General features: G+C 68.7%; 163 protein-coding genes and 7 pseudogenes (1 of these 170 running past the window's edge). 102 read left to right on the top strand and 68 right to left on the bottom strand.

The features are described 5' to 3' along the window. Positions 1 to 296, bottom strand: the 5' portion of a protein-coding gene (locus CJ177_RS09710) for a RidA family protein (protein ID WP_061697586.1). 103 nt of this gene lie to the left of the window's left edge; only the first 296 of its 399 coding nucleotides appear in the window; its start codon is at positions 294 to 296; its stop codon lies beyond the left edge, outside the window. Positions 297 to 404: 108 nt separating this feature from the next. Here CJ177_RS09710 and CJ177_RS09715 point away from each other — a divergent pair, with 108 nt between their 5' ends. Continuing rightward, on the top strand, positions 405 to 1,448 hold the full coding sequence (locus CJ177_RS09715) for an Rv2578c family radical SAM protein (RefSeq protein WP_061697587.1): 1,044 nt from the start codon (positions 405 to 407) through the stop codon (positions 1,446 to 1,448). On the opposite strand, the gene CJ177_RS09720 is transcribed toward CJ177_RS09715, so the two are convergent. Further along, the gene (locus CJ177_RS09720; RefSeq protein WP_095867640.1) at positions 1,435 to 1,857 is read right to left on the bottom strand and encodes a PPOX class F420-dependent oxidoreductase; all 423 of its coding nucleotides are present in this window, start codon (positions 1,855 to 1,857) and stop codon (positions 1,435 to 1,437) included. The two genes, CJ177_RS09715 and CJ177_RS09720, sit on opposite strands and share 14 nt — an antisense overlap. 130 nt (positions 1,858 to 1,987) lie before the next feature. Between CJ177_RS09720 and CJ177_RS09725 the strand changes: the two genes are divergently transcribed. Then, positions 1,988 to 2,443 (top strand): hypothetical protein, encoded by a 456-nt coding sequence (locus CJ177_RS09725; RefSeq protein ID WP_095867641.1) that lies wholly within the window; start codon positions 1,988 to 1,990, stop codon positions 2,441 to 2,443. A 17-nt stretch (positions 2,444 to 2,460) separates the two neighbouring features. Here the strand turns inward: CJ177_RS09725 and CJ177_RS09730 are convergent, their stop codons facing one another. The 3 genes from CJ177_RS09730 to CJ177_RS09740 all read right to left on the bottom strand — a co-directional run bounded on the left by CJ177_RS09730 (position 2,461) and on the right by CJ177_RS09740 (position 4,797). Further along, positions 2,461 to 3,177: an SRPBCC domain-containing protein gene (locus CJ177_RS09730; protein ID WP_061045038.1), complete on the bottom strand. Its 717-nt coding sequence runs from the start codon at positions 3,175 to 3,177 to the stop codon at positions 2,461 to 2,463. Between the two features lie 2 nt (positions 3,178 to 3,179). Continuing rightward, positions 3,180 to 3,806: a helix-turn-helix domain-containing protein gene (locus CJ177_RS09735; protein WP_095867642.1), complete on the bottom strand. Its 627-nt coding sequence runs from the start codon at positions 3,804 to 3,806 to the stop codon at positions 3,180 to 3,182. Positions 3,807 to 3,870: 64 nt separating this feature from the next. Further along, positions 3,871 to 4,797 (bottom strand): neutral zinc metallopeptidase, encoded by a 927-nt coding sequence (locus CJ177_RS09740; protein ID WP_025432513.1) that lies wholly within the window; start codon positions 4,795 to 4,797, stop codon positions 3,871 to 3,873. Between the two features lie 143 nt (positions 4,798 to 4,940). On the opposite strand from CJ177_RS09740, the gene aspS reads away from it, so the two are divergent. The 14 genes from aspS to aroB all read left to right on the top strand — a co-directional run bounded on the left by aspS (position 4,941) and on the right by aroB (position 23,598). Next, positions 4,941 to 6,749: an aspartate--tRNA ligase gene (gene aspS, locus CJ177_RS09745; RefSeq protein WP_061697593.1), complete on the top strand. Its 1,809-nt coding sequence runs from the start codon at positions 4,941 to 4,943 to the stop codon at positions 6,747 to 6,749. Positions 6,750 to 6,819: 70 nt separating this feature from the next. Further along, positions 6,820 to 7,791 carry a DUF389 domain-containing protein gene (locus tag CJ177_RS09750; protein WP_061697594.1) on the top strand — a complete coding sequence of 324 codons (972 nt, stop codon included), beginning with the start codon at positions 6,820 to 6,822 and terminating at the stop codon, positions 7,789 to 7,791. After that, complete coding sequence (locus CJ177_RS09755) at positions 7,791 to 10,370, top strand: circularly permuted type 2 ATP-grasp protein (RefSeq protein WP_095867643.1); 2,580 nt, start codon at positions 7,791 to 7,793, stop codon at positions 10,368 to 10,370. Before CJ177_RS09750 ends, CJ177_RS09755 begins: the two co-directional genes overlap by 1 nt. Then, positions 10,367 to 11,317 carry a transglutaminase family protein gene (locus tag CJ177_RS09760; protein WP_095867644.1) on the top strand — a complete coding sequence of 317 codons (951 nt, stop codon included), beginning with the start codon at positions 10,367 to 10,369 and terminating at the stop codon, positions 11,315 to 11,317. Before CJ177_RS09755 ends, CJ177_RS09760 begins: the two co-directional genes overlap by 4 nt. Positions 11,318 to 11,382: 65 nt before the next feature. Then, on the top strand, positions 11,383 to 12,558 hold the full coding sequence (locus CJ177_RS09765) for a phosphotransferase family protein (RefSeq protein WP_005241649.1): 1,176 nt from the start codon (positions 11,383 to 11,385) through the stop codon (positions 12,556 to 12,558). Between the two features lie 54 nt (positions 12,559 to 12,612). Further along, positions 12,613 to 14,046: a replication-associated recombination protein A gene (locus CJ177_RS09770; RefSeq protein ID WP_025432517.1), complete on the top strand. Its 1,434-nt coding sequence runs from the start codon at positions 12,613 to 12,615 to the stop codon at positions 14,044 to 14,046. A gap of 123 nt (positions 14,047 to 14,169) precedes the next feature. Next, on the top strand, positions 14,170 to 16,842 hold the full coding sequence (gene alaS, locus CJ177_RS09775; protein WP_005241652.1) for an alanine--tRNA ligase: 2,673 nt from the start codon (positions 14,170 to 14,172) through the stop codon (positions 16,840 to 16,842). Positions 16,843 to 16,844: 2 nt separating this feature from the next. Further along, positions 16,845 to 17,381, top strand: coding sequence for a Holliday junction resolvase RuvX (ruvX, locus tag CJ177_RS09780; protein WP_095867645.1), 537 nt, complete (start codon positions 16,845 to 16,847; stop codon positions 17,379 to 17,381). Then, positions 17,378 to 19,072, top strand: coding sequence for an endolytic transglycosylase MltG (gene mltG / locus CJ177_RS09785; protein WP_095867646.1), 1,695 nt, complete (start codon positions 17,378 to 17,380; stop codon positions 19,070 to 19,072). Before ruvX ends, mltG begins: the two co-directional genes overlap by 4 nt. Further along, positions 19,062 to 19,889: a shikimate dehydrogenase gene (locus CJ177_RS09790; protein WP_005241670.1), complete on the top strand. Its 828-nt coding sequence runs from the start codon at positions 19,062 to 19,064 to the stop codon at positions 19,887 to 19,889. The genes mltG and CJ177_RS09790 overlap by 11 nt, the downstream gene beginning before the upstream one ends. 34 nt (positions 19,890 to 19,923) lie before the next feature. Further along, complete coding sequence (locus tag CJ177_RS09795; RefSeq protein ID WP_095867647.1) at positions 19,924 to 20,583, top strand: A24 family peptidase; 660 nt, start codon at positions 19,924 to 19,926, stop codon at positions 20,581 to 20,583. Between the two features lie 75 nt (positions 20,584 to 20,658). Continuing rightward, positions 20,659 to 21,846: a chorismate synthase gene (aroC, locus tag CJ177_RS09800; RefSeq protein WP_025432519.1), complete on the top strand. Its 1,188-nt coding sequence runs from the start codon at positions 20,659 to 20,661 to the stop codon at positions 21,844 to 21,846. 38 nt (positions 21,847 to 21,884) lie between these two features. Further along, entirely contained in the window at positions 21,885 to 22,391 is a 507-nt protein-coding gene (locus CJ177_RS09805) for a shikimate kinase (RefSeq protein ID WP_005241678.1), read from the top strand. 94 nt (positions 22,392 to 22,485) lie between these two features. Then, the gene (gene aroB, locus CJ177_RS09810) at positions 22,486 to 23,598 is read left to right on the top strand and encodes a 3-dehydroquinate synthase (protein WP_005262316.1); all 1,113 of its coding nucleotides are present in this window, start codon (positions 22,486 to 22,488) and stop codon (positions 23,596 to 23,598) included. Positions 23,599 to 23,685: 87 nt separating this feature from the next. Here aroB and CJ177_RS09815 read toward each other — a convergent pair whose 3' ends face one another. Next, positions 23,686 to 24,432 carry a B-4DMT family transporter gene (locus tag CJ177_RS09815; RefSeq protein WP_025432520.1) on the bottom strand — a complete coding sequence of 249 codons (747 nt, stop codon included), beginning with the start codon at positions 24,430 to 24,432 and terminating at the stop codon, positions 23,686 to 23,688. A 136-nt stretch (positions 24,433 to 24,568) separates the two neighbouring features. On the opposite strand from CJ177_RS09815, the gene CJ177_RS09820 reads away from it, so the two are divergent. The 19 genes from CJ177_RS09820 (at position 24,569) to CJ177_RS09910 (ending at position 45,400) form a co-directional block, all read left to right on the top strand. Next, positions 24,569 to 25,672, top strand: a complete 1,104-nt coding sequence (locus CJ177_RS09820) for a Xaa-Pro peptidase family protein (RefSeq protein ID WP_005241688.1) — start codon at positions 24,569 to 24,571, stop codon at positions 25,670 to 25,672. 34 nt (positions 25,673 to 25,706) lie between these two features. Next, the gene (gene efp, locus CJ177_RS09825; RefSeq protein WP_005241702.1) at positions 25,707 to 26,270 is read left to right on the top strand and encodes an elongation factor P; all 564 of its coding nucleotides are present in this window, start codon (positions 25,707 to 25,709) and stop codon (positions 26,268 to 26,270) included. Next, positions 26,271 to 26,780 (top strand): transcription antitermination factor NusB, encoded by a 510-nt coding sequence (gene nusB / locus CJ177_RS09830; RefSeq protein ID WP_005241711.1) that lies wholly within the window; start codon positions 26,271 to 26,273, stop codon positions 26,778 to 26,780. It abuts the gene before it with no gap. A 140-nt stretch (positions 26,781 to 26,920) separates the two neighbouring features. Next, positions 26,921 to 27,550, top strand: a complete 630-nt coding sequence (gene pyrR, locus CJ177_RS09835; protein WP_025432521.1) for a bifunctional pyr operon transcriptional regulator/uracil phosphoribosyltransferase PyrR — start codon at positions 26,921 to 26,923, stop codon at positions 27,548 to 27,550. Beyond that, complete coding sequence (locus CJ177_RS09840; RefSeq protein ID WP_025432522.1) at positions 27,551 to 28,495, top strand: aspartate carbamoyltransferase catalytic subunit; 945 nt, start codon at positions 27,551 to 27,553, stop codon at positions 28,493 to 28,495. It abuts the gene before it with no gap. A gap of 11 nt (positions 28,496 to 28,506) precedes the next feature. Next, positions 28,507 to 29,850 carry a dihydroorotase gene (locus CJ177_RS09845; RefSeq protein WP_095867648.1) on the top strand — a complete coding sequence of 448 codons (1,344 nt, stop codon included), beginning with the start codon at positions 28,507 to 28,509 and terminating at the stop codon, positions 29,848 to 29,850. Next, the gene (locus tag CJ177_RS09850; protein WP_061697598.1) at positions 29,847 to 30,413 is read left to right on the top strand and encodes a hypothetical protein; all 567 of its coding nucleotides are present in this window, start codon (positions 29,847 to 29,849) and stop codon (positions 30,411 to 30,413) included. Before CJ177_RS09845 ends, CJ177_RS09850 begins: the two co-directional genes overlap by 4 nt. Beyond that, entirely contained in the window at positions 30,410 to 31,570 is a 1,161-nt protein-coding gene (gene carA / locus CJ177_RS09855; RefSeq protein ID WP_005241721.1) for a glutamine-hydrolyzing carbamoyl-phosphate synthase small subunit, read from the top strand. Before CJ177_RS09850 ends, carA begins: the two co-directional genes overlap by 4 nt. Next, the gene (gene carB / locus CJ177_RS09860; RefSeq protein WP_037179238.1) at positions 31,570 to 34,938 is read left to right on the top strand and encodes a carbamoyl-phosphate synthase large subunit; all 3,369 of its coding nucleotides are present in this window, start codon (positions 31,570 to 31,572) and stop codon (positions 34,936 to 34,938) included. The genes carA and carB overlap by 1 nt, the downstream gene beginning before the upstream one ends. After that, positions 34,935 to 35,774 (top strand): orotidine-5'-phosphate decarboxylase, encoded by an 840-nt coding sequence (gene pyrF / locus CJ177_RS09865; RefSeq protein WP_179443187.1) that lies wholly within the window; start codon positions 34,935 to 34,937, stop codon positions 35,772 to 35,774. The genes carB and pyrF overlap by 4 nt, the downstream gene beginning before the upstream one ends. A gap of 126 nt (positions 35,775 to 35,900) precedes the next feature. Further along, complete coding sequence (gene mihF, locus CJ177_RS09870; RefSeq protein WP_005262298.1) at positions 35,901 to 36,221, top strand: integration host factor, actinobacterial type; 321 nt, start codon at positions 35,901 to 35,903, stop codon at positions 36,219 to 36,221. 8 nt (positions 36,222 to 36,229) lie between these two features. Continuing rightward, entirely contained in the window at positions 36,230 to 36,853 is a 624-nt protein-coding gene (gmk, locus tag CJ177_RS09875; protein WP_025432524.1) for a guanylate kinase, read from the top strand. A gap of 41 nt (positions 36,854 to 36,894) precedes the next feature. Continuing rightward, positions 36,895 to 37,200 carry a DNA-directed RNA polymerase subunit omega gene (gene rpoZ / locus CJ177_RS09880; protein ID WP_005241734.1) on the top strand — a complete coding sequence of 102 codons (306 nt, stop codon included), beginning with the start codon at positions 36,895 to 36,897 and terminating at the stop codon, positions 37,198 to 37,200. 14 nt (positions 37,201 to 37,214) lie between these two features. Continuing rightward, on the top strand, positions 37,215 to 38,519 hold the full coding sequence (gene coaBC / locus CJ177_RS09885; protein WP_061045029.1) for a bifunctional phosphopantothenoylcysteine decarboxylase/phosphopantothenate--cysteine ligase CoaBC: 1,305 nt from the start codon (positions 37,215 to 37,217) through the stop codon (positions 38,517 to 38,519). A gap of 132 nt (positions 38,520 to 38,651) precedes the next feature. Next, positions 38,652 to 39,866: a methionine adenosyltransferase gene (metK, locus tag CJ177_RS09890; RefSeq protein ID WP_005241739.1), complete on the top strand. Its 1,215-nt coding sequence runs from the start codon at positions 38,652 to 38,654 to the stop codon at positions 39,864 to 39,866. 46 nt (positions 39,867 to 39,912) lie between these two features. Next, positions 39,913 to 41,931 (top strand): primosomal protein N', encoded by a 2,019-nt coding sequence (locus tag CJ177_RS09895; protein WP_082833273.1) that lies wholly within the window; start codon positions 39,913 to 39,915, stop codon positions 41,929 to 41,931. A gap of 168 nt (positions 41,932 to 42,099) precedes the next feature. Beyond that, on the top strand, positions 42,100 to 43,527 hold the full coding sequence (rox, locus tag CJ177_RS09900) for a rifampin monooxygenase (RefSeq protein ID WP_025432527.1): 1,428 nt from the start codon (positions 42,100 to 42,102) through the stop codon (positions 43,525 to 43,527). A gap of 140 nt (positions 43,528 to 43,667) precedes the next feature. Then, positions 43,668 to 44,324 carry a PadR family transcriptional regulator gene (locus tag CJ177_RS09905; RefSeq protein WP_061045027.1) on the top strand — a complete coding sequence of 219 codons (657 nt, stop codon included), beginning with the start codon at positions 43,668 to 43,670 and terminating at the stop codon, positions 44,322 to 44,324. A gap of 98 nt (positions 44,325 to 44,422) precedes the next feature. Then, entirely contained in the window at positions 44,423 to 45,400 is a 978-nt protein-coding gene (locus CJ177_RS09910; RefSeq protein WP_025432529.1) for a triacylglycerol lipase, read from the top strand. 153 nt (positions 45,401 to 45,553) lie between these two features. Here the strand turns inward: CJ177_RS09910 and tnpA (CJ177_RS09915) are convergent. After that, a pseudogene (gene tnpA, locus CJ177_RS09915) lies at positions 45,554 to 45,853 on the bottom strand (IS200/IS605 family transposase); the annotation flags it as partial. Between the two features lie 45 nt (positions 45,854 to 45,898). On the opposite strand from tnpA (CJ177_RS09915), the gene CJ177_RS09920 reads away from it, so the two are divergent. The 4 genes from CJ177_RS09920 to CJ177_RS09935 all read left to right on the top strand — a co-directional run bounded on the left by CJ177_RS09920 (position 45,899) and on the right by CJ177_RS09935 (position 50,852). After that, the gene (locus tag CJ177_RS09920) at positions 45,899 to 47,098 is read left to right on the top strand and encodes an RNA-guided endonuclease TnpB family protein (RefSeq protein ID WP_095867649.1); all 1,200 of its coding nucleotides are present in this window, start codon (positions 45,899 to 45,901) and stop codon (positions 47,096 to 47,098) included. A 420-nt stretch (positions 47,099 to 47,518) separates the two neighbouring features. Further along, entirely contained in the window at positions 47,519 to 48,442 is a 924-nt protein-coding gene (gene fmt, locus CJ177_RS09925) for a methionyl-tRNA formyltransferase (RefSeq protein ID WP_025432531.1), read from the top strand. Continuing rightward, positions 48,439 to 49,866, top strand: a complete 1,428-nt coding sequence (locus tag CJ177_RS09930) for an RsmB/NOP family class I SAM-dependent RNA methyltransferase (protein ID WP_061697019.1) — start codon at positions 48,439 to 48,441, stop codon at positions 49,864 to 49,866. The genes fmt and CJ177_RS09930 overlap by 4 nt, the downstream gene beginning before the upstream one ends. A gap of 128 nt (positions 49,867 to 49,994) precedes the next feature. Then, on the top strand, positions 49,995 to 50,852 hold the full coding sequence (locus tag CJ177_RS09935; RefSeq protein WP_005241756.1) for a mycofactocin-coupled SDR family oxidoreductase: 858 nt from the start codon (positions 49,995 to 49,997) through the stop codon (positions 50,850 to 50,852). 61 nt (positions 50,853 to 50,913) lie between these two features. Here the strand turns inward: CJ177_RS09935 and CJ177_RS09940 are convergent, their stop codons facing one another. Further along, positions 50,914 to 51,252 (bottom strand): MmcQ/YjbR family DNA-binding protein, encoded by a 339-nt coding sequence (locus tag CJ177_RS09940; RefSeq protein WP_061044159.1) that lies wholly within the window; start codon positions 51,250 to 51,252, stop codon positions 50,914 to 50,916. Positions 51,253 to 51,310: 58 nt separating this feature from the next. Here CJ177_RS09940 and rpe point away from each other — a divergent pair, with 58 nt between their 5' ends. From rpe to ppc, 15 genes are all read left to right on the top strand, one after another. Continuing rightward, on the top strand, positions 51,311 to 51,994 hold the full coding sequence (gene rpe, locus CJ177_RS09945; protein ID WP_095867650.1) for a ribulose-phosphate 3-epimerase: 684 nt from the start codon (positions 51,311 to 51,313) through the stop codon (positions 51,992 to 51,994). Positions 51,995 to 52,023: 29 nt separating this feature from the next. Continuing rightward, positions 52,024 to 53,076 (top strand): bifunctional diaminohydroxyphosphoribosylaminopyrimidine deaminase/5-amino-6-(5-phosphoribosylamino)uracil reductase RibD, encoded by a 1,053-nt coding sequence (gene ribD, locus CJ177_RS09950; protein ID WP_095867651.1) that lies wholly within the window; start codon positions 52,024 to 52,026, stop codon positions 53,074 to 53,076. A gap of 11 nt (positions 53,077 to 53,087) precedes the next feature. Then, positions 53,088 to 53,696 carry a riboflavin synthase gene (locus tag CJ177_RS09955; RefSeq protein ID WP_061044158.1) on the top strand — a complete coding sequence of 203 codons (609 nt, stop codon included), beginning with the start codon at positions 53,088 to 53,090 and terminating at the stop codon, positions 53,694 to 53,696. Positions 53,697 to 53,776: 80 nt separating this feature from the next. Further along, on the top strand, positions 53,777 to 55,030 hold the full coding sequence (locus CJ177_RS09960; RefSeq protein WP_009480441.1) for a bifunctional 3,4-dihydroxy-2-butanone-4-phosphate synthase/GTP cyclohydrolase II: 1,254 nt from the start codon (positions 53,777 to 53,779) through the stop codon (positions 55,028 to 55,030). Then, on the top strand, positions 55,027 to 55,518 hold the full coding sequence (gene ribH, locus CJ177_RS09965) for a 6,7-dimethyl-8-ribityllumazine synthase (protein WP_005241766.1): 492 nt from the start codon (positions 55,027 to 55,029) through the stop codon (positions 55,516 to 55,518). Before CJ177_RS09960 ends, ribH begins: the two co-directional genes overlap by 4 nt. 13 nt (positions 55,519 to 55,531) lie before the next feature. Next, positions 55,532 to 55,984, top strand: a complete 453-nt coding sequence (locus CJ177_RS09970) for a PH domain-containing protein (RefSeq protein ID WP_005241776.1) — start codon at positions 55,532 to 55,534, stop codon at positions 55,982 to 55,984. Positions 55,985 to 56,052: 68 nt separating this feature from the next. Then, entirely contained in the window at positions 56,053 to 58,236 is a 2,184-nt protein-coding gene (gene uvrC, locus CJ177_RS09975) for an excinuclease ABC subunit UvrC (protein ID WP_095867652.1), read from the top strand. Between the two features lie 44 nt (positions 58,237 to 58,280). After that, positions 58,281 to 59,147 (top strand): RNase adapter RapZ, encoded by an 867-nt coding sequence (rapZ, locus tag CJ177_RS09980; RefSeq protein ID WP_043943921.1) that lies wholly within the window; start codon positions 58,281 to 58,283, stop codon positions 59,145 to 59,147. Next, positions 59,144 to 60,169 carry a uridine diphosphate-N-acetylglucosamine-binding protein YvcK gene (yvcK, locus tag CJ177_RS09985; protein WP_005241779.1) on the top strand — a complete coding sequence of 342 codons (1,026 nt, stop codon included), beginning with the start codon at positions 59,144 to 59,146 and terminating at the stop codon, positions 60,167 to 60,169. Before rapZ ends, yvcK begins: the two co-directional genes overlap by 4 nt. Next, complete coding sequence (whiA, locus tag CJ177_RS09990; RefSeq protein ID WP_005262275.1) at positions 60,160 to 61,143, top strand: DNA-binding protein WhiA; 984 nt, start codon at positions 60,160 to 60,162, stop codon at positions 61,141 to 61,143. The genes yvcK and whiA overlap by 10 nt, the downstream gene beginning before the upstream one ends. Before the next feature lie 262 nt (positions 61,144 to 61,405). After that, a complete protein-coding gene (gene gap, locus CJ177_RS09995; protein ID WP_005241784.1) occupies positions 61,406 to 62,425 on the top strand; it encodes a type I glyceraldehyde-3-phosphate dehydrogenase in 1,020 nt (339 codons plus the stop codon). A gap of 17 nt (positions 62,426 to 62,442) precedes the next feature. Further along, positions 62,443 to 63,654 carry a phosphoglycerate kinase gene (gene pgk / locus CJ177_RS10000; RefSeq protein ID WP_095867653.1) on the top strand — a complete coding sequence of 404 codons (1,212 nt, stop codon included), beginning with the start codon at positions 62,443 to 62,445 and terminating at the stop codon, positions 63,652 to 63,654. 3 nt (positions 63,655 to 63,657) lie between these two features. Next, positions 63,658 to 64,443: a triose-phosphate isomerase gene (tpiA, locus tag CJ177_RS10005; protein WP_005241787.1), complete on the top strand. Its 786-nt coding sequence runs from the start codon at positions 63,658 to 63,660 to the stop codon at positions 64,441 to 64,443. 125 nt (positions 64,444 to 64,568) lie between these two features. Then, positions 64,569 to 64,802: a preprotein translocase subunit SecG gene (gene secG / locus CJ177_RS10010; RefSeq protein ID WP_005241788.1), complete on the top strand. Its 234-nt coding sequence runs from the start codon at positions 64,569 to 64,571 to the stop codon at positions 64,800 to 64,802. Between the two features lie 46 nt (positions 64,803 to 64,848). Further along, positions 64,849 to 67,605, top strand: a complete 2,757-nt coding sequence (gene ppc / locus CJ177_RS10015) for a phosphoenolpyruvate carboxylase (RefSeq protein WP_061044156.1) — start codon at positions 64,849 to 64,851, stop codon at positions 67,603 to 67,605. Positions 67,606 to 67,927: 322 nt separating this feature from the next. Here ppc and pgl read toward each other — a convergent pair whose 3' ends face one another. From pgl to tkt, 5 genes are read right to left on the bottom strand one after another with little or no spacing between them, the layout of a single operon-like run. Then, positions 67,928 to 68,671, bottom strand: coding sequence for a 6-phosphogluconolactonase (pgl, locus tag CJ177_RS10020; RefSeq protein ID WP_005241790.1), 744 nt, complete (start codon positions 68,669 to 68,671; stop codon positions 67,928 to 67,930). After that, positions 68,664 to 69,575: a glucose-6-phosphate dehydrogenase assembly protein OpcA gene (gene opcA / locus CJ177_RS10025; RefSeq protein ID WP_005241791.1), complete on the bottom strand. Its 912-nt coding sequence runs from the start codon at positions 69,573 to 69,575 to the stop codon at positions 68,664 to 68,666. The genes pgl and opcA overlap by 8 nt, the downstream gene beginning before the upstream one ends. Further along, positions 69,576 to 71,120 carry a glucose-6-phosphate dehydrogenase gene (zwf, locus tag CJ177_RS10030; protein ID WP_005241793.1) on the bottom strand — a complete coding sequence of 515 codons (1,545 nt, stop codon included), beginning with the start codon at positions 71,118 to 71,120 and terminating at the stop codon, positions 69,576 to 69,578. It lies immediately after the preceding gene. A 3-nt stretch (positions 71,121 to 71,123) separates the two neighbouring features. Continuing rightward, complete coding sequence (gene tal / locus CJ177_RS10035; RefSeq protein ID WP_061697941.1) at positions 71,124 to 72,248, bottom strand: transaldolase; 1,125 nt, start codon at positions 72,246 to 72,248, stop codon at positions 71,124 to 71,126. A gap of 6 nt (positions 72,249 to 72,254) precedes the next feature. Further along, positions 72,255 to 74,363, bottom strand: a complete 2,109-nt coding sequence (tkt, locus tag CJ177_RS10040; RefSeq protein WP_061697940.1) for a transketolase — start codon at positions 74,361 to 74,363, stop codon at positions 72,255 to 72,257. A 216-nt stretch (positions 74,364 to 74,579) separates the two neighbouring features. On the opposite strand from tkt, the gene CJ177_RS10045 reads away from it, so the two are divergent. Beyond that, on the top strand, positions 74,580 to 75,563 hold the full coding sequence (locus CJ177_RS10045) for a heme o synthase (protein WP_005241796.1): 984 nt from the start codon (positions 74,580 to 74,582) through the stop codon (positions 75,561 to 75,563). Between the two features lie 10 nt (positions 75,564 to 75,573). Here CJ177_RS10045 and CJ177_RS10050 read toward each other — a convergent pair whose 3' ends face one another. After that, positions 75,574 to 76,539, bottom strand: a complete 966-nt coding sequence (locus tag CJ177_RS10050; RefSeq protein ID WP_025432535.1) for a quinone oxidoreductase — start codon at positions 76,537 to 76,539, stop codon at positions 75,574 to 75,576. Between the two features lie 80 nt (positions 76,540 to 76,619). Here CJ177_RS10050 and CJ177_RS10055 point away from each other — a divergent pair, with 80 nt between their 5' ends. Beyond that, on the top strand, positions 76,620 to 76,985 hold the full coding sequence (locus CJ177_RS10055) for a hypothetical protein (RefSeq protein ID WP_025432536.1): 366 nt from the start codon (positions 76,620 to 76,622) through the stop codon (positions 76,983 to 76,985). Here the strand turns inward: CJ177_RS10055 and CJ177_RS10060 are convergent. From CJ177_RS10060 to mptB, 5 genes are all read right to left on the bottom strand, one after another. Continuing rightward, positions 76,982 to 77,944 carry a heme A synthase gene (locus CJ177_RS10060; RefSeq protein WP_005241799.1) on the bottom strand — a complete coding sequence of 321 codons (963 nt, stop codon included), beginning with the start codon at positions 77,942 to 77,944 and terminating at the stop codon, positions 76,982 to 76,984. The two genes, CJ177_RS10055 and CJ177_RS10060, sit on opposite strands and share 4 nt — an antisense overlap. 69 nt (positions 77,945 to 78,013) lie before the next feature. Continuing rightward, on the bottom strand, positions 78,014 to 79,450 hold the full coding sequence (locus tag CJ177_RS10065) for a hypothetical protein (RefSeq protein ID WP_061697939.1): 1,437 nt from the start codon (positions 79,448 to 79,450) through the stop codon (positions 78,014 to 78,016). Next, positions 79,447 to 80,247, bottom strand: coding sequence for an ABC transporter permease (locus CJ177_RS10070; protein WP_025432537.1), 801 nt, complete (start codon positions 80,245 to 80,247; stop codon positions 79,447 to 79,449). The genes CJ177_RS10065 and CJ177_RS10070 overlap by 4 nt, the downstream gene beginning before the upstream one ends. Beyond that, on the bottom strand, positions 80,244 to 81,188 hold the full coding sequence (locus CJ177_RS10075) for an ABC transporter ATP-binding protein (protein ID WP_005241802.1): 945 nt from the start codon (positions 81,186 to 81,188) through the stop codon (positions 80,244 to 80,246). The genes CJ177_RS10070 and CJ177_RS10075 overlap by 4 nt, the downstream gene beginning before the upstream one ends. Positions 81,189 to 81,194: 6 nt before the next feature. Beyond that, positions 81,195 to 82,979 (bottom strand): polyprenol phosphomannose-dependent alpha 1,6 mannosyltransferase MptB, encoded by a 1,785-nt coding sequence (gene mptB, locus CJ177_RS10080; RefSeq protein WP_095867654.1) that lies wholly within the window; start codon positions 82,977 to 82,979, stop codon positions 81,195 to 81,197. A gap of 132 nt (positions 82,980 to 83,111) precedes the next feature. Between mptB and CJ177_RS10085 the strand changes: the two genes are divergently transcribed. From CJ177_RS10085 to CJ177_RS10115, 7 genes are all read left to right on the top strand, one after another. After that, complete coding sequence (locus CJ177_RS10085; protein WP_025432539.1) at positions 83,112 to 83,861, top strand: metalloregulator ArsR/SmtB family transcription factor; 750 nt, start codon at positions 83,112 to 83,114, stop codon at positions 83,859 to 83,861. 95 nt (positions 83,862 to 83,956) lie between these two features. Next, entirely contained in the window at positions 83,957 to 85,417 is a 1,461-nt protein-coding gene (gene sufB, locus CJ177_RS10090) for a Fe-S cluster assembly protein SufB (protein ID WP_005241808.1), read from the top strand. Further along, positions 85,417 to 86,646 (top strand): Fe-S cluster assembly protein SufD, encoded by a 1,230-nt coding sequence (gene sufD, locus CJ177_RS10095; RefSeq protein WP_005241810.1) that lies wholly within the window; start codon positions 85,417 to 85,419, stop codon positions 86,644 to 86,646. Before sufB ends, sufD begins: the two co-directional genes overlap by 1 nt. 45 nt (positions 86,647 to 86,691) lie before the next feature. After that, positions 86,692 to 87,501: a Fe-S cluster assembly ATPase SufC gene (gene sufC / locus CJ177_RS10100; protein WP_015890658.1), complete on the top strand. Its 810-nt coding sequence runs from the start codon at positions 86,692 to 86,694 to the stop codon at positions 87,499 to 87,501. Between the two features lie 6 nt (positions 87,502 to 87,507). Next, positions 87,508 to 88,767 (top strand): cysteine desulfurase, encoded by a 1,260-nt coding sequence (locus CJ177_RS10105; protein ID WP_061044152.1) that lies wholly within the window; start codon positions 87,508 to 87,510, stop codon positions 88,765 to 88,767. Then, on the top strand, positions 88,764 to 89,279 hold the full coding sequence (sufU, locus tag CJ177_RS10110) for a Fe-S cluster assembly sulfur transfer protein SufU (protein ID WP_025432540.1): 516 nt from the start codon (positions 88,764 to 88,766) through the stop codon (positions 89,277 to 89,279). Before CJ177_RS10105 ends, sufU begins: the two co-directional genes overlap by 4 nt. Further along, entirely contained in the window at positions 89,276 to 89,695 is a 420-nt protein-coding gene (locus CJ177_RS10115; RefSeq protein WP_005241817.1) for a metal-sulfur cluster assembly factor, read from the top strand. The genes sufU and CJ177_RS10115 overlap by 4 nt, the downstream gene beginning before the upstream one ends. A 66-nt stretch (positions 89,696 to 89,761) precedes the next feature. On the opposite strand, the gene CJ177_RS10120 is transcribed toward CJ177_RS10115, so the two are convergent. Both CJ177_RS10120 and CJ177_RS10125 read right to left on the bottom strand, forming a co-directional pair. Continuing rightward, positions 89,762 to 90,658, bottom strand: coding sequence for a Ku protein (locus tag CJ177_RS10120; RefSeq protein ID WP_005255030.1), 897 nt, complete (start codon positions 90,656 to 90,658; stop codon positions 89,762 to 89,764). Positions 90,659 to 90,689: 31 nt separating this feature from the next. Next, positions 90,690 to 91,838 (bottom strand): lycopene cyclase family protein, encoded by a 1,149-nt coding sequence (locus CJ177_RS10125; RefSeq protein WP_095867655.1) that lies wholly within the window; start codon positions 91,836 to 91,838, stop codon positions 90,690 to 90,692. Positions 91,839 to 92,468: 630 nt separating this feature from the next. Between CJ177_RS10125 and CJ177_RS10130 the strand changes: the two genes are divergently transcribed. Together CJ177_RS10130 and CJ177_RS10135 are read left to right on the top strand one after the other, a co-directional pair. After that, positions 92,469 to 94,100, top strand: a complete 1,632-nt coding sequence (locus CJ177_RS10130) for an ABC-F family ATP-binding cassette domain-containing protein (protein ID WP_025432541.1) — start codon at positions 92,469 to 92,471, stop codon at positions 94,098 to 94,100. Between the two features lie 73 nt (positions 94,101 to 94,173). Then, positions 94,174 to 94,389, top strand: a complete 216-nt coding sequence (locus tag CJ177_RS10135; protein ID WP_005255033.1) for a helix-turn-helix domain-containing protein — start codon at positions 94,174 to 94,176, stop codon at positions 94,387 to 94,389. A gap of 26 nt (positions 94,390 to 94,415) precedes the next feature. Here CJ177_RS10135 and CJ177_RS10140 read toward each other — a convergent pair whose 3' ends face one another. Both CJ177_RS10140 and acnA read right to left on the bottom strand, forming a co-directional pair. Beyond that, on the bottom strand, positions 94,416 to 94,982 hold the full coding sequence (locus tag CJ177_RS10140; protein WP_005241827.1) for a TetR/AcrR family transcriptional regulator: 567 nt from the start codon (positions 94,980 to 94,982) through the stop codon (positions 94,416 to 94,418). A 207-nt stretch (positions 94,983 to 95,189) separates the two neighbouring features. Further along, a complete protein-coding gene (acnA, locus tag CJ177_RS10145) occupies positions 95,190 to 97,991 on the bottom strand; it encodes an aconitate hydratase AcnA (protein ID WP_005241829.1) in 2,802 nt (933 codons plus the stop codon). Positions 97,992 to 98,296: 305 nt separating this feature from the next. Here acnA and CJ177_RS10150 point away from each other — a divergent pair, with 305 nt between their 5' ends. The 8 genes from CJ177_RS10150 to CJ177_RS10185 all read left to right on the top strand — a co-directional run bounded on the left by CJ177_RS10150 (position 98,297) and on the right by CJ177_RS10185 (position 106,917). Then, positions 98,297 to 98,902, top strand: coding sequence for a DUF6676 family protein (locus CJ177_RS10150; protein WP_095867656.1), 606 nt, complete (start codon positions 98,297 to 98,299; stop codon positions 98,900 to 98,902). A 382-nt stretch (positions 98,903 to 99,284) separates the two neighbouring features. Further along, on the top strand, positions 99,285 to 100,778 hold the full coding sequence (locus tag CJ177_RS10155) for an NlpC/P60 family protein (RefSeq protein WP_025432542.1): 1,494 nt from the start codon (positions 99,285 to 99,287) through the stop codon (positions 100,776 to 100,778). A gap of 204 nt (positions 100,779 to 100,982) precedes the next feature. Continuing rightward, complete coding sequence (locus CJ177_RS10160) at positions 100,983 to 102,158, top strand: MoxR family ATPase (protein ID WP_005241837.1); 1,176 nt, start codon at positions 100,983 to 100,985, stop codon at positions 102,156 to 102,158. Next, the gene (locus CJ177_RS10165; RefSeq protein WP_011598892.1) at positions 102,155 to 103,129 is read left to right on the top strand and encodes a DUF58 domain-containing protein; all 975 of its coding nucleotides are present in this window, start codon (positions 102,155 to 102,157) and stop codon (positions 103,127 to 103,129) included. Before CJ177_RS10160 ends, CJ177_RS10165 begins: the two co-directional genes overlap by 4 nt. Next, complete coding sequence (locus CJ177_RS10170; protein WP_005241841.1) at positions 103,126 to 104,106, top strand: VWA domain-containing protein; 981 nt, start codon at positions 103,126 to 103,128, stop codon at positions 104,104 to 104,106. The genes CJ177_RS10165 and CJ177_RS10170 overlap by 4 nt, the downstream gene beginning before the upstream one ends. A gap of 63 nt (positions 104,107 to 104,169) precedes the next feature. Next, the gene (gene fabG1, locus CJ177_RS10175) at positions 104,170 to 104,919 is read left to right on the top strand and encodes a 3-oxoacyl-ACP reductase FabG1 (protein ID WP_005241843.1); all 750 of its coding nucleotides are present in this window, start codon (positions 104,170 to 104,172) and stop codon (positions 104,917 to 104,919) included. 49 nt (positions 104,920 to 104,968) lie between these two features. Continuing rightward, positions 104,969 to 105,766: an NADH-dependent enoyl-ACP reductase InhA gene (gene inhA / locus CJ177_RS10180; protein ID WP_005241845.1), complete on the top strand. Its 798-nt coding sequence runs from the start codon at positions 104,969 to 104,971 to the stop codon at positions 105,764 to 105,766. Between the two features lie 41 nt (positions 105,767 to 105,807). After that, positions 105,808 to 106,917 carry a ferrochelatase gene (locus CJ177_RS10185; protein WP_095867657.1) on the top strand — a complete coding sequence of 370 codons (1,110 nt, stop codon included), beginning with the start codon at positions 105,808 to 105,810 and terminating at the stop codon, positions 106,915 to 106,917. Here CJ177_RS10185 and CJ177_RS10190 read toward each other — a convergent pair. Continuing rightward, complete coding sequence (locus tag CJ177_RS10190; RefSeq protein WP_025432544.1) at positions 106,883 to 107,692, bottom strand: hypothetical protein; 810 nt, start codon at positions 107,690 to 107,692, stop codon at positions 106,883 to 106,885. The two genes, CJ177_RS10185 and CJ177_RS10190, sit on opposite strands and share 35 nt — an antisense overlap. A gap of 67 nt (positions 107,693 to 107,759) precedes the next feature. Here CJ177_RS10190 and CJ177_RS10195 point away from each other — a divergent pair, with 67 nt between their 5' ends. The 3 genes from CJ177_RS10195 to CJ177_RS10205 are packed head-to-tail and all read left to right on the top strand — an operon-like array spanning position 107,760 to position 110,242. Next, a complete protein-coding gene (locus tag CJ177_RS10195; RefSeq protein WP_095867702.1) occupies positions 107,760 to 108,599 on the top strand; it encodes a DUF3097 domain-containing protein in 840 nt (279 codons plus the stop codon). Positions 108,600 to 108,607: 8 nt separating this feature from the next. After that, positions 108,608 to 109,039: an NfeD family protein gene (locus tag CJ177_RS10200; RefSeq protein WP_005241863.1), complete on the top strand. Its 432-nt coding sequence runs from the start codon at positions 108,608 to 108,610 to the stop codon at positions 109,037 to 109,039. Further along, on the top strand, positions 109,040 to 110,242 hold the full coding sequence (locus tag CJ177_RS10205; protein ID WP_025432545.1) for an SPFH domain-containing protein: 1,203 nt from the start codon (positions 109,040 to 109,042) through the stop codon (positions 110,240 to 110,242). It begins immediately after the preceding gene. Positions 110,243 to 110,315: 73 nt separating this feature from the next. Here CJ177_RS10205 and CJ177_RS10210 read toward each other — a convergent pair whose 3' ends face one another. From CJ177_RS10210 to CJ177_RS10225, 5 genes are read right to left on the bottom strand one after another with little or no spacing between them, the layout of a single operon-like run. Further along, on the bottom strand, positions 110,316 to 110,843 hold the full coding sequence (locus tag CJ177_RS10210; RefSeq protein WP_025432547.1) for a hypothetical protein: 528 nt from the start codon (positions 110,841 to 110,843) through the stop codon (positions 110,316 to 110,318). Continuing rightward, positions 110,840 to 111,421, bottom strand: a complete 582-nt coding sequence (locus tag CJ177_RS10215) for a hypothetical protein (protein WP_025432548.1) — start codon at positions 111,419 to 111,421, stop codon at positions 110,840 to 110,842. Before CJ177_RS10215 ends, CJ177_RS10210 begins: the two co-directional genes overlap by 4 nt. Before the next feature lie 59 nt (positions 111,422 to 111,480). Then, on the bottom strand, positions 111,481 to 112,191 hold the full coding sequence (locus CJ177_RS10220) for a TVP38/TMEM64 family protein (RefSeq protein ID WP_257014456.1): 711 nt from the start codon (positions 112,189 to 112,191) through the stop codon (positions 111,481 to 111,483). A gap of 49 nt (positions 112,192 to 112,240) precedes the next feature. Beyond that, positions 112,241 to 112,420 carry an acyl-CoA thioesterase domain-containing protein gene (locus CJ177_RS48215; protein ID WP_231914210.1) on the bottom strand — a complete coding sequence of 60 codons (180 nt, stop codon included), beginning with the start codon at positions 112,418 to 112,420 and terminating at the stop codon, positions 112,241 to 112,243. Positions 112,421 to 112,437: 17 nt separating this feature from the next. Beyond that, a complete protein-coding gene (locus CJ177_RS10225) occupies positions 112,438 to 113,061 on the bottom strand; it encodes a PaaI family thioesterase (protein WP_257014457.1) in 624 nt (207 codons plus the stop codon). A gap of 117 nt (positions 113,062 to 113,178) precedes the next feature. Between CJ177_RS10225 and mutA the strand changes: the two genes are divergently transcribed. Genes mutA through meaB form a run of 3 tightly spaced genes read left to right on the top strand, consistent with a single transcriptional unit; the run spans position 113,179 to position 118,389 of the window. Next, on the top strand, positions 113,179 to 115,095 hold the full coding sequence (gene mutA, locus CJ177_RS10230) for a methylmalonyl-CoA mutase small subunit (RefSeq protein ID WP_095867659.1): 1,917 nt from the start codon (positions 113,179 to 113,181) through the stop codon (positions 115,093 to 115,095). Continuing rightward, positions 115,092 to 117,383, top strand: a complete 2,292-nt coding sequence (gene scpA / locus CJ177_RS10235) for a methylmalonyl-CoA mutase (RefSeq protein WP_005246063.1) — start codon at positions 115,092 to 115,094, stop codon at positions 117,381 to 117,383. Before mutA ends, scpA begins: the two co-directional genes overlap by 4 nt. A 1-nt stretch (position 117,384) precedes the next feature. Beyond that, on the top strand, positions 117,385 to 118,389 hold the full coding sequence (gene meaB / locus CJ177_RS10240) for a methylmalonyl Co-A mutase-associated GTPase MeaB (RefSeq protein WP_095867660.1): 1,005 nt from the start codon (positions 117,385 to 117,387) through the stop codon (positions 118,387 to 118,389). Here the strand turns inward: meaB and CJ177_RS10245 are convergent. Next, entirely contained in the window at positions 118,378 to 119,409 is a 1,032-nt protein-coding gene (locus CJ177_RS10245) for a nucleoside hydrolase (RefSeq protein ID WP_095867661.1), read from the bottom strand. The two genes, meaB and CJ177_RS10245, sit on opposite strands and share 12 nt — an antisense overlap. Continuing rightward, positions 119,406 to 119,873, bottom strand: coding sequence for an OsmC family protein (locus CJ177_RS10250; protein ID WP_179443188.1), 468 nt, complete (start codon positions 119,871 to 119,873; stop codon positions 119,406 to 119,408). The genes CJ177_RS10245 and CJ177_RS10250 overlap by 4 nt, the downstream gene beginning before the upstream one ends. 90 nt (positions 119,874 to 119,963) lie before the next feature. Between CJ177_RS10250 and CJ177_RS10255 the strand changes: the two genes are divergently transcribed. Beyond that, entirely contained in the window at positions 119,964 to 120,605 is a 642-nt protein-coding gene (locus tag CJ177_RS10255) for a maleylpyruvate isomerase family mycothiol-dependent enzyme (protein WP_095867663.1), read from the top strand. Here the strand turns inward: CJ177_RS10255 and CJ177_RS10260 are convergent. The 12 genes from CJ177_RS10260 to CJ177_RS10315 form a co-directional block, all read right to left on the bottom strand. Continuing rightward, complete coding sequence (locus tag CJ177_RS10260; RefSeq protein ID WP_143548662.1) at positions 120,589 to 121,899, bottom strand: CoA transferase; 1,311 nt, start codon at positions 121,897 to 121,899, stop codon at positions 120,589 to 120,591. The genes CJ177_RS10255 and CJ177_RS10260 overlap by 17 nt on opposite strands. Continuing rightward, positions 121,896 to 122,018, bottom strand: a complete 123-nt coding sequence (locus tag CJ177_RS49345) for a hypothetical protein (RefSeq protein WP_257014458.1) — start codon at positions 122,016 to 122,018, stop codon at positions 121,896 to 121,898. Before CJ177_RS49345 ends, CJ177_RS10260 begins: the two co-directional genes overlap by 4 nt. Continuing rightward, positions 122,015 to 122,875, bottom strand: a complete 861-nt coding sequence (locus CJ177_RS10265) for a 3-methyladenine DNA glycosylase (RefSeq protein WP_095867664.1) — start codon at positions 122,873 to 122,875, stop codon at positions 122,015 to 122,017. Before CJ177_RS10265 ends, CJ177_RS49345 begins: the two co-directional genes overlap by 4 nt. A gap of 4 nt (positions 122,876 to 122,879) precedes the next feature. Continuing rightward, positions 122,880 to 123,968: a hemolysin family protein gene (locus tag CJ177_RS10270; RefSeq protein ID WP_061044139.1), complete on the bottom strand. Its 1,089-nt coding sequence runs from the start codon at positions 123,966 to 123,968 to the stop codon at positions 122,880 to 122,882. Further along, complete coding sequence (locus tag CJ177_RS10275; protein WP_005246070.1) at positions 123,961 to 125,331, bottom strand: hemolysin family protein; 1,371 nt, start codon at positions 125,329 to 125,331, stop codon at positions 123,961 to 123,963. Before CJ177_RS10275 ends, CJ177_RS10270 begins: the two co-directional genes overlap by 8 nt. Before the next feature lie 306 nt (positions 125,332 to 125,637). Then, a complete protein-coding gene (locus CJ177_RS10285; RefSeq protein ID WP_005246071.1) occupies positions 125,638 to 127,074 on the bottom strand; it encodes a GuaB1 family IMP dehydrogenase-related protein in 1,437 nt (478 codons plus the stop codon). Positions 127,075 to 127,077: 3 nt separating this feature from the next. Beyond that, positions 127,078 to 127,956 carry a DMT family transporter gene (locus tag CJ177_RS10290; RefSeq protein WP_025432554.1) on the bottom strand — a complete coding sequence of 293 codons (879 nt, stop codon included), beginning with the start codon at positions 127,954 to 127,956 and terminating at the stop codon, positions 127,078 to 127,080. A 5-nt stretch (positions 127,957 to 127,961) separates the two neighbouring features. Further along, a complete protein-coding gene (locus CJ177_RS10295; RefSeq protein WP_061044137.1) occupies positions 127,962 to 129,359 on the bottom strand; it encodes a DEAD/DEAH box helicase in 1,398 nt (465 codons plus the stop codon). A gap of 96 nt (positions 129,360 to 129,455) precedes the next feature. Continuing rightward, positions 129,456 to 130,907, bottom strand: a complete 1,452-nt coding sequence (gndA, locus tag CJ177_RS10300) for an NADP-dependent phosphogluconate dehydrogenase (protein ID WP_095867665.1) — start codon at positions 130,905 to 130,907, stop codon at positions 129,456 to 129,458. Positions 130,908 to 131,059: 152 nt separating this feature from the next. Next, positions 131,060 to 132,934: a DEAD/DEAH box helicase gene (locus CJ177_RS10305; protein WP_095867666.1), complete on the bottom strand. Its 1,875-nt coding sequence runs from the start codon at positions 132,932 to 132,934 to the stop codon at positions 131,060 to 131,062. Between the two features lie 225 nt (positions 132,935 to 133,159). After that, entirely contained in the window at positions 133,160 to 134,113 is a 954-nt protein-coding gene (locus CJ177_RS10310; RefSeq protein WP_005246076.1) for a M56 family metallopeptidase, read from the bottom strand. A 26-nt stretch (positions 134,114 to 134,139) separates the two neighbouring features. Continuing rightward, positions 134,140 to 134,553, bottom strand: a complete 414-nt coding sequence (locus CJ177_RS10315; RefSeq protein WP_005246077.1) for a BlaI/MecI/CopY family transcriptional regulator — start codon at positions 134,551 to 134,553, stop codon at positions 134,140 to 134,142. 175 nt (positions 134,554 to 134,728) lie between these two features. Here CJ177_RS10315 and CJ177_RS10320 point away from each other — a divergent pair, with 175 nt between their 5' ends. Beyond that, positions 134,729 to 137,317 (top strand): phosphatidylglycerol lysyltransferase domain-containing protein, encoded by a 2,589-nt coding sequence (locus CJ177_RS10320; RefSeq protein ID WP_095867667.1) that lies wholly within the window; start codon positions 134,729 to 134,731, stop codon positions 137,315 to 137,317. A gap of 6 nt (positions 137,318 to 137,323) precedes the next feature. On the opposite strand, the gene CJ177_RS10325 is transcribed toward CJ177_RS10320, so the two are convergent. Genes CJ177_RS10325 through CJ177_RS10335 form a run of 3 tightly spaced genes read right to left on the bottom strand, consistent with a single transcriptional unit; the run spans position 137,324 to position 140,726 of the window. Beyond that, on the bottom strand, positions 137,324 to 138,157 hold the full coding sequence (locus CJ177_RS10325) for an ABC transporter ATP-binding protein (protein WP_061044134.1): 834 nt from the start codon (positions 138,155 to 138,157) through the stop codon (positions 137,324 to 137,326). After that, positions 138,154 to 139,260: an iron chelate uptake ABC transporter family permease subunit gene (locus CJ177_RS10330; protein WP_029537786.1), complete on the bottom strand. Its 1,107-nt coding sequence runs from the start codon at positions 139,258 to 139,260 to the stop codon at positions 138,154 to 138,156. Before CJ177_RS10330 ends, CJ177_RS10325 begins: the two co-directional genes overlap by 4 nt. Then, on the bottom strand, positions 139,257 to 140,726 hold the full coding sequence (locus CJ177_RS10335; protein WP_080578252.1) for an iron ABC transporter permease: 1,470 nt from the start codon (positions 140,724 to 140,726) through the stop codon (positions 139,257 to 139,259). Before CJ177_RS10335 ends, CJ177_RS10330 begins: the two co-directional genes overlap by 4 nt. Before the next feature lie 185 nt (positions 140,727 to 140,911). Here CJ177_RS10335 and CJ177_RS10340 point away from each other — a divergent pair, with 185 nt between their 5' ends. Beyond that, positions 140,912 to 141,685 (top strand): hypothetical protein, encoded by a 774-nt coding sequence (locus tag CJ177_RS10340; protein ID WP_095867668.1) that lies wholly within the window; start codon positions 140,912 to 140,914, stop codon positions 141,683 to 141,685. Positions 141,686 to 141,935: 250 nt separating this feature from the next. Beyond that, the gene (locus CJ177_RS10345; protein WP_025432559.1) at positions 141,936 to 142,397 is read left to right on the top strand and encodes a PaaI family thioesterase; all 462 of its coding nucleotides are present in this window, start codon (positions 141,936 to 141,938) and stop codon (positions 142,395 to 142,397) included. An 80-nt stretch (positions 142,398 to 142,477) separates the two neighbouring features. On the opposite strand, the gene CJ177_RS10350 is transcribed toward CJ177_RS10345, so the two are convergent. From CJ177_RS10350 to tnpA (CJ177_RS10365), 4 genes and pseudogenes are all read right to left on the bottom strand, one after another. Beyond that, positions 142,478 to 143,869, bottom strand: a complete 1,392-nt coding sequence (locus CJ177_RS10350; protein WP_095867669.1) for an NAD(P)/FAD-dependent oxidoreductase — start codon at positions 143,867 to 143,869, stop codon at positions 142,478 to 142,480. Positions 143,870 to 144,051: 182 nt separating this feature from the next. Continuing rightward, a complete protein-coding gene (locus CJ177_RS10355) occupies positions 144,052 to 144,225 on the bottom strand; it encodes a hypothetical protein (protein WP_009480519.1) in 174 nt (57 codons plus the stop codon). 13 nt (positions 144,226 to 144,238) lie between these two features. Then, a pseudogene (locus CJ177_RS10360) lies at positions 144,239 to 144,835 on the bottom strand (transcriptional regulator); the annotation flags it as partial. 85 nt (positions 144,836 to 144,920) lie between these two features. Further along, positions 144,921 to 145,216, bottom strand: a pseudogene (gene tnpA, locus CJ177_RS10365) (IS200/IS605 family transposase); the annotation flags it as partial. A 45-nt stretch (positions 145,217 to 145,261) separates the two neighbouring features. Here tnpA (CJ177_RS10365) and CJ177_RS10370 point away from each other — a divergent pair. Further along, on the top strand, positions 145,262 to 146,461 hold the full coding sequence (locus CJ177_RS10370; protein WP_095867670.1) for an RNA-guided endonuclease TnpB family protein: 1,200 nt from the start codon (positions 145,262 to 145,264) through the stop codon (positions 146,459 to 146,461). 39 nt (positions 146,462 to 146,500) lie between these two features. On the opposite strand, the pseudogene CJ177_RS48225 reads toward CJ177_RS10370, so the two are convergent. The 4 genes and pseudogenes from CJ177_RS48225 to CJ177_RS10390 all read right to left on the bottom strand — a co-directional run. Beyond that, positions 146,501 to 146,697, bottom strand: a pseudogene (locus CJ177_RS48225) (helix-turn-helix domain-containing protein); the annotation flags it as partial. A 60-nt stretch (positions 146,698 to 146,757) separates the two neighbouring features. Further along, positions 146,758 to 147,582, bottom strand: coding sequence for an MBL fold metallo-hydrolase (locus tag CJ177_RS10380; RefSeq protein WP_016880360.1), 825 nt, complete (start codon positions 147,580 to 147,582; stop codon positions 146,758 to 146,760). Between the two features lie 17 nt (positions 147,583 to 147,599). Continuing rightward, on the bottom strand, positions 147,600 to 147,923 hold the full coding sequence (locus CJ177_RS10385) for an AzlD domain-containing protein (RefSeq protein WP_061043107.1): 324 nt from the start codon (positions 147,921 to 147,923) through the stop codon (positions 147,600 to 147,602). Continuing rightward, the gene (locus tag CJ177_RS10390) at positions 147,920 to 148,594 is read right to left on the bottom strand and encodes an AzlC family ABC transporter permease (protein ID WP_095867671.1); all 675 of its coding nucleotides are present in this window, start codon (positions 148,592 to 148,594) and stop codon (positions 147,920 to 147,922) included. The genes CJ177_RS10385 and CJ177_RS10390 overlap by 4 nt, the downstream gene beginning before the upstream one ends. An 86-nt stretch (positions 148,595 to 148,680) precedes the next feature. On the opposite strand from CJ177_RS10390, the gene CJ177_RS10395 reads away from it, so the two are divergent. The 3 genes from CJ177_RS10395 (at position 148,681) to CJ177_RS10405 (ending at position 150,852) form a co-directional block, all read left to right on the top strand. Next, positions 148,681 to 149,235 carry a helix-turn-helix domain-containing protein gene (locus tag CJ177_RS10395; protein WP_043793370.1) on the top strand — a complete coding sequence of 185 codons (555 nt, stop codon included), beginning with the start codon at positions 148,681 to 148,683 and terminating at the stop codon, positions 149,233 to 149,235. A 119-nt stretch (positions 149,236 to 149,354) separates the two neighbouring features. Continuing rightward, on the top strand, positions 149,355 to 149,714 hold the full coding sequence (locus CJ177_RS10400; protein ID WP_061043109.1) for a YciI family protein: 360 nt from the start codon (positions 149,355 to 149,357) through the stop codon (positions 149,712 to 149,714). 1 nt (position 149,715) lies between these two features. Then, positions 149,716 to 150,852: an RNA polymerase sigma factor gene (locus CJ177_RS10405; protein ID WP_095867703.1), complete on the top strand. Its 1,137-nt coding sequence runs from the start codon at positions 149,716 to 149,718 to the stop codon at positions 150,850 to 150,852. 13 nt (positions 150,853 to 150,865) lie between these two features. Here the strand turns inward: CJ177_RS10405 and CJ177_RS10410 are convergent, their stop codons facing one another. From CJ177_RS10410 to CJ177_RS10435, 6 genes are all read right to left on the bottom strand, one after another. Next, on the bottom strand, positions 150,866 to 151,342 hold the full coding sequence (locus tag CJ177_RS10410) for a hypothetical protein (RefSeq protein WP_061043110.1): 477 nt from the start codon (positions 151,340 to 151,342) through the stop codon (positions 150,866 to 150,868). Positions 151,343 to 151,481: 139 nt separating this feature from the next. Continuing rightward, positions 151,482 to 152,681 carry a Fic family protein gene (locus CJ177_RS10415; RefSeq protein ID WP_061043111.1) on the bottom strand — a complete coding sequence of 400 codons (1,200 nt, stop codon included), beginning with the start codon at positions 152,679 to 152,681 and terminating at the stop codon, positions 151,482 to 151,484. Positions 152,682 to 152,765: 84 nt separating this feature from the next. Further along, entirely contained in the window at positions 152,766 to 153,692 is a 927-nt protein-coding gene (locus CJ177_RS10420; protein ID WP_061043112.1) for a metal ABC transporter permease, read from the bottom strand. A gap of 6 nt (positions 153,693 to 153,698) precedes the next feature. After that, the gene (locus CJ177_RS10425) at positions 153,699 to 154,436 is read right to left on the bottom strand and encodes a metal ABC transporter ATP-binding protein (RefSeq protein WP_061043113.1); all 738 of its coding nucleotides are present in this window, start codon (positions 154,434 to 154,436) and stop codon (positions 153,699 to 153,701) included. Next, positions 154,433 to 155,359: a metal ABC transporter substrate-binding protein gene (locus CJ177_RS10430; protein ID WP_179443194.1), complete on the bottom strand. Its 927-nt coding sequence runs from the start codon at positions 155,357 to 155,359 to the stop codon at positions 154,433 to 154,435. Before CJ177_RS10430 ends, CJ177_RS10425 begins: the two co-directional genes overlap by 4 nt. Positions 155,360 to 155,432: 73 nt before the next feature. Next, positions 155,433 to 156,110, bottom strand: a complete 678-nt coding sequence (locus CJ177_RS10435; RefSeq protein ID WP_095867704.1) for a hypothetical protein — start codon at positions 156,108 to 156,110, stop codon at positions 155,433 to 155,435. A gap of 354 nt (positions 156,111 to 156,464) precedes the next feature. Between CJ177_RS10435 and CJ177_RS49180 the strand changes: the two are divergent. Both CJ177_RS49180 and CJ177_RS10445 read left to right on the top strand, forming a co-directional pair. Continuing rightward, a pseudogene (locus tag CJ177_RS49180) lies at positions 156,465 to 156,608 on the top strand (alpha/beta hydrolase); the annotation flags it as partial. Between the two features lie 290 nt (positions 156,609 to 156,898). Next, positions 156,899 to 157,446 (top strand): annotated as a pseudogene (locus CJ177_RS10445) (Lrp/AsnC family transcriptional regulator). A gap of 2,687 nt (positions 157,447 to 160,133) precedes the next feature. Here the strand turns inward: CJ177_RS10445 and CJ177_RS10455 are convergent. The 3 genes from CJ177_RS10455 to CJ177_RS10465 all read right to left on the bottom strand — a co-directional run bounded on the left by CJ177_RS10455 (position 160,134) and on the right by CJ177_RS10465 (position 162,227). After that, positions 160,134 to 161,075 carry a lytic transglycosylase domain-containing protein gene (locus CJ177_RS10455; RefSeq protein ID WP_257014460.1) on the bottom strand — a complete coding sequence of 314 codons (942 nt, stop codon included), beginning with the start codon at positions 161,073 to 161,075 and terminating at the stop codon, positions 160,134 to 160,136. Between the two features lie 391 nt (positions 161,076 to 161,466). Further along, a complete protein-coding gene (locus CJ177_RS10460) occupies positions 161,467 to 161,859 on the bottom strand; it encodes a hypothetical protein (RefSeq protein ID WP_257014461.1) in 393 nt (130 codons plus the stop codon). A 158-nt stretch (positions 161,860 to 162,017) separates the two neighbouring features. After that, positions 162,018 to 162,227, bottom strand: coding sequence for a hypothetical protein (locus tag CJ177_RS10465; RefSeq protein ID WP_257014462.1), 210 nt, complete (start codon positions 162,225 to 162,227; stop codon positions 162,018 to 162,020). A 1,289-nt stretch (positions 162,228 to 163,516) separates the two neighbouring features. Here CJ177_RS10465 and CJ177_RS49350 point away from each other — a divergent pair. Beyond that, positions 163,517 to 164,020 carry a hypothetical protein gene (locus CJ177_RS49350; RefSeq protein ID WP_156682013.1) on the top strand — a complete coding sequence of 168 codons (504 nt, stop codon included), beginning with the start codon at positions 163,517 to 163,519 and terminating at the stop codon, positions 164,018 to 164,020. 581 nt (positions 164,021 to 164,601) lie between these two features. Continuing rightward, a complete protein-coding gene (locus CJ177_RS49355; RefSeq protein WP_095867672.1) occupies positions 164,602 to 165,048 on the top strand; it encodes a hypothetical protein in 447 nt (148 codons plus the stop codon). Between the two features lie 497 nt (positions 165,049 to 165,545). Here CJ177_RS49355 and CJ177_RS10485 read toward each other — a convergent pair whose 3' ends face one another. Further along, complete coding sequence (locus tag CJ177_RS10485; protein ID WP_061043259.1) at positions 165,546 to 165,890, bottom strand: WhiB family transcriptional regulator; 345 nt, start codon at positions 165,888 to 165,890, stop codon at positions 165,546 to 165,548. A gap of 336 nt (positions 165,891 to 166,226) precedes the next feature. On the opposite strand from CJ177_RS10485, the gene CJ177_RS48230 reads away from it, so the two are divergent. Beyond that, positions 166,227 to 166,541, top strand: a complete 315-nt coding sequence (locus CJ177_RS48230; RefSeq protein WP_095867673.1) for a DUF1931 family protein — start codon at positions 166,227 to 166,229, stop codon at positions 166,539 to 166,541. Positions 166,542 to 168,411: 1,870 nt separating this feature from the next. On the opposite strand, the gene CJ177_RS10505 is transcribed toward CJ177_RS48230, so the two are convergent. Further along, positions 168,412 to 169,914, bottom strand: coding sequence for a wax ester/triacylglycerol synthase family O-acyltransferase (locus tag CJ177_RS10505; protein WP_095867675.1), 1,503 nt, complete (start codon positions 169,912 to 169,914; stop codon positions 168,412 to 168,414). Between the two features lie 145 nt (positions 169,915 to 170,059). Between CJ177_RS10505 and CJ177_RS47955 the strand changes: the two genes are divergently transcribed. The 4 genes from CJ177_RS47955 to CJ177_RS10520 all read left to right on the top strand — a co-directional run bounded on the left by CJ177_RS47955 (position 170,060) and on the right by CJ177_RS10520 (position 171,624). Beyond that, complete coding sequence (locus CJ177_RS47955; RefSeq protein WP_218835092.1) at positions 170,060 to 170,524, top strand: hypothetical protein; 465 nt, start codon at positions 170,060 to 170,062, stop codon at positions 170,522 to 170,524. A gap of 86 nt (positions 170,525 to 170,610) precedes the next feature. Further along, positions 170,611 to 170,742: a hypothetical protein gene (locus tag CJ177_RS47960; protein WP_218835093.1), complete on the top strand. Its 132-nt coding sequence runs from the start codon at positions 170,611 to 170,613 to the stop codon at positions 170,740 to 170,742. Between the two features lie 307 nt (positions 170,743 to 171,049). Then, positions 171,050 to 171,340, top strand: a complete 291-nt coding sequence (locus tag CJ177_RS10515) for a type II toxin-antitoxin system Phd/YefM family antitoxin (RefSeq protein ID WP_061043262.1) — start codon at positions 171,050 to 171,052, stop codon at positions 171,338 to 171,340. Beyond that, complete coding sequence (locus CJ177_RS10520; protein WP_269455124.1) at positions 171,337 to 171,624, top strand: type II toxin-antitoxin system RelE/ParE family toxin; 288 nt, start codon at positions 171,337 to 171,339, stop codon at positions 171,622 to 171,624. The genes CJ177_RS10515 and CJ177_RS10520 overlap by 4 nt, the downstream gene beginning before the upstream one ends. A 174-nt stretch (positions 171,625 to 171,798) precedes the next feature. Here the strand turns inward: CJ177_RS10520 and CJ177_RS10525 are convergent. The 3 genes and pseudogenes from CJ177_RS10525 to CJ177_RS10540 form a co-directional block, all read right to left on the bottom strand. Then, positions 171,799 to 172,066: pseudogene (locus CJ177_RS10525) on the bottom strand (hypothetical protein); the annotation flags it as partial. Positions 172,067 to 172,321: 255 nt separating this feature from the next. Further along, positions 172,322 to 172,972, bottom strand: coding sequence for a hypothetical protein (locus CJ177_RS10530; RefSeq protein WP_095867676.1), 651 nt, complete (start codon positions 172,970 to 172,972; stop codon positions 172,322 to 172,324). Between the two features lie 958 nt (positions 172,973 to 173,930). Beyond that, positions 173,931 to 174,167, bottom strand: a complete 237-nt coding sequence (locus tag CJ177_RS10540) for a hypothetical protein (RefSeq protein WP_095867678.1) — start codon at positions 174,165 to 174,167, stop codon at positions 173,931 to 173,933. Positions 174,168 to 174,329: 162 nt separating this feature from the next. Between CJ177_RS10540 and CJ177_RS10545 the strand changes: the two genes are divergently transcribed. From CJ177_RS10545 to CJ177_RS48235, 6 genes are all read left to right on the top strand, one after another. Further along, positions 174,330 to 175,106: a VOC family protein gene (locus CJ177_RS10545; RefSeq protein WP_095867679.1), complete on the top strand. Its 777-nt coding sequence runs from the start codon at positions 174,330 to 174,332 to the stop codon at positions 175,104 to 175,106. 446 nt (positions 175,107 to 175,552) lie between these two features. Continuing rightward, positions 175,553 to 175,765: a ribbon-helix-helix domain-containing protein gene (locus CJ177_RS10550; RefSeq protein WP_037232310.1), complete on the top strand. Its 213-nt coding sequence runs from the start codon at positions 175,553 to 175,555 to the stop codon at positions 175,763 to 175,765. Next, complete coding sequence (locus CJ177_RS10555; protein WP_095867680.1) at positions 175,762 to 176,118, top strand: type II toxin-antitoxin system PemK/MazF family toxin; 357 nt, start codon at positions 175,762 to 175,764, stop codon at positions 176,116 to 176,118. The genes CJ177_RS10550 and CJ177_RS10555 overlap by 4 nt, the downstream gene beginning before the upstream one ends. A 478-nt stretch (positions 176,119 to 176,596) precedes the next feature. Then, positions 176,597 to 176,962, top strand: coding sequence for a type II toxin-antitoxin system HicB family antitoxin (locus CJ177_RS10560; RefSeq protein ID WP_095867681.1), 366 nt, complete (start codon positions 176,597 to 176,599; stop codon positions 176,960 to 176,962). Positions 176,963 to 177,165: 203 nt separating this feature from the next. Further along, the gene (locus CJ177_RS10565; protein ID WP_143548663.1) at positions 177,166 to 177,825 is read left to right on the top strand and encodes a hypothetical protein; all 660 of its coding nucleotides are present in this window, start codon (positions 177,166 to 177,168) and stop codon (positions 177,823 to 177,825) included. A gap of 276 nt (positions 177,826 to 178,101) precedes the next feature. Then, positions 178,102 to 179,130 (top strand): hypothetical protein, encoded by a 1,029-nt coding sequence (locus CJ177_RS48235; RefSeq protein ID WP_257014464.1) that lies wholly within the window; start codon positions 178,102 to 178,104, stop codon positions 179,128 to 179,130. Positions 179,131 to 179,347 lie beyond the last annotated feature (217 nt).

A 179,347-nucleotide genomic window follows, 5' to 3' on the forward strand; every position in this document is an offset into this window, starting at 1 on the left:
ACCTCGCCGTGCGCGATGCCGGCCTCTTCCCACCGGCTCATGTCGGTGAGGTACAGGCGGGTGCGGATGACATCGGTCGTGCTCGCGCCGGCCTCCGACAGTGCTGCCTCGATTCGGCGCAGTGCCTCCCGGGTCTGTTCTCCGAGATCGTCTCCACCGACGGGCCCGTCGGGACCCGACGCAGTGGTGCCTGACACGGACACGAGCTGACCGATCCGCACGGCTCGGGAATAGCCGATCTTGGCTTCCCACTCGGAACCGGACGAGACGTTGTTTCTGTTCGACATGAGCGACATTGTCGCAAGCCTCGATTCGGCGCTCACCAGCGCGGTCGTACTCGACGGTCCGGTCTCCTCGCGGGTCGAAGTCTTGACAGCGGTTAGAACAAATGTTCGCATGTACTCATGAGGTGGGATGGGCAAGCGGTCGACGCCGACGACGGTGCATTGCCGGGGCTGGAGCGCGCCGGGCTCGTGCGCAGCGTGCAGACACCCGAGTTCGACGGCATCACCTTCCACGAGGTGCTCTGCAAGAGTGCGCTGAACAAGATGCCTGAGGAGTCGCAACTGCCTTTCCGCTTCACTGTCAACGCTTTTCGCGGATGCTCACACTCGTGTCGCTATTGCTTCGCACGGCCCACCCACGAATACCTCGACCTCGACGCGGGCCGCGATTTCGACAGTCAGATCGTCGTGAAGACCAACGTCGCGGCGGTGCTGCGCAAGGAACTGGGACGTAGGTCGTGGAAGCGGGAGCACGTGGCGCTCGGCACCAACACCGATCCCTATCAGCGAGCGGAGGGCCGGTACCGTCTGATGCCCGGCATCATTCGGGCGCTGGCCGAATCCGCCACCCCGTTCTCGATACTCACCAAGGGGACGCTGCTGCGGCGCGACCTCCCGCTGCTGACGCTCGCAGCCCAGCAGGTGCCGGTGAGCATCGGCGTGTCGCTGGCGATCCACGACCCCGACCTCCAGAAGTCGATCGAGCCGGGCACGCCCTCTCCGAAGGCGCGTCTCGATCTGATCCGGGCGATCACCGACGCCGGACTGCCCTGCAATGTGATGGTGGCCCCCGTCATTCCCTTCCTGACCGATTCGGTACGGCATCTGGACGGGCTGCTCGAATCCATCGCCGACGCGGGCGCCTCGGGTGTGACCGTCTTCCCGATGCACCTGCGAGGTAGTACCAAGGGCTGGTTCATGAACTGGCTGTCGACGGAGCATCCCGCGCTCGTCCGTCAGTACCGGCAGTTGTACGGGCGGGCGGCCTACGTTCCGCCCGAATACAAGTCGTGGCTGAAGCAGCGTGTCGACCCACTCGTCGACCGGTACGGTCTGGGTGGCGGGGCGAACCATCGGGAGGCCGGGCGCAGCGAGGCCGTCGAGTCCGATCGCGGTGAACTGGTCGGTGTCGGTCGTCCCGGACCGGCGCTCACTCTGTTCTGACGTGAACGGTCCGTCTCGGCTCGTACCATTCGGCGCCGGCAGGTTCTCCCGCCATGTTCCAGCTCCACGAGACGGTCGGTGCGATGCGCACGTAGAGACCGGGACCGACCATTCCGTCCCGTTCCACCGGCCGATCGGCCGAGCCGTAGACGCGGATGGAGCGCGCGACGAATGGCTCGAACGACACCAGGTCGTCGACGACCAGCGACACCTTGTTCCTCCCGGCCCCGATGTTCCGGAACTTGCGGGTACCGGCGACGGACGGTCCGGAACCTCCCACCCAGAAGTCCGTTCCGTCGAACTCGAAGGCGAGTGGAACCACGTCGGGTTGCCCGTCCGCGCCCACGGTGGCGACGCGGGCGATCGGCTGCGACCGCAGGTAGGCGATCTCTTCGTCCGTGAACGACATGGAAATCTCCTCTTCGATGTCAACCGATGTCCCTGTGTCGACACTAGCCAAGCGGACGAGTAACGCTCCCCGCCTTCCCGGAGACAAGCGGAGAGGGGGTTCGCCCGACGCACACCGACCGAGGAGCGTCATGCCTGTGGGAAATCTGGTTGTCCGATCGGCGGTGGTGGGTTCGCTCGCCGCGGCCGCACTGCTCGGTGCACCGGCCGCCGCCGGGGCGGATACGGTGACGCTGACCCCCACCTACACGATCGGGCACGGTCTGAACCCCGGCGACATCAGCGTGTGCGGAGGGCGGATCGACGCCCAGGCGTCGTCCGACTACCCGGAGTCGTACGGGCCGAACTACGTGCTGTTGAAGACATACTTCGTGGGCCCCTCCCGGGTCTGCCTGGTCGACGGAACCCTGCACTGGCGCAATCTCGACACCGGTGCCTCCGGAACGAAGCAGTGGGCGTTGAGCGGGTGGGACGGTCCGGGCGCGCCGACAGCCGTGTACTTCGATCCGGGGGCGGGCCGGGTCAGCATCGAGATCACCACGAGCACCCCGAACATTCCGGGTCGGGGCGAGTTCACGGCGACCTGAGCGTCGGTGCTGCAGGTTCAGGCGAAGACGTTGTCCAGCCAGGACTTCCACGCGTCCTGCGACTTCTCCTGGTCGGCACCCGCGGCGAACAGGTGGTGCGCCGCGTCGACTGTCCCGCCGAACGCGTTCCGGCCGTAGAACCGGTACAGCGCATCGGCGGTCCGGATGCCGATGAAATGCGGCGTCAGGTAGTCGACGACGCCGTCGACGGTGCCGAAACCGGGGACGGCGACGGACACGGTGTCGCCGGCGGTCGAGGTATCGGTCAGACCGAGCGCGCCGCGGAGTGTGGCCATTGCGCCGGGACCGGTGGACGTATCCGGGCCGCCGGTCGTGATGTAGGTGGCCGCGCGGCCGGCGAAGTACTGGACGTACTGGCCGAGGCTGTGAAGGTAGAACGTGGTGTGCTTGTCGGCGCCGTCGTACTGCGCGTCCCAGTCGTCGGTGAAGATGCCGCTGTGGACGTAGCGTAGCGCCGCGGTGCCGCCGTCGCGGGCCTCGATCAGGTATTCGAGGGCGTTGAACCAGCCGTCGGGACCTTCCTGGCGCACGGCGAACTTCCGCGGCGGCTCCCACGCGACGACGGTCGGGTCGTCCGGTCCCTCGCTGCCGACGCCGGGATCGAGTTCGGAGGGAAACATCCACCCGCCGGTGCCGCTGGTGACGGCGGCGAACACGTCCTCCGGAGTGGCGTTCAGGACGACCTCGCGGCGAATCTCGAAGTTCTCGGACATGGCTAGCTCTCCTCGTGACGGTTGTCGGGTGACTTCGCTTGCTCGGACGGTGTTTTCAGGCTGGGGTGCAGCGCGACGACGAGTCGGTGTCTGCGGCCGTTCGGGGCGTTCTCGTCGTGGTATCGGGCCACCAGGTGCTTCACGGACTCGCCGAGTTCGTCGGCGAAGGCGGACCGGTCGGCCGCGGACCCGAACCGGATCTCGCTGTCGATCGCGTAGGTGGCCAGCGGCTGACGGGCCGCGGTGGCGCCGGCGATCAGCTCGCCGACCTCACGCACCAGGCGAGCGGCCAGTGCCACCAGCCAGCGGGCCGACAGTTGGTCCGGCGACCGGTCGGGATCGGGTGCGAGGGCGGCGAACGCGGCGGGGGAGATGACGTACGACGCCGCGGTGGCCTGGAAGACCCGCTCGGTGACGTTGCCCTTCTTGCGTTCCTCGACGAGTTCGACGAGGCCGTGCTCCTCGAGCGCCCGCAGGTGGTAGTTGGCCTTCTGTCGCGTCAATCCGACCGTCGCGGCGATGGAACTCGCCGAACCGGGTTCGGCCAGCGCCGCCAGGAGCCGTGCCCGGACCGGGTCCAGGGAGATCTCGGCGGCGGCCGCTTGATCGATCACTGCTACGTCCAACATGCGTCAACTGTCGAACCGACAGTAAATTCTGTCAAGACAAAAATAATTGTCGGGTGTCGAGTGGTCAGCGCAGCGCGGGCGGGTTGTTCAGATCGCGTGCCGAATAGGTGTCGCAGGCCTGGACCTGACCCGTCCGGTACCCGGTGGCGAACCACTTCTGGCGCTGCTCCGAGGAGCCGTGCGTCCAGCCCTCGGGATTCACCCGGGCGCCCGCGGACTGCTGGATCCGGTCGTCACCGACCGACGAGGCGGCGGAGAGGGCGTCGTCGATGTCGGTGTCGGTGAGGGTGTTCAGGAACGGCGGCCCGCCGTCGGGGCCGGGGAGGGTGTCGGCGTAGTGGGCCCACACGCCCGCGTAGCAGTCGGCCTGTAACTCGGTTCGCACCGCGGCCGAGTCGGCGCCCCGCGGGTCGGCCTGAGCCCGCCCGATGTCGCCGAGCTGGTTCTGGATGTGATGGCCGAACTCGTGCGCCACGACGTACTCCTGTGCCAGCGGTCCGCCGCTGGACCCGAAGCGGTCGACGAGGAGCTGGAAGAAGCTGGTGTCGAAGTACGCCGTCGAGTCGGCCGGGCAGTAGAACGGTCCGACCTCGCTGGTGGCGTTGCCGCAGCCGGTGTTGACCGAACCGGAGAACAGCACGACCTCCGGCGGCACGTACGCCGTGCCGGTCTGTTTCGCGAGCTCCTGCTCCCACACGGAGTCGAGACTGCCTGCAGTGAACACCACTCGGCAGTTCACGTCGCGGTTGGCGTCCGCGCCGGTCTCGCATCCGGCGAGGCCGGCGCCGGAATTCTGGCCGGCGGAATCGGTGGTGCCGCTGAGGCCGCCGAGCAGCGAGCCGGGATCGCCGCCGAGGAGCAGTGCGAGGACCAGCACGATCAGACCGCCGGCGCCGCCGCCCATCGCGAACTTGCCGCCGAGACCACCGCCGCCCCCGCCCCCGACCGACACCCGGCCGGAGTCCATTCGGGCGCCCTCGTTGAAGGTCATGTGTCGTCGCTTTCTCGTCAGTTTTCCGGTGCGTGCCGATCGAGGCTCGCACGTGAAGCGGGTATGCGTTTCCGCTCACGCACGGTGTCTCCGTAGGATCTCAGCCAACGAAGTAGCTTGCCCCATGTTTCGAAAGGAATCCCGTGCTGCGCACACATCTCGCCGGTTCATTGCGAGCCGAGCAGGCCCAGCAGACCGTAACCCTCACCGGTTGGGTTGCCAGGCGTCGTGATCACGGCGGGGTGATCTTCATCGATCTACGTGACGCGTCGGGTGTCTCCCAGGTGGTGTTCCGGGAGGGCGCCGCCGCCGAGCAGGCTCACCGTCTGCGCGCGGAGTACTGCGTCAAGGTGACCGGTGTGGTCGAGGTGCGTCCCGAGGGCAACCAGAACTTCGAGATCCCCACCGGGGCCATCGAGGTCAACGTCACCGATCTCGAGGTCCTCAACGAGAGCGCGCCGCTGCCGTTCCAGCTGGACGACCAGGCCGGTGAGGAAGCGCGCCTGAAGTACCGCTACCTGGACCTGCGCCGTGAGGGCCCAGGTCACGCCATCCGGTTGCGGTCCAAGGTCAACGCCGCGGCACGCGCCGTGCTCGCGCACCACGAGTTCGTCGAGGTCGAGACGCCCACGTTGACGCGGTCGACGCCGGAGGGCGCCCGCGACTTCCTGGTTCCCGCGCGACTGCAGCCGGGCAGCTTCTACGCGTTGCCGCAGAGCCCGCAGCTGTTCAAGCAGCTGCTCATGGTCGGTGGCATCGAACGCTACTACCAGATCGCGCGCTGCTACCGCGACGAGGACTTCCGCGCGGACCGCCAGCCCGAGTTCACCCAGCTCGACATCGAGATGAGCTTCGTCAACCAGGACGACGTCATCCTCCTCGCCGAGGAGGTGCTGTCGTCGTTGTGGAAACTGGTCGGGCACGAGATCAAGACGCCGATCGCGCGGATGACGTACGCGGAGGCGATGCGTCGCTACGGTTCCGACAAGCCGGACCTGCGTTTCGGTGTCGAACTGGTGGAGTGCGCCGAGTTCTTCAAGGACACCACTTTCCGGGTCTTCCAGCAGGAATACGTCGGCGCGGTGGTCATGCCCGGCGGTGCGAGCCAGCCGCGTAAGCAGCTCGACGCCTGGCAGGAATGGGCGAAGCAGCGCGGGGCCAAGGGCCTGGCGTACGTGCTCGTCGGCGAGGACGGCACGCTCGGCGGACCGGTGGCCAAGAACCTCACCGACGCCGAACGCGAGGGGCTCGCCGCGCACGTCGGCGCGAAGCCGGGCGACTGCATCTTCTTCGCCGCCGGTGCCACCAAGTCGTCCCGTGCGCTGCTCGGCGCCGCGCGTGGCGAGATCGCCCGCAAGCAGGACCTCATCGACCCGGACGCGTGGGCGTTCGTGTGGATCGTCGACGCACCGCTGTTCGAGCCGACCGCGGACGCCACCGCGAGCGGCGACGTCGCGCTCGGCTACAGCGCCTGGACGGCGGTGCACCACGCGTTCACCTCGCCCAAGCCGGAGTCCTTCGACACGTTCGACACCGATCCGGGTTCCGCGCTGGCGTACGCCTACGACATCGTCTGCAACGGCAACGAGATCGGTGGCGGCAGTATCCGTATCCACCGCAAGGACATTCAGGAGCGAGTGTTCAAGGTGATGGGCATCTCCCACGAGGAGGCCGAGGAGAAGTTCGGCTTCCTGCTCGACGCGTTCGCGTTCGGCGCCCCGCCGCACGGCGGCATCGCGTTCGGCTGGGACCGCATCACCGCGCTGCTGGCCGGTGTCGACTCGATCCGTGAGGTCATCGCGTTCCCGAAGTCGGGCGGCGGCGTCGATCCCCTGACCAATGCTCCGGCTCCGATCACCGCGCAGCAGCGCAAGGAGTCCGGGGTGGACGCCAAGCCGGAGCCGAAGGGCGAGGCCGCGGCGGCCAAGCCCGACGCACCCGCAGCCAAGTAGGCGGGCCCGCCGGCGCGATCTGCCGGCAGGACTCGATTGACCGGACGACGCGGAACAGCCGGGGGACACGATGTTGCACCTGCGAGTGATCTGTCCGGCCGAGCGCACCGAGGACGTCCTCGGTGTGCTCGCGGCGGAACCCGGCGCCACCCACGTGGTGGTGCTGCGCGCCGCCGCGATCGACCCCGCCGGTGACGCGATCCAGACCGACGTGGCCCGCGAGGCCGCGAACGACGTGATCGACGCGCTCGAGGCCCTGGGAATCGACCGCACCGGTGCGATCACGGTGGAGCCCGTCGAAACGGTGCTGTCGAAATCCGCACACGACGCGGAGAAGGCGGCCCCGGGTGATCCCGCGGACAGCGTCGTGTGGGAGGAACTGGTCAGCCGGACGCGCGAGGAGTCGACACTCAACGGCACCTTCCTCGCGTTCCTCACCATCGCCTGCCTGCTGGCCGCGGTGGGTGTGGTGACCGACTCGCCGATCACCGTGGTCGGGGCGATGGTGGTGGGACCGGAGTTCGGTCCGCTCGCCGCGCTCGCCGTCGCGCTGATGCGGCGCAAGCTCGGTCTGGCCCGGCGGTCGCTGATCGCCCTGCTCTTCGGTTTCCCGTTCGCGATGGCGGCGACGCTGGTCGCGACGCTGCTGATGGAGCGGGTCGGCTGGATGGAGTTCGAGAGCATCGAGTCCCTCGACCAGGTCGATTTCATCTACCGGGTCGGACCGCTCTCACTGATCGTCGCGCTCCTCGCCGGCGCGGCCGGCATGCTCGCGCTCGTGTCCGCGAAGTCGGCGGCACTCGTCGGCGTCTTCATCTCGGTCACCACCGTTCCCGCGGCGGGATTCGCCGTCGTCGCGGTCACCGTGGGCGAATGGCGCGTCGCGGCGCTGGCGGCGCTGCAGCTCGGTGTCAACATGGTGGGCATCGTGATCGCAGGCGTTCTGGTTCTGGCACTGCGATTGCGCAGCGGAGGCGATCCCCGCCGGCTCCTCGAACAGGCGCGGAAAGAGCGCTCGCCGGCACAGAGGCGGAGGGCCTGATGATCGTCTCACCGCACGACGGCGCGGGTTACGACGAACTCTTCGGCGACGGCGGCGACGTCCGGGAACCGTGGGCGGAGTTGGCGCAGGACTTCACCGGCGGCGGACCGGACTCCGTCCGCCGCCTGCAGTCCCGCATCCGGCTTCTCGTCGACAATCACGGGATCACCTACAACCCCCTCGACGGATCGGACGCCCCGACCGCGCCGCCGCGGTGGGAGATCGACGCGGTCCCGCTGATCGTCGCGGCCGAGGAGTGGGAGCAACTCGCGGCGGGCTTCGTGCAGCGTTCCCGCCTCCTCGACGCGGTACTGGCCGATCTGTACGGACCGATGGCGCTCGTCCGGAGCGGCGCCGTGCCGGCGCGCACGGTGTTCGGGCACCCGGGTTACGTCCGTGCGGCGCACGGCATCACGGTGCCGGGCCGCCATCAACTGTTCCTGCACGGACTCGACGTCGGCCGCGGGGCGGACGGCACGTTCCACGCGCTGCGCGACCACACGCAGTCCCCGGCAGGCGCCGGCTACGCGATGGCGGACCGCCGCGTCGTCGCCCGGGCGATGCCCGGCATCTACGAGACCGTGGGCCCGCGCCCGCTGTCCTCGTTCGCCCAGTCGATGCGGCTCGCGGCGATCGACGCCGCCCCCGCGGGCACCGAGGACCCCCTGGTCGTGGTCCTCAGCCCCCGCACCCGGTCCGAGGCGGCATTCGATCAGGCGTATCTCGCCACAGTCCTCGGCTTCCCGCTCGTGGAGAGCGCCGACCTGGTCGTCCGCGACGGCCACGTGTGGATGCGCTCCCTCGGCAATCTGGAACGTGTCGACGTCATCGTCCGGCGGGTGGACGCCGACCTCGCCGACCCCCTCGACCTGCGCCCCGACTCCCGGTCCGGCGTGGTCGGGCTCGTCGAGGTGCTGCGACGGGGAGCGGTGACCGTCGTCAACCCCCTCGGCAGCGGAATCCTGGAGAACCCGGCCCTCACCCGGCTGCTGCCGGACCTGTGCCGTCGTCTCTTCGACGAGGACCTGCTGCTGCCGTCCGTGCCGAGTTTCTGGGGTGGCGACCGGTCGGAGCTGTCGCACATCCTCGCGAACGCCTCGTCGATGGTGCTGCGCGCGGTGCACAGGGGTTCGCCGATCGTGCCCGCCGAGCTCGGTGCCGCCGACCGGGACACCCTGCTGGACCGGGTGCGGGCCGAACCCGAGCGGTGGGTCGGGCAGATCGTGCCGGACCCCTCGTATGCGCCCGCAGCCGACGGATCCGGGGACGTCTTCCTCGCACCGGTCGGGATGCGGCTGTTCGGTGTCGCGCAGCAGGTGGGATTCACCCCGATGGCCGGAGGTCTCGGCACGTCCCTCGTTCCCGGGGCCGAGCGCGGGGACCGGCGCCATGCCGGCGCGAAAGACGTCTGGATCCGGCTGGCCCAGCGCACCGCGTCCACCGATCCGGGGGACGGCGCCGACCGGGACGGGGAAGCCCTGCCCACGTATGCGGCGACGACGTCCGATCTGATGACGTCGCCGCGCGCACTGACCGAACTGTTCTGGATGGGCCGGTTCGCCGAGCGCGCCGAGGGTGCGGCACGCCTGATGATCGCCGTCGGCGAGAAGTACCGCGACTACCGCCTGCGACCGTGGCTCGCGGGCGGAGGAAGCCTCCCGATCCTGGTGGACACGGTCTTGCGGGTCGCCGACGCCGGGAACCGCCCGGAGGGGCCCGGTCGCGGTGCCGAGTCCGGCTCGGATCCGGTCGCCGACCAGCTGCGGGTGCGCTCGGAATTCCGTTCGCTGACGATCGACCCCGACCGGGACGGGTCGCTCGCGCACGCGGTCCGCGGCGTCGAGCAGGCCGCGCGGGCCGTGCGCGGGCAACTGTCGAACGACATCTGGGCCGTCCTCAGTTCCGTCGAACGCGTGCTCGGACAGGTCGCTGCCGACACGGTCGACGACGGGTCCGTGCTGTTCGAGGCGCAGTCCGCGGTGCTCGGCGGGATGCTCGCCCTGTCGGGAGTCGCCGCGGAATCGCTGGTCCGGGACACCGGCTGGCACGTCATGGACATCGGCAAGCGGATCGAGCGGGCATCGACGCTGACTGCGCTGGTGCAGTCCACGCTGCGGCGGAGAACGGATCCGGCGACCGAGCGGGCGGTGATCGAATCGCTTCTCGTCGCAACCGAGAGTTCGGTCGTCTACCGCCGCCGCAATCGGAGCATTCGCCCGGCCGCCGTGGCCGAGTTGCTGCTGTTCGACGTGAAGAACCCGCGGTCGCTGGCGTTCCAACTCGAGGCGCTCCGCGCGAATCTGGCCGCACTGCCGGACGCCTCGGGTGCGTCGCGTGCGGAGCGGCTCGTCGAGGACATGGTCAACACCGTGCGCCGCGTCGACCCCCTTCGACTCGAATCGGTGGACGCGAACGGGTCCCGGAAGGAGCTGGGTGAGCTGACGACCACGATGCGCGCGCTGCTGAGCGAACTGTCCGACGTAATGCTGAAAGGTCAGCTGTCGCTGCCGGGCGGCACCCAGCCGCTGTGGGGCAGCGGGACGACGTGGAGCGCCTCGCAGGGAGGGGTTCCCGCATGACCGGCGTGTCGCCCCGGACGGACGAGGCAGCGGAACGGCCGGTGCTGCGCCGATACAAGATCACCCACCGCACCACGTACACGTACTCGGGGCCGGTGTCCTCGTCGTACGGCCGGGGTTACCTCCTGCCCCGCGACACCGAGGAACAGCGGTGCGTCAGTTCCGTCGTCGACATCTCTCCGGTCCCCGCGGACCGCTCCACCGGGTCCGACGTGTACGGCAACCGGGACCTGTACTTCCAGGTGAGCACCCCGCACGAGGAACTGGTCGTGGCGGCGGAATCCGAGATCGAGGTCTACGGTCCGGACAAGACCAGGCTCGCCGCCGCACCGGCGAACGCGCCGTGGGAGTTGTCCCGCCCCGTGGGAACCGAGGGGGCGATGGCGCAGGAGTTCGTGCTGGACCTCGAACCCCCCGAGATCAGCGATGCGGTCCGCGAGTACGCGGCGCCGAGTTTCCCGCCGGAACGGCCCCTCGTCGACGCGGTGGTCGATCTCACCACGCGCATCCACCGCGACTTCCAGTACAAGTCGGGGTCGACGTCGGTCTCCACGCGTGTCGCGGAGGTGCTGGAGAAGCGGTCGGGGGTGTGCCAGGACTTCGCCCGGCTCGCCATCGCCTGCCTGCGGTCGCGCGGACTCGCGGCCCGGTACGTGTCCGGCTATCTGGCGACGCAGCCGCCGCCCGGCAAGGAACGGATGATCGGCGTCGACGCGACCCACGCCTGGGCGGCCGTGTGGATGCCGGGGGACCGGTGGCTCGCCTTCGACCCCACCAACGACCAGCTGGTCGACGAGCGGTACACCGTGGTCGCGTGGGGTCGGGACTACGCTGATGTGCCGCCGCTGCGGGGTGTCATATACACAGAGGCACGAAACAGCACCATTGCGGTGTCGGTTGACGTCGCGCCCATGGAAGTGCTCGCGCCGGATCAGCCGAAATGCTGAAATTCATCCGGGCTTCCGGTGGAGGACTCGATGATCCGTGTCACTAGCAGGTAAGTTGGTCCGCGATGACTGCAATACTGGCAGACCCCGTTTCAGAGGTAGTTGCCGCAGCCGAGAAGCTGCTCACCCGTCGCACAGGGGCACCCGTGACACTGGTGGATCCCGTGGATCTCGGCGGTAGTGGCCGCACCATCGTGCTCCGTGTGCGCGTGGCGGAGAATCCGTTCTCCCTGCCGCGGACGTTGGTGATCAAGCAGGTCCGCGAGGAGTCCGGGGTGTCCGGCGCGCGGGCCGTCGATCCCGACGATCTCACCGGCGACAGCCGCAGCGCCTTCCTTCGGGAGGCCGTCTCGTACCAGTTCGCGACCGCGCTGGCGACGGACAGCCGCCCCGGAGCCGAACTGCTCGCATCCGACCTCGACGCCCGGCTCCTCGTGCTCAGCGACCTCGGGGACGCCACCCCGATCAGCGCCCTCCTCGAGCACTCCGACTCCGACACCGTCACCAACACCCTGATGGCGATGGCCCAGGCACTGGGGCGCATGCACGCGGCCACTGTGGGCCGCGAGGAGGACTTCACCGCGCTGCTGCGCCGAGCCGAGGTGGCGCACTGCGACGACACCGTGGCCGAGCAGGTGGAGCGTGCGGTGCCCGCCGTGCCCGGCCTGCTGTCCGAGATCCTCCGCGTCGACGTCTCGCCGGACCTGACCGATCAGGTGGCGCGCGCCGCGAAGCTGTTCGAGAGCGGCCGGTTCCGGGCGTTCAGCCCCTCCGACCTGTGCCCGGACAACATCATCGTCAACGACGAGGGGGTACGGTTCCTCGACTACGAGTGGGGCGGCTTCCGCGACGCCATGCTCGACATCGCGTACGCGCTGGTCTCGTTCCCCGGCTGCCTGTGCAGCATCGACCTGTCCGAGGACCGGACACAGGCGATGATCGAGGCCTGGCGCGCGGAGGTCGTGGGGATGTGGCCCGCGCTCGCCGACGACAACGTGCTCGCCGCCCGCATGGTCGAGGCGCAGCTGATCTGGGTGTGGCTCAGCACCTACCTGTTCCTGCCGGAGAACCACACGCGGATCGCCGCCGTCCGCGAGCACCACCTGTCCGTGCCGCGGTCCGAGGCGCTGACCCAGCGCTGGGACAAGCTGGCGCGTTCGGCGGATCACGCCGGGAACACGGTCGTCGCCCACCACGCCCGCGTCATCGCCGACAAGATCCGGGGACTGTCCGTCAGCTGACCCGCGGTCCGGCCGGACTGGGTCGGACGGTGCGGTTCCAGTAGCGTCGAACTTGTGAGCGATCTTTTCGGTTCGGATGTCGGCGAGGACGAGTCGGCAGGCCTGTTCGAGACGGCGCAGCCCGACGAGGCGGCGGCCCCGCGATCGGTTCCCGGTCCGGTGACGGTCGACCACCACGCACCGCTGGCCGTGCGCATGCGTCCCCGCACGCTCGGCGAGGTGGTCGGGCAGCAGCATCTCCTGGGCCCCGGTGCGCCGCTGCGACGCCTCGTGGAGGGGTCGGGGGCCGCGTCCGTCCTCCTGTACGGTCCGCCAGGCACGGGCAAGACCACGCTGGCGTCGCTGATCTCGGGGGCCACCGGCCGCCGCTTCGAGGCACTGTCCGCGCTGTCCGCCGGGGTGAAGGAAGTGCGCGGCGTCATCGAACTGGCACGCCGCCGCCTCCTTGCGGGCGAGCAGACGGTGCTGTTCATCGACGAGGTGCATCGCTTCTCCAAGACCCAGCAGGACGCCCTGCTGGCGGCGGTGGAGAACCGGATAGTGCTGCTCGTTGCCGCCACCACCGAAAACCCCTCGTTCTCCGTGGTGTCCCCGCTGCTGTCCCGCTCACTCGTCCTGCAACTGCAGTCGCTGACGGCGGACGACATCGAGAACCTCCTGGAGCGGGCCCGCACCGACGAGCGGGGTCTCGGCGGGGAGATCGAGATCGCGGGTGACGCGATGGATCATCTGGTGCGCCTCGCCGCCGGCGACGCCCGCCGGGCGCTCACCGCGCTCGAGGCGGCGGCGGGCGCTGCGCTCGACCAGGCCGGTGACGCGGACCGTCCGGTGCTGCTGGACCTCGCGACCGTGGAGGCGAGCGTCGACAAGGCGGCCGTCCGCTACGACCGCGACGGCGATCAGCACTACGACGTGATCAGCGCCTTCATCAAGTCGATCCGCGGTTCGGACGTCGACGCCGCCCTGCACTACCTGGCGCGGATGCTGACCGCGGGCGAGGACCCCCGCTTCATCGCGAGGCGCTTGGTGGTCCATGCCAGCGAGGACATCGGGATGGCCGACCCCACCGCGTTGCAGACCGCGACCGCCGCCGCGCAGGCGGTGCAGCTGATCGGTATGCCCGAGGCCCGCCTGGCCCTCGCGCAGGCCACGATCCACCTCGCGACCGCTCCCAAGTCGGGGGCCGTCATCGCCGCGCTCGGCGCCGCGATGGCGGACGTCGCCGCCGGAAACGCCGGACTCGTCCCGCCGCATCTGCGCGACGGCCACTACGCGGGGGCGGCGAAACTCGGCAACGCCGTCGGGTACCGCTATCCCCACGACCATCCCGACGGGGTACTGGCGCAGCAGTATCCGCCGGACGAGCTGGTCGGCGTCGACTACTACCAGCCCACCACTCACGGCGGTGAGCGGGACATCGCGGGGCGCGTGGACAAATTGCGCGCCATCGTCCGCGGCACGAACCGTCAGGGTGGCCGGTTAAGCTGAATGTTGCCGAACCGCCGGGTGTGCCCGGCTGCCCGGCGACCGCACCCCAGCGGCTGGACCCCCGGTTCGACCCTGTAGTTCGACCCATCGTTGCCCTCGAGACAGACAATAAGGATCACTGACGTGCAGACCCACGAGATTCGCCGGCGCTTCCTCGACCATTTCGTCAAGGCAGGCCACACCGAGGTACCCAGCGCCTCGCTGATTCTCGACGATCCGAACCTGCTGTTCGTCAACGCCGGGATGGTGCAGTTCGTGCCGTTCTTCCTCGGCCAGCAGACGCCGCCGTACCCGAGGGCGACCAGTGTCCAGAAGTGTGTGCGCACCCTCGACATCGAGAATGTGGGCATCACGACACGGCACAACACGTTCTTCCAGATGGCCGGCAACTTCTCGTTCGGCGACTACTTCAAGCGCGACGCGATCAAGCATGCATGGTCGCTGCTGACCTCGAGCGTCGACGACGGGGGTTACGGCTTCGATCCCGAGCGCATCTGGGTGACGGTCTACCTCGACGACGACGAGGCCCGCGACATCTGGCGCGACGAGGTCGGCGTTCCCGAATCGCGAATCCAGCGCCGAGGCATGGCCGACAACTACTGGTCCATGGGCATTCCCGGCCCCTGCGGCCCGTGCTCGGAGATCTACTACGACCGCGGCCCCGAGTACGGCAAGGAAGGCGGCCCGGAGGCCGACGAGGACCGCTACATCGAGATCTGGAATCTCGTGTTCATGCAGAACGAGCGTGGCCTCGGCATCAGCAAGGACAACTTCGAGATCCTCGGCCCGCTGCCGAAGCAGAACATCGACACCGGCATGGGCGTCGAACGCGTCGCGTTCCTGCTCCAGGGCGTCGACAACGTGTACGAGACCGACCTCGTGCGCCCGGTCATCGCGAAGGCCGAGGAACTGTCGGGCCGCAAGTACGGCGCCGTCCACGACGACGACGTGCGCTTCCGGGTGATCGCCGACCACGCGCGCACCGCCGCGATGCTCATCGCCGACGGTGTGAACCCCGGCAACGACGGGCGTGGCTACGTCCTGCGCCGCCTGCTGCGGCGCATCGTCCGGTCCGCGAGGCTGCTCGGCGCCGACAAGCCCAGCATGCGTGAGTTCATCACCGTCGTCCGCGACACGATGGCACCGTCGTACCCCGTCCTCGACACCGACTTCGGCCGGATCGAGACGGTCGCGGTGGGGGAGGAGACCGCGTTCCTCAAGACCCTCACGTCCGGCTCGAAGCTGTTCGAAGGCGCCGCCGAGTCGGTGAAGGCGTCCGGTAAGTCGACGATCGGCGGCGACCAGGCGTTCGCGCTCCACGACACGTACGGTTTCCCGATCGACCTGACCCTGGAGATGGCGGCCGAGGCGGGCCTGACCGTCGACGAGGAGGGCTTCCGCACGCTGATGGCGGAACAGCGGCAGCGCGCGAAGGACGACGCCCAGGCCCGTAAGCATGCGCACGCCGACCTGACCGTCTACAAGGAACTTCTCGATCGCGGACCCACCGAGTTCACCGGATTCCACGAATTGGTCTCCGAGGCACACGTTCTCGCGCTGATCTCGCAGGGGCAGCGGGTCCCCGTCGCGACGGCCGGCCAGGACGTCGAGGTCATCCTCGACCGCAGCCCCCTGTACGCGGAGGCGGGTGGACAGATCGCCGACCTCGGTACCCTCACGGGCCCGGGACTGCGGGTGAAGGTCAACGACGTCCAGAAGATCGCCAAGAAGCTGTGGGTCCACAAGGTGACCGTGCAGGAGGGTCAGCTCACCGAGGGTGACGTCGTGCTCGCGCAGGTCGACGCCGCGTGGCGCAAGGGTGCCACCCAGGGGCACTCCGGCACGCACATGGTGCACGCCGCGTTGCGGCAGGTGCTCGGCCCCAACGCGGTTCAGGCCGGCTCGCTGAACAAGCCGGGCTACCTGCGTTTCGACTTCTCCTGGCAGGGCGCGCTGACGGAAGCGCAGAAGCAGGACATCGAGGTCGTCGCGAACGAGGCGGTGGCCGCCGACTACTCGGTGAACACGTTCGTCACCGACCTCGACAAGGCGAAGTCGATGGGTGCGATGGCGCTGTTCGGCGAGAACTACGGTGACGAGGTGCGGGTCGTCGAGATCGGCGGACCGTTCTCGATGGAGCTGTGTGGTGGAACTCACGTGGGTAGCTCCTCGCAGATCGGCAACGTCACACTGCTCGGTGAGCAGTCCGTCGGTTCCGGTGTGCGTCGCGTCGAGGCCTACGTCGGGCTCGATTCGTACCGGTACCTGGCCAAGGAACGCGCGCTCCTCGCCGGTCTGTCGTCGTCGCTGAAGGTGCCCTCGGAAGAAGTGCCTGCCCGCGTCGAGGCGCTGGTGGAGCGACTTCGGGTGGCGGAGAAGGAACTCGAGCAGACCCGCGCGCAGGCGGTCCTCGCCGCGGCGGGCACGTTCGTCGACAAGGCGCAGCGGGTCGGGCCCGTGCTGCTGGTCGCGGACTCCGCCCCGGCCGGTGTCGGCGGCAACGACCTGCGTGGGCTCGTCACCGACATCCGCGGCAGATTCGGCACCCAGCCCGCCGTGGTCGTGCTGCTCGGCGACGTCGACGGCAAGGTTCCGTTCGTGGTGGCCGTGAACAAGGCGGCACAGGAACTCGGCCTGGCGGCCGGCGACCTCGTGAAGGGATTCGGTCCGAAGATCGGCGGCCGCGGAGGCGGAAAGGCCGACATGGCACAGGGTTCCGGCTCCGACACCAGCGGAATTGCGGCCGCCCTCGACGCTGTCCGGGGACAAGTGGCGGACAAGGTGGGGAGCCAGTAGCGGTGGATCACGCGGAACAGGGTCCGGATCGACCGGGAGTCGACGACCCTGGGCGTGGTCGGCGCATCGGCATCGATGTGGGCAGCGTCAGGATCGGCGTCGCGTCGAGCGACCCCGACGGGATCCTCGCCACCCCCGTGGAGACGGTGCCCCGGTCCAAGGAGCGGGGACCCGACGCGCCGGATATCCGGCGCATTGCCGACATTGTCGAGGAATACGAGGCCGTGGAGGTTATCGTCGGTCTGCCGCAGACCTTGCGGGGTGAACGGGGGAAGGCCGCCTCGATCGCTACTGTGTTCGCGAAGCGATTGCGAAGGAAGGTCGACCCGATACCGGTGCGGATGGCGGACGAACGTCTGACGACCGTCACGGCCGCGCGGGCGCTTCGCGAGAGCGGTGTCAGTGCGAGGGGCCAGCGTCCTGTGATCGACCAGGCTGCGGCGGTGGCGATCTTGCAGGGATGGTTGGACGAGCGGAGCAGGTCGGTGAACGCAGGGGATTCAGGTAGGGACGTGCAGCTACCGGAGGGAGGCCAGTGAGCAATCATCGCCGACCCTCAGGTGAGCGACCCGAATTCCAGTACGCCCCCCGCGAACCCCGACGGCACCGCTACCTCGACGAGGACGACGACCAGGTCGACTACGCGCCGCCCCCCGAGGACGACGACGTCGTCACCACGGGCAGGCACGCGGTGGTGTACGACGACCGTGTAGTCGACGAACCCCACGCCGACTACGCGGACCCGGTGTACGAGCAGCCGGTGTACGAGCGGCCGTTCGACCCCGAGCCCGTCTACGAGGACGGATACGGTCCCCGCTCGTACGGCGACGCCCGCGCCTACCGCGAACCGGCAGCAGACGACCACGCGTACGACGACTACGCGTACGTCGACGAGCCCGTACGTGTCGACGAACCGTACGAGGCCCACGCCTATCCCGACGACGGCTACGACACACCGCCCCACGAGCCCGATGTCGCGTTCGCGGAGGCCGAGACGCAGATAATCTCGGCGATCCCCGAGGAGATCCCGCCGTCGCGCGCCCACGCCCGCACGCAGGCCCGCCGCCGCAAACAGGCCGAGGGCCGCGCTCGCCGAGGGAAACTGTTCGGCGCCCTCGCGGCCGCGACGGTCCTGATCGTGCTGGTCGGCATCGTGTTCGTCGGCGGCAAGATGTTCTTCGGCGGGCCCGACGCCCCCGCGGACTACGCGGGCCCGGGTGGTCCCGAAGTGGTCGTGCAGGTGCATCCGGGCGACACCGCCGAGGAGATCGCCTCCACCCTGGCGGAGCGGGACATCGTCGCCAGCGGATCGGCCTTCTTCAACGCCGCAGTCCAGAGCAACGCGATGAACTCGGTGCAACCCGGCTTCTACAGCCTCTCGACCCAGATTCCGGCGGACGACGCCGTGCAGGAACTGGTCGACCCCGCCTCCCGTGTCGGGCAGATGATCATCTCCGAGGGCAGGCAACTCCACGACACCACCGATGTGCAGACCGGGGCCAAGAAGAAGGGGATCTACACGCTGATCTCCGAGGCCAGCTGTATGGGTGACGCCGGCCAGGAGCAGTGCATCAGTTACGACGACCTCAACGCCGCCGGTGCGGGCGACCTGTCCGCGCTCGGGGTGCCCGACTGGGCGAAGGACGCGGTCGCCGGTGTTCCGGACCGGGACCGTCAGCTCGAGGGACTGATCGCCGCGGGAAGCTGGGACTTCGATCCGACCGCCGGCCCCGCCGCCATACTCCAGCGACTGGTCACGGACAGTTCCGCGAGTTACGAGAAGACCGGAATCCTCACCGCGGGCAACCAGGTCGGCCTCACGCCGTACAAGATGCTGATCGCGGCGTCGCTGGTGGAGCGGGAGGCGATGCCGGACGACTTCTCGAAGGTCGCTCGCGTCATCCTCAACCGGCTCGCGGTCAACCAGGCGCTGCAGTTCGACTCGACGGTCAACTACGCGCTCGACACCACCGAACTGGCGACCACCGACGCCGACCGCGCACAGGTGACACCCTGGAACACGTACGCCAGCCCCGGGCTGCCTGCGACGCCGATCTCCTCGCCGAGCATCGGGGCGTTGCAGGCCGTCGAACAACCGGCGCCGGGCGACTGGATTTACTTCGTGACGGTCGATTCGAAGGGCACGACCCTGTTCACGAAGAGTTACGACGAACACCTGGCCAACATCGACCAGGCTCTCAACAACGGGATTCTCAACAGTGGACGATGAAGTGGTGACCGCACGCAAAGCTGCGGTGCTGGGCAGCCCGATCGCGCATTCGCGCTCGCCGCAACTGCACCTCGCGGCGTATCGGGCGCTCGGTCTCACCGGGTGGACCTACGACCGGATCGAGTGCGACGGGGAGCGGCTGCCCGGCCTGGTGTCCGGGCTCGGCCCGGAATGGGTCGGTCTGTCCGTCACGATGCCGGGCAAGATCGCCGCACTCGAATTCGCGTCCGAGCGCACCGAACGGGCCGTGGCGATCGGCTCGGCGAACACCCTCGTCCGTATCGAAGGTGGCTGGCGTGCCGACTGCACCGACGTCGACGGGGTCAGCGGTGCGCTCACCGCGGGTGGTGTCGGAACCATCGCGGGCGCCGAGGCGGTCGTCGTCGGCGCCGGGGGAACGGCCAGGCCCGCGCTCGTGGCGCTCGCCGACATGGGCGTGAAATCCGTGACCGTGGTGGCACGGGACGCGGGTCGCGCGGCAGGTGCACTGGGGTGCGCAGAATCGGTGGGGCTCGACGTCCGGCTGCTCGGCTTCGACAGCCCGGAACTCGGTGCCCGGTGCGCGGCGGCGTCCGCGCTCGTCAGCACCGTTCCGTCCGCGGCGATCACCGAGTACGCGGACCTTCTCGGGCGGGCGCCGTTCGTGCTCGACGCGATCTACGACCCGTGGCCGACCCCGCTGGCCGCCGCGGTCGAGGCGGCCGGCGGCACCGTCGTCGGCGGGCTCTCGATGCTCCTGCACCAGGCGTTCGGTCAGGTGGAGCAGTTTACCGGTCGCCCGGCGCCGCGCGAGGCGATGGCGGCCGCTCTGGGCTAGTTGTCCACAGGCCGGACCGCCGTCCACAGGTCGATTGTCGTGCCAGGTCACGGTGATCGACACCGTGACCCGGTCATGCATGCTGCTCGGTATGTGGTGGCTGATCGCGGCGAGTGTGGTGGCAGGTGCGGGTGCGGGATGGGCAGCCCGCCGGACGGCCTGTCTGTTCGTGGGCACGGTGCGGCCGGGCTGGTGCGAGGCGGTGTGCGCCGTCGGCGTCGCCGTCACGGTGTGGGCCGCCTCCGCCGCATCCGCCCCGTGGGTGCTGCCGTGTGCGCTCGCGTTCTGGTGGTGGTGTGTGAGTCTCGCCGCCACCGATCTGTGTGCGCGGAGGCTGCCGAACCTACTGACCCTGCCCGGATTCCTCGCGATCGTCGTCGGCGGTGCCGCGACCGGATCCGCGGCCGCCGCCGTGATCGGCGGGTTCCTGCTGGCGGCGGCGTATCTCGCCCTGTACCTGGGCGCACCCGGTGCGGTCGGTGCGGGTGACGTGAAACTCGCACTCGGAGTCGGCGCGGCCGCCGGGCTGGCCGGGGGAGGGGCCTGGGTGCTCGCGGCCGGGCTCGCACCGGCGCTGACAGCGCTGGCGGGCTGCATCGTCCTCGCCGTCCGGCGTTCGCCGCCGCCGCTCCCGCACGGCCCTGCCATGTGTGCCGCGACACTGGTTGCGCTGTTCGCCGCGCACGTCACCTGAACGAGTCCGCGCCCGGCACGCGGTTGGGAGGACCACCGTCACTGCCGGGCGCGGCGACATGGAAGGATATTGGGCGTGCTGCGCTGGATAACTGCCGGAGAATCCCATGGTCCCGCCCTCGTCGCGATGCTCGAGGGGATGGTCGCGGGCGTCGAAGTGACGTCCGAGGACATCTCGACCCAACTCGCGCGACGCCGCCTCGGCTACGGCCGCGGTGCGCGGATGAAGTTCGAGGCCGACAAGGTCACCATCGTCGGTGGCGTGCGCCACGGGCGGACGCTCGGCGGACCGATCGCCGTCGAGGTGGGCAACACGGAATGGCCCAAGTGGGAAACCATCATGTCCGCGGACCCGGTGGACGCCGAACTGCTCGCCGATCAGGCGCGGAATGCGCCGCTCACCCGCCCGCGCCCCGGTCACGCCGACTACTCGGGCATGCTCAAGTACGGATTCGACGACGCCCGCCCGGTTCTCGAACGCGCGAGTGCGCGCGAGACCGCGGCCCGGGTCGCGGCCGCGACGTTCGCCCGCAGCTTCCTCCGCCAGGTGTTCGGCGTCGAGGTGCTGTCCCACGTGATCTCCATCGGCGCGTCCGCCCCCTACGTCGGCCCCGAACCCACCGCGTCGGATCTGGCGGCGATCGACGCCAGCCCGGTACGTGCCTTCGACAAGGCCGCCGAGGAATCGATGATCGCCGAGATCGAGGCCGCCAAGCGTGACGGCGACACCCTCGGCGGTGTCGTCGAGGTCGTCATCCACGGTCTCCCCGTGGGTCTCGGATCGTTCATCAGCGGCGCGGACCGCCTCGACGCCCGTCTCGCGTCCGCCCTGATGGGAATCCAGGCCATCAAGGGTGTCGAGGTCGGCGACGGCTTCGAGACCGCGCGCCGTCGCGGCAGCCAGGCGCACGACGAGATGCGTCCGGGCCCGGACGGAATCCTGCGTTCGACCAACCGCGCGGGCGGTCTCGAGGGTGGCATGACCAACGGGGAGGCGCTCCGCGTTCGCGCGGCGATGAAGCCGATCTCGACGGTTCCGCGCGCACTGGCCACCGTCGACATGTCGACCGGTGAGGAGGCCGTGGCCATTCACCAGCGGTCCGACGTGTGCGCGGTGCCCGCCGCCGGTGTCGTGGCCGAGGCGATGGTCGCGTTGGTCGTCGCCCAGGCGGCACTCGAGAAGTTCGGGGGCGACTCGGTTGCCGAGACGACCGCCAACTACGAGCGTTACGCGTCGGGCGTCGCAGCCCGGCTCGCGCGATGACCAGCCGGTCTGCCGTCGCGTCGGGGCGGTGACGGATGATGGCACCGAAAGCCGTACTCGTCGGCCCCCCGGGAGCGGGTAAGTCCACGATCGGGCGGCGCCTCGCGCAGGCCCTGGACCTTCCGTTGTTCGACACCGACGTGGCGGTCGAGGAAGAGGCGGGACGCACGATCGCCGAGATCTTCGTCCAGGAGGGCGAACCCGCCTTCCGCGCGCTCGAGGAAGAGATCGTCCGGAAGGCCATCGAGAGCCACGAGGGGATCGTGTCGCTCGGCGGTGGATCCATCCTCTCCGAGCGCACCCGGGAATTGTTGAAGGGCCACACCGTGATCTATCTCGAGATCAGCGTGGCCGAGGGGCTCAAGCGCACGGGGACCAACACCGCGCGCCCCCTTCTCGCCGGTGGCGACCCCCGCCAGAAGTACACCGAGTTGATGCGCAAGCGCCGACCGTTGTACCGGCAGGTGGCGTCCATCCGGATACGCACGGACGGTCGGAGCCCCGCCCGTGTGGTGCAGCAGCTGGTGGCGAAACTCGCCGAGTGATGGGCGACCCCGGCGGAGTCGCCGAGTGATGGGCGACCCCGGCGGAACAGAGACATCCGAGAATCTCGGACAAGACGGAGCGGAGCAGCAGACAGTGACCGAACCGGTACGCGTACAGGTGCAGACGGCGAACCCCTACCCGGTCATCATCGGGCGCGGATTGCTCGGCGAGCTGGTGGACGAACTCACCGGCACGAGGACGGTGGCGATCTTCCATCAGCCGCCGCTGGCGGAGACGGCGGAGGCGGTGCGCGCGGCGCTCGCCGAAAAGGGAATCGATGCGCACCGCATCGAGATTCCGGACGCGGAGGACGGCAAGGATCTGGCTGTGGCCGGCTTCTGCTGGGAGGTCCTCGGCCGGATCGGGCTGACCCGCAGCGACGCCGTGGTCAGCCTGGGCGGCGGCGCGGCCACCGACCTCGCCGGGTTCGTCGCGGCGACGTGGATGCGCGGTGTGCGCGTGATCCACGTGCCCACGACGTTGCTCGCGATGGTGGATGCGGCGGTCGGCGGCAAGACCGGCATCAACACCGAGGCCGGCAAGAACCTGGTGGGTTCCTTCCACGAGCCGTCGGCGGTGCTGATCGACCTGGCGACGCTCGAGACGGTGCCACGCAACGAGATCGTCGCCGGGATGGCGGAGGTCGTGAAGACCGGCTTCATCGCCGACCCGGTGATCCTGGATCTCATCGAGAAGGACCCCGAAGCCGCTCTCGACCCCACGGGAACCGTTCTGCCCGAACTGATCCGGCGGTCCGTGGAGGTCAAGGCCAAGGTCGTTGCCGCCGATCTGCGCGAGTCCGATCTGCGCGAGATCCTCAACTACGGGCACACCCTCGGGCATGCGATCGAGCGGCGTGAGCGCTACCGCTGGCGCCACGGTGCGGCGGTCGCCGTCGGGCTCGTGTTCGCGGCCGAGCTGGGGCGTCTGGCGGGACGCCTCGACGATGCGACGGCGGATCGGCACCGCACCATCCTGGAACTGGTGGGTCTGCCCACCACGTACGACGCGGACGCGTTCGGCCAGTTGGTCGAGGGAATGCAGACCGACAAGAAGAACCGGGCGGGCGTCCTGCGGTTCGTCGTCCTCGACGGGCTCGCGAAGCCCGGACGGCTCGAGGGTCCGGACCCGTCTCTGCTCGTGGCCGCGTACTCCGCGGTGGCGCGGGAAGAGAAGCCGGGCACCGGCGGTGCCGTCCTGCTGTGACGTAGCGGCACGAAAGCGAGACGCGGCGGTGTGAGCGAGTGCGCTCACACCGCCGCGTCTCTGTCGGTGTGGTGAAGCCGAGAGCTGTTACTCGCCGCGGCGCTGGTCGTCGGTGGTGCGCTTCCCGAGGTCGACAGGATCCTGCCACCCGGTGTCCCCGCCCTGCGGCTGATCGAGGTCGGACGTGTCCTCGCGGTAGTTGTGCACCGGTTCGAACACCGCCGTGTCGGCGTCGGACCCGGCGTAACCGGTGTCCGCGGTCTGCTCGTAGGCCTGGCCTGGGTAGTTCTGTCCGTAGCCCTCGTCGTCGGCGACGGCTGCTGCTGCGGTTCCCCCCGCTGCGGCCCCTGCGGCCGTGCCGACGCCGTGCACCGCCGGCCGACGCTCGCTGCGGTCCTTCTGCGTCTTCCTGGACTCGCGGCTGACGAAGAACCGGCCGAGGAACACGGCGAGCATGGCCGGCACGAAGATCAGCAGGACCGTGAACGCGGCCCCCGACGTGATCTCGAAGAAGAACGAGTTCTGGGTGACGTTGAGGGACGGAATCAGGTTGGCCAGCCAGCTCCCCACACCCGCGACGATGCCGCCGAGCAGGGCCGCCTTCAGCCACAGCATCGTCAGGTCGGCGCCGTCCTCCGGCTCGGGGTTCCGGCGACGGTCCCGGATGCCGTCGATGCCGGCCCAGATCAGTGCCACGAACACGACGATCAGCAGTGCGAGCCATCTCAGAGCGGAACCCTGAAGGGGCCACTGTGTGATCGACACACCGAGGATCACACGAACGAAAACATGTATCAGGGCCATGCCGAGGCCGCGTACCACCCACGCATTCATGGGCACAGCGTAACGAGCGGGTTTTCACCCGTGTGGTCTAACCCACACGGGCGCGCTCTGGAACCTGTTCTCGCCACCGGACGGGTGCCGTCGATCCGCGCCCTCCGGGTGACGATTTGCCGGTACGTTTGACGACATGCCTGCTGATCATGGTTCGCGGCGCGCGGCGCTGCGCGCGGCCCTCGCCGCCCGGGATCTCGACGCGCTTCTGGTGACGAATCTGGTGAACATCCGCTATCTCACCGGGTTCACCGGATCCAACGCCGCCCTGCTCGTGCACGCCGCCGACGCCGAGGGCGCCGAGGAGCGCACCGTCATCTGCACCGACGGCCGCTATCTCACGCAGGTCGGGGAACAGGTTCCCGATCTGCGGGCCGAGATCGCCCGTGCCAGCGCCGCGCACCTCATCGAATCGGTGGGGCGGCGGAGTCCGTCCTCGCTGGCGTTCGAGAGTCACGTCGTCACGGTGGACGAGTTCGCGGCCTGGTCGGTGCTCGCGCCGGACGCGCGGCTCGATCCCGTTCCGGGTCTCGTCGAGGAACTGCGGATGGTGAAGGACGATTTCGAGGTCGGCTTGCTGCGGGCGGCGTGCCTGGCCGCCGACTCCGCGCTCGCCGAGCTGATCGAGCGTGGTGGCCTCCGCCCCGGGCGCACCGAGAAGGAGGTGGGCCGGGAACTCGAGGCGCTGATGCTCGCGCACGGTGCCGACGGCATCTCGTTCGAGACCATCGTCGCGGCGGGCGCCAACTCGGCGATCCCGCACCATCGCCCGACCGAGGCGGTGCTCGCCGGCGGTGACTTCGTGAAGCTGGACTTCGGCGCCGAGGTCGGCGGGTACCACTCGGACATGACCAGAACGTATGTCCTGGGGCAGGCCGCCGACTGGCAACGGGACGTGTATGCGCTGGTCGCGCGGTCGCAAAAGGCTGGACGGGACGCGCTGCGCCCGGGCGCGGAGGTGTCCGCCGTGGACGGTGCCGCCCGCCGGGTCATCGAAGACGCGGGCTACGGAGAACTGTTCCTGCACGGGCTCGGACACGGCGTCGGCCTGGAGATCCACGAAGCTCCGGGAATCGGCAAGCTGGGCACCGGTACACTTCTGGACGGTGCGGCGGTGACCGTCGAGCCGGGCGTGTACTTCTCCGGGCGCGGAGGCGTGCGGATCGAGGACACGCTCGTGGTTCGTGAGCAGGGACCGGAGCTGCTCACACTCACCACCAAAGACCTGACTGTCGTGTAGACGGTTTCGACCTTATCGAGGAGACGCGAAGCAAGTGGCTTCCACTAGTGATTTCAAGAACGGCCTGGTCCTGCAGATCGAGGGCCAGCTGTGGACGATTACCGAGTTCCAGCACGTGAAGCCCGGCAAGGGTCCCGCGTTCGTGCGCACCAAGTTGAAGAACGTGCTCTCGGGCAAGGTCGTCGACAAGACGTTCAACGCCGGCGTCAAGGTGGACACGGCCACGGTCGACCGCCGCGACATGACGTACCTGTACCACGACGGCACCGACTACATCTTCATGGACGGCGACACCTACGACCAGATCTCGATCAGCGAGGCCACCGTCGGCGACGGCGCCCGCTTCATGCTCGAGAACATGGCCGTGCAGGTTGCGACGCACGAGGACGTTCCGCTGTTCGTGGAACTGCCCGTCACCGTCGAACTGGTGGTCCAGCACACCGATCCCGGTCTGCAGGGCGACCGCTCCACCGGTGGCACCAAGCCGGCCACCCTCGAGACCGGTGCCGAGATCAACGTTCCGCTGTTCATCAACACCGGCGACAAGCTGAAGGTCGATTCCCGCGACGGCAACTACCTCGGGCGTGTGAATTCCTGAGTGTCCGGTACGCATAAGAAACTCGGCGCACGGCACAAGGCCCGCAAGCGCGCCGTCGATTTCCTCTTCGAGGCCGAGGCGCGAGATCTCGATCCGGTCGATCTCGCGACCGAACGCGCGGACCTGTCCGGTAAGGACGATTCCGTGGCACCGGTCGCTCCGTACACCGTCACCGTGGTGACCGGGGTCGCGGAGAACCTGGACCGCATCGACGAGGTGATCTCGTCTCACCTGCAGGACTGGACGCTCGAGCGGCTGCCCGCCGTCGACCGCGCCATCCTGCGCATCGCCGTGTGGGAGCTGTTCCACGCCACCGACGTGCCTCCGGTCGTGGCCGTGGACGAGGCGGTGGAGCTGGCCAAACAGCTGTCCACCGACGAGTCGCCGGGGTTCGTGAACGGCATCCTCGGTCAGGTCGTGCTGGTGGCCCCGCAGGTGCGGTCGGCTGCGGCCGCGACGTCGCGGCGCGCCGAGACCGCCGGCGGCGAGTCGACCGACGCAGGCTCGTAAGTTCGTGTCCCGCTGCGGGCCCGCGACGGCGGGCCCGCAGGTCAGGGGTCCGGGCCTGGCGCAGTCGACGCGCTGATAAGCTGTCCGCGTCAGGCATCCTTTAACGATCCGTCCAGTGAGGCGGAGAAGGAGGTCGTTGTATGCGCGTGCCCGAAGGGTCTCGCCCCGCCGGGGAACCGGCGGATTCAACACCAGAGTCGTCCCCGTCCGTCGAACCCGCACGCGAGCTGCTGTCCGCAGCCGATGTGGGACGGACCATTGCGCGAATCGCGCACCAGATCATCGAGAAGACCGCGCTGGACGCCGCCGACGGTGACGCGCCGCGTGTCGTCCTGATCGGCATCCCCACCCGGGGCACGACGCTCGCCGCGCGCCTCGCCGGGAAGGTCGAAGAATTCTCCGGGGTGCGCCCATCGGTCGGCTCGCTCGACATCACCCTGTACCGCGACGACCTGCGCACCAAACCGCACCGTCCCCTCGAGCGCACGTCGGTGCCCGAGGGCGGTGTCGACAACACTCTGGTCGTGCTCGTCGACGACGTGCTGTTCTCCGGCCGCACCGTCCGCTCGGCGCTCGACGCCCTCCGTGACCTCGGGCGGCCGCGCGCCGTTCAGCTCGCCGTCCTCGTCGACCGTGGGCACCGCGAACTGCCGTTGCGCGCCGACTACGTGGGCAAGAACGTGCCCACCGCCCGCACCGAGGACGTCAAGGTGCTCCTGAGCGAACACGACGGCCGCGACGCGGTCATGATCTCCGGGGGGAAGAGCTAAGTGAAGCACCTGTTGTCGATCGCGGACCTGACACGGGACTCGGCTGTCGAACTCCTCGACGAGGCCGAACGCTTCGAACAAGCCCTCCTCGGACGTGAGGTGCGGAAGCTCCCGACGCTGCGCGGCCGGACGGTCATGACCGTGTTCTTCGAGAACTCGACCCGGACCCGCGTGTCGTTCGAGGTCGCCGGGAAGTGGATGAGCGCCGACGTCATCAACGTCAGCGCCTCGAGTTCGTCGGTGTCCAAGGGCGAATCCCTCCGGGACACGGCGATGACGCTGCGCGCTGCCGGCGCCGACGCTCTGATCGTGCGCCACCCCGCGTCGGGTGCGGCACACCAGATCGCGAAGTGGACCGGGCATCAGGACGACGGCGGACCGGCGGTCATCAACGCCGGCGACGGTACCCATGAACATCCCACCCAGGCGCTGCTCGACGCGCTCACACTCCGTCAGCGTCTCGGCGACATCGAGGGCAAGCGCATCGCCATCGTCGGCGACATCCTGCACAGCCGGGTCGCGCGGTCGAACGCACTGTTGCTGTCGATGCTCGGCGCCGAGGTGGTCCTCGTCGCGCCGCCCACGCTCCTCCCCGTGGGGGTGTCCACCTGGCCGGTGTCGGTGGCGCATTCGCTGGACGCGGAGCTTCCCGGCCTCGACGCCGTCCTCATGCTGCGCGTGCAGGCGGAACGGATGAACGGTGGGTTCTTCCCGTCCCAGCGGGAGTACTCGATCAATTACGGCCTGTCGGAGAAGCGGCTCGCGCTGCTTCCCGAGCACGCGGTGGTGCTGCACCCCGGTCCGATGCTGCGCGGCATGGAGATCGCGTCGGCGGTGGCCGATTCGACGAGAACCGCCGTGCTGCAGCAGGTGACCAACGGTGTGCACATGCGGATGGCGGTGCTGTTCCGGCTGCTGGTCGGAGCGGAGGAAGTTGCGGGATGAGTGGTAGCGGGATGAGTGACAGTGCAGTGACAGGAGAGACAGTGCTCATCAAGAACGTGTTGCTGTACGGCGAGGGTGAGCCCACCGACGTTCTGCTCGGTGACGGCGTCATCGTCGCCATCGGCGCGGACGCGGGCAAGGACAGCGCGCCGGACGTCGAGGTGATCGACGCGGCGGGGCAGATCCTGCTCCCCGGTTTCGTCGACCTGCACACGCACCTGCGTGAACCCGGCCGCGAGGACACCGAGACCATCGATTCCGGTTCGGCCGCCGCCGCGCTCGGCGGGTACACCGCGGTGTTCGCGATGGCCAACACCAGCCCGGTCGCCGATTCGGTGGTCGTCACCGATCACGTGTGGCGCCGCGGCCAGGAAGTCGGGCTCGTCGACGTACACCCCGTCGGCGCCGTCACCGTCGGGCTCGAGGGCAAGCAGCTCGCCGAGATGGCCACGATGGCGTCGGGAATCGGCCGGGTGCGCATGTTCTCGGACGACGGCCACTGCGTCTACGACCCGCTGATCATGCGCCGGGCGCTCGAGTACTCGAGTTCGCTCGGGGTGCTCATCGCACAGCACGCGGAGGAACCGCGGCTGACCGTCGGCGCCGTCGCGCACGAGGGCCCCACCGCCGCCCGGCTCGGGCTCGCGGGCTGGCCGCGCGCCGCCGAGGAATCGATCGTCGCCCGCGACGCGCTGCTCGCCCGCGACGCCGGGGCGCGTGTGCACATTTGCCACGCCTCCACCGCGGGCACCGTCGAACTGATGAAGTGGGCACGCGGCCAAGGCATTTCGATCACCGCCGAGGTCACCCCGCACCATCTGCTGCTCGACGACACCCGGCTCGAGACCTACGACGCCGTGAACAAGGTGAATCCGCCCCTGCGGGAGGCGAGCGACGTCGCCGCGCTCCGGGCCGGACTGGCCGAGGGGATCATCGACTGCGTCGCGACCGATCACGCACCGCACGCCGAGCAGGACAAGTGCTGCGAGTTCGCGGCCGCCCGACCCGGAATGCTGGGTCTGGAGACCGCTCTGTCGATCGTCGCGCAGACGATGGTCCGCACGGGCCTGCTCGACTGGCGCGGCGTCGCCCGGGTGATGAGCGAGCGGCCCGCCGAGATCGTCGGACTCGACGACCAGGGTCGCCCGATCGAGGTCGGCGAGCCCGCCAACCTCGTGCTGATCGACCCGGACGCCGAATGGACGGTCCACGGCCCCGATCTCGCCAGCGTCGCCCACAACACGCCGTACGAGTCGATGACTCTGCCGGCGCGGGTGACCACGACGATCCTCCGTGGCCGGATCACCGCGAGCGACGGCCAGGCCCGCGTCCCGGTGCGAAACGGCAGGGGATGACGGTGGAGAGAATTCTGTGGGTAGTCGGCCTCGTCGCGTTCTGGGCGCTGGCCATCTTCCTCATGTACATCGGGTGGCGCGGTCGTGCCCGCCGTCAGGCCGACCGGGTCGGGCAACTTCCCCCCGTGCCCGCGCACCTCGGCGAGCAGACGATCGCCCCGGCCACCGGACTGTACGTGGGCAGCACCCTGGCCCCGAGCTGGCAGGACCGGATCGCGGTCGGCGACCTCGGTTTCCGGGCGACGGGGGAAATCTCCCGATACGCAGCCGGGATCCTGCTCGAACGTGACGGAGCGTCGGCGATCTGGATCCCGCAGGACGCGGTCCGCGCCGTGCGCACCGAGCGCGGTCTCGCGGGCAAGGTCATGAGCAAGGACGGCGTCCTCGTGATCCGGTGGGAACTGCCGACGGGCACCGAGATCGACACCGGTTTCCGGAGCGACGACAAGTCCGTGTACCCCGCCTGGGTCAGCGCAGGGGAGCCGGACGGCAAGACAGACAGTGAAGATTCAGCGAATGCGGCGAGCTCTGGTGAGGTCGAGCAGAACGGAGAGAACGCATGAGCGGCTACGACACCGACTCTGCAGTACTGGTCCTCGAGGACGGACGGGTATTCCGGGGCACCACGTTCGGTGCCGTCGGCCAGACCCTCGGTGAGGCTGTCTTCAGCACCGGCATGACCGGTTACCAGGAGACCCTCACCGACCCCAGCTACCACCGCCAGATCGTCGTGGCCACCGCGCCGCAGATCGGCAACACCGGATGGAACGACGAGGACGACGAGTCCGTCGGTCCCACCGGCAGCAGCGCCGAGGCGAAGATCTGGGTCGCCGGGTACGTCGTCCGCGACCCCGCCCGCCGCACCTCCAGCTGGCGCGCCACCGGCTCCCTGCAGGACGAGCTCGTGAAGCAGGGAGTCGTCGGGATCGCCGGCATCGACACCCGCGCCCTGGTCCGCCACCTGCGCACCCGCGGCTCCATGCGCGCCGGGGTGTTCTCCGGCGACGCACTGGCCGACACCGACGTGCTGCTCGACCGCGTGAAGAGCCAGCCGTCGATGCTCGGCGCGGATCTCGCCGGTGAGGTCAGCACCACCAGCGGTTACGTCGTCGAGCCGACCGGGGGAGAATCGCGCTTCACCGTCGCGGCGATCGACCTCGGCATCAAGACCAACACCCCGCGCATGTTCGCCGAGCGCGGCATCCGGGTGCACGTGCTCCCGTCCAACGCGACGCTCGAGCAGATCCTCGATCTGAAGGCCGACGGCGTCTTCCTCTCCAACGGTCCCGGCGACCCGGCGACCGCCGACGGTGCCGTGCACCTCACGAAGGAAGTCATCGGGCAGGGCCTGCCGCTGTTCGGCATCTGCTTCGGCAACCAGATCCTCGGGCGGGCTCTCGGTCTCGGCACCTACAAGATGAAGTTCGGTCACCGGGGCATCAACATCCCGGTCGTCGAACACGAGACGGGACGCATCGCGATCACCGCGCAGAACCACGGGTTCGCGCTCGAGGGCGAGGCCGGGCAGGAGTTCGACACCCCGTTCGGTAAGGCCGTGATCAGCCACACCTGCGCCAACGACGGTGCCGTCGAGGGGGTCCGCCTGCTCGACGGATCCGCCTTCTCGGTGCAGTACCACCCCGAGGCCGCGGCGGGCCCGCACGACGCCGCGTACCTGTTCGACCGCTTCACCAGCCTGCTCGAGGGAGTCAAGAACTAATGCCACGCCGTACAGATCTCTCCCACATCCTGGTGATCGGCTCCGGCCCGATCGTCATCGGCCAGGCCTGTGAGTTCGACTACTCCGGAACCCAGGCCTGCCGGGTGCTGCGCGAGGAGGGCCTGCGGGTCAGCCTCGTCAACTCCAACCCGGCCACGATCATGACCGACCCCGAGTTCGCGGACGCCACATACGTGGAGCCGATCACCGCCGAGTTCGTCGAGAAAGTCATCGCCCTCGAGGCCGAGAAGGGCCACCCGATCGACGCCGTCCTCGCGACCCTCGGCGGCCAGACGGCCCTGAACACCGCGGTGGCGCTGCACGAGCAGGGCATCCTCGAGAAGTACGACGTCGAGCTGATCGGCGCCGACTTCGACGCCATCCAGCGCGGCGAGGACCGGCAGAAGTTCAAGGACATCGTCGCCAAGGTCGGCGGCGAGTCCGCGCGCTCCCGTGTCTGCTACACGATGGACGAGGTCCGCGACACGGTCGCCGAACTGGGCTTCCCCGTCGTCGTGCGGCCGTCGTTCACGATGGGCGGCCTCGGCTCCGGCATGGCCTACGACGACGAGGACCTGACGCGGATCGCCGGCGGCGGCCTCGCCGCGTCGCCCACCGCCAACGTGCTGATCGAGGAGTCGATCCTCGGGTGGAAGGAATACGAGCTCGAGCTGATGCGCGACGGCCGCGACAACGTCGTGATCGTGTGCTCGATCGAGAACGTCGACCCGGTCGGCGTGCACACCGGTGACTCGATCACCGTCGCCCCCGCCATGACGCTCACGGACCGTGAGTACCAGGCGATGCGCGACCTCTCGATAGACATCCTCCGCGAGGTCGGAGTCGACACCGGTGGCTGCAACATCCAGTTCGCCATGGACCCCACCGACGGGCGCCTCGTCGTCATCGAGATGAACCCGCGCGTGTCGCGGTCCAGTGCGCTCGCGTCGAAGGCGACCGGCTTCCCGATCGCGAAGATCGCCGCGAAGCTCGCCATCGGCTACACCCTGGACGAAATCGTCAACGACATCACCAAGGAAACCCCGGCGTGCTTCGAGCCGACCCTCGACTACGTCGTCGTCAAGGCTCCGCGGTTCGCGTTCGAGAAGTTCCCCGGCGCCGACGACACCCTCACCACCACGATGAAGTCGGTCGGTGAGGCCATGTCCATCGGCCGCAACTTCACCGAGGCGTTCGGGAAGGTGCTGCGCTCGCTGGAGACCAAGCGGGCCGGGTACTGGACGGGCCCCGAGGTGGAGGCCACCGACCTCGACAGCCTCCTGGCGGAACTGAGCATCCCCCGCGACGGCCGCGTCTACGGCCTCGAGAAGGCGTTCGCTCTCGGTGCCACCGTCGAGCAGCTGTTCGACGCCACGAAGATCGACCCGTGGTTCCTCGACCAGATCCTGCAGATCCACGAGCTCGGCGACGGGTTGCGTGAGGCGCCCGAGGTGACGGAGCGGGTTCTGCGCCGCGCCAAGCACCACGGCCTGTCGGATCGGCAGATCGCGGCCCTGCGCCCCGAGATCGGCGGCGAGGACGCCGTCCGGGCGCTGCGTGAGCAGTGGAACGTCCACCCCGTGTACAAGACGGTCGACACCTGCGCCGCCGAATTCGAGGCGAAGACGCCGTACCACTACTCCACGTACGAACTCGACCCGGCGGCCGAGTCCGAGGTGGCCCCGCAGACCGAGCGTCCGAAGGTCCTGATCCTCGGTTCCGGACCGAACCGCATCGGTCAGGGCATCGAGTTCGACTACTCCTGCGTCCACGCCGCACTGACGCTGTCGGAGGCCGGTTACGAGACGGTGATGGTCAACTGCAACCCGGAGACCGTCTCCACCGACTACGACACCGCCGACCGCCTGTACTTCGAGCCGCTCACGTTCGAGGACGTGCTCGAGGTGTACCGGGCCGAGTCGCTCTCGGGCACCGTCGCCGGGGTGATCGTGCAGCTCGGCGGTCAGACCCCGCTGGGCCTGGCGAAGCGGCTGAAGGCCGCGGGTGTGCCGATCGTCGGCACCAGCCCGGAGGCGATCGACCTCGCGGAGGATCGCGGCGAGTTCGGCAAGGTGCTGGTCGAAGCCGGTCTGCCCGCTCCCAAGTTCGGCACCGCCACCACGTTCGCCGGGGCCCGCGAGATCGCGGCCGGCATCGGGTACCCGGTGCTGGTGCGCCCGTCGTACGTCCTCGGTGGCCGCGGCATGGAGATCGTCTACGACGAGGCGTCGCTGGAGAGCTACATCTCCCGCGCCACCGAGATCTCCGACGACCGGCCCGTCCTGGTCGACCGGTTCCTGGAAGACGCCATCGAGATCGACGTCGACGCGCTCTGCGACGGCTCCGAGGTGTACCTCGGCGGTGTGATGGAGCACATCGAGGAGGCCGGCATCCACTCGGGCGACTCGGCCTGTGCGCTGCCGCCGATCACCCTCGGCCGCGCCGACCTGGAGAACGTCCGCCGCTCCACGGAGGCGCTCGCCAAGGGCATCGGCGTCAAGGGCCTGCTCAACGTCCAGTACGCACTGAAGGACGACATCCTGTACGTCCTGGAGGCCAACCCCCGCGCCAGCCGCACCGTGCCGTTCGTGTCGAAGGCGACGGCGGTGCAGCTCGCCAAGGCGTGCGCCCGCGTCATGCTGGGCGAGTCCATCGCCGATCTGCGTGCGAGCGGTGTGCTCCCGGCCACCGGCGACGGCGGTTCGACCCCGGCGGACGCGCCTGTCGCAGTGAAGGAGGCCGTGCTGCCGTTCAACCGGTTCCGGCGCGCCGACGGCACCGGGGTGGACACCCTGCTGAGCCCGGAGATGAAGTCGACCGGCGAGGTCATGGGCATCGACGCCGACTTCGGCACCGCGTTCGCGAAGAGCCAGACGGCCGCGTACGGCTCGCTGCCCACGTCGGGGTCGGTGTTCGTCTCCGTCGCCAACAAGGACAAGCGATCGCTGATCTTCCCGGTCAAGCGGCTCGCCGACCTGGGCTTCCGGATCCTGGCCACCGAGGGAACTGCGGCGGTTCTCCGCCGGAACGGGATCACCTGCCAGGAGGTGCACAAGCACTCCGGCGAGAAGCTGGAGGCGGGTGAGCGCACCATCGTCGAGACGATCCGCGACGGCGAGGTCGACATGGTGATCAACACGCCGTACGGCAACTCCGGACCGCGCGTCGACGGCTACGAGATCCGCAGCGCGGCCGTCGCCATGAACATCCCGTGCGTCACCACCGTGCAGGGTGCGTCCGCCGCGGTGCAGGGCATCGAAGCCGCGATCCGCGGCGACATCGGTGTCCAGTCGCTCCAGGCGCTGCACGCGCGGCTGCGGTCGCCCGCCGTGGTCGTGGCTCCCGCGACCGGGTCCGCGTCGTCGTGAGCGGACACCATCACCACCACTCCTGGGTGCATCGGCTGACGTCGGCGGTCGAGCACCGGGGGCGGTTGTGCGTCGGGATCGATCCGCATCCGGGACTGCTCGAGGCGTGGGGGCTGCCCGTCTCCGCCGAGGGGCTGGAGACGTTCGCGGAGATCTGCGTGGAGGCCTTCGTCGGTGAGGTGGCCGTCGTGAAGCCTCAGGTGGCGTTCTTCGAAGCGTACGGCTCCGCCGGGTACGCGGTGCTCGAACGCACCATTTCGGTCCTCAGAGAGGCAGGGACGCTCGTCGTCGCCGATGCCAAGCGCGGGGACATCGGGTCGACGATGGCGGCGTACGCGCAGTCCTGGCTGGGTGCGCAGTCGGCTCTGTCGTCCGATGCCGTGACGGTGTCGCCGTATCTGGGGTTCGGGGCGCTCGACCCGGCGATGTCCCTGGCGGCGGAGCAGGGCCGCGGGCTCTTCGTGCTGGCCCGGACGTCCAATCCGGAGGGCGGCGACCTGCAGGCGGCGCAGACCGCCGGGGGAGTGTCCGTGGCCCAGTCCGTGGTGGACGCGGCGGCCCGGCACAACGACGCGCAACCCGGTCTGGTGGGTCTGGTGGTGGGTGCGACACGCGGACACGGCCTGGATTTGTCGAATTTTTCCGGACCGATTCTCGCGCCCGGTCTCGGCGCCCAGGGCGCGACTCCCGGTGATCTCGCCGACATTTTTCCCGATTCTCGAAAACTGTTGTTGCCGAACAGTTCTCGTGGTGTTCTCGGTGCCGGACCGTCGGTGACGGCACTGCGTGAAGCGGCCGTCAAGGTCCGCGACGAGATCGAGTCCGCACTCTCATAGCCCACCCGAATCCGGCTCTGACCTCGGGGGGTGGGTTCGCAATCGGCGCCGGGCGTGAGTACGGTCGCTATCGCTGCTGGTTATCCAGTGGTTTGGACTATTTGCCAACGACGAGACGGAGGAACCGTGGCCCTTCCCCAGTTGACTGATGAGCAGCGCGCTGCTGCTTTGGAGAAGGCAGCTGCTGCCCGCAAGGCCAGGGCTGAGCTCAAGGAGCGCCTGAAGCGTGGTGGCACCGACCTCAAGCAGGTTCTCAAGGACGCCGAGGACGACGAGATCCTGGGCAAGATGAAGGTGTCGGCACTGCTCGAGGCGCTGCCCAAGGTGGGCAAGGTCAAGGCGCAGGAGATCATGACCGAGCTGGAGATCGCTCCGACCCGTCGCCTCCGTGGCCTCGGCGATCGGCAGCGGAAGGCCCTGCTCGCCAGGTTCGACTTCGAGGCCTGAGCACGACAGTGGTAGCTGACGCACAAGTGTCAGAGAGCAAGACCGCAGTGCGGAGGGGTCGGCTGGTAGTACTGGCCGGCCCCTCGGCCGTCGGTAAGTCCAGCGTGGTGCGACTCCTGCGTGAACGGATGCCGGAGCTCGTCTTCAGCGTGTCCGCGACGACGCGCGACCCACGCCCGGGCGAGGTGGACGGCAAGGACTACCGGTTCACCTCTCGCGACGAGTTCCAGCGGATGATCGAATCCGGTGAGCTGCTCGAATGGGCCGAGATCCACGGCGGACTCCAGCTGTCGGGAACCCCGGCCGCACCCGTCCGCCGGGCGATCGAACAGGGCAAACCGGTGCTCGTCGAGGTCGACCTCGCCGGTGCGCGGGCCGTCCGCGCCGCGATGCCGGAGGCGCTGCTCGTCTTCATGGCGCCCCCGAGTTGGGACGTGCTGGTCGAGAGATTGACCGGCCGGGGCACCGAATCCGCCGACGTCGTGGAGCGGCGTCTCGCGACCGCGAGAGTCGAGCTGGAGGCGCAGGACGAGTTCGACGAGGTCATCGTGAACGAGGATGTCAGCCGATCGTGCGACGAGTTGGTATCCTTGTTGGTTGGACGACCGGAACAGTCCGAGTCGACCCACTAGATCTCACATCAACTAGCCAGAACTATTTCAGGAGATACCGAGTGAGCAGCACCCCCGCAGTAGCGTCCGCAACACCCAGCCACGGCGCCCTGCCGGCTTACGACACCCCGCTCGGCATCACCAATCCTCCGATCGACGAGCTTCTCGCTCGCACGTCGTCGAAGTACGCGCTGGTGATCTACGCGGCCAAGCGGGCGCGTCAGATCAACGATTACTACAACCAGCTCGGTGACGGCATCCTCGAGTACGTCGGCCCCCTCGTGGAGCCGGGCCTGCAGGAGAAGCCGCTGTCGATCGCGCTGCGTGAGATCCACTCCGATCTTCTCGAGCACACCGAAGGCGAGTGAGCGGAGGATCTGCCGTGCCTGAACAGGCAGCGGGCCCGGGCTCCGGGAACGTGACGGATTCACCGGAACCGGTTCCCTCGGGGGCAGCGCGCAAGCGGATCGTCGTCGGTGTCGGTGGCGGCATCGCCGCGTACAAGAGTTGTGCCGTCATTCGGGCCTTCACGGAGGCCGGGCACCATGTGCGGGTCATCCCGACGGAGTCCGCTCTCGAGTTCGTCGGCAAGGCGACGTTCGAGGCGCTGTCGGGCAACCCCGTGCACACGGGTGTGTTCGCCGACGTTCCGCAGGTTCCGCATGTTCGCCTGGGACAGGAAGCGGATCTCGTCGTCATCGCGCCCGCCACCGCCGACCTCATGGCGCGCGCCGTGGCGGGACGCGCCGACGACCTCCTCACCGCGACGCTGCTCACCGCGCGATGTCCCGTGGTGTTCGCTCCCGCGATGCACACGGAGATGTGGGAGCACCCGGCCACCGTCGCGAACGTCGCCACGCTGCGCGCACGCGGCGTGACCGTCATCGAACCCGCATCCGGCCGCCTCACCGGCAAGGACACCGGCGCAGGCCGGCTGCCCGAACCCGACGAGATCGTCGGGTTGGCGTCGCTGCTGGTCGAGCGTCCCGACGCGCTGCCCCGTGATCTCGAGGGCCGGCGGGTCCTCGTGTCCGCGGGCGGCACCCGCGAGCCACTCGACCCGGTGCGATTCCTCGGTAACCGCAGTTCGGGCAAGCAGGGATTTGCCATCGCCCGGCTCGCCGTGCAGCGCGGGGCCGAGGTCACCCTCGTCTCCGGCTACACCGCCGGCCTCGCCGACCCGGCCGCCGTCGACGTGGTGCACGTCCGCACGGCGGAAGACATGCGGGTCGCGGTCGCCAAGCACGCGCCCGGATTCGACGCCGTGATCATGGCCGCGGCAGTGGCCGACTTCCGGCCGTCGACGACGGTGGCGAGCAAGATCAAGAAGGGTGCGGGCGAGCCCGACTCGATCGCACTCACCAAGAACGAGGACATCCTCGCCGGCCTGGTGCAGTCCCGGCGGGACGGCGAGATCCCGTCGAAGACCGTGATCGTCGGATTCGCGGCCGAGACGGGCGACGCCGACGGCGACGTCCTCACGTACGCGCGGGCCAAGCTCGCACGTAAGGGCTGCGACCTCCTCGTCGTCAACGCGGTCGGCGAGGGCAAGGCGTTCGAGGTCGACCACAACGACGGGTGGCTGCTCGGAGCCGACGGTTCCGAGTCCGCGCTCGAGCACGGATCGAAGGCGTTGATGGCGAGCCGGGTGCTCGACGCCGTCGACCAGCTGTTCCGGACACTCTGACGGAAGATCCGGCAGAGTTTCGGTGATTCGAAGGGTGTCACTCCCGCCGGGGTGGCGCTAGGGTCGTTCGCGGTATTACGCAGCTAAGCTGTTTTCAAGTGCTGTTCAGGACAACTGTCGAGAGGGAATTCTGTGAGCCAGTCCGGTAGTCGGCTATTCACCAGTGAGTCTGTGACCGAGGGGCACCCGGACAAGATTTGTGATGCGATCAGCGACTCCATCCTCGACGCGCTCCTCACCGACGACCCGCGCGCCCGCGTCGCCGTCGAGACACTGGTGACCACCGGACAGGTCCACGTCGCCGGCGAGGTCACGACCACCGCCTACGCCGACATTCCCAAGATCGTGCGCGACACCGTGCTCGAGATCGGGTACGACTCCTCGGCCAAGGGCTTCGACGGCAACTCCTGCGGCGTCAACGTCGCGATCGGTGCACAGTCCCCGGAGATCGCCCAGGGCGTCGACCACTCGCACGAGGTCCGCACCGGCGAACTGAGCGACGACGAGATCGACCGTCAGGGCGCGGGCGACCAGGGACTGATGTTCGGGTTCGCCACCACCGACACCCCGGAACTGATGCCGCTGCCGATCGCGCTGGCGCACCGCCTGTCGCGTCGTCTCACCGAGGTCCGCAAGTCCGGAGTCCTGCCGTACCTGCGCCCGGACGGCAAGACCCAGGTCACCATCGAATACGACGGTGACAAGGCGGTTCGCCTCGACACCGTGGTCATCTCGACGCAGCACGCCGCGGACATCGACCTCGACAACCTGCTGACCCCGGATCTGCGGGAGAAGGTTCTCGGATCGGTTCTCGCCGAAATCGACATGCCCGAACTCGACGTCTCGGACATCCGCCTGCTCGTCAACCCGACCGGCAAGTTCGTGCTCGGCGGCCCGATGGGTGACGCCGGCCTGACAGGTCGCAAGATCATCGTCGACACCTACGGCGGCATGGCCCGCCACGGCGGCGGCGCGTTCTCCGGCAAGGACCCCTCGAAGGTCGACCGGTCGGCGGCCTACGCCATGCGCTGGGTGGCCAAGAACGCGGTCGCGGCAGGCCTCGCGGACCGGATCGAGGTCCAGGTGGCGTACGCGATCGGCAAGGCGGCACCGGTGGGTCTGTTCGTCGAGACGTTCGGTACCGAGAAGACGGATCCGGCGCGGATCCAGCAGGCCATCACCGAAACGTTCGACCTGCGACCCGGCGCCATCATCCGCGACCTCGACCTGCTGCGTCCGATCTACGCACAGACCGCGGCGTACGGTCACTTCGGCCGCACCGACATCGACCTCCCGTGGGAGAGCATCGACCGGGCGGAGAAGCTTCGGGCAGCCGCGGGCCTCTGATCGGTAGTCACGGCGCGGCGGGCGCCGCTGCGGTAGGAGCCGCCGCGTGAGCGCGGAAAAGGTTGCGGCAGAAGTAGATCCGGTTGCCCGGGTGCTGCCGCTGCTTCCGCTAGCCCACCTCGACCGCGAATTCGACTATCTCGTTCCGAAGGACCTCGACGAGCAGGCGCAGCCCGGGGTCCGGGTGCGCATCCGGTTCGCCGGACGTCTCGTCGACGGGTTCGTCGTCTCCCGGAACGCGACCAGCGACCATCAGGGCCGTTTCGGCTGGCTCGAACGGGTGATCTCGCCCGAGCGGGTTCTGACCGAGGAGATCACCCGGGTGGTCGACCTCGTCGCCGGCCGATACGCCGGAACCCGCGCGGACGTCCTGCGGCTCGCGATCCCGCCGAGACACGCCCGGGCGGAGTCCGAGGCCGCGTCCGAGCCCCCCGAGGTGCCGGACACCGCAATCGAGACCGAGGCGTGGGACCGGTACGTGCACGGCGGCGCGTTCCTGACCGCACTGTCGGGGGAGCGTGCCCCGCGCGCGGTCTGGCAGGCGCTCCCCGGCGAGGACTGGCCGGCGCGTCTCGCGGAACTGTCGGGGCTCGTCGCCGCCACCGGGGCGAGCACCGTCGTCGTCGTGCCCGATCAGCGCGATCTCGACCGCGTGGTCGCGGCGGTGGAAAAGCTGCTGGGTAAGGACGCGGTCGTCGGACTCGCTGCCGGTCTCGGTCCGGCGCTGCGCTACCGGCGTTGGCTGGCGGCGCTGCGCGGGACGGCAAAGGTCGTCGTCGGGACCCGGAGTTCGGTGTTCGCGCCGACGCCGCGCACCGGGCTGATCGTGGTCTGGGACGACGGGGACGACAACCATTCCGAGCCGCGCGCACCGTATCCGCACGCCCGCGAGGTGGCGCTGCTCCGCGCGTACGCCAGTGGCTGCGCGGTGGTACTGGCCGGACATGCGCGCACCGCGGAGGCCCAGGCGCTGGTCGACTCGGGGTGGGCGCACGATCTCGTGGCCTCCCGGGACTCGGTGCGGGCGGCCGCCCCGAAGATCACCGCACTCGCTGACAGTGACCACGCCCTGGCCCGCGATCCCGGTGCCCGCGCAGCCCGGCTGCCCGCGATCGCGTTCGCGGCTGCCCGGGAGGCGCTCGGCGCCGGCCGGGGAGTGCTGGTTCAGGTGCCCCGGCGCGGCTACGTGCCCAGCCTCGCGTGCGGCAAGTGCCGGGCGCCCGCGCGATGCCGACGATGCAACGGACCTCTCGCGCTGCCGTCAGCGGCCGGCCCGGACGGGGCGGGGACGCCCGCGTGCCGGTGGTGTGGCGTCGCCGACGCCGCACACCGCTGCCACGCGTGCGGAGCGAAGGCGCTGCGGGCCGTCGTGGTCGGTGCCGGACGGACCGCCGAGGAACTGGGTCGCGCGTTTCCCGGGGTCGCCGTCCGGATGTCGGGGGGCACGGACGTCGTCGACGAGGTGAAGGAGGGTCCCACCCTCGTGGTGTCGACGGTCGGGGCCGAACCGGTGATGCCGGGCGGCTACGGCGCGGCGTTGCTGCTGGACGGCTGGGCGCTGCTGGGTCGTCCCGACCTGCGCGCCGCCGAGGAGACGCTGCGGCGGTGGATGACGGCGTCGTCGCTCGTGCGCCCGTTCGTCGAGGGCGGTCAGGTGGTCGTGGTCGCCGATTCGGGGATTCCGACCGTGCAGGCGCTGGTTCGCTGGGATCCGGTCGGTCACGCCCGTGCGCAGTACGAGGAGCGGGCGGAGGTCGGATTTCCGCCCGCCATCCACCTCGCGGCGATCGACGGCAGCGCGAAGGCGATCGCCGACCTCCTGGAGCTCGCCGATCTGCCGGCGAATGCGGAATTGCTCGGTCCGGTCGAGTTGCCGGCGGGGGAGCGGCTGCCGTTCACCGGCGACGCGCCGGAGCCGGCGGACGTGGAGCGGATGCTGATCCGGGTGCCCCGTGGCGAGGGAAAGCCGCTGGCCAAAGTGCTGGGAGAGGCGCAGTCGGTGCGCAGCGCGCGTAAGGACTCGCAGCCTGCCCGGGTCCAGATCGACCCCATTCGGATCGGCTAGTTCCGCCCCCGGGGTGACACAAAGGAATGGCACGGAGGTTTACCCCTCCCTGCCACTTTCACCATATAACGCACCGGGGGCCTTGCGGCAAGACCCGGGTCGTGCCGCAGAATCTCCCACCGAAGCCAAGCCTGCGGAAATCAGTTCGCGGCGTATGTGGGGGTTTTCATGATTGACGTGATCGTTGCCGGCAGCGGACCGACCGGCCTGATGCTGGCCTGCGAGTTGCGGCTGCACGGCGTGCAGGTGCTCGTGCTGGAGAAGGAGGCCGAGCCGACCAGGCATGTCCGGTCGCTGGGCCTGCACGTGCGCAGCGTCGAGGTGATGGACCAGCGCGGTCTGCTGGAGCGGTTCCTCGCGCTCGGCAAGCAGTACCCCGTCGGCGGTTTCTTCGCCGGTATCAGCAAGCCGCGGCCCGACCGGCTGGACACCGCACATCCGTACATTCTCGGCATCCCGCAGCCCGTCACCGAGCGCCTGCTGATCGAGCACGCCACCGAACTCGGCGTCGAGATCCGGCGTGGCTGCGAACTGGTCGGGCTGAGCCAGAACGAGGACGGGGTGACCGCCCTGCCGGCCGACGGCACACAGCTGCACTCGCGCTACCTCGTCGGTTGCGACGGCGGCCGCAGCACGGTGCGCAAGCTGCTCGGCGTCGGCTTCCCCGGCGAGCCCACCCGGGTCGAGTCGCTGCTGGGCGAGATGGAGGTGGCCGCGCCGCCGGAGACGCTGAACGCGGTGGTGGCTGAGGTCCGCAAGACCCACAAGGGGTTCGGCGCCGGGCCCTCCGGGGACGGGGTGTACCGCGTCGTCGTGCCCGCCGAGGGGGTGGCCGAGGACCGGTCGGTCCCGCCGACCCTCGAGGAGTTCAAGCAACAGCTGCGGGTGTTCGCCGGCACCGACTTCGGCGTGCACTCACCGCGGTGGCTGTCCCGCTTCGGCGACGCCACCCGGCTGGCCGAGCGCTACCGGGTCGGCCGGGTGTTGCTGGCCGGCGACGCGGCGCACGTCCATCCACCGCTGGGCGGGCAGGGCCTCAACCTCGGCGTCCAGGACGCGTTCAATCTGGGCTGGAAACTGGCCGCCGAGGTCAACGGCTGGGCACCGGAGGGGCTGCTGGACAGCTACCACACCGAACGGCACCCGGTAGCGGCCGACGTGCTGAACAACACCCGCGTGCAGTCCGAGCTGCTGTCCGCCGCCCCGGGTCCCCAGGCGGTGCGACGGCTGCTGTCGGAACTGATGGACCTCGAGGAGGTGAACCGGTACCTGACCGAGAAAGTCACCGCGATCGGGGTCCGCTACGACTTCGGGGAGGGGCACGAACTGCTCGGCCGCCGGCTGCGCGACATCGGGCTGAAGCGGGGGCGCCTCTACGCGCTGATGCACGGTGGCCGCGGATTGCTGCTCGACCAGACCGGCCGGCTTTCGGTGGCGGGCTGGGCAGACCGGGTCGACCACGTCGTCGACGTCAGCGAGGAACTGGACGTGCCCGCGGTGCTGCTGCGGCCGGACGGCTACGTGGCATGGGTCGGGGGAGACCAGCAGGATCTGGTCGGCCAACTGCCCAGGTGGTTCGGCGCGGCCGCCGGCTGAGCGCGAACGCCTCCGGGCTCAGCCGGCCACAGCGCCCTTCGGGTACGGGCCGACTTGACGATCGTCACAGAAATGGGTCTTGTCGGGTTCCAATTGACGATATATCGTTGATGCATCAGCGATACAGAAGGAGGCTGATGATGGAAGACTTCCATTTCGAACACAGGGGTGCCCGACGGGACCGATTCACACGCGAACGGACGGGAGGGCCCGAGGGGCCCCACCGTCACGGACACCGGCGAGGCCGCTTCGGCCCCGAGGGTGATCCCGGCTTCGGTCCGGGAATGCACTTCGGACGCGGACGCGGACGGGGTGGCAGGGGACGGCGCGGCGATGTCCGCTCCGCGATCCTGCTGCTGCTCACCGAGGAGCCGATGCACGGCTACGAGCTGATTCAGCAGATCGTCGAACGCAGCGACGGGGTCTGGAAGCCCAGTCCCGGTTCGATCTACCCCGCGTTGTCACAGCTCGAGGACGAGGGTCTGGTGCTCATCGAAAAGGTGGCGGGTCGCAAGACTGCACGCCTGACGGACGAGGGCAAGGCCTTCGTCGAAGCGAACAAGACCGAACTCGGCACCCCGTGGGACGACGTGCGGGAGAGTGTCGGCCGGCCCGCCGAGGACCTGCGGGGTCTGATCGGGTTGCTGATGGGTGCCGCGGGTCAGGTCGCCGCGGTCGGTGACGACGACCAGGTCCGGCGTGCCGGCGAGATCCTCACCGAGGCGCGGCGCGCGATGTATCGCCTTCTCGCGGAAGACGATCAGAGCGAAGCCGGCAAGGATGACACCGACTCGTAGGGCGCCACGGCTCACCGCGGGCCCGCCGACTCGGCGCGACAGCGCGTGCACATTCTGGGAAGGTTCACAGGAATGTCACGGCGAAGTCGGGAGAGATCATGAGGTTTCGGGGTGCCGGTGCGGTCGTCACGGGTGTCGTCCTGCTGATGTCCGGCGCAGTGTCCACCGCCCACGCGGACGACGCCTCACCGGCCCAGCCCGTCGTGCCCACCACGGCCGGGCTTCCTCAGAACGGCCGTAGTGCCGCCGCCGCGTATGCGCACGAGCACCCGGACAGCGCACCCGCGGGATCGAACGACTTCTCCTGCACACCCTCCCCGGACCACCCGGAGCCGGTGGTGCTCGCGCACGGCACCGACGCCAGCGCCTACGCGGACTGGGCCGCCCTGTCGCCCATGCTCGCCGCGGACGGCTACTGCGTGTTCGCGCTCAACTACGGCGGAGCACCGGGTGCCGATTCCTACGGCACCGAGGACATCGTCGCGAGCGCGGAGGAGTTCGGCCGGTTCGTCGACCGGGTCCGCGACGCGACCGGCGCCGACAAAGTGGACACCGTCGGATACTCGCAGGGTGCGAACGTCACGCGGTACTACGTCAACAAGCTCGGCGGCGCCCCGTTCGTCGACCACTGGGTCGGACTGGCGTCGCCCAGCTACGGGGGAGTGATGTACGGCCTCGTTCCGATCGTGCAGGCGCTTCCCGGCGGACCGGACTTCGCCCGCACGGTGACGTCGGTGGCCGTCAGTCAGCAGATGCAGGGCTCGCCGTTCATGAACGCCCTCAACGCGGGCGGTGACACCGTGCCCGGTGTCGCGTACACGACGATCGGGTCTCGGTACGACGAGATGATCCAGCCGTACACGAACATGGCGCTCCACGGCGCCGGGGCCGACAACATCCTGATCCAGGATCGATGCCCCCAGGACGGCACCGGACATTTCCAGGCGCCCTACGATCCGTTCGCGCTCGACCTCGTCCGGGCGGCGCTCGACCAGGACGCGACTCCGCTGGCTCGTTGCGAGTTCGTCCCGGTCGGTGCGGGTATTCCGCAGGTGATTCTCGACAGCAACAGATAGACCCACGAATGAGGCGGGGAGCCGTGCGCCGCACGGCTCCCCGCCTCATTCGTGGGTGGCGGTCTTTCACCGGATTAATCAGAGGAAGCCTGGCCCTTCAGGGCCGGGAGGAAGCTGATTCTGTCTGCGCGAGCGCGTAGCGGGGTCGCTTTCTTTCGTGGGTTCTGGTCGTTTTTGGTTGGTGATGTATTCGGCGATGATGGCGAGTGGGGCTCCACCTGCGGAGGCGGCGAAGTGGGACGGTGACCAGAAGTGATTGCCCCACAAGTATTTCCGGATGTGGTCGGGGAACTCGTGGCGCAGGTATCGAGCGGAGACGCCCTGGAGGCTATTGACCAGGGTGGAGAGTTGCACGGTGGGTGGGTAGTGGATCAATAGGTGGACGTGGTCGGTTGCTCCGCTGAACTCGGTCAACGTTGCGCCGAACTTGTCACACACCTCTGCCATGATCTGCCGGTGACATAGACCAATGGGTATCAGCAGGGAAAGGCGCAGGGTGTGAAGCGGATCGTTGTCGTGAAGCTGGCTCCCACCCCAGAGCAGTATGTGGCGCTGAAATCGACACTAGAGTTGTGCAATGCGGGGGCGAACATGGTTTCGCGGTTCGCGCACACCGCCACCGATCGACGCCCGTTCGCGCTGCAGAAACAGGTCTATGCCCAGCTCAAAGCGCGGGGGTTGTCGGCGCAACCGGCGATCCGGGTCATCAAGAAAGTCGCGGATGCGTACGTGACCCGGAAAGCGAACCTGCTTAACGGGAATTACGGCACGCCGGAATCGAAACGGTATGCGAAGGTTGCAGGTAAGGCGATCGTGTTCCGCGAGGACGCGGGCCAACCGTTTGACGATCGGTGCTTGTCGTGGCAGATCGATCGATCGACGGTGTCGATCTGGACGACCGAGGGCCGGATGCGCAACGTCGGATTCGTGTGCGCGCCGTGGCAGCTGAAAATGCTCGCCGACCGCAAAGGCGAGTCGGATCTGATTTTCCGCGACGGATCTTTCTACCTGCACGCCACCGTCGATACCGACGCACCGGATCAGGTGGTCCCCGCCGACGACCCCACCGGGTGGCTGGGCGTGGACTTGGGGATCGTGAACCTGGCGGTGACCACCGCAGATGACCCGGCCGAACTCGACGTCCGGTGGTCTGGTGGTGCGGTCACCGCCCGCCGGAAAAAGAACGAAACCATGCGGTCCGCGCTGCACAAGGTGGGGACCAAGTCCGCGAAACGGAAGCTGAAGAAACGGCGTAGGAAGGAGACTCGGTACGCCACCGACATCAATCACCAACTCTCGAAAACGATTGTTGCCCAAGCACAACGCACCGGTCAAGGAATCGCGCTAGAAGATCTATCGGGGATCCGGGACCGGGTACGGCTCGCACGCAAACAACGGCAACAACTGCACTCCTGGGCATACGCGCAATTGCGCGACCAGATCACCTACAAGGCGCAAGCCGCAGGACTGCCGGTGCAGGTGATCAACCCGCGCAACACCAGTAAAACGTGTCACCTCTGCGGGCACTGCGACAGCGCGAGCAGGTACAGTCAAGCGGTCTTCCGGTGCCGCGGTTGCGGATGGACCGGGCACGCCGACCATAACGCCGCCGCCAACATTGCCGCACTCGGACACAACAACTACCGGGCCGCCCAATCAACCGTGCCTAAAGCAGCCACCCCTCTAACAGCCAGTTAGAACGTGAGCAGCAAACCCGCGTCCTTCAGGACCGGGTAGTTGATGGTCTTGATGTTGAACCAGATGTTCGGCATCGGAATCGCTCACGCCCTGCAGGGCGGCGGGCACCGGCCAGTTCTTCGATGGGCTTCGTCTCGTGCGCCCTGTCGAACCTACTTTCAATTCCTGCCATCGTTACCTCCAGAGGTTCGAAAACGGGACACCGGCCCGACCGTTCGCGCCGGCCTCAGAACGGTCAATACCCGTCCACCGTCGCTGTGTGCGGTTCTGCGGAAACGATTCGCCGACTGTTCGCCGAGTGTTATGGCCCGGGGTCGACTCCCTAGACTGGTCGCACATCGTCGATCAAAGGGGAGCTTTCTTCGTGAGTATCGTTTCGGCCCGCGCAGCGGTCCACCGTCCGTCGTGTGGGTCGCCGACGTGCGCATAGTCTTCGCCGGAACCCCCGAGCCCGCTGTTCCCTCGCTCGAACGCCTGATCCGTTCGCCGCGCCACGACGTCGTGGCGGTGATCACCCGCCCGGACGCGGTCGCAGGCCGCGGACGCAAGGTGGTCCGTTCACCGATCGGTGAACTCGCCGACTCCCACGGCATCGAGGTGCTGACTCCCGAGCGGCCCTCGGAGCCGGACTTCCTGGCGCGTCTCGCCGACCTCGCACCCGACTGCGCGCCCGTCGTCGCCTACGGGGCGCTGCTGCCGCAGAAGGTCCTCGACATCCCGGCCCACGGCTGGGTGAACCTGCACTTCTCGCTGTTGCCGGCGTGGCGCGGGGCAGCCCCCGTGCAGGCCGCGATCGGTGCGGGCGACGACATGACCGGCGCGAGTGCGTTCCGGCTCGAGGCGGGGATGGACACCGGGCCGGTCTACGGGGTGGTCACCGAGAGGATCCGCGATACCGATACCGCCGGGGATCTGTTGGGGCGCCTGGCCGACAGCGGTGCGGTCCTCCTGGAGTCGGTTCTCGACGGGATCGAGGACGGCGCGATCACCGCGGTCCCGCAGTCGGCCGACGGAGTGTCGCACGCGCCCAAGGTGAGCGTCGAGGCGGCCCGGATCCGTTGGGACAGAACAGCTGCCGTGGTTGACCGGCACGTCCGCTCGGTGACCCCCGCGCCCGGCGCCTGGACCACCATCGGCGACCTGCGCGTCAAGGTCGGCCCGGTCACTCCGACGGAGGAGCGACTGGAGCCGGGGGAGATCTCCGTGACCAGGTCCGGATTCCTGATCGGCACGTCCACGGTGGCGGTGCGGCTCGACCGCATCCAGCCGCAGGGCAAGAAACAGATGGCCGCCCTGGACTGGGCGCGAGGCGCACGACTCGACGCGGAGGTACGGGCACAGTGAGCGAATCGAGAAGGCCCGCACGTCGCGGCCAGTCCGGCTCGGGGGCCCGCAACAACCGTCCCCGCCAGGCGCGCCGCCCCGACGCATCGCAGTCCGGTCTCGACCAGCCGCGGCTCGCCGCGAGGGACGTGCTGCGTGCCGTCCGGGAGCGCGACGCCTACGCCAACCTGGTGCTGCCCGGACTGCTGCGTGAGCGGCGCCTGGACGGACGCGACGCCGCCCTCGCCACGGAACTGGCGTACGGCGCCGCCCGCGCCCGTGGGCTCCTCGACGCCGTGATCGCCGACTGCGCCGGCAGGCCGATCGCCGAGATCGACGGACCGCTCCTCGACGTCCTCCAACTGGGCGCCTACCAGCTACTCCGTACCCGCGTCGCCCCGCACGCCGCCGTCGCCACCTCCGTCGATCTCGTGCGCGCGGAGGCCGGTCCGGGGAAGGCGGGCTTCGTCAACGCGGTGCTGCGCCGGGTGTCGGAGCGGTCCGAGGCGGAATGGGTGGAGCGCCTCGCCCCGGCCGATCCGGTGGGGCGGCTGGCGTTCGCGCACGCGCATCCCACGTGGATCGCCCAGGTGTTCGCCGACGCGCTCGGTGCCGACGCCGGGGAACTCGAGGACGTCCTCGTCGCCGACGACGCCCGGCCGGCGGTGCATCTCGTCGCCCGCCCCGGGGAGATCTCGTCGGAGGAACTCGCGCTCGCCACCGGCGGCGAGGTGGGGCGGTACTCGCCATACGCGGTCTATCTGGACGGCGGCGACCCGGGGCTGCTCGACGCCGTCCGCGAGGGGCTCGCCGGAGTGCAGGACGAGGGTAGTCAGCTCGTCGCCCGGGCGCTGTCGCTGGCACCGCTGGACGGACCGGACGCGGGCCGTTGGCTCGACCTCTGCGCGGGTCCGGGCGGCAAGGCTGCCCTGCTCGGCGCTCTCGCCGGAATCGAGGGCGGACGCCTCGACGCCGTGGAGCCGGTGGCGCACCGCGCGGACCTGATCCGCAAGACGACGAAGGAACTGCCGGTCGACGTGCACGTCGCCGACGGCCGGGATCCCGGGTTGGAGAGCGGGTACGACCGGATCCTGGTGGACGCGCCGTGCACCGGACTGGGTGCGCTGCGCCGACGCCCGGAGGCGCGGTGGCGCCGGCAGCCGTCGGACGTGGCGGGTCTGGCGAAGCTGCAGCGGGAACTCCTGGCGTCGGCCGCCCGGCTGGTTCGTCCGGGTGGCGTGATCCTCTACGCGACGTGTTCGCCGCATCTGTCCGAGACGGTGGCCGTGGTCGCGGACGCGGTGCGCCGCTACGGGCTCACGGCGCTGGACACGCGTGAACTCGTTCCCGGGGTGCCGGGTCTGGGTGACGGTCCGGCCGTCCAGCTCTGGCCGCATCGGCACGGCACCGACGCGATGTTCATGGCCGCGTTGCGCAAGCCGTAGTGCGGTCGCTCCCCGCTACCTGGACATCTGCCCGACTTTCGGTAGAACCTGTTTCACTTTAAGGTGAAACGTGTTCTAATTCTTCTCGCGACAGAGACGTACGTCACGATGCGAGTGGAGGACTTCAGATGAATCGGGTAGCGGGGAAGGTCGTTCTGATCACGGGAGCGGCGCGGGGTCAGGGTCGAAGTCATGCAGTGCATCTCGCCGACGAGGGCGCCGACATCATCGCCTTCGACCTCTGCGAGGACATCGCATCCAACGAGTACCCGCTGGCGACCGAGGCCGACCTCGAGGAGACAGGACGGCTCGTCGAGAAGGCGGGGCGCCGGGTCGTCACCGCCAAGGTGGACGTGCGCGACCGCGCGGCACTGCAACGCGAACTCGACGCCGCGGTCGCGACGCTGGGACGGCTGGACGTCGTGGTCGCCAACGCGGGGATCGCGCCCCTCGGGAGCGACGTGCCCGTCGAGGGATTCGTCGATGCGTTCGACGTCGACTTCGTCGGAGTGATCAACACGATTCACTCGGCCCTTCCGCACCTGGACGCCGGCGCGTCGATCATCGCGACAGGATCGGTGGCCGGGCTGGTCCCGCAGACGGGCCTGAACGGTCAGCAGGCCCTGCAGGGGCCGGGCGGCGACGGCTACGGTCTCGCCAAGAAGATGCTGTGGACGTACACCAACTCGCTCGCGCTCACCCTGGGCCCGAAGTCCATCCGCGTCAACGCGATCCACCCCACGAACTGCAACACGGACATGCTGCAGAGCCCTCCGATGTTCCGCACGTTCCGCCCCGACCTCGAGAACCCGACCGCCGAGGACGCGAAGGTCACGTTCCCGTTCATGCAGGCGATGCCCACCCCGTGGGTCGAGCCCGAGGACATCTCGCACGCGGTGGTGTTCCTGTCGTCCGACGAGTCCCGGTTCGTCACCGGCCAGCAGCTCCGGGTCGATGCGGGGGCGGGCCTCAAGCTCGGCGTCTGACGCCGATCCGATGAGGGTCCGGGCCGGTGTGCGGGCGCCGCCCGGGTCCTCGCCATTCTCGTCAGGTCTGGTCGAACTGCTTGCGCAGCTTCGCCGGTGCCTTGATCCGCCAGGCGTCCTGCAGCAACTCGGTCAGCTGCGTGACGTCGACGTTCTCGAGGTCGACGAGGATCGAACCGTGTCCGTCGTAGTGCGGAGTGGTGTAGAACGGCGCGCCCTGGGCCAGCAGGGCCGCCTTCTCGTCGAGGTCGCACATCACCACCAGGCCCCCGTCCGACTCGGCCCGCAACCGGGCGAGCAACGTGCCCGCCACCTTCAGCGCCGGAGTGCGATACGACGTGCTCTCCTGCACCTCCGGCAGGGACGCACCGATCGCCACGACGTCCGTCCAGGTCGGCATGAGCCCAGTATGGACCGCGGGACCCGGCCCCGGCACGCGTACGACTAAACTGCGGCGCGTGGCAACCCCGATGATCGCACCGTCCATTCTGTCTGCCGATTTCGCGCGTCTCGCCGAGGAGGCGGATGCCGTCGCGGGTGCCGACTGGCTGCACGTCGACGTGATGGACGCACATTTCGTGCCGAACCTGACGCTCGGCCTTCCCGTCGTGCTGAGCCTGCTCGCGGCGACGGACATCCCGCTCGACTGCCATCTCATGATCGACGACCCCGGCCGCTGGGCGCCGCCCTACGCGGAGGCGGGCGCGCACAACGTCACGTTCCACGCGGAGGCGACCGACGACCCCCGGTCCGTGGCCCGGGACATCCGCGCCGCCGGCGCCAAGGCCGGTCTCAGCGTCAAGCCCGGAACGCCGATCGAGCCGTACCTCGAGATCCTGAAGGATTTCGACACGCTTCTCGTCATGAGCGTCGAGCCCGGTTTCGGCGGTCAGTCGTTCATCCCGGAGGTGCTGTCGAAGGCGAAGGCCGTCCGCCGGCTCGTCGACTCGGGTGAGCTGAGGCTGGTCGTGGAGATCGACGGCGGCATCAACGCCGACACCGTCGAGGCCGCTGCCGAGGCGGGCGTCGACTGCTTCGTCGCCGGGTCCGCCGTCTACGGCACGAGCGATCCCGCGGAGGCCGTCCGCGCCCTGCGCGCCAGCGCCGCCAAGGCGTCACCGCACCTGAGCCTGTCGCGGTAACGGCGCTCCGGCACATCGTGAACTCCCACGTGCGGCACGAGAATTCGGCTGCGGACCTCGACGCCGCGATGCAGATCGCCATCGGTGCCGCGGAGTCGGCGCGCGGATTCACCAGCCCCAATCCGGCGGTCGGCGCGGTGGTCCTCGACGCAGCGGGGCGCATCGCCGGTGTCGGGATGACGCAGCCTCCCGGCGGTCCGCACGCGGAGGTCGTCGCACTGCGGGAGGCGGGTGACGCCGCCCGCGGCGGCACCGCCGTCGTCACGCTGGAACCGTGCAACCACCACGGCCGGACCGGGCCGTGTTCGCAGGCGCTCCTCGATGCCGGTGTGGTCGCGGTGCACTATGCGGTGGGCGATCCGAACCCCGAGGCCGCGGGCGGCGCGGAAACCCTCGTCTCGGCGGGGGTCGAGGTGACGTCCGGGCTGCGGGCCCAGGACGTCGAACGCGGGCCGCTCCGGGCCTGGCTGCACCGGCAGCGCACCGGTCGGCCGCACGTGACCTGGAAGTACGCGGCCACCCTGGACGGGCGCAGCGCCGCCGCCGACGGCACCAGCCAGTGGATCACCGGTCCCGAGGCCCGCGAACGCGTCCATGCCGACCGGGCGAAACTCGACGCGATCGTGGTCGGCACCGGGACTGTGCTGGCCGACGACCCCCGGCTGACCGCCCGGATGCCCGACCGGTCGCTCGCGGCTCACCAGCCGGTGCGCGTCGTCGTCGGACTCGGCGACATCCCGGCGGACGCCCGGGTCCTCGACGACTCCGCGCCGACCCTGCTGCTGCGCACGCACGACGTGGACGAGGTCCTCGCCGCACTCGCCGAGTACACCGATGTGCTGCTCGAGGGCGGGCCCCGGCTGGCGGGCGCGTTCCTCGCCGCGGGCCGGGTCGACCGCATCCAGGCGTACCTCGCGCCGCTGGTCCTCGGCGCCGGCAGGTCCGCGGTCGCGGACGCGGGTGTGCACACGATCGACGGTGCGCTGCGGTTCCGTCACGAGTCGGTCGAAACAATCGGCCCCGATTTGTTGTTGAGTCTGGTTCCAGCAGTGTCCGAAAACCCTGACAGCCCCCAAACGTAGGAGAAGCCACAATGTTCACCGGGATCGTCGAAGAGTTGGGTGAGGTCGTCGCCAAGGAGGAACTGGCCGACGCCGCACGGTTCACCGTGCGTGGTCCGGTCGTGACTTCCGACGCGTCACACGGTGATTCGATCGCGGTGAACGGGGTGTGCCTGACCGTCGTCGAGGTACTGGCCGACGGCTCCTTCACGGCCGACGTCATGCAGGAGACGCTGAACCGGTCGAGCCTGCAGAAGATCGACGTGGGCAGCCGCGTCAACCTCGAGCGGGCCGCCGCCCTGAACAGCCGCCTCGGCGGCCACCTCGTCCAGGGCCACGTGGACGGCACCGGGCACATCATCAGCCGCAGCCCGTCCGAGAACTGGGAGGTCGTGCGCATCGCGCTGCCCGACGCCATCTCCCGGTACGTCGTGGAGAAGGGCTCGATCACGGTCGACGGTGTGTCGCTGACGGTCTCGGCGCTCGGCGGGGAACGAGGCGCGGAATACTTCGAGATCTCGCTCATCCCGACCACGCTGCAACTGACCACGCTCGGGGCGGCGTCCGTCGGGACGCCCGTCAACCTCGAGGTCGACGTGATCGCGAAGTATGTGGAGCGGCTGCAAGCGGCCGGCCGCTGAGTCGTACTGTTGAGGAGCATCCCACGGATGCATCCGTTGTATTCGAAGATGCCTAAGTCAAGACTTTGGAGACCGAGCACGTGACCAGGTTCGACAGTATCGAGCGCGCCGTTGCGGACATCGCCGCAGGCAAGGCAGTCGTCGTCGTCGACGACGAAGACCGCGAGAACGAGGGAGACCTCATCTTCGCGGCGGAGAAAGCCACCCCCGAGTTGGTTGCCTTCATGGTTCGATACACGTCCGGCTATCTCTGTGTGCCGCTCGACGGCGCCGACTGTGACCGCCTCGGCCTGCCCCCGATGTACGCCACCAACCAGGACAAGCACGGCACCGCGTACACCGTGACCGTCGACGCCCGCGAGGGCATCGGCACCGGCATCTCCGCGTCCGACCGCGCCGCCACCATGCGGTTGCTGGCCGACCCGTCCAGCGGCGCCCAGGATTTCACCCGGCCCGGCCACGTCGTGCCGCTGCGCGCCAAGGAGGGCGGCGTGCTGCGCCGTCCCGGCCACACCGAGGCCGCCGTCGACCTGGCCCGGATGGCGGACCTGCGGCCGGCAGGTGTGATCTGCGAGATCGTCAGCCAGAAGGACGAGGGCCACATGGCCCAGACCGACGAGCTGCGGGTCTTCGCCGACGACCACAACCTCGCGCTGATCTCGATCGCCGACCTCATCGCGTGGCGCCGCAAGCACGAGAAGCACGTGGAGCGGGTCGCGTCCGCGCGGATCCCCACCCGGCACGGCGAGTTCACGGCCGTCGGCTACCGGAGCATCTACGACGACGTCGAGCACGTGGCCCTGGTCCGCGGCGACCTGCCCGGCCCGGACGGCGACGGCAGCGACGTGCTCGTGCGCGTGCACTCCGAATGCCTCACCGGCGACGTGTTCGGTTCGCTGCGCTGCGACTGCGGGCCCCAGCTCGACGCCGCCCTGGACATGGTCGCGCAGGAGGGTCGCGGTGTGGTCCTGTACATGCGCGGACACGAGGGCCGGGGCATCGGCCTCATGCACAAGCTGCAGGCCTACCAGCTGCAGGACGCGGGTTCGGACACCGTCGACGCGAACCTCGAGCTCGGCCTGCCCGCCGACGCCCGCGACTACGGCATCGGCGCGCAGATCCTGGTGGATCTGGGTATTTCCTCGATGCGGCTGCTGACCAACAACCCGGCCAAGCGGGTCGGGCTCGACGGCTACGGGCTGCAGATCACCGAGCGGGTGTCGATGCCGCTCCGGGCGAACGCCGAGAACCTGACATACCTGCGCACGAAGCGCGACCGCATGGGCCACGACCTGATCGGGCTCGACGACTTCGAAGCAGGAGAAATGCTGTGAGTGGTGAGGGACTGCCGGAGCTGCAGCTCGGTGAGGCGGGCGACCTCCGGCTCGCCATCGTCGCCGGCAGCTGGCACGCCGAGATCTCCGAGGCGCTGATCGCCGGCGCGCAGCGGGTGGCGGCCGAGGCGAACGTGAAGAACGTCACGCTGGTCCGCGTCGCCGGTGCCATCGAGCTTCCGGTGGTGGCGCAGGCCCTGGCCCGCACCCACGACGCCGTCGTCGCGCTCGGTGTCGTGATCCGCGGCGGGACGCCGCACTTCGAATACGTCTGCGACGCCGTGACGGCCGGTCTGACCCGGGTCTCGCTCGACGAGAGCACCCCGGTCGGGAACGGTGTGCTCACCACGGACACCGAGCAGCAGGCCGTCGACCGCAGTGGCCTGCCCGGCTCCGTCGAGGACAAGGGCGGTCAGGCGTGCGCGGCCGCGCTCGACACCGCTGTCACGTTGGCGCGACTGCGCCGCGCCGAGGAGTCCTTCGTATGATCCGGATCCATCCATGACCACTCCCGAATCCGAGTGGACACTCGTCGCGACGCCACGCAAGTCGCGTCGATACGCGATCGGTGTGGCGATTCTTCTCGTCGTCGTGCATGTGACGTTCGCAATCCTGCTGCGCGGCGATTCGACGGGCGTGTACTTCCGGCTCGCCGACCAGCTGGCGTTCGCGGGCATCGGCTGCCTCCTCGCGGCAGCCGTCCTGCTGCTGACCCGGCCCAGGTTGCGGGTCGGGCCCCGCGGCATCGCCGTCCGCAACGTCCTCGGGGAGCGCATCGTCGACTGGGACCTGTACGAGGGGTTGTCCTTCCCGGACGGCGCGGCGTGGGCCCGGATCGAGCTGCCCGACGACGAATACCTGGCCGTGATGGCCATCCAGTCGAACGATCGCGAATACGCCGTGGACGCCGTCGACCGCTTCCGCGCACTCGCGTCGGAGTACGCACCGTCCTGAACCGGGCGTCGCCCCTCCGCGACGTCGCGGATGCGGGGTTGGTCGGTGGCGCCGACTAACGTGGAGGGGTGCCCGATCCTTCGACATATCGCCCCGCGACCGGAACCATTCCGGTCGACCCGGGGGTGTACAAGTTCCGCGATCCGCACGGGCGGGTCATCTATGTCGGGAAGGCGAAGAGTCTTCGATCACGGCTGAATTCCTATTTCGCCGACGTCTCGACGCTGCACCCGCGCACCCGCCAGATGGTGACCACGGCCGGCAGCGTCGAGTGGACCGTGGTGAGCACCGAGGTCGAGGCCCTCCAGCTCGAGTACAACTGGATCAAGGAATTCGATCCCCGGTTCAACGTCCGCTACCGCGACGACAAGACGTACCCGGTTCTCGCGGTCACCCTGAACGAGGAATACCCCCGCCTGTTCGTCTACCGCGGTCCCCGGCGCAAGGGTGTCCGCTACTTCGGGCCCTACTCGCACGCGTGGGCCATCCGCGAAACCCTCGACCTGCTGCTGCGGGTGTTTCCTGCCCGCACCTGCTCGGCCGGGGTGTTCAAGCGTCACAACCAGATCGGCAGGCCCTGCCTGCTCGGCTACATCGACAAGTGCTCCGCGCCGTGCGTCGGACGCGTGTCCGCGGCCGAACACCGCAAGATCGTCGAGGACTTCTGCGACTTCCTGTCAGGACGCACCGACAAGCTGGTCCGGCAGCTCGAGGCCCGGATGCAGGAGGCGTCGGAAGAACTCGACTTCGAAACGGCGGCGCGGTTGCGCGACGACGTGGGCGCGTTGCGGCGCGCGCTCGAGAAGCAGGCCGTCGTGCTCGGCGACGGCACCGACGCCGACGTCGCCGCGTTCGCGACCGACGAGCTCGAGGCAGCGGTGCAGGTGTTCCACGTCCGCGGTGGCCGCGTGCGCGGTCAGCGCGGTTGGGTGGTCGAGAAGGCGGGTGACGTCATCGACTGGGCCAGCGTCGATTCCGAGGCGGGATCGGACCTGCCGCTGCTCGTCGAGCAGTTCCTCACCCAGTTCTACGGTGAGCAGGCGGCGCTGTCGGGCGCGACCGACCAGGAGGCCGGCACCAGCGGCGTGCCGCGGGAGGTCCTGGTGCCCGTGCTGCCGCCCGACGCCGAGCAGGTGCAGGAGTGGCTCAGCGGTCTCCGCGGATCCGCGGTCCGCCTCCGCGTGCCGCAGCGCGGCGACAAGAAGGCTCTCGCCGAGACCGTGCAGCGCAACGCGATGGAGGCGCTGCAACAGCACAAGCTGCGCCGCGCCGGGGACTTCACGTCGCGGTCGGCGGCCCTGCAGGGCATCCAGGAGGCCCTCGACCTGGACTCGGCGCCCCTGCGCATCGAATGCGTCGATATCAGCCACGTGCAGGGCACCGACGTGGTGGCCTCCCTCGTCGTCTTCGAGGACGGCCTGCCCCGCAAGTCCGACTACCGGCACTACGCGATCAAGGAGGCCGCGGGCGACGGTCGCTCCGACGACGTCGCCAGCATCGCGGAGGTCACCCGGCGGCGGTTCCTCCGGCACAACCGCGACGTCGGGGTGCTGCGCGCCGAAGCGGCCGGGGCGGACGCCGACCAGGTGTCGGGCGGGGACGGCGGCGATCTCGCGCCGGAGGCGGCGATCGATCCGCAGACCGGCAGGCCGCGGCGGTTCGCGTACCCACCGAACCTGTTCGTCGTGGACGGCGGAGCCCCGCAGGTGGCCGCGGCCTCGGCGGTGCTCGACGAACTGGGCATCACCGACGTCGCCGTGATCGGGCTGGCCAAGCGGCTCGAGGAGGTGTGGGTGCCGGGGGAGGAGGACCCGGTCATCCTCCCGCGCACGAGCGAGTCGCTGTACCTGCTGCAGCGGGTGCGCGACGAGGCGCACCGTTTCGCGATCACGTTCCACCGCAGCAAGCGGTCCCGCCGGATGACGGCGTCCGCCCTCGACTCCGTCCGCGGGCTCGGCGAGACCCGGCGCAAGGCCCTGGTGACGCATTTCGGATCCGTCGCCCGCCTCAAGCAAGCCTCCGTCGAGGAGATCACCGCGGTCCCCGGCATCGGAACGGCCACGGCGAAAGCGGTACTCACCGCTCTCGGGGCGGAGGAACCGTCTGCGGACGTCGCGGGAGTGGGGGATGATGAACCAGATCGGAACGGGCCGGGCACGGCAGAACAGAACGGCGCGGACCTTCCCCGCGAACCGGTAGCACAGCACGGCCCGGCAGCACAGAGCGCATCGCAACGGACAGGTGTCGAGTGAACGAGCAGCACGCGCAGAGCGACCGTCCACCCACGGTCCGGCCGATGGACTTCCTTCTCGTCACCGGGCTCTCCGGGGCGGGTCTGCAGACGGCGGCGAAGGTCCTCGAGGACCTCGGGTGGTACGTCGCGGACAACCTTCCCCCGGAACTGATTTCCCGGATGGTGGATCTGAGCCTGGAATCCGATTCGCGGCTCGAGCGGCTCGCCGTCGTCATCGACGTGCGCAGCCGGTTGTTCACCGGCGACCTCGGCTGGGTCCTCACCGAACTGGAGAGCAAACCCGTGCACACGCGGGTGCTGTACCTCGACGCGTCGGACGAGGTCCTGGTGCGCCGTTTCGAACAGGTGCGCCGCAGTCACCCGCTGTCGGGGGGAGGCGCCGAGGGCACCCTGTCGGAGGGCATCGCCGCCGAGCGCGATCAGCTCGCGAAGGTGAAGGCCGCCGCGGATCTGGTGATCGACACGTCGTCCCTCGCCGCGCACCAGTTGCGGCAGAAGATCGAGGACGCGTTCGGCGACGCCGAGAACCGGACCATGCAAGTAACAGTCCAGTCGTTCGGTTTCAAGTACGGTCTTCCGATGGACGCCGATCTCGTCTGCGACGTCCGCTTCCTGCCCAACCCGCACTGGATTCCCGAGTTGCGTCCGCACACGGGGCAGAGTGCGGACGTGCGGGACTACGTGTTGTCGCAGGACGGTGCCGAGGACTATCTCGCCACGTATCACCACCTGCTGGATCTGACGATCGCGGGATATCGTCGGGAGGGGAAGCGCTACATGACCATCGCGGTGGGGTGCACCGGAGGGAAACATCGGAGTGTCGCGATGTCGGAGGCCTTGGCGAGCCGCCTCGGAAAGGACTCCGGGCTGAACGTGCGTGTCGTCCATCGTGATCTGGGGCGCGAATGAGGCCGGTGCATCAGCCGCCTGCGATCGTCGCGCTCGGCGGGGGCCACGGGCTGTTCGCCACCCTCAGCGCCGCGCGCCGGCTCAGCCGGGACGTCACGGCCGTCGTCACCGTCGCGGACGACGGCGGATCCTCGGGACGGCTGCGCGCCGAACTCGGCGTCATCCCGCCGGGGGATCTGCGGATGGCGCTCGCCGCACTCGCCGCGGACGACCCCGAGGTGCAGGACTGGACGGACACCATCCAGCACCGCTTCGGCGGAATCGGCGCGCTCGCCGGCCACTCGGTGGGCAATCTCATCCTGGCCGGCCTCACCGAAGTGCTCGGCGACCCCGTCGCCGCGCTGGACGAACTCGCCCGGCTGCTGCGGATCAACGGGCGCGTGCTGCCGATGTCGCCGATCGCCCTGGACATCGAGGCAGACGTGCAGGGCCTCGAGGCGGACCCGCGGGTCAGCCGCTGCATCCGCGGTCAGGTCGCGGTCGCGACCACGCCCGGCAAGGTGCGCCGCGTGCGGTTGCTGCCGGCGAATCCGCCCGCATGCCCGGACGCGGTCCGGGCGATCGACGTCGCCGACATGGTCGTCCTCGGCCCGGGGTCGTGGTTCTCGAGCGTCATCCCGCACGTCCTCGTGCCGGAACTCCTCGACACGCTGATCGCCACCGCCGCGCGGAAGGTGCTGGTGCTCAACCTGGCTCCGGAGCCGGGCGAGACGGCAGGATTCTCCACCGAGCGTCATCTGCACGTACTGTCCCAACACGCACCCGAACTCACCGTCGACTTCGTCGTGGTCGATTCGGGTTCGGTGCCGCCGGGGCGCGAGCGCGAGCACCTCGCCCGCGCCGCCGGACAGTTCCAGGCACGCGTCGTGTACGCCGACGTGTCGGAGCACGGCACCCACACGCACCATGCAGGAAAACTTGCGTCCGTTCTCGAACAGCTCTGGAGCGACCCCGATGCGGGGTCTCGGGGGAGCGAAGTGGCCGAGACACCAGAGGAAAGGGAGAGCGCTTCGTGGCAATGACAGCAGAGGTCAAAGACGAACTCAGTCGTCTCGTCGTCACTCATGTGAGTTGCCGGAAGGCCGAGGTCTCGTCGCTGCTGCGGTTCGCCGGGGGATTGCACATCGTCGGCGGCCGGGTCGTGGTCGAGGCGGAAGTGGATCTGGGGTCCACGGCCCGCCGGTTGCGCCGCGAGATCTTCGACCTGTTCACGTACAGCGCCGACGTTCACGTCCTCAGCGCGGGCGGACTGCGCAAGTCGTCCCGGTACATCGTGCGGGTCGCGAAGGAGGGCGAGGCACTCGCCCGCCAGACCGGTCTCCTGGACCTGCGGGGGCGCCCGGTGCGTGGGCTTCCCGCGCAGGTCGTCGGTGGCAGCGTCGCCGATGCGGAAGCCGCGTGGCGCGGCGCCTTCCTGGCGCACGGTTCGCTGACCGAGCCGGGTCGGTCGTCGGCGCTCGAGGTCAGCTGCCCCGGCCCGGAGGCGGCGCTCGCGCTCGTCGGGGCGGCGCGCCGGCTGGGTATCTCGGCGAAGGCCCGCGAGGTCCGCGGCACCGACCGGGTGGTGATCCGCGACGGCGAGGCCATCGGCGCGCTGCTCACCCGGATGGGCGCCCAGGACACGCGCCTCGTGTGGGAGGAACGCCGCATGCGCCGGGAGGTCCGTGCCACCGCCAACCGGCTCGCCAACTTCGACGACGCCAACCTGCGCCGGTCCGCGCGGGCGGCTGTCGCGGCCGCTGCCCGCGTCGAGCGGGCCCTCGACATCCTGGGTGACGAGGTTCCCGACCATCTGGCGGCGGCCGGTCACCTCCGGGTGGAGCACCGGCAGGCGTCCCTCGAGGAACTCGGCCAGCTCGCCGACCCGCCGATGACGAAGGACGCCGTCGCCGGCCGCATCCGGCGGTTGCTGTCGATGGCGGACCGCAAGGCCAAGGAAACCGGCATCCCCGACACCGAGTCGGCCGTCACCGCAGACCTTCTCGACGACGCCTGACAGTCGTCGGCGGTCGCCTCGCACCACCCCCACTCCCGGACGAACGGGACGCTCGTTGCGTCAGATCGAACGAGCGTCCCGTTCGTTCGGGTCGGGGCGGCCCGGAAAGGGTGCCCGGAGGTGACTGCGCGCGCGCGTGGCGCGCGCACTAGGGTTAGAGCCACATCGACCGATGAACCCTCGCGCCGACCACCCGTCGGTGGTGTCGTAGCGGCGCGGGAGCAGAGCTGCACAACCAGAATCATGCGCAAAGGAGCAGATTGTGACTGTCCGGGTAGGCGTAAACGGTTTCGGCCGTATCGGACGTAACTTCTTCAGGGCGGTGGATGCGCAGAAGGCGCTCGGAACCACCGACATCGAGATTGTGGCGGTCAACGACCTCACGGACAACGCTACGCTGGCGCATCTCCTGAAGTACGACTCCATCCTGGGTCGTCTCCCGCACGACGTCTCGCTCGAGGGTGAAGACACCATCGTCGTCGGAAACCAGAAGATCAAGGCACTCGCGATCAAGGAAGGCCCCGCGGCGCTTCCCTGGGGTGACCTGGGCGTCGACGTCGTCGTCGAGTCCACCGGCATCTTCACCGACGCAGCCAAGGCGAAGGGCCACCTCGAGGCCGGCGCCAAGAAGGTCATCATCTCCGCCCCGGCCAAGGGCGAGGACATCACCATCGTGATGGGCGTCAACGACGACAAGTACGACGGCAGCCAGAACATCATCTCCAACGCCTCGTGCACCACCAACTGCCTCGGCCCCATCGCCAAGGTGCTCGACGACGAGTTCGGCATCGTCAAGGGCCTCATGACCACGGTCCACGCCTACACCCAGGACCAGAACCTGCAGGACGGCCCGCACAGCGACCTGCGTCGCGCCCGCGCCGCTGCACTGAACGTGGTCCCCACCGGCACCGGTGCCGCCAAGGCCATCGGCCTGGTCCTCCCGCAGCTGCTCGGCAAGCTGGACGGCTACGCGCTGCGCGTCCCGATCCCCACGGGCTCGGTCACCGACCTCACCGCGAACCTGAAGAAGTCGGCCAGCGTCGAGGACATCAACGCCGCGATGAAGGCTGCCGCCGAGGGACCGCTCAAGGGCATCCTGAAGTACACGGACGCTCCGATCGTGTCGTCCGACATCGTCACCGACCCGCACAGCTCGATCTTCGACTCCGGCCTCACCAAGGTCATCGACGATCAGGCCAAGATCGTGTCCTGGTACGACAACGAGTGGGGTTACTCCAACCGTCTGGCCGACCTCATCGGTCTCGTCGCCAAGTCTCTCTGAGCGAAGGTTCGGTAACAGTGGCAGTTCAGACTCTCGACGACCTGCTGAACGCTGGGGTCGAGGGGCGCGCCGTGCTGGTGCGCTCCGACCTCAACGTTCCGCTCGACGGTGACCGGATCACCGATCCCGGGCGCATCATCGCTTCCGCGCCGACGCTGAAGGCGCTGGCGGAGGCGGGCGCCAAGGTCATCGTCACCGCCCATCTGGGTCGCCCCAAGGGCGAGCCCGACCCGCAGTACTCCCTCGCACCGGTGGCGGTGAAGCTCGCCGAGGTGCTGGGACGCAACGTTCAGCTCGCCGGCGACGTCGTCGGGCAGGACGCTTTGGCACGTGCCGAGGGGCTCACGGACGGCGACGTTCTCCTGCTGGAGAACATCCGCTTCGATCCGCGGGAGACCAGCAAGGACGAGGCCGAGCGGACGAAGCTCGCCAAGGCCCTGGTCGAGCTCGTCGGCGACGACGGTGCGTTCGTGTCCGACGGGTTCGGCGTCGTGCACCGCGCGCAGGCGTCGGTGTACGAGGTGGCCAAGTTGCTCCCGCATTACGCGGGCACGCTCGTCGAAGCCGAGATCAAGGTGCTCGGCAAGCTCACCGAGGAGCCCGAGCGCCCGTACGCGGTCGTGCTGGGTGGCTCCAAGGTGTCGGACAAGCTCGCGGTGATCGAGGCGCTGGCCCCCAAGGTCGACACCCTCGTCATCGGTGGCGGCATGTACTACACGTTCCTGGCGGCGCAGGGCGTGTCGGTCGGCAACTCGCTGTGCGAGGAGTCGATGATCGACACGTGCAAGGCGCTGCTCGAGCAGTACGCCGACGTGATCCACATTCCGCAGGACGTGGTCATCGCCGATTCGTTCTCGGCCGACGCCGAGTCGAAGATCGTCTCCGTGCTCGAGATCCCGGACGGCTGGATGGGTCTCGACATCGGACCGCAGTCGGTTCGCCGGTTCGCGGCGATCCTGACCAGCGCGAAGACCGTGTTCTGGAACGGCCCGATGGGCGTGTTCGAGTTCGCGAAGTTCGCCGCGGGCACCAAGGGTGTCGCCGAGGCGATCATCGAGGCCACCGGGAAGGGCGCGTACAGCGTCGTCGGTGGCGGTGACTCCGCCGCGGCGGTGCGCCAGCTCGGTCTGCCCGAGGACGGGTTCTCGCACATCTCCACCGGTGGCGGCGCCTCCCTCGAGTACCTCGAGGGCAAGGAACTCCCCGGCATCGCAGTTCTGGAGGGCTGAGGCATGGCACGGAAGCCGCTGATCGCCGGCAACTGGAAGATGAATCTGAACCATCTCGAGGCCATCGCGCTGGTTCAGAAGATCGCCTTCTCGCTCCCGGCGAAGTACTTCGACAAGGTCGACGTGACGGTGATCCCGCCGTTCACCGACATCCGCAGCGTGCAGACCCTCGTCGAGGGCGACAAGCTTCTGCTCACCTACGGTGCGCAGGACGTGTCGGCCCAGGATTCGGGTGCATACACCGGCGAGATCAGCGGCTCCATGCTGGCCAAGCTGGGCTGCACGTTCGTCGTCGTCGGGCACTCGGAGCGCCGGACCCTGCACTGCGAAGACAACGACACCGTGCTGGCCAAGACCAAGGCCGCGCTGAAGAACGGGATCACCCCGATCGTCTGCATCGGTGAGGGCCTCGACGTCCGCGAGGCCGGAGAGCACGTGTCCTACAACGTCGAGCAGTTGCGGGGCTCGCTCGCCGGACTGTCCGCCGAGGACATCGCCAAGGTCGTCATCGCGTACGAGCCGGTGTGGGCCATCGGAACCGGCCGCGTGGCGAGTGCCGCGGACGCGCAGGAAGTGTGCGCCGCGATCCGCGCCACGCTCGGTGAGCTCGCCTCGCCGGACGTCGCGTCCGGTGTTCGCGTTCTCTACGGCGGCAGCGTCAACGCCAAGAACGTCGGCGAGATCGTCGGCAAGACGGATGTGGACGGCGCCCTGGTGGGCGGCGCCTCGCTGAAGGCCGACGAGTTCGCCACGCTGTCGGCGATCGCCGCGGGCGGACCTCTGCCGTAAGGCGCCTTCGGCGCCCGTGCGCCTTTCCGGTAGCTGTAGGTACCGGAAAGGCGCACGGGCGCGGAGCGCCTGTAGGGTGTACGAGGTCGTTGTTGTTCCTACTGGATGGGTGGACGTAGACAGACATGGAACTGTTCCTGGATATCTTGCTGGTGGTCACCAGCTTGCTGCTGATTCTGCTGGTGCTGCTGCACCGCGGTAAGGGCGGCGGTCTGTCCAGCCTGTTCGGCGGCGGCGTCCAGTCGAGCCTGTCCGGTTCCACCGTGGTCGAGAAGAACCTCGACCGGCTCACCGTCTTCACCGGCCTGATCTGGTTGATCGCCATCATCGGCATCGGCCTGGAGATCAAGTTCGGCTGATCTGCTTCACCATGCAGACGGGCCGTCACCGGTCGATACTGGATGCATGATCGAAACCCCACGTGAGGCCACTGAACCACTCCGCGAAGACATTCGGCTCCTGGGCGGCATCCTCGGTCAGATAGTGCGGGAACAGGCCGGGGACAGCGTCTTCGATCTCGTCGAGAAGGCCAGGGTCGAATCGTTCCGGGTTCGTCGTTCCGAGATCGACCGCGCAGATCTGGCGGACATGTTCACCCAGGTCTCCACGAGCGACACGATTCCCGTCATCCGGGCCTTCAGCCACTTCGCCCTGCTTGCCAATCTTGCCGAGGACATCCACCGCGAACGCCGGCGTGCCGTCCACGTCGCCGCCGGTGAACCCGCCCCCGACAGCACCCTGACCGCCACGTTCGCCAAACTCGACGCCGCGCACCTCGACAGCGCCGTCGTCGCGAACGCGTTGCGCGGGGCGCTCGTGTCGCCGGTCATCACCGCTCATCCCACCGAGACCCGCCGCCGGACGGTGTTCGAAACCCAGTCCCGGATCACGGAACTGATGCGCTACCGCGAGCGCACCGCCCTGACCGAGACCGAGACGGCCGACGTCGACGTCCGGCTGCGGCGGCAGATCCTCACCCTCTGGCAGACCGCGCTGATCCGGTTGTCGCGGTTGCGGATCCAGGACGAGATCGAGGTCGGGCTGCGGTACTACGACGCGGCACTGTTCGAGGTCGTCCCGAAGATCAACGCCGAACTGCGCACTGCCCTGCGGTCGCGGTGGCCGGACGCGGATCTGAGCGGGGAACCGATTCTGCGTCCCGGGTCGTGGATCGGCGGAGACCGCGACGGCAACCCCTACGTCACCGACGAGGTGGTCCGGCAGGCCACGACCCGTGCCGCGGCCACCGCCCTCGAGCATCACCTCGGGGAACTCGAGACGCTCGAGCGCGAACTGTCGATGTCGGCTCGCCTCGTCACCGTCACCCCCGGGCTCGACCTCCTGGCCGCGGCGTCGCAGGACGATTCCCCGTTCCGCGCCGACGAGCCCTACCGGCGTGCGGTGCGGGGCATCCGGGGTCGTCTCACGGCCACCGCGCACCGCATTCTCGGTGAGGCACCCGATCACGGGCTCGACCTCGGGCTCGCACCGTACGACACCCCGCGGCAGATGCTCGACGAACTCGACATCGTCGACGACTCCCTGCGGCGTGGGGGTGACGGCACCATCGCCGACGACGGGCTGGCGAACCTGCGGGACTCGGTTGCGGTGTTCGGTTTCCACCTCTCCGGACTCGACATGCGGCAGAACTCGGACGTGCACGAGACGGTCGTCGCCGAGCTGCTGGCGTGGGCGGGCGTGCACGCCGACTACCCGTCGCTGTCCGAGGCCGAGCGGGTGGAGTTGCTGTCGGCGGAGCTGTCGACCCGGCGCCCACTGACCACTGCGAACGCGAAGTTCAGCGAGCTGACCGCGAAGGAGCTGGCCATTCTCCAGGCCGGCGCCGACGCGGTCCGGACACTCGGTGCGGGCGCCGTGCCCAACTACATCATCAGCATGTGCACCTCCGTCAGTGACATGCTCGAGGCCGCTGTGCTGCTGAAGGAGGTGGGTCTGCTCGACCCTGGATCGGGGGAGGCGCCGTCCTGCCCGGTGGGCATCGTGCCGCTGTTCGAGACGATCGAAGACCTGCAGCAGGGTGCGGCCACCCTCGAAGCCACCCTGGAGGTGCCGATCTACCGGGCGCTGGTGACGTCGCGCGGCGACTCCCAGGAAGTGATGCTCGGGTACTCCGATTCCAACAAGGACGGCGGCTACCTGGCGGCCAACTGGGCGCTGTACCGCGCGGAGCTGGATCTGGTGGACGCCGCTCGCAAGACGGGAATCCGGTTGCGGCTCTTCCACGGTCGCGGCGGCACCGTGGGTCGCGGCGGCGGCCCCAGCTACGAGGCGATCCTCGCGCAACCGCCCGGCGCGGTGGCCGGCTCCCTGCGGATCACCGAACAGGGCGAGGTGATCGCCGCCAAGTACGCGGAACCCCGCCTCGCGCAACGCAATCTCGAAACGCTGCTCGCCGCGACCCTCGAAGCCACCCTGCTCGACGTCGAGGGACTCGGCGACGACGCCGAACCGGCGTACCGCATCCTCGACGAGCTCGCTGCGCTGGCCCGCCGCGCCTACGGCGAATTGGTGCACGAGACACCCGGATTCGTGGAGTACTTCGAGATGTCGACTCCGGTCGCGGAGATCGGGGCCCTCAACATCGGCAGCCGGCCCGCCTCACGGAAGCAGACCACGTCCATCTCCGATCTCCGGGCCATCCCGTGGGTGCTGTCGTGGAGTCAGTCCCGGGTCATGCTGCCCGGGTGGTACGGCACGGGTGCGGCGTTCGAGGAATGGACGCAGGGCGACCCCGAGAGGGTGGCCACGCTGTCCCGCCTGTACGAGAAGTGGCCGTTCTTCCGGACCGTGCTGTCGAACCTGGCCATGGTGATGTCGAAGTCCGACATGGGCCTCGCCGCCCGCTACGCGGAGCTGGTTCCCGACGAGGAACTCCGCCGACGGGTGTTCGGCAAGATCGCCGAGGAACACGAGCGGACGATCCGGATGTACAAGGCGATCACCGGGAACGACACCCTGTTCGCCGACAACCCCGGTCTGGAGAGGTCGGTGCACAACCGGTTCCCGTACCTCGAGCCCCTCAACCACCTGCAGGTGGAACTGCTGCGCCGCTACCGGGCCGGGGACGACAGTGATCAGACGCGCCGCGGCATCCAGCTCACGATGAACGGGCTGGCGACCGCGCTGCGCAACAGCGGGTAGCCGGCCGGGATTTCCGCGCCCCGCGAGAAGTGCGTGAACTTTCTTGCGGGGCGGGGGAACCGAACCGTCCGTCGCTGCGTCAAAACGGGAAAGAGCACGAACTTTTCCGAGACGAATTGGGGCGACGGATGAGGCGCTGCGCGGGCAACCCGGATTATTGGCGCGGGGGAATCGGACGGCGGGGGACGAGTACGGCGGGTCCGCGTCGTGCCGGCCGGATCGTCACCGAATGCCGGGTCACCCGGTCACCGGTCGAGCGGGACCCTCGGTCGCCCGCCGGGTTACCGGCGGACGACGACGAGGACCCCGTCGGATGAGAGCGTCAGTTCGGCAGCCGGGACGCGGCCGACGTGTCGAGCAGCCACCGGGTGGCCGACAGTCCGCGCGCCCCGGACGCCGGGATCTCGACGGGGGGAGCGCCCGCGATCGCGGCGGCCACGGCCTCGGCCTTCGCCTCACCCGACACGACGAGCCACACCTCGTCGGCGTGCCGGACGGCGGGCAGGGTCAGTGTGACCCGCACCGGCGGCGGCTTGGGGGAGTCCGTCACCGCGACGACGAACCGGTGCTCCTCGCGGACCGCGTCGGTGTCGGGGAACAGCGAATTGACGTGTCCCTCACCGCCCATGCCGAGCAGGTGGACGTCGAAGACCGGAACCTGCTTGCCGCCGGCGTTCGCCCCGAGAACCTGTGCGTACGCGACAGCGGCCGCCTCCGGGTCGTTCTCGTAGATGCCGTCCGCGACGGGCATGGTGTGCACCCGGTCGAGGTCGACGTCGACGTGGTCGAGCAGCGCGGCCCGCGCCTGCACGTCGTTGCGTTCCGGGTCGCCGGCCGGCAGGAAACGCTCGTCACCCCAGTAGATGTCGATCGCACGCCAGTCGATGTCGCCCGGGTTCTGCCGGACCTTCTCGAGCAGGCCGATCCCGGTCCCGCCTCCGGTGAGGACCACCGCTGCCGTACCGCGGTCCTTCTGGGCGGCGACGACGGTGTCGACGAACCGCTCCGCGGCCTTCGTCACCAGCGTGTCGGTGTCGGGGTGGACTTCTACGTGGATGTCACTCATACGTCACCTTCGTCAGCCCGGCGAGTGCGGTCTCGTAGACCTCGTCGGGGTCGAGTCTGCGTAGTTCTTCGGCCAGGCATTCGCTGGTTTCCCGCCTGCGGAGCGCGACCCGCGCATCAGGCTTGCCGGTGCGTGTCAGCGTCGCCGTCGTGCCGGTCTGGGGGCGGCTGATGGTCAACGCACTACCGTCGGCGAAGTTGATCTCCACGAACAACGGGCCGACCCGCCGCGTGACGGGGACGTCGACGCGGCTCGCCAACCACCCCGCGATCATGTCGACGGCCGGCTCGTCCACCAGCCCGGACACCACCGCCGACGTGATCGGCGAGTGCGGCGGCTGGTCGACGGCCGAGGTCAGCAGAGCACGCCAGTAGGTGATGCGACTCCACGCCAGATCCGAGTCACCGGACGAGTACGACGCGAGGCGGCTTTTGATCTCCGCGGCCGGATCCGCGCGATCGGTCGCGTCGGTGATGCGCCGGATCGCCAGCTTGCCCACCGGATCCTCGGCGGGGACCTCCGGGGCGGTCTCCGGCCACCACACGACGACGGGAGTGTCGGGAAGGAGGAACGGCACCACCACGCTGCTCTCGTGGTCGGCGAGTTCGCCGAACAGGCGGAGCACGACGACCTCCGACGCGCCGGCGTCGCCGCCCACGCGGATCTGCGCGTCCAGGCGGGGTTCCGCGTCACGGGACCCCCAGGCGACGACGATGACGCGGCACGGATGCTCCCGGCTCGCCTCGTTGGCGGCGTCGATGATGTCCTCCGAGTACTCACTGTCTCGGGTGCATACCACCAGCGTGAGCACTCGTCCCAGGGTCACCGCGCCGCCGGTCTTGCGCAGCTCCACCAGCTTTTTGTTGACCTGTCCGGTGGTGGTCGCGGGAATGTCGGTGATCATCTACGGCCTTCTCCATTCGCGACCGGTGCGGTGCATCATTTCGTCTGCCGACGGCGGGCCCCACGTGCCGGCCTCGTACGGTTCCGGCCTGCCGTCCGCAGCCCAGTGCGCGAGCACGGGGTCGAGGATCTCCCAGGACAGTTCCACCTCGGCGTTGACGGGGAACAGCGAGGGCTCACCGAGGAGCACGTCGAGGATGAGGCGCTCGTACGCCTCGGGCGACGACTCCGTGAACGCCTGACCGTAGCTGAAGTCCATGTTGACGTCGCGGACTTCCATGCTCGATCCCGGGACCTTGGACCCGAACCGCATGGTCACACCCTCGTCCGGCTGCACCCGGATGACGAGGGCGTTCTGCCCCAGTTCCTCGGTCATCGTCTGATCGAACGGCAGGTGCGGTGCGCGCTTGAAGATCACGGCGATCTCGGTGACACGACGGCCGAGTCTCTTTCCGGTGCGAAGGTAGAATGGCACCCCCGCCCAGCGGCGGGTGTCGACCTCGAGGGTGATGGCCGCGAACGTCTCCGTCGTGGAGTCCTTCGAGAACCCTTCCTCCTCCAGTAGGCCGACCACCCGGGTGCCGCCCTGCCAGCCGCCCGCATACTGGCCGCGCGCGGTGGTCTCGTCGAGCGGCTGGGCGAGTTTGGTGGCGGAGAGCACCTTGATCTTCTCCGCCTGCAATTCGGACGGTTCGAAGCTGATCGGCTCCTCCATCGCGGTGAAGGCGAGGAGTTGCAGCAGGTGGTTCTGGATGACGTCGCGCGCCGCCCCGATCCCGTCGTAATACCCGGCACGCCCACCGAGACCGATGTCCTCGGCCATGGTGATCTGGACGTGATCCACGTAGTGGGCGTTCCAGATCGGATCGAACAACTGATTGGCGAAGCGCAACGCCAGGATGTTCTGAACCGTCTCCTTGCCGAGGTAGTGGTCGATCCGGAAGACGGTGTCCTCCGGGAAGACCTCGTTCACGACCGCGTTGAGCTCACGTGCGCTCCCGAGGTCGTGACCGAACGGCTTCTCGATGACCACCCGACGCCACTGTTGGTCGTTCGACTGCGCGAGACCGGCCTCGGACAGCTGCTTCAGGACCACCGGGAACGCGTCCGGCGGAATCGCGAGATAGAACCCGTGATTGCCGCCGGTCCCGCGTTCACGTTCGAGCGTCCCGAGAGTGTTGGCGAGTTCCTGGAAGGCCGCCGGGTCGTCGAAGCTGCCCTTGACGAATCGCAGGCCCTCCGACAGTCGCTCCCAGACGTCCTCCCGGAACGGTGTGCGGGAATGGTCGCGCACGGCATCGTGGACGATCTTGCCGAAGTCCTCGTCCGACCAATCCCTGCGGGCGAACCCGACGAGAGCGAACCCGGGCGGCAGAAGACCACGATTGGCCAGATCGTAGATGGCGGGCATCAACTTGCGCCGGGCCAGGTCGCCGGTGACACCGAAGATCACCAGCGCGCACGGCCCGGCGATGCGTGGTAGGCGCTTGTCCCTACTGTCGCGGAGTGGATTGACCCATTCGTCTGACGCTGCGGGCTCGCTCACGTATCAGCTCTTCTGCCCTGCTGCGCGCAGCTGCTCCGCCGTGGCGTCGAGGAGCTCGTTCCAGGACACCTCGAACTTGTCGACGCCCTCGTCCTCGAGGACCTTGAACACGTCGGTGAGATCGATGCCGACGGCGCTGAGCTTGTCGAACACCTCCTGCGCCTCGACCGCGGTGCCGGACACCGTGTCGCCGGCGACCTCACCGTGATCGGCGAACGCGTCGAGAGTCTTCTCGGGCATCGTGTTCACGGTGTTCGGAGCCACCAGTTCGGCGACGTACAGGGTGTCGGGGTAGTCGGGGTTCTTGACTCCGGTCGACGCCCAGAGCGCGCGCTGCGGGCGCGCACCGCCCGGCAGCAGACCCTGGAACCGCGGCTGCACCTCGAAGACCTGCTGGTAGGCGGCGTACGCGAGGCGGGCGTTGGCGAGCGCCGCCTTGCCGCGCAGCTCGAGAGCCTCGGGGGTGCCGATCTTGTCGAGCCGCTTGTCGATCTCCGTGTCGACGCGGGAGACGAAGAACGAGGCCACCGAGTGGATGCGGGACAGGTCGTGACCGGCCGCCTTCGCGGCCTCGAGGCCGTCCAGGTAGGCGCCCATGACCAGTTCGTAGCGTTCCACGGAGAAGATCAGCGTGACGTTGACGCTGATGCCCTCACCGAGCACTTTGGCGATGGCCGGGATACCGGCCTCGGTGGCCGGGATCTTGATGAACAGGTTCGGGCGGTCGACGATCTTCCACAGTTCGACGGCCTGCGCGACGGTCTTGTCGGCGTCGTGCGCGAGGCGCGGGTCGACCTCGATGGAGACCCGGCCGTCGACGCCGTGGCTCGCCTCGAACTGCGGGGCGAGGACGTCGCACGCGGCGCGCACGTCGTCGGTGGTCACCGTGCGGATGGTGGCCTCGACGTCGGCACCGCGCTCGGCGAGCTCCCGGACCTGTGCGTCGTAGACGTGGCCCTTGCTGAGTGCCGCCTGGAAGATCGACGGATTGGTGGTGACCCCGACGACGCTCTTGGTCGCGACGAGCTCGGCGAGGTTGCCGGACTCGATGCGGTCACGGGAGAGGTCGTCGAGCCACACCGACACGCCTGCTTCGGAGAGCTTCTGGAGGTTGGGGTTCTGAGTCATGGCGGTCTATCCCTTCACGCGTGCGAGTGAGCGCTGTGCGGCGGCGGTGACGGCTTCGGCGGTGAAACCGAACTCGCGGAACAGGGTCTTGTAGTCGGCGGAGGCGCCGAAGTGCTCGATGGAGACGATTTCGCCTGCGTCGCCGACGAAGCGGTACCAGGGCATGGAGATGCCGGCTTCGACGGAGACCCGCGCCTTGACCGTCGGGGGGAGGACGCCGTCGCGGTAGGCCTGGTCCTGGGCGTCGAACCATTCGACGCAGGGCATGGACACGACCCGGGTGGGGATGCCGTCGGCCTCGAGGGTCTCGCGGGCGGCGACGGCGAGCTGCAGCTCGGACCCTGTGCCGATGAGCACGACCTCCGGTGCGCCGGTGGAGGCGTCGGCGAGGACGTAACCGCCGCGGGAGACACCCTCGTAGCTGGTGCCCTCGAGGACGGGCAGGTCCTGGCGGGTCAGGGCGAGGCCGGCGGGAGCGCGGGTGGCCTCGTCGGCGCCCTTCTCGAGGACGGCGCGCCAGGCGTGGGCGGTTTCGTTGGCGTCGCCGGGCCGCACGACGTACAGGCCGGGGATCGCGCGCAGCGCGGCGAGGTGCTCGATCGGCTGGTGGGTGGGCCCGTCCTCACCGAGTCCGATGGAGTCGTGCGTCCACACGTAGGTGACCGGGGTCTTCATGATCGCGGCGAGCCGCACGGCGGGACGCATGTAGTCGCTGAAGACGAGGAAGGTGCCGCCGTACGGGCGGGTCGGTCCGTGCAGCGCGATGCCGTTGAGGATCGAGCCCATGGCGTGTTCGCGGACCCCGAAGTGCAGGGTGCGGCCGTAGGGCTGGGCCGTCCACATCCGGGTGGAGATGGCTTCGGGACCGAAGGAATCGGCACCCTTGATGGTGGTGTTGTTGCTCTCGGCGAGGTCGGCGGAGCCGCCCCACAGTTCGGGGAGCACCGGTCCGACGGCGTTCAGCACGGCGGCGGACGCCTTGCGGGTCGCGACTCCCTTGGGATCGGGCTCCCAGGTGGGGAGCACGTCGGCCCAGCCGGCGGGAAGGTCGCGGCCGATCAGACGGTCGAGGAGCTTCTTACCCTCGGGGGCGCGGTGGGTCCACTCGTCGTACTGGGCCTGCCATTGCTTGTGCGCCTGGACGCCGCGGTCGACGACCTTGCGGGTGTGGGCGATGACCTCGTCGGCGACCTCGAACGTCTTGTCCGGATCGAAGCCGAGAGCCTTCTTCACGGCCGCGACCTCGTCGGCACCGAGGGCGGCGCCGTGCGCCGCGCCCGTGTTCATCTTGGTCGGTGCGGGGAAGCCGATGATGGTGCGGAGCAGGATCATCGACGGCTTGTCGGTGACCTCGCGGGCCTTGTTCAGGGCCTCTTCGATGGCGACGACGTTCTCGCCGCCCTCGACGATCTGCACGTGCCAGCCGTACGCCTCGTAGCGGGCGGCGGTGTCCTCGGACAGCGCGATGGCGGTGTCGTCCTCGATGGAGATCTTGTTGTCGTCGTAGATCAGGGTGAGGTTGCCGAGCTGCTGGACGCCGGCGATGGAGGAGGCCTCGGAAGTGACGCCTTCCTCGATGTCGCCGTCGGAGGCGATGACGTAGATGTGGTGGTCGAACGGGCTGTCGCCGAGGGCGGGCTCGGGGTCGAAGAGGCCGCGTTCGCGGCGGGCGGCCATGGCCATGCCCACGGCGGAGGCGAGGCCCTGACCGAGCGGTCCGGTGGTGATCTCGACACCGCGGGTGTGGCCGTGTTCGGGGTGGCCGGGGGTCTTCGAGCCCCAGGTGCGCAGCGCCTCCAGGTCGTCGAGTTCGAGACCGTAGCCGGCGAGGTACAGCTGGATGTAGAGGGTGAGGCTGGAGTGCCCGCAGGACAGCACGAACCGGTCGCGGCCGATCCAGTCGGCGTCGGTGGGGTCGTGGCGCATGACGCGCTGGAAGAGGGTGTAGGCGAGGGGGGCCAGGCTCATGGCCGTGCCGGGGTGGCCGTTGCCGACCTTCTGCACCGCGTCCGCGGCGAGCACCCGGATGGTGTCGACGGCCTTGGTGTCCAGTTCGGTCCAGTCGGCGGGGTGAACCGGTTGCGTGAGGACGTGGATGTCGTCTGTGATCGACACGGGCAGAAGTCTCCTGACATGGGTGAACGTGGAGCCTGAGGATGCGTGGGCCTCTTGTGCCACTCCAGCCTAGTGTGCGGTCGTATCCGGGTCGATTCGGTTCACGCATTACGGCGGTCTACCATCGTTTGTAGTAGACGGCCGGCCGTCGCGAAGGACTTCGGGAGCAGGCGCCGGCATTCGGATGTGGAATTACGCGTGGTGCGAGGAGAGAACGTGCGGACAGGGCATCAGCCGAGCGGACACGGCTTCGGCAGCCCCAGCCCCGCCCCCCGCGCGACCGACACCGGTACGGTGCTGGGTCGCGTCACGGGCAAGGTCCTGGCCTACATCGCATTGACCAAGCCGCGGGTGATCGAGCTGCTGCTGGTCGCCACCATCCCGGCGATGCTGCTGGCGGATCGCGGCAACGTCGACATCGCGCTGATCCTCAGCACGCTGTTCGGCGGATGGATGGGTGCGGCGAGCGCGAACTCGCTCAACTGCGTCGTCGACGCCGACATCGACAAGGTCATGAAGCGCACCGCTCGCCGGCCGCTGGCCCGCGACGCGGTCCCGACGTCCCACGCGTTCGTGTTCGGGATGACTCTCGGTGTCGCATCGTTCCTGTGGCTGTGGTGGCGGGCCAACCTGCTCGCCGGCTGCCTGGTCGTCCTGACCATCGCGTTCTACGTACTCGTGTACACGATGGTGCTCAAGCGCCGGACCTGGCAGAACGTGGTCTGGGGCGGCGCCGCGGGCTGCATGCCCGTCATGGTCGGCTGGTCGGCGGTCACCGGGTCGCTGAGCTGGCAGCCCATCGTGCTGTTCCTGGTCATCTTCTTCTGGACACCGCCGCACACGTGGGCCCTCGCCATGCGGTACAAGGAGGACTACAAGGCGGCCGGTGTCCCGATGCTGCCGGTGATCGCCACCGAGGAGCACGTCACCAAGCAGATCCTGCTGTACAGCTGGGCGATGGTGATCACGTCCCTCGTGCTCGTCCCCGCCGCGGGTGTCGTGTACGCCGCCGTGACCCTCGTCGCGGGTGCCTGGTTCCTGCTGATGGCCCACCAGCTGTACCGCAGCGTCCGCGGCGGAGCGGCCGTGAAACCGCTCCGCCTGTTCCTGCAGTCCAACAACTATCTGGCCATCGTGTTCGTCGGTCTCGCCGTCGACTCCGTGCTCGGACTGCAGACCGTCGGCAGCCTGCTGAGCTGATCCCCGTGCCTCAGGGCACCAGCACGATCGATCCCGTCGTCGCACGCGCCTCGAGGTCGCGGTGCGCATCCTCGGCCCGCTCGAGCGGGTACTCCGCGCCCACCCGGACCGTCAGCGAACCGTCGGCCAGGGCGGAGAACACGTCTCCCGCCCGCCACGTCAGTTCCTCACGGTTGCGGATGTGGTGCGCGAGTGTGGGCCGGGTGAGGAACAGCGAACCGGCCGGGTTCAGCCGTTGCGGATCGAACGGCGGCACCGGGCCGCTCGCCGCGCCGAACAGCGCGACCGTCCCCCGGATCCGCACCGACGCGAGACTGGCCTCGAACGTGGACGCGCCGACACCGTCGTAGGCGGCTGCGACGCCCTCTCCGTCGGTCAGTTCACGCACCCGGGCGGCGATGTCGTCGTCGTATCGCAGCACCTCGTGTGCGCCGGCGTCACGGGACAATTGTTCCTTGGCGTCGGAGGACACGGTGGTGATCACCCGCGCGCCCAGTGTGGTCGCCATCTGGGTCAGCAGCAGACCGACTCCGCCCGCTCCGGCGTGGACGAGGACGGTGTCGCCGGACTGGACCGGGTAGGTCGAGTGGGCCAGGTAGTGGGCCGTCATTCCCTGCAGCAGAGCGGAAGCGGCCTGCGGGCTGGGCACGGAGTCGGGGACGGCGATCGCGGCCGCCGCGGGGACGACCACCTTCTCGGCGTAACTGCCGGGGGCGGAGCACCACGCCACCCGGTCACCGGGAGCGATACCGGTCACGTCGCCGCCGACGGCCTCCACGACTCCGGAGCCCTCGTCTCCGGGAATGTAGGGCAACGGCCGCGGGTACAGCCCAGTCCGGAAATAGGTGTCGATGAAGTTGATGCCGATCGCCTCGGTGCGAACCAGAAGATCCGTCGCTCCGATCCGGGGTTCGGGAACCTCCGCCGGTTCTAGGACGTCGGGACCACCGAGACGGGAAACCTGTATAGCGCGCATGGTTTCAGTTCTACACGGCGCGAGTCGCCACATGGAGCCTGGCGGACACGACGCCACTACCGCCCAGTATTCTCGGGGTCATGAGTACCGACACCCACGCGGATCAGGCGCCCGCGAGCCCGGCGCCCTCGCTGCCGTCCCACACGGTCGACGCGATCAAGAAGTTCGTGGCCGAGCACGGCGGTTCCGCCAGTGCCGTCATCCAGCCGATCGGACTCGCCGGCGTCCGCATCACGCTCGTCGGCGCCGACGGCATCCTCGGTGACCAGGTGGTCGAGGATCTCGCCACCGCGAACGCCGTCGTCGCGTCCTTCGACGACGTCACCGTCTCGGAGTGGGACCGCGCGATCACCAGCATCGTCACGCCCCGCAAGGGTCACTTCCAGAAGATGGCCGGCTGGGTCGCGCGGCAGACGCGGTTCCCGAAGGCCCGCAACGAGCGCTAGACGCTCGCGGTGTCCGGCTGCGTGACGTACTCGCGGGTGCGCCCCGCAGCCCACACCGCCGCAGTGGCCGCGGTGCACAGCCCGGCCCCCGCGACGTGGAATGCCACCAGGGCCGCGGGAACGTCCGTGAAGAACTGGACGAGTCCGATCAGCGCCTGCGCCACCACCAGCGCGAGCAGAACCTGCACGCGGATCTTCACCGCGCGGGTTGCGCCCACGGCGTAGAGGCCGAAGCACAGGCCGACCAGCAACGCCAGGTAGCCCACCAGCAGCTGGGCATGCAGATGCACGAGCGTGACGATCTCCACCTCGAGGCGCGGAACCACGCGGTCGAGACTCTTGTCTCCCGCGTGCGGTCCGGCGCCCGTGACCAGAGTTCCGGCGGCGAGCACCCCGGCCAGCGCGACACCCGACAGCGCGGTGAGCCACCGCAGCGGGGCGGGGATCACGTCGATCGCCGGTGCATCGTCGGGTTCGCAGATCTTCGCGTACATCACGGTCGCCAGCCACACCATCGCCATCGACGCGAGCAGGTGCACCGCCACCGTCCACCACAGGAGTCCGGTGAGCACCGTGACACCGCCGATGACGGCCTGCACGACGGTGCCGAGAGGCATCATCCACGCGTAGACGAGGACCTCTTTCCGTCGGCGGGCGCGGGTGACCGCGAGGACGATCAGGGCCGCGGCCACGACGACGACGAACGTGAGCAACCGGTTGCCGAACTCGACCGCCTGATGGATGACGGCGACCTCGCCGTGCCCGACCGGAACGAAGCTGCCCGGGAAGCACTGCGGCCAGGTGGGGCAGCCGAGGCCGGACGCGGTCACCCGCACGACGGCTCCGGTGACGGCGATTCCGCCCTGCGTGAGGATCACCGCGAACGCGATGACACGCTGCACGGTCAGCGACGGAAGGGGGAGACGGTCTACCAGGCTCAGAAACCCGCGATACAGCACGACGTCGATGGTAGAGGGCCGTCAACTACAGCGTGTCGTTGGGCTGGTGGCGGCACGCTCGACTCCGTGCTACTCGCCGCGAATCCGCAGGATGCCGGTCACCGTGCCCTGCCAGAAGTCGCCGGTGTCGGTGACGAGTCCGGACATCTGGAGGGTGTCGTTGACCGCGGTGCCGGGGAGTGGGCTGGTGTGCTCGACCGAGCCGTCCGCCGGATCGATCACCGCGAACGAGAAGCCGTCCAGGGGTGTCGTGACGTCGAACCCTTGACGGATCACGGTGTACAGCAGGCCGTCACCGGTCGAGAGGTGGGGCACCGCCGCGCTGCGGACGTCGTTGCTCCACACCTGGTGGCAGCCGATCGGGTCGATGTCGACGCGGGTCATGCCGCCGGTGAAGGGGGCGTTCGTCGGAACCGCAGGGCCCGCGCCGTCCGGGACGGCGGGATACGGATAGCCGTACGTCCCGGCGACGTACACCGAATTGGCGATGCCGATCGGCGAGTTCTCGCTGCCGCCCGGGTTGGCGAGCACCGGGACGGAGCAGATCTCGTCACCGGAATCGGCGCGGAAGACCCGAAGACTCACCTGCGGGTCGGCGTTGTCGACGATCGCGACGAAATCGCTGCCGGTCGACGGCCCGAAGTAGGTGGGGGTGGAGCCGGTGCCGTGGCTGAGTTGCCCCGGCTTACGGTCCGGACCGCGGTCGTATTCCCGCCGCCAGTCCACGCGCACCGCGCCGTCGCGGAGCGTGAACTGGTACAGCGCGTGCGTCGTCGCGACCGCGGTGCCGGAGGGCGAGGTCGAGATGCTGTTCTGGACCTGTTCGCCCGCGGCCAGCGGCAGGCTGTGCGCGACGCCGGCGCGGTCCACGGCTCCGACGACGCCGCCACCCGTCGCGAACCAGACGTTGCCCTGCCAGTCCGGCGTCAGCCCGGTCACGTTGTCTCCCGGCGGAACACTGCCGGACAGGTCGACGTGCGAGTCGACGGTGATCCGCCAGCGGCCGTCGGGGTCCTTCGAATGTCCGAGGCGCAGTAACTGACGGTTTCCGTCCACCGCGACCAGTCGGTTGTCGTTGTCGAGGAACGCGTACACGCCGCCCAGGAGGCTGCCCTTCGCCAGTGCGAACGTGGCGAGCGAGGCGCCGAACGGGGCAGCGGGGGCGGCGGGGTCGATCAGGTGCACGGTGGGGACCTGGCCGGCCACGGACGTGCACAAGGCGACGACGAGCCGGTCGGACCCCTGCAGGAGGGTCGGGCACGCCGACACCAACGGGTACGCGGACAGTGTGAGCGGGCCGGTCCCGGGACCGGGCAGCGGAGTGACGTCGGTGGACCCCGCGTCGCCGTGCATCGTGGACGTGCCTGCGGGTCCGAGGAACGGATTCGGCGCGGCGGGCGGTCCCCACTGCGGTGCGGCGCCCGCGGGCAGGGTGCCGCAGCCTAGAACGGCGAGCAGGACTGCCAGAACGGTGCCGACGGTGCGGGCTGCGGGTCGGCGGATCACGTGAATCGGAACGTCCGGGCCGCCAGGGCTCCCGCGGCCGCACCCCAGACGACGAGGACCACGATGCTGAGCAGGTCCACCGACCCCGACAGTGCGGCGTCGAGCGCGTGCGCGAGCGCACCAGAGGGAATCAGCCGGGCCCCGGTGTGCAGGAGCCAGGGCAGGTCGCCGGTGGCGAACACCACGCTGCCGACGCCGACCATCACGAACCACAGGATGTTGGCCAGCGCGAGGACGATGTCGGCGCGGAGGGTGCCGCCGAGCAGCAATCCCATCGCCGCGAACGTCACGGTGCCCAGGGCGATGATCACAGCGCCGAGGGCGAGTCCCCACGCACTCGGACGCCAGCCGAGCGCCAACCCGATAGCTCCGAGGAGCACCGATTGCAGTGCGACGACGATGACAACCGCGGCGCTCTTCCCGGCGATAATTCCCCACGTCGGCAGGGGAGTGGCGCCGAGCCGCTTGAGGGCCCCGTACCGGCGGTCGAAGCCGACCGCGATGGCCTGGCCGGTGAACGCGGTGGACATCACCGCCACCATCATGACGGCGGGCACCACCTTGTCGACCCGCGACGTTCCGAGGTCGCCGATGGGTAGCAGGCACAGGCCGATCAGCAGCGTGATCGGGATGAACATGGTCAGCAGCAACTGCTCCCCGTTGCGCAGGAGCAGCTTGAGTTCGAGCGCGGTCTGCGCCCGCAACATGACCGCCGCGCCGCTCGGGCGAGGGTCGGGTGCGAACGTGCCCGGGGCGAAACGATTCTCCGTCAGACGGTCACTGGTGCTCATCGTCATCCCCTCAGTTCCCGGCCGGTGAGTTCGAGGAAGACGTCCTCGAGGCTGCGCTGGTCGACGCGGATGTCGCTGATCAGGGCGTCCAGATCGGCGCACCACGACGCGACCGACGCCACCACCGTCGGATCGATCGGCCCTTCGACGAGATAGGTGCCCGGTCCGGACTCGGCCACCCGGAAACCGTCGGGGAGGGCTCTCGCGAGGGGTTCGGTGTCCAGACCGGCGGGCGCGCTGAGCCGCAACTGGCCCTCGGCGCCGCGGCTGGTGACCTCGGCGGGCGTACCCGCCGCGACGATCGACCCGTGGTCGATGATGACGAGCCGGTCCGCGAGTTCCTCGGCCTCGTCCATCAGGTGCGTCGTCAGCAGCACACTGACGCCGTCGCGGCGCAGTGCGTCGATCAGTTCCCACACCAGCAGGCGGGCCTGTGCGTCGAGTCCGGCGGTGGGTTCGTCGAGGAAGACCAGCTCCGGCCGGCCGACCAGCGCACAGGCCAGGGACAGGCGCTGCTGCTGCCCGCCCGACAGCCTGCGGTAGGGGGTGCGACGGGAATCCTCGAGTCCGAGGCTGCGCAGCAACCAGTCGGGGTCGAGGGGGTCGGCCGAATAGGCCGCGACGAGGTCGAGCATCTCACCGGCGCGGGACCCGGGGTACGCGCCGCCGCCCTGCAGCATCACACCGATTCGGGCCCGGACGGCGCCGGCATCCGCGACGGGGTCGAGTCCGAGGACGCGGACGGTGCCGCTGTCCGGGCGGACGAAGCCTTCACACATTTCTACGGTGGTGGTCTTACCCGCGCCGTTGGGACCGAGCAACGCGACCACCTGTGCCGGTTCGACGGTGAGATCGAGTCCGTCGACGGCCCTCACACCGTCGAAGGTCTTCACCACGCCTTCCAGGCGTACAGCAGGTTGCGCCGATCCGGGCGTTCGCGAGGTCACGGGGAATCAGCGTAAGCCTTGGCCTGGTGTGACCCGGCCGGTGCCCCGGCTTTCCGCGTCGGCGTCGTCCCGGGGCGGATCCTGGGGGTCCGGCACGGTCGGCTGCTGCTCCGAACCGACCCGCCAGGGCAGCCGGTTGCGGGTGATCACGATCAGCGTTCCGGCCGTGAAGATGGTGGCGATGGCGGCCTGCACGATGACGAAGGGCTGGTACTCGCCGCCGTTCGGCATCAGGATGACGCTGACGATGGACGAGAAGACGATGGCGGGGACGCGGAAGGCGGGTGCCGTGGCCCAGGCTGCGAGCGGCAGGACCGCCCACAGCAGATACCAGGGCTGCACCACGGGGAAGAGGAGGACGACCGCGCCGAGGGACAGTCCCAGCGCGCCGACCGCGTGGATACGGCCGACGAGCGTGGCGACGAGCATCCGCAGTGTGATGAACGCCGCAGCGACGGCCGCGATCGGCCGGGTCAGGCTCAGCACCGCCGTCGTGTGGTCACCGAGGCCCAGGAGGACCCCGGCCAGTCCGGTGCCCAGTCCGAGGAGCGTGGGGATGGACATCCAGCTGCGGACCGCGTTCGCGGTGCCGAGGGTGTGTACCCAGCCGATGCCGAGTCCGCTGGACGTGCTGATGACGAGTGTGACCACCAGGGCCACCCCGCCGAGCAGGGCGGCCGCCATGAGCACGGCCTTCGGGGTTCCGCCCCATCTCCGGGCCAGCGCCATCCCGACGAATCCCAGTGCGAGGAGGGAGGGGATCTTGATCGTCGACGACAGAGCGATGAGTGCCGCCCCCGACAGCAACAGGAGAAGGGACTGCCCGCGGATCGGCTCCGACCGTTCGACGGCCCGCAGCGCCAGTTCGATCCCGGCCAGCATGAGGCCGAGCATGAGCGCCTCGTTGTGAATCCCCGCGACCAGGTGGAACAGCAGCAGGGGGTTGGCGGCGCCCAGCCAGAGGGCGCTGACCTCGGCGACGCCGCAGCGTCGCGCCAGCCGGGGGAGCGCCCACACGATCATGGCCACACCGGCGAGGGCAAGCAGCCGGTGCAGGAAGATCCCCGCGACGATGTTCTCGCCGGTCAGCCAACTGATCCCGCGCCCCATCCAGAGGAACAGTGGACCGTACGGCGCCGGCGTGTCGCGCCAGATCGTCGGCACGGTCCGGGTCAGGACGTGATCGACGCCGAGCGCACCCGCGGGACCGATGGCGTAGGGATCGAGCCCGCGGGCCGCGATCTCGCTCTGCGCGAGGTACGAGTACACGTCCTTGCTGAACATCGGCGGCGCGACGGACAGCGGGATGATCCACAGCAGCAGGGTGCGGTCGAGCTGGGACCGGTTGAGGCGACGCACCGCCCCCGACTGCAGACTGCCGATCGCGAACCGTCCGAGGAGGAGCCACGCGAGCACGATCATCACGGTGCCGGTCATGGTCAGCGTCAACGCGACACTGGGGATCCGGGCGGGCAGACCGATGACGCGAAGACCCTGGACTGGGTTCTGCAGTACCGGCTGGGCGCCTGCGCCCAGCGCGCCCACCGCCATCAGGACGGCTCCGGTCGCGCCGAACCGGCGGATCCCGCGGAGCTGCGCGGTCTCCTGTGCGTTCAGGCCCGCTGTCTCCGGCTCGTCGCCGTGCAGCGCGGCCGCCACCGAGGGTCGCGGGGAGCGGCCGTCGATGCCCAGCGCCCGCCGGGCGAGCTCGGCCGGATGTCGAAGAGCGGCGCGAGCCGTGAAGGTCGGCTCCGCGCGGGTCGGCTCCGGGTTCTCGGGGGTCTGCGGCACACAGGCAGCGTAGCGGTGCGCCGAACACAGCCGGTTCGGCCAGTATTCCCGGGCGCGAGCCGTACATAATCACAGGTGTAAGGCAGGGCACCCTTAGTAGACCTGCGATCCGAATTCCGTCACACTGGTGTTGTGAAAACGGAAACGACACCACGTGCAACGAAGGAAAGCGCAGTTCACGCGCCTTCCTCGGCGGCGCCTGTCGAAACCGCGTCACCCGTCGCCGTCGGCCACGAAGGCCACACCCGCGCTGCCGTCGTAAAGCTCCTCCTCGAGGAGGGGCCGATCACCGCGTCGGAAATCGGAACCCGCCTCGGGCTGAGTGCCGCCGGTGTCCGTCGACACCTCGACGCGCTCCTGGAGTCCGGGGAGGCCCGCGAGGCGTCCTCCGTCGCCGTGCGTCACCGCGGCCGGGGACGACCCGCCAAATACTTCCAGATCACCGCCAAGGGCCGCGGCCGCCTAGGCCACGCGTACGACGACCTCGCCGGCGCGGCGATGCGTCAACTGCGGGAGGTCGGGGGAGACGCCGCGATCACCGATTTCGCTCGTCGCCGAGTCCAGGCGATCGTCGGAAACGTGACCCCGGCAGCCGATCACAGCGCCGAGGGCCTCGAAACCACCGCCGACGCCATCGCCGACGCGTTCACCACCGCAGGATTCGCGGCGTCGACGCGCCCGGTCGGCAACGGCGTGCAGATCTGCCAGCACCACTGCCCGGTCTCCCACGTGGCCGAGGAGTTCCCGGAACTGTGCGAAGCCGAACAGGAAGCGTTCGCCCAACTGCTCGGCACCCACGTCCAGCGGCTCGCGACCATCGCGAACGGTGACTGCGCATGCACCACTCACGTTCCACTCGTCCCGCCGTCCGGTCCCAAATAACCACGCCTTCCCGATAGATCCCCTAGTCAGCAACCTGTATTCCACCGGCGACCAGCCCTCGCCGGTCTCGTAACAAGACTCCGGAAGGAGCTCGCATGACCGTCACATCAGACCAGGTGACATCCACTGCGTCGGCCAACGCCGAGCCGCTCACGCAGGAAGAGACCATCGCGTCACTCGGGCATTACGGGTACGGCTGGTCCGATTCCGACGAGGCCGGTGCCAGTGCGCAGCGCGGTCTGTCCGAAGACGTCGTGCGCGACATCTCGGCGAAGAAGAGCGAGCCGGACTGGATGCTCGACGTCCGCCTGCGCGCGCTGAAGACCTTCGACAAGAAGCCGATGCCGAACTGGGGTTCGAACCTCGAGGGCATCGACTTCGACAACATCAAGTACTTCGTCCGCTCGAGCGAGAAGCAGGCCGAGAGCTGGGAAGACCTGCCCGAGGACATCAAGAACACGTACGACAAGCTGGGCATCCCCGAGGCCGAGAAGCAGCGCCTCGTCGCCGGTGTCGCGGCTCAGTACGAGTCCGAGGTTGTGTACCACTCGATCCGTGAGGACCTCGAGGCACAGGGCGTCATCTTCCTCGACACCGACACGGGCCTGAAGCAGCACCCCGAGCTGTTCCGGGAGTACTTCGGCACGGTCATCCCGGCCGGCGACAACAAGTTCTCCGCGCTGAACACCGCGGTGTGGTCGGGTGGCTCCTTCATCTACGTCCCGCCGGGCGTGCACGTCGACATCCCGCTGCAGGCCTACTTCCGCATCAACACGGAGAACATGGGCCAGTTCGAGCGGACCCTGATCATCGTCGACGAGGGCGCCTCGGTGCACTACGTCGAGGGCTGCACGGCGCCGATCTACAAGTCCGACTCCCTGCACTCCGCGGTCGTCGAGATCATCGTGAAGAAGGGCGGCCACTGCCGCTACACGACCATCCAGAACTGGTCGAACAACGTCTACAACCTGGTCACCAAGCGCACCAAGGTCGAAGCCGGCGGATCCATGGAGTGGATCGACGGCAACATCGGGTCGAAGGTCACCATGAAGTACCCGGCCGTCTGGATGATGGGCGAACACGCCCGCGGCGAGGTTCTCTCCGTGGCATTCGCCGGTGAGGGCCAGCACCAGGACACCGGTGCCAAGATGCTGCATCTCGCGCCGTACACGTCGTCGACCATCATCAGCAAGTCGGTGGCACGTGGCGGTGGACGCGCGTCGTACCGCGGACTCGTCCAGGTCAACAAGGGTGCTCACGGTTCCAAGTCGACGGTCAAGTGTGATGCGCTGCTGGTCGATCAGATCAGCCGCTCGGACACCTACCCGTACGTCGACATCCGCGAGGACGACGTGACCATGGGCCACGAGGCCACAGTCTCGAAGGTGAGCGACGACCAGCTGTTCTACCTGATGAGCCGCGGGCTCACCGAAGACGAGGCCATGGCGACGGTCGTGCGCGGCTTCGTCGAGCCGATCGCCAAGGAACTCCCGATGGAGTACGCCCTGGAACTGAACCGCCTGATCGAACTGCAGATGGAAGGGGCGGTGGGTTAGTGACCACGCCAGAAACTGGTGTCCAGAATCTCGGAGTCGCGGGAGCCGTCGCAGGCGAGAATCCGCGGATAGCGCGGACCGCCACCGGTTCGCCGATCAAGAACAAGGGTGAGGTCTTCACCTCGTTCGACGTCAACGCGTTCGAGATCCCGGGTGGTCGCGACGAGGTCTGGCGGTTCACCCCGCTGCGCCGGCTCCGCGGACTGCACGACGGAACGGCCGTCGCGAACGGCACGGTCACCGTCGACGTCGCCGGTCCGGACTCCGTCCGGGTCGAGACCGTCGGGCGTGACGACGACCGGCTGGGCAAGGCCGGCGTCCCGGCCGACCGGGTGGCCGCACAGGCCTACTCGGGGTTCGAGACGGCCACCGTCGTGACCGTCGGCCGTGAGGTCGAGGTCGCCGAGACGATCAACATCACGGTCACCGGCCCGGGCGAGGACAAGGTCGCCTTCGGGCACCTGCAGATCCGGCTCGAAGCCTTCGCGAAGGCGACCGTCGTCATCGACCAGCGAGGCAGCGGCACGATCGCCGAGAACGTCGAATTCGTTCTCGGCGACAGCTCCCGCCTCACCGTGGTCGCCGTCCAGGACTGGGCGGACGACGCCGTGCACGTCGCGTCGCATCACGCGCGGCTGGGCCGTGACGCGGTGCTGCGGCACAACGCGGTCAGCCTCGGCGGCGACCTGGTCCGCCTGTCCGCGACCGTCAAGTACGACGGCCCGGGCGGCGACGCCGAACTGCTGGGCCTGTACTTCGCCGACGCCGGACAGCACTTCGAGCAGCGACTGCTGGTGGATCACTCGCAGCCGCACTGCAAGTCCAACGTGGTCTACAAGGGCGCCCTGCAGGGCGATCCGAATTCGGGGAAGCCCGACGCCCACACCGTGTGGATCGGCGACGTGCTGATCCGCGCCGCGGCCGAAGGCACCGACACGTTCGAGCTGAACCGCAACCTCGTCCTCACGGACGGCGCACGCGCGGACTCGGTTCCGAACCTGGAGATCGAGACCGGCGAGATCGTGGGTGCCGGGCACGCCAGCGCCACGGGTCGATTCGACGACGAGCAGTTGTTCTACTTGCGCGCCCGCGGAATCCCCGAAGACGCGGCACGGCGACTCGTCGTGCGCGGGTTCTTCCACGAGATCATCAACAAGATCGCCGTCGCCGAGATTCGCGAGCGCCTCGAGGCAGCTGTCGAGGCCGAACTCGCCGCAGTCGGCGTGTGACCCGCGCCGCCGGACCATTACTTCCCATTTCTTCGAAGGATCACAATGTCTACCCCTGACGCTTCCACCCCCGAAACCTCGGTCCTGGAAATCAAGGACCTCCACGTCGACGTCGCGAACACCGACGAGAACGCCGAACCGATCAACATCCTCAAGGGTGTGAACCTGACGGTTCGTTCCGGCGAGACCCACGCGATCATGGGACCCAACGGGTCCGGCAAGTCGACGCTGTCGTACGCCATCGCGGGCCACCCCAAGTACCAGATCACCTCGGGCTCCATCACCCTCAACGGTGAGGACGTCCTCGAGATGAGCGTCGACGAGCGCGCCCGCGCGGGACTGTTCCTCGCGATGCAGTACCCCGTCGAGGTCCCCGGCGTCTCCATGTCCAACTTCCTGCGCACCGCGGCCACCGCGGTCCGTGGCGAGGCCCCGAAGCTTCGCCACTGGGTGAAAGAAGTCAAGGAAGCCCTGACCGAGCTGGACATCGACCCCTCGTTCGGCGAGCGCAGCGTCAACGAAGGTTTCTCCGGCGGTGAGAAGAAGCGCCACGAGATCCTGCAGCTCGGTCTCCTGAAGCCGAAGATCGCGATCCTCGACGAGACCGACTCCGGTCTCGACGTCGATGCCCTGCGCGTCGTCTCCGAGGGTGTGAACCGCTACAAGGAGCGCCAGCACGGCGGAATCCTGCTGATCACGCACTACACGCGCATCCTCCGGTACATCAAGCCGGAATACGTCCACGTGTTCGTCGGCGGTCGTGTGGTCGAGTCGGGCGGGCCGGAACTGGCCGACGAGCTCGAGGCGAACGGCTACGAGCGCTTCACCCAGGCTGCAGCAACGCAAGGAGCATAAACGCAGATGACCACCTCGGTGCGCGTATTCGACGTCACCCGGATCCGGGAGGACTTCCCGATCCTGGCGCGTACGGTCCGCGACGGAAAACCGCTGGTGTACCTCGATTCGGGCGCGACGTCGCAGCGCCCGAACCAGGTGCTCGACGCCGAGAGGGAGTTCCTCACCACCTGTAACGCGGCCGTGCACCGAGGCGCTCACCAGCTCGCCGAAGAGGCCACCGACGCGTACGAGAACGCGCGTGCGACGATCGCCGCGTTCGTCGGTGCCGACAGCGACGAACTCGTGTTCACCAAGAACGCGACGGAGTCCCTGAACCTCGTCACTCACGTTCTCGGCGACGATCGCTTCGAGCGGCACCTCGGCCCCGGTGACGAGATCGTCATCACCGAACTCGAGCATCACGCCAATCTCGTGCCGTGGCAGGAACTCGCGCGCAGCACGGGTGCGACGTTGCGCTGGTACGGCGTCACCGACGACGGCCGGATCGACCTCGATTCGCTCGAACTGACGGGCGCCGTCAAGGTCGTGGCGTTCACCCACCAGTCCAACGTGACCGGTGCGGTGGCACCCGTCGAGGAGTTGGTGCGTCGCGCCCGCGCGGTCGGCGCGCTGGTGGTACTCGACGCATGCCAGTCCGTTCCGCACATGGCGGTGGACTTCCACGCGCTCGGTGTGGACTACGCGGCCTTCTCGGGGCACAAGATGCTCGGCCCGTCCGGCGTGGGTGTCCTGTACGGGCGCCGCGAACTGCTGAATGCGATGCCGCCGTTCATCACGGGTGGTTCGATGATCGAGACCGTCACGATGGAACGCACCACCTACGCGCCGCCGCCGCAGCGGTTCGAGGCCGGCGTTCCGATGACGTCGCAGGTGGTCGGGCTCGGTGCCGCGGTCCGGTATCTCGAGGAGATCGGGATGGACGCGGTGGCGGCGCACGAGCACACCCTGGTCGAGGCCGCACTGGCAGCTCTGGGTGCCATCGACGGCGTGCACATCATCGGACCCACGACCGCCGAGGACCGCGGCGGGGCCGTGTCGTTCGTGGTCGACGGAATCCACGCCCACGATCTCGGTCAGATCCTCGACGACGAGGGGGTCGCCATCCGCGTCGGCCACCACTGCGCCTGGCCCCTGCACCGTCGTTTCGGTGTCGCGGCCACGGCGAGGGCGTCGTTCGCGCTGTACAACACGGTCGACGAGGTCGACGCTCTCGCGGCAGCGGTGCGGCGCGCACAGGAGTTCTTCGGGGAGGTTCCTGCATGAGAATGGAACAGATGTACCAGGAAGTGATCCTGGACCACTACAAGCATCCCCACGGTCGCGGCCTGCGCGAACCGTTCGGCGCCGAAGTCCACCACGTCAATCCCACGTGCGGTGACGAAGTGACGCTGCGTGTGCAGCTCGCCGACGACGGCACCGTGGTGGATGTGTCGTACGACGGCCAGGGCTGCTCCATCAGCCAGGCGTCGACGTCGGTGCTCACCGATCAGGTGGTGGGGATGCCGGTCGAGAAGGCACTGCAGACCGTTGCCGCATTCAACGAGATGGTCAGCAGCCGCGGTACCGTCGAGGGGGACGAGGACGTCCTCGGGGACGGCATCGCCTTCGTCGGCGTCTCGAAATACCCGGCACGCGTGAAATGCGCGCTGCTGGGATGGATGGCATTCAAGGACGCGGTTGTTCAGATAGTGGACGACCGGGTCGTGGACGAACGGGATTCGGCCGTTCCGACAGCAGACGGCGAACCAGCTCGAATCGGAGGACAGGCATCATGAGCGAGACGCAGACGCCGGAGGCGGACGCCACGGCCGTACCGGAGCAGGCGACGGCCGACCAGGGCGGCGAGACCGCCACTGCATCGTCGGGTGCGATTACCGACCCGAAGCGCCTCGAAGAACTCGAGGAGGCGATGCGTGACGTCGTCGATCCCGAACTCGGCATCAACGTCGTCGACCTCGGTCTCGTGTACGGGATCACCGAGGAGGAGGACGTCGTGACCCTCGACATGACGCTCACGTCGGCGGCCTGCCCGCTGACCGATGTCATCGAGGACCAGTCGCGGGGTGCGCTCGTGCGCAGCGGTCTGTGCAACGAACTGAAGATCAACTGGGTGTGGCTCCCGCCGTGGGGCCCCGACAAGATCACCGAGGACGGCCGCGAGCAGTTGCGCGCGCTCGGTTTCACAGTCTGACCATTCACCACTGGTGACACGGAGGGGCTCGGCGAGAACCATCTCGCCGAGCCCCTCCGTGTCGGTTCAGGCGCGCTTGCGTTCCGAACTGGATGACTTCGCTGTGGCCTTCTTCGCTGCGGTCTTGGCCGGAGCCTTCTTCGCCGGCTTCTTCTTGGCGGGTGCGGCCTTCTTCCCGGCGGCGTCGACGCTGCGCTGCAGTGCGGCCACGAGATCCACCACTTCGGCGTCCTCGCCGCTCTTCTCGACCTCGGCGACGGGGATGACCTTCTTGCCGCCGGACTCGATCATCTCGTCGAGCAGTTCACGCAACTGCACCTGGTAGTCGTCGGTGAATTCGGTGGGGTCGAAGTCGTCGGCCATGCTGTCGACGAGTGTCTCGGCCATCGCGAGTTCCTTCGCCTTCGGCTTGTCGACGCCATCGAGTGAGGAGAATTCCGCGGCCCGTACCTCATCCGGCCACAGCAGCGTCTGGATCACCAGCACCCCGTCCCGTGAACGCATCGCGGCCAGTCGGGTGCGCTGTCGGAGGGTGAAGTGGACGAGGGCCGTTCGGTCGCTGTTCTCGAGGGCTGTCGCGAGTAGGACATATGCCTTCGGAGAGCTGGAATCCGGTTCGAGGAAGTAACTCTTCTCGAACAGAATGGGGTCGATCTGTTCGGTCGGCACGAACTGCAGAACGGGAATCTCGTGTTTCTCGGCGGCGGGCAGTTTGCCGAAATCATCGTCCGTCAACACCACGCGCACGCCGTCGTCGGAGTCGTAGGCCTTGTCGATATCGGCGTATTGGACGACGTTGCCGCATTCGGAGCAGACGCGGTTGTATTTGATCCGGCCGCCGTCCTTGGCATGGACCTGGTGAAACCTGATGTCGTGATCCTCGGTTGCCGAATAGACCTTGACCGGCACATTCACGAGTCCGAACGCTATCGAGCCCTTCCATATCGACCGCATGCGTTCCATGATGGTCTCCTTTTCGCGTTCGCGCGACAGTTCATCGAACTTCCCGGCGAAGCGCCGAACGGAGAATCACACTGCGGATATCGCCGGAGGATGCCCGAAACATCCGCCCCATTGCGGACAGGGTTCCGCGCGGATTCGACCGCTCGGACAGATATGCCGCTTGGAGTTGTGGCGGTAGATCGAAGAAATGCTCGAAGAATTCGGGGACGTGTTCGGAATCCAGATTCAGGAGGACGCGGAGGCCGACCGATCGCAGAGACGCGACGGTGCGCGCCTTCCACGGCCACAGTCGTGCGTTCGAACCGTCATGAAGATCGCGGGCCAGAACATCTGCGCACAGGAGCGACGCCGCGACGCTGAAGCCCGTTCCTGGGTGCATCAACCCGGCGCGGGCTCCGAAACGCACCTGATCCGAGCTGTGGGCACGACCGGCCTCGGGTGGTGGCTCGACGGCGAATCTGACCCTCTCGACGTCCGAATGGGACGGCACGGTGACGCCCCGCTGTCGGAGTCGGTCGTGGAGTCGGGTGGCGAGTTCCGAGATCGGGAGTGGGGGGCGACCGACCAGACAGGTCTCTTCGAGCAGGAACCGGTCCTGCTCGAGCGGGACCCCGTAGAGGAACGACGGGGTGTCGGAGGGGGATGTCCCGTTGTCGCGGCGCCAGTCCATGAACACCGCGGCCTCGCCGGCGAGCGCATGTGCGGCCGTGTCGGGGTCCACCACGACGCCGTATGCCGTCTGCTGGGCGAGGTCGGGGCTGTCGCCGGTGCCGCGGGCATCGACGACGACGTGCGCCTTCAGTGTCGAGCCGTCGTCCAGTCGGACGGAAGTGGGGGAGAGGTCTACGGCTCTACCTGCGAGAACGGTTCCGCATTCGCTGCCGAGTATTGATTGCAGTACCGATGTATTCAAAACGCAATACGTGCGGTCGATGGTGTGGCGACGTGTCGTCCAGGCTGTCGGGCGAGCAGTTTTCGTGACGACGGCGCCTCGAGGGAGCCAGTCGGGGAGCTCGTCTTCCCAGGCCGCGTACGTCGCGGTCCACGATCTGCGGGGGAGCGGGTCGACCGAGACGACTGTCGAACCGAGAGCCGTGGCCCGGTGGGCGAGGGCGCGGCCGGCAGGCCCGAGGCCGACGATCGCGACGTCCCAGATCGCTGGACGGGGAGAAATTGTCACACCGCCAGCCTGTCACGGCGGCCGAGTGCTCAGCTGGAACGAGACCCAGTTCCAAACTCGGACTCGGACGGAACCGTTCGATTATCCGAATTTGTCGGGGTACGGTCCTGGCTGTCCCGGGGTAGTGGTGACTCCACCATCACGGGTCCCGATCTCGATTACCCACCACGGCAGTCCCAGACCAAGGGGAGCGGGGCGCCGCGGCCGGCTCGCTGGCTGCGGGGGAGCGTGCGCGCTGAACGGGGCGCAGTTGCGCGGGGTGGGGAACCCGATGCGCCTGCGATGCCACGAGGGTGTCGGCTGGGCTCCCAAGTCCACCAGGATGTCAGCCAGGCACTGAGTCGGGCAGTGACGGAACAGCGTAGTTTCCCGAATTATCACCGTGGTTGCTACTCATGCGCACAACGGGCTCACCACGATTGCCAACCTCACCACCACGCGACTCACCTTCCATCGAGCATCTACACAGGGGCCGGAGGCTTTCCTGCGGGCCGGATACGGCGGTGAACGTTAGCGGGATCACTGGCAGGCGTGTTCCGAGTCGCCGGCGGTCGGGTAAAATTGCTGGTTCGTGTGTTCTTTGCGTAGTTTTTCTCATTCAACGCGAGCGTCATTTTCCTAGGAGTCTTGTTGATCACCGCTACCGACCTGGAAGTTCGAGCTGGAGTGCGGACGTTGCTGTCCGCGCCCGGACCGGCTTTGCGGGTACAGCCCGGCGACCGCATCGGGCTGGTCGGCCGCAACGGTGCCGGCAAGACGACGACCCTCCGCATCCTCGCGGGGGAGGGGGAGGCGTACGCGGGTGCCGTGGTGCGCACCGGCGATCTCGGGTACCTGCCGCAGGACCCGAAGGAAGGCGACCTCGACGTCCTCGCGAAGGACCGAGTGTTGTCCGCGCGCGGCCTCGATTCGCTGCTGCGGGACATGGAGAAGCAGCAGATCCTGATGTCGGAGGTCGTCGACGACGCCGAGCGCGACAAGGCCGTGCGCAAGTACGGCAACCTCGAGGACCGCTTCTCCGCGCTCGGTGGGTACGAGGCGGAGAGCGAAGCGGCACGCATCTGCAACAGCCTCGGACTGGCCGACCGCATCCTCGGTCAGCAGCTGCACACCCTGTCGGGTGGTCAGCGTCGCCGTGTCGAACTGGCGCGCATCCTGTTCGCCGCGTCGGACGGTAGCGGCGGACGGTCGGATACGACGCTTCTGCTCGACGAGCCGACCAACCACCTCGACGCCGACTCGATCACCTGGCTGCGGGGCTTCCTGCAGAGCCACGAGGGTGGGTTGATCGTGATCAGCCACGACGTCGATCTGCTCAACGACGTCGTGAACCGGGTGTGGTTCCTCGATGCCGTGCGCGGCGAGGCCGACGTGTACAACATGAGCTGGAAGAAGTACCTCGACGCCCGTGCGACCGACGAGCAGCGTCGCCGCCGTGAGCGCGCCAATGCCGAGAAGAAGGCCGGTGCACTGCGCGTGCAGGCCGCGAAGCTCGGCGCGAAGGCCACCAAGGCGGTGGCGGCACAGAACATGGCGAAGCGCGCCGACAAGCTGATGTCCGACCTCGACGCAGAACGCGTGTCCGACAAGGTGGCCCGGATCCGGTTCCCCGAGCCTGCCGCGTGTGGCAAGACTCCGCTGATGGCGGAGAACCTGACCAAGGTCTACGGTTCGCTCGAGATCTTCACCGGAGTGGACCTCGCGATCGACCGTGGGTCACGCGTCGTGGTGCTCGGTCTCAACGGTGCCGGTAAGACGACGCTGCTGCGCATTCTCGGCGGAGTCGAGACCCCGGACGCAGGCGGGCTCGTCCCCGGTCACGGGCTGAAGATCGGCTACTTCGCGCAGGAGCACGACACCCTCGACGACAACGCGTCGGTGTGGGAGAACATTCGCCACGCGGCGCCGGACACGGGGGAGCAGGAGCTGCGTTCGCTGCTCGGTGCGTTCATGTTCACCGGCCCGCAGCTCGAGCAGCCCGCAGGCACGCTGTCCGGTGGTGAGAAGACGCGCCTCGCGCTGGCGGGTCTCGTGTCGTCGGCGGCGAACGTCCTCCTGCTCGACGAGCCGACGAACAACCTCGATCCCGTCTCCCGCGAGCAGGTGCTGGATGCGCTCCGCAGCTACACCGGTGCCGTCGTGCTGGTGACGCACGACCCCGGCGCGGCCGAGGCACTCGACCCGGAACGGGTCATTCTCCTGCCCGACGGCACGGAGGACCACTGGTCGCAGGACTACCTGGAGCTGATCCAGCTCGCCTGAGCACTGCGCGTAGATATCGCCGTCGCGGGGCTCTACCGTGGAAACCACCGTCGCTCGCCGACTGGAGGAGTTCATGGCTGACATCGGGGTCTTCGCCAAGAGCGCTCGGATCACGGGACCGTCGCGCGCCGATCTACAGGCGGAGCTGAAGGAGCGCTACCAGGCCGGTGCGAGTATCCGTTCCCTTGCCCGGGAAATGGGGAGATCGTACGGATTCGTCCGCAACATCCTCGCGGAATCCGAGGTGGAGCTCCGCGGACGGGGCGGAGCTCACCGTCGCAAGACCTGACGGGTGTCGGTGGGGGAGTGCGGGTGTCAGTCGCGGCGTCGGACGGATTCCTCGACGAGGTCGAGGACGGCCGACAGGTTGTCGCCGGCGTGCCCGGAAGCGATACGTGCGACGAGGCCGTCGAGAACCAGGTCCAGGTAGCCGATCAGGACATCGGTCGGCACGTCGTCGCGGAGGCGGCCCGCGGACTTCTGCCGCGCGAGACGCGCCATGGTCGCCTCGGTGAGTTCCGCCGACCGTTGTGACCAGCTTCTGCGGAAGTCGGGATCGTTCCGCAGCCGTCGGGCGATTTCGAGCCGGGTTCCCAGCCAGTCGAACTGTTCGGGCTGGGCGAGCATGTCCCGCATCACCTGGACGAGGCCCTCGTGGGCGACCACGTCGGCCATCCTGGTCGCGTCCTCGTGGGCGAGCGCCAGAAACAAACCGTCCTTGTCCTTGAAGTGATGGAAGATCGCCCCGCGTGACAGTCCGGTCACTTCTTCGAGCCGGCGGACGGTGGCGCCGTCGTAGCCGTATTCGGCAAAGCAACGGCGGGCGCCGCTGAGGATCTGACTGCGCCGTGCCGCGAGATGGTCTTCACTGACCTTGGGCAAAGTGCCTCCTTCGTCGGCCTGTGAGTGTTGTCGGCCCTCGACATATGAGGGCCACCGAAAGCACGAAGCGCGCACGACCACCTCGATCGGGACAGCGGCGAAGCTCCCCTGAAACTGGTCGTGCGCGCTTCGTGCCTGTCATGGCCGAAAACACTCACAGGTGCGTAGCGCCTGCGAGCGGAAACTGCTCGCAGGCGCGATTGCGCCCTAGCCCTTGATCATGTTGCGGAGCACGTACTGCAGGATGCCGCCGTTGCGGTAGTAATCCGCCTCACCAGGGGTATCGATGCGTACGACTGCGTCGAACACGACCTTCTCGCCGTTCTCGCGCGTTGCCGTGACCTTCATGGTCTTCGGGGTGACACCGTCGTTGAGCTTCTCGACGCCTTCGATGTCGAAGGTCTCGGTGCCGTCGAGCTTCAGCGATGCAGCCGACTCGCCGGCCGGGAACTGCAGCGGAACGACGCCCATACCGATGAGGTTGGAGCGGTGGATGCGCTCGAACGACTCGGTGATGACGGCCTTGACGCCGAGAAGGCTGGTGCCCTTGGCGGCCCAGTCACGCGACGATCCGGAGCCGTACTCCTTGCCGCCCAGGACGACCAGCGGGATGCCGGCTGCCTGGTAGTTCTGCGACGCGTCGTAGATGAATGCCTGCGGTGCGCCTTCCTGCGTGAAGTCGCGGGTGTAGCCACCGGAGACGTCGTCGAGGAGCTGGTTGCGCAGACGGATGTTCGCGAACGTTCCGCGGATCATCACCTCGTGGTTGCCGCGACGCGAGCCGAGCGAGTTGTAGTCCTTGCGCTCGACGCCGTGGGAATCGAGGTACTGCGCGGCGGGGGTGCCGGACTTGATCGGACCTGCCGGGCTGATGTGGTCGGTGGTGACCGAGTCGCCGAGCAGGGCAAGGACGCGAGCGCCCTTGATGTCCTTGACCGGTGCCGGATCCTTCGGCATGCCGTCGAAGTACGGAGCCTTGCGGACGTAGGTCGAGTTCACGTCCCACTCGAAGGTGTCACCCTCTGGGGTCGAGAGGTTCTGCCAGCGGCTGTCGCCCGCGAAGATCGTTGCGTAGGACTTGCGGAACATGTCCTGGCTGATCGCCGTCTTGATGGTCTCTTCGATCTCCTGCGTGGACGGCCAGATGTCCTTCAGGAACACGGGGTTGCCGTCGGTGTCGTCGCCGAGCGAGTCGGTCTCGAAGTCGAAGTCCATGGTTCCCGCAAGGCCGTAGGCGATGACGAGCGGCGGGGAGGCCAGGTAGTTCATCTTGACGTCGGGGGAGATGCGTCCCTCGAAGTTGCGGTTGCCCGAGAGCACCGCGGTGACCGACAGGTCGTTGTCGTTGATGGCCTTGGAGACTGCCTCGGGCAGCGGGCCGGTGTTGCCGATGCACGTGGTGCATCCGTAGCCGCCGAGGTAGTAGCCGAGCTTCTCGAGGTACGGCCAGAGGCCGGCCTTCTCGTAGTAGTCGGTGACAACCTGTGAACCGGGTGCCATGTTGGTCTTGACCCACGGCTTGGTGGCGAGGCCCTTCTCGACGGCGTTACGTGCAAGCAGCGCAGCGCCGAGCATGACCGACGGGTTGGACGTGTTGGTGCAGGAAGTGATGCCGGCAACGACGACGGCGCCGTGATCGAGAACGAACTCGCCTGCGTCGGACTTGACGACAACCGGCTTGCTCGGGCGGCCTTCTGCGCCGTTGGCGGCGGAGAGAACGTCGACTGCTCCGTCATCGGCGAACGACAGAACTGCGGGGTCGGACGCCGGGAAGGATTCCTCGACAGCCTCGTCGAGCTGAGTGTGCTCGGTCGGAAGGTGCTCTTCCACGTAGTTGTGGATGTCCTTGCGGAACGCGGTCTTCGACTCCGACAACAGGATTCGGTCCTGCGGGCGCTTCGGGCCGGCGATCGAGGGAACGACGGTTCCCAGATCGAGCTCGATGTACTCGGAGAAGACGGGCTCCTTGTCGGGATCGTGCCACAGGCCCTGTTCCTTGGCGTAGGCCTCGACGAGGGCGAGCTGCTCGTCGCTGCGGCCGGTCAGGCGCAGGTAGTCGATCGTCTCGCTGTCGATTGGGAAGATCGCTGCGGTGGAACCGAATTCGGGGCTCATGTTGCCCAGGGTTGCGCGGTTCGCGAGCGGAACCTCGGCAACACCCTTGCCGTAGAACTCGACGAACTTTCCGACGACGCCGTGCTTGCGGAGCATCTCGGTGGCGGTGAGCACGACGTCGGTCGCGGTGACGCCGGGCTTGATCTCACCGGAGAGCTTGAAGCCGACAACGCGGGGGATGAGCATGGAGACCGGCTGGCCGAGCATGGCAGCCTCGGCTTCGATGCCGCCGACGCCCCAGCCCAGCACGCCCAGGCCGTTGACCATGGTGGTATGCGAGTCGGTGCCGACACAGGTGTCGGGGTACGCCTGGCCGTTACGTGCCATGACGGTCGGAGCCAGGTATTCGATGTTGACCTGGTGAACGATGCCCATTCCCGGGGGGACGACCTTGAAGTCGTCGAATGCGCCCTGGCCCCAGCGGAGGAACTGGTAACGCTCGCCGTTGCGCTCGTATTCGAGGTCGACGTTGCGCTCGAGTGCATCGGCCTGGCCGAAGATGTCGAGGATGACCGAGTGGTCGATGACCATGTCGGCAGGCGAGAGCGGGTTGACCTTGTTGGGGTCGCCGCCGAGGGTGGTGACAGCCTCACGCATGGTGGCGAGGTCGACGACACAGGGAACACCGGTGAAGTCCTGCATGATCACGCGAGCCGGCGTGAACTGGATTTCGATGCTCGGCTGAGCCGAGGGATCCCAGCCTGCAATTGCGCGGATGTGATCCGCGGTGATATTGGCTCCGTCTTCGGTGCGGAGAAGGTTCTCGGCGAGAACCTTCAAGGAGTAAGGCAATTTCTCGGTGCCGGGGACGGCCGCGAGTCGGAAGATCTCGTAGGAGTTCTCACCGACCTCGAGGGTTCCCTTTGCTCCGAATGAATCAATACTGGTGCTCACGTCAGCTCCACTCGTCTATGTGAGGGTCGCCACCGACGGGGCTGTGTCGACGGCTGCAGGCACTGCGGGCACGGCTGATCCGTGTCGCTGTCGTGCTAGCGATGACGGAATCGGCCCCTACCGCGGTACCTCCGATAGTCTAACAGTACGCTTGTCCTGTGAGAATTCGGGGGGAATCGAGCGTGTACCCCTCGGCGATTCTCCTCGACCCGACGCGGGACGCGCGCGGACGGAACGGAACTTCGGGGACTCCTCACGTAGTGTTCACGCGAGGCTTACGTTCCTACAGCAAACCCGGATGAGAGATGCCTGCCCCTATCGCCACCGCACTTCCTGCCAGTGTCATGCTCCCCGTCCATTCGGCCCTCCCGTTGTCGACGGACCTTCCGGAAGACATCGACGTCTCCGACGTGGTCGCGGACGTGTCCGACGACGGCGTGTCGGCGCCGTCCGACGAGGCGAGTGAACTCGCCGCCGTGGTCGATCGCGCGGCCGAGCACGGGATCAAGCTGAGCATCGTGGTGCTGGACGAGGATCCCGGCCGCGATTCGCAGCTGCGCGACCTCGCCACCGAGGTCGGGGCGGAAGAGGGCGGCACCGTTCTGGTGCTGAGTCCCAGCTGGGTCGGCACGTACAGCGATTCGATCAGCCGGGTCCTGCTCGAATCGGGTCAGGACCGCACCTACACCGGCGATGCGGTGGTCTCCGCGAATCACTTCGTCGACGAAGTGATCGAGCCGGGACCGCCGTGGGCCCTGTTCACCGCCCTCATCGTCGCGATCGTCGTGATCGCGTCGGCTGCCACGTTCTTCGCGAAATCGCGCCGGGCGTCCGTATCTCGTGACGACACGGCAGAAAAGGGCGACAGCGCTTCGGGGGCCGGCACGTCGTACGAGCGACAGAAGCCCTGACTCTCCCCGAATTCCCGGGATAACTCGGCGGCAATTTCACGATTCTCCCGAGCGTGGCCGCTGCCTGCGTCGATGCGCGTAAATAGCGCCGACGATTCACAGTTCGACATTTCCGCTGGTCAAATTACTCATGTGTTATTTGTGACTAAAGTTTCCATAGAGTCCGGAAGTGTCGTACGGTGCATTTGGCGCTCTTGGGGAAGAAGTGTCGCAGGCTGGTGATTGACGTCCAGAGTGACGGCGATCCGGTGTATGTCGGTGTCGCCGACGCGCGGGAAGGTGTGGGCTGCCGCAAATTTCTCCCCACGACGGGCACGGCGCGGTGTGCGTGATCGGTGCAGAACCGAGGGAGAGAGTTGTGAAGCGACAAGCACGAGCTGGAGTGGGGCACCGTAGCTTCTCCCGCGGGCACACTCGCACGGCGCGCCTCCTGATCGGATTGGGCATCGTCGGAGCCCTGATCGGCAGCACGCCCGGCCTGGCCGCAGCGGTGCCACCGCCGCCGCCGAATCCGTCCGACAACGACATCGCGCAGGCCCAGACCCAGGTGTCGGCGGGCCTCGGGCAGGTCAGCGAACTGATCAACCAGGTCGCCTCCGCGGATCAGCAGCTCGCTCAGCTCGACAACGAGGTCGCCATCAAGCGCGAGGACGTGAACCGTGCTCTGGTCGATCTGCAGAACGCCCGCAGCGCTGCCGATCTGGCGGCCGGCGTGGTCGGGGCCTCACAGCAGGCGCTGCGCGACGCCGGGGCGCAGATCGAACTCGCGCAGAAGGACTTCGACAAGTACGCCCGGTCGAGCTACACGCAGGGCACGAACGTCTCCTCGATCTCGACGTACCTGGGAGCCCAGGGGCCCGGCGACGTCCTGGATCGCGCGCAGGTTCTGAAACTCCTGGCCACCAGTCAGAACGCGGTGCTCGAGGGGCTGCAGCGGGCGCGGACCGCGCAGGCCAACAAGGACTCCGCGGCACGCGAGGCGAAGCAGCAGGCGGACGTGGCCGCCGACCAGGCCGCGTCGAAGAAGTCGCTGGCGGAGCAGGCGATCGCGATCGCCCGGTCGGCGCTGCAGGACCAGGCGGCCAAGAAGGCGCAGATCGAGAGCAACCGCGCGGCCGCCCAGGCCCAGCTCGACGCCGCCCGCGGGAACGTCGCGGGCTTGCAGGGGCAGCGTGAGGCGTACGCGACGTGGGAGGAGCAGAAACGCGCCGAGGACGCGCAGAAGGCTGCCATCGCCGCCGCGGCCCGGGAGGCCGCGACGCAGGCCGCGGCGCGGGTCGCCGCCAACGAGGCGGCTCGACAGCGCGCCGCGGAACTCGCCGCGGGGCAGCGCGCGCACACCACGATCGAGGAGGACTCGGAGGACGAGGATTCCTCAACCGACGGCGGGACGACCACACCGAAGTCCACCCCCAAGTCGAAGCCGTCGACCAGCGGCGAGGACCTGACCGGCAGCGAGGCCATCGAGACCGTCATCGACCGGGGACTGTCGCAGATCGGTGTCGAGTACGCGTGGGGCGGCGGCGACGAGAACGGTCCCACCCTCGGCATCCGCGACGGCGGTGTCGCCGACAGCTACGGCGACTTCAACAAGGTCGGTTTCGACTGCTCCGGTCTGATGATCTACGCGTTCGCCGGGATCGGCATCTCCCTGCCGCACTACACCGGGTATCAGTACACCGCCGGCGAGCAGGTCCCCTCGGAGGAGATGCAGCGCGGCGACATGATCTTCTGGGGCCCGAACGCCAGCCAGCACGTCGCCCTGTACCTCGGAGACGACCAGATGCTCGAGGCTCCCGAGTCGGGGGACGTCGTCAAGATCTCCCCGGTGCGATGGGACGGCATGACCCCTTACGCTGTCCGTATGGTGTCGTGATCCATGATGTCGATGAAGTAGTCCGCAGTGCGGATCGTGCTTGGTTGCGGCGGGGGTTGCTTGCACCTGGAATAGTTGAGCAAGTACGTGAACGGGCGGAACGATCTAGGTGAAAGCGGTGGATTCTTGGTGACCTCACGTGATGATGCGGTATCGGAGGGTGCAGCCCGGAAGGAGTCGCCCGCGAAGGCTGCTCCCGAAGGTGTGAAGAACGGGGGTGCGGCCAACGGATCGGGTCCCCAGAACGTCACCGCGCCGAATGCACCCTCACCGAACACGGGCACGCAGAGCGCGACCACGAAGACGGTCGCGCCCAATCTCGCCGCCGACGTCCAGACGCTGGAACGCGCGATCTACGAGGTCAAGCGCGTGATCGTCGGGCAGGACCGGCTCGTGGAGCGGATCCTGGTCGGTCTGCTCGCGAAAGGGCACGTGCTGCTCGAGGGTGTGCCGGGTGTCGCGAAGACCCTGGCTGTCGAGACGTTCGCGAAGGTGGTCGGCGGATCCTTCTCGCGTGTCCAGTTCACCCCCGACCTGGTGCCTACCGACCTGATCGGTACGCGCATCTACCGGCAGGGGCGCGAGGAGTTCGACACCGAGCTCGGTCCCGTCGTCGCGAACTTCGTGCTCGCCGACGAGATCAACCGCGCGCCGGCGAAGGTGCAGTCGGCGTTGCTCGAGGTGATGGCCGAGCGGCACGTCTCGATCGGCGGCAAGCGGTACCACATGCCCGACCCGTTCCTGGTGATGGCGACGCAGAACCCGATCGAGAACGAGGGTGTGTACCCACTGCCGGAGGCGCAGCGCGACCGGTTCCTGTTCAAGATCCTCGTCGACTACCCGACGGTGGAGGAGGAGCGCGAGATCGTCTACCGGATGGGTGTCGATGCGCCGGAACCCCACCAGGTCCTCGATCCCGAGGAGCTCGTCCGCCTGCAGAAGGTCGCGAGCGGTGTCTTCGTGCACCATGCGCTCGTCGACTACGTGGTCCGGGTCATCGCGGCCACGCGCACGCCGGCCGAAGTCGGTCTCCCCGAGGTCGACGGCTGGATCGCGTACGGCGCGTCGCCGCGCGCGACGCTGGGCATCATCTCCTCGGCCCGGGCGCTGGCGTTGCTGCGCGGGCGTGACTACGTGGTGCCGCAGGACGTGCTCGAGGTGATCCCGGACGTGCTGCGTCACCGTCTCGTGCTGTCCTATGACGCTCTCGCCGACGAGGTCACCCCGGACGACGTCATCTCCCGCGTGCTGCAGACCGTGGGTCTGCCGCAGATCGCCGCACAGCCGACGACGGTCCCGGCCGCTCCCGCCGGTCACCACGGCCCGCCCGTCCCGTCCACGTCGGTGCCCGGACCGACGGCGATGAGCCAGCCACGGTGAGTGCGCGTACCGCCGGTGCGCAGAGCTCCGGCCCGCCGCCGTCGTTTCGCTCCGGCGAACTCCGTGATCCCAAACTGTCCGCCGCGCTGCGGACGCTGGAGCTGACCGTCCGCCGCCGCCTCGACGGCGTCCTGCACGGCGACCATCTGGGCCTGATCCCGGGGCCGGGCTCCGAACCGGGTGATGCGCGCGAGTACCAGCCGGGCGACGACGTGCGTCAGATGGACTGGTCGGTGACCGCCCGGACGACGCACCCGCACGTCCGGCAGTCGGTGGCCGACCGGGAACTCGAGACGTGGCTCGTCGTCGATCTGTCGTCGAGCCTCGACTTCGGTACCGCCGGCTGCGAGAAGCGGGACCTCGTGGTGGCCGCGGCCGCCGCCGTCACGCACCTGACCAGTGGCGGCGGGAACCGGATCGGGGCGATCGTCTCGACCGGCGCCCAGACCACCCGGATCCCGGCCCGCGGTGGCCGCATCCACGCGCAGGCGATGCTGCGTCAGATCGCGACCACCCCGCACGCCCCGGACGGGGTGCGGGGAGACCTGCAGGGTGCGGTGGAGTCGTTGCGCCGCCCCCAGCGTCGCCGCGGTCTGGCCGTCGTCATCAGTGACTTCCTGGGACCGATCGACTGGGAGCGGTCGCTGCGGGCGATCTCGGGCCGCCACGACGTACTCGGTGTCGAGGTGCTCGACCCGCGAGATCTGGAATTACCCGACATAGGGGATGTAGTGCTGCACGATCCGGAGTCCGGACGGACCCGCGAGTTCACGACCACACCGCAACTGCGCGCCGACTTCGCGCGGGCCGCGGACGAGCACCGCCTGCAGGTGGAGCAGTCGTTGCGGCGTTGCGGCGCCCCGTTGCTCAGTCTGCGGACCGACCGGGACTGGATCTCGGATGTCGTGCGGTTCGTGTCCGCCCGGAAGCACAGTTACGGGACCGCGACGAACCAGAGGTCCCGCCGGTGAGCCTTTCCCAGTTCACCTCACCGTGGTGGCTGCTCTTCCTCCTGATCGTCGTGGCATTGGTCGCGGGATACGTGTGGGTGCAGCGTCAGCGGCAGAAGCACACCCTCCGGTTCACCAACTTCGCGCTCCTCGAGAAGGTCGCGCCGTCGCGACCGGGCCGGGCTCGGCACATTCCGGCGCTGCTGATGGTGCTGGCGCTGGTGTTCTTCAGTGTGGCGCTGGCCGGTCCGACGGAGGACAAGCGGGTTCCGCGGAACCGGGCGACCGTGATCCTCGTCATCGACGTGTCGTTGTCGATGAAGGCGACCGACGTGGAACCGACCCGGCTGGCCGCCGCGCAGGACGCCGCGAAGTCGTTCGCCGACGGGCTCACCCCCGGCATCAACCTCGGTCTGGTCGCGTTCGCCGGCACAGCGTCGGTGCTGGTGTCGCCGACCACCAACCGGGAGGCGTCGAAGGTCGCGATCGACAATCTGCAGCTGAGCGAGCGGACCGCCACCGGTGAGGCGATCTTCACGTCGCTGCAGTCGATCGACACGCTGGCCGCGGTGCTCGGGGGCAGTGATCAGGCGCCGCCCGCCCGCATCGTGCTGCTCTCGGACGGCAAGCAGACGGTGCCCGAGAACCCGGACGATCCGCGCGGCGGGTTCACCGCGGCCCGGCAGGCGAAGGACAAGGACGTCCCCATCTCGACGATCTCGTTCGGCACCAGCTACGGCAAGGTCGAGATCGAGGACGAACGCATCCCCGTGCCCGTCGACGATCCGTCGCTGCGGGAGATCGCGAATCTCTCGGGGGGCAGCTTCTTCACGGCCTCGAGCCTGGAGGAACTGCGCGACGTCTACGACACCCTCGAGGAGCAGATCGGGTTCGAGACCACCCGCGGCGACGCCAGCCGCCCCTGGCTCGTGCTGGGTGTCCTGTCCGCCACGGCGGGCCTGATCCTCGCGCTGGTCCTGCGTCAACGGCTGCCGTGATCTGCGTTCCACCGCGGCCCCGCGCTTCCACTCCTGCACATCTGAACAGATAGGTTGATCCCCATGTCTACCCCACAAACTACTGACGCGTCAGTTAGGACGGTGTCCACTCCTCGGTCGGTGCTCGTCACCGGCGGCAACCGCGGGATCGGCCTCGCTGTCGCGCAGCGCCTCGCGGCGGACGGCCACAAGGTCGCGGTCACGCACCGCGGTTCGGGTGCGCCCGACGGCCTGTTCGGCGTCCAGTGCGATGTCACCGACACCGAGTCGGTCGACCGCGCCTTCAAGGAGGTCGAAGCGCACCAGGGTCCCGTCGAGGTTCTCGTCGCGAACGCCGGCATCACCGACGACACGCTGATCATGCGGATGACCGAGGAGCAGTTCACATCGGTCGTCGACGCCAATCTGACCGGCGCGTTCCGCGTCGCGAAGCGGGCGACCCGGTCGATGCTGCGGGCGCGGTTCGGCCGGTTCGTGTTCCTCGGGTCCGTCGTCGGTCTGGCCGGTGGTCCCGGCCAGGTGAATTACGCGGCGTCGAAGGCCGGTGTGGTCGGCATCGCGCGGTCGCTGACCCGTGAACTCGGTTCCCGTTCGATCACCGCGAACGTGGTGGCCCCGGGATTCATCGACACCGACATGACCGCGGTCCTCGACGACAAGTACAAGGACATGATCACCGGCGCCGTCCCGCTGCAGCGGCAGGGCAAGCCCGAGGAGGTCGCCGCGGTGGTGAGCTTCCTGGCCTCCGACGATTCCGCCTACGTCTCCGGCGCGGTGATCCCCGTCGACGGCGGCCTCGGCATGGGCCACTAGCTCTCCTCACTCCCACTTCCCGGACTTTTTCTTCACAGGAGGACACCTCATGGGCGGATTGCTCGAAGGTAAGACCATTCTCGTCACCGGCATCATCACGGACGCGTCCATCGCGTTCCACGTCGCCAAGGTCGCCCAGGAACAGGGCGCCAAGGTGATCATCACCGGCTTCGACCGTCTCCGGCTGATCGACCGCATCGCGCAGCGCCTGCCGCAGCCGGTGCCGCCCGCGCTCGAACTCGACGTGCAGAACCCGGAGCACCTCGCGAGCCTTGCCGACCGCATCCGGGAGATCGCACCCGAGGGCGTCGACGGCGTCGTGCACTCCATCGCGTTCGCGCCGCGGTCCTGCCTGGGCAGCCCGTTCTTCGACGCACCGTGGTCCGATGTGGGAGTGGCGTTCGAGGTCTCCGCCTACTCGTACGCGTCGCTGTCGAAGGCGCTGCTGCCGGTGCTGAACGACAACGCGTCGATCGTCGGGATGGACTTCGATCCCGCGCGCGCGGTTCCGTTCTACAACTGGATGGGTGTCGCCAAGGCCACCCTCGAGTCGGTGAACCGGTATGTCGCCAAGGAGGTCGGCGAACGGGGTATCCGCTCCAACCTCGTCGCGGCGGGCCCGATCAAGACCCTTGCCGCCAAGGCCATCGCCGGTACCGCCACCGACGACGCCAAGCAGATGAACGAACTCAACACGGCGTGGGACGAGCGGGCGCCCATCGGCTGGAACGTCGACGACCCGGAGCCGGTCGCGAAGACCGTGTGCACCGTGCTGTCCGACTGGCTGCCCGGGACCACCGCGTCGATCATCTACGTCGACGGTGGCGCCCACGCGATGGCCGGCTAGGGCACTACCCGGGGAGTGCGCCCCGAACGGCACCACGGAAGATGGGGATCATGATCGCTGCGAAGTCGACGGACCGTTCCGGTTCCCAATTCGATGCCCTTCTCGTGTTGTCGTTCGGGGGTCCGGAGCAGCCCGCCGACGTGCGCCCGTTCCTGGAGAACGTCACCCGGGGCAGGGGGGTGCCGCCCGAACGTCTGGACGCGGTCGCCGAGCACTACCTGCACTTCGGGGGCGTGTCGCCGATCAACGCCTTGAATCGCGACATCATCTCCCGCGTCGAATCCGAATTGGCCGGCGCCGGAATGGATCTGCCCGTCTACTTCGGTAACCGGAACTGGCATCCGATGGTCGAGGACACCGTCGCCCGGATGGGCGAGGACGGGGTGCAGTCCGCCCTCGTGTTCCCGACGTCGGCGTGGGGCGGGTACTCGGGCTGCAGGCAGTACCACGAGGACGTCGCCCGGGCGCGGGCCGCGGCCGGGGACGGTGCACCGCACCTGCTGAAGCTGCGCCAGTACTACGACCACCCACTGCTGATCGGGGCGTTCGCCGACGCCGTCCGCGAGGCCGCGGCGCAGCTCCCCGCCGAGCGCCGGGCCGACGCGCGGCTGGTGTTCACCGCGCATTCGGTGCCGGTGTCCGCGGACGTCAACGCGGGACCGCCCGCGGAGGGCGGTCATCTCTACAGCCGGCAGGTGGCCGAGGCGGCCCGGCTCACCGCCCGCGCCGCCGGCTTCGACGACTTCGACCTGGTGTGGCAGTCCCGGTCCGGGCCACCCCAGGTGCCGTGGCTCGAACCGGACATCTGCGACCACCTGGACGCCCTCGCCGGCCGCGGTGTGGGCGCGGTGATCGTGTGCCCGGTGGGATTCGTGTCCGACCACCTCGAGGTGGTGTGGGATCTCGACACCGAGGCCCGGGACAAGGCGGCCGAACTCGGCATCGACTTCGTGCGTGCGGCCACCCCCGGAACGGATCGGCGGTTCGCGGAACTCGTCGTCGCACTCGTGACCGAGCAACGGGCCGGCATGTCCGCCGAGCGGCTCGGGTCCGAGCCGCTGCTCGGTTCGATGCTGGATGGACAGTCCTGCGCGGTCGACTGCTGCAAGGCCGTGGTCAGGCCGTCAGGCCGTCCCGCGCACACGCATTGACGGCGGCGGTGCGCGCCGAGCGCACCGCCGAACGCAGGGGCCGCAGCAGATCCTCGAGCGTGGCCGCACCCGACGCGGACACGGTGCGCGCGGGGGCCATCTGCTCGGCGACGGTGAGGATCGCGGCCACTTGATCGGCCGAGTCCAGGATCCGCAGCGCCCGCGGGGCGATCGTCGTCGGATACCGGTGCCGTGCGGACTGCGCCAGCGCGTCGGCGATCAGCGCGCGCGGGTCGGCGCCGAAACCGGAATCGAGCATGTGCAGTGCCTCGAGCGCGGCCGCGGCGTCCCGCACCGCCTGCCGCATCGAGAACTCGGCCTCACCCAGTCCGGTGTGGTGGGCGTCGAGGGGAAGCCGCTCGATCGTCGACACCGTCCAGCGCAGCACGTCCGGACCCTCGACGTGCGGGACCAGCCCCGTTCCGGACCGGCCGGGCGGTCCGACGAGCACACCCTCGCCCGCGCTGATCGCGGCGGACGCGAACTCGGTGCCCGCCGGAAGCCCGCGCACGTCCCCCGGCCCGGGCAGGACCAGCCGGATCTCGGTCTCGGGTTGCGACACGGCGCGCCGCATCGTCTGCAGCAGCGCCGTCACCCCGGCGTCCTGCGGGTCGGGCCACGGCAGTCCGGTGCGCCCGGCCGTCACCGGATCCTCCGCGCAGGCGAGATGCATCGGCGCCCACGCATGGAGGGCGTCGATGACGTCGTCGGGTGCACTGTTCCCGGCGAGCCAGGAACTGGCCCACACGGTGAGAGTGGCGCTGGGTGAAGTCACGATAAACGAGCATATGTCGGCGTGGCGGAGTGTGCGTAACGGCACCGCTCGCATAGCGTCAGCGCCCGTGAGCGGAGGCGACAGATACGGCGACATCTTTTCCGGACACCCACGCGCGAGGAAGCCCGTGACGTCCACCGTCCCGGCCGAGCGGGACCTGGTGGTCGAGGACGCGGGCACCGGTTTCTGCGGGGCAGTGGTGGGGTTCGAGCGCACCTACGACGGCGATTTCGTCCGGCTCGAGGACGGGGCGCGGCGCACCCGGTTGTTCGCGATGCGGGAGGCGGCGTTCCTGATCGACGGCAAACCGGTCACCCTGGTCCGGCCGGCGGCCAAGCCGGCCGGTCCGGCAACCACCCGATCGGCGTCGGGATCCACCAAGGTGGAGGGGTTGCGGGCCCGGACGGCGCTGCCGAGCCGGATCTGGGTGGAGGGTGTGCACGACGCCGCCCTCGTGGAACGGGTGTGGGGGCACGACCTGCGCGTCGAAGGTGTCGTCGTCGAGCACCTCGAGGGTCTCGACAATCTCGGGGAGCGGCTCGCCGAATTCCGGCCCGGCCCCGGACGGCGCGTCGGTGTCCTCGTCGATCATCTCGTCACCGGATCGAAGGAGACCCAGCTGACCCAGGGCCTCGGTCCGAATGTGCTCGTGACCGGGCATCCGTTCATCGACGTGTGGGAGGCGGTCCGCCCGTCGGCGGTGGGCATCGAGGCGTGGCCGAAGATCCCGCGCGGTGAGGACTGGAAGACCGGGGTGTGCCGCGAATTGGGGTGGGGGACACCGCGCGACGGCTGGCGCCGGGTCTATTCGGCCGTCAACACGTTCCGGGACCTGGAGGCGCCGCTGATCGGGGCGGTCGAACAGCTGGTCGACTTCGTCACCGTCGGTTCCGGAGATTCTGGTTAGATGGTGTTGTGGCTGCATTGATTTGGCTGGTAGCGGGGGTGCTGCTCGCCGCCGCGGAAGCGTTGACGGGGGACTTCTTCCTCCTCATGCTGGCGGGCGGTGCGCTGGCCACGGCCGGGGTCACCGCGATCACCGACTTCCCGGTCTGGGTCGACGCGGTGATCTTCGGCGTGCTGTCCCTCGCCCTGATCCTCGGGGTGCGTCCGGTGTTGTTGCGTAAGTTCGAGACCCCGCCGCCGACCCCGACCGGGATCGAGGCGCTGACCGGCAAGCAGGCCCTGGTGCTCGAGGAGGTCGCCGAACATGCGGGGCAGATCAAGCTCGGCGGCGACGTCTGGACGGCCCGCCCGCTCGACAGCACGGAAGTGTATCCACCGGGAACGACCGTGACGGTAATGCAAATTGACGGCGCGACCGCCGTCGTATGGAGGGGACCGTAGATGGCAGCGCTCATCGTGTTGATCGTGCTCGTGTTGTTCGTCGCCCTGGTGGTGGCCAAATCGGTGGCTCTGGTGCCGCAGGCCGAGGCCGCGGTGATCGAGCGACTGGGCCGGTACGCGCGGACCGTGTCGGGCCAGCTGACGTTCCTGATCCCCTTCGCGGACCGCATCCGGGCCAAGGTGGATCTGCGTGAACGGGTGGTGTCGTTCCCGCCGCAGCCTGTGATCACCCAGGACAACCTGACGCTGAACATCGACACCGTCGTGTACTTCCAGGTCACCAACCCGCAGGCCGCGGTGTACGAGATCAGCAACTACATCGTCGGTGTCGAGCAGTTGACCACCACCACGCTGCGCAACGTCGTCGGCGGGATGACGCTGGAGGAGACGCTCACCTCGCGTGACTCCATCAACGGGCAGCTGCGCGGCGTTCTGGACGAGGCCACCGGACGGTGGGGTCTGCGCGTCGCCCGGGTCGAACTCAAGAGCATCGATCCGCCGCCGTCGATCCAGGAGTCGATGGAGAAGCAGATGAAGGCGGACCGCGAGAAGCGGGCCACCATTCTCACCGCCGAGGGTCACCGGGAGTCGGCGATCAAGACCGCGGAGGGCGACAAGCAGTCCCGCATCCTCGCCGCGGAGGGCGCGAAGCAGGCGTCGATCCTCACGGCGGAGGGGGAGCGGCAGTCCCGCATCCTGCGGGCGCAGGGTGACCGGGCCGCGAAGTACCTGCAGGCGCAGGGGCAGGCGAAGGCGATCGAAAAGGTGTTCGCCGCAATCAAATCCGGCAAGCCCACCCCCGAACTCCTCGCCTATCAGTATCTGCAGACGCTGCCGCAGATGGCGCAGGGCGACGCGAACAAGGTGTGGCTGGTGCCCAGCGACTTCGGTGACGCCCTCAAGGGGTTCGCGAAGACCCTCGGCGCGCAGGGCCAGGACGGGGTGTTCCGGTACGAGCCGTCCACCGCCGAGGAGGATCTGCCCAAGCCCGAGGACGATTCGGAGGAGGTCGCCGACTGGTTCGAGACCAAGTCCGACCCGGCGATCGCGCAGGCTGTCCGCGCCGCGGAGGTCGAGGCACGTCGTCCCGTCGACGGGCCGGGACCGCTCGCGAAGTCCGGTGGCGCCGACGAGCATGCGCCGCTGGATCCGGGTGGAGCGCCCGGGCAGCTGCCCCCGCCCGTTACCCCGCCGGGTCACTGACCGACTCCGACGCGGGTTAGCGGCGCAGCAACGGGCGGCGCGGGTGAATGTCCCGCACCGATGGCGGGGACGGCTAGGTGATGAGGGCGCGTCCCGTTCCGCACACCGCGATCGCCCAGAGCACGCTGGTGAACGTGCCGATGATGAATTGTTCCGACGCGTGCGGTTCGCGGAGTTCGGGGTAGCGGGCCAGTCCCTTGACCGCCAGGACGACGGCGATGCCCTCCGGCCAGGCCGCGAGGATCGAGGCCGCGACGGCGGCACGCTCGAGGAGTCCGATGATCCGTCCGCCGCGCAGCGGCCCGGCGTCGGGCCGCGGGTCGGACCCGGCGTCGGGCTGGCGGCGCGCGATGCGGAACGCGGCGAGTACGAGGGGTGCCCCGCCGGTGGTGGCGGCCGCGACGCACAGGACGAGGGTCGCGGCGAGCGCGAAGCCCGTGACCGGTGTGGTGGCGGAGGCGGCGAGCGCGGCGACGGCCAGGGCGAGCGCGACCACGATCGGCGCCGCCCACTGCGACATCCAGCGGGGGCTGCGGGGCGCCGCGAGGATCAGGGGTGCGACGGCGGCGACGCCGAGGGCGATGAGTGCGAGGGTCGTCACGTGTCCGCCTTGCGTAGGAGTCGTTCGGCCAGTCGTCGTCCGGCGGTCTCGACGTGCCAGCCCGCGGTGGAGAGTCGTTGGGAGACTGCCTGTTTGCTGATGCCCAGCGCGTGGGCCGCCTCGGTCTGGGTGGATCCGTGCCGCATCTGCTCGACGGCCTCGCGGCCCTCCTCGGTGCGGCGCGCGACGAGGACCGCGACGAGAGTGAGGGCGGTGTCGGCGTCGGCGGCGCTCTCGGGGTCGGAGCCTTCGACGGCCACCCGGCCGGGGGCGCTCTTGGCGCGGTCGACGGCGACTCGTGCGGATTCGAACGCGGGGCCGCGCCCGGCCCGGGTCTCGGCGGGGAGGGGTTCTTCGACGGGTCCGGTGCCGATGCCGATGCTCCAGTGTTCGCGTCCGACGAGGTCGAGTGCGAGGTCGACGACGGTGGCCGGGTCCGCGACCACGGCCTGGACCTCGTCGCCGGCGGTCCGCTGGAACGGTCGGACGAGGTCACGGTTCGCGAATTCGGTGAGGAGTTGGGCGACGCGGTCGACGTCGCGGCGGCTTCCGCGCTGGTCGACCGTCAACACGAACATGGGTCAAGGTTAGAAACTGGATACCAAGATGTCAAGACTCAACGCTTGACTAGCTGGGTTCAAGGCTGCGCTATTGACTCGTCCTCGGCGGGGCGGTCGACGGCCACGTCCGGCATCGTGTCGCCGGAACCGTCCAGCGGCCGCCGGGAGTCCACCACCAGCCCGGCGATTCCGGCGACGATGCACACCGCGGACAGAACGAGAAGTGCCGGCTTCGTCTCCCCGGTGAGGGCGTCGCCGAGAACGACGATGCCGACGGTCCCCGGCAGCACACCGACCACCGTGGCCAGCACGTACGGGACCAGCCGGATCGAGGACACCCCGGCGCAGTAGTTCACCACGGAGAACGGGACGAACGCGATCAGTCGCAGCGAACCGACGGCGAGCCAGCCGCGCCGGGCGATCCGCTCGTCCACCCGGCGGATCGTCGGATTGGAGATGCGCTGCCACACCACGTCCCGGCCGACGGCGCGCACCAGGTAGAGGGCCAGCACGGCACTCACCGTCGATGCCAGCACCGCGATCGCGATGCCGAGCCACGCACCGAACAGCAGACCGGCACTCAGCGTGAACACCGTGCGGGGGAACGGGAACACCGTCACGAGCGCGTGCACTGCGAAGAAGACGAGCGGGAACGCCGGCCCGACCGACCGCGCCCATTCCCGCACCTGCAGCACGGACGGGTGCGGGGCCAGCAGCGCCACGACGACCAGCGCGACTGCCAGTACGGCGACGCCGATCACCCTGCGGTCCCCGAGGCGTCTCTTCACAGGGCACCAGGCTACCCGGGTGACCGGTGCGGGGCGTCGCGAGCGCCGGTCAGGACAGGCGTCGGCGCCCGGTCACGGTCGCCTCGACGCAGATCCGCCCGCCCGAGGTCCCGGCCACCCGGGCCACCGCAACCGAGCGGCCCGCCCTGACCACGTCCGCGGTGAACGTCGTGTCGCGGTCGAGGGGAATCGGGCGGAAATAGTTGATCCGCACAGACGCCGTGTCCATGTCCGCGCCGTCCCGGCTCAGGGCCGCGTTCGCCGCGAGATCATCGCGCAGCCTTGGACGCCGCCGTGCATGAACCCGAGTTTGTTCGCGACCAGCGGGTTGGCCGGCACCACGACCCGCACGCCGGGTCCGTCCTCGATCCGCCCACCGATCCAGTCGAGCGGCGCGACCCCCGGTTCCGGGAAGTCGGGGAGGGCCGACCCGTCCGCGCCCGGCGCCGGCAGGTCCACGAAGTTGCCCCACAGGGTGCCGGTGGCGATCAGGGCGCCCGCCGAGTCTTGGACGCGGGCGGTCGAGGTGCCGCCGTCGGCGGAGAGCGCGAGGAGCCGGCTCTCGGCCCGCAGCGTCGGTCCCTGCCACCGCCTGGGTGTCACGACGTCCACCGACAGCTCGGCCGTGACCAGGCCGTCGCGGATTCCGCGCCGGTCCCAGACGGTGAATCCGAGGAGATCGTCGAGCAGCACGGCGAGGACGCCGCCGTAGGCGGTCCGGGCGGTATTCGGGGCGAGCGCGCCGATGTCCATGCTCATACGATTGAGGGGTTCGCCGCGGTCGTCGACGTCCCGGGCCGGCGCGCCGAGACCGAACAACCGCTGAGTGGCGGTGCGATCGGTGACCACCGGTTCGTGCGCAATGCTCATGACCTGAGGTTATGCATCGTGTGGTGATCCTCACGATAGGGGGCGCCGAACTGCGGCTAGCATCACAGTCACACAACGTATTGATCGATCGCTCATCAGGGAGAGGAAGCCGACACCGTGTCATTAGCTTCAGAAGCCGAGGAAGCTGCGCGGGCGTACGCCGACTGGCAGCACTCCGTGGCCGGAGTCCTCGCGAAGTCGCGTCGGATCGACGCCGCGGAACTCGGTCCGGAACCCCAGAAGCTCCTCGAGACCGTCACCTACGACGGTGTCACCGTCGCGCCGCTGTACAGCCCGCGCGACGAGCGTCCGGAGCAGCCCCTGCCCGGCACCTTCCCCTACGTGCGTGGCGCGGACGCCACCCGGGACGTCAACGCGGGCTGGCTGGTCAGCGCCCGCTTCGGCGAGGGCGCGGAGGCGGCGGACGTCAACCGCTCCGTCCTCGACGCGCTGGAGAACGGTGTCAGCGCGCTGTGGCTCGCCGTCGGCGGCGCCGACCTTCCGATCCGGTCGCTGGAGGCGGCGCTCGACGGGGTGCTCCTCGACCTGGCTCCGCTCACCCTCGACGCCGGAACGGACGCACCGCTCGCGGCGCGAGCACTGTTCGCGTTGCTCGACGCGCGTGCCGCGGCGGGTGACGGGGTCACCGACCGCACCGCAGTCCGCGTCGACCTCGGGACCGCCCCGCTCACGAGCGCGTTCTCCGGTGTCGCCGACGTGGAGCTCGGCGACGCGGTGGCCCTCGCGGCCGAGTCCGCGGCGCGCTCGGAGAGCGTGCGGGCAATCACCGTGGACGGCACCGTGTTTCACAACGCCGGCGCGTCCGACGCCGAGGAACTCGGCGCGGCGATCGCGGCGGGCCTCGAATACCTGCGGGCCCTCACCGAGAGCGGCCTGACCATCGGGCAGGCGCTCGGGCAGCTCGGTTTCCGGTTCTCGGCCACCGACGACCAGTTCCAGACCATCGCCAAGTTCCGGGCGGCGCGGCTGGTGTGGGCGCGGATCGCCCAGGTGTGCGGCGCCTCCGACTTCGGCGGCGCTCCCCAGCACGCGGTCACCTCGGCCGCGATGATGGCGCAACGCGATCCGTGGGTGAACATGCTCCGCACGACGCTCGCCGCGTTCGGCGCCGGTGTCGGCGGCGCGGACGCCGTCACGGTGCTGCCGTTCGACGCCGCACTGCCCGCCGGGGCGCTGGGTGTGTCGAAGACCTTCGCCGCCCGCATCGCCCGCAACACCCAGCTGCTGCTGCTCGAGGAGTCGCATCTCGGCCGGGTGCTCGATCCGGCGTCCGGGTCGTGGTACGTCGAGGACCTCACCCAGCAGGTGGCGGCCAAGGCGTGGGAGTTCTTCCAGCAGATCGAGGCGGCAGGCGGCTACGTCGCCGCGCTCGATGCCGGCCTGATCGGCGACCGGATCGCGTCCACCCGCGCCCAACGTGATTCGGACATCGCGCACCGCAAGACCACCGTCACCGGGGTCAACGAGTTCCCGAACCTCGCGGAAGCGCCGCTGCCCGCGGGCGCCGCCGAGACCGGGAGCGTCGCCCGGTACGCCGCGGCGTTCGAGGCGCTGCGGGACCGCTCCGACACCTTCCTGGCGGCACACGGTGCACGACCCGCCGTCTTCCTGGCCCCGCTCGGCCCCGTCGCCGAGCACAACGTGCGGACCACGTTCAGCACCAACCTGCTGGCATCGGGCGGCATCGAAGCCCGCAACCCCGGTCCCCTCGCCATCGGTGACGGCAGCATCGCCGCCGCCGCGAAGGACTCCGGCGCCGGCATCGCGGTGATCTGCGGTACCGACAAGCGGTACGCCGCCGAGGCCACGGCCGCGGTGGAGGAACTGCGCGCGGCCGGTGTCGGCACCGTGCTGCTCGCCGGCCCGGAGAAGGTCGTTGCCGACGCGGACGGCTCCGCCCGGCCCGACGGATTCGTCACCGCCCGTATCGACGCAGTCTCGGTCCTGTCCGGCCTGCTCGACACCATCGAGAGCTCGAGTGACTCCTCGGGCGACACAGGGAGCAAGAAGTGACTACTCGCGAGGTCAAGCACGCGATCGGCAGCTTCGCCGACGTGCCACTGGAGGATCCGCAGTTTCCGCAGCCGTCCGCCCCGACCCCGGAGCAGACGGACGAGCTGATCGCATCCGCCGCGGCCGCCAACCACTACAGCCCCGAACAGGTGGTGTGGTCCACGCCCGAGGGCATCGACGTCAAACCGGTCTTCACCAAGGCCGACCGTGACGCCGCCGAGGCCGAGGGCTACCCGGTGGGCAGTTTCCCCGGCGCCGCACCGTTCGTGCGCGGACCGTACCCCACCATGTACGTGAACCAGCCGTGGACGATCCGCCAGTACGCGGGCTTCTCCACCGCCGCCGAATCCAACGCCTTCTACCGCCGCAACCTCGCGGCCGGGCAGAAGGGTCTGTCGGTGGCGTTCGACCTGGCGACGCACCGCGGTTACGACTCCGACCATCCGCGGGTGCAGGGTGACGTCGGCATGGCCGGGGTGGCGATCGACTCGATCCTGGACATGCGTCAGCTGTTCGACCACATCCCGCTCGACAGCGTCAGCGTCTCGATGACCATGAACGGTGCGGTGCTGCCGATCCTCGCGCTGTACGTCGTGGCCGCCGAGGAGCAGGGTGTCGCCCCGGAGCAGCTGGCCGGAACCATTCAGAACGACATTCTGAAGGAGTTCATGGTCCGCAACACCTACATCTATCCGCCGAAGCCGTCGATGCGGATCATCTCCGACATCTTCGCGTACACCAGCGCGAAGATGCCGAAGTTCAACTCGATCTCCATCTCCGGCTACCACATCCAGGAGGCCGGGGCCACCGCCGACCTGGAGCTCGCGTACACCCTCGCGGACGGTGTCGAGTACATCCGGGCCGGCCTCGACGCCGGCATGGAGATCGACAAGTTCGCGCCCCGGTTGTCGTTCTTCTGGGCGATCGGCATGAACTTCTTCATGGAGGTCGCGAAGCTGCGGGCGGGTCGCCTGCTGTGGAGTGAACTGGTCGCGAAGTTCGAACCGAAGTCCGCGAAATCATTGTCGCTGCGCACCCACTCGCAGACGTCGGGCTGGTCGCTGACCGCGCAGGACGTCTACAACAACGTGGCCCGCACATGCGTCGAGGCGATGGCGGCGACGCAGGGGCACACCCAGTCGCTGCACACCAACGCCCTCGACGAGGCCCTCGCCCTGCCGACGGACTTCTCCGCCCGCATCGCCCGCAACACCCAGCTGCTGCTGCAGCAGGAGTCGGGGACCGTCCGTCCCATCGACCCCTGGGGCGGATCGCACTACGTCGAGTGGCTCACCCACCAGCTGGCGAACCGGGCCCGCGCACACATCGCCGAGGTCGAAGAGGCCGGCGGCATGGCGCAGGCGATCAGCGAGGGCATCCCGAAGCTGCGGATCGAGGAGGCCGCGGCCCGCACGCAGGCCCGCATCGACTCCGGCCGGCAGCCGCTCGTCGGCGTCAACAAGTACGTGCCGGACGAGGCCGACGAGATCGAGGTCCTCAAGGTCGAGAACTCGCGGGTCCGCAAGGAGCAGCTCGAGAAGCTGGACCGGCTGCGCGCCGACCGCGACTCGGACGCCGTCGAGGCGGCGCTCGCCGAACTGAGCCGCGCCGCGGCCACCACCGAGGCCGGGGCGAGCGAAGCGACGGGTCATGTCTCGATGGAGAACAACCTGCTGGCCCTGGCGATCGATGCGGCCCGCGCGAAGGCGACGGTCGGCGAGATCTCCGAGGCGCTCGAGAAGGTGTACGGGCGTCACCAGGCCGAGATCCGGACCATCAGCGGTGTGTACCGGGACGAGGCCGGAAAGGTCGACAACATCAACAAGGCAACGGAACTCGTCGAGAAGTTCGCGGAGGAGGAGGGTCGGCGTCCCCGTGTCCTCATCGCCAAGATGGGACAGGACGGCCACGACCGCGGCCAGAAGGTGATCGCCACGGCCTTCGCGGACATCGGATTCGACGTGGACGTGGGACCGCTGTTCCAGACCCCGGAAGAGGTCGCCAACCAGGCGGCCGACAACGACGTCCACGTGGTCGGTGTGTCGTCGTTGGCCGCAGGTCACCTCACGCTGGTGCCTGCGCTCCGGGAAGCCCTCGCCGCAGTGGGACGTCCCGACATCATGATCGTGGTCGGTGGCGTCATCCCGCCCGGCGATTTCGCCGAACTGTACGAGGCGGGTGCCGCCGCGATCTTCCCGCCCGGGACGGTCATCGCAGACGCCGCCAGCGGTCTGCTCGAGAAGCTGGCCGCGCAGCTCGGCCACGACCTGACGGGCACCCCGGAATAGCATGGGGCGGCCTCCAGTCGACATCGATGCCCTCGCCCAGGCCGTGCGCGCCAATCAGCGCGCCGGCCTGGCGAAGGCCATCACCCTGGTCGAGTCCACCCGGACCGACCACCGTGAGGCGGCGCAGCGGCTGCTGCTCGAGTTGCTGCCGGAATCGGGGAAGGCGCACCGGGTCGGGATCACCGGTGTGCCCGGCGTCGGGAAGTCCACGTTCATCGACGCGCTCGGGATGCACCTGATCGGGCAGGGGCACCGGGTGGCGGTCCTGGCCGTCGACCCGTCGTCGACGCGCACGGGCGGGTCGATCCTCGGTGACAAGACGCGGATGGCGCGTCTGACCGTCGAGAAGGACGCCTACATCCGGCCGTCACCGACGTCGGGCACCCTCGGCGGTGTCGCGAAGGCGACCCGCGAGACGATCGTGCTGCTCGAGGCCGCCGGATTCGACGTGATCCTCGTCGAGACGGTGGGTGTCGGGCAGTCCGAGGTGACGGTCGCGAACATGGTGGACTGCTTCTGCTTCCTCACCCTGGCCCGCACCGGCGACCAGTTGCAGGGCATCAAGAAGGGTGTCCTCGAACTCGCCGACCTCGTCGCCGTGAACAAGGCGGACGGCAAGCACGAGCGGGAGGCGAAGGGCGCCGCCCGGGAGCTCGCAGGGGCGCTGCGGCTGATCTACCCGCACGACGCCGTCTGGACGCCGCCGGTGATCACGATGAGCGGTCTCGAGGGTGTCGGTCTCGAGGACTTCTGGAATACCGTCTGCCGGCACCGTGAGGTGCTGACCGCGGCCGGGCAGTTCGAGGAGAACCGCCGCCGCCAGCAGGTGGACTGGACGTGGACGATGGTCAACGATCAGCTGCTGCGCCGGCTCGCGTCCAACACCCGGGTCAAGGCGATCCGCGGCGACGTCGAACAGCGGGTGCGGGACGGTTCCCTGACGGCGGCGCTGGCCGCCGCCAAGATCCTCGACGCGTTCGACGGCACGGACGCGTCAGCCGACTGATTTCGCGAAGCGCCCGACCCGGTCGACGAGATCGTCGAAGAACGCGACCGGGTCGGTGCTCACCGCGATGTCGACGTTGGGTTCCCGGTTCCAGTGGCCCACCCAGTCGGCGACCGTGGTGCCCCGGGTGAGCCGGCCGTGCAGTTCGACGTCGACCGTGGCCGGACGGGTCCTTGTGATCGCCGGGTTCAGCGCCACCGCCGCCGCGAACGGGTCGTGCATGTGCGCCAGGAAACCCTGGTCGTGGGTGCGGTGAAACTCCATGTAGAACCGGATGGCGTCGGACAGGTGCCGGATCACCGGGTTGGACGCGGTCGAGCGCACCTGCGGTCCGTCGTCGGGGGAGATGATCTCGGCGGGTGCGCTTCCCGCCGCCTCCGCCAGCCGCCGGACGTGATCCGGTGTCATCTCGATCGTTTCGGTGACGTCCAGTCCGCACAGGATCGGACGGCTGCCCTCCGGCAGCCCGGAGAACGCGTCGAACACCTCCTTGGCCGCCTCCGGATCCACCGACACGTTCCATTCACTGGTGGGGGTGGTGTTGCCGGGGTGGTTGAACGCCCCGCCCATCACGACCAGGCGCCGCAGCAACCGGGGCAGTGCGGGTTCCTCGCGGATCGCGAGGGCCAGGTTCGTCAGCGGCCCGGTCACCAACCCGGTCAGCTCGCCGGGGTGGGCGCGGACCAGGTCGACCCACAAGGTGGTGGCGTCCCGCTCCGACAGCGACCGCCCGGACAGGGGGAGTACGGCGTACCCGATGCCCTGGGGTCCGTGCGTGTCCTCGGTGGTGCGCAGCGGGCAGTCCAGCGGCACCCGGGCGCCGAGCGCCACCTCGATGTCGGGTGCGCCGCACAGGGCGAGCCAGTTCAGGTTGTTCGCCGCGACCTGCTCGACGGGCACGTTGCCGGCGGTGCTGGCGATGCCGACGATCTCGGCCTCCGGGCTGGCCAGCAGGTACAGCAGGGCGAGGGAGTCGTCGATGCCGGTGTCGACGTCCACGATCAGCCGCTGTCTGCTCACGCCGTCACCACCGTCGGCCGGTGGTGCACGGGGAACGCGACCGACCGGGCGATGAAGCACCTCGCGTGCGCCCGGGCGTGCAGCGACTCGGCGCGCGCGGCCATCGCCGCATCCGCGACGGTCACCGTCGGATGCAGCACGACCTCGGTGAACTCGCCCGCCCCGTCCGGGTGTTCGACCATCGTTCCCGTCGGGTCGTCCCGGTAGTCGACGACGACCACACCGGTCGCGGCGGCCAGGCCCAGATACCAGAGCATGTGGCACTGCGACAGCGACGCGACGAGCAGTTCCTCCGGATTCCAGCGGGTGGCGTCGCCGCGGAACGACGGGTCCGCGCTGCCCGGCAGATCGGGTTTTCCGGCCGCCGCGATCACGTGGTGGCGGTCGTAGGCGTCCGGGCCCGACGTTCCCGCGCCGCGGTTGCCGGTCCAGGTGACCGTCAGCGTGTAGTCGTGTGTGCTCACCCGACCATTCTTCACGGCCGCGCGATGAGTTTCGCCGGCGGGCACGGTCTGCCTACGTAGAGCACGACACGGCGACCGGAGGAGACTGACATGGCACGGGACCCGGCACGGGACACGGCACCGGACTGGGTCGCAGCGGAGCGGCGCGACCTGGCGTCGATGCTGGCGGGACTGACGCCGGAGCAATGGGACGCGCCGTCGCTGTGCGCGGGGTGGCGCAGCCGGGAGGTGATCGCGCACATCACCATGCCGTACCGCCTGTCGACGCCGCGGATCCTGCTGAAGATGGTGAAGGCGCGCGGCAACTTCAACCGGATGTCGGACGCGCAGGCCCGCGAGGACGCACGGACCCTGACCGCCGACGCGCTGCTGCACACGCTGGAGGAGAACGTCGCGCACCCGTGGAAGCCGCCGGGCGGCGGCTTCGAGGGGGCACTGTCCCACGACGTGATCCACGGTCTCGACGTGTCGGTGGCGCTCGGCCTGGGCAGGCGGGTCCCGGACGACCGCCTCGACCGGGTCCTCGGCGGCGTCGGCCCGAAGCACGTCAAGTACTTCGGCACCGACCTGGCGGGAGTGCAGCTGACGGCGGACGACCGCGCCTGGACCTACGGTGCGGGCGCGCCGCTGCGCGGTTCCGCCCAGGACCTGCTCCTCGTGCTGTGCGGACGCCGGGTGCCGCCGGGACATCTGACGGGGGAACCGAGCCCGCGGTTCACGGCGACGGTATGACACCGGACCAGCCGGGGGTGTCGCCACCCCAGGGCCGGGCCGGTGACGGGTAGTCGTCGAACTCGGCCAGGGCGGGACGGGCGGTCACCAGGTCGCCGTGCGCGGTGAGGCACCGGAGCCCCGGCATCGCGGCAGGCGGCGGATCCTCGGATCGGCCGTCCGCGGTCAGCAGCCACGCGCCGGTGCGGGCGAGTGACACGTCGACGGACCGGCCGCGTCCGTCGACGTGCCCCGCGGCGAGGGCGTCGACGATGCCGGCGGCGAGCAGGTAGCCGGTCGCGTGATCGAGTGCCTGCGCGGGAAGAGCGCCCGGGGTGTTGTCGCGACCCTCGATTCTCGCGATCCCCGACGCCGCCTGGACGATGCTGTCGAAGCCGCGGCGGTGCGCCCAGGGGCCGGAGCCGCCCCACGCGCATACCCGTCCCCGCACCAGATGGTCGGGGGCGTCGTCGAGTAGACCGTCCAGCGCGCCCGGACGGTACCCGGTGACCACCACGTCGGCCTCGGCGAGCAGGCTGTCCCACACGAGCCTGCCGTCCGCGGACCGCACGTCGAGCAGCGCGGATCGTTTGCCCTGCCCGGTGTCCCGGTGCTGCACCACGATTTCCGGGAGGGACGGCGGATCGATCCGCAGCACCTCGGCTCCGAGCAGCGCCAGGGTGCGGGTGGCGACGGGGCCGGCGATCACCCGGGTCAGGTCGAGGACCTTCACCCCCGCCAACGGCCCCCGGCCGGATTCCCGGCGGGAGCGTTGCCGTGTCCCGGGACGGGAGCTCTCGGCGTGCACGACGGTGGACACGAGGTCGCCGGACGCCGCGGCCGCACCCTGCGGGCTCGCCGCCCACTCCGCCGCGGTCCGCACGCGCACGGCGATGGCCTGCGCTACGGCGGCACGGTCCTCGACGTCGGCGGCGGTCAGGTTCCCGACCCGGGCGGCCACCGCGTCGCGGCCGGCGTCGGCCGAGAGGTCGAGTGCCGCCAACAGTCTCGCGCGGTGGTGCGGGTAGTTGGCATGGGTCCGCACCCAGCCGTCCGACGCCGCGAAGAAACCCGACAGTTCCGCGAAACCCGACACCGGGGAACCCGACACCCGCAGCAGCCGGTCGCTCGCGAACGACGCGGCGATCCGCTCCGGGTCGAGCCGCCACGACCGGGGTTCCCGCCCGTGCACGGCGTCGAGCCGGTCGACGGCGCCGGTGAGGGCGGCCACCGAACCGGCCGCCAACGCGAGGACGGGGAGGCGGGCCGCCAGGTAGTCGCCCGGGTCGCCGTAGTCGATGACGGTGGGGATCATGCGACACCTACCCGGTCCAGCCAGAAGTCGAGCATGTCGGCGCCGTCGAGGGTGGTGGCCAACAGTTCGGTCTGCGTGACGATCTCGGCACAGTAGCGGTCGTAGCCCGTGAGAGTCATGGGCTCACGGTAGCGAGCAACCGGCGGCACCGGTCACGCAATACGGCACGAAGCGGTGCGGCGCGGGCGGCCAGCGCCGACTGCTCCCGGACGTACTCGGCGCGGCCGTGCGGGGTCTCGATCGGGATCGGGGTGTACCCGTAGGCGGTCAGGTCGTACGGGCTGGCCCGCATGTCGAGTTCCCGTGCGGCGAGCGCCAGCTCGAAGCAGTCGACGGTCAGGTCCGAGTCGATCATCGGCGCCAGCTTGTAGCAGTACTTGTACAAATCCATGGACGCGTGCAGGCACCCGGGCTGTTCCCGCCCGAGCTGGTCTTCGCGGGTCAACGGCTCACTGTTCCGCGGTTCGGCGGCGGGGGTGAAGAACCGAAACGCGTCGTAGTGGGTGCAGCGCAGGTGCAGCGATTCCACGACGGAGTCGGTGCCGCCCGGCCCGAGCCGCAGCGGGACGCTGCCGTGCCGAACCTCGTCCGATCGGTAGACCATCGCCCACTCGTGCAGGCCGAAGCAGGCCAGGTGGGTGGGACGCCCGGCGGTCGCCTCCATCAGTCGTGCGGTGAAGGCGACCGTGTCCGAGCGGCGCTGCAGGAACTCCGGGTCGACGGTGACCCCGCGGTCGGCGCGGTGATACCCGCGGAGTTCGGCGTACTCGTCCCCGCCGGTGAGGACCGTTCCCCACCCGGGGTGCCAGCGCAGCAGCTGATTCGGCCGGTAGCTGTAATAGGTGAAGAGGAAGTCGATCACCGGGTGGGTCTCGCTGCGTTCCCGGCGCTCCAGGTGCGGTCCGATCAGTGCGGACACCCTCGCCCGGTGCCGGTCGCGGCGAGGGATCCACTCCGACGCATCCAGAACGTCCATCCGATCAGCTCGTTCGCTGTCCCGGATTGACGCCGTTGACGCGGTGGGTGCCGTCGCGGACGGTGCCCACGTATTCCTCGACGAGGTCCTCGAGGGCGACGATGCCGACGATCTGCCCGGACGGGTCCGCCGCCGCCCCCAGATGGGAGCTGGCGCGGCGCAGGCTCGCCAGGGCCTCCGCGAGCGGGGTGGTGGTCGACATGCGCGGCAGCGGACGGATGTCCGACCGCGGGATCACGGTGTCGGGTCCGGCCTCCTCGTCGAGGATGTCGTCGAGCACGTCCTTGAGGTGCAGGTACCCGACCAGTGAGCCGTCGTCGGCGCGCACCGGGTACCGGGAGTACCCGGTCTCGACGACGGCCTGCTCGATGGCGCCGAGCCGGGTTCCGCCCTCCGACAGGGGGATGGTCCGGGCCTTGTCGAGGGGGATCATCACCTCGCTGACCGTGCGGTCGGTGGTCTCCAGCGCCTGGGTGAGCCGACGGTGTTCTTCCGCGTCGATCAGTCCCTCGGAACGGGATTCGCCGATCATCTCGGACAGTTCCACCGCCGACACGGTGACGTCGAGTTCGTCCTTCGGCTCCACCCGCAGCAACCGCAGCGTCAGGTTGGCGCACAGGTTGTAGAAGGAGATCAGCGGGCGGGCCAGCTTGATGAACAGCAGGTGCACCGGGACCAGCAGCATGGCCGTCCGCTCCGGGCCCGCGAGTGCGATGTTCTTCGGCACCATCTCACCCAGCAGGATGTGCAGCACCACGACCAGCGCCAGCGAGATCGTGAACGCCACCGGGTGCAGCAGCCCGGCGGGCAGGCCGACCGCGTGGAGCGGGACCTCGAGGAGATGCGCGATCGCCGGTTCGGCGACCTTGCCGAGCAGGATCGAGCAGATGGTGATGCCGAGCTGCGCGGCCGCGAGCATCAGCGACAGGTTCTCGCCCGCCGTGATCACGGTGCGGGCGCGTTTCTTGCCCTGCGACTCCAGGGCCTCGAGCCGGTCGCGGCGGGCCGAGATCAGCGCGAACTCGGCGCCGACGAAGAACGCGTTGCCCCCGAGCAGCACGAACGTGAGCAGCACACCGAAGAGGTCACTCATCGTCGTCCTCCTCGCTGTCGGTGTGGGCGGTCTCGTCGGGTTTCGGGGTGAGCAGGACCCGGTCGATGCGCCGGCCGTCCATGTGGGTCACGGTGGCGACCCACCGGCCACCGGGGTCGTGTGCGCCCTCGGGCAGCGGGAGTTCCACCTCGTCGCCCTCGTCGGGTATCCGCCCGAGTTCGGTGAGGACGAGTCCGCCGAGGGTTTCGTACTCACCGTCGGGTGCGGTGTAGCCGGTGGTGTCGGAGACCTCGTCGACGCGGAGCAGCCCGGAGCAGGACCAGCCGTCACCGACCCGCTGGACGTCGATCTCGGATTCGTCGTGCTCGTCGCGGACGTCGCCGACGATCTCCTCGATCAGGTCCTCCATCGTGACCATCCCGGCGGTGCCGCCGTATTCGTCGACGACGAACGCGACCTGCATGCCGTCGGACCGGATCCGCTCCATCAGGGCGTCACCGTCCAGGCTGGAGGGCACCACGGGGACCTTCTGGGCGAGCGAGTTGAGGCGGGCGGTGCGCCGACGGTGGGCGGGCACCGCGAACGCATGCTTGATGTGGACGATGCCGACGGCGTCGTCCAGGTCCCCGTCGACGACGGGGAAGCGGGAGAACCCGGTGCGGGAGGCGGTGTCGATCAGGTCGGCGACGGTGTCCGTCGTGGACAGGGTCTCGATTTTCACGCGCGGGGTCATCAGTTCCTCCGCGGTGCGTTCCCCGAACCGCAACGAGCGGTTCACCAGCAGCGCCGTGCCCTTGTCGATGGCGCCGCGCTGCGCGGACGTCCGCACGAGCGACCCGAGCTCCTGCGGGGACCGCGCCGACCGCAGTTCCTCGGCCGGTTCGATGCCGAGGCGTCGCACCAGCCAGTTCGCGGATCCGTTGAGCCCGTTGATCGCCCACTTGAAGATGAGCGAGAACGCCGCCTGCATGCCGGCCGTCGCACGTGCCGTGGGCAGGGGGTGGGCGATGGCGAGGTTCTTCGGCACGAGTTCGCCGAACACCATCGAGAACGAGGTGGCGAGGACGAGGGCGATCACCAACGACGTTGCCGCGGCAGCGGATTCGCTGAACCCGATCGCGGACAGCACCGGGGTGATGAACCGGGCGAGGACCGGTTCGGACAGGTAACCGGTGATCAGCGTGGTGATGGTGATGCCGAGCTGCGCCCCGGACAACTGGAAGGACAGGGTGCGGTGGGCGTGCTGCACCTGCCGGGCCCGGCGGTCACCGTCGCGGGCGTGCGAGTCGACGGTGCTGCGTTCGAGGGCAGTGAGGGAGAACTCGGCTGCCACGAACAACGCGGTACCCGCGGTCAGGGCGAGAAAGCCGAGCAGAGCGAGAATGCTGAGCGCGATCTCCATGTGTCATCGCCGCCGAGCTGAGGAACGGGGGTCGCCGGGTTTGTCACCCGGCTCGCTAGAGGAGCCCTCCGAACCGGCGGAATCGGAGTCCGATTCCACGGAGCAGGAGGCGACGGCACTCCCGGAGACGGCGGGTGGGGCGCTTGCTTCGTGTGTGGGTGCCGCGGGCACCGGAGTCCTCTCGTTCGGCCTCGACGGCCCGGACGGGTCCGGCGCCGAGAACTGGTGTGGTTGAGCGACCCATGATACCGGTGGATGTCCGGTTCCGTGGAACAGGACACCCACCGGCACATCAGGATGCGGTCGTCACCAGCCGGCCGGCAGCGGGCGGCCCTCGGCGAACCCGGCGGCGGACTGCACACCGAGAACGGCCCGCTCGTGCAGTTCCGCCAGCGTCCGCGCGCCCGCGTACGTGCAGGTGCTGCGCACACCCGAACAGATGTGGTCGATCAGGTCCTCGACGCCGGGACGTTCCGGGTCCAGGCGCATCCGGGAACTCGAAATACCCTCCTCGAACAGGCCTTTCCTGGCCCGGTCGAACGCGGTGTCCGTGGCGGTGCGCGCCGCGACCGCACGCTTGGAGGCCATGCCGAAGCTTTCCTTGTACGCGTTGCCGGACTGGTCCACCCGCAGGTCGCCGGGTGATTCGTAGGTGCCCGCGAACCACGACCCGATCATCACGTTCGACGCGCCCGCGGCGAGGGCGAGAGCGACGTCGCGGGGGTGACGGACGCCTCCGTCGGCCCACACGTGCGCACCCATCGCGCGGGCCTGGGTTGCGCATTCCTCGACGGCGGAGAACTGCGGCCTGCCCACCCCGGTCATCATCCGGGTGGTGCACATCGCGCCCGGTCCGACTCCGACCTTCACGATGTCGGCGCCCGCGTCGATCAGGTCCCGGGTGCCGGCGGCGGACACGACGTTGCCGGCGACGAGCGGGACACCGAGGTCGGCCTTCTTCAGTGCGCCGAGGACGTCGATCATCTTCTGCTGGTGGCCGTGCGCGGTGTCGACGACCAGCAGGTCGGCCCCCGCGTCCACCAGGGCGCGGGCCTTCGCGGCGACGTCGCCGTTGACGCCGACGGCCGCGGCGATCCGCAGCTTCCCGTTGCCGTCGACGGCGGGCTGGTAGATGCCGTCCCGGATGGCGCCGGTGCGGGTGAGGACCCCGGCGAGGGTGCCGTCGGGGTGGACGATCACGGCGAGGGAGTCGTGTTTGCCCTCGAGGAGTTCGAACACCTCCCGCGGTGACGCGGAGTCGGGGGCGGTGACGAAGTCGGTGAGCGCCACCGAGCGCAGTCGCGCGAACCGGTCGACGTCCGTGCAGGAGGCCTCGGTGACGACGCCGACGGGGCGGTTGTTCTCGACGACGACCACGGCGCCGTGCGCCCGCTTCGGCAGCAGCGCCAGGGCGTCGGACACGGCGGCGTCGGGGCCGAGCGTGACCGGGGTGTCGGCGACCAGGTGCCTGCTCTTGACGAACGACACGGTCTCCGCGACGGCGGGCGCCGGAAGGTCCTGGGGGAGTACCACCAGACCGCCGCGGCGGGCGACCGTTTCCGCCATGCGGCGTCCCGAGACCGCCGTCATGTTGGCGACGACGATCGGGATGGTGGTGCCCGACCCGTCCGAGGTGGCCAGGTCGACGTCGAATCGCGAGGTGACCTCGGTGCGGTTCGGCACCAGGAACACGTCGTCGTACGTCAGGTCATAGGGAGGGCGATGCCCGTCGAGGAACTGCACATGTCAGGACGATACCGGGGAAGTTGCGGTGGTGTCGGATGTCCGCTGGGCCTGCGACCTGGACAGTCCGATCGTGGCCACCAGCATCACCGCGACCGCGCAGCCGACCACCACCAGTCCGGGGCCCGAGACCCGCAGCCGCTCGTCGAGGACGGTCATGCCGAGGAAGACGGCGGCGAGTGGTTCGGCGATGGTCAGTGCGGGCAGCGACGCGGACAGCGGTCCCACCTGGAAGCCGCGCTGCTGCAGGTACACCCCGACCAGGCCGGCGGCGACGAGCGCCCACGCCTGCCAGCTGCTCAGCACCGCCCACAGCCCGCGGGGCACCAGTTCGACGACGTACTTGGTGAACGCGACCGCCACCCCGTACAGGATGCCGCCGGCCCCGCCGAGCAGCAGCGCCCGCCATCCGGGGTCGATCTTCGACATTCCCGCGGCGGCCGCGACCGCCACCACGGCCAGGAGGATGCCGAGCGGCACCACCCATTCGCGGAACGGGGCGTCGATGTTGCCCTCGGTGGGGTCGCCGATCACCAGGAAGACCGCGAGCGCGACGGCCAGTGCGACGGCGAGGGCCCAGGTGGTGCGGCTGAGCCGGTACCCGGAGAACTTCGCCGACAACGGCAACGCGAACAGCAGCGCCGTCACCAGCAGCGGCTGCACCACGAGCACCGACCCGAGCGCCAACGCCACCGCCTGCATCGCGTACCCGCCGCCGTCCCCGACGAAGCCGGCCCACCAGCGGGGACTGCGCAGCAGGGTGGTCATCAACGCGGCGTCCTCGGGGACCGCGGACGCCGCGCTCTGCTGGGCGACCGACGCGCACGCGAACAGCAACGCCGCGATCAGCGCGCACACGATCGACGCCAACGGCAGGGACATGCCTCTCAGTGTGCCCCGCGGTTGCGGTGTCCGTGCGGAGTTGACGCAGGTCCGGGTTTCCGGCCGCGTCGGGCACCGGCCCGCGGTGCTCCGCCGTCCCCGGGCCGGCCGCGGCGGGCCGGGCGACCCCCGGTGTCGTGCGCCTGCCTGCCCTTCTTCGGGGTGTCCTGCGCCGGTGCCCGGGTGTCGGGCGCGGCGACCGCCTTCCCGGTGGGGCGGCGGGCGCCGGTGATCTCGGCCAGCACCGTGTCGCCGGGCCGCACCCGCACGCCGTCCACCTCGATCCCGGCCTTGCGGGTCAGCTTCTCCACCTCGGCGCGTTCGTCCTCGGTGACGAGGGTGACCACCACGCCGGACTCGCCGGCGCGGGCGGTGCGGCCCGCACGGTGCAGGTAGTCCTTGGGGTCGGCCGGGGGGTCGACGTGGACGACGAGCGAGATGTCGTCGACGTGGATGCCCCGCGCCGCCACGTCGGTGGCCACCAGGACCGGGGTGGTGCCGTCGGCGAACGATTCGAGGGTGCGGGTACGGTTGTTCTGCGCCTTGCCGCCGTGCAGGGCGCCCGCGGAGATGCCGGCTTCGTGGAGTTGCTGCGCGAGCCGGTCGACCCCGTACTTGGTGCGCACGAACATGAGGGTGCGTCCCGCACGTGAACCGATATGTGCCACAACGGATTTCTTGTCGACCCGGTCGACGAACAGCAGGTGGTGGCGCATGGTGCTCACCGATGCGGTGACCGGCGCCGTCGAGTGGGTGACCGGGTCCCGCAGGTACCGGCGGACGAGGGTGTCGACCTCCCCGTCGAGGGTCGCCGAGAACAGCAGCCGCTGACCGTCCGCCGGGGTCTTGTCGAGGATCGTCGTGACCTGCGGCATGAACCCCAGGTCGGCCATGTGGTCGGCCTCGTCGAGCGTCAGCACCGTCACGTCGTCCAGCGACACCGACCCCTGCGCCACGTGGTCGGCGAGGCGTCCCGGCGTCGCGATCAGCAGGTCGACGCCGCGCGACAGGATCTCGACCTGACGTTTGATGGGAATCCCGCCGACCACGTTCGCCACCCGCAACCCCACGGACAGCGCCGGCTCGTCCAGCGCACGCTCGATCTGCAACGCCAGTTCACGGGTGGGCACCAGGACGATGCCGCGCGGGAAGCCCCGCCTGCTCGCGGCGCCCTTGAGCCGCACGAGCATCGGCAGGCCGAACGCGAGGGTCTTCCCGGAGCCGGTCGGCGCGCGGCCCAGAACGTCGCGGCCCGCGAGGACGTCGGGAATGGTGGCCGCCTGGATCGGGAACGGCGCCCCGATGCCGCTGCGGGCGAGGGCATGGGTCATCACCGCGGGGAGACCGAGCTCGAGGAACGTCTCACCCACCGGTGCGGGCGAGGAGAACTCGTCGTCGGGCATATCGGAAAGGCTACCGCCTCCGCGGTGGGGCCTCCGACGCCTCGGCCGTGACGTACACGCGGTACGTCACGGCCGGGGACGGGTGGTCGGCGAAGCTCAGGCCTGCACTTCGCTGCGGTCACCGCTCCAGAGGGTGTGGAACTTGCCCTCCGCGTCGACCCGCTCGTAGGTGTGGGCGCCGAAGAAGTCGCGCTGCCCCTGCGTCAGGGCCGCGGGCAGCCGCTCCGCGCGCAGGGCGTCGTAGTAGGACAGCGACGACGCGAACGCCGGCACCGGGATCCCGAGCAGCGTGGCGGTGGAGACCACCCGGCGCCAGCTGTCGATGGCCGTCTCGATGGCGTCGCGGAAGTACGGGGCCAGGATGAGGCTCGGCAGCGTCGGGTTCTCGTCGTACGCGTCCTTGATGCGGTTGAGGAACCGGGCGCGGATGATGCAGCCGCCGCGCCAGATGGTCGCGAGGTCGGCGGGGTGCAGGTCCCAGTCGTATTCGGCGCTGCCGGCCGCGATCTGGTCGAATCCCTGCGCGTAGGCCACGACCTTCGACGCGTACAGGGCCTGCCGGATGTCCTCGGTGAACTGGGCGGCATCGGTGGGCTTGTCGGCCAGCTGCCCGGAGGCGAGCCCGACCGCGGCCTTGCGCTGCTCGCGGGACCCGGACAGGGCGCGGGCGAACACGGCCTCGGCGATCCCGGTGACGGGGACACCGAGGTCGAGCGCGGACTTGACGGTCCAGCGGCCGGTGCCCTTCTGCTCGGCGGCGTCGACGATCACGTCGACGAGCGGCTTGCCGGTCTTGGCGTCGTTCTGCCGTAGCACCTCCGCGGTGATCTCGACGAGGTAGCTTTCGAGGTCGCCGCCATTCCATTCGGTGAACACGTCGGCGATCTTCCCGGCGTCGTATCCGAGGGCGGATCCGAGCAGGTTGTACGCCTCGCCGATGAGCTGCATGTCGGCGTACTCGATGCCGTTGTGCACCATCTTCACGAAGTGACCGGACCCGTCGGGGCCGATGTGCGTGCAGCAGGGGGTGCCGTCGACCTGCGCGGCGATCGACTCGAGCAGCGGGCCGAGGGCCGCGTAGGACTCCTTCGGTCCGCCCGGCATGATCGACGGGCCGTTGAGCGCGCCCTCCTCGCCGCCGGAGATGCCGGCGCCGACGAAGTGCAGGCCACGCTCCCGGAGGGAGGCCTCACGGCGGATCGTGTCCGTGTACAGGGCGTTGCCGCCGTCGATGATGATGTCACCGGGCTCCATCGCCGCGGCGAGTTCCTCGATGACGGCGTCGGTGGGGTCGCCGGCCTTGACCATGATCAGCACGCGGCGCGGCTTCTGCAGCGCGCCCACGAACTCCTCGATCGTCTCGGTGCGGACGAAGTCGCCCTCGCTGCCGTGCTCCTCGATGAGGGCGTCGGTCTTGGCGATGCTGCGGTTGTGCAGCGCGACCGTGTGACCGTGCCGGGCGAAGTTGCGGGCGATGTTCGAGCCCATGACGGCCAGTCCCGTGACGCCGATCTGGGCGCGGGCACCCTCAGTGTTGTCGATAGTCATGGATACAGCATTCCCTCTCGCTCGGCGGTAGTGAAATCGGCGGCTACGAAAACCTCAACCGCCTAAGCCAAACATACGAAGGCCGGCCGTCGCACATGCGACGGCCGGCCTTCTCTCACACTTCGTTATTCGGTTGTCCGATCAGCGATCGATCAGCTGCGGCGCTCACGCCGCGGGCCGTCGAAACCGTCGTACGAGCGACGGTCCGTGCGGCTGCGGAACCCGCCACCGGTCGACGCGGGGCGCCGCTCCGACGCGGCCGCGGGGCGGCGATCGTCACGGCGGTCGTCGCGACGGAACCCGCCCGCCGCACCGCGGTTGTCGCCGAAATCGCGGCGCGGTGCGCTGCGGTCGAAGCTGCGCTCGCCGGTACCGCGGTGGCTGTCGCCGCGGTCACCGAAGTCGCGGCGCGGTGCGCTGTTGCCGCCGCCGTACTCGCGGCGGGGTGCGCTGTCACCGAAGTCGCGGCGCGGGGCCCGATCGGTGAACGTCCGGTTGTCCCGGTCGCCGCGGTAACCGCCGCCACGGTTGTCACCGTCACGCTGCGGACGGTCGCCCCGGTAGCCGCCGGACCGGTTGTCGGTTTGGTCGCGGCGCGGGCCACGACCCTCGAAGCTGCGACCACCCGACGGACGGTCGCCGAAGCTGCGCTCACCACGGTCGCTGCGATTGCCGCGGTAGCCGCCGCCGTCGCGGCCGGCGTATCCGCCCTCACGGCGGGGTCCGCGGTCACCGAACTTGCGGTCGCCGCCACGCTCGCCGCGGGAGTAGGTGTCGCGCACCGGTTCTCCGCTGGGCGCCTTGGCGCCGGTGATGCTGGCCAGCTTCTCCGAGCCGGGTGTGACGGGCACGGCGGTGGCGTCGACGCCGGCCATCCCGGTCAGGCGGCGGAACGTGCGCTTCTGGTTGGGGAGCACGATCGCGACGACGGTGCCCTTCTCACCTGCACGGGCGGTCCGGCCTGCGCGGTGCAGGTAGTCCTTGTGGTCGGCGGGCGGATCGACGTGCACGACCAGGTCGATGCCGTCGACGTGGATGCCGCGGGCGGCGACGTCCGTCGCGACGAGCACCGGGGTGCGGCCGTTCTTGAACCGCTCGAGGACACGGGTGCGCTGATTCTGCGCCTTGCCACCGTGCAGCGCCTCGGCGGCGATGCCCACCGCGCGGAGGCGGTCGGTGATGCCCTCGCAGCCGAGCTTGGTGCGGGCGAACATGATCGTGCGGCCGTCGCGGGCACCGATTTCCGCGAGGACGTTGTCCTTCTGGCCGCGGTCGACGAGCAGCACGTAGTGCTCCATCGTGTCGACGCTGGCGCGACCGTCCTCGGTGGAGTGCTGCACGTGGTCGGGCAGGAACTGGCGGACCAGCGACTGCACCTCACGGTCCAGGGTGGCCGAGAACAGGAGACGCTGGCCGTCGGCCCGGGTCTCACCGAGGATGGCCCGGACCTCGGGCAGGAAGCCCATGTCGGCCATCTGATCGGCCTCGTCGAGCGCCGTGATCTCGATCGAGTCGAGGATGCAGGTGCCCTGACGCAGGTGGTCGTTCAGCCGGCCGGGGGTGGCGACGAGGATGTCGACGCCGCGGCGCAGCTGGTCGACCTGCTTGGAGAACGGGGTGCCGCCGACGGCGGGGCGGACGGTCAGGCCCATGGCGCCGGCGTACGAGTTGAGGGAGTCGACCACCTGGAATGCGAGTTCACGGGTGGGCACGAGCACCAGTGCGCGGGGACGCTTGGGTGCGGGCCGGTCCTCGTGGCGGGACAGGCGGGTGAGCATCGGCAGGCCGAATGCGAGGGTCTTGCCTGATCCGGTCTGTGCGCGGCCGAGGACGTTGGTGCCGGCCAGCGCATCGGGGACGGCCAGCGCCTGGATCGGCGACGGGACGGTGATGGAGTTGCGGGCGAGGGCCTGCACCAGGGGGGCGGGCAGGCCGATCTCGGCGAACGTCACGGTGGCGTTCTGATCAGGGATTTCGGTCTCGGTCTGCTCTAGTGGGGCAGACGTCGTCTGGACAGCGTTGGTCACGCAAATACCTCTCCGGGCATAGGGCGCGTCGCGGAGCGGGGGCTGTCATGCAGCACGCACAAAGGGACGAGCCAGGGCACATGTCACCTGGTCAATCCATTCGCGGAAGTGCGGGGAATTGGGCTGTGTGCCGTTTCAGTGTTGATGGGCCGCAGTGGCGACCGTCGACCAGTGTACGCGACGGGGCGCCCGGTTATCGAATGCGGCGGGTTGTGAGCTGGGTGACTATACGGCGCTGAACAACCGGCTCAGTTCGGTGAGCCAGGGGACGGCGACGGCGATGGTCGGCACCACGAGGATGGCCACCGACGCGGCGTAGGCGGCGAGAGCCACCGGGGTGCCCGCCTCCGAGGAGGCCAGGCGCTGCACCCGCAGCAGGGTGCTGGGACCACCCGCGGCCATGGCACCCTTCGGGGCGATCGACCCCGAGCAGGCGACGAGTGCGCGGGCCAGTGCGGTCGGCCCGGTGGCGCGGACGGCGGAGTCGTCGGCCAGCATCTCGACCAGCAGCTGCACCGACCCCAGCGCGGATTTGCTGCGCACCACGGTGGGGAAGGCGGCGTTGACGGCGGTGAACGCCTCGAGGACGAGGTCGTGCCGGGCCCGCAGATGGGACCGCTCGTGGGTGAGGATCGCGGTGATCTCCGCGTCGTCGAGGTTGGTGAACGTGCCCTGGCTCAGCACCACCCGCTGGCGCAGACCGGGCAGGCAGTAGGCGATGGGCTCGGTGACGTCGAGGACCCGCAGGTCGGGGGTGCGGGCGAGGGGCGACGAGGAGTCGCAGCGGTCGAGGAGGTCGACGAGCATGCGGTGCCGGGCGCGTCTGCGCCGGGTGCGGACCCCGACCTGCACGATCGAGAAGATCAGTTTGGCGCCGACGAGGAGGGTGAGCGCGAAGACCACCACGTACAGCAGCCACAGGGGCAGGCCCAGGGCGTCGATCTCGGCGACCGGTGCCGTGGTGGGGCGCCCGTCCGGTCCGGGGACCAGCAGCTGGCTGGCGATCGCGAGACCCGAACTGAACGCGGACAGAACTGCGGCGAGGGCGATTGCCTGCCACAGCACGAGGGCTGCTCGGGGGGCGCGATGCGGCCATCGGGCACGACTCAGCAGCGCAGGGACAGGCCCTGCGAGAAGAAGTGCGAGTACTCCGAAAACCAGCGCGGTGGTGGCGTCCATGTCCTACTCATCATGCATGACGAACGTCAGCCGGCGCGAACGGTTCCCGACTGATTGTCTCCGGTGGACCGCTCCTTGGCCTCGAGCGCGGCGAGGGCCTCGCGGAGCGCGTCGGCCTCGTCGGCGCCGACCTGCCCCACGAAGTGGACGAGTGCGGCGGCGCGGCTTCCGGACTTGTCAGCCTGCTGCAGGGCGTCCACCATGAGGCTCGCGACGAGCTCCTCGCGCTGGTGCACCGGCAGGTACCGGTGGGCGCGGTCGTCGCGCTGCTGAATGACGAGGTGCTTCTTCGCCAGTCGTTGGAGCACTGTCATGACAGTCGTGTACGCGAGTTCACGGCGTGCCGCCAGTGCCTCGTGTACCTGCCGTACCGTCTGCGGTTCCGATGTGGACCACAGGTGATCCATCACTGCGCGTTCGAGTTCGCCGAGTCCAGCCATAAATTGATTCTACGGATACGACGACGCAGATACGTACTACTGGTAGTAGTAAAACTGCGTCACGGCGTGTGGTATTGGCCATACTCCGAACGGGTGGATTACGGTCGGGTTGGCAGCGGCCGACCCGCCGGGCAAGCGTTCGTTCTCGACATCGCGGAGAGTGGGGACCTGGCGGATGAAGACCGACGACAGCGCGGCGACCGGGCACGGTCCGGCGGCCAGGGTCAAGGGTCAGACCGGGCGGGCGGCGGAACGGGTCTGGGGCGGGGTGCGGGGTGCACCGGTCAGCATCGCGCTGCTGGTCGTGATCTGGATCCTCGCGATCGCCACGTCCAGTGTGATCAGCGGTCCCTCCCACGACCTGTCCCAGCACGTCGCGATCGGGATCCGGGCGTTCCAGAACGGCTGGGTGTGGACCTTGCTGACCGCCGGGCTGTGGGGCGACGACGTCCTGGCGTACCTGTCGACGACTGTTCTCGTCCTCGTGGTGGCCGCGCCGCTGGAACGCCGCATGGGGTCGGCGCGGTTCGCGCTGGCGGCGGTCGCCACCCAGGTGCTCGGCGGGCTGCTCGCACTGTCGGTGGCCGCCGTCGCGAAGGTCGTCGACGCGAACTGGGGTTTCCGGCTGCACGTGGGCATGGCTGTCGGTCCGAGCACGTGGATCGTCGGTGCCGCGATGGTGGCCAGTTCGAACATGGGCACGCTGTGGCGTCGGCGGATCCGCGTCGGCGTCCTCGTGTTCACCATCACCCTGGCACTGTTCAGTGGTTCGCTGCAGGATGTGGTCCGGCTCGCTGCGGCCGTGGTCGGGCTGGTGATCGGCCGCTGGATCGTCGGCCGTTCCGCGCGCGGCGAACGGATCGCGGGCACCCAGCGTGAGGGCCGGGTGCTCGTCGCGATCATCGTGGCGGCCAGCGCGATCGGTCCGATGATCGCGGCGCTGTCCGCGGAGGCGGTCGGTCCCCTCGCCGTGCTCCGCGACCTGTTCCGCGGCATCCCCTACACGGCCGGCGAAGTGCGCGACCTGTGTGAGGTGTCGGCGTCGGACCCCGAATGCCGGCGCGGGCTGCTCGAACTCCGTCTGTCCGGGGTCGGGCCGACCCTGCTGAGCCTGATGCCGTCCCTGTTCCTCCTCACCCTCAGCGACGGCCTCCGACGGGGCCGTCGCTTCGCGTGGGTCGCGTCCGTGATCGCCCAGGTGATCCTGCTGGTGCTGTCGCTGCTGAACTTCGCGGTCCGGTTCGTCGACTCCCTCGACGAGGACTCCCTGTTCTACGGTCTCGCCGACCCGAACCTGTACCGGACGCTGGTGCCGTTCCTGACACCGCTGGCGATCCTGATCGTGCTGCTCGCCACCCGGCGGTTCTTCGACGTGTCCGCCCCGGCCGGCACCTACCGGCGGCTGGCCGTCGTCCTGGTGTCCGTCCTCGCCGGGCTCGCCGTCCTCTACCTGCTGGGCGGGTTGTGGGCGCGGAACGGTTTCGACCCAAGGCCCGGCATGGCGACGCTGGTCGCCGACTTCCCGGAGCGGCTCATCCCGCCGGTGTATCTGCAATGGCTCGACCCCCGGCTGCTGCCGGTGAGCATCCCCGCGACCCTGCTGTACGAGTGGACCGGGGTGGTGTTCTGGGTGGCGGCGTGCGCGCTCGTCGCCGCGACGTTCCTCAGTCCCGCCATCGGATCGGACTCGGAGTCCGCCGAACGCGCACGCGCCCTGCTGAAGTCGGGGAGCGGAAGCCCGCTGTCCTGGATGACGACGTGGCGCGGCAACAATTACTGGTTCTCCGCCGACGGCACCGGCTACGTCGCGTACCGGGTCCTCGCCGGTGTCGCCCTCACCACCGGCGACCCGGTCGGCCCGCCGGACCGGTTGCGGGACAACGTCGAACACTTCGCCGAATTCGCCGCCGCCAACGGGTGGATCCCGTGCTTCTACTCGGTGACCGGCGAGGTCCGCGCCGTCACGGACGCCCTCGGGTGGAGCGGTATCCAGGTCGCGGAGGAGACGGTGCTGGATCTGGGGCAGATCGCGTTCACCGGCAAACGGTTCCAGGACGTCCGGACCGCGCTGAACAAGGCGAAGAAGTCGGGGATCACCGCGGAATGGGTCAGCTTCCCCAGCGCCCCGCGGTCGATCACCGACCAGATCACGGCGATCTCCGAGGAGTGGGTGGCCGACAAGGGGATGCCCGAAATGGGTTTCACGCTCGGCGGACTCGACGAGGTCGACGACCCGGAGGTGCGGTGCCTGGTCGCCGTCGACGAGGACCGCACCGTCCACGGCGTCACGTCCTGGTTGCCGGTGTACCAGGAGGGGCGGGTGGTCGGCTGGACCCTCGACTTCATGCGGCGGCGCTCGGACGGGTTCCGGCCGGCGATGGAGTTCCTCATCGCGTCGGCGGCGCTGAAACTGGAGGAGGAGGGTGCGCAGTTCCTGAGCCTGTCCGGCGCCCCGCTCGCCAAGGTCGAGCAACCGGACGGCGACGCCGACGAGCGGGAACGGTCGGAGTCGTCGAGCCTGTCGGCGGTGATGGACAGCGTGCTCGATCTGCTCGGCCGGACCCTGGAACCGGTGTACGGGTTCCGTTCGCTGCTGGCGTTCAAGTCGAAGTTCCAGCCCCGGTACGTGGCCATGCACATGACGTTCGCCGACCCGGCGGCCCTGCCGAGCATCGGCAACGCCGTCGGCAGGGCGTATTTGCCGACGGTGTCGCTGGGGCAGAGTTACCGCCTGGTGCGGACGATGATCGGCGGCCGACGCTGACGGCCGCTACTTCGATTCCGGTCCGCCGACCGCGCCGTACACGTGGCGGGTGCCGATCGGCACCACCAGCGGGCGATCGGACACCGGGTCGGCGATGACCGCGGCCTCGAGACCGAACACCTCGAGCAGGAGTTCGGCGGAGATGATGTCCTTCGGCGCGCCGGCCGCGACGATGGTGCCGTCCCGCATGACGATCAGCTGATCGCTGTAGCGGATCGCGAGGTTCAGGTCGTGGAGCACCATCACCACGGTGCGGCCCAACTCCTCGTGCATCCGGTCCACCAGGTCGAGCACCTCGATCGAGTGCGCCAGGTCCAGGTAGGTGGTGGGCTCGTCGAGCAGGAGGATGTCGGTTCCCTGCGCGAGGGCCATCGAGATCCAGGCCCGCTGACGCTGACCACCCGACAGTTGGTCGACGGGGCGGTCCGCGAGGTCGGACACCCCGGTCAGCGCGAGCGCCTCGGCGACCTCGCCCTCGTCGTCGGACGACCACTGCCGCAGCCACGACTGGTGCGGGTGCCTGCCGCGGGCCACCAGGTCGGCCACCGTGAGCCCCTCGGGGGCCAGCGGCGCCTGGGGAAGCATGCCCAGTGTGCGGGCGACGTCCTTGGTGCGCATCGAGCCGATGGCCTTGCCGTCGAGCAGCACCGAACCGTTGCGCGGCCTCAGCAGCCGCCCCAGCGCGCGCAGCAGGGTGGACTTGCCGCAGCCGTTCGGTCCGATCACGGTGGTGATCACCCCGGTCCTCACCTCGAGGTCGAGGTGGTCGACGATGACCCGGTCGCCGTACCCGAGGCTCAGGTTCTCGGCGATCAGTCGAGAGTCAGTCTGCACGGTCATGCCGAGACCTTCCGATTGTTGCGCACCAGCAGATACAGCAGGAATGGACCGCCGAGTGCGGAGGTGACGATACCCACCGGCAGTTCGACGGGCAGGATCGTGCGGGCGACGACGTCGCTGCCCACCACGAGCACGGCGCCGGTCAGGGCGGACGCGATGAGCGGCGGGCCGGCGGACCGCACCAGCCGCAGCGCCACCTGCGGTGCGGCGAGCGCGACGAAGCCGACCGGACCCGCTGCCGCGGTCGCGATGCCGGCCAGGGCGACGGACATGAGCAGGAGCCGGGCCTGCGACCACTGCAGCCGCACACCCAGCGACACCGCGTTGTCGTCGCCGAGGCGGAGGGCGCCCATCGTGAACGACGAGATCACCGCGTAGCCGCCGACGAGGACGACGGCGATGGTGACGGGCCACACCTGACTCCAGGCGGCGCCGTTGAGGGACCCGTTGAGCCACACCTGGGCCCGCGACGCGTCGTTGATGTCCGCGGAGATCAGCAGCCAGCCGGTGACGGCGATCAGCATGGCGTTGATGCCGATGCCGATCAGGATCAGCCGGTAACCCTCCACCCCGCCGCGCCACGCGAGCAGGTAAATGACCAGCGCGGTGAGCAGTCCGCCGAACAGGGCGGCCAGCGGGATGCCCAGGGTGGCGAGGAGGCCGACGAAGCTGCCGCCGCCGCCGAGGACGATCAGCGCGACCGCGGCGGCGCTGGCACCGGACGTGATGCCGAGGATGTCCGGGCTGGCGAGGGCGTTGCGGGCGATCGACTGGGTGATGGCGCCGGCCAGGCCGAGGGCCATGCCGATGAACACCCCGGTCAGCGACCGCGGCAGCCGGAGGTCCATGACGATGAAGTTCTGCGCCTTCGTGCCGCCGCCGAACAGCACCCGGGTGACCTCGGGGATCGACAGCGGGTAGTCGCCGCGGCCGATGTTGAGGCACAGCACCAGGAACAGCGCCACCAGCAGGGCCACGTTCACGGCGATGCCGAGGGGGCGCAGGACCAGCGAGATCGGTCCGAGCCGGAACGCGGGGCGGGCCGGGACGCGGGACGCCGGGGCGGCCCCGAGGTCGGGGCGCACTTCGTCGCGAGTGCTCACAGGCTTGCCAACTTTCTGCGCCGAACCAACGCGATGAAGAACGGTGCACCGAACACGGCCAGCACGATCCCCACCTGCAACTCACCCGGCCGGACCACGACCCGTCCGATGACGTCGGCGGTCACGAGCATGACGCCGCCGAGGAGCCCGGCGTAGGGGACCAGCCACCGGTAGTCGGGGCCGGTGATCGCCCGCGCGACGTGGGGGACCACGAGACCGATGAACGCGATCGGTCCGCACGCCGCGGTGGCCGCACCGGTGAGAAGGGTGATGGCGACGATGCCGAGCGCGCGGCTGGCTGCGATGTTGGTGCCCAGCGACCGTGCCACGTCCTCGCCGAGGCTGAGGACGTTCAGCCCAGGTGTGCTGACGAGGGCGAGGATCAAACCGATGATGAGGAACGGCAGCACCTGCCAGAGCACGTCGAAGCCGCGGCCGGCCACCGACCCGACCACCCAGAAGCGGTAGGAGTCGAGGCTGGACTGGTCGACGATGATGATCGCGTTGGTCATCGCCTGCAGGAAGAACGCGACGGCGGCGCCGGCCAGGGCCAGGCTCAGCGGGCTCGCCGCCCCGTTCCCGATCGACGACAGCCCGAACACGATGACGCTGGCGGCGAACGACCCGGCGAACGCGAACCACAGGTATTCGCTGGGCGCGCTGAACCCGAACAGGTACATCGACAGCACGACGAGGAATGCGGCGCCCGCGTTGAGACCGAGGAGTCCCGCGTCGGCGAGCGGATTGCGGGTGTGCCCCTGGATGAGGGCGCCCGCGACACCGAGCGCCATCCCGACGACGAGCCCCAGCGCGGTCCGCGGGCCGCGGAGCGTGCGGACGATGATGTCGGTCTGCGAACCGTCCGCATCGAACAGTGCGTGGAAGATCTCCGCGAACGACAGTGGCCGCGCCCCGACCGCGACGCTGGCGAGCAGGACCAGTCCGAGCAGGATCACGAGGACGCCCAGCCCGACGAGCCGACGACGCCGGATCGCCGCGACCGACACGTCCTTCTCGCGGACGGTGAAGCCCTCGTCGGACGCGGTGCTCTCCCGGACGACCTCGGTTCCGGAGCGCCGGAACGCCCGCTGCAGAGACCGTTTCGGACCGATCGCGTCGTGGGTGTGGGTGTCGCGGGTGACGAGGCCGACCCAGCCCTTGCCCGAACTCTGCCCGGTGTTGCCTTCGCGGAATCCGCGGTTCCACAGGGCGAGCCCCAGTGCGATGGCGACGGCGGCGCCGCCGAAGACGACCCGGTCCGCCTGCCCGCCGCCGTTGTCGTCGCGGAGGGAGTCGACGATGTACCACCCGAGGACGAGGGGGATGGCCACTATCCCGATGTCGAGCAGTCCCGCGAGTGCCCGGAGGTACAGCGGGGCGGGACCGCGCGGGACGTCGCGCTTTCCGTAGGGCTCGTCGGTCGGCAGGTGCGGGATGTCGCTGCCGAACTGTCTCGTCGTCGTCACTGGCGGGGGAAGCTCCTGACGTGTGTGCCTGTGCACCGGATCTGCACCGAATTCAACTACTTAGGTTACGGAACCCTATCCCTGATGCCACATCCGGCGGGACGTCCCGGGCGTTGCGGTCGACGGGGGTGCCTCACATCACATGATGTCAAGTCTTGATATTTGGTTAGGCTCACCTATGTTTGGTGGTGTTCCATCCCGACCGATTGGAGTGCACGGTGACTTCGACCCTGTCCGCCCCCGCGACCGCACTGGACGTGTCCTGCACACGACTTCGCGCGCTGAACGCCGAATATCCGCGCATGTACGCGGTCGCGACGATGGCAGACGAGGGTAAACGCCGGTGGTGGTCGCTGGCGGACGACCTCGACGGCGACCGGGTGCCCCGGATGTGGGCCCGTTCGCTCGAGGACGTTCCGGACCCGGACCTCGCCGCGATGCAGGTGGCCACCGCGCTCATCCACGCGGTGGTCGGGCGTGTCACCGCCCTCGTCGTCCTGGAGGGGCGCGCGTGGGACCCGGGGCTCGAGAACCTGTGGATCCACATGGACAGCGACGAGGGGATCGACTGGGCGGGCGTCGCCGACGACACCATGCGCGTGCTGCCGGACGACCCGTACGCCGGTGCACCGCGGACGGTCACCGTGCCGTGCGAGCGGGCGCTGCTGCTCTGGACGGTGCACCGCAGTCTCACGTCGCTGCATGCGGTGTTCGACGCGATCGCCCGCTTGACGCCGATCGACGCGTCCCGATTCTGGGGGCTCGTGGGGGAGGCCGTGCTCGGGGCCGCGACGTACGTGCCGATTCTCGCCGGTGGCGGCGAGGCTGCCGCGCAGCGCCGCGGGCAGGGGATCCTGGACGCGTTCGTGGCGGCCGGCGTGCCGGTCCGCTCGAAGAGCCGGATCACGCGCCCGCACTGTGGCCGACTCGGGCAGGCGAGGAAGCGCTTGCTAAATTAGGGAAGCCTTGCCTATGCTCGTTTCAGACGCCGAGCAGAAACGCCGACGCCGAGAGCCGAACTACCGGACCGCGCCGGAGTCCTGAGGGCTGCAGAGACTCCCAGGTCCATCCCACGGCGGGCCTCACGCTGACACAGTGTGAGGCCCGCCGATCCGTTTGCCCCACCTGCTTTTCCCGCCGCCCGCCCCGTCGTGTAGGCAGGAGATCGGGTGCGCCGCGAGAGCGCACAGCGATCCGATGGAGAGTGTGATGGTGGATTCCGGGGAACAGCAGGCATCGAACGGTGACGGGCGGATCGACACCGCCGCGCTGGCCGATCAATTGGGCAAGGGCTTCGACGCCCTCATCGGACTCGAATACACCGAACTCTCACCCGACCGCGTGCGCGCGCAGTGGACGGTCACTCCCGACCTGCAGCAGCCGGCCGGAATCCAGCACGGCGGCGTCTACTGCTCCGTCATCGAATCGGTGGCCAGCGCTGCGGGCACGGTGTGGCTCGGCGGACGCGGACACGTCGTCGGCGTCAACAACAACACCGACTTCCTTCGCGCGACGCGGGAGGGCACGCTGACCGCCGAAGCCAGTCCCGTTCACCGCGGACGCACCCAGCAGCTGTGGGAGGTCCGGATCACCGACGAACAGAATCGACTCGTCTCCAAGGGGCAGGTCCGGCTCGCGAACATCACCGACACCGGACGCCTCGGCAACTGACGACACCCCGCAGACGGCGGAGGGGACGGACCCGACAGGTCCGTCCCCTCCGCTCTGTTCACGTCATGGGCGCGCCTGCGTCACCCCGCGGCTTTGCGCTGCGCGCCGCCGGACGACTTCTCGGCCTCTCTCTCCCGCTCGTGCCGCTCCAGCTGCTCCATCGCGTTGCGGGCGAACACCCACTGCTCGGTGGACGCCATCTGCGCGCGCCCGCGGCCGAGGAACGTCACCGTCCACGACAGCAGAGTGGACAGCCGGCTGCGGAACCCGACCAGGTACATCAGGTGGATCGCCAGCCAGGCCACCCAGCCGATGAAACCGCTGATCTCGAGCTTCCCGACCTTCGCCACCGCACTGAACCGCGAGATGGTGGCCATGCTGCCCTTGTCGAAGTACTTGAACGGCGGCCGGTCCTCCGGCTTCTGACCGCTCAGGCCGGCCTGGATCTGCTTGGCCGCGTACTTGCCGCCCTGCATCGCGACCTGCGCCAGACCCGGCAACTTGTCGAGCGCCATCATGTCGCCGATCACGAACACCTCGGGGTGGCCGGGCACCGACAGGTCCGGCTTGACCAGGACGCGACCGGCCCGGTCGATCTCGGCGTCCGACTGCTCCGCGATCTGCTTGCCCAGCGGGCTCGCCTGCACACCGGCCGACCACACCTTGCACTGCGACTCGATCCGGCGTTGCGTGCCGTCCTTGTCCTTGACGACGAGGCCGTCGACGTCGACGTCGACGACCATCGCCCCCAGCTGGATCTCGATGCCGAGCTTCTCCAGCTGCTGGCGGGCCTTGCGGCTCAGCTTGCCGCCGTAGACGGGCAGCACGTCGTCCGCGCCGTCCAGCAGGATCACGCGGGCCTCACGAGGATCGATGTTGCGGAACGCCCCCGACAGGGTGCGCCGCGACAGTTCCGCGATCTGGCCGGCGAGCTCGACACCGGTCGGACCGGCGCCGACGACGACGAACGTCAGGAGCCGGGCGCGTTCGGCGGGATCGTTCGACAATTCGGCCTGCTCGAACGCGCCCAGGATGCGGCCGCGCAGTTCGAGGGCGTCGTCGATGGTCTTCATGCCCGGCGCGAACTCGGAGAAATGATCGTTGCCGAAGTAGGACTGGCCCGCGCCCGCCGCGACGATCAGGCTGTCGTACGGGGTGATGGTGGTCCGGTCCAGGAACCGGGAGGTGATCGTCTTCGCCTCGAGATCGATCTTGTCGACATCGCCGAGCAGAACCTTGGTGTTCTTCTGCTTCCGCAGCACCAACCGGGTGGCGGGAGCGATGTCGCCGACGGAGAGAATGCCGGTCGCCACCTGATACAGCAATGGCTGGAACAGATGGTGAGTGGTGCGCGCGATCATGGTGATGTCGACATCGGCATTCTTCAGCGCCTGTGTGCCGAACAACCCACCGAAGCCGGATCCAATGACCACGACGCGATGGCGGCGTGACTCAACCGACTTGATACTCATTCCGTGCTCCTCGAAAAATAGACGACTCCTGTCACGGTAGTCGCCTTGTCCCCGAGCGTCTCAGTAAGCGTTGCTTCGCCCCGCCCGCACAGCGGAATCGATCCAGAAACCGGCGGCCCGGCCATACGTGAAGGCGGGCAGCCCCTCCGTGAGGAACCGCCCGCCTTCCGGTGCGTACGCGGCTATTCCGCCCTGCCGATCCGCTTCCGCCCCGTGGGAGTCCCCGGGGATTCCGGCGGAATGAAATCCGATTTGATCGAGAACACGAACAGTGCCGACACCCCGACCACGACGACAAGAATGGTGAGGACTACGACCACGTAGCCGAAACCGACACCAATTGCTGTCAAGTCCATCAGACCTACCTCCTCAGTCGCTGCTCACGCTACTGCGGAGGGTAGCCGCTGTCACCGCGTCGGCGGGGAAGAACGATTCGATGGCCAGCTCCGCGACCGTCACGTCGAGGGGAGTGCCGAACATCGTGGTCGTGCTGAGGAACGCCAGCACCGTGTCGTGGTGCCGGATACGCAGCGGCACGACGAGCGACCCCGGCAGTTCGGCGCTGCCGACGGTGCCACCGGGGTAGCCCTCCAACTCCCGCAGCAGGTCACGCAGTCCGTCGTCGCCGGTGACCGCGATCTGATGCCGCAGCCGGTGCAGGAGATGCCCCCGCCACTGCGCCAGGTCCAGGATGCGCGGTGCCATGCCGTCCGGGTGCAGGCTCAATCGCAGGACGTTCACGGGCGGCTCGAGCAATTCCGCGGCGCACCCCTCGGTCAGCACCGCGACCGCGTCGTTGGCGTCCACCATGTTCCAGTGCCGGTCGACGACCACCGCCGGGTACGGGGAATGCGCGGTGAGGATCTTCCCGATGGCATCGGCGATCGACGCCATCGGCACATCCGACAGTCGATGCTCCGGGAAGGCGGGCGCGAAACCGCCCGCGAGGAGCAGCGAATTGCGTTCACCGGATTAAACAGAGGAAGCCTGGCCCTTCAGGGCCGGGAGGAAGCTGATTCTGTCTGCGCGAGCGCGTAGCGGGGTCGCTTTCTTTCGTGGGTTCTGGTCGTTTTTGGTTGGTGATGTATTCGGCGATGATGGCGAGTGGGCTCCACCTGCGGAGGCGGCGAAGTGGGACGGTGACCAGAAATGATTGCCCCACAAGTATTTCCGGATGTGGTCGGGGAACTCGTGGCGCAGGTATCGAGCGGAGACGCCCTGGAGGCTATTGACCAGGGTGGAGAGTTGCACGGGTGGGTAGTGGATCAATAGGTGGACGTGGTCGGTTGCTCCGCTGAACTCGGTCAACGTTGCACCGAACTTGTCACACACCTCTGCCATGATCTGCCGGTGACATAGACCAACGGGTATCAGCAGGGAAAGGCGCAGGGTGTGAAGCGGATCGTTGTCGTGAAGCTGGCTCCCACCCCAGAGCAGTATGTGGCGCTGAAATCGACACTAGAGTTGTGCAATGCGGGGGCGAACATGGTTTCGCGGTTCGCGCACACCGCCACCGATCGACGCCCGTTCGCGCTGCAGAAACAGGTCTATGCCCAGCTCAAAGCGCGGGGGTTGTCGGCGCAACCGGCGATCCGGGTCATCAAGAAAGTCGCGGATGCGTACGTGACCCGGAAAGCGAACCTGCTTAACGGGAATTACGGCACGCCGGAATCGAAACGGTATGCGAAGGTTGCAGGTAAGGCGATCGTGTTCCGCGAGGACGCGGGCCAACCGTTTGACGATCGGTGCTTGTCGTGGCAGATCGATCGATCGACGGTGTCGATCTGGACGACCGAGGGCCGGATGCGCAACGTCGGATTCGTGTGCGCGCCGTGGCAGCTGAAAATGCTCGCCGACCGCAAAGGCGAGTCGGATCTGATTTTCCGCGACGGATCTTTCTACCTGCACGCCACCGTCGATACCGACGCACCGGATCAGGTGGTCCCCGCCGACGACCCCACCGGGTGGCTGGGCGTGGACTTGGGGATCGTGAACCTGGCGGTGACCACCGCAGATGACCCGGCCGAACTCGACGTCCGGTGGTCTGGTGGTGCGGTCACCGCCCGCCGGAAGAAGAACGAAACCATGCGGTCCGCGCTGCAAAAGGTGGGGACCAAGTCCGCGAAACGGAAGCTGAAGAAACGGCGTAGGAAGGAGACTCGGTACGCCACCGACATCAATCACCAACTCTCGAAAACGATTGTTGCCCAGGCACAACGCACCGGTCAAGGAATCGCGCTAGAAGACCTGTCGGGGATCCGGGACCGGGTACGGCTCGCACGCAATCAACGGCAACAACTGCACTCCTGGGCATACGCGCAACTGCGTGACCAGATCACCTACAAGGCGCAAGCCGCAGGACTGCCGGTGCAGGTGATCAACCCGCGCAACACCAGTAAAACGTGTCACCTCTGCGGGCACTGCGACAGCGCGAGCAGATACAGTCAAGCGGTCTTCCGGTGCCGCGGTTGCGGATGGACCGGGCACGCCGACCATAACGCCGCCGCCAACATTGCCGCACTCGGACACAACAACTACCGGGCCGCCCAATCAACCGTGCCTATAGCAGCCACCCCTCTAGCAGCCAGTTAGAACGTGAGCAGCAAACCCGCGTCCTTCAGGACCGGGTAGTTGATGCAGGGGAATGTCGATGAGCCGCAGCAGCATCGCCCGGGTGGGATTCGACCGCCCGGTCTCCAGGAAGCTGACGTGGCGGCCGAGATGTCCGCCCGGTTCGCCAGTTCCAGCTGACTGAGCCGGCGGCGTTCCCGCCGCGTCCGCAGATGGGTGCCGACATGCGACGTTCGCCGATCGTCGAGGGTGGTCATGCGGCCAGTCTAGGGCGGCCGGATCGTCGTGATCATTACCTCGGACGTCATGGTCAGCGGTCAGGTGAGGTGATCGAACTCCCCGGTCACCCACGCGCAGTGACGGGTGGCCGAGTATTCGAGCGCCTCCCGGCCGGCGTTGTCGATCACGTTGTCGAAGTTGCCGATGATGCGGTCGAATTCGAGGTGCGACAACTGGTCCGCGATGCGCCGCACCACCGCCGCGGACAGCGGCAGCCGGTTGGGGTACGACCGGAGGAACGACACCGTGCGGCGGTCCGGGTTGGGGAACACGCCGTCCCCGGTGAGGAGGACCCCGCGGCCGTCGGCGCCGTCCCGCCAGTGCGCGACGGCGCTGCCCGGGAAGTGCCCACCGATCTGGTGCAGGGTCAGACCCGGCGTCACTTCGTGGGTGCCGGACCAGAACACGATCGGGCCGTCGGACCGTGCCAGCCATCCGCGGTCCGCGTCGGCCACCAGGATGGGCACGTCGCCGAGCGCCTTGGACCACTGCGTCTGGACGCCGAACATGTGCGGGTGGCTGCCCGCGACGGCGAGGACCGGGCCGTGCGCGGCGACGGCGGCGACGGCGGCGTCGTCGACGAACCCGATCGGATCCCACAGCAGCGACCCGGCGGGGGTGCGGATCACGAGGGACTGCTGGCCGATCGCGGTCTTCGGGTCCACGTACAGGCCGTGCAGCCCCGGCTCGACCTCGTGCTCGACCGCGCGGTACCCCGCACCGGCCAGCTTCTCCACGGTGGTCCACTCCTGACCGCCCAGCGGAATGTACTGGCGTTCGTCCGCGCAGATCGCGCACTCGTCGGGGAGCGGGGTGTTCGGGTCCTGTTCGACGCCGCACGTGGCGCAGAGATGAAATAACACCCCTCGATCATGCATCCTCACGGCACCCCGAGGAGCCGCAATCCGGCAGTCGCTGCGGCCGCGGACAGGACGATCACGACGAAAGGTGCCTTCCGCCAGGCGAGTATGCCCGCGACGACGACGCCGGTGGGACGCGCCACTCCGGCGAGGCCGTGGCCTTCGGTGAGCGCGGTCGTGCCCACCAGTGCGGTGAGCAGAACCACGGCGGCCGTCGCCATGGTCCGCTCCACCCACGGCCGGGTGGCGATCCGTGGCCGCAGCACCGGTCCCGCGAACCGGAAGGCGAACGTGCCCGCCGCAAGGACCCCGACCGACCCGATCAGCACGAGGTTCCCGGTCACGGCAGCACCTTCCGCCGCACACCGGCAAGCAGCCCCACCAGCGCCGCCAGCACCGGAAGCCCGGCGGGCAGGAAGGGCGTGGTGGCCAGGGCGATCACGCCGCCGGCCAGTGCCGGCACCCGCACGTCCCGATCGCGCAACGCCGGCAGCACCAGCGCCAGCAGCACCGCCGGGAACATGGCGTCCAGTCCCAGCACCGCGGGGTCGCCGATCGCCGAGCCCGCCACCGCGCCGAGCACGGCCCCGAGCGGCCAGCACACCGCGATCCCTACACCGCACGCCCAGTACGCGGCGCGCCTGCGGTCGGCGTCCGTCTCACCGAGGGCGAACACCACCGACTCGTCGTTCATCAGGTGACTGCCGAAGACGCGGCGCAGCCCGCGCCCCAGCACGTCACCGACCGCCAGACCGAACGGCAGGTGCCGCGCGTTCACCAGCAGCCCGGCGATCGTCGCCGCGACCGGGCTGCCGCCTGCCGCGACGATGCCGACGAACAAGAACTCCGCAGATCCGGCGAGGACCAGGACCGACAGTGCGACGGGCAACCAGGCGTCCAGGCCCGAACCCACCGCGATGGCGCCGTACGACATGCCGACCAGTCCGTCGGCGAGGCACACCAGCGCGATGTTTCGGAGGACCCGCGAATCGAGTGTTCGCTTCATCGAACGCATGACTTCTATACTGAACACATGGTGCATCGTTCGTCAAGACGAACATCGCGACCAAAATAATGAACGGGTTGTCGGGAAGGGAAACCATGGCAGGGCAATCCCCACTGGGCTACATCGGACCCTCGCTGCGTCGCGAACGCGAACGCTCGGGTATGTCCCTGACCGAGGTCGCCCGCCGCGCCGGGGTTGCGAAATCCACACTGTCCCAACTGGAATCGGGGGGCGGCAACCCGAGCGTCGAAACCCTGTGGGCCCTCTGCGTCGCACTCGACGTGCAGATGTCGCAACTGTTGGACCCGCCGCGGCCGCGCGTGCAGGTCATCCGGGCCGACGAAGGACCGGAACTGACATCCGACCGGTCCGACTACCGCGCCACCCTCGTCGCGTCCTGCCCGCCGTCCGCGCGCCGGGATCTATACCGCCTCGCCGTCGAACCCGGCCCCGCCCGGGAGTCCGAACCGCACATGCCCGGGGTGGTCGAACACGTCATCCTCAGTGCCGGGCGCGCCCTCGTCGGCGTCGCGGGCGATCCGGTCGAACTCGGACCCGGCGACTACATCGCCTACCCCGGCGATGTCGCACATGTGTTCGAAGCGCTGGAGCCGGGCACCCGCGCCGTCCTGGTGTCCGAACACAACTGAGGACATTCGGCGAAATTTCTCCGCCCAGGGTGTCGATTCGGAAGGGTGACGTTCGTATAGGAGGTGAGAGCCGGCCACATCCGCAGTCGCCGGCTGTCCGATCCGAGGAGGAACCCGAGATGACCCAGTACCTGTTGAGCGTGTACCAGCCCGACGGACCCGCTCCCGACCCCGACGTCCTCGCGAAGATCGGCGATGACCTCGACGCCCTCAACCAGGAGATGGTGTCCGCGGGCGCGTGGGTGTTCAGCGGGGGACTGTGCGCCCCCGCCACGGCGACCGTGCTGCGGGCCCAGGGCGGGGACGTGCTCCTCACCGACGGCCCCTACACCGAAGGCAAGGAACATCTCGGCGGATTCACCATCGTCGAGGCGCCCGACCTGGACGCCGCCCTCGAATGGGGTCGCAAACTCACCCGGGCGACGACCCTCCCGATCGAGGTCCGGCCGTTCGTACACCACCGTGGAGCCGGCGACTGACGTGGTCGGGTCCACCGACATCGAACGGGTGTTCCGTGAGGAACACGGCCGCGCGGTGTCCGCCCTGGTCGGGGTGTTCGGCGACCTCGACATCGCCGAGGACGCCGTCCAGGACGCGTTCACCCGCACGATCGATCGGCTCCGGCGCGAGGCCACCCGGCACGACCGCCACGCGCAGGCCGCCCTGTTGCTCGCCCGCGACGAACCGGTGGAGGAGGGCGTCGTGCCCGATGACCGGCTACGCCTGATCTTCACGTGCTGCCACCCGGCGCTCGCCCCCGCCGCCCAGGTCGCGCTGACCCTCCGCCTCCTGGGCGGGCTCGGCACCGCGGAGATCGCGCGCGCATTCCTGGTCCCCGAGCCGACCATGGCGCAGCGCCTCGTCCGGGCCAAGGGGAAGATCCGGGACGCCCGGATCCCGTACCGGGTGCCGAGCGAGACCGATCTGCCGGACCGCCTCCGCGCCGTCCTGGCCGTCGTCTATCTGATCTTCAACGAGGGCTACACGGCCAGTTCCGGGGACCGGCTGACGCGGGCGGACCTGTGCGCCGAGGCCATCCGCCTCGGCCGGGTCCTGGCCGCGCTGATGCCCGACGAACCGGAGGTCACCGGGCTGCTCGCGTTGATGGTGCTGATCGAGTCGCGGCGAGACGCCCGCACCGACGGCGACGGCCGGCTCGTGCTCCTGCCCGATCAGGACCGCAGTCGGTGGGATCGTGACCTCGTCGCCGAGGGGCAGTCGCTGGTGCGGGAGTGCCTGCGACGGAACACCCCCGGGCAGTATCAGATTCAGGCCGCGATCAACGCCGTCCACAGCGATGCGGAGACGGCCGCCGACACCGACTGGTGGCAGATCCTGCAGTTGTACGACCAGTTGATGTCGGTGGCGCCGAGTCCGGTGGTGGCCCTGAACCGGGCGGTCGCCGTCGCCGAGGTCAGGGGACCGGAGCAGGGGTTGGCCCTCGTCGACCAGCTCGACGTCGGCAAATACCACCTGTACCACGCGGTGCGGGCCGATCTGCTCCGCAGACTCGGACGTCCCGACGAGGCGGCACGCGCGTACGAGACGGCGCGCGACCGCACCGAGAACGCTGCCGAGCGGGAATTCCTTCGGGAACAGCGCGATTCGCTCCGATGACCCGGACTGCCGGTCAGAGACCCAGGCCCGGCGGCAGGCACACCGACCCGAAACACGTTTCCGTGCTCACGGTGACGGGGAGAGGCTCCGCCGTCGCCGGCTTCGCGTATGCGGTCTCCGGGAGCGGCGCCGAACCCCACACCTCGTCACCGGGGCCCGCGTTCTCACTGCAGATCCAGTGGACCAGGTAGTCCCCGTCGGGCACCGCGTCGAACACGAAGTCCCGCGGTCCCGGCCCGATCACCACATTCGATGCGTGGAACACCGCCACGGACTCGGGGTTCACGATGTCATCCGCCGCATGCAGCCCGCCGAGTCCGCACACGATGTCCGCACCGGTGTCGTTCGCGATCGTCGTCGTGACGGTGCTCCCGGCCACGGCGGCGGCCAGGGTCACGTCGGGTGGGTCCGCGGCGACGGGAGCGGCCAGGAACAGGGCGAGGGGGCCTGCGGCGATCAGCGTGACCGCGGCCCGGGGCACGAGTGTCATCAGCGGAACCTTCGTTCTCGGCGGTCTCACTCCGGACGTCACGGTATTGATACCCGCGGTGCGGGCGGATAAACGGCGGCGGGCGACACGTCATGTTCCCCCGGTGGATCATTCGACGGCACCCGCAGGATCGGAGCATTCAGTGTCGGCGGCGTTTGGCGCGGGCGGCGAACTCGTCCAGCACCCGGACCACGTCCTTGGCCTGCCAGATCCGGTTCCGTCGCCCGTCGGTGATCTGGGTGAGGATCCCGGCGTCGACCAGGCGGTCGATGGCGATCTGCGCGTTGGCGCCGGTCACCCCGAGCGTGGATGTGACGAGCTTGTTGTCGACGACCGGTTGACGAAGGAGCAAGTCCACCAGCCGGTGTACCGCCGCGCCGCGCCGCGCCGTCACACGGGTGCGCCAGTCGGCTCGAACCGCTTCCAGGTCCTGAACGAGGGTGCGACCGTTGGCGACCGCACCGAACGATGCCTCCGCGATCGACCGGACGATCGGCTCGACGTTCCCGGACCGGTACTCGCCGAGTGCGTCGAAATACTCTGCGGTGTCGTGTAGTAGGCCCGCGGACACCGGAACGGCAACACTGCGGGTGAGCTGTCCGCCGCGCAGCATCGCCTGGATCAGGGCGCGTCCGACACGCCCGTTGCCGTCCGGGAACGGGTGGATGGTTTCGAACTGCGCGTGCGCGACCGCTATCTGCGCGATCACGGGCACATCGACGCGGTTGGCGAAGACGATCAAGTCGTCGATCAGTGCGGGAACCCGGTCATGGTGCGGGGGGACGAACTGCGCGGTGTGGGGTCCGAGGCTTCCGCCGCCGATCCAGACCTGCTGCTGCCGCCATCGACCGGCGATGTTCGGATCGCCGTGTTCGAGCAGCGCGCGATGCATCTGCAGGATCGCCTCGGCGTCGATGGAGTCGGACAACTCCAACGCGGCGTGCATGGCCCGGACGTTTCCGACGATCAGGCGGGCGTTGCGGGAGGCGTGCTCGCCGAGTTCGGCCAACGCGATCTGCCGCGCCCCGCTGCTGAGGTTCTCGATCTCCGAGCTCGACGCACTCTCGGCGCGGAGCAGAATGGAGGCGAACGGGGCGGTGATGTGGCCGACCTCGACGTCGAAACGGGTGAGCTCGGTCGCCGCTTCCTCCGTCAGCGATTGCAGCTCGCCGCTCAGTGAGATGGATCGGTCCGCGATGAACGCCGGTACTGCCGCACGGTAGGGGCCGGCAGTGAGGCGCCGCTCGCGCCGAGTGCCGTAGTCGCCGGCGGTGCTGACCCACGGATGCTGCTCGTAGGCGACAGGAGGCCACAACAGTCCGCCGTTAACCGATGCCACCCAGCGAACATACCATTGGTTAATAAGTTATCCAATGATATGGACCCTGGGTAGTGACGGTGTGCAACGCGATCGACGCCAGTTCTACGACTTCGGTTCCGGCGCCCAATCGCGTTCCGCGTGATTCTCGGTGTTCCCGTGTTCATGACGCGGTGACCGGCGTCGCCTGGACGCGGTGATTCGGCGACCGATGATTCCGTGCTGAGGTGCGAACAGGTAGACCAGCGCGAATGCCGCACCCTGGGACAGCACCACCATGCCGCCGCTGGCCGTGTCGAGGTGATAGCTCAGGTACAGGCCGATGACGGCGCAGGCCGCCGAGATCGCCGGGGCGATGACCAGCATCCGGTGGAAGCTGTCGGTCAGCAGGTACGCGGTGGCCCCGGGAATGATCAGCATCGCGACGACCAGGATGACGCCGACGGCCTGCAGGGCCACCACCGCCGTCAGGGCCAGCAGCCCCAGGAGCGCGGCCCCGAGCAGGCGCGGGTTCAGGCCGATCGCGTGGGCGTGGGTGGGGTCGAAGGCGTACAGCGTGAAGTCGCGGCGCTTGACGATCAGTGCGATGAAGACGAAGGCCCCGAGTAGGGCGATCTGGACGAGGTCGGACCGGCTCACACCCAGCAGGTTGCCGAAGATGATGTGGTTGAGGTCGGTTTGGCTCGGGGTGACCGAGACCAGCACCAGCCCGAGCGCGAACAGGGTGGAGAACACGATGCCGATCGCGGCGTCCTCCTTGACGCGGCTGGTGTCGCGGACCACCCCGATCAGTGCCACGGCAAGGAACCCGAAGATCACCGCGCCGATCGCGAACGGGGCGCCGACGATGTAGGCCAGGACGACGCCGGGCAGGACGGCGTGCGAGACCGCGTCACCCATCAGTGACCAGCCGATCAGAACCAGCCAGCACGACAGCACCGCGCACACCACGGCGGCGATCAGGGTGGTGATCAGCGCGCGGACCATGAAGTCGTAGCGCAGCGGGTCGACGAAGAAGTCGATGACATCCATTGATTCTCAGGTCCTTGTCATGACGTCGAGGCCGAAGGCGGCCGCCAGGTTCTCCGGCTGCAGCACGACCGTCGGGTCGCCGTGCATGAGGACGGTGCGCATCAGCAGGATCGCCTCGTCGGCCAGGGTGGGCAGTGCGTGCAGGTCGTGGGTGGAGACCAGGATCGCCGCACCCGCGGCGGCGAGTTCACGCAGCAGTGCGGTGATGGTGGCTTCGGAGCGTTTGTCGACCCCGGCGAACGGTTCGTCGAGGAGAAGGATGGTGGCGCCCTGCGCGATTCCGCGGGCGACGAAGGTGCGCTTCTTCTGGCCGCCGGACAGTTGCCCGATCTGCCGGTCCGCCAGTTCGGTCAGTTCGACGCGTTCGAGGGCGTGGTCGACGGCCTCGCGGTCAGCTCTGCCGGGCCGCCGGGTCAGCCCCATGTGCCCGTAGCGGCCGGTCATCACCACGTCACGCACCGAGAGGGGGAACGTCCAGTCCACGTCCTCGCTCTGCGGAACGTAACCCAGCACACCGGTCTTGCGTGCCGCGGCCGGCGCCGTGCCGTTGATGCGGACCGTGCCGGAGTCGGGTTTGACGGTGCCCATGATCGTCTTGAACAGGGTGGACTTTCCGGAACCGTTCATGCCGACGAGACCGCAGACGCGTCCTGGCTGCAGGGCAAGTGAGACCTGGTCGAGCGCAAGGACATCGCCGTAGTGGACGGTGACGTCCTGCACCTCGACGGCCGGCCGGGTGGTCATGATTGCTGCCCGTTCAGTGCGGAGGTGAGGGTGTCGGCGTCGTGCCGGATCAGATCCAGGTACGTCGGCACCGGTCCGTCCGCCTCGGACAGCGAGTCGACGTAGAGGGTGCCACCGAACGCGGCGCCCGTGGCTTCGACGACGCGTTGCATCGGCGCATCCGACACCGTGGATTCGCAGAACACCGCCGGAACCCGATTGTCCTTGACGAACTCGATCGTCGAAGCGATCTGCTGGGGCGTGGCCTGCTGTTCGGCATTGACCGGCCAGATGTACTTCTCGGTCAGCCCCGCGTCCCGGGCCAGATACGAGAACGCTCCCTCGCACGTGACCAGCGCCCGTTCGTTAACCGGCAATGCTCCCAGCTCGGCGACCAACTCGTCCTGCACCTTCTGCAACTGCGCCTTGTACGCGTCGCCGTTGATGCGATAGTCGGCCGCATGCGCGGAATCGAGCTCGCTGAACGCGGCGACCATGTTGTCGACGTAGATCTGCACGTTCAGTGGTGACATCCAGGCGTGCGGATTCGGTTTGCCCGCGTAGGCGTCCTCGCCGATGGCAATCGGCTCGACGCCGTCGCTGACGACCACGTGCCCGACGTCCACACCGTCGACGAACTGGGCGAACCACGCCTCCAGGTTCATCCCGTTGTCGAGGATCAGGTCGGCCTCGGCTGCCTTCTTGATATCGCCCGGGGTGGGCTCGTATCCATGGATTTCCGCGCCCGCCTTGGTGATCGACTCGACCGTCACGTGCTCACCTCCGACATTCGCGGCGATATCGGCGAGAACGGTGAACGTCGTCAACACCACCGGTTTGTCGCTTTCCGGTCCGTCGCCCGTGCCGCACCCCGACAGCATCAATGCCGCGGCCAGCGCTGTCAGCGCCGCGGCACCGGCTACTGGCCGTCGTCGCGCACCCACCTTGAAGCCCGTTGTTTTCACGGTCGAATCATAATGTTCGGCTCACCGAAACCACAAGGGGCGGCACCCGCAGTCACGTTGTCGGTCGACGGAAGTCGCCGTTGGAGCCCGCCTGGGACCGCCGTGCCGCGACCGTGTCGGCGGTGGACCCGATCGTGGGCGCGAGCCGCCACAATCCAGCGGCGGCGAGAATGTGCCACAGCGCGTGGCCCTGCAGGACACTGCCCGGCCGGCAGATCGACGTCCGGTCGCCGATGGTGCCGAGCAGCGCGCCGGACACGAGAAGCAGTGCCGCGACGACGGTCGTGCGCCGCAGCTGCGGACGGACGCGGGCGCGTTCCAGACCGAGGCCCACGGCGACCGCGGCGAGTATTGCCTGCACGATCGTGGAGGCCGTCGGGCCGGCCGCCACCGCGGGGATCACCACGACCGGGACGGCAAGCCACCACACCGGCGACAGCCGCCGGCCGAACCGGTCGGAGGCGGCGTCGACGGCGATGAAGGCCAGCAGTGTCGCGATCGGGATGTCGTGTGCGTAGGCCTGCCACGGCGGGTTGGGTCCGTGCGCAACGAGCGACCCGGCGCCGACCGCGACGACAAGCAGGCCGTAGGTCACGGTCGGCGCTCCGTGCGGACGACGCGCGACGACCGCGAGGCCGGCAATCACGAAGGCCAGGCTGGTGACAGCGGCCGCCGGCTGACCGATGCAGCCGGCGTCTCGATACAGCTCGCACGCGTTTGCCAACATGATGGATGGCAGCTCACCTTCCTGTGCGCCGTCGAGCGTTCCCGCGGTGATGCGGATGGCGGGCTGGTCGCCAGGAGTTGGTCCGTCGACGCCCATTCTTCGAGGTTTCCGAAGAGGTCTTCCGAGTGCAATCGCGGTCGGAGCGGTCCCTCCCGCAAGCGCACATCTGCCGGACTTCATGGCCGCGCCGGCTGGAGGGGTGGGTGGACGGTGCCCGGATCCGCCGGTGGGTGAGGGGAACACTGCGGGGGTGGTTGAGCTTCGTCGCAGGGGTGCTCGGTTCGAGGCAGAACTGTTGTGCCGCTGCGGGGGAGGACCCGGTATGGCGCCCAGGCGCCGGAAGGGAAGGCGCACCCCGTGGCTGATGAGAACGAGGCCCAGGCAGCGTTCGACAACTTCGTAGCGTTGGGGACCACGGGAACGACCGCGGGACGGCGGGCACCGATGTTGCGGCGACCGAACGAGGTCGGACTGGACTACGGGGACGTGACATTCCCGTCGACGTGGTGTGGTCGGTCACGGTGATGTCGGCGTCCGTGTGGGGGAGGGTTTTGGTCGCGCACGGCCCATCGCGGGTTCCGATGGCGGCGAGGCGGTGGCGTGGGTGGGGAGTGGGGGGCTGGGGGCTGGTGATGGTGGGCCTGTCCGGTCATGCCGAGGGGCCACGATCTTGGTGTTGGGGAGGTGGATGTCCGGGGTTCACGATCAGTGATTCGACTGACAGGTATCAATTGTGGGCATGCGGCGCAAGGTAGCCGAGTGGAGAGAAGAAAATTCTTTGGGCTGAGCCGGTGAAGAAGAATGTTGAGGGCGGGCCGTGTTCGGTTGGCTCGGGAGCGGATGGTGTTCGGGCGGGGGTGCGGATCGATGACGTCGATCGGGTCCTTTTTCGATCAGCTTTGTTCGGGATGCGCGTATCCCGAACAATGCCCCGGCTGCTTTGGCGGGTATCGCTCCGTCGACCTGTCTGGGTCGTGTGCGTTCGTTGGTCGATCGTGGGGTGATCGGGGGCTTCCATTCCGATATCGATCCGGCTGCCCTCGGCTGGGACCTGCAGGCGATGATCGCGGTTCGTGTGCAGGCTGGTGCGCGGCGGCATCCGGGGCAGCTCGCCGAGCAGCTCGCCACCGTGGGTGAGGTGTTGAACGTGTACTTCATCGCCGGTGCCGATGACTATCTCGTTCACGTCGCCACTGCGAGCAGTGAGGAGTTGAGGCGTTTCGTTCTCGATCACCTCAGCGCGCATCCTGCGGTGGCCTCGACGGAGACCATCCTGATCTTCGAGCATGTGCGTCCGCGGCTGCGATCGCTTCGGGTCGAGCAGTCTTCGGGCCGTTGAGGGGGAGCGGAGCTGCTTGGCGATGGATGTGATCAGGTGCGTCGGTCGGAGGTTGTTCTTGCCGGTGGTTGGCGTGTCGTTGTCCTGGCGCTGCTCGCGCGTCCTGTTGTGGGGGGCGGGCGGTGGATGCGGTAGTTGTCGGGGTCGTTGTGGCGTTGTGGTGCGGGCTTGGTCGGCTTCCCCCGGTGTGGGGGCGGCGGAAGGCGTCGTCGGGGATGCGTTCGCGGGCTGGTGCCGGCTTCCTCGGTGCACCGTCGGTGGCGGTGTGCGGGGCGGTGAGGTCGGCGCTGTCAGGCTGCGGTGAGGGCTTTGTTGGGTACGGGTCGGTGGCCGGTCCACTGGTCGTCGCCGGCTGTGACGGCAGGGGTGTGGAGGAGCCGAGGCCTGTGGGGTAGTCCTGGGCGCCCGGGGTCTTGGGCGATGTCGACGATGGTGTGGTCGGGCCCTTGGTTGTCGGGGATGCGGTAGGTGGCGGGTGTGGTGGGGTGATCTTTCGGGGAGTCGAGGTTGTTGGCGGTGGGGGTGCGCGCCGTGGTGCGTGTGGTAGGTGGGGAATGTCGATGTCGATGTCGATGTCGAGGTTGAGTTCTGCGGTGTGGGCCCGCGGCGGGGGTTGGGGGTGAGGCGGCCGGGGTGGGTGGTCGCGGTGGCGGGGTCGGCGGTCACGGGTCGGGGTGGGGTGGGTGTGCGTCAGGGTTCGGGTGGTATGTGGGTTGTCGGTGTCCGAATTCATCGGACATGCGTTCGTTTTTCTGTGGGGGTGGCGGTTCGGCGCCGGTGGCGGGGTGGGGAAGGCCTTGTTACTGGTGCCGTCACCGCCGCGGGTGTGCGTGATCGTGGGGCGTTGGACGGCAGGTGAGGGGGTGACTGCCGCCAGAGGTTGTGAATATGGTTGGTGCGCACGAGTTATCGGACTCGATGTCGGTCATCAGTTTCTAAGATTATGTGCGCCAATGGCATTCACGCAGTCGGCAACGGAGAGATGGCAGATCACCGCACGCCATCGCGCACCCGGCAAAATCAACCATGCGTGGCATACGCATCGGCTTCGCCGATGCGTATGCCACGTCAACGCCTGCTCACTGCTCGCTGCTCGCTGATCAGTGGGCATGTCCACGCCGCTCCTCTGTTGTGTAAGCGGGCGCACGGCTTGCCGCTGATTGGTCTCCTCCTCGGAAGGAGGATCCCGGTACGGGGGCCTGTGTGACACGGAAGCCGCAAATTGTTCTTTCAGTGCTCCTATCCGCAGGTGGTGCCCCCATCGCTTCACGTGGGAGTTTTTTTCGCAGGCGTCCCACGGCATTCCGCTTGGCGGACGGTACACATCCGCCGTACTCCCCGGACGCGGAAGCTGTCCTGGCTCAGTGGATCTGGCGAGATCGCAGCGGCCGTACCTGCTGTTCGCCAGGTCTATTGAGTCGCCGCGGCGACTTCGGAGTTAAAGAACGTGGCGAGCATGGAACTCGGTGCCTCGATTCATTCCCGATCGCGGGTGACCACCTCGGATTCGCCAGGTTCGCTGAGCCGTCCGCCAGATAGACCGCAGCACTCGCCAGATTCACTGTCCTGTGCCAGCGAATCGTCCTTGAAGCCGACGCCTGGACCTGGGGTGAGGAATTTTCAGTGGCGAACTGGACTTGGTCAACGCCGCTGTTGAACCGGAGAATCCGGAGGATGTCGCCATTGGATGTTGCTTGAACATCGTTCGCAGCAGTTGGTTGCACGGGCATCCCAATTGAGCGCAGTGAGGCCGATCGCGCCAGGTGGGTTGCGCTGTTGACGAGAGCGCATTGGCCGCCAGGGCTTCCCTCGCAGATGAAGTGATCTCGAACGGAGCAAACTGCACTGGCAGAAGCAGGAGAACGAGCAAGATTCACTGACAAAAAGGACGATCAACTGTCACAGGACATTCACTGAGTCGTCGCCAACTTCACCGAGTCAGGACAAAGCATGTCCCGACTCAGTGAAACTGATGCCGCAACGAAGCTCTGACCAGCGATGCATCAGATAGGCCGCGTCGGCTTCTTCGCGCGGGGCTCGACCAATCTGATGCACATGGAACGGCGGCCTGTTGTCGCGATTCTCCTGGTAACGCAGCAGGCGCCATCGGAGCGCTGGTCAGGGAACTCCGCATCAGATCCACTGCGCCGGGCATCAGTTTGACCGCCGCCGGCATCAGATTCACTGAGTGGACATCAGATGCACCGAGCCAGGACAAAGCAGATGTGGACCGGTCGGCCCCTTGACATGTGCGTTACGCTCCAGACAGCGCATCGAAGAGAGCATGGATGGAGCGAAGCCGCCGTTGAATGATTTTTTTTGCGTCCTGGCAACAACTTCTGATGCGTCCTCGCTGCACTTCCCCAGTGGTTTGTTCCAGGTCCCCAGTGGTGTGTTCCAGGCGTAGATCGCGTCGAACTGCTGATCTCACAGAGCTGACATGTTGACCAGGACCGCCCGTCATCGCCGGTTGCCTGCCACACGAGATCGGTCCTGCGACAAACAGGTCGCTGGGTGCGTCGGGCCACTGCCATTCGCCGATGTCGCATCAACAGTGCACGACTGGTAAACGAACTCTCTTATTGCCTCGAGCGATCACCCCAGGTGAGCGCGTCCGGCGGGTCGGCGGATCGTGCCGGTGAATGGATTGCGCGGACAACACAATTTCCGTTGTGGCGGTAGGAGGGCTACGGGTACCGGGCCGCGAAGTGATCCATGTGCTCACGCACGGCCGGCACGTATGCCTGGGTCTGGCCGAATGGTGGAATCCCGCCGTAGGTGACGACGGCGCCCTCCCCGCCGTTGTAGGCGGCGATGATCAGGTCGGTGACCGCGCCCGTAACGGCCCCGCTGTCGTGATGCGGCCGAAGGTAGTCGGCGATGTGGCAGAGATAGTGCCCTTCCGAGGCGATCGCGTCGTACGGATTGAACGGGTCGGCAGCGTTCGGTGGTTCCGCATTCCCGGCACGATCGAGACCGGAATCGGTACCGAAGGCCTTCCAGGTGTCGGGCATGAACTGACTCAGTCCTTCGGCGCCGCCCTGGTTTACGCCATCGCCCTTGCTGACGGCGTTTTCGTTGAACCCGGACTCTTGCTGGACGATGCCGGCAACCAGAACCGGGCTCACCTCGGGGCACAGTGAACCAGCGGCCGAGACTGCGTTGGTGTATTGCGGCGGGATGCTGCCAGGGGCGAGCTCGGTCTGATCACCGACGTCTGTCGGGCACGGCCCGGTGGTGGTCGTTGCGCCCGGAACAGGGCGGTAGTGGGTGTCGGCGGTCGGCATCCCGCCGCCGACGGTGGTGACGTGCACGTGGTCGAAGTGGTGTGCGGTGTAGCCGTGGCGGTCCTCCATCAGCGACCAGTGGCCGGTGCCATCCCAGTAGCGCTGTTGCCAGATCAGGTACTCGACGTCGAGGGCCACCTTGTTCTGTTGGAGGTACAGGGCGATCTTGTCGCCGAGCGCCTTCCCTTGGGCGCTCGCGGAGTCGGGAATCATGATGTCGACCGCGCGGCCGTCGGGGTGATCCTGGGCGACGTCGCCGGTGGGGCGCCATCCGCCGATGGTCGTGATCTCGGGGAAGGCCGCCGCGATTGTGCGCATGACGCGGATCGAGTCGATCTGCATGTGCGCTTCGCTGCCTTCGTCGGCGGGCAGCGGCGGTAGCTCTCCACCGGTGGAACGAACTCGGCTTCGGAGGTCGTGCCGGGTGTGCGGCGTCGCTGCGGGCCGGCGGGTCGTCGACGACGGGTGGCTCGGCGGGCGGGGGGTTGCCGCAGGTGCCCTGGGCGGTTCGGTGGGCGGCAGGCGGGCCCCGGGCCCCGGGCCCCGGGGCTCGGGGATCGGGGGTCGGGCTGGGTGTTGTGGTGCCGGTTCGGCCGGCGGGGTCGTGGGGGCGTTGCGCATCGCTGCGGCCCGGGAGGGAGGCGGGGCTCCCGGCGGCAGGACCGGCGGCTGCGGCTCGTCGAAGTTCGGGTCGAGCACCGGCGGCGATGTCCTTGTTCGGGCTGATCGGATTTCACCGTCGATCTTCGGTAGTGGACAGGTCGAGGACGGCGGGCCGTGACGCGTCCTGGCGCGGGGCCGGGGCGCTCTGTCCGGGTCTGAGGCGGTCGTGGTACCACCACGTCGTTCCATGCCGCGATGAACACGGAAAGTGCGGGGGTCGGTCGGCGTTGATGTATCGGGTGATCGTGGTGGTGAGAGAGACGGTGAGCGTGAGCATCACGGCCAGTGGTGTGAAGCGTGGAGGGACGTGGATGATCATGCGGGCGACGACGAAGGCCGTGACCGCGATCGTTGCACTCACCCCGACGGCGGAGTACCGGATGCGAGTCGGGAGGGTTCTGCCCGCGGGGGCCGAGGTAGTGCGAGTCCTGGCGGGTAGAGCAGGTCGGTTGTTGTCGATCATGTGCTCACTTCCTTCGAGGATGTGTTCACAAGGGACGAGCACGCGTGAGGCGTCGACGCCGAAGAGGCTGAGGAAAACGGCCCCGAGCCCGTTCATTGCGTTTTGGCTATCGGCGAGCACGAAGATGATGATCGCGACGAGTGACCGTCCGCCGACTGTCAGCGCCTTCGAGAGGTTGCTCTTGGGGGGCTCCGAGGCGATCGCGCGGACGACCAGCGGGGAAGATCACGGGCGAACGCGTTGTCGCCGATCCGGTCCTCGAGGTTGTTGGTGTTCACCTCGGTTTCCTGAGCAAGAAAGTCACCCCCGATCTGGGTGGGCTTGGGCGAAGCGAGTGCGGCGTCGACGACGGTGGACGCAACAGGCATGGGGTTCTCCTCGGGTCGGATGTGGCGAGAGCACCTGAAAGGTGGTGCGGGCGGCGTTAAGAACAATCGTGTGCCGACGTCAACGGGGTATGTGGATAACTTCCTCTCGGGTAGGGCGTTGCGGTGGTCGTGGGCGCAGCGGGGGTGCGTGCTTTTCGGCCTGGTGAGACACGGATGTGCTGGGCGCGGGTATCGGTTGCGTGGGCGGTGAGGTGTCACGCGTGGACCTCTGACGGGTCGTGTGTGGTTCGGTGTGCGGCGCCTGGCTCATCAGGCTGAGGTGGGGTCCGCCGAGCACCGCAACGGGCCGCCCGGTGGGTCGGTGCCCGGAGAACCCGGCGGAGGAATGGTTGCGGCAGGGCCGTGGAAGCGCGAAATTCAGCGCTGAAATGTGGTGCCTGACCGACCGTGTTCAGGCGCACACGAGTGCGCGTCTTATTGCCCTCGAAATGGGGATCGAACAAGTGGTGCTGCGGCACCGATCGGAGGGTGCTCTGCCGTGGCATGAGAACGGGCGTCCGAATCGAGCGTCCGCAAAAGCGGGGAACCCCACCCCCTTCGGGGGTCACTCCCCCCGGCCCTTCGGGCCTAGGGGGAGTGTACTACTAGAAATTGCGCCGCGCCAACATATTTCGGGACGCCCATGTCACACGCCCGCGGTGGTGCTGTGTCGACCGCGCAGCGGGGCGCCGGTTCGGCGCGCCCTTCGTGGACTCGCCGCGCCGGCATCGGGACCGCGTCGACCGCCGCACCGACCCTGCCGGTATCGCTCGCGGAGAGGCGTCTCACACGCGTGCTCGGACGTGCTCGCCGCAGTGGTCGAATCACCGTCGAAACGCCCGGAACTCGACCGCTCATTCGACCGCTCATTCGACCGCTGATTCGAGCGCTCTGCGGCGGGGGTCCGCGACTGCTGTTCAGAGCGCTGCGGCGGGCGGGTCCGCGGCCGCACCCGCACCGCTCCGGCACCGTGCGGCGAACACCGCCGACACAGCGAACGAGTCCCCCTGGATGCCTGCCTCGCCACGGCGTGCGATGCGGCACACACCGGGTCTCGGTGAGCGGCGCGCGGACCGCTGGGATCCGGGGTCGCCGGGATGCTCTACGTGGGACAGCGACGGGCTCGGGACGATTCCTCGAACGCGTCGCCCGGAAGTTATCCACATACCCCGTTGAATCCGGCGCGCGTTTGTTGCCACAGTGCTCCCGCATCACTCCCGCAGTGGTGTCGGACCGAGCGAAAGGGGCCGCGGTGAACGCAAGTCGTGACCCGGTCAAGGACTGGGTGGTTGAGCAGTACCGCGAGATCTTCGGCGACTGCGACACCGCACGCGCAGGCACGCAGGTCGATTCGGACGCCCGACCCGACGCGCATCGGCCGCTTCACCCCCACCTCACCGATCGCTGTCGCTGGCGCCGGCGCGGCGGTGTACGCGCCACGGCTGCTGCCCGCCGTCGACGGCAACGAGACCGCGACGGGCCTCCTGACCCAGCTGCACGGCTACCAGTGGCCTTTGCTCGCTGTCGCTGCCGCACTGTGCGCGCTCGATGTGTCCCGCTACCGCGCGCACAAGTGGACTCAGATGCTCGAATCCGTGGTGCGTCAGACCACCGGTCACCTTCCCCGGAAGGTCACCGTGTCACTGGCTCCCCGGCGACGGACCATCTGCCGGGCGGCGATCACACTGCACCCCGGCACAGTGATCCGGCCCAAGGCGTTTTCACGAGCTGACCCGGGCAATCGAGGAGGCATGCCCTGGCCGCGGCAAGCGGGAGGTCCGCCTCGAGCATGAGGCGCACAAGAATCGAATCCATACCAGCCGCACCGAAATCATCCCCGACACTCGCTCCCCGCGGCACAAGGCGCTGCAGGCGGCGCTCGATGCCGGCGCGATCGTCAAAGACGCGAAGGTCACCGTCGACTCGGTCGACGAGTATGGCGTCGAGACCGGCTCGAGAACGGCGTCGAGAGCACGTTCGAGCCGTCGATGAACTCCAGTGCCCGCGGCTTCCAGGCAAAGGTTGACCAAGCCCTGGCATCTCTTGCGGGCGTGCACGAGTCCGGCCGCACCTAGACCACGGAGTGGACCCCTTCGCAGGGCCACCTGGTGATGCGGCTCGTGGCTGCGATGCCGACCGGGGTGGAGCACCCGTTCGCCCTGGTCGACGAGGACCTGCGGCACCTGCCGTATGCGACCGGCGCGGCGGACCTGACGATGTTCTGGGATGTGTCGACGAGTTCGAACAAGCCGCACTGCCTGATCGTGGGCCCGACCGGCGGTGGCAAGAGGTTCGTGATCCGCACGGTTGCTGACCGAGGCGGCGCGCCGTGGCATCCCGTTCGTCGGCGTCGATCCGAAGATGATCGAACTCGATGCCCCTCGAGGGTTACCCCGGCTGTGGCGCGATCGTGTACGACGCGCTCCGCGCGGCAATGTTCGTGCGCGCGCTGCACACCGAGATGATGGCCCGTAACGCCTACATTCACCACAAGAAGATCGAGGGCTCGCAGCTACCGCTGATGATCGCGGTCCTCGACGAGTTCTTCATTCTGTCCGGCAAGTGGCAGCGGCTGGCGAAGACTGGCGACGACGCGACCCGAGAGCGACTCGAGGAACTCGACCCGAGAGCGACTCGAGGAACTCGACCCGAGAGCGACTCGAGGAACTCGACCCGCTCGGGGCGTGGGCCGCGTGCTCGGTGTCCAGGCGTTCCGGACGCTTCTCTGTTCGGCGGCGCCAGCGGTAACCCTCGTGACAACCCCCGGGCACCCGTACCGCGGGTGCGGTGCCGGGGGGCCGGCCAAGCGACTACCGACTAAAAGCCCGGGGAATGCGTGGCCCTTCGGGTGGCCGCCCATACGTGAAGACCGCAGCCGCGTTTGGCATCACCGCCGCCTGCGTTGCCGCCGTGGTGGTGGCGAACGACCCGATGGGCGAGGGCAATCCCGATCCGGCTCAGGCTGCGATGACGGCCGCCGCTGCGATCGGCGAGAACGGACTGCCCACGCTCAACCTGCCCGAACCTGAAAGGGTCGAGGAACCGGAGGCCCGCTGCGGTCGGCGACCTTCGCTGCTCCGGGAGGGCAGTTCGTCATCGCGACCGGTGACAATCGGTGTTTCGCCGCTTCGGATAGCACCCGTGCTCGCTTTCGAGGGCGGGAGCATCGCGTCGTTGACGCGTTCGGGGTTCTCGATCGGCGATGCTCCACCGGACGCTTGGTTGTCCAAAACCGTTGATCTGGTTCGTATTCGGGGTCCGAACCGGGGTTCTCCGTCGTGTGGTGGGGTCGTCGGGATGTCGCGCTGGACGCGCTCGTTACCGGGCGGAGCTCAGGTGCAGGGCGTCGGCGGTGGCTGGTGTCGCGTGCCGGGGCGCGAGGGGTCGGTGCTCGCGGCGGCGAAGTCGGTTGGTGTGTCGTTTGCGGTCGTTTTCGGTCATGCCGCCCCAGATTCCGTACGGTTCGCCCGTCGTCAGAGCGTGCTCGCGGCACTGGATGAGTACGGGGCAGTCCTGGCAGATCTGCCGGGCCCGTGATTCGCGGTGACCTCGGGCGGTACCGCGTTCATTGTCGGGGGAGAAGAACACCGACGGTTCGATACCGCGGCACGCGGCGCTGTCCCGCCATCCTTCGGGTCCGCTCAGGACCTCGTGTCTCGGCATGGATGGGGTTCGTGCGGGGAGCAAGTGCGGTTCCTTTCGTTCCCGAACGGGAGGATCTGTGGGCAGATCCGGACTCAGGAAACTGAATTTTCTGTGTTGTCGATGTGTCGTGGGGTATCGGTTGCGGCTCGTTCCGGACAACAAACCGGGCACCTTGGTTTGACGGGTAGTGCGGATGACCTGGTGTCTGCGCTAGGCGGTCGAGTGTCCAATCCTCGACGGTGACGGTGACGGTGACGGTGACGGTGGCGGTGGCGGTGGCGGCGTGGCCCCATCGGGGGTGATGCCGTGTCATGGCTCCCGCCTCGGGAGGCTTGTGGCTCTTGTGCTGTACGTATGCGACTTTCCCCTGCCGGCCACCCGGGGTGGGATGGAGGATTGTCACCCGGTGGAAGCTGCGGTGCCCACCGTGAGGGTCGTGACGCTCGATCAGTTCGAGGACAGCTTTCGGGTGGTGGCCGCTCGCGGCGTCGGCAGGGGCGACTTTCGCCGGTCGGCGAGATCGTCGCCAGGAGGATATGCGATCTGCTCTTCGTCGCCGCGGCGGTTGCCGCGGCCCTTCGCCGCAACATCATCGATTGTACGGACCTATCGATCACCAAGGGTTTGAGGGAGAACGGCGATTGTTCCGCGAGCTCGGTCCCCGTGTGAGTCGAGCCGATCCTCGGGTGACTGACCGGCTATCCGTCGCTCGACCGGATGCTCGCGACCGAAACCCCGGTCGTGGCTGCCCGCGACACCACCGGCGGGCTGCGCGTGACGTTCGCGCGGACCTTCCGCACCGTATCCCGAGGTGAAGACGGTGCGCGCCCACGGTCGGACACCGCTCGATGATCGGTGTCCCTCTCGACCTCTACCTCTGACACCGAAGGGTTGTCCCGTCCCGGGTCGCCGAAGCGCCGCCGATGCCGACCGAGGCTGCGGGTGAGACGCAGTGCCCGGGCTGGCAGAGGTGAATACCCGATCGGGTGCGGCGGCAGGATGCGTCGGATTGTCCGACGCGTCGACGACAGCACGGGCATCGTGTCGTTCGCCGCCTGTCCGATCAATCCGGCTATGGCACAGCGCATTCCATGTTCAGTGATGGGATAGTTCCGTCCGGAGGCGCCCGTGATGTTCATGTCGAAGTTGCGGTGACCGTCGAAGGTCCGCAGGCTGCTCGTGGGAACTGGTGCTCGGCGATCGACCGCCCTGCCTCGAGCACGTGACGGGCGAGTCCGGGCGGCCCCGGCTTCGGGTGAGCGGTGCCGTGCTGTGACGCCGACGCGGGCAGTCGGGTCCGCGATCCCGTTCCGGCGTTCGCTGGCCGCGACGCAGGGGGCACCGGATGCGATCGGCCGCTCTGTCGACCTGGCCTGGTGGCACGTGCCCGTCCCCGGTCACTTTCGGGGTATGCAGCCGGATAATCTTCCCGCCGCGAGCGCGGCCTTCACGTGCCGGAGCGCGCTGGGCGAGATCGGTGGAAACGCCTGAGGAGATGTCAAGATTCACAGGCCGTGCCGGTACCCGGCGCCTACCGTGAAGAACCTGAGGCCGCCCGTGCGGCGGGACGTCTAGTTCGGAGCGCGCCAACCGGCCCACGGCGTACCCCTTCGTCACCATCGTCGCGGTGTGGTCAAAAGGGCGCCACCAGGTCAATGCGCCGGCAAGACGCACTGGTGGGTCCCCGGGTTCCACTCGTATCCCACTGCCGAGCGGCGAACCAGGCGGCTACCGGCACGTTCGGAATCGTCGGATCGGGCGAGGGACGGTGGAATGGCTGTTGAGTGTCTCTGGGGATGACGAACATCGGGTCCGTTCGTCAATCACGTTGCCGATCTGGCTGTCGGCATCGGCGCGGGGTTGATCTTGATGGTCTGCACCGTCGGTGTGACGAGGAACTGATGGGTGCACGGCGAGTCGCCGGCACCATCCCCGTGCCCCCTGGCATTGGTCACCGATGCGATCGGCGGGCGCCCTCGGTGCGCTGGACCGATGCGTTGTCGGCTCGAGGAGTGAACCGGTTGGATAGGGGTATCCGATGCGCGTGCTGCCGCGTGCCCTCGGACGGCAAACCCGCGCGAGAGCCCGGACCCTCCGGCCGCCTGACTCCTCCGGCCGACTGACCCCTTCAGTCGGAGGGTTCCCATCTGGACCTGATCCGCATGCTGATGGAAGACTTGGGGCAGTAGCGGATTCGACCGTGCATTTCGCCAACGGCCGCATCCGGCACCTTTGCGCGGACGAACTCATACTTGGCCGCCGCCGCCCCACCACCGGCGTATCGCGAGATCGCCGATTCGCTCAGTGGCGACGATCCGTTCCACTCGAGGAACCGCCGACGCGGCGTTCCGGTAGCCGGCCCCGGCTGAAGCCGGTCGGCCTCGTAGACGGAAATCGAGCGCCGCGCCAACCTCGAAAATCCTTCCTGCCCAAGGATCGTCTCGACAGGACGGCCTCCACGCAAAATCGCCTCCGGGTAGAGCCGGGACTATTTGCGTTTTCGGGTCGGTAGATGGTGGTGCCGATGACGAGAGCGCGGTTACCTCGACATCGGTCGGTGCGGGGGACGGTCGGGTCGCAGGTATCGGACGTTGCGGGTGCACGCGGTCAGTTCGGAGAGGGCCTGGTGTAGTTGGCCGGTGACGTCCCACACATCGGGGACGAGGTTTCGGCAGGTGATGATGCCGACGTCGAGGTGCCGGCCGTAGGACATGGCGGCGATGGTGATGCCGCCGGCCATGTCGCTGACGGCGGAGACGGGGAAGTTCCCGGTCACCTCGATGCCCGCGGCATACAGCGGCCGAGCAGGGCCGGCGGCGTGGGAGATGATCAGGTTGACCGGTGGCGTGGGCATGGTCAGTGCCCGCAGCGGTGTGCGCGAGATCGGACCGCGCAGTGCTCGCGGCAGCGCGGCACCGAAGTCGCGGACGAGGGTGGCGGGTGCGGCGCGGAAAGGTTGGGGTGCCGCCGTGAGCGAGGTGTGCACCTTGTGCAGGCGGCGGGCCGGGTCGGCTTCGTTGATCGGAAGGGCGATGGGCAGGAGGGAGAGCCGATGGTCGGCGGCCGCGACCTGTGCGTCGGTGCGCCGCGCGATCGGCATGGCCGCGGCCAGCGCCGTGTTTGGCGGGGCATCGTGGTCGATGAGCCAGCGACGCAGCACGGTGGTGCACAGCGCCGTCACCACGTCGTCGACGGTGAACCCCAGCGCGGTCCTGACCGCCTCGACCTCGCCGAGCGGCAGCGAGGTGAACGCGAAGCGTCGGCGCGCGGTGTCGGGGCCGTGGAATGGGGTGTCGGGCGCGGCCGGTGCCCCGGCCGTCGCTTCGTCGGCCGACCGCCGCCATGTGCGCGGGGTCAGCCTCCGGGCGAGTGTGCCCAGCAGGTCCGCGCCCGGGACGGTGAGGGCGCGGGCGAGTTCAGGCAGGTGCGGTGCCAGCCGGAGCGAGGACCACATCATTCGCGCGGGCAACAGTGCCAGATGCCAGGCACTGTAGCCGAGCATCCCCAGGGCGCCGGCCGCCTGGTACTGCTCGTCGCTGAGCCGGTGCGGCACCGTGCGGGGTTGCGGGGTGGTGTCCATCAGCACCGCGAGGGCCTGCGCCGCGGTCAGACCGTCGATCACCGCGGGGTGCACCTTGGTGTAGATCGCCTGCCGGCCACCGGTGAGCCCGTTCACCAGGTAGCACTCCCACAGGGGCCGGTCGCGGCTCAGTGGACGTGCCGCGAGACCGGAAATCTGCTCGGCGAGCTGTTCGTCGGTGCCGGGACCGGTCAGGGTGACCTCCCGGATGTGATAGCCGAGGTCGAGGAACTCGGAGTCCACCCAGTAGGGTCGGTCGAGCCCGAGTGGTACCTCCTGTAGCCGCCACCGCAGTGGCCCCACCAGGTGTAATCGGTCACCGGCGAGCGCCCGGAGGTCCTGGACCGTGAGCCCGCCCCCCGGTGTGGTGGGGCCGAGGACACTCAGGACTCCGACATGGGTGGAGGTGGTGGATGTCTCGGCGTCGAGGAACTGTGAATCGAGTGAACTGAGCTGGTGCATAAGGTTTTACCTGGATTGGGTGAGCCAACGTGCTGGGCGAGCCCACAAGGCGTCACCCCAACGCTACGCCGCGGCGCGCCCCCCGTGGTGTCCCACGCAATTCGTTCACCAAATCCTCAATGAGCTTCGATCGAACCATTTCGAATTGGCGCACACCGAGTTTCGATTATGTGGCCGCCGGTGCGGCCGCACGCGGGCAACAGCGAAGGTTCGTGCGGACATCCCGGCGTATCTGGATACCAGAGAACTCGGCGATCGCGCCGAGTACGGAAAGAACCTCCGCCGGGGGAGTGTGAGAGAAGTGGGATTGACCCATCGGCTCTTCGACAGCGTCGAGCGCGAACTGGGAAACGTCTCCGCGCTGGTGTTCTGCCATTGCGAGTCGGTCGATTCCGGCCGGTTGGACACCACGATGGAGAGCTTCGATCGGCACTTCGCGTTCAGTACGCGGGCGTCGTGGCTGCTGATCCGGGGATACAGGCTGCGATTTCGCGGTCAGCACGGTACCGGGCGGGTGGTCAGCCTGACGAGCGATCACACCGCCGGCAACCTGGCCTGTGGGGCGAGCAAGGGGGGCGATGGACCGGATCGCGCTGGCCGCCGCCCGTGAGCTTGCCGATCTGGGAGTGACCTGTAACGCGATCAATCCCGGACCGACCGACACCGGGTGAATGGACCGAACAGCAGAAGGCGCACATGATCACCTGCACATCTCTGGGACGCCTCGGTATGCCGCAGGACTGCGCGAATCTGGTGACGTTCCTCTGCTCGGCGGAGGGCGGAGGGATCAACGCCCAACTTCTCCAGAGCAACGGCGGTCTTGAGTAGTCACACGCTGAGGGATTGGCTCACGGGCGCCGCCGGTTGCAGGTCGACTTGTTGGGTATGGCCGTGACTGCTGATCGGGACTCGCCGTCAGGGATGATGATCGGGTGCACGTGACACTGATTGCATCGGTTGCCCGCAATGGCGTCATCGGCCGCGACGGGGATCTGGCCTGGCGAGATCGGAACGCGACGATCTCCAGCGCGTGACATCACGTTTTCGGAGGGGTTCCTTCGTCCGGAAACCGGGCTCGATCCGGATGTCGGCGATCTGCCGGGTGCGGGGCCGAGTGCAAGTTTAGGCTAGAATTATGTACATGACGACTCTTCCTGTTGCCGACGCCCGGGCGCAGCTGTCGCGGCTGGTCGATGAGGCCGAACGTACGCACGAGCGGTTCGAGATCACCCGCAACGGGCACCGCGCCGCGGTCCTGCTGGGCGCCGACGACTACGACGCGTTGCGGGAGACGATCGCGGTGTTGTCGGATACCGATCTGCTGGCGGCGCATCTCGCCGGCCGGGCCGAGGTCGACGGTGGGGATGTCGTCGATGCGCAGGAGCTGGCCCGGCTGATGCGTAATGCTCGGTCGTCCGGGGAGTGAGCGAGCGGGGCGAGGGGTATCGGTTGGTGATGGCGCGGTCGGCTGCGCGGGCGTTGGCGACGTCGTTGCCGGAGAAGGTCGCGACCGCGGTGTACGAGTTCGTCACCGGTCCGCTGCTGGAGAATCCGCGGCGGGTGGGGAAACCTCTGGATCCACCGCTCGCCCCGGCGTACAGCGCCCGCCGGGGTACGTACCGGGTGCTGTATCTGATCAACGACGCGAATCGTACGGTCGAGGTCACCGCGATCTCTCACCGCGCGCACGCCTATCGGTCCTCGTCCTGACGAAAGACGGCGAGTGTCGCAGGATGGACAGGGTAGACCCGTGGCCTGAGTGAATGCTCTGATCTGGGAATATGTCGGGTCCCGGATGTGATCGGGAGGCGTGTTGCGGATGATGGGTGGAAAGGACTGCGGATTTCGCTGGGCGTCATCGCGGGGCCGCTGCTGGCCCACTTTCTATCTGCCGGTGGTGATTGTGTGGCAGCACTTCAGTCGACCGAGACCGCGTTGCCGGCGCCGCCGTGGTGGGTCGTCTCGATCCACCCGACGGTCGCCGACCGTAGTTCCCCACGGCTGCTCCAGCGGCCACGGTGGAGGACATTGCGTTGCAGCAACGCGAAGAACGATTCCATCGCCGCATTGTCACCGCATGCCCCAACCTTCCGATAGATACTCGTAAGCCATTGCAGGCCAACAATTCTACGAACATTCCGGAACGGAACCGACCAGGTTCAACCGGTCGACGCAACACCTCGACAATGAAAGGCGCGGAATGGGTGACGTCCATCGGCACGGGCGGCAGCGTTGACTTCGACGGGCGGTGGTGTGGTCACCGGGACCACGCCGACCGGCGAGTACGGGCTGCCCACGCTCAACCTGTCCGAGAGCAAACCGGCCGAGGACACCGAAGCCACTACCCAGAAGATCTCGTTTCTCCTTCGTTTCTGCGACACGAATGCATTCGGGGCAGTCGCGGTGTTCACCGGGGATCGTCGGGGACCGCCCACAGGCCCGGGCCGGTCCGTCGGCCGGTGTCGGGGATCAGTGCCCGTAGCCGGGCGGCGTCGTCGCTCAGTGCCTTCCGCAGGTGGGGGCGTACGTCCTCGGCGACGCCTGGTGGGAGTGTGCAGCCTTGGTGTACGAGGTCGGCGGTGTTTTCGATGATCCGTACCGCTCGGACGACGAGCGGCTCCGGCACAAATACTGTGGGAAGGTTGCCGTCGTGTTCTCTGGTCAGGACGCCGAGGGTGGAGATCATCGACATCGCTGTCGTCGGCTCGTCGGGACCGGTGTTGGCGCCGGTGAGGGCGGCGACCTCGACGAGGGCGGCGATTGTCGCACCGAGGGTGGGCAGGGGCATGGTGATGGTGCGGGGCAGTGTCAGCAGGTCGGCGCCGGGTGCCTCATCTTTGATGCGCAGGGCCAGTTCACGGGCGAGGGTGCGCAGTGCGTGATGATCGAAGTACCGGCGGGCGGTGCGTTCGGTGATGTGCATCCGCTCTGCCACGGCGGCGACTCGGTCGGTGAGTAGGTCCTCGAGTCGGTCGGCGGGGACGGTCAGACCGATCCGTGCCAGCTCCTCGCCGAGGGCGGAGGCCGTCGTCCTCACCCATGATGATGGTCGTGGCATCGGGGCCTCCTGATCAGAGCGTTCCACCACATCTGGTCTGTCTACCAGTTCGCCCATGGTGCGGCGGCGGCAGGCGACGGGAATGAACGCCGCGCCGGACCGGATTGCGGGTTCGGCGACGCGTGCTGGATCGGGCGCTGACAGTTTCCGGGGTGCGCTCGCTGTCGGATCGGGGCTTCCACAGTGGTGTGCAAATTTGGTGCAACACCGAAGGGTGGGCATGTCTGTCCTCGACACCAGAAGCGCTCTTGCCGCCAACTCTGCCCGTGCACACCTCGGCTTCCGACGGGGCGGATGGGGGGAGCTGTGGAGCGATTCCGGTGGCGGGCAGGGCATGCAGTGGGCGGCGTAGTGCTCGGTGAGAGCCTCTGGTCGACGATCTCCGCCAGATCCATCCGCACGAGCATGCGTCGACGGCGAGGACGCGGTGATCGAGTCGATGCGCGGCGACGTCCCCGGGGCAGTTCCCCTGCCCTGCCGGCCTGGAGCGGTTGGTCCCGGTCGAGTCCTGACCTGGACGAGTAGTGCCATCTGGACAGCGGAGATAGACGTCCCCTACGCTCGCTCGTCGCGGCGATCGCCACCGGAGCCAGACGCCGCCGGCGGCGAGGACGACACCGGCGAGGGCCAGTCCGGTCGCGTGCCAATCGACCACGAAGACGGTGGGGGTGGTTCGGGGGCCGGAGACGAGGTGGAGGTCGCCGGAATCGGGCAACGACAACTTACTCTGAGCCATCTGTCCTCACGTGCGTGTACCAGGAACTTCACGGCAGGCAACTCACTATCGACCTGAGCTCCGAACAACGTCAGTGGCTGGAACTGTTGCGCGCGGCGTCCGCTGGGTTCGGGTGAGGAACAATAGAATTCTGCGATACCTGAGGGTGCCGACCCGGCCGGGTGATGACAACCGGCGGCGGTGTTGCTGGGACCGTGCCGGGTACTCGTCGGCGTCCGGTGTTCAGGCGCCGTCGTCGACCGGGGGCCGGGGTGGGCGGTCTGGTACGTGTTCGAGCCAGTGTGCGAAGTCGTCGGCGAGGTAGTACCGGACTGCGTCCTCGCGCAGTCGAGGCGTGGCCGCGAGCGAGGCGAGCAGTAGGCGGCCGCGGACCAGTGTGGCGGGACCGTGGCCGAGCAGCGATCTGCGATCTGGCTTCGAGTCCGTCCCAGCGGTCGCGAATGGGCCGGCGGCGGTCATGAGCGCAGTGTGTCATTCAGTGGTGTGCTCGTGGCGAAACGCGGACCGAACGGGAGGTGCCGTCGGTTCGCGGAGCGCGACAGCGAATCCGGTGGCTCTGCCGTCGAATGTCGGTGCCGCGGGCTAGCGTCGAGTGGGTACCCGGACAGCTGAGGAGCAGCGATGAGCGCGGTCACGACGAATCAGTCACTCGGCACCCCCACCTGGATCGACCTGGGCATCCCGGATCTCGACCGGGCGATGTCCTTCTACGGGGCGGTCTTCGGTTGGGAATTCGACGTCGGGCCCGAGGAGTACGGGCGGTACACGATGTGTCTGCTCGGCGGCAGGAAGGTCGCCGCGCTGATGCCGAATCCCGACGAGAACGCCACCGAGTTCTGGTGGAACGTCTACCTGGCGACCGACGATCTCGATGCGACGGTCGCTCGGTCCGCCGCCGCGGGCGGCGCACTGCTGATGGAGCCGATGGACATCGCCGACCAGGGTCGGATGGCGATGGTGCGGGATCCGTCCGGGGCGCAGTTCGGCCTGTGGCAGGGGCGGGCACACGTCGGCTGCGAACTCGTGAACGAGCCGAACACGTTGTTACGCAACGACTTGGTGACCCCGAATCCCGGCCCGGCGCGGGAGTTCTACGCGGCGGTGTTCGACTTCACCCTGGACGGGAACGACGACCTGCCCGGCGTGGACTTCACCTTTCTGCGCAGACCGGATGGGCACGAGATCGGTGGCATCGTGGGCGACCCGTCCGCATCGGCGTCCGCCTGGGGCACGCTCTTCCAGGTCGTCGATACCGACGCGGCCGTCGCCGCCGCGCGGGCGAACGGGGGCACCGCGGACGATCCGACGGACATGCCGTACGGGCGGACCGCCGATGTCGCCGATCCGTTCGGTGCGACGTTCACGGTGGGTTCCCCGCTGCCGGGTGTACAGGGGTAGACGCTCCCGTCGGGCTACCCGCCCACAGCTGGTGCGTGCGAAGTGGCGCCGAGGGTGATCGCGGGCCGCCAGCCGGGGTGCTCGGACGAGGCGGCAGCGCTGCTCGACGGCGGCCCGATCAGCCCGGTCGTGCGATGAACGCCCTGACCGAGATGCCCGCGCTGCCCCTGTCACGACCAACCACCGACGCCCTGTCGAGGTGGTGACGGACCCCGAGTAGGGGCCTGCCAGCACGCGCGCGTCAGGGAACGGCCGGCCGTTCACGAGAAATTCTCACTCGTGGAGCGATTGTCTGGGCGTGGGATCGGCCTCCTTGCGGTGAGTTTTCGCTGCACGTGGACTGGTTGGCCATCATCGGAGCATCCGCGCATCGTGGTGGGCCGCCTGAGATGCCGGCGGTTGGTTCGGGCTCTTCCTGCCTGTTCATACTGGAGTATGATTGCAGTATGACGACGAGGTTCACGATCAGTTTGCCCGACGAGGACGCTCGCGTCCTCGACGCGTACGTCCGCGACCACGGTCTGGGTGGCCGGTCGGCGGGGATTCGAGCCGCGGTTCGGATGCTCGGGGAGGTGGGTCTCGAGCGCGATTACGCGGCGGCTTTTGTCGAGGGTGGTGTCGACGACGACTGGGACGTCACTTCGGCAGATGGCGAATGATCCGCCGGGGTCAGGTGCACTGGGTTGATCTTGATCCGGCGCAGGGCAGTGAAGCGGCCAAGCGTCGACCCGCTGTTGTGGTGAGTAATGATCGCGCCAATGCGACGGCGGAGCGGCTCGGTCAGGGGGTGGTCACTGTGGTGCCGTTGACGAGTAACACGGCACATGTGTTCGCGTTTCAGGTTCTCGTCGAACCTGACGAATCGGGTATGCCGCGTGAGTCGAAGGCTCAAGCGGAACAGGTTCGTTCGGTTTCGGTGCGTCATCTCGACGGTGACCCGGTCGGGAAGCTTTCGACGAGAACGCTTGCCGCGCTCGAGGAAGCTCTGCGGCTGCATCTCGATCTGCACTGAGTCGCGTCCCCTGGGTCGGTCTGACGGGTTCATCAGGTGGGGCACCCGTCGCACTTTCGCGGCGGCCGTTCCGATCCCGCCGCGCGGTCCTGCCCACGGTGAACTCGGAGAAGTCCGCGAGAGGCGCAGCGCTCTCAACTCTTCTCTCTTCTCGCCCGGGCCCCGGTCTGGGAGGACCGTGACAAGCGGTCAAGGACCATGAGATGCGCCGTGACGCCAGGGACGCCGATCGCGTCGGAGATCCCGGGGCTCGGTGGCGATACCACAAGCGCCAGGGTGAGACCCACGACTTACCTGCTGCTCACTTCGAAATTGGTATCGCCGGTGATACCATCCTGTAGGTCGGGGCAGGCGCAACTCCGCGGGGATTCCTGTCAGTCCACAGGGCGTGTCCGACAAGACAAGGTGGCACGGCCGAGTGCTCCCGGGGTCGACCACGCCATCTCCGCCGACGGCAAGGGCGTGAAGGAGGCGGGCAATGGCTGACCCGTCGCATTACACCTACCGGGTGACCTGGTCGGAACCGGACGGCGAGTTCGTCGGCACCGTCGCCGAATTCCGCTCCCTGTCCTGGCTCGCCGACACCCAGAACGAGGCCCTCGACGGCATCGTCACCGTCGTCCGAGAGGTCCTCGACGACATGGCGAGCACCGGGGAACGCCCGCCCGTGCCGATCGCGGACCGCTCCTACAGCGGCACCTTCACCGTGCGAACCTCACCACGGGTGCACCGCACACTGGCGATCGAGGCCGAGGAGCAGGGTGTCTCATTGAATCTGCTGGTCAACCAGAAACTCTCCGCTCCCGCCAGCGACCACGCCGGAGGCGACGCAACGCCGGGGTGAGGCCGGGAGGATATCGCCGACACCCGTGACGGGGCAGGACGACCGCATCATCGGCGGTCAGCTGGTGCACATTCTCAGTTCCGTGTATCCCACGAGCCACCTGGGGCGGGCGTGACGGGAAGGCCTCGCCGGGGATGCCCTGTCCGACAGGATGTACGTGGAGTACGATTATTGATACGTACTTCACGTATCGGAGGTGTGGGATGCGGGAGAATCGAACGCGGCGGAAGGTGATCAAGGCGCCGGCTGCGAAGAGCGGGGGTGGGCCGCGGGTGGTTGCCGGGCGTGGTCACCGGCTGAGCGCCGCCCGCCCCGCTGGTGCGGGCCGTGGTGTGGAGGTGGCGGGCGAGTTCGTGGAGTACGTGACCCGGAATGCGCCGCGAGGTGAGTGGGCGCTGATCGCGAAGCTGATTCTCGATGAGGCGTTCGCCGACCCAGTGCGAACTCGTGCCGGGGACCTCGCGGCGGCGGCGGCGGAGCGGCGGCAGTCGTTGCTCGAGCAGGTGGCCACCCTCAAGGCCGGGGAGGCCGGCCGGGTGCTGGCACCGCGGGCGGGGGAATCGCGGACCCTGGTGAAGAAGTTACGGGACGAGGGTGTGTTGCTCGGTTTGCCGTTGGGGCGCCGCCCCGATTATCACTATCCGGCGTTCCAGTTCGATACGGTGCATCACCGGGTGTGGCCGATCGTGGCGTACGCGAACAGCAGGTTGGGGGCTGCCGAGGATCCGTGGGGGGTCACGTCCTGGTGGCGCACGCCCTCCGACATCCTCGAGGGCCGAACCCCGTTGCAGGAGCTCGAGGAGGGCGATCTGACCGAGGTCGCCGTCGACAACATGATCAGCGTGGCCGAGCGGGGAATGTAGGGGGTGGGGGCCTCCAACGGCAATCCGGCGAACATCGCCACCCTCGCACAGGGCGGTGGTGCATCCGACGCCGGCCCTCGGAGACGAGTTCAGGCGCCGCGGCTGGGGGCCGCGCGAAGGAGTGGGTCTGGGTACCGCGGAGGGGGCCGGCGTTGATTCGTGGCCGATGGCCGCGGGGTGTACGTCTGCACGCAGAATCGCCTTGTACAAACTTAAGTACTCGGTGGTATTTTAGTTTGTATTCGCAGTTCGGTGGGTGGGCAGGAGGTGGTGGGTGTGGCTCGGGCGGATCGGTTGTTGTCGGGTGCGTTGCTGTTGCTGCGTCGTGCCGAGGTTCGGGTCGTCTCGGGTGGGCCCACTGATCTGGAGCTGGTTGTCCCTGGCGGGGGCGCGGTGGCGGTGAAGGTCAAGGTGTATGGGAGGCCGCCGACCCCGAGCATTGTTGAGGGCCTACGTGGGGGGAATCGCGAGGACCGGTTCCTGCTTGTCACCCCGCGTGCGACGTCGTACTTGGGGGATCTCGCGGCGGAGGGGGTGGTGGATCTGATCGCGGTCGAGGAGGGTCGTGTCGTCATCGGGGGTATCGACCACACCGCGGCGTCGACCGAGGCCGGGTCGGAGGTACAGGCTTTGCGGCGTGGTCGTCGGTCGTGGACGCGGTGGGCGGTCGAACGGTTGCTGTTGTTGGCCGAGCAGCCGGTGACGCAGGTTGAGCTGGCCGCGGTTCTGCAGGTTACGCAGCAGTCGGTCTCGCATGTGTTGCGGGGTCATCGGTTCGCGTCGCGCACCGACCGTGGGTGGGTGATCGGGCAGCGTGCTGAGGCCCTCGATGGGGTGCTTGCGGAGTATCCGGGTCCGGGGGGTGTGTCGACGTACTGGTACGGACTCGATCCTGCAGTGCGGCAGGCGGAGGCGGCCGCAACATGGTGCGCGGAGAAGGGTGTGGGGTGTGTGCTGACCGGGGATGTGGCCGCGGATGTGTATGCGCCGTGGCGGTTGCCGGCGATGGCCGGGCTGTACAGCAGCGAGTTGTTGGACTTCACTGCGGCCGGTTTCACCCCGGCCACCGATGCGGAGTACACACTGGTGGTGACGGTGCCGCAGGACCCGACTGTGTGGCGCACCGCGGCCGCGGCGGCACAACCGACGGCGCGGGTCGATCCGACCGCGGTCGACGAGGTGCTGCCAGTGCGGGTCGACCCGATCATCGCGTTGCACGATGTGCTCGCCAGCCCGGGCCCGGATGCGGCGGAAGCCGCCGAGCACCTGCGTCGGGCGATCCTGGACGGAGCCTGGCGTGGCTGACGTGGTGCGGATCGATGCCGCCTCTCGTGCGGCGGAGCTGGGCTGTGGACGACGACGTCGCAGTCCTGCGTGCCCGGTCTCAGTCGGTAACGGCTATAGATGTACCTTGAACTGCAAATATTGCGTTATATGGTCGCAAGTGCGACCATATATGTATGGGTGAGATGTCGGTGTCGGCCGCAGCCGCCGAGCTGGGCGTGTCCGGCCGGCAGGTCAC

This window comes from Rhodococcus sp. ACPA1 (assembly GCF_002300195.1).
GTDB classification, from domain to species: domain Bacteria; phylum Actinomycetota; class Actinomycetes; order Mycobacteriales; family Mycobacteriaceae; genus Rhodococcus_F; species Rhodococcus_F opacus.

Bases quoted from the DNA above. Each gene is read 5' to 3' on its own strand.
- CJ177_RS09715 (WP_061697587.1), top strand. From the start codon at position 405: ATGAGGTGGGATGGGCAAGCGGTCGACGCCGACGACGGTGCATTGCCG.
- CJ177_RS09720 (WP_095867640.1), bottom strand. From the start codon at position 1,857: ATGTCGTTCACGGACGAAGAGATCGCCTACCTGCGGTCGCAGCCGATC.
- CJ177_RS09725 (WP_095867641.1), top strand. From the start codon at position 1,988: ATGCCTGTGGGAAATCTGGTTGTCCGATCGGCGGTGGTGGGTTCGCTC.
- CJ177_RS09730 (WP_061045038.1), bottom strand. From the start codon at position 3,177: ATGTCCGAGAACTTCGAGATTCGCCGCGAGGTCGTCCTGAACGCCACT.
- CJ177_RS09735 (WP_095867642.1), bottom strand. From the start codon at position 3,806: ATGTTGGACGTAGCAGTGATCGATCAAGCGGCCGCCGCCGAGATCTCC.
- CJ177_RS09740 (WP_025432513.1), bottom strand. From the start codon at position 4,797: ATGACCTTCAACGAGGGCGCCCGAATGGACTCCGGCCGGGTGTCGGTC.
- CJ177_RS09750 (WP_061697594.1), top strand. From the start codon at position 6,820: ATGTTGCACCTGCGAGTGATCTGTCCGGCCGAGCGCACCGAGGACGTC.
- CJ177_RS09755 (WP_095867643.1), top strand. From the start codon at position 7,791: ATGATCGTCTCACCGCACGACGGCGCGGGTTACGACGAACTCTTCGGC.
- CJ177_RS09760 (WP_095867644.1), top strand. From the start codon at position 10,367: ATGACCGGCGTGTCGCCCCGGACGGACGAGGCAGCGGAACGGCCGGTG.
- CJ177_RS09765 (WP_005241649.1), top strand. From the start codon at position 11,383: ATGACTGCAATACTGGCAGACCCCGTTTCAGAGGTAGTTGCCGCAGCC.
- CJ177_RS09805 (WP_005241678.1), top strand. From the start codon at position 21,885: ATGGCACCGAAAGCCGTACTCGTCGGCCCCCCGGGAGCGGGTAAGTCC.
- CJ177_RS09815 (WP_025432520.1), bottom strand. From the start codon at position 24,432: ATGAATGCGTGGGTGGTACGCGGCCTCGGCATGGCCCTGATACATGTT.
- CJ177_RS09820 (WP_005241688.1), top strand. From the start codon at position 24,569: ATGCCTGCTGATCATGGTTCGCGGCGCGCGGCGCTGCGCGCGGCCCTC.
- pyrR (WP_025432521.1), top strand. From the start codon at position 26,921: ATGCGCGTGCCCGAAGGGTCTCGCCCCGCCGGGGAACCGGCGGATTCA.
- CJ177_RS09845 (WP_095867648.1), top strand. From the start codon at position 28,507: ATGAGTGACAGTGCAGTGACAGGAGAGACAGTGCTCATCAAGAACGTG.
- CJ177_RS09850 (WP_061697598.1), top strand. From the start codon at position 29,847: ATGACGGTGGAGAGAATTCTGTGGGTAGTCGGCCTCGTCGCGTTCTGG.
- carA (WP_005241721.1), top strand. From the start codon at position 30,410: ATGAGCGGCTACGACACCGACTCTGCAGTACTGGTCCTCGAGGACGGA.
- carB (WP_037179238.1), top strand. From the start codon at position 31,570: ATGCCACGCCGTACAGATCTCTCCCACATCCTGGTGATCGGCTCCGGC.
- rox (WP_025432527.1), top strand. From the start codon at position 42,100: ATGATTGACGTGATCGTTGCCGGCAGCGGACCGACCGGCCTGATGCTG.
- CJ177_RS09905 (WP_061045027.1), top strand. From the start codon at position 43,668: ATGGAAGACTTCCATTTCGAACACAGGGGTGCCCGACGGGACCGATTC.
- CJ177_RS09910 (WP_025432529.1), top strand. From the start codon at position 44,423: ATGAGGTTTCGGGGTGCCGGTGCGGTCGTCACGGGTGTCGTCCTGCTG.
- CJ177_RS09935 (WP_005241756.1), top strand. From the start codon at position 49,995: ATGAATCGGGTAGCGGGGAAGGTCGTTCTGATCACGGGAGCGGCGCGG.
- CJ177_RS09940 (WP_061044159.1), bottom strand. From the start codon at position 51,252: ATGCCGACCTGGACGGACGTCGTGGCGATCGGTGCGTCCCTGCCGGAG.
- CJ177_RS09955 (WP_061044158.1), top strand. From the start codon at position 53,088: ATGTTCACCGGGATCGTCGAAGAGTTGGGTGAGGTCGTCGCCAAGGAG.
- CJ177_RS09970 (WP_005241776.1), top strand. From the start codon at position 55,532: ATGACCACTCCCGAATCCGAGTGGACACTCGTCGCGACGCCACGCAAG.
- rapZ (WP_043943921.1), top strand. From the start codon at position 58,281: ATGGACTTCCTTCTCGTCACCGGGCTCTCCGGGGCGGGTCTGCAGACG.
- yvcK (WP_005241779.1), top strand. From the start codon at position 59,144: ATGAGGCCGGTGCATCAGCCGCCTGCGATCGTCGCGCTCGGCGGGGGC.
- tpiA (WP_005241787.1), top strand. From the start codon at position 63,658: ATGGCACGGAAGCCGCTGATCGCCGGCAACTGGAAGATGAATCTGAAC.
- secG (WP_005241788.1), top strand. From the start codon at position 64,569: ATGGAACTGTTCCTGGATATCTTGCTGGTGGTCACCAGCTTGCTGCTG.
- ppc (WP_061044156.1), top strand. From the start codon at position 64,849: ATGATCGAAACCCCACGTGAGGCCACTGAACCACTCCGCGAAGACATT.
- pgl (WP_005241790.1), bottom strand. From the start codon at position 68,671: ATGAGTGACATCCACGTAGAAGTCCACCCCGACACCGACACGCTGGTG.
- opcA (WP_005241791.1), bottom strand. From the start codon at position 69,575: ATGATCACCGACATTCCCGCGACCACCACCGGACAGGTCAACAAAAAG.
- tal (WP_061697941.1), bottom strand. From the start codon at position 72,248: ATGACTCAGAACCCCAACCTCCAGAAGCTCTCCGAAGCAGGCGTGTCG.
- CJ177_RS10050 (WP_025432535.1), bottom strand. From the start codon at position 76,539: ATGCGCGCTATACAGGTTTCCCGTCTCGGTGGTCCCGACGTCCTAGAA.
- CJ177_RS10055 (WP_025432536.1), top strand. From the start codon at position 76,620: ATGAGTACCGACACCCACGCGGATCAGGCGCCCGCGAGCCCGGCGCCC.
- CJ177_RS10070 (WP_025432537.1), bottom strand. From the start codon at position 80,247: ATGACGATGAGCACCAGTGACCGTCTGACGGAGAATCGTTTCGCCCCG.
- sufB (WP_005241808.1), top strand. From the start codon at position 83,957: ATGACCGTCACATCAGACCAGGTGACATCCACTGCGTCGGCCAACGCC.
- sufC (WP_015890658.1), top strand. From the start codon at position 86,692: ATGTCTACCCCTGACGCTTCCACCCCCGAAACCTCGGTCCTGGAAATC.
- CJ177_RS10105 (WP_061044152.1), top strand. From the start codon at position 87,508: ATGACCACCTCGGTGCGCGTATTCGACGTCACCCGGATCCGGGAGGAC.
- sufU (WP_025432540.1), top strand. From the start codon at position 88,764: ATGAGAATGGAACAGATGTACCAGGAAGTGATCCTGGACCACTACAAG.
- CJ177_RS10115 (WP_005241817.1), top strand. From the start codon at position 89,276: ATGAGCGAGACGCAGACGCCGGAGGCGGACGCCACGGCCGTACCGGAG.
- CJ177_RS10120 (WP_005255030.1), bottom strand. From the start codon at position 90,658: ATGGAACGCATGCGGTCGATATGGAAGGGCTCGATAGCGTTCGGACTC.
- CJ177_RS10135 (WP_005255033.1), top strand. From the start codon at position 94,174: ATGGCTGACATCGGGGTCTTCGCCAAGAGCGCTCGGATCACGGGACCG.
- CJ177_RS10150 (WP_095867656.1), top strand. From the start codon at position 98,297: ATGCCTGCCCCTATCGCCACCGCACTTCCTGCCAGTGTCATGCTCCCC.
- fabG1 (WP_005241843.1), top strand. From the start codon at position 104,170: ATGTCTACCCCACAAACTACTGACGCGTCAGTTAGGACGGTGTCCACT.
- inhA (WP_005241845.1), top strand. From the start codon at position 104,969: ATGGGCGGATTGCTCGAAGGTAAGACCATTCTCGTCACCGGCATCATC.
- CJ177_RS10185 (WP_095867657.1), top strand. From the start codon at position 105,808: ATGGGGATCATGATCGCTGCGAAGTCGACGGACCGTTCCGGTTCCCAA.
- CJ177_RS10205 (WP_025432545.1), top strand. From the start codon at position 109,040: ATGGCAGCGCTCATCGTGTTGATCGTGCTCGTGTTGTTCGTCGCCCTG.
- CJ177_RS10215 (WP_025432548.1), bottom strand. From the start codon at position 111,421: ATGTTCGTGTTGACGGTCGACCAGCGCGGAAGCCGCCGCGACGTCGAC.
- CJ177_RS48215 (WP_231914210.1), bottom strand. From the start codon at position 112,420: ATGGACACGGCGTCTGTGCGGATCAACTATTTCCGCCCGATTCCCCTC.
- CJ177_RS10225 (WP_257014457.1), bottom strand. From the start codon at position 113,061: ATGAGCATTGCGCACGAACCGGTGGTCACCGATCGCACCGCCACTCAG.
- meaB (WP_095867660.1), top strand. From the start codon at position 117,385: ATGGGGCGGCCTCCAGTCGACATCGATGCCCTCGCCCAGGCCGTGCGC.
- CJ177_RS10255 (WP_095867663.1), top strand. From the start codon at position 119,964: ATGGCACGGGACCCGGCACGGGACACGGCACCGGACTGGGTCGCAGCG.
- CJ177_RS10260 (WP_143548662.1), bottom strand. From the start codon at position 121,899: ATGATCCCCACCGTCATCGACTACGGCGACCCGGGCGACTACCTGGCG.
- CJ177_RS49345 (WP_257014458.1), bottom strand. From the start codon at position 122,018: ATGACTCTCACGGGCTACGACCGCTACTGTGCCGAGATCGTCACGCAG.
- CJ177_RS10265 (WP_095867664.1), bottom strand. From the start codon at position 122,875: ATGGACGTTCTGGATGCGTCGGAGTGGATCCCTCGCCGCGACCGGCAC.
- CJ177_RS10270 (WP_061044139.1), bottom strand. From the start codon at position 123,968: ATGAGTGACCTCTTCGGTGTGCTGCTCACGTTCGTGCTGCTCGGGGGC.
- CJ177_RS10275 (WP_005246070.1), bottom strand. From the start codon at position 125,331: ATGGAGATCGCGCTCAGCATTCTCGCTCTGCTCGGCTTTCTCGCCCTG.
- CJ177_RS10290 (WP_025432554.1), bottom strand. From the start codon at position 127,956: ATGTCCCTGCCGTTGGCGTCGATCGTGTGCGCGCTGATCGCGGCGTTG.
- CJ177_RS10295 (WP_061044137.1), bottom strand. From the start codon at position 129,359: ATGCCCGACGACGAGTTCTCCTCGCCCGCACCGGTGGGTGAGACGTTC.
- gndA (WP_095867665.1), bottom strand. From the start codon at position 130,907: ATGACTATCGACAACACTGAGGGTGCCCGCGCCCAGATCGGCGTCACG.
- CJ177_RS10310 (WP_005246076.1), bottom strand. From the start codon at position 134,113: ATGGACGCCACCACCGCGCTGGTTTTCGGAGTACTCGCACTTCTTCTC.
- CJ177_RS10315 (WP_005246077.1), bottom strand. From the start codon at position 134,553: ATGGCTGGACTCGGCGAACTCGAACGCGCAGTGATGGATCACCTGTGG.
- CJ177_RS10320 (WP_095867667.1), top strand. From the start codon at position 134,729: ATGAAGACCGACGACAGCGCGGCGACCGGGCACGGTCCGGCGGCCAGG.
- CJ177_RS10325 (WP_061044134.1), bottom strand. From the start codon at position 138,157: ATGACCGTGCAGACTGACTCTCGACTGATCGCCGAGAACCTGAGCCTC.
- CJ177_RS10345 (WP_025432559.1), top strand. From the start codon at position 141,936: ATGGTGGATTCCGGGGAACAGCAGGCATCGAACGGTGACGGGCGGATC.
- CJ177_RS10350 (WP_095867669.1), bottom strand. From the start codon at position 143,869: ATGAGTATCAAGTCGGTTGAGTCACGCCGCCATCGCGTCGTGGTCATT.
- CJ177_RS10355 (WP_009480519.1), bottom strand. From the start codon at position 144,225: ATGGACTTGACAGCAATTGGTGTCGGTTTCGGCTACGTGGTCGTAGTC.
- CJ177_RS10390 (WP_095867671.1), bottom strand. From the start codon at position 148,594: ATGCGTTCGATGAAGCGAACACTCGATTCGCGGGTCCTCCGAAACATC.
- CJ177_RS10395 (WP_043793370.1), top strand. From the start codon at position 148,681: ATGGCAGGGCAATCCCCACTGGGCTACATCGGACCCTCGCTGCGTCGC.
- CJ177_RS10400 (WP_061043109.1), top strand. From the start codon at position 149,355: ATGACCCAGTACCTGTTGAGCGTGTACCAGCCCGACGGACCCGCTCCC.
- CJ177_RS10410 (WP_061043110.1), bottom strand. From the start codon at position 151,342: ATGACACTCGTGCCCCGGGCCGCGGTCACGCTGATCGCCGCAGGCCCC.
- CJ177_RS10420 (WP_061043112.1), bottom strand. From the start codon at position 153,692: ATGGATGTCATCGACTTCTTCGTCGACCCGCTGCGCTACGACTTCATG.
- CJ177_RS10425 (WP_061043113.1), bottom strand. From the start codon at position 154,436: ATGACCACCCGGCCGGCCGTCGAGGTGCAGGACGTCACCGTCCACTAC.
- CJ177_RS10455 (WP_257014460.1), bottom strand. From the start codon at position 161,075: ATGCAGATCGACTCGATCCGCGTCATGCGCACAATCGCGGCGGCCTTC.
- CJ177_RS10460 (WP_257014461.1), bottom strand. From the start codon at position 161,859: ATGATCGACAACAACCGACCTGCTCTACCCGCCAGGACTCGCACTACC.
- CJ177_RS10465 (WP_257014462.1), bottom strand. From the start codon at position 162,227: ATGCCTGTTGCGTCCACCGTCGTCGACGCCGCACTCGCTTCGCCCAAG.
- CJ177_RS49355 (WP_095867672.1), top strand. From the start codon at position 164,602: ATGCCCCTCGAGGGTTACCCCGGCTGTGGCGCGATCGTGTACGACGCG.
- CJ177_RS10485 (WP_061043259.1), bottom strand. From the start codon at position 165,890: ATGCCGAGACACGAGGTCCTGAGCGGACCCGAAGGATGGCGGGACAGC.
- CJ177_RS48230 (WP_095867673.1), top strand. From the start codon at position 166,227: ATGCGACTTTCCCCTGCCGGCCACCCGGGGTGGGATGGAGGATTGTCA.
- CJ177_RS10505 (WP_095867675.1), bottom strand. From the start codon at position 169,914: ATGCACCAGCTCAGTTCACTCGATTCACAGTTCCTCGACGCCGAGACA.
- CJ177_RS47960 (WP_218835093.1), top strand. From the start codon at position 170,611: ATGATCACCTGCACATCTCTGGGACGCCTCGGTATGCCGCAGGACTGC.
- CJ177_RS10515 (WP_061043262.1), top strand. From the start codon at position 171,050: ATGTACATGACGACTCTTCCTGTTGCCGACGCCCGGGCGCAGCTGTCG.
- CJ177_RS10530 (WP_095867676.1), bottom strand. From the start codon at position 172,972: ATGCCACGACCATCATCATGGGTGAGGACGACGGCCTCCGCCCTCGGC.
- CJ177_RS10540 (WP_095867678.1), bottom strand. From the start codon at position 174,167: ATGACCGCCGCCGGCCCATTCGCGACCGCTGGGACGGACTCGAAGCCA.
- CJ177_RS10545 (WP_095867679.1), top strand. From the start codon at position 174,330: ATGAGCGCGGTCACGACGAATCAGTCACTCGGCACCCCCACCTGGATC.
- CJ177_RS10550 (WP_037232310.1), top strand. From the start codon at position 175,553: ATGACGACGAGGTTCACGATCAGTTTGCCCGACGAGGACGCTCGCGTC.
- CJ177_RS10555 (WP_095867680.1), top strand. From the start codon at position 175,762: ATGATCCGCCGGGGTCAGGTGCACTGGGTTGATCTTGATCCGGCGCAG.
- CJ177_RS10560 (WP_095867681.1), top strand. From the start codon at position 176,597: ATGGCTGACCCGTCGCATTACACCTACCGGGTGACCTGGTCGGAACCG.
- CJ177_RS10565 (WP_143548663.1), top strand. From the start codon at position 177,166: ATGCGGGAGAATCGAACGCGGCGGAAGGTGATCAAGGCGCCGGCTGCG.